The organism is Micromonospora sp. NPDC047074, assembly GCF_040643815.1.
In the GTDB taxonomy this organism is placed as follows: Bacteria; Actinomycetota; Actinomycetes; order Mycobacteriales; family Micromonosporaceae; genus Micromonospora.
In genome coordinates, this window is the sequence record NZ_JBEYVB010000001.1 from 510,621 (window position 1) to 738,326 (window position 227,706).

201 protein-coding genes, 3 tRNA genes and 3 pseudogenes (2 of these 207 running past the window's edge) are annotated in these 227,706 nt (G+C 71.5%); 95 read left to right on the forward strand and 112 right to left on the reverse strand.

Going from position 1 to position 227,706, the window contains the following annotated elements; translation table 11 throughout:
* From ABZ809_RS02410 to ABZ809_RS02435, 6 genes are all read right to left on the reverse strand, one after another.
* A protein-coding gene (locus ABZ809_RS02410; RefSeq protein WP_357560517.1) for a UvrD-helicase domain-containing protein crosses the window boundary here: on the reverse strand, positions 1-577 show its start. Its footprint begins 2,618 nt before the window's first position; the window shows 577 of its 3,195 coding nt (coding positions 1-577); it begins with the start codon at positions 575-577; its stop codon lies off the left edge, out of view.
* A gap of 101 nt (positions 578-678) precedes the next feature.
* Positions 679-1,923: a metallophosphoesterase gene (locus ABZ809_RS02415; RefSeq protein WP_357560518.1), complete on the reverse strand. Its 1,245-nt coding sequence runs from the start codon at positions 1,921-1,923 to the stop codon at positions 679-681.
* Positions 1,924-1,936: 13 nt separating this feature from the next.
* Positions 1,937-2,176: a MoaD/ThiS family protein gene (locus tag ABZ809_RS02420; RefSeq protein WP_357560816.1), complete on the reverse strand. Its 240-nt coding sequence runs from the start codon at positions 2,174-2,176 to the stop codon at positions 1,937-1,939.
* Positions 2,177-2,256: 80 nt separating this feature from the next.
* Positions 2,257-3,270 (reverse strand): GTP 3',8-cyclase MoaA, encoded by a 1,014-nt coding sequence (gene moaA / locus ABZ809_RS02425; protein WP_357560519.1) that lies wholly within the window; start codon positions 3,268-3,270, stop codon positions 2,257-2,259.
* Positions 3,267-4,181 carry a fructosamine kinase family protein gene (locus ABZ809_RS02430; protein ID WP_357560520.1) on the reverse strand — a complete coding sequence of 305 codons (915 nt, stop codon included), beginning with the start codon at positions 4,179-4,181 and terminating at the stop codon, positions 3,267-3,269. The genes moaA and ABZ809_RS02430 overlap by 4 nt, the downstream gene beginning before the upstream one ends.
* Positions 4,182-4,222: 41 nt before the next feature.
* On the reverse strand, positions 4,223-6,376 hold the full coding sequence (locus ABZ809_RS02435; RefSeq protein ID WP_357560521.1) for a sigma-70 family RNA polymerase sigma factor: 2,154 nt from the start codon (positions 6,374-6,376) through the stop codon (positions 4,223-4,225).
* Positions 6,377-6,721: 345 nt separating this feature from the next.
* Here ABZ809_RS02435 and ABZ809_RS02440 point away from each other — a divergent pair, with 345 nt between their 5' ends.
* Positions 6,722-8,215, forward strand: coding sequence for an RICIN domain-containing protein (locus ABZ809_RS02440; RefSeq protein WP_357560522.1), 1,494 nt, complete (start codon positions 6,722-6,724; stop codon positions 8,213-8,215).
* A 21-nt stretch (positions 8,216-8,236) separates the two neighbouring features.
* Here the strand turns inward: ABZ809_RS02440 and ABZ809_RS02445 are convergent, their stop codons facing one another.
* Positions 8,237-9,625: an MFS transporter gene (locus tag ABZ809_RS02445; protein ID WP_357560523.1), complete on the reverse strand. Its 1,389-nt coding sequence runs from the start codon at positions 9,623-9,625 to the stop codon at positions 8,237-8,239.
* Between the two features lie 168 nt (positions 9,626-9,793).
* Between ABZ809_RS02445 and ABZ809_RS02450 the strand changes: the two genes are divergently transcribed.
* The 3 genes from ABZ809_RS02450 (at position 9,794) to ABZ809_RS02460 (ending at position 14,282) form a co-directional block, all read left to right on the forward strand.
* On the forward strand, positions 9,794-10,375 hold the full coding sequence (locus ABZ809_RS02450; protein ID WP_357560524.1) for an NAD(P)H-dependent oxidoreductase: 582 nt from the start codon (positions 9,794-9,796) through the stop codon (positions 10,373-10,375).
* A gap of 77 nt (positions 10,376-10,452) precedes the next feature.
* Positions 10,453-13,143, forward strand: a complete 2,691-nt coding sequence (locus ABZ809_RS02455; protein ID WP_357560525.1) for an AAA family ATPase — start codon at positions 10,453-10,455, stop codon at positions 13,141-13,143.
* Between the two features lie 98 nt (positions 13,144-13,241).
* Positions 13,242-14,282, forward strand: a complete 1,041-nt coding sequence (locus ABZ809_RS02460; RefSeq protein ID WP_357560526.1) for a DUF4192 domain-containing protein — start codon at positions 13,242-13,244, stop codon at positions 14,280-14,282.
* Between the two features lie 30 nt (positions 14,283-14,312).
* Here ABZ809_RS02460 and ABZ809_RS02465 read toward each other — a convergent pair whose 3' ends face one another.
* Complete coding sequence (locus ABZ809_RS02465; RefSeq protein ID WP_357560527.1) at positions 14,313-15,479, reverse strand: serine hydrolase domain-containing protein; 1,167 nt, start codon at positions 15,477-15,479, stop codon at positions 14,313-14,315.
* A 159-nt stretch (positions 15,480-15,638) separates the two neighbouring features.
* Between ABZ809_RS02465 and ABZ809_RS02470 the strand changes: the two genes are divergently transcribed.
* From ABZ809_RS02470 to ABZ809_RS02490, 5 genes are all read left to right on the forward strand, one after another.
* Positions 15,639-16,568, forward strand: a complete 930-nt coding sequence (locus ABZ809_RS02470) for an ABC transporter ATP-binding protein (RefSeq protein WP_357560528.1) — start codon at positions 15,639-15,641, stop codon at positions 16,566-16,568.
* A gap of 34 nt (positions 16,569-16,602) precedes the next feature.
* Complete coding sequence (locus ABZ809_RS02475; RefSeq protein WP_357560529.1) at positions 16,603-17,400, forward strand: ABC transporter permease; 798 nt, start codon at positions 16,603-16,605, stop codon at positions 17,398-17,400.
* The gene (locus ABZ809_RS02480; protein WP_357560530.1) at positions 17,397-17,957 is read left to right on the forward strand and encodes a TetR/AcrR family transcriptional regulator; all 561 of its coding nucleotides are present in this window, start codon (positions 17,397-17,399) and stop codon (positions 17,955-17,957) included. Before ABZ809_RS02475 ends, ABZ809_RS02480 begins: the two co-directional genes overlap by 4 nt.
* A 150-nt stretch (positions 17,958-18,107) precedes the next feature.
* Entirely contained in the window at positions 18,108-19,616 is a 1,509-nt protein-coding gene (locus ABZ809_RS02485; protein WP_357560531.1) for a carboxylesterase family protein, read from the forward strand.
* Between the two features lie 83 nt (positions 19,617-19,699).
* Positions 19,700-20,272 (forward strand): hypothetical protein, encoded by a 573-nt coding sequence (locus ABZ809_RS02490; protein ID WP_357560532.1) that lies wholly within the window; start codon positions 19,700-19,702, stop codon positions 20,270-20,272.
* Here ABZ809_RS02490 and ABZ809_RS02495 read toward each other — a convergent pair.
* Complete coding sequence (locus ABZ809_RS02495; RefSeq protein WP_357560533.1) at positions 20,183-21,430, reverse strand: aminotransferase class I/II-fold pyridoxal phosphate-dependent enzyme; 1,248 nt, start codon at positions 21,428-21,430, stop codon at positions 20,183-20,185. The genes ABZ809_RS02490 and ABZ809_RS02495 overlap by 90 nt on opposite strands.
* 56 nt (positions 21,431-21,486) lie before the next feature.
* Between ABZ809_RS02495 and ABZ809_RS02500 the strand changes: the two are divergent.
* Positions 21,487-21,678 (forward strand): annotated as a pseudogene (locus ABZ809_RS02500) (GNAT family N-acetyltransferase); the annotation flags it as partial.
* A gap of 12 nt (positions 21,679-21,690) precedes the next feature.
* Here the strand turns inward: ABZ809_RS02500 and ABZ809_RS02505 are convergent.
* Both ABZ809_RS02505 and ABZ809_RS02510 read right to left on the reverse strand, forming a co-directional pair.
* Positions 21,691-21,885 (reverse strand): DUF397 domain-containing protein, encoded by a 195-nt coding sequence (locus ABZ809_RS02505; RefSeq protein WP_357560534.1) that lies wholly within the window; start codon positions 21,883-21,885, stop codon positions 21,691-21,693.
* On the reverse strand, positions 21,873-22,616 hold the full coding sequence (locus ABZ809_RS02510) for a helix-turn-helix transcriptional regulator (RefSeq protein ID WP_357560535.1): 744 nt from the start codon (positions 22,614-22,616) through the stop codon (positions 21,873-21,875). The genes ABZ809_RS02505 and ABZ809_RS02510 overlap by 13 nt, the downstream gene beginning before the upstream one ends.
* 386 nt (positions 22,617-23,002) lie before the next feature.
* On the opposite strand from ABZ809_RS02510, the gene ABZ809_RS02515 reads away from it, so the two are divergent.
* The 3 genes from ABZ809_RS02515 (at position 23,003) to ABZ809_RS02525 (ending at position 24,387) form a co-directional block, all read left to right on the forward strand.
* Positions 23,003-23,290, forward strand: a complete 288-nt coding sequence (locus ABZ809_RS02515; RefSeq protein WP_357560536.1) for a hypothetical protein — start codon at positions 23,003-23,005, stop codon at positions 23,288-23,290.
* On the forward strand, positions 23,287-23,535 hold the full coding sequence (locus ABZ809_RS02520; protein WP_357560537.1) for a flavin reductase: 249 nt from the start codon (positions 23,287-23,289) through the stop codon (positions 23,533-23,535). Before ABZ809_RS02515 ends, ABZ809_RS02520 begins: the two co-directional genes overlap by 4 nt.
* A 141-nt stretch (positions 23,536-23,676) precedes the next feature.
* Positions 23,677-24,387: a GAP family protein gene (locus tag ABZ809_RS02525; protein WP_357560538.1), complete on the forward strand. Its 711-nt coding sequence runs from the start codon at positions 23,677-23,679 to the stop codon at positions 24,385-24,387.
* Here ABZ809_RS02525 and fdhD read toward each other — a convergent pair.
* On the reverse strand, positions 24,377-25,231 hold the full coding sequence (gene fdhD / locus ABZ809_RS02530; RefSeq protein ID WP_357560539.1) for a formate dehydrogenase accessory sulfurtransferase FdhD: 855 nt from the start codon (positions 25,229-25,231) through the stop codon (positions 24,377-24,379). The two genes, ABZ809_RS02525 and fdhD, sit on opposite strands and share 11 nt — an antisense overlap.
* A gap of 122 nt (positions 25,232-25,353) precedes the next feature.
* Positions 25,354-25,608, reverse strand: coding sequence for a hypothetical protein (locus ABZ809_RS02535; RefSeq protein WP_357560540.1), 255 nt, complete (start codon positions 25,606-25,608; stop codon positions 25,354-25,356).
* A 106-nt stretch (positions 25,609-25,714) separates the two neighbouring features.
* Between ABZ809_RS02535 and ABZ809_RS02540 the strand changes: the two genes are divergently transcribed.
* The 3 genes from ABZ809_RS02540 (at position 25,715) to ABZ809_RS02550 (ending at position 27,884) form a co-directional block, all read left to right on the forward strand.
* Positions 25,715-26,434, forward strand: a complete 720-nt coding sequence (locus ABZ809_RS02540) for an NTP transferase domain-containing protein (RefSeq protein ID WP_357560817.1) — start codon at positions 25,715-25,717, stop codon at positions 26,432-26,434.
* Positions 26,431-26,697 carry a DUF6457 domain-containing protein gene (locus tag ABZ809_RS02545; RefSeq protein ID WP_357560541.1) on the forward strand — a complete coding sequence of 89 codons (267 nt, stop codon included), beginning with the start codon at positions 26,431-26,433 and terminating at the stop codon, positions 26,695-26,697. Before ABZ809_RS02540 ends, ABZ809_RS02545 begins: the two co-directional genes overlap by 4 nt.
* 80 nt (positions 26,698-26,777) lie before the next feature.
* Complete coding sequence (locus tag ABZ809_RS02550) at positions 26,778-27,884, forward strand: hypothetical protein (RefSeq protein WP_357560542.1); 1,107 nt, start codon at positions 26,778-26,780, stop codon at positions 27,882-27,884.
* 84 nt (positions 27,885-27,968) lie between these two features.
* Here the strand turns inward: ABZ809_RS02550 and ABZ809_RS02555 are convergent, their stop codons facing one another.
* Complete coding sequence (locus ABZ809_RS02555; RefSeq protein ID WP_357560543.1) at positions 27,969-29,861, reverse strand: beta-propeller domain-containing protein; 1,893 nt, start codon at positions 29,859-29,861, stop codon at positions 27,969-27,971.
* Positions 29,862-29,972: 111 nt separating this feature from the next.
* A complete protein-coding gene (locus ABZ809_RS02560) occupies positions 29,973-30,431 on the reverse strand; it encodes an Lrp/AsnC family transcriptional regulator (RefSeq protein ID WP_357560544.1) in 459 nt (152 codons plus the stop codon).
* Positions 30,432-30,490: 59 nt separating this feature from the next.
* Between ABZ809_RS02560 and ddaH the strand changes: the two genes are divergently transcribed.
* Complete coding sequence (gene ddaH / locus ABZ809_RS02565; protein ID WP_357560545.1) at positions 30,491-31,324, forward strand: dimethylargininase; 834 nt, start codon at positions 30,491-30,493, stop codon at positions 31,322-31,324.
* Between the two features lie 64 nt (positions 31,325-31,388).
* On the opposite strand, the gene ABZ809_RS02570 is transcribed toward ddaH, so the two are convergent.
* A complete protein-coding gene (locus ABZ809_RS02570) occupies positions 31,389-32,585 on the reverse strand; it encodes an ABC transporter substrate-binding protein (protein WP_357560546.1) in 1,197 nt (398 codons plus the stop codon).
* 79 nt (positions 32,586-32,664) lie between these two features.
* Positions 32,665-33,462, reverse strand: coding sequence for an alpha/beta fold hydrolase (locus ABZ809_RS02575; RefSeq protein WP_357560547.1), 798 nt, complete (start codon positions 33,460-33,462; stop codon positions 32,665-32,667).
* An 83-nt stretch (positions 33,463-33,545) separates the two neighbouring features.
* Here ABZ809_RS02575 and ABZ809_RS02580 point away from each other — a divergent pair, with 83 nt between their 5' ends.
* Complete coding sequence (locus ABZ809_RS02580; protein ID WP_357560548.1) at positions 33,546-34,148, forward strand: bacterial proteasome activator family protein; 603 nt, start codon at positions 33,546-33,548, stop codon at positions 34,146-34,148.
* A gap of 31 nt (positions 34,149-34,179) precedes the next feature.
* Here the strand turns inward: ABZ809_RS02580 and ABZ809_RS02585 are convergent, their stop codons facing one another.
* The 3 genes from ABZ809_RS02585 to ABZ809_RS02595 form a co-directional block, all read right to left on the reverse strand.
* Positions 34,180-34,992: an HAD family hydrolase gene (locus tag ABZ809_RS02585; RefSeq protein WP_357560549.1), complete on the reverse strand. Its 813-nt coding sequence runs from the start codon at positions 34,990-34,992 to the stop codon at positions 34,180-34,182.
* Complete coding sequence (locus ABZ809_RS02590) at positions 34,992-35,813, reverse strand: HAD family hydrolase (protein WP_357560550.1); 822 nt, start codon at positions 35,811-35,813, stop codon at positions 34,992-34,994. Before ABZ809_RS02590 ends, ABZ809_RS02585 begins: the two co-directional genes overlap by 1 nt.
* A gap of 210 nt (positions 35,814-36,023) precedes the next feature.
* The gene (locus ABZ809_RS02595) at positions 36,024-36,797 is read right to left on the reverse strand and encodes a hypothetical protein (protein WP_357560551.1); all 774 of its coding nucleotides are present in this window, start codon (positions 36,795-36,797) and stop codon (positions 36,024-36,026) included.
* Between the two features lie 111 nt (positions 36,798-36,908).
* Here ABZ809_RS02595 and ABZ809_RS02600 point away from each other — a divergent pair, with 111 nt between their 5' ends.
* The 3 genes from ABZ809_RS02600 (at position 36,909) to ABZ809_RS02610 (ending at position 38,639) form a co-directional block, all read left to right on the forward strand.
* Entirely contained in the window at positions 36,909-37,340 is a 432-nt protein-coding gene (locus ABZ809_RS02600; protein ID WP_357560552.1) for an OsmC family protein, read from the forward strand.
* A gap of 113 nt (positions 37,341-37,453) precedes the next feature.
* Positions 37,454-37,798 carry a metallopeptidase family protein gene (locus ABZ809_RS02605; RefSeq protein WP_192581591.1) on the forward strand — a complete coding sequence of 115 codons (345 nt, stop codon included), beginning with the start codon at positions 37,454-37,456 and terminating at the stop codon, positions 37,796-37,798.
* Between the two features lie 121 nt (positions 37,799-37,919).
* Entirely contained in the window at positions 37,920-38,639 is a 720-nt protein-coding gene (locus ABZ809_RS02610) for an AIM24 family protein (RefSeq protein ID WP_357560553.1), read from the forward strand.
* Positions 38,640-38,708: 69 nt separating this feature from the next.
* Here ABZ809_RS02610 and pheA read toward each other — a convergent pair whose 3' ends face one another.
* From pheA to ABZ809_RS02635, 5 genes are all read right to left on the reverse strand, one after another.
* Positions 38,709-39,662: a prephenate dehydratase gene (gene pheA, locus ABZ809_RS02615; protein ID WP_357560554.1), complete on the reverse strand. Its 954-nt coding sequence runs from the start codon at positions 39,660-39,662 to the stop codon at positions 38,709-38,711.
* 9 nt (positions 39,663-39,671) lie between these two features.
* Positions 39,672-40,175, reverse strand: coding sequence for a hypothetical protein (locus ABZ809_RS02620; protein WP_357560555.1), 504 nt, complete (start codon positions 40,173-40,175; stop codon positions 39,672-39,674).
* A 368-nt stretch (positions 40,176-40,543) separates the two neighbouring features.
* Positions 40,544-40,933 (reverse strand): ACT domain-containing protein, encoded by a 390-nt coding sequence (locus tag ABZ809_RS02625; protein WP_357560556.1) that lies wholly within the window; start codon positions 40,931-40,933, stop codon positions 40,544-40,546.
* Positions 40,934-41,008: 75 nt separating this feature from the next.
* Positions 41,009-41,467, reverse strand: coding sequence for a hypothetical protein (locus ABZ809_RS02630; RefSeq protein ID WP_357560557.1), 459 nt, complete (start codon positions 41,465-41,467; stop codon positions 41,009-41,011).
* 177 nt (positions 41,468-41,644) lie between these two features.
* A complete protein-coding gene (locus ABZ809_RS02635) occupies positions 41,645-42,382 on the reverse strand; it encodes a hypothetical protein (protein WP_357560558.1) in 738 nt (245 codons plus the stop codon).
* Positions 42,383-42,545: 163 nt separating this feature from the next.
* Here ABZ809_RS02635 and ABZ809_RS02640 point away from each other — a divergent pair, with 163 nt between their 5' ends.
* Positions 42,546-43,775 carry an arginine deiminase gene (locus ABZ809_RS02640; RefSeq protein WP_357560559.1) on the forward strand — a complete coding sequence of 410 codons (1,230 nt, stop codon included), beginning with the start codon at positions 42,546-42,548 and terminating at the stop codon, positions 43,773-43,775.
* Positions 43,776-43,852: 77 nt separating this feature from the next.
* Here ABZ809_RS02640 and ABZ809_RS02645 read toward each other — a convergent pair whose 3' ends face one another.
* From ABZ809_RS02645 to ABZ809_RS02750, 22 genes and pseudogenes are all read right to left on the reverse strand, one after another.
* Positions 43,853-44,737 (reverse strand): DUF5926 family protein, encoded by an 885-nt coding sequence (locus ABZ809_RS02645; protein ID WP_357560561.1) that lies wholly within the window; start codon positions 44,735-44,737, stop codon positions 43,853-43,855.
* A gap of 61 nt (positions 44,738-44,798) precedes the next feature.
* Complete coding sequence (locus ABZ809_RS02650) at positions 44,799-45,215, reverse strand: ATP-binding protein (RefSeq protein ID WP_357560818.1); 417 nt, start codon at positions 45,213-45,215, stop codon at positions 44,799-44,801.
* 60 nt (positions 45,216-45,275) lie between these two features.
* Positions 45,276-46,733 (reverse strand): ATP-binding protein, encoded by a 1,458-nt coding sequence (locus ABZ809_RS02655; RefSeq protein WP_357560563.1) that lies wholly within the window; start codon positions 46,731-46,733, stop codon positions 45,276-45,278.
* A gap of 107 nt (positions 46,734-46,840) precedes the next feature.
* Complete coding sequence (locus ABZ809_RS02660; protein ID WP_357560564.1) at positions 46,841-47,632, reverse strand: glycerophosphodiester phosphodiesterase family protein; 792 nt, start codon at positions 47,630-47,632, stop codon at positions 46,841-46,843.
* Between the two features lie 10 nt (positions 47,633-47,642).
* Positions 47,643-47,978 (reverse strand): rhodanese-like domain-containing protein, encoded by a 336-nt coding sequence (locus tag ABZ809_RS02665; protein ID WP_357560566.1) that lies wholly within the window; start codon positions 47,976-47,978, stop codon positions 47,643-47,645.
* 53 nt (positions 47,979-48,031) lie between these two features.
* Complete coding sequence (locus tag ABZ809_RS02670; protein ID WP_357560567.1) at positions 48,032-48,970, reverse strand: LCP family protein; 939 nt, start codon at positions 48,968-48,970, stop codon at positions 48,032-48,034.
* Positions 48,971-49,217: 247 nt separating this feature from the next.
* Positions 49,218-50,417: an LCP family protein gene (locus tag ABZ809_RS02675; protein ID WP_357560568.1), complete on the reverse strand. Its 1,200-nt coding sequence runs from the start codon at positions 50,415-50,417 to the stop codon at positions 49,218-49,220.
* A gap of 233 nt (positions 50,418-50,650) precedes the next feature.
* On the reverse strand, positions 50,651-51,898 hold the full coding sequence (locus tag ABZ809_RS02680; protein ID WP_357560569.1) for an LCP family protein: 1,248 nt from the start codon (positions 51,896-51,898) through the stop codon (positions 50,651-50,653).
* A gap of 78 nt (positions 51,899-51,976) precedes the next feature.
* Positions 51,977-52,954 carry a UDP-glucuronic acid decarboxylase family protein gene (locus tag ABZ809_RS02685; RefSeq protein WP_357560571.1) on the reverse strand — a complete coding sequence of 326 codons (978 nt, stop codon included), beginning with the start codon at positions 52,952-52,954 and terminating at the stop codon, positions 51,977-51,979.
* Between the two features lie 104 nt (positions 52,955-53,058).
* Complete coding sequence (locus tag ABZ809_RS02690; protein WP_357560572.1) at positions 53,059-54,732, reverse strand: cation acetate symporter; 1,674 nt, start codon at positions 54,730-54,732, stop codon at positions 53,059-53,061.
* A complete protein-coding gene (locus tag ABZ809_RS02695) occupies positions 54,710-55,081 on the reverse strand; it encodes a DUF485 domain-containing protein (RefSeq protein WP_357560573.1) in 372 nt (123 codons plus the stop codon). Before ABZ809_RS02695 ends, ABZ809_RS02690 begins: the two co-directional genes overlap by 23 nt.
* A 216-nt stretch (positions 55,082-55,297) precedes the next feature.
* A pseudogene (locus ABZ809_RS02700) lies at positions 55,298-55,837 on the reverse strand (flavin reductase family protein); the annotation flags it as partial.
* A 518-nt stretch (positions 55,838-56,355) separates the two neighbouring features.
* Positions 56,356-56,850 (reverse strand): SRPBCC family protein, encoded by a 495-nt coding sequence (locus tag ABZ809_RS02705; protein ID WP_357560575.1) that lies wholly within the window; start codon positions 56,848-56,850, stop codon positions 56,356-56,358.
* 59 nt (positions 56,851-56,909) lie between these two features.
* Positions 56,910-58,601, reverse strand: coding sequence for an ABC transporter permease (locus ABZ809_RS02710; protein WP_357560576.1), 1,692 nt, complete (start codon positions 58,599-58,601; stop codon positions 56,910-56,912).
* A complete protein-coding gene (locus ABZ809_RS02715; protein WP_357560577.1) occupies positions 58,586-59,350 on the reverse strand; it encodes an ABC transporter ATP-binding protein in 765 nt (254 codons plus the stop codon). The genes ABZ809_RS02710 and ABZ809_RS02715 overlap by 16 nt, the downstream gene beginning before the upstream one ends.
* An 86-nt stretch (positions 59,351-59,436) precedes the next feature.
* Complete coding sequence (locus ABZ809_RS02720; RefSeq protein WP_357560579.1) at positions 59,437-61,077, reverse strand: cation acetate symporter; 1,641 nt, start codon at positions 61,075-61,077, stop codon at positions 59,437-59,439.
* Position 61,078: 1 nt separating this feature from the next.
* Positions 61,079-61,429, reverse strand: a complete 351-nt coding sequence (locus tag ABZ809_RS02725; protein WP_357560819.1) for a hypothetical protein — start codon at positions 61,427-61,429, stop codon at positions 61,079-61,081.
* Positions 61,430-61,647: 218 nt separating this feature from the next.
* On the reverse strand, positions 61,648-62,298 hold the full coding sequence (locus tag ABZ809_RS02730; protein WP_357560581.1) for a DUF5701 family protein: 651 nt from the start codon (positions 62,296-62,298) through the stop codon (positions 61,648-61,650).
* 304 nt (positions 62,299-62,602) lie between these two features.
* On the reverse strand, positions 62,603-63,358 hold the full coding sequence (locus ABZ809_RS02735; protein WP_357560820.1) for a LytTR family DNA-binding domain-containing protein: 756 nt from the start codon (positions 63,356-63,358) through the stop codon (positions 62,603-62,605).
* Positions 63,359-63,431: 73 nt separating this feature from the next.
* Positions 63,432-64,682, reverse strand: coding sequence for a histidine kinase (locus tag ABZ809_RS02740; protein WP_357560582.1), 1,251 nt, complete (start codon positions 64,680-64,682; stop codon positions 63,432-63,434).
* Between the two features lie 40 nt (positions 64,683-64,722).
* Positions 64,723-66,294: a sugar transferase gene (locus tag ABZ809_RS02745; protein WP_357560583.1), complete on the reverse strand. Its 1,572-nt coding sequence runs from the start codon at positions 66,292-66,294 to the stop codon at positions 64,723-64,725.
* Between the two features lie 266 nt (positions 66,295-66,560).
* Entirely contained in the window at positions 66,561-67,421 is an 861-nt protein-coding gene (locus ABZ809_RS02750; RefSeq protein ID WP_357560584.1) for a DNA-formamidopyrimidine glycosylase family protein, read from the reverse strand.
* Positions 67,422-67,445: 24 nt separating this feature from the next.
* Between ABZ809_RS02750 and ABZ809_RS02755 the strand changes: the two genes are divergently transcribed.
* Positions 67,446-68,708 carry a glycosyltransferase family 4 protein gene (locus ABZ809_RS02755; RefSeq protein ID WP_357560585.1) on the forward strand — a complete coding sequence of 421 codons (1,263 nt, stop codon included), beginning with the start codon at positions 67,446-67,448 and terminating at the stop codon, positions 68,706-68,708.
* A gap of 193 nt (positions 68,709-68,901) precedes the next feature.
* Here the strand turns inward: ABZ809_RS02755 and ABZ809_RS02760 are convergent, their stop codons facing one another.
* The 5 genes from ABZ809_RS02760 to ABZ809_RS02780 form a co-directional block, all read right to left on the reverse strand.
* Positions 68,902-69,624: a CDP-alcohol phosphatidyltransferase family protein gene (locus ABZ809_RS02760; RefSeq protein WP_357560587.1), complete on the reverse strand. Its 723-nt coding sequence runs from the start codon at positions 69,622-69,624 to the stop codon at positions 68,902-68,904.
* A complete protein-coding gene (locus ABZ809_RS02765; protein WP_357560588.1) occupies positions 69,599-70,666 on the reverse strand; it encodes an iron-containing alcohol dehydrogenase family protein in 1,068 nt (355 codons plus the stop codon). Before ABZ809_RS02765 ends, ABZ809_RS02760 begins: the two co-directional genes overlap by 26 nt.
* Positions 70,654-71,385 carry a phosphocholine cytidylyltransferase family protein gene (locus ABZ809_RS02770; RefSeq protein ID WP_357560821.1) on the reverse strand — a complete coding sequence of 244 codons (732 nt, stop codon included), beginning with the start codon at positions 71,383-71,385 and terminating at the stop codon, positions 70,654-70,656. Before ABZ809_RS02770 ends, ABZ809_RS02765 begins: the two co-directional genes overlap by 13 nt.
* A 103-nt stretch (positions 71,386-71,488) precedes the next feature.
* Positions 71,489-72,259, reverse strand: a complete 771-nt coding sequence (locus tag ABZ809_RS02775; RefSeq protein ID WP_357560590.1) for a hypothetical protein — start codon at positions 72,257-72,259, stop codon at positions 71,489-71,491.
* A complete protein-coding gene (locus ABZ809_RS02780; protein ID WP_357560592.1) occupies positions 72,256-72,705 on the reverse strand; it encodes an NUDIX domain-containing protein in 450 nt (149 codons plus the stop codon). The genes ABZ809_RS02775 and ABZ809_RS02780 overlap by 4 nt, the downstream gene beginning before the upstream one ends.
* A gap of 137 nt (positions 72,706-72,842) precedes the next feature.
* Here ABZ809_RS02780 and ABZ809_RS02785 point away from each other — a divergent pair, with 137 nt between their 5' ends.
* From ABZ809_RS02785 to corA, 4 genes are all read left to right on the forward strand, one after another.
* Positions 72,843-73,235 (forward strand): CBS domain-containing protein, encoded by a 393-nt coding sequence (locus ABZ809_RS02785; protein ID WP_357560593.1) that lies wholly within the window; start codon positions 72,843-72,845, stop codon positions 73,233-73,235.
* A gap of 137 nt (positions 73,236-73,372) precedes the next feature.
* The gene (locus ABZ809_RS02790) at positions 73,373-73,831 is read left to right on the forward strand and encodes a nuclear transport factor 2 family protein (protein ID WP_357560594.1); all 459 of its coding nucleotides are present in this window, start codon (positions 73,373-73,375) and stop codon (positions 73,829-73,831) included.
* A gap of 106 nt (positions 73,832-73,937) precedes the next feature.
* Positions 73,938-75,032: a PLP-dependent aminotransferase family protein gene (locus ABZ809_RS02795; RefSeq protein WP_357560595.1), complete on the forward strand. Its 1,095-nt coding sequence runs from the start codon at positions 73,938-73,940 to the stop codon at positions 75,030-75,032.
* A gap of 477 nt (positions 75,033-75,509) precedes the next feature.
* Complete coding sequence (gene corA / locus ABZ809_RS02800) at positions 75,510-76,568, forward strand: magnesium/cobalt transporter CorA (protein ID WP_357560822.1); 1,059 nt, start codon at positions 75,510-75,512, stop codon at positions 76,566-76,568.
* A gap of 168 nt (positions 76,569-76,736) precedes the next feature.
* On the opposite strand, the gene ABZ809_RS02805 is transcribed toward corA, so the two are convergent.
* On the reverse strand, positions 76,737-77,519 hold the full coding sequence (locus tag ABZ809_RS02805) for a hypothetical protein (RefSeq protein WP_357560596.1): 783 nt from the start codon (positions 77,517-77,519) through the stop codon (positions 76,737-76,739).
* Positions 77,520-77,603: 84 nt separating this feature from the next.
* Between ABZ809_RS02805 and ABZ809_RS02810 the strand changes: the two genes are divergently transcribed.
* Together ABZ809_RS02810 and ABZ809_RS02815 are read left to right on the forward strand one after the other, a co-directional pair.
* Complete coding sequence (locus ABZ809_RS02810) at positions 77,604-78,134, forward strand: peptidylprolyl isomerase (RefSeq protein WP_357560598.1); 531 nt, start codon at positions 77,604-77,606, stop codon at positions 78,132-78,134.
* Between the two features lie 94 nt (positions 78,135-78,228).
* The gene (locus tag ABZ809_RS02815) at positions 78,229-79,143 is read left to right on the forward strand and encodes a rhomboid family intramembrane serine protease (RefSeq protein WP_357560599.1); all 915 of its coding nucleotides are present in this window, start codon (positions 78,229-78,231) and stop codon (positions 79,141-79,143) included.
* Between the two features lie 64 nt (positions 79,144-79,207).
* On the opposite strand, the gene ABZ809_RS02820 is transcribed toward ABZ809_RS02815, so the two are convergent.
* Entirely contained in the window at positions 79,208-79,636 is a 429-nt protein-coding gene (locus ABZ809_RS02820) for a PH domain-containing protein (RefSeq protein WP_357560600.1), read from the reverse strand.
* Between the two features lie 123 nt (positions 79,637-79,759).
* Between ABZ809_RS02820 and ABZ809_RS02825 the strand changes: the two genes are divergently transcribed.
* From ABZ809_RS02825 to ABZ809_RS02855, 7 genes are all read left to right on the forward strand, one after another.
* Positions 79,760-80,932 carry an acetyl-CoA C-acyltransferase gene (locus ABZ809_RS02825; protein WP_357560601.1) on the forward strand — a complete coding sequence of 391 codons (1,173 nt, stop codon included), beginning with the start codon at positions 79,760-79,762 and terminating at the stop codon, positions 80,930-80,932.
* Positions 80,933-80,986: 54 nt separating this feature from the next.
* Positions 80,987-82,069: a phosphotransferase gene (locus ABZ809_RS02830; protein ID WP_357560602.1), complete on the forward strand. Its 1,083-nt coding sequence runs from the start codon at positions 80,987-80,989 to the stop codon at positions 82,067-82,069.
* Positions 82,070-82,219: 150 nt separating this feature from the next.
* Positions 82,220-83,830 (forward strand): glycoside hydrolase domain-containing protein, encoded by a 1,611-nt coding sequence (locus ABZ809_RS02835; protein ID WP_357560603.1) that lies wholly within the window; start codon positions 82,220-82,222, stop codon positions 83,828-83,830.
* A gap of 130 nt (positions 83,831-83,960) precedes the next feature.
* Positions 83,961-84,473 (forward strand): hypothetical protein, encoded by a 513-nt coding sequence (locus ABZ809_RS02840; RefSeq protein ID WP_357560604.1) that lies wholly within the window; start codon positions 83,961-83,963, stop codon positions 84,471-84,473.
* 68 nt (positions 84,474-84,541) lie between these two features.
* A complete protein-coding gene (locus ABZ809_RS02845) occupies positions 84,542-85,234 on the forward strand; it encodes a response regulator transcription factor (protein WP_357560605.1) in 693 nt (230 codons plus the stop codon).
* Positions 85,227-86,666: a HAMP domain-containing sensor histidine kinase gene (locus tag ABZ809_RS02850; RefSeq protein ID WP_357560606.1), complete on the forward strand. Its 1,440-nt coding sequence runs from the start codon at positions 85,227-85,229 to the stop codon at positions 86,664-86,666. Before ABZ809_RS02845 ends, ABZ809_RS02850 begins: the two co-directional genes overlap by 8 nt.
* Positions 86,667-86,722: 56 nt before the next feature.
* On the forward strand, positions 86,723-87,313 hold the full coding sequence (locus ABZ809_RS02855) for a hypothetical protein (RefSeq protein ID WP_357560607.1): 591 nt from the start codon (positions 86,723-86,725) through the stop codon (positions 87,311-87,313).
* Positions 87,314-87,448: 135 nt separating this feature from the next.
* On the opposite strand, the gene ABZ809_RS02860 is transcribed toward ABZ809_RS02855, so the two are convergent.
* Together ABZ809_RS02860 and ABZ809_RS02865 are read right to left on the reverse strand one after the other, a co-directional pair.
* Positions 87,449-89,047, reverse strand: a complete 1,599-nt coding sequence (locus tag ABZ809_RS02860; protein WP_357560608.1) for a ricin-type beta-trefoil lectin domain protein — start codon at positions 89,045-89,047, stop codon at positions 87,449-87,451.
* Between the two features lie 147 nt (positions 89,048-89,194).
* Positions 89,195-91,324, reverse strand: a complete 2,130-nt coding sequence (locus tag ABZ809_RS02865; RefSeq protein ID WP_357560609.1) for a hypothetical protein — start codon at positions 91,322-91,324, stop codon at positions 89,195-89,197.
* Positions 91,325-91,446: 122 nt separating this feature from the next.
* Between ABZ809_RS02865 and ABZ809_RS02870 the strand changes: the two genes are divergently transcribed.
* Complete coding sequence (locus tag ABZ809_RS02870) at positions 91,447-92,154, forward strand: glycosyltransferase family 2 protein (RefSeq protein ID WP_357560823.1); 708 nt, start codon at positions 91,447-91,449, stop codon at positions 92,152-92,154.
* Positions 92,155-92,167: 13 nt separating this feature from the next.
* Here ABZ809_RS02870 and ABZ809_RS02875 read toward each other — a convergent pair whose 3' ends face one another.
* Both ABZ809_RS02875 and ABZ809_RS02880 read right to left on the reverse strand, forming a co-directional pair.
* Complete coding sequence (locus ABZ809_RS02875) at positions 92,168-92,797, reverse strand: hypothetical protein (RefSeq protein ID WP_357560610.1); 630 nt, start codon at positions 92,795-92,797, stop codon at positions 92,168-92,170.
* A gap of 4 nt (positions 92,798-92,801) precedes the next feature.
* Positions 92,802-93,218 (reverse strand): annotated as a pseudogene (locus ABZ809_RS02880) (transketolase); the annotation flags it as partial.
* Between the two features lie 46 nt (positions 93,219-93,264).
* On the opposite strand from ABZ809_RS02880, the gene soxR reads away from it, so the two are divergent.
* On the forward strand, positions 93,265-93,723 hold the full coding sequence (gene soxR / locus ABZ809_RS02885; protein WP_357560611.1) for a redox-sensitive transcriptional activator SoxR: 459 nt from the start codon (positions 93,265-93,267) through the stop codon (positions 93,721-93,723).
* A 3-nt stretch (positions 93,724-93,726) separates the two neighbouring features.
* On the opposite strand, the gene ABZ809_RS02890 is transcribed toward soxR, so the two are convergent.
* Both ABZ809_RS02890 and ABZ809_RS02895 read right to left on the reverse strand, forming a co-directional pair.
* On the reverse strand, positions 93,727-94,704 hold the full coding sequence (locus tag ABZ809_RS02890; protein WP_357560612.1) for an NAD(P)H-quinone oxidoreductase: 978 nt from the start codon (positions 94,702-94,704) through the stop codon (positions 93,727-93,729).
* 9 nt (positions 94,705-94,713) lie between these two features.
* Entirely contained in the window at positions 94,714-95,253 is a 540-nt protein-coding gene (locus ABZ809_RS02895; protein WP_357560613.1) for an AAA family ATPase, read from the reverse strand.
* Positions 95,254-95,352: 99 nt separating this feature from the next.
* Here ABZ809_RS02895 and ABZ809_RS02900 point away from each other — a divergent pair.
* The 4 genes from ABZ809_RS02900 (at position 95,353) to ABZ809_RS02915 (ending at position 97,631) form a co-directional block, all read left to right on the forward strand.
* Positions 95,353-95,439 (forward strand) — tRNA-Ser (locus tag ABZ809_RS02900).
* A gap of 311 nt (positions 95,440-95,750) precedes the next feature.
* A complete protein-coding gene (locus ABZ809_RS02905; protein ID WP_357560614.1) occupies positions 95,751-96,299 on the forward strand; it encodes a DUF1062 domain-containing protein in 549 nt (182 codons plus the stop codon).
* 138 nt (positions 96,300-96,437) lie between these two features.
* On the forward strand, positions 96,438-96,983 hold the full coding sequence (locus ABZ809_RS02910) for a Pycsar system effector family protein (RefSeq protein ID WP_357560615.1): 546 nt from the start codon (positions 96,438-96,440) through the stop codon (positions 96,981-96,983).
* Between the two features lie 114 nt (positions 96,984-97,097).
* On the forward strand, positions 97,098-97,631 hold the full coding sequence (locus tag ABZ809_RS02915; RefSeq protein ID WP_357560616.1) for a YbhB/YbcL family Raf kinase inhibitor-like protein: 534 nt from the start codon (positions 97,098-97,100) through the stop codon (positions 97,629-97,631).
* A 159-nt stretch (positions 97,632-97,790) separates the two neighbouring features.
* Here ABZ809_RS02915 and ABZ809_RS02920 read toward each other — a convergent pair whose 3' ends face one another.
* Positions 97,791-98,501 carry a class I SAM-dependent methyltransferase gene (locus tag ABZ809_RS02920; protein WP_357560617.1) on the reverse strand — a complete coding sequence of 237 codons (711 nt, stop codon included), beginning with the start codon at positions 98,499-98,501 and terminating at the stop codon, positions 97,791-97,793.
* Positions 98,502-98,714: 213 nt separating this feature from the next.
* Here ABZ809_RS02920 and ABZ809_RS02925 point away from each other — a divergent pair, with 213 nt between their 5' ends.
* Positions 98,715-100,535, forward strand: a complete 1,821-nt coding sequence (locus ABZ809_RS02925) for a hypothetical protein (protein ID WP_357560618.1) — start codon at positions 98,715-98,717, stop codon at positions 100,533-100,535.
* A gap of 31 nt (positions 100,536-100,566) precedes the next feature.
* Here the strand turns inward: ABZ809_RS02925 and ABZ809_RS02930 are convergent, their stop codons facing one another.
* Entirely contained in the window at positions 100,567-101,349 is a 783-nt protein-coding gene (locus ABZ809_RS02930) for an IucA/IucC family C-terminal-domain containing protein (RefSeq protein ID WP_357560824.1), read from the reverse strand.
* Positions 101,350-101,656: 307 nt separating this feature from the next.
* On the opposite strand from ABZ809_RS02930, the gene ABZ809_RS02935 reads away from it, so the two are divergent.
* Positions 101,657-103,174: a peptide deformylase gene (locus tag ABZ809_RS02935; RefSeq protein WP_357560619.1), complete on the forward strand. Its 1,518-nt coding sequence runs from the start codon at positions 101,657-101,659 to the stop codon at positions 103,172-103,174.
* A 192-nt stretch (positions 103,175-103,366) separates the two neighbouring features.
* Here ABZ809_RS02935 and ABZ809_RS02940 read toward each other — a convergent pair whose 3' ends face one another.
* Complete coding sequence (locus tag ABZ809_RS02940) at positions 103,367-104,485, reverse strand: globin domain-containing protein (RefSeq protein WP_357560620.1); 1,119 nt, start codon at positions 104,483-104,485, stop codon at positions 103,367-103,369.
* A gap of 144 nt (positions 104,486-104,629) precedes the next feature.
* On the opposite strand from ABZ809_RS02940, the gene ABZ809_RS02945 reads away from it, so the two are divergent.
* A complete protein-coding gene (locus tag ABZ809_RS02945) occupies positions 104,630-105,400 on the forward strand; it encodes a CPBP family intramembrane glutamic endopeptidase (RefSeq protein WP_357560622.1) in 771 nt (256 codons plus the stop codon).
* A gap of 173 nt (positions 105,401-105,573) precedes the next feature.
* Here ABZ809_RS02945 and ABZ809_RS02950 read toward each other — a convergent pair whose 3' ends face one another.
* Positions 105,574-106,362, reverse strand: a complete 789-nt coding sequence (locus ABZ809_RS02950; RefSeq protein ID WP_357560624.1) for a hypothetical protein — start codon at positions 106,360-106,362, stop codon at positions 105,574-105,576.
* 739 nt (positions 106,363-107,101) lie between these two features.
* On the opposite strand from ABZ809_RS02950, the gene ABZ809_RS02955 reads away from it, so the two are divergent.
* A tRNA-Ser gene (locus tag ABZ809_RS02955) sits at positions 107,102-107,192 on the forward strand.
* Between the two features lie 36 nt (positions 107,193-107,228).
* Positions 107,229-107,304 (forward strand) — tRNA-Arg (locus tag ABZ809_RS02960).
* 899 nt (positions 107,305-108,203) lie between these two features.
* Here the strand turns inward: ABZ809_RS02960 and ABZ809_RS02965 are convergent.
* Positions 108,204-109,205 carry an NADP-dependent oxidoreductase gene (locus ABZ809_RS02965; protein WP_357560625.1) on the reverse strand — a complete coding sequence of 334 codons (1,002 nt, stop codon included), beginning with the start codon at positions 109,203-109,205 and terminating at the stop codon, positions 108,204-108,206.
* Between the two features lie 96 nt (positions 109,206-109,301).
* On the opposite strand from ABZ809_RS02965, the gene ABZ809_RS02970 reads away from it, so the two are divergent.
* Complete coding sequence (locus tag ABZ809_RS02970; protein ID WP_357560626.1) at positions 109,302-112,298, forward strand: BTAD domain-containing putative transcriptional regulator; 2,997 nt, start codon at positions 109,302-109,304, stop codon at positions 112,296-112,298.
* 195 nt (positions 112,299-112,493) lie between these two features.
* On the opposite strand, the gene ABZ809_RS02975 is transcribed toward ABZ809_RS02970, so the two are convergent.
* The 5 genes from ABZ809_RS02975 to ABZ809_RS02995 all read right to left on the reverse strand — a co-directional run bounded on the left by ABZ809_RS02975 (position 112,494) and on the right by ABZ809_RS02995 (position 117,472).
* The gene (locus tag ABZ809_RS02975) at positions 112,494-112,754 is read right to left on the reverse strand and encodes a hypothetical protein (RefSeq protein WP_357560627.1); all 261 of its coding nucleotides are present in this window, start codon (positions 112,752-112,754) and stop codon (positions 112,494-112,496) included.
* Positions 112,755-112,935: 181 nt separating this feature from the next.
* Positions 112,936-114,504 (reverse strand): hypothetical protein, encoded by a 1,569-nt coding sequence (locus ABZ809_RS02980; protein WP_357560629.1) that lies wholly within the window; start codon positions 114,502-114,504, stop codon positions 112,936-112,938.
* Between the two features lie 65 nt (positions 114,505-114,569).
* A complete protein-coding gene (locus tag ABZ809_RS02985; RefSeq protein ID WP_357560630.1) occupies positions 114,570-115,460 on the reverse strand; it encodes an ABC transporter ATP-binding protein in 891 nt (296 codons plus the stop codon).
* 316 nt (positions 115,461-115,776) lie between these two features.
* Positions 115,777-116,565: an ABC transporter permease subunit gene (locus tag ABZ809_RS02990; RefSeq protein WP_357560632.1), complete on the reverse strand. Its 789-nt coding sequence runs from the start codon at positions 116,563-116,565 to the stop codon at positions 115,777-115,779.
* Positions 116,558-117,472: an ABC transporter ATP-binding protein gene (locus ABZ809_RS02995; protein WP_357560633.1), complete on the reverse strand. Its 915-nt coding sequence runs from the start codon at positions 117,470-117,472 to the stop codon at positions 116,558-116,560. The genes ABZ809_RS02990 and ABZ809_RS02995 overlap by 8 nt, the downstream gene beginning before the upstream one ends.
* An 85-nt stretch (positions 117,473-117,557) precedes the next feature.
* On the opposite strand from ABZ809_RS02995, the gene ABZ809_RS03000 reads away from it, so the two are divergent.
* On the forward strand, positions 117,558-118,004 hold the full coding sequence (locus ABZ809_RS03000) for a MarR family transcriptional regulator (protein WP_357560634.1): 447 nt from the start codon (positions 117,558-117,560) through the stop codon (positions 118,002-118,004).
* A gap of 295 nt (positions 118,005-118,299) precedes the next feature.
* On the opposite strand, the gene ABZ809_RS03005 is transcribed toward ABZ809_RS03000, so the two are convergent.
* The gene (locus ABZ809_RS03005; protein WP_357560636.1) at positions 118,300-118,818 is read right to left on the reverse strand and encodes an Lrp/AsnC family transcriptional regulator; all 519 of its coding nucleotides are present in this window, start codon (positions 118,816-118,818) and stop codon (positions 118,300-118,302) included.
* Positions 118,819-118,909: 91 nt separating this feature from the next.
* On the opposite strand from ABZ809_RS03005, the gene ABZ809_RS03010 reads away from it, so the two are divergent.
* The 5 genes from ABZ809_RS03010 to ABZ809_RS03030 all read left to right on the forward strand — a co-directional run bounded on the left by ABZ809_RS03010 (position 118,910) and on the right by ABZ809_RS03030 (position 121,918).
* Positions 118,910-119,236 (forward strand): alcohol dehydrogenase catalytic domain-containing protein, encoded by a 327-nt coding sequence (locus ABZ809_RS03010; protein WP_357560637.1) that lies wholly within the window; start codon positions 118,910-118,912, stop codon positions 119,234-119,236.
* A gap of 272 nt (positions 119,237-119,508) precedes the next feature.
* Complete coding sequence (locus ABZ809_RS03015) at positions 119,509-119,742, forward strand: hypothetical protein (protein ID WP_357560639.1); 234 nt, start codon at positions 119,509-119,511, stop codon at positions 119,740-119,742.
* A gap of 28 nt (positions 119,743-119,770) precedes the next feature.
* Positions 119,771-120,757 carry a GNAT family protein gene (locus ABZ809_RS03020; RefSeq protein ID WP_357560640.1) on the forward strand — a complete coding sequence of 329 codons (987 nt, stop codon included), beginning with the start codon at positions 119,771-119,773 and terminating at the stop codon, positions 120,755-120,757.
* Positions 120,758-120,840: 83 nt separating this feature from the next.
* Positions 120,841-121,458 (forward strand): DinB family protein, encoded by a 618-nt coding sequence (locus tag ABZ809_RS03025; RefSeq protein WP_357560641.1) that lies wholly within the window; start codon positions 120,841-120,843, stop codon positions 121,456-121,458.
* 88 nt (positions 121,459-121,546) lie between these two features.
* The gene (locus ABZ809_RS03030; protein WP_357560643.1) at positions 121,547-121,918 is read left to right on the forward strand and encodes a hypothetical protein; all 372 of its coding nucleotides are present in this window, start codon (positions 121,547-121,549) and stop codon (positions 121,916-121,918) included.
* Between the two features lie 96 nt (positions 121,919-122,014).
* Here ABZ809_RS03030 and ABZ809_RS03035 read toward each other — a convergent pair whose 3' ends face one another.
* A complete protein-coding gene (locus tag ABZ809_RS03035) occupies positions 122,015-123,025 on the reverse strand; it encodes a hemolysin family protein (RefSeq protein ID WP_357560644.1) in 1,011 nt (336 codons plus the stop codon).
* Positions 123,025-124,344 (reverse strand): hemolysin family protein, encoded by a 1,320-nt coding sequence (locus ABZ809_RS03040; RefSeq protein ID WP_357560646.1) that lies wholly within the window; start codon positions 124,342-124,344, stop codon positions 123,025-123,027. Before ABZ809_RS03040 ends, ABZ809_RS03035 begins: the two co-directional genes overlap by 1 nt.
* A gap of 431 nt (positions 124,345-124,775) precedes the next feature.
* On the opposite strand from ABZ809_RS03040, the gene ABZ809_RS03045 reads away from it, so the two are divergent.
* Positions 124,776-127,331: a helix-turn-helix domain-containing protein gene (locus tag ABZ809_RS03045; protein ID WP_357560647.1), complete on the forward strand. Its 2,556-nt coding sequence runs from the start codon at positions 124,776-124,778 to the stop codon at positions 127,329-127,331.
* 51 nt (positions 127,332-127,382) lie between these two features.
* Here ABZ809_RS03045 and ABZ809_RS03050 read toward each other — a convergent pair whose 3' ends face one another.
* Positions 127,383-128,861, reverse strand: coding sequence for a cellulose binding domain-containing protein (locus ABZ809_RS03050; protein ID WP_357560649.1), 1,479 nt, complete (start codon positions 128,859-128,861; stop codon positions 127,383-127,385).
* 1,018 nt (positions 128,862-129,879) lie between these two features.
* Between ABZ809_RS03050 and ABZ809_RS03055 the strand changes: the two genes are divergently transcribed.
* The 3 genes from ABZ809_RS03055 (at position 129,880) to ABZ809_RS03065 (ending at position 133,229) form a co-directional block, all read left to right on the forward strand.
* Positions 129,880-130,656, forward strand: coding sequence for a hypothetical protein (locus tag ABZ809_RS03055; protein WP_357560651.1), 777 nt, complete (start codon positions 129,880-129,882; stop codon positions 130,654-130,656).
* Between the two features lie 667 nt (positions 130,657-131,323).
* A complete protein-coding gene (locus tag ABZ809_RS03060) occupies positions 131,324-132,163 on the forward strand; it encodes a TauD/TfdA family dioxygenase (protein ID WP_357560653.1) in 840 nt (279 codons plus the stop codon).
* A gap of 124 nt (positions 132,164-132,287) precedes the next feature.
* A complete protein-coding gene (locus tag ABZ809_RS03065) occupies positions 132,288-133,229 on the forward strand; it encodes an LLM class F420-dependent oxidoreductase (protein WP_357560825.1) in 942 nt (313 codons plus the stop codon).
* A gap of 9 nt (positions 133,230-133,238) precedes the next feature.
* Here ABZ809_RS03065 and ABZ809_RS03070 read toward each other — a convergent pair whose 3' ends face one another.
* The 7 genes from ABZ809_RS03070 to aepY all read right to left on the reverse strand — a co-directional run bounded on the left by ABZ809_RS03070 (position 133,239) and on the right by aepY (position 140,232).
* A complete protein-coding gene (locus ABZ809_RS03070) occupies positions 133,239-134,015 on the reverse strand; it encodes a class I SAM-dependent methyltransferase (protein ID WP_357560655.1) in 777 nt (258 codons plus the stop codon).
* A gap of 109 nt (positions 134,016-134,124) precedes the next feature.
* Positions 134,125-135,123, reverse strand: coding sequence for an SIS domain-containing protein (locus ABZ809_RS03075; protein WP_357560657.1), 999 nt, complete (start codon positions 135,121-135,123; stop codon positions 134,125-134,127).
* A gap of 95 nt (positions 135,124-135,218) precedes the next feature.
* On the reverse strand, positions 135,219-135,662 hold the full coding sequence (locus ABZ809_RS03080) for a GNAT family N-acetyltransferase (RefSeq protein ID WP_357560658.1): 444 nt from the start codon (positions 135,660-135,662) through the stop codon (positions 135,219-135,221).
* 15 nt (positions 135,663-135,677) lie between these two features.
* The gene (locus ABZ809_RS03085) at positions 135,678-136,856 is read right to left on the reverse strand and encodes a glycosyltransferase family 4 protein (RefSeq protein WP_357560826.1); all 1,179 of its coding nucleotides are present in this window, start codon (positions 136,854-136,856) and stop codon (positions 135,678-135,680) included.
* A gap of 39 nt (positions 136,857-136,895) precedes the next feature.
* Positions 136,896-137,591, reverse strand: a complete 696-nt coding sequence (locus tag ABZ809_RS03090) for a TauD/TfdA family dioxygenase (RefSeq protein WP_357560660.1) — start codon at positions 137,589-137,591, stop codon at positions 136,896-136,898.
* A 359-nt stretch (positions 137,592-137,950) separates the two neighbouring features.
* Positions 137,951-139,096, reverse strand: coding sequence for an iron-containing alcohol dehydrogenase (locus ABZ809_RS03095; RefSeq protein WP_357560661.1), 1,146 nt, complete (start codon positions 139,094-139,096; stop codon positions 137,951-137,953).
* Positions 139,093-140,232: a phosphonopyruvate decarboxylase gene (gene aepY / locus ABZ809_RS03100; protein ID WP_357560663.1), complete on the reverse strand. Its 1,140-nt coding sequence runs from the start codon at positions 140,230-140,232 to the stop codon at positions 139,093-139,095. The genes ABZ809_RS03095 and aepY overlap by 4 nt, the downstream gene beginning before the upstream one ends.
* Positions 140,233-140,765: 533 nt before the next feature.
* On the opposite strand from aepY, the gene ABZ809_RS03105 reads away from it, so the two are divergent.
* Positions 140,766-141,764 carry an Inducer of phenazine A gene (locus ABZ809_RS03105; protein WP_357560665.1) on the forward strand — a complete coding sequence of 333 codons (999 nt, stop codon included), beginning with the start codon at positions 140,766-140,768 and terminating at the stop codon, positions 141,762-141,764.
* Positions 141,765-142,293: 529 nt separating this feature from the next.
* Here ABZ809_RS03105 and ABZ809_RS03110 read toward each other — a convergent pair.
* The 3 genes from ABZ809_RS03110 to ABZ809_RS03120 form a co-directional block, all read right to left on the reverse strand.
* The gene (locus ABZ809_RS03110) at positions 142,294-143,298 is read right to left on the reverse strand and encodes an isocitrate lyase/phosphoenolpyruvate mutase family protein (protein WP_357560667.1); all 1,005 of its coding nucleotides are present in this window, start codon (positions 143,296-143,298) and stop codon (positions 142,294-142,296) included.
* A gap of 299 nt (positions 143,299-143,597) precedes the next feature.
* Entirely contained in the window at positions 143,598-143,837 is a 240-nt protein-coding gene (locus tag ABZ809_RS03115) for a hypothetical protein (RefSeq protein WP_357560668.1), read from the reverse strand.
* On the reverse strand, positions 143,834-143,974 hold the full coding sequence (locus tag ABZ809_RS03120; RefSeq protein ID WP_357560670.1) for a hypothetical protein: 141 nt from the start codon (positions 143,972-143,974) through the stop codon (positions 143,834-143,836). The genes ABZ809_RS03115 and ABZ809_RS03120 overlap by 4 nt, the downstream gene beginning before the upstream one ends.
* A 355-nt stretch (positions 143,975-144,329) precedes the next feature.
* Between ABZ809_RS03120 and ABZ809_RS03125 the strand changes: the two genes are divergently transcribed.
* Together ABZ809_RS03125 and ABZ809_RS03130 are read left to right on the forward strand one after the other, a co-directional pair.
* Positions 144,330-146,696, forward strand: a complete 2,367-nt coding sequence (locus ABZ809_RS03125; RefSeq protein WP_357560672.1) for an iron-containing redox enzyme family protein — start codon at positions 144,330-144,332, stop codon at positions 146,694-146,696.
* Positions 146,689-148,527: a carbamoyltransferase gene (locus ABZ809_RS03130; RefSeq protein ID WP_357560673.1), complete on the forward strand. Its 1,839-nt coding sequence runs from the start codon at positions 146,689-146,691 to the stop codon at positions 148,525-148,527. The genes ABZ809_RS03125 and ABZ809_RS03130 overlap by 8 nt, the downstream gene beginning before the upstream one ends.
* Before the next feature lie 207 nt (positions 148,528-148,734).
* On the opposite strand, the gene ABZ809_RS03135 is transcribed toward ABZ809_RS03130, so the two are convergent.
* Positions 148,735-149,514 carry a nucleotidyltransferase domain-containing protein gene (locus ABZ809_RS03135; RefSeq protein WP_357560674.1) on the reverse strand — a complete coding sequence of 260 codons (780 nt, stop codon included), beginning with the start codon at positions 149,512-149,514 and terminating at the stop codon, positions 148,735-148,737.
* 161 nt (positions 149,515-149,675) lie between these two features.
* Here ABZ809_RS03135 and ABZ809_RS03140 point away from each other — a divergent pair, with 161 nt between their 5' ends.
* From ABZ809_RS03140 to ABZ809_RS03205, 14 genes are all read left to right on the forward strand, one after another.
* Positions 149,676-150,665, forward strand: coding sequence for a helix-turn-helix domain-containing protein (locus tag ABZ809_RS03140; protein ID WP_357560675.1), 990 nt, complete (start codon positions 149,676-149,678; stop codon positions 150,663-150,665).
* A gap of 206 nt (positions 150,666-150,871) precedes the next feature.
* Entirely contained in the window at positions 150,872-151,126 is a 255-nt protein-coding gene (locus ABZ809_RS03145; protein WP_357560676.1) for a thiamine pyrophosphate-dependent enzyme, read from the forward strand.
* Entirely contained in the window at positions 151,123-152,646 is a 1,524-nt protein-coding gene (locus ABZ809_RS03150; protein WP_357560677.1) for an AMP-binding protein, read from the forward strand. The genes ABZ809_RS03145 and ABZ809_RS03150 overlap by 4 nt, the downstream gene beginning before the upstream one ends.
* Complete coding sequence (locus ABZ809_RS03155) at positions 152,643-153,992, forward strand: alanine racemase (protein ID WP_357560678.1); 1,350 nt, start codon at positions 152,643-152,645, stop codon at positions 153,990-153,992. Before ABZ809_RS03150 ends, ABZ809_RS03155 begins: the two co-directional genes overlap by 4 nt.
* Entirely contained in the window at positions 153,992-155,170 is a 1,179-nt protein-coding gene (locus ABZ809_RS03160; RefSeq protein ID WP_357560680.1) for an acyl-CoA dehydrogenase family protein, read from the forward strand. The genes ABZ809_RS03155 and ABZ809_RS03160 overlap by 1 nt, the downstream gene beginning before the upstream one ends.
* A 35-nt stretch (positions 155,171-155,205) precedes the next feature.
* Positions 155,206-155,469, forward strand: a complete 264-nt coding sequence (locus tag ABZ809_RS03165) for a phosphopantetheine-binding protein (protein WP_357560681.1) — start codon at positions 155,206-155,208, stop codon at positions 155,467-155,469.
* The gene (locus ABZ809_RS03170; protein ID WP_357560682.1) at positions 155,466-156,797 is read left to right on the forward strand and encodes a condensation domain-containing protein; all 1,332 of its coding nucleotides are present in this window, start codon (positions 155,466-155,468) and stop codon (positions 156,795-156,797) included. The genes ABZ809_RS03165 and ABZ809_RS03170 overlap by 4 nt, the downstream gene beginning before the upstream one ends.
* 7 nt (positions 156,798-156,804) lie before the next feature.
* The gene (locus tag ABZ809_RS03175; protein WP_357560683.1) at positions 156,805-158,664 is read left to right on the forward strand and encodes an ABC transporter ATP-binding protein; all 1,860 of its coding nucleotides are present in this window, start codon (positions 156,805-156,807) and stop codon (positions 158,662-158,664) included.
* The gene (locus ABZ809_RS03180) at positions 158,661-160,442 is read left to right on the forward strand and encodes an ABC transporter ATP-binding protein (protein ID WP_357560684.1); all 1,782 of its coding nucleotides are present in this window, start codon (positions 158,661-158,663) and stop codon (positions 160,440-160,442) included. The genes ABZ809_RS03175 and ABZ809_RS03180 overlap by 4 nt, the downstream gene beginning before the upstream one ends.
* On the forward strand, positions 160,439-164,425 hold the full coding sequence (locus tag ABZ809_RS03185) for an amino acid adenylation domain-containing protein (protein ID WP_357560686.1): 3,987 nt from the start codon (positions 160,439-160,441) through the stop codon (positions 164,423-164,425). The genes ABZ809_RS03180 and ABZ809_RS03185 overlap by 4 nt, the downstream gene beginning before the upstream one ends.
* Before the next feature lie 14 nt (positions 164,426-164,439).
* Positions 164,440-164,673: an MbtH family protein gene (locus tag ABZ809_RS03190; protein ID WP_357560688.1), complete on the forward strand. Its 234-nt coding sequence runs from the start codon at positions 164,440-164,442 to the stop codon at positions 164,671-164,673.
* A complete protein-coding gene (locus tag ABZ809_RS03195; protein ID WP_357560689.1) occupies positions 164,670-169,712 on the forward strand; it encodes an amino acid adenylation domain-containing protein in 5,043 nt (1,680 codons plus the stop codon). Before ABZ809_RS03190 ends, ABZ809_RS03195 begins: the two co-directional genes overlap by 4 nt.
* A gap of 13 nt (positions 169,713-169,725) precedes the next feature.
* Complete coding sequence (locus ABZ809_RS03200) at positions 169,726-170,553, forward strand: phytanoyl-CoA dioxygenase family protein (protein WP_357560690.1); 828 nt, start codon at positions 169,726-169,728, stop codon at positions 170,551-170,553.
* A gap of 385 nt (positions 170,554-170,938) precedes the next feature.
* Positions 170,939-172,090 carry a nucleotidyltransferase family protein gene (locus tag ABZ809_RS03205; RefSeq protein WP_357560691.1) on the forward strand — a complete coding sequence of 384 codons (1,152 nt, stop codon included), beginning with the start codon at positions 170,939-170,941 and terminating at the stop codon, positions 172,088-172,090.
* Positions 172,091-172,331: 241 nt separating this feature from the next.
* On the opposite strand, the gene ABZ809_RS03210 is transcribed toward ABZ809_RS03205, so the two are convergent.
* Both ABZ809_RS03210 and ABZ809_RS03215 read right to left on the reverse strand, forming a co-directional pair.
* A complete protein-coding gene (locus ABZ809_RS03210) occupies positions 172,332-173,582 on the reverse strand; it encodes a S8 family peptidase (RefSeq protein ID WP_357560692.1) in 1,251 nt (416 codons plus the stop codon).
* A gap of 285 nt (positions 173,583-173,867) precedes the next feature.
* A complete protein-coding gene (locus ABZ809_RS03215; RefSeq protein ID WP_357560693.1) occupies positions 173,868-174,263 on the reverse strand; it encodes a VOC family protein in 396 nt (131 codons plus the stop codon).
* A 108-nt stretch (positions 174,264-174,371) separates the two neighbouring features.
* Here ABZ809_RS03215 and ABZ809_RS03220 point away from each other — a divergent pair, with 108 nt between their 5' ends.
* Positions 174,372-174,752, forward strand: a complete 381-nt coding sequence (locus ABZ809_RS03220) for a helix-turn-helix domain-containing protein (protein WP_357560695.1) — start codon at positions 174,372-174,374, stop codon at positions 174,750-174,752.
* Positions 174,753-175,088: 336 nt separating this feature from the next.
* Here ABZ809_RS03220 and ABZ809_RS03225 read toward each other — a convergent pair whose 3' ends face one another.
* Positions 175,089-175,580, reverse strand: coding sequence for a helix-turn-helix domain-containing protein (locus ABZ809_RS03225; RefSeq protein ID WP_357560697.1), 492 nt, complete (start codon positions 175,578-175,580; stop codon positions 175,089-175,091).
* 72 nt (positions 175,581-175,652) lie between these two features.
* Between ABZ809_RS03225 and ABZ809_RS03230 the strand changes: the two genes are divergently transcribed.
* Together ABZ809_RS03230 and ABZ809_RS03235 are read left to right on the forward strand one after the other, a co-directional pair.
* Positions 175,653-176,240, forward strand: coding sequence for a dihydrofolate reductase family protein (locus ABZ809_RS03230; RefSeq protein ID WP_357560698.1), 588 nt, complete (start codon positions 175,653-175,655; stop codon positions 176,238-176,240).
* Positions 176,234-177,061 (forward strand): MBL fold metallo-hydrolase, encoded by an 828-nt coding sequence (locus ABZ809_RS03235; RefSeq protein WP_357560700.1) that lies wholly within the window; start codon positions 176,234-176,236, stop codon positions 177,059-177,061. Before ABZ809_RS03230 ends, ABZ809_RS03235 begins: the two co-directional genes overlap by 7 nt.
* 183 nt (positions 177,062-177,244) lie before the next feature.
* Here the strand turns inward: ABZ809_RS03235 and ABZ809_RS03240 are convergent, their stop codons facing one another.
* On the reverse strand, positions 177,245-177,898 hold the full coding sequence (locus tag ABZ809_RS03240) for a CatB-related O-acetyltransferase (RefSeq protein ID WP_357560702.1): 654 nt from the start codon (positions 177,896-177,898) through the stop codon (positions 177,245-177,247).
* A gap of 113 nt (positions 177,899-178,011) precedes the next feature.
* Between ABZ809_RS03240 and ABZ809_RS03245 the strand changes: the two genes are divergently transcribed.
* Complete coding sequence (locus ABZ809_RS03245; RefSeq protein ID WP_357560827.1) at positions 178,012-178,626, forward strand: TetR/AcrR family transcriptional regulator; 615 nt, start codon at positions 178,012-178,014, stop codon at positions 178,624-178,626.
* A 134-nt stretch (positions 178,627-178,760) separates the two neighbouring features.
* Positions 178,761-179,156, forward strand: coding sequence for a VOC family protein (locus tag ABZ809_RS03250; protein WP_357560703.1), 396 nt, complete (start codon positions 178,761-178,763; stop codon positions 179,154-179,156).
* Between the two features lie 280 nt (positions 179,157-179,436).
* Here ABZ809_RS03250 and ABZ809_RS03255 read toward each other — a convergent pair whose 3' ends face one another.
* Both ABZ809_RS03255 and ABZ809_RS03260 read right to left on the reverse strand, forming a co-directional pair.
* Positions 179,437-183,291 carry a S8 family serine peptidase gene (locus ABZ809_RS03255; protein ID WP_357560704.1) on the reverse strand — a complete coding sequence of 1,285 codons (3,855 nt, stop codon included), beginning with the start codon at positions 183,289-183,291 and terminating at the stop codon, positions 179,437-179,439.
* 193 nt (positions 183,292-183,484) lie between these two features.
* Positions 183,485-184,480 (reverse strand): helix-turn-helix domain-containing protein, encoded by a 996-nt coding sequence (locus ABZ809_RS03260; RefSeq protein WP_357560706.1) that lies wholly within the window; start codon positions 184,478-184,480, stop codon positions 183,485-183,487.
* 530 nt (positions 184,481-185,010) lie between these two features.
* Between ABZ809_RS03260 and ABZ809_RS03265 the strand changes: the two genes are divergently transcribed.
* Positions 185,011-186,555 carry a pectinesterase family protein gene (locus tag ABZ809_RS03265; protein ID WP_357560707.1) on the forward strand — a complete coding sequence of 515 codons (1,545 nt, stop codon included), beginning with the start codon at positions 185,011-185,013 and terminating at the stop codon, positions 186,553-186,555.
* Positions 186,556-186,754: 199 nt separating this feature from the next.
* Positions 186,755-188,170: an RICIN domain-containing protein gene (locus ABZ809_RS03270; protein ID WP_357560708.1), complete on the forward strand. Its 1,416-nt coding sequence runs from the start codon at positions 186,755-186,757 to the stop codon at positions 188,168-188,170.
* A gap of 87 nt (positions 188,171-188,257) precedes the next feature.
* On the opposite strand, the gene ABZ809_RS03275 is transcribed toward ABZ809_RS03270, so the two are convergent.
* The 3 genes from ABZ809_RS03275 to ABZ809_RS03285 all read right to left on the reverse strand — a co-directional run bounded on the left by ABZ809_RS03275 (position 188,258) and on the right by ABZ809_RS03285 (position 191,061).
* On the reverse strand, positions 188,258-189,268 hold the full coding sequence (locus tag ABZ809_RS03275; RefSeq protein WP_357560709.1) for a hypothetical protein: 1,011 nt from the start codon (positions 189,266-189,268) through the stop codon (positions 188,258-188,260).
* A 161-nt stretch (positions 189,269-189,429) separates the two neighbouring features.
* Complete coding sequence (locus ABZ809_RS03280; RefSeq protein ID WP_357560710.1) at positions 189,430-189,648, reverse strand: hypothetical protein; 219 nt, start codon at positions 189,646-189,648, stop codon at positions 189,430-189,432.
* Positions 189,649-189,897: 249 nt separating this feature from the next.
* Positions 189,898-191,061 carry a VCBS repeat-containing protein gene (locus ABZ809_RS03285; protein ID WP_357560711.1) on the reverse strand — a complete coding sequence of 388 codons (1,164 nt, stop codon included), beginning with the start codon at positions 191,059-191,061 and terminating at the stop codon, positions 189,898-189,900.
* Positions 191,062-191,303: 242 nt separating this feature from the next.
* On the opposite strand from ABZ809_RS03285, the gene ABZ809_RS03290 reads away from it, so the two are divergent.
* A complete protein-coding gene (locus tag ABZ809_RS03290) occupies positions 191,304-191,480 on the forward strand; it encodes a hypothetical protein (protein WP_357560712.1) in 177 nt (58 codons plus the stop codon).
* A 142-nt stretch (positions 191,481-191,622) separates the two neighbouring features.
* Here the strand turns inward: ABZ809_RS03290 and ABZ809_RS03295 are convergent, their stop codons facing one another.
* Positions 191,623-191,847: a hypothetical protein gene (locus tag ABZ809_RS03295; protein ID WP_357560713.1), complete on the reverse strand. Its 225-nt coding sequence runs from the start codon at positions 191,845-191,847 to the stop codon at positions 191,623-191,625.
* A 286-nt stretch (positions 191,848-192,133) separates the two neighbouring features.
* On the opposite strand from ABZ809_RS03295, the gene ABZ809_RS03300 reads away from it, so the two are divergent.
* The 6 genes from ABZ809_RS03300 (at position 192,134) to ABZ809_RS03325 (ending at position 197,247) form a co-directional block, all read left to right on the forward strand.
* Positions 192,134-192,295, forward strand: coding sequence for a hypothetical protein (locus tag ABZ809_RS03300; RefSeq protein WP_357560715.1), 162 nt, complete (start codon positions 192,134-192,136; stop codon positions 192,293-192,295).
* Positions 192,296-192,704: 409 nt separating this feature from the next.
* The gene (locus ABZ809_RS03305) at positions 192,705-193,919 is read left to right on the forward strand and encodes a low temperature requirement protein A (protein ID WP_357560717.1); all 1,215 of its coding nucleotides are present in this window, start codon (positions 192,705-192,707) and stop codon (positions 193,917-193,919) included.
* A 103-nt stretch (positions 193,920-194,022) separates the two neighbouring features.
* The gene (locus tag ABZ809_RS03310) at positions 194,023-194,400 is read left to right on the forward strand and encodes a hypothetical protein (protein ID WP_357560720.1); all 378 of its coding nucleotides are present in this window, start codon (positions 194,023-194,025) and stop codon (positions 194,398-194,400) included.
* A 100-nt stretch (positions 194,401-194,500) separates the two neighbouring features.
* A complete protein-coding gene (locus ABZ809_RS03315) occupies positions 194,501-195,178 on the forward strand; it encodes a DUF1028 domain-containing protein (protein WP_357560722.1) in 678 nt (225 codons plus the stop codon).
* A gap of 239 nt (positions 195,179-195,417) precedes the next feature.
* Entirely contained in the window at positions 195,418-196,251 is an 834-nt protein-coding gene (locus tag ABZ809_RS03320; RefSeq protein WP_357560725.1) for a hypothetical protein, read from the forward strand.
* Positions 196,252-196,419: 168 nt separating this feature from the next.
* Positions 196,420-197,247, forward strand: a complete 828-nt coding sequence (locus ABZ809_RS03325; RefSeq protein WP_357560727.1) for an SDR family oxidoreductase — start codon at positions 196,420-196,422, stop codon at positions 197,245-197,247.
* A 17-nt stretch (positions 197,248-197,264) separates the two neighbouring features.
* Here ABZ809_RS03325 and ABZ809_RS03330 read toward each other — a convergent pair whose 3' ends face one another.
* A complete protein-coding gene (locus tag ABZ809_RS03330; RefSeq protein ID WP_357560728.1) occupies positions 197,265-197,741 on the reverse strand; it encodes a hypothetical protein in 477 nt (158 codons plus the stop codon).
* 110 nt (positions 197,742-197,851) lie between these two features.
* Between ABZ809_RS03330 and ABZ809_RS03335 the strand changes: the two genes are divergently transcribed.
* On the forward strand, positions 197,852-199,027 hold the full coding sequence (locus tag ABZ809_RS03335) for a serine hydrolase domain-containing protein (RefSeq protein WP_357560729.1): 1,176 nt from the start codon (positions 197,852-197,854) through the stop codon (positions 199,025-199,027).
* Positions 199,028-199,404: 377 nt separating this feature from the next.
* On the opposite strand, the gene ABZ809_RS03340 is transcribed toward ABZ809_RS03335, so the two are convergent.
* Positions 199,405-199,920, reverse strand: coding sequence for a M23 family metallopeptidase (locus ABZ809_RS03340; protein ID WP_357560730.1), 516 nt, complete (start codon positions 199,918-199,920; stop codon positions 199,405-199,407).
* Positions 199,921-200,237: 317 nt separating this feature from the next.
* Between ABZ809_RS03340 and ABZ809_RS03345 the strand changes: the two genes are divergently transcribed.
* Complete coding sequence (locus ABZ809_RS03345) at positions 200,238-201,254, forward strand: iron-containing redox enzyme family protein (protein ID WP_357560731.1); 1,017 nt, start codon at positions 200,238-200,240, stop codon at positions 201,252-201,254.
* Entirely contained in the window at positions 201,251-202,279 is a 1,029-nt protein-coding gene (locus ABZ809_RS03350; RefSeq protein ID WP_357560732.1) for a glycosyltransferase family 2 protein, read from the forward strand. Before ABZ809_RS03345 ends, ABZ809_RS03350 begins: the two co-directional genes overlap by 4 nt.
* Here the strand turns inward: ABZ809_RS03350 and ABZ809_RS03355 are convergent.
* The 3 genes from ABZ809_RS03355 to ABZ809_RS03365 all read right to left on the reverse strand — a co-directional run bounded on the left by ABZ809_RS03355 (position 202,245) and on the right by ABZ809_RS03365 (position 204,386).
* Positions 202,245-202,532, reverse strand: a complete 288-nt coding sequence (locus ABZ809_RS03355; protein ID WP_357560733.1) for a CDGSH iron-sulfur domain-containing protein — start codon at positions 202,530-202,532, stop codon at positions 202,245-202,247. The genes ABZ809_RS03350 and ABZ809_RS03355 overlap by 35 nt on opposite strands.
* Positions 202,533-202,693: 161 nt before the next feature.
* Positions 202,694-203,746 carry a S1 family peptidase gene (locus ABZ809_RS03360; RefSeq protein ID WP_357560734.1) on the reverse strand — a complete coding sequence of 351 codons (1,053 nt, stop codon included), beginning with the start codon at positions 203,744-203,746 and terminating at the stop codon, positions 202,694-202,696.
* 466 nt (positions 203,747-204,212) lie between these two features.
* Positions 204,213-204,386: a CsbD family protein gene (locus ABZ809_RS03365; protein WP_357560735.1), complete on the reverse strand. Its 174-nt coding sequence runs from the start codon at positions 204,384-204,386 to the stop codon at positions 204,213-204,215.
* 166 nt (positions 204,387-204,552) lie between these two features.
* Here ABZ809_RS03365 and ABZ809_RS03370 point away from each other — a divergent pair, with 166 nt between their 5' ends.
* Positions 204,553-204,933 carry a YccF domain-containing protein gene (locus tag ABZ809_RS03370; protein WP_357560736.1) on the forward strand — a complete coding sequence of 127 codons (381 nt, stop codon included), beginning with the start codon at positions 204,553-204,555 and terminating at the stop codon, positions 204,931-204,933.
* Between the two features lie 83 nt (positions 204,934-205,016).
* Here the strand turns inward: ABZ809_RS03370 and ABZ809_RS03375 are convergent, their stop codons facing one another.
* The 10 genes from ABZ809_RS03375 to ABZ809_RS03420 form a co-directional block, all read right to left on the reverse strand.
* Complete coding sequence (locus ABZ809_RS03375; protein ID WP_357560737.1) at positions 205,017-209,603, reverse strand: S8 family serine peptidase; 4,587 nt, start codon at positions 209,601-209,603, stop codon at positions 205,017-205,019.
* A gap of 49 nt (positions 209,604-209,652) precedes the next feature.
* Positions 209,653-209,844 carry a hypothetical protein gene (locus ABZ809_RS03380; RefSeq protein WP_357560738.1) on the reverse strand — a complete coding sequence of 64 codons (192 nt, stop codon included), beginning with the start codon at positions 209,842-209,844 and terminating at the stop codon, positions 209,653-209,655.
* 112 nt (positions 209,845-209,956) lie between these two features.
* Entirely contained in the window at positions 209,957-212,929 is a 2,973-nt protein-coding gene (locus tag ABZ809_RS03385) for an AAA family ATPase (protein WP_357560739.1), read from the reverse strand.
* A gap of 79 nt (positions 212,930-213,008) precedes the next feature.
* Complete coding sequence (locus ABZ809_RS03390) at positions 213,009-214,277, reverse strand: MFS transporter (protein ID WP_357560740.1); 1,269 nt, start codon at positions 214,275-214,277, stop codon at positions 213,009-213,011.
* Between the two features lie 36 nt (positions 214,278-214,313).
* Positions 214,314-215,144, reverse strand: a complete 831-nt coding sequence (locus ABZ809_RS03395) for an HEXXH motif-containing putative peptide modification protein (protein WP_357560741.1) — start codon at positions 215,142-215,144, stop codon at positions 214,314-214,316.
* Positions 215,111-215,794, reverse strand: a complete 684-nt coding sequence (locus tag ABZ809_RS03400; protein ID WP_357560742.1) for a TfuA-like protein — start codon at positions 215,792-215,794, stop codon at positions 215,111-215,113. The genes ABZ809_RS03395 and ABZ809_RS03400 overlap by 34 nt, the downstream gene beginning before the upstream one ends.
* Positions 215,791-217,059, reverse strand: coding sequence for a YcaO-like family protein (locus ABZ809_RS03405; RefSeq protein WP_357560743.1), 1,269 nt, complete (start codon positions 217,057-217,059; stop codon positions 215,791-215,793). The genes ABZ809_RS03400 and ABZ809_RS03405 overlap by 4 nt, the downstream gene beginning before the upstream one ends.
* Before the next feature lie 110 nt (positions 217,060-217,169).
* Positions 217,170-217,340 carry a hypothetical protein gene (locus tag ABZ809_RS03410; RefSeq protein WP_357560744.1) on the reverse strand — a complete coding sequence of 57 codons (171 nt, stop codon included), beginning with the start codon at positions 217,338-217,340 and terminating at the stop codon, positions 217,170-217,172.
* Between the two features lie 374 nt (positions 217,341-217,714).
* Positions 217,715-219,991, reverse strand: coding sequence for a catalase/peroxidase HPI (gene katG / locus ABZ809_RS03415; RefSeq protein WP_357560745.1), 2,277 nt, complete (start codon positions 219,989-219,991; stop codon positions 217,715-217,717).
* Between the two features lie 23 nt (positions 219,992-220,014).
* Positions 220,015-220,443, reverse strand: coding sequence for a Fur family transcriptional regulator (locus ABZ809_RS03420; protein WP_357560746.1), 429 nt, complete (start codon positions 220,441-220,443; stop codon positions 220,015-220,017).
* 259 nt (positions 220,444-220,702) lie between these two features.
* Between ABZ809_RS03420 and ABZ809_RS03425 the strand changes: the two genes are divergently transcribed.
* A complete protein-coding gene (locus ABZ809_RS03425) occupies positions 220,703-223,672 on the forward strand; it encodes a BTAD domain-containing putative transcriptional regulator (RefSeq protein ID WP_357560747.1) in 2,970 nt (989 codons plus the stop codon).
* Positions 223,673-223,674: 2 nt separating this feature from the next.
* A complete protein-coding gene (locus tag ABZ809_RS03430) occupies positions 223,675-224,583 on the forward strand; it encodes an NlpC/P60 family protein (RefSeq protein ID WP_357560748.1) in 909 nt (302 codons plus the stop codon).
* A 167-nt stretch (positions 224,584-224,750) separates the two neighbouring features.
* Here the strand turns inward: ABZ809_RS03430 and ABZ809_RS03435 are convergent, their stop codons facing one another.
* Together ABZ809_RS03435 and ABZ809_RS03440 are read right to left on the reverse strand one after the other, a co-directional pair.
* Entirely contained in the window at positions 224,751-225,677 is a 927-nt protein-coding gene (locus ABZ809_RS03435; protein ID WP_357560749.1) for an endonuclease/exonuclease/phosphatase family protein, read from the reverse strand.
* Between the two features lie 145 nt (positions 225,678-225,822).
* A protein-coding gene (locus ABZ809_RS03440) for a CHAT domain-containing tetratricopeptide repeat protein (protein WP_357560750.1) crosses the window boundary here: on the reverse strand, positions 225,823-227,706 show its 3' portion. Its footprint extends 747 nt past the window's final position; the window shows 1,884 of its 2,631 coding nt (coding positions 748-2,631); its start codon lies off the right edge, out of view; its stop codon occupies positions 225,823-225,825.

The following is a 227,706-nucleotide window of genomic DNA, read 5'->3' on the forward strand; positions in this document are numbered from 1 at the left end:
TGGAGCCGAGCGCGGAGAACCACGGCGTCCAGATGTGCGCCGGCACCAGGTAGCCGTCGGCGCTGGCCTCCAGGGTGATCTCCAGCAGGTCCCGGGAGTCCAGGCCGAGGATCGGCCGGCCGTCCGAGCCGAGGTTGCCGATCCGCCCGAGCGCGGCGTTGAACCGGGCCACCGCGTCCAGGTCGGGCAGGTAGATCAGGTGATGCACCTTGCGGGTGCGGTCGTCCCGCTTGTAGATCGTGGAGATCTCCACGCTGAGCATGAACCGGACCGGATCCGTCTCCGCCTCGCTCGCCAGCCGGGGTGGCAGCCGGCGGGCGATGTCCCGTTCCGCCTCCGGGCTGAGCCGGTGCAGGCCGGGCTCGGCCGGGTGCAGCGTCTCGCGCAGGTGGTCGTACCAGGCGGGATGGGTGAAGTCGCCGGTGCCGAGCACCCCGATGCCCTTGCGCCGCGCCCACCAGCCGAGGTTCGGCAGGGTCAGGTCGCGGCTGCACGCGCGCGAGTATTTCGAGTGGATGTGCAGATCCGCGACGAACGGCGGAACGCCGCCGGGGGGTGCGGGACTGAACGGAGGCACGCCGCATCCTGTCACGACCGCGCCATTACCCACCCGTCGCCACGCACACCCGTGACCTGAGCATCCGGTGCTGGACAACGCCGGCACCCCGCGCTATGGGGTCAGCGGGAGCGCAGTTCCACCAGGGTGATCTGCGGTTCGGCGCCGACGCGGACCGGCGGGCCCCAGAAGCCGGCGCCGTTGGTGACGTAGACCTTGGTGCCGTCCACCTCGCCCAGGCCGGAGACCACCGGCTGCTGGAGCTTCACCAGCAGGTTGAACGGGACCATCTGGCCGCCGTGGGTGTGCCCCGAGAGCTGGAGGTCGACGCCGAACTTCGCCGCCTCCGTCGCCGCGACCGGCTGGTGGGCGAGCAGCACCACCGGCCGGCTCGGGTCCCGGTCGCCGAGCGCCGCCGCGTAGTCCGCCGGGGCGGCCAGCCCCGTGCCCGCCGCGGTGACGTCGTTGACCCCGGCCAGGTCGAGCACGCCGCCCCGGGCGTGGATCTCGGTCCGCTCGTTCTGCATCACCCGCAGGCCGAGCCGGTCCAGCTCCTGGACCCACTCCTCGACGCCGGAGTAGTACTCGTGGTTGCCGGTGACGAAGTAGCTGCCGTGCCGGGACCGCAGGCCACGCAGCGGCTCGGCGGCCTCGCCCAGTTCGGCCACGGAGCCGTCGACCAGGTCGCCGACGACCGCGACGATGTCGGCGTCCAGGCGGTTGATCGCGGCGACGATCCGCTCGGTGTGCGCCCGTCCGCGCAGCGGGCCGAGGTGGATGTCGGAGACGGTGGCGATCCGCAGGCCGTCCATGCTCCGGGGAAGCTTGGCCAGCGGGATCTGCACCCGGTCGAGCTGCGGCGGGCCGAGGGCGGTGCGGATGCCGTACCCGGTGAGGCCGGTGGCGGTGAGCCCGGCGAAGATCGCCGTCCCACGGGCGAGCAGCAACCGGCGGGAAGGGTCGTGGTCGGGCTGCGCGACGGCGTCGGCGGCCGGCGGGTCCGCCGGGCCGGCGGCGCCGACCATGGCGGGCTCGGGCGCCGCGGCGGTGGGCTCGGCGGCGGCGACCCGGCGGCGCAGCACCAGCTTGGTCACCGCCATCGGCACTTCCAGCGCCACGAGCAGGACCAGCAGGTAGAACATGATGGCGAGCCAGAGGTAGCCCGGCCACGCGAGCCAGTAGAGGCCCGCCTGGGTGCCGGCCATGGTCGCCGGTACGAGCAGCGCGAGCACCAGGACGGTGATCCCGCCGATCCGCCGCCACCGCCCCGGGGCGGTGGTGTCCCGCACCAGGCGCTTCCACAGGTAGAGGTGGATCAGGCCGGTGATCAGCCCTATGGTGGCGACGAACGCCAGTGCCGCCAACATGTGTGCGCCTCCCTCAGCCGCCCGCGAAGGGCGGCAGGACGTCGATCGTGGCCCCGGCCGGTAGCGGTGCCTGGCGATCATGACAGGTCACGCCGTCGACGAGGAAACTCGCCACCCCCAGCACGGCGGCGAGCCGCTCGCCGTGCCGGTCGGTCAGCTCCGCCACGAGTGCGGCCAGGGAACGGCCGGCGGGTGCGGTCTCCTCGGGCCGGCCGGCGGCGGCCCGCGCCCCGGCGAAGTAGCGGACGGTCAGCGGCGCCCCGGCGGCGCCCGGCGTGACGGCTGTCTGGGCCGGCTTCCCGGCGTGTGCCGGGGGTGCCAGTTCTGTCACGGTCAGCCTCCGATCGCGGACATCGGCCGGGCGGGCTGGAGGAAGGCCGGGTCGTCGATGCCGTGCCCGGCCCGCTTGCCCCACATCGCGGCCCGCCAGCGCTGGGCCAGCTCGTCGTCGTCCGCCCCGGCCCGCAGCGCGCCGCGCAGGTCGGACTCCTCGGTGGCGAAGAGGCAGGCGCGGACCTGACCGTCGGCGGTGAGCCGGGTGCGGTCGCAGTCGCCGCAGAACGGGCGGGTGACGCTGGCGATCACGCCGACCCGGGCGGGGCCGCCGTCGACCAGCCAGGTCTCGGCCGGTGCCGCGCCGCGCTCCACCGGGTCGGGGGCCAGGTCGAACTCCGCGCGCAGGGTGGCCAGGATCTCGTCGGCGGTGACCATGGCGGCGCGGTCCCAGCCGTGCTGGGCGTCGAGCGGCATCTGCTCGATGAACCGCAGCTCGTAGCCGTGGGCGAGGGCGAAGCGGAGCAGCTCCGGCGCCTCGGTGTCGTTGACGCCGCGCATCAGCACAGAGTTGATCTTCACGGGGGTGAGCCCGGCGGCGGCGGCCCCGGCCAGCCCGGCCAGTACGTCGGCGAGGCGTGCCCGCCGGGTCAGCCGGGCGAACCGCTCCGGGGCCAGGGTGTCCAGCGACACGTTGACCCGGTCCAGCCCGGCGGCGCGCAGCGTGGGGGCGAGCCGGTCCAGCCCGATGCCGTTGGTGGTCAGCGAGATCCGGGGGCGCGGATCGAGCGCCGCCACGGCGGCCACGATGCCGACGAGACCGGGCCGGATCAGCGGCTCCCCGCCGGTGAACCGCACCTCGGTCACGCCGAGCTGGCGTACCGCCACCCCGACCAGCCGGACGATCTCGTCGTCGCCGAGCAGGTCCGGGCCGGCCAGCCAGGGCAGCCCCTCGGCCGGCATGCAGTAGGTGCAGCGCAGGTTGCACTTGTCGGTCAGGGACACGCGCAGGTCCCGGGCGACGCGGCCGTACCGGTCGGCGAGGACGCCGGTGGTCGGCGGGGCGGCGTTCACCCGTCGACGGTAGCGCGCATCAGCCCCGCCAGAGCCGCCCGGGCGGTGTGGGCGACCGCATCGCGGTACGCCGCGCCGAACAGGGCGGTGTGCACCAGCATCAGGTGGAGCTGGTGCAGGGGCACCCGTTCCCGCCACCCGTCGGCCAGCGGCCACGTCTCCGCGTACGCGGCGAGGACCCGGTCCAGGTGCGGCACGCCGCCGAAGAGCGCGAGCTGCGCCAGGTCGGTCTCCCGGTGCCCGCCGTGGGCGGCCGGGTCCACCAGCCAGCCCCGGTCGTCGGCGCCCCAGAGCACGTTGCCCGGCCAGAGGTCCCCGTGGATCCGGGCCGGCGGCTCGTCCCCGCCGAACTCGCCGATCCGCGCGACGACCTCCTCGACGAGCCCGGTCTCGGCGGCGGTGAGCGCGCCGGCGTCCACCGACCGGCGCAGGTGGGGGAGCAGTCGCCGCTCGGCGAACCAGCGCGACCAGGGGCCGTCGTCCGGCGTGTTGTCCTGCGGGAGCGCCCCGATGAAGCCGGTCCACCCGGCCCCGAAGACCGACGCGCCGGCCCGGTGCAGGGCCGCCAGCTCCCGGCCGAAGCGCTCGGCCGCCCCGGGCGTCGGCTCGCCGGGCTCCACCCAGTCGAGCGCCAGCAGCCCGGGCAGCGCCACGACCACGTCCGGTACGGCGACCGCCCCGGCCTCGCGGAGCCAGCGCAGCCCGGCCGCCTCGGCGGTGAAGAAGCCCTCGGGCACCGGCGTCCCGGCGGCCTCCGGCCAGGTCTTCGCGAAGATCGAGTGGCCGTCGTCCAGGGTCAGCCGGGACGCGGCGCAGATGCTCCCGCCGGTGACCGGCGTCTCCCGGATCCGCTGGTGGGTCAGGAAGGTCGGCAGGTGCTCCGGATGCGCCCGCAGGTACGCCAGATCCATCTGCGCAAGGTAACCCCTCCCGCCGGCCCTTGGGTCCCCGGTCAACGCATGTCGGCGCCCATCGTGGGATCGCGGCGGTTGAGCAGGAACGTGCTCTCCGGCAGGGAACCGTCGGCCTGCCGTGGCCCCTCGGCCACGTCCGGCTCACCGCTGCGCAGGGTGGTGGTCGCCCAGTCCCGCTGGTTCCACGAGTTGTCCTCGTCGTCGACCGCTTCGCCGAGCCAGGTCTCGTCGCGGTTGGCCAGGGCCAGGTTGTGCCGCAGCACCGACACCGAGTGGACGAACGCGAACCCGGCCTTGCCGTTGCGGAAGGCCGTGCTGTTGGAGATCGACAGCGCCCCGCGGTTGCTTGCCTCGGTGAACCCGTACCCGGCGTTCTCCCAGGCCGCGCTCTGGGTCACCCGGTGCCGCACCTCGGGGGCGGGGTCACCGCCGCCGAGCTTGAAGCCGTTGCCGCCGCCCTCGGTGAACCCGGGGGTGTCCCACCGGTCGATCCCGTTGCCGAAGGCCCAGGACCGATCGACTGTCACCGGGTCGGTGAACTGGCTGAGGTCCAGCCCGTCGGCCGAGTTGTGGTACATCCGGCAGCCGCGTACCAGGTTGCCGGTGCCCGAGCCGTACTTGAACGCCAGCCCGTCGGCCGTACCACCGGCGTCCGAGGTGTCGTGGTTGGCGTGGAAGTCGCTGTCCAGCACCTGGTTGCCCACCGTGCCCCGGTCGCGCAGCAGCAGGCCGATGCCGCCGTTGTCGTGGACGGAGAGCCGGGAGAAGACGGAGTGGCGGCAGGAGACGCAGACGTACGCGTGGCCGGGCGCGTTCTTGATCTCCAGCCCGCGTACGGTCCAGTAGCTGGCCCGCTGGGTGATCGCCCACTGGCCGTCGGGCACCCGGCTGGCGTCGACCACCGCCCGCTCGTCGCGGTAGTTGCTGATGGTGATGCGCCGCTGGGCGGTGCCGCTGGTGGTCATGACCACGGGCTCGGTGAGCCGGTGGGTGCCGCCGTGCAGCATGATCGTCTGGCCCGGGCGCACCACGGCGACGGCCCGCCCCAGGGTGGCGTACGGGCGGTCGGCGCTGCCGGTGCCGGTGTCCGAGCCGTTCGGCGCGACGTGGATCTCGGCACCGGTCACCGGGGCGGCGGGTCGGGCCGCCGGGGAGGCGGTGGGCGGAGCCGTGGACGGGGGCGGTTGCGCGACCACCGTGGGACCGGCCGGGACGCGGACGGGGTCCGGCGCCTGGAGCACGGCGTAACCGATGCCCCCGGCGGCGACCGTCGCGACCGTCGCGCCCGCCACGACCTTGTTGGCGAAGAACCCCTGGATCATGGCCCAGAAGGACACGGCGGCCGGGACCGCCGGGCCGCCCGCCACGAGTCCGGCGGCGACCGGGAACGTCGTCATGCCGGGCAGCAGCCGTTCCGGGGCCAGCAGCACCTGCCGGTGCGCACCGCACCGTGGGCAGCCCCGGCCGTGCCGGCTCAGCCGCTTGCGCCACAGCGGGCCGGCGCTGCCGTCCCAGCCCCGGACCAGCGCGGCCAGGTCCGGGCAGCGGGGTGACGCGTGCAGTGCGCGGACGATCAACCGGCTCTCGTCCAGTCGCGTCCGCATCCGGCCCAGCCGCACCGCCGCGTGCTTCGGGCTGACCGACAGCGCGTCGGCCAGCTCGGCGCGGGTCAACTCGCCGATCGCCTCCCGCCACCACCATCGCAGCAGCCGCCGGTCGTCGTCGTCCAGCCAGCCGGTGGCCTCGGCCAGCTCCCGGCGCTGCTCGCTGAGGATCAGCTCGGCCACGGTCCGTTCGGCCAGGTCGCCGCCCGGGTCGGGCAGGTCCACGTCGGTCTCCTGCTCGCGGCTGCGGGTCCTCGCCTGCCCGCGCAGGTGCAGCTGCACCTGCCGGTACGTGATGGACACCAGCCAGGACCGGAACCGGTCCGGCTCCCGCAGGTCGGGCAGGCCCCGGATCACCCGGACCATCGTCTCCTGGACGAGGTCGTCGACGTCCGCGTGCCCGTTGAGCGCCCTGCCGACGATCCCGTAGACGAGCGGAAGGTGGGCGGCGACCAGTCCGGTGAGCGCCGCCTCGTCACCCGCGCGGGCGGCGGTGACCAGCGCGGCCACGTCGGGGTCGGACGCCTCAAACGTACCCGGGGCCAGCTCCGCGTCGCGGGCCGGCGCGTGGACGTCGCTGCCGGTCACGATGGCGGTCTCTCCTCACGTCGCGGGTCGGTCCGACCACATCGGCGGGAACGCCACGTCGCCGGCCGTCGCCCGGTCCCCTTCGCCGCCCGTCCGGCGCTGGTGACGACGCAGTTTCACGGATGTTCGCACACCGAAACACGCCTGTAAAGATCGTTGCTCGTCACTGTCTAAGTAAGTCGGCCAGCCAAACAAAGTTCCGAGTTTCCGTTGTCGACGGGCCCCCGCGGTCGTCTACGGATCAGAGCGGGCCGACGCCGACCCGCCTGGCGCCGGCTCTGGGCAAGCCGGCCGCCAGGCGGGCCACAACCACACCTCCACCACCCGTACGCAGGAAGGAAGTCAATGCGACAGACCATCCATTCCCCCGACGCCCACCCGGCACCGGCCACCACCAGCGTCGGTCGTCGGCTGTGGCGGCGCCTGGTGCCGCTGGCCGTACTCGCCGTGTCGGTGCCCGTCGCCGTGGTGGCGACCGGCGCCCCGTCGCAGGCGGCGACTGTGGACACCGGCGCGTACTACGTGTTCGTGTCGCGGCACAGCGGCAAGGTGATCGACGTGTCGAACTACTCGACCAGTGACGGCGCGGCGATCCACCAGTGGACGCGTACGGACACGTTGAACCAGCAGTGGCAGTTCGTGCCGACGGACAACGGCTACTACCAGTTGCGTTCGCGGCAGAGCGGCAAGGTGCTGCAGATCGCGAGCGCCGAGGACGGCGCCGCGCTGACGCAGGAGACGGCGAGCACGAACACCCGGCAGCACTTCGGCGTCGCGGACTCGGCCGACGGCTACGTGCGGTTCGTCAACCGGCACAGCCGCAAGGCGCTCGACGTGTGGGAGTGGTCGACCGCGAACGGTGGCCGGATCTCCCAGTTCGCCGACCTCGACGGCACCAACCAGCAGTGGCAGATGGTCAAGGTCGGCTCCGGCGGCACCCCGTCGGTGCCGTACGGCAACGCGCCCGACGGGTTCGCCACCGGGGTGACCGGCGGCGCCGGCGGGCAGACCGTCACGGTGACCACCCAGTCGCAGCTCAACCAGTACGTCACGGCGTCGGCGCCCTACGTCATCCGGGTCGCCGGCACGATCAACATCAGCCCGAAGGGCACCGAGCTGCGGGTGGCGTCCAACAAGACGATCATCGGCGTGGGCACCAGCGGACACATCGTCGGCGGCGGGTTCTTCCTCGGCTCGGGCGTCAACAACGTCATCATCCGCAACCTGACGATCCGGGACACGCTGATGCCGGACGACGACCCGGGTGACGACACCTACGACTACGACGCCATCCAGATGGACACCGTCAACCGCGTCTGGATCGACCACAACCGGCTCCAGCGGATGAACGACGGCCTGCTGGACAGCCGCAAGGACAGCACCAACATCACCGTCTCCTGGAACCACTTCGCCGACAACAACAAGACCTTCGGCATCGGCTGGACGGAGAACGTCACCGCCCGGATGACCATCCACCACAACTGGTTCCAGAACACCAGGACCCGCAACCCCAGCGCGGACAACCTGGCCAACCTGCACATGTACAACAACTACCTGCAGAACTGCGCGTCGTACGGCAACTACGTGCGGGGCGCGACCAAGGCCGTCATCGAGAACAGCTACTACGAGAACGTCCGCAACCCGTACTACGTCGAGGCGGGCGAACTCGTCCAGCGGGGCAACGTCACGGACAACAGCCCGTGGGACTCCGGCAAGGTCAAGTCGAAGGGCACGGCGTTCAACCCGAGCAGCTTCTACTCGTACACCCTGCACAACGCCGCGGACATCCCGGCGATGCTGCGTACCCACGCCGGCCCGCAGGCCAACATCGGTCTCTGACGTGTAAGGAAGGGCCCCTTCCTAACGCATAGCGTTAGGAAGGGGCCCTTCCTTACACCGTCCGGCGGCCAGCAGCGCCAGCCCGCCGGCGGCCTGGATCACCGCGAGCACCACCAGGGCGGTACGGAAGCCGGCCAGCCCGCCCCCGGCGACGGTCCAGCACAGCGCGGCGACGGCGGGCGCGAGCGTCGTCGCGATCATCCGGACGGTGCCGCCGATGCCGCCGGCGGCACCGGTCGAGCCGGTGGGCGCCGCCGCCATGACCGCCGCGATGACCGGGGTGTTGAACAGGCCGAACCCGACCCCGACCAACGCGATCTGCCAGCCGAGGTGCACCAGCCCGGCGTCGGCGGAGAGGGTGACCGGCAGCAGCGTGGCTCCGGCCGTCAGCGCGGCACCCGTCGCCGCCGCCGGCAGCGCGCCGACCCGGTCGGCGAGCCAGCCGGCGACCGGCGAGGTGACCGTCATGGCGCCGATCTGGACCAGCAGCAGCATTCCGGCCACCTCCGGGCCCTCGTGCAGCACGTCGGCGAGGAAGTACGGCAGCAGGAAGACGGTCAGCGCGACGTTGAAGCACACCAGGAACAGCCCGAGGCTGGTGAACCCGAAGCGGCGGGCGCGGACCAGCGCGATGACCGGCCGGGAGGCGGGCAACCGTGCCCAGGTCAGGCCGAGCCCCACGGCCAGCGCGCCGAGCCCGGCGGCCAGCACCGGCCGGGCCGCGATCTCGTCGACGGCGACGAGCACCGCGGCGACCGTGCCGCCCAGCAGCACCGCCTCGCGCAGCAGCGGCAGCCCCGGGGCGGGCAGTCCACGGCCGTCGCGGGGCAACGCCCGCAGGCCCAGCCAGAGCGCGACCGCGACGAGGGGCAGCTTCAGCAGGAACACCGCGCGCCAACCGGAGGCGCCGGCCACCAGCCCGCCCAGCGAGGTGCCGGCCATCCCGCCGACGGTCATGATGGTCACCACCGCGCTGATCGCGCGGGCCCGCTGGTCCGCCCGCACGGTCGCGGCGATCACCGGCAGGTAGACCGCCAGCGTGAGCCCGCCCGCGACGCCCTGGAGCAGCCGTACGGCCAGCAGCACCCACATCGCCGGGGCGAAGGCGGCGAGCACGCTGGTGACCCCGACACCGGTCATGGACGCGACGAAGATCAGCCGGGGGTCGGCCCGGTCGGCCCAGCGGCCGGCGGGGATGGCGATGGCGGCCATCGGCAGCGCGTACGCGAGCAGCACCCAGGTGGTGGCGGCCGGGTCGGCGCCCAGGTCGGCGCCGATCGAGGGCAGCACCACGCCGGCCATGCTCATCTCGGAGGTCGCCACGAGCATGGCGACGGCGACCGCCACGACCGGCGCCCAGCGGGTGCGGACGACCGGAGCCGACGACTGCGGTGGGGATGCGGTGGTCATGGGCACCGACGGTAGGGACGCGTACCCTCGCCGGGCATCTGTCGAACGACCGTACCGACCGGCCGGTGCGGGGTCTGCGCCGTCGACCGGTCAGTTGACAGATGGCGGGGCCCCGCCGGCTGCCTAGCGTGGTCGGCACATCCACCCCGAACGTACTGGGAGAGCACCATGACCACGCAGAGACTGCGGCTGGCCGTCATCGTCGGCAGCATCCGGGCGGGCCGGTTCGGCCCGGTGGTGGCCAACTGGTTCGTCGACCGGGCGCGCCGGCACGACGGCTTCGACATCGACGTGGTCGACCTGGCCGAGGTCGACCTGCCGCCGACGCTCACCGCGTTCGGCGCACCGCGGCCGGCGGCGGTGGAGGCGTTCGCGCCACGGCTGGCCGCCGCCGACGCCTTCGTGGTGGTGACGCCGGAGTACAACCACAGCTACCCGGCCTCGATCAAGACCGCCATCGACTGGTACCGCGACGAGTGGCGCGCCAAGCCTGTCGGTTTCGTCTCCTACGGCGGGGTCTCCGGCGGCCTGCGCGCGGTGGAGCACCTGCGTCCGGTGTTCGCCGAGGTGCACGCGACGACGGTGCGGGACACCGTCAGCTTCCACGACTGCTGGGACAGGTTCGACGAGTCGGGGGCGCCGGTGGAACCGCAGGGCTGCGACAACGCCGCCAAGACCGTCCTGGACCAGCTCGGCTGGTGGGGGCGGGCCCTGCGGGAGGCCCGCGAGCGGGTTCCCTACGCGGCCTGAGCTTCGCGCGGGGGCGCGTGGCCGGACAGGGCGCGGTACGTGTCGCCGGGCCCGGTGGCCGCGTAGCGTTGACTCCCGTGCTGCACGGCCGAAGCGAGGAGACCGCCCGGATCGACGGCCTGCTCGGGCAGGCGCGGGCCGGGCGCAGTGGCGTGCTCGTCCTGCGGGGCGAGGCCGGCATCGGCAAGTCGGCGCTGCTCGGTGACGCCGCCGCCCGGGCCGACGACATGCGGGTGCTGCGCACCGACGGCATCGAGTCGGAGGCCGGTTTCCCCTTCGCCGGGCTGCACCTGCTGCTGGGCCGCCAGAGTGAACGGATCGATGCTCTGCCCGCCCCGCAGGCCCGGGCGTTGCGGGTGGCGCTCGGTCAGGAGGCCGGCGGCGACGTCAACCGCTACCTGGTCGGGCTGGCCGTGCTGACCCTGTTGGCCGAGCTGGCCGAGGAACGCCCGCTGCTCTGCCTTGTCGACGACGCGCACTGGCTCGACCCGGCCTCGGCGGAGGCGCTGCTCTTCGCCGTACGGCGGCTCGACGCCGAGCCGATCGCGGTGATCGTCGCGGTCCGCACCGACGAGGTGTCCCCGTTCGACCCGGCCGGCCTGCCGGAGCTGCCGGTCGGTCCGCTGGACGAGTCGGCCGCCGCCGAGGTGCTGGCGCAGCGATCGGACCCGGTGCCCGGCTACCTCCGGCCCGACCTGCTCACCGAGGCGCAGGGCAACCCGCTTGCCCTGCTGGAGCTGCCGGTCGACGGCGTGCCGCGGCCGACGCCGTCGTCGCGTTTCCAGCGGCTCCACGGGGTCTTCGCCGAGCGGGTGCGGCGGCTGCCCGAGGCGACCCGTCGGCTGCTCGGCGTCGCCGCCGCCGCGTCCTCCGCCGACGCCTCCGTGGTGTTCCCGGCCGCCGAGCGCCTCGGCTGCACCCGGGACGACCTGGCCCCCGCTGAGCGGGCGCAGCTCGTGCGGCTGGTGGACGGCCGGCTGGTGTTCCGCCACCCGCTGGTGTTCTCGGCACTGCGGGACACTGTGGAGGCCGGCAGCCGGATGGCGGCGCACGAGGCGCTTGCGGCGGTCTACGCGGCCCGGGGCGACGTCTGCTCGTACGCCTGGCACCGGTCGGCGATGGCCACCGGGCCGGACGAGGAGGCGGCGGGTGCCCTGGAGGCCGCCGCGCGGAGCGGGTCGGCCCGGGGCAGCGCTGTGGTCTCGGCGATGTACGAACGGGCCGCCGGGCTCACCGCGGACCGGGCCCGGCACGGGCGGCGGCTGACCGTCGCGGCGGAGGCGGCGGCCGACACCGGCCAACTGGACCGGGCCACGACGCTGGCCGACCAGGCCGCCGAGCACGTCACCGATTCCCTGCAACTGGCCGACATCGCACTGGTCCGCGCCATGGTGCTGGACTCGGTGGACCGTCCCCGGGAGGCCCACCGCCTGCTCTCCGACGCCGCCGTGGCGGTGGCCGCCCTCGATCCGAGCCTGGCCGGTCACCTGCTCTTCCGCGCCGGCCGGGCGGCCGCCCACGCGGGCGACTTCGACGCGCTGGACCGCACCGCCGCCCGGGCCGGGGAACTCGGCGTGCCCAGCGCCCACCTCGTCACCGCGCTGTCCCGCGCGTTCGCCGCGCAGAACGCCCTCACCGACGCCGCCGTCGCACCGCTGCGGGTGCTGGTCGAGGAGACGACCGGCTGCGACAGGCACCTCGAACTGCTCGACATCGGGTGGTGGCACCTCATGCTGGCCGACCTGGACAGCGCGGACGACATCGCGGCGCGGCTGGCCGCCGTGGCCCGCCAGCAGGGTGCCGCCGGCCTGCTGGCCTCGGTGCTGCCGCTGCTCGCCCGCGCCCAGCTCATGCGGGGCCGGCACGACGACGCGGAGGCCAACGCGACGGAGGGGCTGCGGATCGCCGCCGACACCGGGCAGCGCCGGCACGCGGTCTACCTGACCACCGTGCTCGCCGGCCTGGCCGCGATTCGGGGTGAGGAACAGCGGTGCGTCGAGCTGACGGCGGCCCCGATCGCGCGGGGTGTGACGCCGGGCAACGTCCACGCGGCCGGCGCGCTGAGCCTGCTCGACCTGGGCCTCGGCCGGTACGAGGCGGCCTTCGGCCGACTCTCCGGCCTGCTGGGCGCGCGGCACCGGGGCGGCGCGATGGCCAGCCTGCCCGACCTGGTGGAGGCCGCGATCCGGGTGGACCGGCGGGACGACGCGCTGGCCGCCGCCCGGCAGTACGTCGAGTGGTCCGGTCGCGTCCGGCAGCCGTGGACGGGGGCGGTCGCGTTGCGCTGCCAGGCGCTGCTGGACGGCAACGCCGACGACCGGTACGCCCGGGCGGTGGCGCTGCACCAGGAGGGCGGCACCCCGTTCGAGCGGGCCCGCACGGAGCTGCTGTACGGCGAGTGGCTGCGCCGGGCACGCCGGATCAGCGAGGCCCGGATCGTGCTGCACTCGGCGCTGGAGATCTTCGACCGGCTCCAGGCCCACCCCTGGGGCGCGCGGGCGCGTGCCGAGCTGCGCGCCGCCGGGGAGAGCGTGCGGGCCGCCGACACGGGCGCCGTGCAGCGGTTGACCCCGCAGGAACACCAGGTGGTGCAGTTGGCGGCCCGGGGGCTGAGCAACCGGGAGATCGGCGCGCAGCTCTTCCTGAGTCCTCGCACGGTCGGCTACCACCTCTACAAGGCGTATCCCAAGCTGGGCGTCGGCTCCCGCAGCGAGCTGGCGTCCCTGGTGGCCGCCCGGCCCGGTCACTCCGCCCGCGTCGAGGCGTGAGCCCTCGAGCTGGGGAAACACGCTCCGTAACTGTGGATAACCCGCATGTCATCCACAGGGGTGACTGACAGTGTCGGCTGGATCGCAGGCTGTCAGTCATGTCTCCGCCCGACCGCCCCCGACTCGCCGTCCGTTCCCCCGCCGACCTCATCGCCGCCGTGCCCTACCTGCTCGGCTTCCACCCGACCCACAGCGTCGTCGTGGTGGCGATGCGGGGTCGCCAGATCACCTTCGCCGCCCGCGCCGACCTGCCCGACCTCACCGACCCGCGCGACCCCGCCGGCCATCTCGCGGGCGTCGTCGCCCGGCAGGACGCCGAGATCGCCACGGTGCTGGGCTACGGCCCGGCACACCTGGTCACCCCGGCGGTCGACGCCGTGCGCGCCGCGCTGGGCACCGCCGGCCTGGCCGTGCTCGACGCCCTCCGGGTCACCGACGGCCGCTACTGGTCCTACCTCTGCGTGGAACCGGAGTGCTGCCCGCCCGACGGCAAGCCCTACGACGTGGCCGCGAGCGAGGTCAGCGCGGCGGCCGTCTTCGCCGGCCAGGTCGCCCTGCCCGACCGGGCCGCGCTCGTCGCGCAGGTCGCCCCGGTGACCGGTCCGGCCCGATCGGCCGTACGCGAGGCCACCGCCCGCGCCGAGCGACGGCTGGCGGCACTGCTCGACCAGGTGCCGGCGGCCGACCCGGGTGGCGAGCGGCCGATCTGCTCGGCGGGGGCCGCCGCGCTCCGCGCCGCCCGGCGCAGGCACCGGCGGGCGCAGGTGCTCACCGACGACGAGGTGGCCTGGCTGAGCGTGCTATTGACCCGGGAGCCGGTACGCGACCACGCCTGGGCGCGCACCGACGGGCGGGACGCGGACATCGCGCTCTGGACCGACGTACTGCGCCGGGCCGAGCCGGAGCTGATCGCCGCGCCCGCCGCGCTGCTGGCGTTCGCGGCGTGGCGGGCCGGGCAGGGGGCGCTGGCGGCGGTGGCCCTGGAACGCGCCCTGGCCGAGCACCCCGGTCACTCGCTGGCGCTGCTCCTCGACGACCTGCTGCGCCGGGGCGTGCCGCCCGGGGAGCTGGACGGCTGGCCGGCGGTGGGGAGGCCCGGCGTGCTCCGCCGCAGGCGCCGCCGGCGTGATCCTCGCTGACCGGGCGGCGACCTGCCTGACGGAGCGTCGTCAGAGCATCCCGAGCGCGGCGCCGATGACGGCTTGAGCGGTACGGCTGAGCTCCTCACCCTTGGCGTCGGTCCCGGTGATCGAGTACTCCATCCGAAACCGGCCGTCGCGGGTGGACGCCACGCCGGTCAGGTAGCCGAACCGGGCACCCGTCTTGATCCACAGGAGTTCGCCGCCGGGCAGCGGAAACACGGTGAGCCCGGCGCTGTACGAGGCCGGACCACCGGAGACGTCGGGGACCGCGGGCAGGGTGAACATCTCGGCAAGCTGGGCCGGCGGCACGACCCGGCCGGCGAAGAGCGCGGTGACGAACGTGTCCAGGTCGGCGAGGCTGGAGATGACGTTGCCGGCGGCCGGGGTGAAGGTCTGGCTCCACGTCGTGACGTCCACCAGCTCGGTAACTCCGTCGCGTACGACGGCCTGGTATCCGCGTGCGTGCGGCCCGAGGATGCGCGGGTCGTCGCCGGGTGCGTACGTGTCCCGCAGGCGGAGCGGGCGGACGATCCGCCGGTCCAGCTCCTGCGCGTACGGGTGGCCGGTGACCTTTTCCACCAGCAGGCCGGCGACGATGTAGCCCATGTTGGTGTAGTGCTGCTTCGTCCCGGGTTCGAACTTCCGGGGGTTGCGCAGGCCGAGTCGCACGATCTGTTCCGGGTTCCAGCGGTCGTACCGGTGGGCGAGCTGCCACTCGATTCCGTCGGGCATGGTCGGGCTGGGGATGCCGTTGGTGTGGTCGAGCAGTTGGCGGACGGTGACGGTCGGATAGTCGGCGGGCAGCAGTCCGGGCAGGTGCCGCTGCACCGGATCGGCCAGGTGGATGCGGCCCTCGGCGACCAGTTGCAGCACCAGCGCGGCGGTGAAGACCTTGGTGGTGCTGCCGATCCGGAACCGTGCGTGCGGCGGCACGGGGGCCTGGCTGCGCAGGTCCCGGACGCCGGTGGCGCCGGTCCAGCAGCCGTCCGGGGTGATGATCCGGACCTGGGCGCTGGTGGCGTCGGAGTTGGGTAATCCGGCGATCGCCTGCCGGAGCGGGCCGGGGTCGAGGGTGCCGGGGTGGCAGTCGGCGGTGGAGTGGGCCGGCGGAGCGGCGATGACCGCGCCGGGGGCCACGACGGTCAGCACGGCGGTGAGCGCCGTCGCGACGAGGGCAGTATTCACGGTCTTCATGGCGTCGAGCCTGTCGTCCGGTGCCGGCCGGGGCATCGGGGAGATTCCCCTGGCGCACCCGGAACGGATGACCGGGGACAACCCGGTCATCCGTCGTAGCGGCGTGCCCCTAGAAGGTGCGGGTTGGCGACCCGACCGACCGGTAGGTAGGCTGAGGTCATGACCCCGAAGCCAGCAATCGCCGTCAGTGACCTGACGAAGTCCTACGGAACCCGCAACGCGCTGGATCGACTCTCGCTGTCGGTCGAGCGCGGCAGCCGCACGGTGGTCCTCGGGCACAACGGCGCGGGAAAGTCCACCCTCCTGGAGATCATCGCCACGCTACGCACCCCGACCTCCGGCACGGTGACGGTCGAGGGCCACGACACGGTCGCGCAGGCCCGCGAGGCGCGACGCCTGATCGGTCTGACCCCGCAGTCCAACGCCCTGGACCCACTCGCCACCCCGACCGAGGTTCTCGACTTCCAGGGCGTCGCGCTCGGGCTCGGTCGCCGGAACGCCACCCGCCGAACGCGGGAACTCCTCGACCTCTTCGGCCTCGCCGAACACCGCCGGACACGCGTCTCGAAGTTGTCCGGCGGAACCCGTCGTAAGGTCGACCTCGCCGTGGCCCTGGTCGCAGAACCCCCGGTCGTGATTCTCGACGAGCCGACGACCGGGCTCGACCCGCTCAGCCGCCTGGACTTCTGGCACGAGCTGAAGCGACTGAACCAGAACGGCAGGACCCTCCTCGTCTCGACGCAGGACCTCCACGAGGCGGACGTCCTCGCCACCGACGTCGTGGTGCTCCGCGACGGCGCGGTCGCCGCACAGGGCTCCCCCGCGTCACTGAAACGGCGCATCGGGGAGCGCACGCTCATTTTGGGGCTGGCGGACGCGGCCACCTCACAGGCGTTGCTCGCCTCCTCCCGTGCCTCGTTCCGGGCCGAGCCCGACGAGCCACGGACCGTACGCCTCGCTCTCTCCGACACCCCCGACGCGCTGAAGATCGCGCTCGACGACATCGGCCAGGTCGCGGGCGGCGTCGCGGAGTTCCGCCTGACCGAACCCTCGCTCGACGACGTCTTCGTCGCTCTCGCGGCCCGCTGACCTGAGCCCACCACCTTCCGTAGGGACACCGATCATGAGTCTTCTCACCGTCTCGCCCGCCCCCGCGCGCAGCGCCCCACTCCCCGTCACCCTCGCCGCGATGAGGCGCTCCACGCGAGCCGTCCTGCGCTCTCCGACCCTCCTGGTCACCCCGGTCGCGCAGTCGCTGTTCTTCCTGCTCATCTACTCGGGGCAGCTCAGCGCCGTCGGCAGCGGCTATCTCGCGGGTGGCAGCTTCGTCTCGTTCCTGCTCCCGCTGATCCTGCTCACCGGCGTCGCCACGGGCGCGGGCGCCGCGGGCACCCTGGTCCTCCAGGACGTCACCAGCGGTTACCTCGACCGACTCCGGCTGGCCCACGGCACAGCCACCCCGTTCCTCATCGGTGCCGTCTTCGCGGCGCTCGTGGCCGTCGCCATCCAACTGCTCGTCACCGTCGCCGGAGCCGCACTCATCGGGTACCGGCCGGAGAGTTGGGCGGGCATGACCGCGATGCTCCTCCTGATGCTCACGCTCGGCCTGGGCATCGCGCTGCTCAGCATCGCGGTCGCGATCCGGACGGCCTCGGCGTCGAGCACCAACCTCGTCACCCTCGCCGTGTTCGGGCTGTCGTTCTTCACCGGGGTGTTCGCTCCGGTGGACGAACTCGCCGGATGGATGCGTGCGATCGCGACCGTCAACCCGCTCACCTACGTGGTCGACGCCGCCCGCCAACTCGAAAGCGGTGCCACGCTCTCCGCCGCGCCGATCGCGTCCGTCGCCCTCGTTACGCTGGCCCTCGCCGGAATCGCCGCCTGCGCTCTGGCCCTGAACCACGCCCGGAGGAACCGATGACCCCCTCGGCGGACACCCGCTCGCAGATCGTGGCTGCCTTCGGCGAGCAGTTAGCCGCCGTTGGCTACCAGGGCGTGTCTCTCGTCGGGGTCGCCCGGACGGTCGGCATCCAGAAGCCGTCCATCTACCACCACTTCCCCGGCGGCAAGGAGGAGATCTATTCGGCCGTCGCGCTGAGGTTCATCGAACAACTCGGTGACCGCATGGCGGCGGCGATCGCGACCGAGGGGTCGACGGATGAGAAGCTGCGAGCGCTTGCCGTCGTATCGGCGGAGCACTCCACCAGCGCCATCTCCTTCGAGCAGCGAATCTACGACGCGCTCAACCTCGTCTCCGAGCAGACGAGAAACGACGTCTCGCAGCGGTACGTGAGCGGCCTCCTCGACCCGGTCGTCGCGCTCTTCGCCCGAGCGGTCGAGGCGGGAGACGTGGCGGGCGATCCCTGGTTCCTCATGAACGCCTTCCTCCATCTCACGCGCGCGGCCGACCTCATGAGCGAGCCCGGCGGGGCGGGCCAGATCGTCGCGCTGTTCCTCAACGGCGCCCGGCCCCGCTAGCGTCGGCGCGACGCCGCAGGTAGGTGGTTCAGCCATGCCGCGGCGCCGCTCTTCGTCGCCGTCGCGGCCGTCCGTCAGGTGTAGGTAGCTACACCCCCTTGGGCGGAGAGCTTCATTCCGACCACGGCTGTCGGATGACAGCGTGGTCACATGCGAATCCTGACGACCATCGTGATCGCCGCCGGGTTGCTGGCGCTGCCTGCGCCTGCGGCCGCCGATCCCGGCAAGGTGCGCACCGACGCCGGCTGGACGGCCGGCACCGTACGCGGTGACCACCGGCTCTTCCAGGGCATTCCCTACGCCGCCGCACCCGTCGGCGAGCTGCGCTGGCGTTCCCCGCAACCTGTCGAGCCATGGGCAGGCATCCGCGACGCGACACGACCCGGCAACCGGTGCGCTCAGACAGCTGACAACTGGGGCCTGCCAGCCAGCGACAGCGAGGACTGCCTCTACCTCAACGTGACCGCGCCGCGTGGCGCCTCACCCCGCAATCGCAAACCGGTGCTGGTCTGGCTGCACGGCGGCAGCCTGACGAAGGGCGCCGGCAGCGACTACGACGCCGTCCGCCTCGCCACGCGCGGCGACATCGTCGTGGTGACCGTCAACTACCGGCTGGGAATCTTCGGCTTCTTCGGCCACCCCGGGCTGCCCGACAGCGGTGCGTTCGGCGTGCAGGACCAGCAGGCGGCCCTGGGGTGGGTACGGCGCAACGCGACCGCGTTCGGCGGTGATCCGGGCAACGTCACGCTCGCCGGTGAGTCAGCGGGCTCGCACTCGGTATGCGCCCAACTCGCCGCTCCGGCCTCGGCCGGCCTGTTCCACCGCGCGATCACCCAGAGTTCCCCCTGCTGGAGCCAGGACGACCTGCCGGCGGTCCTGGGCGTGCCACTCTGGATCCCCGCCTCGGCTCATGAGGGACACGGGCAGCTCATCGCCGATGGACTCTCCTGCTCCGACGTCGCCTGCCTGCGGGGTAAGTCGACTCTGGAACTTCTCGCGCAGCCCGCACTGCCTTTCCCCGGATACGGCAACGCCGTGCTGCCGGAAGACCCGGCAGAGGTGTTCGCCGAGGGACGCTTCCACCGGGTGCCGATCCTGTCCGGCATCACCCGGGACGAGGGCACCATGTTCGCATCGATGGTGTTTCCCAGGCTCACCGCCGCACAGTACGTCGATGGCCTCACCCAGATCTTCGGGGAGCGGGCACCGGCTGTCCTGGCCGCCTATCCGCCCGGCGACGTGCCCACCCAGACCGCTGCCGCCGTGCTGAGCGACCTCGACTGGGCGAGGTCGGCGCGGGACACCGATCGGTTGCTGGCCAGGCACGTCCCGGTCTATTCCTACGAGTTCCTCGACCGGACGGCACCGCAGCTGTTCCCGTTCCCCGACGATCAGGTGGAGCCCATGGCATCGCACGGCTCGGAACTGTCGTTCCTCTTCGACCCGTCGTGGGAGTCCGCACCGCTCACCGACAAGCAGCGTCGACTCGGCGACCTGATGATCGGCTACTGGGCGCGATTCGCCGCCACGGGTAACCCCAACGGCCACGGTCTACCGGCGTGGCGGCAGCACCCGTACGTCCAGGGCCTGGACCTCGACAGGGTGGGCCACTTCGACCGGAGCGCCGCGCACCGGCTGACCTTCTGGGACGGCATCTGAGCCGTGGCGACACCACGGTGACAACGTCATCGGGTGCACCGCCGCGTCCTGGGCCAAGCCGGTGACAAGATACGGTCGGGATCATGACCCTCATCTTCGCCGACCTCGGCCTGCACCTGGGCGTCCTGGACGCCCTGCTGGACGACGCGATCGCTGCCGACGACCTCAAGGCGCTCATCGAGTCGACCGGGCCCGATGGCCCGGAGGACGGCTACCCGGGTCCAGGCCCGCGCCTGGAGGCGTCGCTAAAGCTGTTGCATGCCGTCGCGGTGCCGCCGGCCGAGGCTGCATCGATCACCGACTTGCAGTTCGACGGCGGCAGCGACATCTACATGCTGATCGAGCAGACCCTGGACATCGACACCGGCGGCGAGTCCGACGACTACAACGTGACGTCGCTGGAGGGCATCCACGCACTGTCCAGCCTGCGGTCCCTGGACCTGGACGGCCACGGCTACCGTCCGGGGCCGTTGGACCTGACCCCGCTGACCGGCCACCCGACCCTGTCGGAACTGGTACTGACCGGGAAGTGCACGGGAGCGGCGGCGCTGGAGTCGCTGCCTGCGCTACAGACCCTCGACGTCGGGCTGGCGCAGCTCGACGACCCCGATGTCCTGACCCGCTTGGAGGCCCGCGGAACGACGGTCCGCCGTTGACCGTGCCACCGCGTCGGTGATCCGGCGGATCGCCTCGGTGATCAGTTCAGGTGAGGTGGCCAGGTTGAGCCGTGCGTGTCCGGCGCCCCCGGTGCCGAAGATGGGGCCGGGGCTGAGGGCGACTCGTCCGCGTTCGAGGAAGACCGCTGCGGGGTCGTCACCCAGGTCGAGAGCGCGGCAGTCGAGCCAGGCGAGATAGGTGCCTTCGCCGGGCTGGTACCGGACCTGCGGCAGGTGTCGGTCGAGCAGGTCGGTGAGCAGCCGGCGGTTGTGGTCCAGGTCGGCCAGGAGCGCGTCGAGCCAGTCGGTCGCGTCCCGGAGCGCGGCGATGTGGGCGGTGACGCCGACGTGGCTCGGGCCTTCCTTGACCCACCAGGGGATGCGGGCGAGGTCGTCGACGGCGGCGGGGCCGGCGACGGCGAGGGCGGCCTTGAGCCCGGCGAGGTTCCAGGCCTTGGAGGCGGACAGCACCGAGAAGGCGTTCTCGGTGCCGGGCACGCTCAGGTACGGCACGAAGACCGCCCCGGCCAGCACGAGTGGCGCGTGGATCTCGTCGGCGACGACCCGTACCCCGTATCGGCCAGCCAGGGTGGCGACGGCAGCGAGTTCGTCTGCGGTGTGCACCGCGCCGGTCGGGTTGTGCGGGCTGCAGAGCAGGTAGGCGGGCCGGGGCCCGCGGGACGCGGCCCGCCGGAACGCGTCTTCCAGGGCGTCGAGGTCGAGCCGCCCGTCCACCCCGAGCGGGGCCTCCTCGATGGGCCGGCCGGTGTGTCCGACGAAGTCGTAGAAGGGGTGGTAGACCGGGCAGTTGATGACGACAGCGTCGGTGCGGTCGCAGACCAGGTCGAGGACTTCGAGGATTCCCTGCATGACATCGGGAACCATGGTGGTGCGTTCCACGGCGAGGCCGTCCCAGCCCCACCGCTTACGGGCGAAGTCGGCGAACGCCTCGGCATAGCCGGTCCCAGCGGGGTAGCCCGTATCGCCGCGACGTGCCGCGTCGGTGATCGCGTGCACGATCGGCTCGGCGAGCAGCACGTCCATCTCCGCGACGAACACCGGCAGCACGTCGCTCGGGTACCGCCGCCACTTCTCACTGGTCCGGGTCCGCAGTTGGTCGAGGGAGAGCTGACGCAACGGGCTCGCTTCGGAAGTCACGGCACCAAGGGTAGGCGCGTCGCACCCGGAAAGAATCCGGCCGCCGCACGTTCCGCAGCCTGGGTGCCGCATCCAGCCTGGTCAGTGCCGCTTTCGCGTACGCTGCGGAAGCCGGCGTCAGTGCGTTGCGGTTGTCGGTGTGGAAGTGGCGGTCCGGCGCGATCGCCCTCTACGAGCGGCTCGGATTCACCGTCACCGAGTCGTGGGACGAGCGGGACCAGTTGGTTTGTATGGAACGTCCCGTGTGATTGGGGGCGCGGTCAGGCCCGGGCGGCCACCTCAGCGAGGAAGGCACGCCATGCCGTTGGCGAGAAGGTGAGGGCCGGGCCGGCGGGGTCCTTCGAGTCGCGAACGGCGACGACACCGGGAAGATTGCCAGCGACCTCGACGCAAGCGCCACCGTTCGAACTGCTGCGCGTGCTCTTGCGCCACTGGGCGCGGGTCAGGTCAGCCATGATCGTGCTTCCAGGAAGTCGATGGTTTGGTCTCGCGGCAGCGCGACCGATCTCACGGTATCCCAAACGGCCCAGAGCGAGGCAACATCATTCGTGATGCGCCCGGCGGCTAGGTCGTCCAGGTAGCCGACCTCACCGTCAGGTGTGCTGGCGATGATGAAGGGTCCGGCCTGGCCGGCGTGCAGCCCAGCACGGAGGGGCAGCACATGGACCATGATGTTCGGACGCCGAGCAAGCTCAATCAAATGGTCCAGTTGCGAATGCATGATGTCTGGTTCTCCCCGTCGAAGCGCAGCCTCATCGATCACAAAGATCAGAAGGGGAGGCCGTGGGCGATCGAGCACGGCGGCTTGTCGGCGTAGCCGTGCGTCGACGTAAATACCTGCTTCGGCGTGCAACGGCCCGCTGGCCATGACGGCATGGGCATAAGCCTCGGTTTGCAGTAGACCGGGAAGCACCACCGACTCGAACCATCGGAGTCCTGATGCCTCGCGCTCGATCTCCGTCCACGGTCTGAACCAGGGTGGCTCGCGGCGCTTCAGCGCGTCGGGCCACAGTTCCTCTATGTCCTTGTTCAGAATTTCGGCGACCCGGGCACGGTGGCGGGTCTGCGGGGTTCGTCCCTGGCTGACCCAGCGTGCTGCCGTCTTCGGATCGACACCTATCTGAGCTGCGAGGCTCTCTGCGGTCTCGCCTGCCTTCGCCATGGCCACCTGGACAGCCCTGTTCATCCCTGCTCCCCACCTCAACGTCCTTTATGACCCGAGTACAGATTGCTACGCGGTGTTATTGGTCGGCAACCCTGGGCAGTGTCTCTGTGGACGGCGCGAGCCGGTGGTGGCACCCGAGGCCCGCCAAGTCGCGTCGACGGAGGGGGCCGCCGCTGGGCGAGCATCCGTGGCGGCCCCCTCGTCCACGACGGACAGAGGGGAAAGACATTGCCGGACCGCCAGCCGCCGAAGCCGGACCCGAAACCCGCACCGCCGATGACGCCGCCGGCCCGACCGGTCGTGCCGGGGCCGATCGGCCCGTTCGTCCCGCCGTACCGGGGCCCCGGCCGGATCCACCTCAGCCCGGCGTCCCCCTGGACCGCCGGTCGCGACCCGGGGACGGCCCGGTGAGCCTGCGGCAGATCACGTCCGGCGACGTGCTCTACCTGGCCCGGTCCGCGAGCCCGCAGTTCGTCCGCCCGATCACCGTCCGCGTGATCCGCGTGCTGACCGACTGGCACACGTACCACGGTTGGTGCTGGATCGATGCCTACGAGCTGGACCGGCGCGGCGACGCCGTGGCCCGGCGCTCGTTGTACGTCCGCTGCGCGGGGGTGCGCTGGCGCACGACGCCTCCGGTCCCGGCGGCCCCGGCCCGCCGCCGGCCGACCACTCGCCGGCAGGTGCCGGTGTGAGCCGGCAGCGGGAGCACGTGCCGACCCGGCCCACCTGGCGGTGTGCCGTGTGCGGCATCGCCTGGCCGTGTTCGCCGGCGAAGCTGCGGTTGCTGGGCGAGTACCGGGAGAACCGTCCCGGCCTGCTGGTTCACCTGGCGACCCTTCAGGCCGAGGCGGGTGAGCAGCTCGCCGCGCTGGACCAGGCACCGCCGCCGGGTGAGTTGGCCGACCGCTTCATCGGTTGGGCGCGGGTCCGCGGCTGACCCGGGCGCGGGCGTGCGGATGACCATGGCGTCCGGGGCTGTCCGTCAAAGGATGTAGCGCACGTTCGTTCCGTGGGCCGAGTTCACCGGCGCGGCGTCGGCGGAGAATCATGAGGTGCCCCTGATCCCTGGATGCCCCGCATGAGCGTCGGTCTGCTGCTGTCGCTTGCCGGCCTCGCCCTGGTCGACAGCACGAGCATCGGCACGCTCTTCATCCCGATCTGGCTGCTGCTCGCGCCCGGCACGATCAACGCCCGCCGGATCCTCGTCTATCTCGGCACGATCGCCGTCTTCTACTTCGCCGTCGGGCTGGTGCTGGCGCTGGGCGGCAGCCGGCTGGCCGACGTGCTCGGCGGGGCGATGGACAATCGCCCGGTGCTCTGGGCGCAGCTCGCCCTCGGGGTCGGGTTGTTCGCGCTCAGCTTCCGCTACGACAGCAAACGGCGCCCGCGCAGCGGTGGCGTACTGCGCTGGCGGGACCGGGTCACCTCCGGGGACTCCTCGACGCGGTGGCTGGTCGGGTTGGCGTTGCTCGCCGCGCTCGCGGAGGTGGCGACGATGCTGCCGTACCTCGGCGCGGTCGGCCTGCTGACCACCTCGGGGCTCGGCGTGGCGGAGATCGTGGGGCTGCTGGGCGGCTACTGCCTGGTCATGGTGCTGCCGGCGGTGCTGCTGCTGGCGGCCCGGTTGGCGGTGCCGAGGCTGATCGAGCCGGTGCTGGCCAGGCTCAACGCCTGGATCATGCGGACCTCCGGCAGCATGCTCGGCTGGATCCTCGGCATCGCCGGCTTCCTGCTGGCCCGGGACGCCGCATTGCGGTTGGAGCTGTTCGGCAAGTGGGTCACGTCGTGATCCGCTCGGGGCGGGTGTAGACGTTCATCGCGTTGTCGCGCAGGAAGCCGACCAGGGTCAGCCCGGCCTCCTCGGCCAGCTCCGCCGCCAGGGTGCTCGGCGCGGAGACCGCCGCCAGCAGCGGTACCCCCGCCATCCACGCCTTCTGGGTCAGCTCGAAGCTCGCCCGCCCGGAGACCAGCAGGACGTGCCCGGCCAGCGGCAGCCGTCGCTCGCGGACCGCCCAGCCGATCACCTTGTCGACGGCGTTGTGCCGGCCGACGTCCTCGCGCAGCACCACCAGGTCGCCGTCGGCGGTGAACAGGCCCGCCGCGTGCAGCCCGCCCGTGCGGTCGAAGCCGCGCTGGGCCGCGCGCAGCCGCTGCGGCAGCGCGGTCAGCACCGCCGCCGGCAGGGTCAGCGGGTCGTCGCCCACCGCGAAGACCGATCGGGTACGCACCGCGTCGATGCTCGCCTTGCCGCACACCCCGCAGGAGCTGGTCGTGTAGAAGTTCCGGGCCGGGTCGACGGCGGGCTCGGGCACGCCGGGCGACAACACCACGTCCACCACGTTGTACGTGTTGGGCGTCTCCGCCCCGGCGCAGAGCTGGGCGGTGCGCACGTCGTCGGCGGACCGGATCAGCCCTTCGGTGAGCAGGAACCCGATGGCCAGGTCGAGATCGTCGCCGGGCGTACGCATGGTGACCGCGAGCGGCCGTCGCCGGCCGGGACCGGCCGCGCCGACCCGGATCTCCAGCGGCTCCTCCACCGCGAGGCTGTCCTGCCGGCGTACGGAGGTGCGGCCGGTGGCCGCCGCGTCGAGGTCGATGCGGAGCACGCCGCGTCGGTCAGTGGCCCGTCCCATCCCGCCATCCTGCACCCCGTGCCGGGGTCGGCGTGACTGGGCAACCACAAGGGTCGCCCCGGCACCCCCCGTACGGGAGCCGGGGCGACCCGGGTGGCACTAGCTGTGCGGGTGGACCGGAATCACCGGGTGAAGACGGTGAACTTCCAACCGCGCGCGATCCCGCCGTTCCAGAAGTAGAACTGGTAGCACGGGCCGGGCGACGTCCACGAGGTGACGTACGCCGGCCGGGCCGCGTTGCAGGCCGTGCTGGTCGCGTAGGTCGGGCTGTCGTAGTCCGCGTAGGCGGGGGTGGCCGTGCCGAGCACCACACCGCCGGCCACGGCGGTGGCGGCGATCAGGCCACGTACGCGAGGACGGCTCAGGAACTTCGCCATCGTTACTCCTTCTCCGCCGCTCGGTCCGTCGAGAACCGGGGGACGCTGTATGCCCCGGGCTGAGGGAATTCTTCTCCGTCGACCTGCCCAAGGTCATGTCCCACTTCTGTGTCAGCCATTGCGCAGACCGGCGGCGCGGTGCGGCTACCGTGGCCGGGTGGACGCGTACGCGGCGGTGGTGCTGGCCGGGGGGGCCGCGCGCCGGATGGGGGGCGTGGACAAGCCGGCCCGGCCGGTCGGCGGCCGGCCGATGCGGGACCGGGTGCTGGCCGCCGTCGCCGACGCCGCGCCGCGCGTCCTGGTCGGCCCGCCCGGGCCGGTGCCCACCGGGGTGCGGGTGACCCGGGAGGAGCCGCCGGGCGGCGGGCCCGTCGCCGCCGTGGCGGCCGGGCTGGCCCTGCTCGACTCCGTCGCCGCCGAGGACGCCGACCTCGCCGGCGTCGCGCCACCGGCCCCCGGCCCGCCGCTGGTCGCCGTGCTCGCCGCCGACCTGCCCCTGCTCACCCGCGCGGCGGTCGGAGAACTGCTCGGCCACCTCGACGCCGGTCACGACGGGGCCTGTTACGTCGACGACGACGGGCGGCGGCAGACCCTGTGCGGCGTGTGGCGGGTGGCCCCGCTGCGGGCCGCCCTGGACCGCCTGGCCGCCGAGCGCGCCACGAGGCACCCCGACGGGTCCGTCCCGCCGCTGGCCGGGGCGCCGATCCGGGCGCTGCTCGCCGGGCTGCGGGTGCGCGAGGTGCCGTGGTCCGGTGGTGGCCCGCCGCCCTGGTTCGACTGCGACACTGACGAGGACGTACGCCGGGCGGAGGAGTGGACGCGATGACGGTGATGGACGACTGGCTGACGGCGGCCTGCGCCGAACTCGACCTGGACCCCGCCCAGGTGCCGGTGCCGGCCGTGCTCGACCTGGCCAAGGACGTGGCGCACCAGGTGCTGCGGCCGGGTGCGCCCGTCACCGCGTACCTCCTCGGGCTGGCGGTCGGGCGGGGGGCGGACCCGGCCGGCGCGGCGGCCCGGCTCAGCGCGCTGGCCGCCGCCTGGCCCGTCGAACTCGGCGCCGAACGCCCCGGGGGCACACCCGCCTGATCTCCGGTGTCCGATCACGGTCGGGCTGATTCGTCTTCCCGTCTCCGTGGGTAGGGTGGCCTGGACGGACGGAGGCGATCATGACGGCAGACCACCCCTCGGCGCCGAGCGGCGACTCGCCCGGCAACCTGCCGGCGCACCACGAGCCGATCCTGCTCGACGAGCCCAGCACGGCCGACCTGCGGGCCAAGGTCACCCAGGCCTGGCGGGAGTTCGCGCGGGCGCTGGCCGAGCGGTTGGCGGCGCTGCCCACGGGGACGCACGTCGAGTTGACGCTCGACCCCACCGCCTCCGGCACCGGTGACGCGGTCTACTCGATAAGCGTCGACATCGGCGCGGACGGCAGGCTGGCCGCCCGCGCGGTCGGCAACGCCACCCTGCCGCAGGGCTACCGGCTGGACCGGGCCGCGGTGGCGGACATGATCGCGCTCGGCTGGTCCCCGCCCGGCGTGGTGGAGGGCTCCGGCGAGCACTTCGGGCTGGACGGCGCCACGGCCGACGCGACCCGGCTGGCGGCCCTGCTCACCCGGACGCTGCGCGACGTCTACGGTGCCCCGCACCCCGCCTTCCTCGTCTACCTGATCCACGACGCCGAGGGGGAGCCGCTGCCGGTGGAGCCGCTGGGCACCGCCCGCAGCGAGTTCGGCCCGGACCGCAACGTCGAGGCCGACCTGGACGAGGCGCTCGCGGCGGCGGCCGCTGCCCAGGAACCGGGCAGCGACGTGGCGGCGCTCGCCGAGCAGGTCCGCACCGTCGTCTCGACCATGCTCAAGTCCGACTCGGACCGGCTGCAGGTCGACTCCGACGGCGACATCAACATCCGCGCCGGCTCGGCGATGGTCTTCGTCCGGGTGCGCGACAACCCGCCGCTGGTGGACGTCTTCTCTCCGGTGCTGACCGAGGTCGAGCCGACCGAACGGCTCTACGTGAAGCTCTCCGAGCTGACCAACCGGATGCCGATCGGCCGGCTCTACTGCGCCGACGACACCGTGTGGGCGTCGATCCCGGTCTTCGGCCGCAACTTCCAGGCCACCCACCTCATGCTCGCCGTCCAGGTGATGACCGGGCTCGCGGACGAGCTGGACGACCGCCTGCACGGCGAGTTCGGTGGGAAGCGGTTCTTCGGCGAGGGGGACAGCCCGGTCAAGCGGGACCGGGACGAGCACCGCACCGGCATGTACCTCTGAGCCACGCCACACCCCGTCCCAGGTGGTGACGGGTGGGGCCCGGAAACCCCGAGAAACCGGGCCCCACCCGCCGGGGAGGGAGGATCAGGTCGTCGGGAGCCAGTCGAGGCTCCGTGCGCTGGCCGGGTCGGTGGCCCGCAGCCCGGCGTCGGAGACGGTCCAGAGCACGTCGCCGACCAGCAACGACCGGAGGACCCGGCCCGTGGGGCCGGCGTGCGACACCGTGCCGACCTCGCCGATGTCGGTCCCGGACACCCGCAGCAGGCGTACGTCCCTGTTGACCGGCAAAGCGACCAGGCCGGTCTCCGGGTGGTGCAGGAAGGCGTGCGGGTCGGACTCCGACGTGGAGTAGGCCTTCGGCACGTGCCACTGGTCGAGCCGGATCGGGCGGGCCGGGTCGCGGACGTCGAACAGCGAGACCTGGAGCCCTTGGGTCCACCCCCGTCGGTCGGCCTCCTGGCCCACACCGAGCAGCCGGCCGTCCGGCAGCGGGTGCAGGTACGCCGAGTAGCCGGTGATCTTCAGCTCGCCGGTGACCCGGGGCGCGGCCGGGTCGGTCAGGTCGACCGTGTACAGCGGGTCGGTCTGCCGGAACGTGACCACGTACGCGGAGCCGCCGAGGAAGCGTACGGAGTAGATCCGCTCGCCGGGCCCGAGGCCGGTGACCGCGCCCGTCCGGACCATCCGGTTCCCGTCGGGGCGCAGCACGTACACGGCGGACTGCGACTTCTGGCGGGTGCTCCAGGTGTCGCCGGTGGTGGTGGCGACCCGCAGGTGCCCCTGCCACTCGGAGAGGGCGTACTGGTTGACGAGCGTCCCGGGCACGGTGCCGGTGGCCACGTAGCGCGGCCGTCCGGGTGAGCGGGTGTCGAACTGGTGGATCTCGGTGACCTGTTCACCCCCCACCCGCCAGCCCACGCGCGGTGTGCCCGGTCGGGCCGACGTCGGCCGCTGCCCGGCGAGGTAGAGGCTGGTCCCGGTGCCGTAGACGGTGCTGGCGTCGGCGGCCACGCTGGCCGGGTCGCCGTCACCGAGCCGGTCACCGGTCAGGTCGAAACTCAGCACGGTCAGCATCGACGAGCCGGACCAGACGGGCGGCCGGCTCAGCCGGTCGCAGCCGACCCGGCCGACGTGCCGTTCCGCCCCCGCCGTCCACTCGTACGCCGGCAGCCACGCCTCCACCCCGGCCCTGGCGATCACCGCCCGGTTCGCGGCGGTCCGGGTCGCCTCGTTGCTCCGTTGCTTGTGCGGGAAGGCCAGCTTGGGTCGGGTGCGGACCACCACGCGGGCGGTGGATCCGGTCTGCCGGGCGTCGACGAGGCTGCCGTCCATCTGGTAGGTGCCGAGCACCTTCGGCGGGCCCGCGAGGTCGACCAGGATCAGGCGCGGCGCGTGCCGGAGGAACGACGCCCGGCGGCCCGCCAGCCCCCGGTCGACGCTCATGCCCGTCTCGGCGAGCACCAGCGCCCGGTCGCCGTGCAGTAGCAGGGTCGCCTGTCGCGTCCACTCCAGCTCCGGCAGCGTCCGGGTGAGGACGAGGCGGCCGGTCTCCCGCCGGGCGGCCGGGTCCACCACCCGCAGCGTGCCGTCGGTGACGGTCACGATCCGGCGCCCGTCGGTCTTGACCAGGTCCGGCTCGTCCGCGCCGGGCTCGTGCACGTTCGTCGTCGAGTGCTCCGGAGCGGCCTGGGCGGCGGCCGTCCGCGCGCCAGACAGGGCCTCGGCCTTCAGGGCACCGTCCCAGCCGCCGTCGAGGCCCCACGGGCCGACGGACGCGCTGGCGGCGGCGCGAAGCCCGGCCAGCGCCTCGGCGCAGGAGTCGTAGGAGACCAGCACGGGCGCGGCCGCCGGCTGGCCCGGCGGCGGTTCGGCTGGCGTCGAGGTCGGATCGGCCGGCACCGGCGGGAGGGCGCTGCCGCCGAGCAGGGTGAGCGCGGCCAGCGTGCCGGCCGCGAAAAGGTGGGCTCCCCGTGTCATGGCCGGTTCGACGCGCCCCGCGGGCGCCCGGTTCCGACCCCGGCCTCATCTTCCGCGTTCTTTCCGCCGTGCCGCTCCGGCTGGCGTGCCGCCTGCCGGTCGCCGGGACGGTCAGGCGGGGGCGGGGCCGACGCCGGGGGATTCGACCAGGCGGGACAGCACGATGGTGCTCCGGGTCGAGGTCACGAAGGGCTCGGCCCGCAGCCGTTCCAGCGCCGCCTCCAGGTGCGCGATGTCGGCGGCCCGCAGGTGCACGAGCGCGTCGGCCTCGCCCGAGACGGTGTACGCGCCGACCACCTCGGGGTGGCGACGGGTGGCCACCCCGATCTGCGCCGGGGTCGTCCGACCGGCACAGAACAGCTCGACGAACGCCTCGGTGGTCCAGCCGACGGCGGCCGGGTCGACGACGGCCGTGAAGCCCCGGATCACGCCAGCCGCCCGCAGCCGGTCGACCCGTCGTTTGACCGCTGGAGCGGAGAGTGACACGCGCTGCCCGATGTCGGCGTACGAGGCGCGGGCGTCAGCGACAAGCAGCGCAATGATTCGCTGGTCTACGGCATCTATCTGCAACGTTCCGCCTTCGGGAAGCAACGCTTGTGGCTGTTACGAAAGTTCGAGGGTACCTACCCTTGGTCACCGTGAACCAGCAACGAGTCCCGCGAAAGCGGACATATCTCATGTGCTCGCCCGAGCACTTCGCGGTCGAGTACGCGATCAACCCGTGGATGGACGTGACCACCCCGGTCGACTCGGAGCTCGCGGTCAAGCAGTGGGACCGGCTGCGGGAGGCCCTGGTCGGCCTCGGTCACGAGGTGCACCTGCTGACTCCCGAACGGGGCCTGCCCGACATGGTCTACGCGGCCAACGGCGGGTTCGTCGTCGACGGCACGGTCTACGGCGCGCAGTTCAAGCACGAGCAGCGGGCCGCCGAGGCCGCCGCGCACCGGGCCTTCTACGAGTCGCAGGGCTGGCGGTTCATCGCGCCGATCGAGACCAACGAGGGCGAGGGCGACTTCGCGTACCTGCCGGAGGCGCACGGCGGGCTCATCCTCGCCGGGCACGGCTTCCGTACCGAGCTGCCCGCGCACGCCGAGGCACAGGAGGCGCTCGGCCGGCCCGTGGTGTCGCTGCGCCTGGTCGACCCGCGCTTCTACCACCTGGACGTCGCGCTCGCCTCGATCGACGACGGGAACGTCGTCTACTACCCGGGCGCCTTCTCCGCCGCCAGCCAGCGGGTGCTCACCCAGCTCTTCCCCGACGCCGTGGTCGCCGACGCGGAGGACGCCCTGACCTTCGGCCTGAACCTGGTCAGCGACGGGCTCAACGTCGTGCTGAACAGCGAGGCGACCCGGCTGGCCGGGAAGCTGAAGGCGGCCGGCTACCACCCGGTCCCCGTCGAGCTGGCCGAGCTGAAGAAGGGCGGCGGCAGCGTGAAGTGCTGCGTCGCCGAGCTGCGCCACTGAGCGTACGACGAAGGGGTCGGCCGCCCGCGACGGGCGGCCGACCCCTTCCGCGTCGTGCCGGAGCTCAGCCGAGCGTGACCAGCTCGCTGACCAGGACGTTCGACAGCACCTGGCCGTCGAGCTGGACCTCGCGCAGGTACCACTTCTGCTGCGGCGTGCGTGGCTGGTTGAACTGCCACAGCCCGCGCGGGCTGTCGATCTGGCCGATCTTGCCGAGGGCCAGGTTGACCTGCTGCGGGTTGGGCGACTCCCCGGCGAGCCGGATCGCCTGGTCGAGCACCTGCGCGGCGTCGTAGGAGGCCATCGCGTACGTGGTGGGCGAGGTGCCGTGCTTCTTGCGGTACGCCGAGGCGAACCGCCGGTTGGCCGTGTTGTTGAGGTCGGCCGAGTAGTTGAGCGCCGTCTGGATGCCCAGCGCCTCCTCGGTCTTGACGCTCTCCAGCACCGTGCCCTCGGTGAGGAAGCCGGGGGCGTAGACCTTGCCGGTGAACCCCTCGCTGCGCAGCTGCTTGATGAACTCGACCGCCGCCGGCCCGGAGTAGAAACAGAACACCGCCGTCGGGTTCCGGTCCAGCGCGGTGCGGATCTGGGCCCGGTACGCGGACTTGGAGGGGCTGGTGAAGACGCCCGTCGAGATCGTCGCGTCCCGGATCCGCGGGTCGGACTCGCCGAACTCCTGCCGGAAGCCGCGCACCACGTCCTGGCCGCCGACGTTGTCCGGCGCGATGATCGCCAGCCGCGCCGACGGCTCCAACTGCTCCCGCAGGTAGCGGCCCAGCGCCCGGCCCGCCTCGTCCAGCACGTACGACGTCCGCCAGATGAAGACGACGCTCTGGAGGCTGGACGGCGAGGCGTTGGAGCCGATCAGCGGGACCCGGGCCTTCTCGACGGTGTCCCGGATGCCGGACATGACGTTCGCGTCGACCACGCCGGTGAGGGCGAGCACGCCCTGCTTCAGCAGGCCATCGACGGCTGCCTTGCCGGTCTTGACGCTCTCGCCCTCGTCGGCGGTGAGCAGGGTGGTCGGGTGCCCGCCCAGCAGGTTCTCGTTGAGGTCGAGGAAGAGTTGGAAGCCGTTGGTGATCTCGGCGCCGATCGCCTTGAGGCCGCCGCTGGTGGGCGCCACGAGACCGATCTTGATAGGGCTGCCAGGGCGCGCCGACTGGCCGTCGGCGTCGTCGGTGTTGCATCCGGCGGCCAGCCCGGCCGTGCCGAGCGCGGCCAGGAGCTGGAGCGCCCGCCTGCGGTTCATCTGCGACACCGAGTTCCTTCCGGGGAGCGACGCGGGGCGGACCATGTCCTTTCGGCGTTCTACCCGGTTGGCGACGCTGCGTCAATGCTTAGTGATCTTTAAGCAGTGATCGGAAAGCAGCCGTGACCTGCGGCCATGCGGGCGACTCCGGATCGATCAGCCCGAAGTGCTCGCATTCGGGCAGCTCGACAAGGCGGATTTCGCCCCCCGCGGCGCGGCCGGCGGCGACGAATTCCCGGCTCATCTCGATCGGCACCTGTCGATCACAAGCGCCATGAATGACTACTGTGCGTGATGATACGGGCACCAATGCCCGTGGATCAGTGGCGGCGTACCGCTCGGGGAAGTCGGCGGGGCCGCCGCCGAGCAACGCGGCCACCGCCCCCTCGTCCAAATCCAGCCGGTACGCCTCCGCGAGGTTGGACACCGGTGCCAGGGCGAGCACACCCCCGACGGCCGCCGGGGCGGTCGCCGCCGCGTACAACGCCAGATGTCCCCCCGCCGAGTGGCCCACCAGCAGCGGCGGCCCGGCGGCGACCCGTCCGGGCAGCGCCCCGGCCGCCAGCCGGGGCAGCTCCGTCACGCCCGTCAGCAGGTCGGCGGGCGTTCCCGGCCAGCCGCCACCCGGCTGGCCCGTCCGCCGGTACTCCACCTGGGCCACCGGGTGACCCAGCGCGGCCAGCGCGACGGCCAGCGGGTCGGTGTGCCGCCGGTCGTACTCCGCCCGCCAGAAGCCGCCGTGCACCACCACGACCAGCCGCCGGGCCGGGCCCGCCCCGGCGGGCAGGCGCAGGTCGGCCACCTGGTCCGGGTGGTCGCCGTAGGAGACGGTGAGGTCCGGGGCCGGAGCGGGCCGGCTCAGCACGGCACGGGGATCGGCGGGCATGGCGCGACCGTAGCGCGGATCACCCGCCGAACCGAGGTCGGGGATCGGTCCCGGGGCGCATCAGCGTTCGCGGCTGGGTAAAGATGGATCCCATGACCGAAGCACAGTCCGCTGCACAGAACGACGAGCCGGGCCAGGACGGCACCGGTCGCTCCGGAACGGTGGTGGTGGTCGGCCCGGACGGGCGGCCGGTCGGCACCGTCCAGACCGACGAGGCCCACGGCGAGGACCCGACCCGACTGGTCGAGCAGCCGGCCAAGGTGATGCGGATCGGCAGCATGATCAAACAGCTGCTGGAGGAGGTCAAGGCGGCCCCGCTCGACGACGCCAGCCGGCACCGGATGCGGGAGATCCACGAGCGGTCGATCGTCGAGCTGAAGGAGGGGCTCGCCCCCGAGCTGCGGGACGAGCTGGAACGGATCTCGCTGCCCTTCACCGAGGAGAAGGCACCCAGCGAGGGCGAGCTGCGCATCGCGCACGCCCAGCTCGTCGGCTGGCTGGAGGGCCTGTTCCACGGCATCCAGGCGGCCCTGGTCGCCCAGCAGATGGCCGCCCGGGTGCAGCTCGAACAGATGCGGTCCGGCCGGCAGGCGCTGCCCAGCGGCCCCGGCGCCGTGCTCCCGGGCATGCCGGGCATGGGTCAGCCGCAGGGCGGCGAGGGACACAGCACCGGCCAGTACCTCTGACCACGCGGCCGGCCGGGCCCCGGCCGGCCGCTCACCCCACCCCGAAGACCTTCTCCAGGTACGCCGCCACGCCGTCCACCGAGTTCGCCGTGGTGACCTCGTCGGCGATCTCCAGGACCGCGGGGTGCGCGTTCGCCACCGCCACCCCACGCCCGGCCCACGTCAGCATCGGCACGTCGTTGGGCATGTCGCCGAAGGCGACCACGTCCCGGGCGTCGATGCCCAGCCGCGCGCAGTACCACGCCAGCCCGGCCGCCTTGGTCACGCCCGCCGCGGAGATCTCCACCAGCCCCGAGTACGACGAGTGGGTCGCCTCGGCCAGCCCTTCCAGGGCCCCGGCGACCAGCGCGACGAACGCGTCAGGATCCTGCTCGGCGGCCCTGGCCAGCAGCTTCACCGCCGGTGCCGCCAGCAGCTCCTCGGGCGTCTCGACCGCCCGGATCGCGGCGTGGTCCGCGTCCCAGCGCAGCGGGTAGTGCGCCTCGTGCCGCATCTGCCGGCTGTCGACGATCTCCACCGCGAAGCTGATCTCCGGCACCTCGGCACGCAGCCGCCGGGCCACCTCGGCGAGCAGCTCCGGGGCGAGCGGGTCGGCCCGCACCACCTCGTCGGCGACCGGGTCGTAGACCACCGCGCCGTTGGCACAGATCGCCGGCAGCGGCTCCGCGAGCTGCTCGTACACCATCCGCAGCCAGCGGATGGGCCGGCCGGTGACCAGCACGACGGGCGTGCCCCGCGCGGAGAGCCGGGCCAGCACGTCGATCGTGCGTGGGCTCAGCGAGCGGTCGTCCCGGAGCAGGGTGCCGTCGATGTCGGTGGCGATCAGCCGTGGTGCCTCTCCCATCAGCGGGACAGTAGCCGATCGAGGTACACCGCCACCCCGTCGTCGTCGTTGCGCAGGGTCACCTCGTCGGCAAGGGCGCGGACGGTCGGGTGGGCGTTGGAGACCGCCACCCGGGCCCAACCGGCCCACTCGAACATCGGCAGGTCGTTCGGCATGTCGCCGAATACCAGCACCTCGGCGGGGTCGACGCCGAGCCGCTGCGCCACCACCGTCAGCCCGGTGGACTTGTCCACCCCGGGCGGGCAGATCTCGACGAAGCCCAGCCCGGCCTGGGTGAGCGTGGCGACCTCCGGCGGGACGATCTGCCGGGCGACCGCGAGCAACTCGTCCACGTGGTGGTCGGCGGTCCGCGCGAAGGCCTTGATCACGTCGCAGGAGAGGCACTCGGCGCGGCTGCGCGCCTCGAACGCGTCCTGGTAGGGCCAGCTCGGGTGGTAGTCGCCCCAGAGCGGCGCGTCGTGCTCGTCCGACGCCTCCACCATCACGGTCAGCGGCCCGACCGCGGCCTCCAGGTCGGCCAGGAGCGTGGCCAGCACCTCGGCGGAGAGACGCTCGTCCCGCAGCACCACCGGCCCGGCCGGGTCGCTCTGGTCGACCACCCGGCCACCCCCGGCCATCACCAGGAAGTCCGCGGCGCGGATGTCGTTGCGGGTCAGCTCGGCCAGCCGGGGCCCGCGACCGGTGGCGCCGACCACCGGAATACCGGCGGCCCGCACCCGGTCGAGCACCCCATGGGTGTACGCGGAGACGGTCTCGTCGCTGCGGACGAGCGTTCCGTCGAGATCCGTCGCGATCAGCTTGGGCAGGCCCGGGCGGGTCATGGTTCCTCCTTCGCCCGCCGCCGTCGCAGCCAGCCGTCTCGCTTCAAATCGCCTCGGCCTGGGTGACGGCGGGCAGCAAACGTACCTCGCGGAACGACCCTCAACCATGGCCTTTCGGCGAACGGGTCGCCAACGGACGACGGCCCGCCGATGTCCCCGCGCCGGCTGCCGCCGGCGTACGACCGGCGACCCGGCCGCCCGGCGGGGGGATCAGTTCCGGGGCTCGGGCCGGGCGAAGGGACTGGCCGGGCCGACGGTGAGGTCGGGCGGGGCGGGCAGGTCGTCATCGTCGTCCCGGTCCGCGCGGCGGCGGCGTCGGCGGCTGCGGCCCACCTGCTCGGCCCCGTCGACGGGCTCCCCGGCCTCCCCGTCGTCCCCGTCGGCCCGGGGCAGGTCGGCCTCCTCCTGCGGCGGTGCGTCGGCCGGGGCCAGCTTCAGTGCCGCCGCGAACAGGACGCAGGCCGCGAAGGCCATCACCAGGCCCCGGCCGTACTCGACCCGGAACCCGTCGTCGGCCGAGTAGAAGAAGACGCGCTGCCCGGCCTCGTCGAGCGAGGACGCGGTGGCGACCAGCAGCCCCAGCAGCGCCCCGGTGAGGGTGAGGCCGGCGAGCCGGGCGTTCGGGCGCACCGCGGAGGTGCCGCGCAACGCGAGCGCCGTCACGCAGAGCAGAGCGAACAGCCCGGCCAGGTAGCCCACCCCGAAACCGCCGATGTCGGACACCCCGCCCGGCACCCGGACCGAGCTGTTGCCCTGCGGGCCGGCGTTGGGGATGGTCATCACCTGCCACTCGCCGAGCAGCGAGGCGAGGGCGGCCACCGCGCCGAGCGCCGCGAGCAGCAGGGGCAGCCGGCGGTCCCGGCCCAGGCCGGCGAGCGTACTACCGAACCGGGCCGGCCGGTCCGGCTCCGCCGTGCCCCACTCCACGACGGTCGTGTCGTCGGACCGGTGCTCCTGCCGGGGAATGGGAAGATCCTGGGACATCGGGTGCCCTTCCGCGTCACTGACCAGGCCCGAATCATGACACAGCACGCACCCGGCGGACGCGCACGTGAACGGTCGCCGGCCGCTGCCCTTTCGACTAGCGTCGGGTGCATGCCTATCCGTACCGCTTCCGCACGTTGGCAGGGCAACCTCACCGAGGGGTCCGGCACCATCCGCACCGGCAAGGGCGGGCTGGAGGGGAACTACTCCTTCAAGTCCCGTTTCGAGGAGGGCGCGGGCACCAACCCCGAGGAGCTGATCGGGGCGGCCCACGCCGGCTGCTTCTCGATGGCGTTCTCCAAGCTCCTCGCCGAGGCCGGCTCGCCGCCCACCTCGGTGGAGACGACCGCCAAGGTCCACCTGGACAAGACCGACGCCGGGATGACCGTGACCCGGATCGAGCTGGACACCGTCGGCGAGGTGCCGGGCATCGACGAGGCACAGTTCGCCAAGCTCGCCGAGGCCGCCAAGGAAAACTGCCCGATCTCCCGCCTGCTCTCCCCGGGAGCCCAGATCAGCCTGAACGCCCGCCTCGCCTCCTGACCGTCCGGTCCGTCGGCGTCGACCGCCACGGGGAGCCGTGCTCCCCGTGGCGGTCCGCCGTTTCCGACCGGGGCGTCCGGGCCGCGCCGTCGGGCAGAATGGGCGGGGTGCCGGTGGAGATGAGTCGCGAACGCTTCGAGGAGTTGGTCGGCGACGCGCTCGACGAGGTGCCGGAGGAACTCCTCGCCCTGATGAGCAACGTCGTGATCCTGGTCGAGGACGACCCACCCCCGGGCGAGGACCTGCTCGGCCTCTACGAGGGTCATGCCCTCACCGACCGGGGCTGGGACTACGCCGGGGTGCTGCCGGACCGCATTCTGATCTACCGCAACCCCATCCTGCGCATCTGCGACGACGACGAGGACGTCGTGGACGAGGTCGCGGTGACGGTGGTGCACGAGATCGCCCACCACTTCGGCATCGACGACGCGCGACTGCACGAGCTGGGCTGGGGCTAGCCGGTCGGCGGGCGGGGTTCCCGCGCCGACCGGTGGCCGTGGCGGGCCGGTCGGCGGTGGTCGACTGTTGCGCCGGTCCCCTACGGTCGGTCCAGGCACCACGAACCCAGGAGGCACTTCCATGCGCAGCGAGCTGTTCTCGGCGGAGAACCTTGAGAAGGAGTCCGCGCAGCCCGGCATGCGGCTGCAGAACTCCAAGATGTTGAAGATCGAGCTCAACGGCGAGGCGATGGCCCGGGTCGGGTCGATGGTCGCCTACCAGGGCCAGGTGCAGTTCCAGGCGCTCGGCTCCGGCGGGCTCGGCAAGTTCCTCAAGCAGAAGCTCACCGGCGAGGGCGTTCCGCTGATGAAGCTCACCGGCCGGGGTGACGTCTTCCTCGCCGACTTCGCCAAGGACGTGCACATCATCGACCTGGAGCCGGGCGACGCGCTGTCCATCAACGGTTCCAGCGTGTTGGCCTTCGACTCCACCCTCCAGTACGACATCCGGATGGTCGGCGGAGCCGGCATGGCGTCGTCGTCCGGCCTGTTCAACTGCGTCTTCTCCGGCTACGGCCGGATCGCCATCACCACCAAGGGCACCCCGGTGGTGCTCAGCGTCGACGCCCCCACCTACGTCGACCCGCAGGCGGCCGTCTGCTGGTCGGCCAGCCTCCAGACCGGCTACCACCGCGCCGAGCAGTTCGGCCTCGGCACGCTGCTCGGCCGGAGCACCGGCGAGGCGTTCACGATGAGCTTCGCCGGCCAGGGCTTCGTCGTCGTGCAGCCCTCCGAGGAGCCGCCGATCATGGGCAGCGGCACCCAGGAGCAGGGCGGGATCCTCGGCAACCTGCTCAGCTGACCCGCACCACCGCCCCCGCCCCACGCCGATCCGGCCCCGCCGGCCGGACACGGGGCGGGGGCGGTGCCGTCAGGCGAGGTCGCCGGCGCGGATGCGGGCCAGCCAGGCGGCGGCGTCGGCGTAGTCGGCGTCCGAGAGGCCGGGCGGGGCCGGGATCGGGCGGTCGCTCGCTCCGGCGAACCGGTGCCGGGGGTACGAGCCCAGGAACCGCACGTCGGCGCAGACCCGGCGCAGCCCCTGCAACGCCTCGCCGAGCCGTACGTCCGCCACGTGACCGGTGCAGTCGAGGAAGAAGACGTACCGGCCGAGTGCCTCCCCCGTCGGGCGGGACTCGATCCGGGTCATGTTGACCCCCCGGACGGCCAACTCCATCAGCACCGACAGCAGCGCGCCCACCCGGTCGTGCGCGATGTAGACCGCCAGGGACGTCACGTCGTCGCCGGTCGGGGGCGGGGGCGGCCCAGGGCGGGACACCAGCGCGAACCGGGTCACCGCGTCCGGGTGGTCGGCGATCTTGGCACCGAGCACGTCGAGCCGGTGCCGGCTCGCCCCGATCGGGGCGCAGATCGCCGCGTCGTAGTCGCCGGTGGCGGCCCCGGCGGCGGCCGCGCCGTTGGAGAGCACGTCGACCACGACCGCGTCGGGCAGGTGTGCGCGCAGCCAGCCCCGGCACTGGGTGGACGCCTGCGGGTGGGCGGCGACGCTGCGCACGTGAGGGAGCGTCGTGCCGGGCCGCGCGGCGAGCACGAACTCGACCGGCAGGATCACCTCGCGGGTGATCACCAGCGGCTCCCCCTCGGCGAGTTCGTCAAGCGTCACCCCGACCGCGCCGCCGATCGAGTTCTCCATCGGCACCACGGCCGCGTCGGCCTCCCCGGCCCGTACGCTCTCCAGCGCCTCGGGCACGCTGCGGGCCGGCGTGCGGCTGCCCCGCTCGGCGGCGGGGATGCTGTTCAGCGCCTGCTCGGCGAAGGTGCCCTCCGGCCCGAGGTAGACGAAGCGCGTCGGCGGTGTTCCCGGCATGGCGACAGCCTACGCACCCGGTACGCCGAGCGACCCGGCCTCGCAGACGAGCGTCCGGATGCCGGGCGGCCCGGCGGCGCGGACCTCGGCGGTGCAGACGTCGGTGCCGGCGGTGACCAGCCGAGGGGCACCCGGCCGGCCCTGGGTGACCACCTGGAGCGCCTCGTGCCCGGCCACGTCGAGCAGCGTGTAGTGCCACTCGCCGGCGCACAGCGGCCCCGTCCGCACCTGGACCCGGACGCCGTTCGGAAGCACGCCGCCCCGGCCCCGCACCAGGTCGATGATCCGCGCTCCCGAGGGGCCGCCCGGGCACGGCACCGCGACCAGGCCGGAGTCGGCCGTGGGCTGCCCGGCGCCGGGCAGGCCGGTGGGGGGTGGCGGGCTCGGTGGGACTCCGGGAGTGCCGGTCGGGGCGGGGCCGGCGGTGCGGGTCGGCGCGCTGGTCGGGGCGGGCTCTCGCAGCTCGGGTGGCGTGCCGCAGGCGGCCAGGGACAGCGCGGCCAGCAGCACCACGGCCGCCGGCCAGCGCCGTCGGGCGGAGGGCGACGCGTGCGGTCGTGCCGTCCTCCGGCCCGGCGCTGGACGAGGCGGTCGCCGACCCGGGCGTGCCGCGCCGACGGGTTGTCGGGGCGTGACCGGCCGTTGGTCGGCGTGGGACGGGCATGCCGCTTCGAGGGGTTGTCGGGGCGTGACCGACGGTTGGTCGGCGTGGGCGTGCGGCCGGCCCGCTCCGGGGTGCCCGGCGTCGGCGCGGGGCGGGCGGGCGGGCGTGGCGTGGCGCGAGGGGGTGGGCGGCACGGCCGATCCTCGGAACATCGGGGGGTGTCACTGCGGCCGGGAGGCCGAGCCAATCCTAGGAGGAACCGGCGGCCGGGTGAAGATCAGCCGAGGACACGGTGGCCGGCGAGCTCCAGCGCGGCGACCGCCTCACGGAGGCGAACGGCGGGAACGAGCAGGTAGTCGGTGTCGTACGTGGAGAAGGCGACCACGCTGACCCGGGCGGCGGTGAGCGGATCCACCAGCGCGGCGAGGGTGCCGCTGACCGCCACGTCGAGCGGCCCGGCGACCCGCAGACAGCGCCAGGCGGTCTCGGCGACGGCCTGCTCGGGCACCCGGCCGGCGGGGCAGATCAGCGAGATCCCGTCGGCGGTCCAGCTCACCGTGACGACGTCGCCGCCGCTCAGCCCGACCGGCAGCTCGGGCGGCAGAGCCGAGCCGGCGGCCAGGCGGCACACGGCATACTCCCCCGGGAGCAGAGCGATATCGAGCATGAGGGCACCTTACGGCCTCGGTGCGGGCCCGCCCCAGCTTCGCCGCGTGCGGCGAGCGCCACATCCCACTGCTGGTCAGACCGGGGAGAAGAACGTGAGCGAGCCGGTGACCGTCCCGTCGGTGAGCACCGGAGTGGAGATCGCGTCGACGGTCGAGTCCGGCGCCTCGGCCGACATGCCCTGGACCCGGAGCAGCCCCCGGGCCAGGCGTTTGGAGGAGAGGGCCAGCAGCGGCGGGATCTTGTCTATCTCGGGCTCGGTCAGCTCGCCCCGGTTGGCGGTGAAGTCGAGCAGCCGCAGGCCGCCGTCGAGCAGCGGCAACCCGATCACGTCTTCTGGGGCGCCCAGGTAGAGCAGCTCACACCCGGAGGTGGAGACGGCGACCACCCTCGTCGCGGCGTCGATCAGCAGGCACGGCTCGTCGGCGCGGGAGACGGTCGACGACCACCGCCCGACGTTGTCGGACTCCTGCCCTGTCGATGTCCCCGCCGCTGGCACGAACACGTCAGAGAGCGAGAGTTCGACGTGGGCCACCGCGCCTCCTATGTACACCGACGGTCCGTCCACGCTAGCCGGTCGCCGCGAGCGTCGCCGACCGCGTGGGGGTCGTCGGACCGCCGAAGGGTGAGGGAGTGCCCTGACCGGGCGGCCGACGACGACGCGACCGGCGGGCGCCGGCAGGCGCCCGGGTGCGTGGCGTCGCAGGTGACGTTACCGCCGGTTGGCCGGCTTGTCAGTGGCCGTTCGGCCGCCCTCGTACCACCGGTAGTCGGCCGCCGGACGGTACGCGCCGTTCATCCAGGTCTCGGGATGCTGCGCGACCCGGGAGAGTTTTTCGGCGGTGGCCGGGCTGATCCGGCTGCCTCCGGCGACGAGCAGGCGGTCCAACTCGCGGTGGGTGGCCATGAGGCAGTCCTTCGGCAGGCCGTAGACGCTGATGACGCCGGACCCGACGAAGGTCAGCACCGGCGACACCGGAATCGGCAGCCCCACCGCGTCGGAGAGCGCCTTGCTGGCGCGCTTGGCGTCGCGACGGGCCTCCGCCACATAGGGCGGCCGCTTGCCGTTGATCTGCACCACGTCCCCGGCCACCAGCACCCGGGCCCGGCCATGGTCGGCGATGGTGACCGCGAAGAGCCCGCTCGGCCCGATGGCGAGGAACCCGGCGCGGTCGTCGCGTTCGTGGTCGAGGAGGTCGATGTTGTCCGTGCGGGGCCACTCGATGACGTGCCAGGAGGGCCCGAGGTGATCGAGTCGGCCGAGCGCCCGGGCGCCCGCCGCCTCCAGCCGTCGCGCGCCCCGCTCGGCCCGACGGCGGCGGGCCCACTCCAACGGGGACGGACGGACGGGTGTGAGCACCCCCGGCGACTCCACCCGGGGGTGTGGCACCGCCGCGGGCGGCAGTGCCCGGGCGGACGTTACGGCTCGACGATCGGGAAAGACAGTCATCGCGACCTCCGGCAAAAGGTCCCTCGAAGTTATGTCCTCACTACCCTACGTTGCCAGTCCCCCGTGTCGGCAAGTTGGAACGCCGGAGTGAGTGTGGATGAATGCCATATTCATCCACCCCTGTTTTATCGGATGCCGCCAAACCCTGTCCTACGCTGCGAGGGTGACCCACTACGTGGACAGCGAAGTCGGCCGGCTCGGAACCGTGCTGCTGCACCGTCCCGGCCCCGAGCTCGCCCGGCTCACCCCGCGCAACAACGACTCGCTCCTCTTCGACGCCATCCCGTGGGTCGGACGCGCCCAGGAGGAGCACGACGGCTTCGCCACGGCCCTGCGCGAGCGCGGGGTCGAGGTGCTCTACCTCGCGACCCTACTCGCCGAGACGCTCGCCATCGCCGACGCGCGGGCCGAACTCACCGAGGCGGTGCTGCGCTCGCGCCGGCTCGGCGACTCGCTGCGCGCCCGGGTCGCCGACCACCTCGCGTACCTCGATCCCGTGGCGCTCGCCGACGTGCTCATCGCCGGGCTGGCCCACGAGGAACTGCGGGTCAGCCGGGACCGGCCCGGCGGCCTGGTCTACACCCTGATGGACCGGCACGACTTCGTCATCGACCCGCTGCCCAACCTGCTGTTCACCCGGGACTCCTCGGTCTGGATCGGCGACCGGGTCGGGGTGACCAGCCTGGCGATGCCGGCGCGGCGGCGGGAGACCACGCTGACCGACGCCATCTACCGGCACCACCCGCGGTTCGCCGGCACGGAACTCGTCTACCAGCCCGGGCTGGAGCACCTGGAGGGCGGCGACGTGCTGCTCCTCGCGCCGGGGGTGCTGGCCGTCGGGGTGGGCGAGCGGACCACCCCGGCCGGCGCGGAACGGCTCGCCCGGCAGGTGTTCGCCGCCGGGCTGGCCCACACCATCCTCGTCGTCCCGATCGCCCAGGAGCGGGCGACCATGCACCTCGACACCGTCTGCACGATGGTGGACGTCGACGCCGTGCTGATGTACCCGAACATCGCCCACACGCTGTCGGCGTACACGGTCATCGCCGGGACGGACGGCGAGGACCCACGGGTGGACGGGCCGGCGCCGTTCCTGCGGGCCGCCGCCGACGCGATGGACCTGCCCCGGCTCCGGGTGATCGACACCGGCCTGGACCCGGTCACCGCGGAACGCGAGCAGTGGGACGACGGCAACAACACCCTCGCCCTCGCTCCCCGGCTCTGCGTGGGCTACGAACGCAACACGGCGACCAACGCGCAGTTGGAACGCGCCGGCATCGAGGTCATCCCGATCGCCGGCTCCGAGCTGGGCTCCGGCCGGGGCGGCCCGCGCTGCATGTCCTGCCCCCTGACCCGAGACCCGCTCCAGGTGAAAGGAAGGGCACCTTCCTAACGTATTTCGTAGAGGAAAGTGCCCTTCCTAACACCACGGGCACTGCGTCGCCGCGTGGCGTCAGGGTGCGGGGTGGCTCAGCGCAGGGTGAGCTGGCGGCCGAGCAGACCGTGCCGGGCCCGCCGGCCGGCGGCGTCCAGCGGGGCGGGGTCGGCGAGGGCCTCGGCGTACCGCTTGGCGAAGTCGGCCAGCGGCTGCTCCCAGTCGGCGGCCGGCACCTCCTCCGGCAGGTCCCAGACCGGCACCAACCGGCCGTGGGCCCGGAACATGCCCGCGAACCGGGTGTGCTCGCCGAGGACGAGCGTGCCGGCCACACTCAGCCGGGCCAGCGCGTCCAGCGCGGCGTCCTCGTCGTCGGGCAGCACCCAACGCACGTGCGCCTTCTCCGGCACCTGGCACCAGTAGGCGGCCCGGGCGGCGGCGAGCCGGACGGTGGGATAGATCGCGGCGTTCGCCCGTTCCAGGGACGCCTGCACGTTCGGGTCGTCGCCGGCGCCCGGGTCGAGCCAGAACTCGAACCCGTCGTGCATGCTGATCTCCAGCGGGCCGTCGACCAGGACGTCCTGCAACCGGGGGCCGGGGCCGGGCAGCGGCGGCACGGTCACCGGGCTGCCCGGCTCCGCCCGCAGCGCGCAGAGCAGCGCCTCGGCCAGGTCCCGGGAGACGTCGCCCGACTGGATGTGCCGCTGGAGCCCGATCAGGACCCGCCCGTCCGGCTTGGTCATCGCCGGGGCGGCCATCGGCAGCACGGTGGCCAGGGTGACCTCGCGGTCGCCGAACTCCTCGACCAGGGCGGGGGCGAGCCGCAGCGGCGCCGAGGCGGCCGGCACCAGCTCCCGCAGGGCGATCCACTCCGGCTCGTCGGTCAGCCCCTCGAACGGTCGGGGCACGAAGATGTCCCGCACCTTCTCCCGCTTGGGGGTGGCTTCGGCGGCCCGCTGGCTCTTTCGACGCTTGCTCACGGCGAGACAGCCTAGAGGCCCCGGCCGCCCGGTGGGGGCAGGACCCGCCTCTCGTGACCGGTCAGCCGGCCACGGCCAGGTCCGACCGGGTGACGTCCGCCGGGTCGAACTCGGCCCACACGCTCTGGCCCAGGCCGTCCCGCTCGACGCCCCAGCGGTCGGCCAGCCCCGAGACGATGTGCAGCCCCCGGCCGTCCACGGCCTCCGTGTCGGCGGCCCGTATCGTGGGGCCCACGGCGGCTCCGCCGTCGGTCACCCGGAGCTGCACCTGCTGGCCGCCGGCCCCGCCGCGCAGCCGCCAGGCCACCCGGACCACCCCGCCGGGCAACGGGTCGGCGTGCCGGACCGCGTTGCCGACCAGCTCGGCCAGGACCGCGACGAGGTCGGCCAGGAGCGGCGGGGGCACCACTTCGGCCAGCTCCTCGGCGAGCCGTCGCCGTGCCAGCCGTGCTCCGGCGGCGTGGTGGGGCACCACCACGCACCATGCCCGCTCGACAGCTCCCGTCGACACCTTCGTCCCTTTCCCGCCCCGTCGTCGTCACCCGCGGGGCAGCCGCACCTCTGCGACCGTACCGCCACCGGCCCTCGGCCGTAGGGATACCCATCCATTCTGCTGCTCAACGATCCGACGGACGAGATAGAGGCCGAGCCCGGCCCCGGGAAAGCGGCGGCGGTCGCCCGACTCGCCCTGCCAGAACCGGTCGAAGGCCCGCTCCACGTGCTCGGGGCGGACGCCGATGCCCCGGTCGCCGACCCGGAAGGAGACCGTGGACCCGTCCGCCTCGGCGGTGACGTCGATGGGTGAACCCGCCGGGGAGTACTTGCCGGCGTTCGTGCACAGCTCGGTGAGGATGGTGGCCACACTCGCCCGGTGGCCGAGCGCCTTCGGCAGGTCGGCGGGGAGCCGCAGGACGAGCCGCTGCCGCAGCTCCGCCGGCAGGTCGGCCGCCGCCGTGTGCAGTGCTTCGCCGAGGTCGTACGGGGCGGGGGCCTCGTCGCCCGGCCCCGCCTCGGCGGCCGAGGAGAGCAGCCGGTCGACCAGCCGGGCCAGCTCGTTGGCGCGCTGCCCGATGACCCGCGCGGCCTGTCGCCGGTCCGACTCGGTCAACGACTCCCAGTGGTCGGTGAGCGTGTCGGCGTAGCCCTTGATCACGGTCACCGGCGTACGCAGCTCGTGGCTGGTCACCGCGACGAAGAGATCCCGGTCGTGGTCGCGGCGGTGCTGGTCGGTGATGTCCCGGAAGGTGACCACGCGCAGGGTGCCGGGGCCGGGCAGCTCGCCGGACGTGATCCGGAGCCAGCGGCCGTCCGGCAACCGGTGGTCGAGCACCTGCCCGGACGGCGGCAGCGGGAAGGGCAGCGGCCGGTTGAGTGCCTGACCCGTGGAACGGCCGGTGACCTGGACGGCGGCCGGGTTCCAGAGCCGGACGTGGCCGTCGTGGTCGACCACGGCCAGTCCGTCCGCCAGCGCCGCCACGACGGACCCGTCGCCGTGCACGGGCAGCCCGGTCTGGTCGCCGTACAGGTGGGCGACGCAGGCGGCCACGTAGCCCACCACGGCGTGCTGCCCGGCATCCGGCGGATCGTCCCCGTCCGGATAGAGCACGTGCAGGCTGCCCACCGGCAGGCCGCCACTCTCCGCGTGGGCGACCATCATCGTGAGCAGCCCCCGCTCGGCCAGCTCGCCGGCGAGCCTGCTGGTGAGGGCGTCCGTCCGGACCTGGCACACCCGCTCGCCGGAGGGCACGCACACGGTGGACGGGTCGTCGGTGGGCACGGGCCGGCCGATGGCCCACTCGACGGCTCCGGTCGCGGCGATCACCCGGCCACCCGTCGGCGCGAACTCGACGAACGCCGTGCCCGCCGCGCCGAGCGCCGACTGGGCCACCCGCATCAGGCGGGTGAGGACCGGGAGGCCGGTGTCGCCGGAATTGACCATTTCGATCACGGCGGTGTGCCCGGTGATGAGAGCGGCGAAGTCGGTGCGCTCCGGCATGCCCCCGAGTGTGCCCCGCCGGACGACTTCCGGACACCCCTGCCCGGTCGGCGCCGGGCCACGGGTCGGCGGGCGACGTGCGTGAGGCGGCCCCGCCGCCATCGGCGTCACCGGCCCAGGCGGGCCAGCGTGTGCGCCGGCCGGTCGGTGATGATGCCGTCCGCCCCGGCGGCCAGGGCGAGGTCCAGGTCCGCCGGCTCGTTGACGGTCCACACGTAGACCTGGTTGCCCGCCGCCCGCAGCGCGGGCACCAGCTGCGGACGGGCCCGCACCAGGGCGACGCCGGGCCCGGCGATCCGGGTGCCGAACGGCAGCCGCCCCAGCGGCAGCCAGCGCGGCAGCACCTCCAGCAGCAGCACCGTGGGCAGCGCGGGGGCCAGCTCCCGCACCCGGCGTACGGCCAGCGGGGAGAACGACATGACGGTGACCTGCACCGGCGCGTCCGGTTCCGGCTCGGCCAGGCCGTACGAGCGCAGCAGCGCGACCAGCCGGCGCTCCACGTTCCCGCCGTGCCGGGAGGGGTGCTTGGTCTCCACCAGCAGCCGCACCGGCCGGCCGGCGGCCCGCACGGCGTCCAGCAGCCGCTCCAGGGTGAGCAGCCGGGTGTGTGACTCGTCCAGCACCTCGTCCCCGTCGGCGGGTACGCAGCCCGGGTGCCAGGAGCCGAAGTCCAGCGCCTCCAGCTCGGCGAGGGTGCGGGCGCTGACCAACCCGTGGCCGTTGCTGGTCCGGTCGAGCCGGCGGTCGTGTACGCAGACCAGGTGCCCGTCCCGGGTCAGCCGGACGTCGCACTCCAACCCGTCGGCGCCCTCGTCGAGGGCCCGCAGGTAGGCGGCGAGGGTGTGCTCGGGCAGGTCGTACGAGGAGCCTCGGTGCGCGAAGACCAGGGGTTCGCCCATCGCGTCCGTCCTAGACGACCCGGCCCGGCTGCCCGTCCTCGCCGACCACCGGTCGCCCGGCGGCGGCCCACTCGCCCATCCCGCCCGCGACGTTGCGCACCTGGTCCCACCCGTTGCGCATCAGGTAGGTGACGACCTGCGCGGAGCGCCCGCCGGAGCGGCAGATGACGGCGACGTCGCGGTCGGTGGGCACCTCGGCGATCCGGGCCGGCAGCTCCATCATCGGCAGGTGGTGCGCGCCAGGGGCGTGGCCGGCGTTCCACTCGTCGTCCTCCCGGACGTCGAGCAGGTAGGCGTCGTCGGCTATCTCGGTCACGGTGATGGTGGGAACCTGGGATCCGAACACGGGCCAAGCCTAGAGCCTCGCCCGGGCGTCCGGCGGCGTGCCGCCTCGGGGCGTCACAGGCGGGTGACCCAGCCCGGGTTGGCCCGGGCCCAGTCCGGCACGCTGGTGCCGCGTACCGCCTCGAACAGCCCGTTCCCGCCGTTGTCGAGGACCACGTACGACACCTGGTCGATGGTCTGGGGACGGGAGGGCACCCGCACGCCGCGCAGCGCGTCGGCCGGCAGGTCGCGCAGGGCGAGGACGAGGTCCTCCAGCGGTACGCCGTTGGTGTCCACGGTCAGCGAGCTGCCCACGGCCCGGATCACCTGGTCCAGCTTGACGGGATTCGTCCGCAGCGACGTCTCGCTCGTGCGCTCCAGCATGGCCCGCAGCAGTTGCTGCTGGTGGGTCTGCCGGTCGTAGTCGCCGCCCGGCAGGTCGTAGCGCTGGCGGACGTAGTCCAGCGCCTGGCCGCCGTCCATCTGCTGGCAGCCGGGCTGGAAGACCCGGTCGGTGTGGATCGAGCGGACCTCGGTGTCCACGCACATGCGTACCCCGCCGAGCAGGTCGATGACCTTGCGGAAGCCGGAGAAGTCGATAAGTGCCGCGCCGTCGAAGCGGATGCCGGTCAGCCTCGCCAGGGTGGCCGAGAGCAGCCGGGTGCCCGGCAGGCCGCCCCCGCCGTGCTCGTACGCCGCATTGATCTTGTCCTGGCCGCCGCCGTAGCCGCTGCCGGCGGGGATGGCGACGAGCAGGTCCCGGGGAACGGAGACGAGGTACGCCTCCCGGCCGCCGGCCGGTACGTGCACGATGAGGATGGTGTCGGACCGCCGGTCGGCCGCGCTGCCGCTCTGCCACCGGTCGGTTCCCACCAGCAGGTAGTTGAGCGGACCGTCGGGGTCGGTGCGCTCCCGGCGGGCGGTGGGGTCGAGTAGCTGCTCCCGGACGACGGCGCGCTCGTACCGGTCGGAGAGCACCTGGAGGCCCACCACGGCGAGCCCGGCCAGCAGCACCAGGGCCAGACCGACGCCGAGCAGCAGTCGGGGCCAGCGGGCACGGCGCGGCCGGGCGGTCCGGGCGTCTACCCCGGCCCGGCCCCGACCGTCGCCCGCCGATCTGGACGTGACGCCTCCCCGCGGCCCGTACGTGAATCTTCCTCACGTCAGGCTACGGGCCGGCCCCGGCGTCCCGGGCCGCTTCGCCGACTTTCCCGCCAGGGCGCGCGCCGGCCGGAGCCGGCGGTGCCCCCACGTCGGCCGGCTACTTGCGGCCGGAGATCACCTGCGGGTTGGCGAAGACGAACTCGGCCAGCTTGTCCTGTTTGACCGCGTGGAACATGTCCAGCGTCTCCTGGCTCAGGGTCTCCCGGTTGCCGTCGCTGTGGAAGGTGCCGCCGTTCGTCTTCAGCATCACCAGGTCGTTGCCGGTCACCCCGCGCATCGTGAAGACGAAGTCGGCGACCGGCACGCCGCCGGTGTCCAGGATGAACGCCTTGCCAGCCACCTTGATCAGCTCGTTCAGCTTGAGCGGGTTGGTCAGCGTGCCGTCCTCGGTGGCCTTGCGGGCCATCGCCTTGATCAGCTGCTGCTGGTTCTGCTGGCGGTCGTAGTCGCCGTTCTTCAGCGACTTGCGCTGCCGGGAGTAGTCCAGCGCCGCCCAGCCCTCCATCTCACGGCAGCCCTTCTTGTGCACCACGGGCGTCCGCTGCTTGCCGGTCTTCTTCGCGTCCGCGTTCCACATCGGCTTGCCGTCGACGTACGACATGTGGATCGACTCGACCTCCTGGCTGACGCAGATCCGCACCGAGCCCAGGGCGTCGATGACGTTCTTGAAGCCGCCGAAGTTGATGATCGCCGCGCCGTCGAAGCTGATCCCGGTCATCTTCTTGATCGTCTGGGCCATCAGCTGGGCGCCGCCCTCCCAGCCGCCACCATTGCGGGCGCCGGCCTGGAACGCTGCGTTGATCTTGTCGGTGCCGCCCTGCCAACCGCTCTTCTTGAAGGCCGGGATGTGGGCCTCGGTGTCCCGGGGGATCGAGATCAGGTACGCCTGGTCGTGCGTCGCGGGGATGTGCAGCACGATGATGCTGTCCGCCCGGACGTCGTCGGCGGCCCACCGCTCCCGGGCGTCCACGCCGAGCAGCAGCATGTCGATCGGGCCTTCGAGGCTGTTGCCGCCCTCGGCGTCCGACTTGCTCGCGTCGCCGAGCAGGTTGCGCTGGGCGATGTTGCCGGTGGCCTGGTCGATCAGCACCTTGCTGCCGACGACGGCGGCACCGCTGGTCACCATCAGCACCGCGCCGAGGATCAGGGTGAGACGGGCCCAGAGCGGATCCTTGCGGCGCGACCGCTTCTTCCTGGTGCCGGGGCCGGGCTTTCCGCCCTTGGTGTGCTGCTTCGGGATGGTCGGGCCGTGGGGGGAATCCAGCGCCGGAGGGCGACGGCTGGTCTGAACCGGCATGCGTGCTCCAGCTCGCGTTTATCAGGGGGCGGGACCACTTTACGGACGCTTTCCCGTCCTGGCGAGGTCGTCCGAGCGTCAAATGTCGTTCGCCCGGCCGTCATCCAGGGAAACTGACCGAACGTCCAGATCGATACGGCTGATCGGCGGTTGGCTCACAGGAAACGGCCGGCCGCCCCACAGATTCGCGACGACTCCTGTCGATCACGGGTGGGTCGGCCGGCCGATGGAGCTCAGTTGCCGGTGCTGTCCTTCTTCTCGTTGGCCTCCACCCAGGCGGTCATGGTGTCGGCGGACATCGCCTTGTACATCGCCAGCGCCTTCTCCTTGTCCGACACCACCACCGACTCGCCGTTGATGGTCTGGCTGCCGACGTGCGGGCTGGTGACGAAGGTCAGGTTCTGGCCGCGCAGGTTGCGGAACTGGACACCCATGTCGACAAGCGAGAAACCCTCGTCGACGGTGACCGCGGCGGTGACCGACTTGAGGAAGTCGTTCAGCTTCTTCGGGTTGGTCAGCGTGCCCGTGCTCGCCGCCTTGTCCATCAGCGCGCGGAGGAACTCCTGCTGGTGGCGCATCCGGGCGAAGTCACCGTCCGGGAACTGCTTGCGCTGCCGGATCCAGTCCAGCGCCTCGGCGCCGTTCATGTGGTTGGTGCCCTTGGTGAACGTCCGGTACGGCTTGTGGATCGAGGTGACGGTCCGCTCCACCTTCAGGTCGACGCCGCCGAGGGCGTCGGTGACCTGCTTGAAGCCGGCGAAGTCGATCGCCATCACGTGATCCAGCCGTACGTCGGTGAAGCACTCCACCGTCCGGACGGCCAGCGGCAGCCCACCGAAGGCGAACGCGGCGTTGATCTTCCCGCGCTGACCGGAACCGCAGTCCGCGTTGGCGCCCTCCGGGATCGGCACGTAGAGGTCGCGGGGGATGGAGACCAGGTAGGCCTTCTGGTGGTCGGACGGGATGTGCATCACGATGATCGTGTCGGCCCGCCACTTGCTGGACTTGTCGACCGGGGCGTCCGGGTCCCGCGAGTCGCTGCCGACCAGCAGGATGTTCAGCGCGCCGTCCACCGCCTTGGGCGGCCGGCCCCCGGTGATCTCCGAGAACGGGTCGGTGCGGGCCAGGTCGTCGTCGAGGCCCCGGGCGTAGAACCAGGCGCCCGCACCGCCGAGCAGTGCGAGCACCAGCACGGCCACGCCCGCCACCAGGGCGATCCGGCCCCACCGGGGTCGTGCGCCGCGCCGGCCCGGCCCGCCGAGGCCACCCGGCCCACCGGGACCGCCCGGGCCACCAGGACCGCTCGGCCCTCCGGGCCCACCGGGACCGCCGGCCCGTGGCTCGCCAGGGGCCGGGGACCAGTTGGCCCCGGCCGGCCGGGCGCGTCCGGCGGCGTCCCGGCCAGAGCCGGGCACCGAGGCGCGCCCGGCGCTGCGGTGCAGGTGCGGGAGTGGAACTCCGGCGGGCGTGGTCGCTGACATGTAACTCAGGGTACGTACGTGTTGCCAACACTGCCCTTCAGCGACGCCGACGTGCGCGCGGCCGGCGCGGCGGATCGGCTATGCCAGCCGCTCGCGGAACCACTCGATCGTGCGCCGGAGGCCGTCTTCGGGTCGCACGGTCGGCTCGTAACCGAGCAACTCGCGGGCGAGGGTCAGATCCGGGCGGCGCATCTCCGGGTCGTCGGCACTGCGGGTGATGTAGGTCACCTCGGAGCTGCTCCCGCAGAGGTCGACGATCGTCTCGGCGAGCTGACGCATGCTCATCTCGTGCTCGGTGCCGCAGTTGATCGGCCCCGTCTCGCGGGAGTCGAGCAGCAGCAGGATGCCGCGCACCAGGTCGGCCACGTAGCAGATCGAGCGGGTCTGGTTGCCGGTGCCGTGCACCGTGATCGGCTCGCCGCGCAGCGCCTGGGAGATGAAGGTGGGAATGGCCCGGCCGTCGTCCGGCCGCATCCGCGGGCCGTACGTGTTGAAGATCCGGACGATGGCGACGTCCAGCCCGCGGCTGCGGTGGTAGGCCATCGTGGCCGCCTCGGAGAAGCGCTTGGCCTCGTCGTAGACGGCGCGGATGCCGATCGGGTTGACGTTGCCCCAGTACGTCTCGCGCTGGGGGTGCTCCTTCGGGTCCCCGTACGCCTCGGAGGTGGAGGCCATCAGGAACCGGGCGCCGTCCGCGACCGCGCGGTCCAGCAGGTGCAGGGTGGCCACCGAGCCGACCTTGAGGATCTCCACCGGCAGCTTCTCGAAGTCGGTCGGGCTCGCCGGCGAGGCCATGTGCAGGATCGCGTCGAACCGCTCGGCCATCGCCGGGTGGTGGGTCGGCAGGCCGTCCGAGATGTCGGCCTCGACCAGCGTGAACCTCGGCTCGTCCGACAGGTGGGCGACGTTCTCCTTCGACCCGGTGACGAAGTTGTCCAGCGCGACCACCGTGCAGCCGCGGTTGATCAGGGCGTCCACCAGGTGCGATGGCACGAAACCGGCACCGCCGGTGACGAGGATGCGGTGACCGGGGCCGAAGCGCGGAACGAGGTTCATGCCGGTCAGCCTACCCATCGCCCTACCCCACCTTTGTGTAAGGAAGGGCCCCTTCCTAACGCATAGCGTTAGGAAGGGGCCCTTCCTTACACCCCTGCCGGCCGTCAGTGGGCACCGGCGCCGGTGAGGGCGCGCACCTCCAGTTCCGCGTACTTCTCCTCGTCCCGTTCCTTCGAGATCACCGTGCCGATCCAGCCGCACAGGAAGCCGAACGGGATCGACAGGATGCCCGGATTGGACAGCGGGAACCACTGCCAGTCGTGCTCGGGGAACATCGAGGTGGCCGCTCCGGAGACCACCGGCGAGAAGAACACCAGCAGTACGGCGGAGAGCAGGCCACCGTAGATGGACCAGACCGCGCCCGAGGTGTTGAACCGCCGCCAGAACAGGCTGTAGAGGATCGCCGGCAGGTTGCCCGAGGCGGCCACCGCGAAGGCCAACGCCACCAGGAAGGCCACGTTCAGGTTCTGTGCGTAGATCGACAGCACGATCGAGATCGCGCCGATCACCAGGGCGGAGATTCGGGCGACCCTGACCTCCTGCCGCTCGGACGCGCTCCCGTTCTTGATCACGTTGGCGTAGAAATCGTGCGCCAGGCTGGACGAGGACGCCAGGGTCAGGCCGGCCACCACGGCCAGGATCGTGGCGAACGCGACCGCCGCGATGATCGCCAACAGGGTGGCACCGCCCAGGTCGCCGCCGAGGAAGTCGATGCCGAGCGCCTCGGCGAGTTGCGGCGCGGCCGTGTTGCCGGCCTTGTCCTGCGCGGTGATCGCCTCGCTGCCGACCAGCGCCGCGGCGCCGAAACCGAGGGCCAGGGTGAGCAGGTAGAAGGCGCCGATGATGCCGATCGCCCACAGCACGCTCTTGCGGGCCGCCTTTGCCGTCGGGACGGTGTAGAAGCGGATCAGGATGTGCGGCAGGCCGGCGGTGCCGAGTACCAGCGCGATGCCGAGCGACAGCAGGTCCACCTTGTTGTAGAAGGTCTGTGTCGCGTTGCCGGCCACCTCGACGCCGTAGCGCAGCCCGGGTTCGAGGAAGGCGCTGCCCTTGCCCGAGGAGTCGGCGGCGTCACCGAGCAGCTCCGACAGGTTGAAGTTGTACTTCGCCAGCACCAGCACGGTCATGATCGTCGCGCCGCCCATCAGCAGGAACGCCTTGACGATCTGCACGTACGTGGTGCCCTTCATGCCGCCCACGGTGACGTAGATGATCATCAGGGCGCCGACCAGGATGATGGTGGCCACCTTGGCGGTGTCGGCGTCCATGCCGAGGAAGGTGGTGCCGGGCTTGATGCCGAGCAGCAGGGCGACCAGCGCGCCGGCGCCGACCATCTGCGCCAGCAGGTAGAAGATCGACACCGTGATGGTGGAGACCGCCGCGGCCGTACGCACCGGGCGCTGGCGCATCCGGAAGGCCAGCACGTCGGCCATCGTGTACCGGCCGGAGTTGCGCAGCAGCTCCGCGACCAGCAGCAGCGCCACCAGCCAGGCGACCAGGAAGCCGATCGAGTAGAGGAAGCCGTCGTACCCGTAGAGGGCGATGATGCCCGCGATGCCGAGGAACGACGCGGCCGACATGTAGTCGCCACCGATCGCCATGCCGTTCTGGAAGCCGGAGAAGGACCGGCCGCCGGCGTAGAAGTCGGTGGCGGTCTTGGTCTGCCGGCTGGCCCAGATGGTGATGGCCAGGGTCACCGCGACGAAGATCAGGAAGAGCGTGATGGTGAGGTTGCGGGCGGTGGTGCTGCCCGCCTCAGCCGCGAGGACCGTGTTCATGGCCCACCTCCCCGATCTCGGCGCGGATCCGGTCGGCGACCGGGTCGATCTTCCGGTCGGCGAACCGGGAGTAGAGCCAGGCGATCAGGAACGTGGAGACGAACTGGAGCAGGCCGAAGACGAGGGCGACGTTGATGTTGCTGCCGAAGAGCTTCGTGCCCATGAAGTCCCGCGCGTACGCGGACAGGATCACGTAGAGCGCGTACCACAGGAAGAACGCGACGGTCATCGGGAAGACGAAGCCGCGCAGTGCGCGCCGCAACCCGGCGAACTCGTCCGACCGTTGTACGGCGAGATACCGGTCCGCCGCCGAGGCCGACGGCGTGGACGCGGGTGTGTCCGTGGACATGTGTGGATCACCACCTTCACAGGCGTGGGGGAGTTTCGCGCACGGTAGAAAGCACGCTCCCCGCCGGGGAAGGGTGAGATCGGTGCTGGTCGGTGGCTGCGCCGAACGGCACGGTGGCTGCGCCGAGTGACCCAGCTCACTCCGTTGAGCGGTCGCCGGGCGCGACGTCGGCCCGGCCGAACGGTCGCCGTCAGGCCGGCCGAACGGTCGCGGTTGTCAGGTCAGCTCGCGGTACCGGCCCCGGTAGTGCAGCAGCGGATCCGTCTCCCCGGTCAGCTCGACGGCCTCGATGGTGGCCTCCACCAGCAAACCCCAGCCGTACTCGCGGGCCGTGTCGAGCCGGCACCCCGCCCAGCCGCCGACATCGGCCGGCACCGGGCCGTAGGGGGTGTCGGTCCACGCGCCGGTCGCGAACAGGCCGCCCGGGGACGGGAAGAGGCCCGCGAACCGGTCGGCGAGCTGCCGGTGCGCCGGGTTCAGCGGAGCCACCGCGAAACGGCCGGCGGACTCGACCGCCGCCCACAGGTCCGACTCGGGGTCGACCAGGCCGAGGAGCCGGTCCGGCTCGCCTTCCGCGACCAGCGTGGACGACACCGTCAGGCCCGCCGGCTCGGGCGCCGTCCAGAGCGTCACCGGGGACGCCAGCCGACCCCGCAACCGGCGTACGGGGGACCGTCGATCGGCGGGCACGGCGAACGGGTCGACGTGGTGGATCTCGGCGCCCGGCTCATGATTCACGTGAAACATTGTGCGGCCTCCCCCGCCCCGAGGGGCCGGGACCGCCTCGTGTCCGCTCTTCTCAGTGCCCGGGACTCTCGGCCGCTACTGGACGGACAGCAATTTGGTCACCGACTGTCACGCTCTGCTCGAAACGTGCGGTATCACGGGGCGTAGTCGAAAGTCGACCAATGTCGGAGCTTGAAAGACAGTCGCTTCTGGCTTGATGTCCGCTGACCAGCGCTTCGTTCTTCCAGCTTGCCGGGTCAGGATCCCGCCTCTCGCCCCCTTTGCTCTGCAGCCACGGAAGCACCGGCTACCTCCCGTAGTCGGTGCGTGGATGGCTGCAGAGCAAAGGGGGTGAGGCAGGGTGGTGGCAGGCGGCCGGGAAACGCCGGAATATAACGGAGAGTCACACGGTCTGGACCGTCCCGCCCGGCCCTCGTGTTTGCCAGGCGCCTGGCGCTCGTTCGTCGGCGGGCGGTGGCGGCCGGGCACGGGCAGCCCGCTGACCGACGGCTGTGAGGCGCGGCCGGGCGGCGTACCCCGGAAAGGGGTCAGTCGCCGGCGGTCAGTGACCGGCGGGCGGCGGCCAGCACCTCCGGGTCCGCGCAGCCGGCGGCGTACCCGGCGATCCGGCGCCGGATGTCGCGGCCGAGCAGCCAGACCCCGATCCGGTCCGCGACCGGGCGGAGGAACGCCGGGCGGCAGCGGAAGCTGTACCGCCAGGTGGCGATCGCGTGGCCGGGCTCCGGGGCGGGCGCGAACCGCCAGCCGCCGGCGAACATCTCGAAGAACCACGGGCCGCGCACCATCTTCATGCCGACGTGGCTGGGCGGCGCCCAGGAGACGTACTCGCTCACCATCGCCAGGCCGTGCCGGGAGCGGGTGAAGGTACGCACCCCCTTGCCGGGCCGGGTAGCCCCGTCGGTGAAGTGCTGCTCGCGGACGAACGGGTCCCACCGGTAGCGCACGGGCGCGGTGGTCTGGGAGACGGCGAAGGCCAGCTCGGGCGGGACCGGGACGGTCGCCACCGCTTCGACGACGGGCATCGGGCAATTGTGCCCCCACCTGCGGAGACCCGCCGCACCGAGGAGTCACGGCGACGAGGTCAGCGGCGCGGGGTGACCGTGGCCAGCAGCTCGGGCATCCGGCGGTCCAGCACGTCGCCGGCCAGGTACGCGCCGAGCAGCGCCGCCCCCAGGCCGTACGCGGCGCCGACCGGCAGGGCCAGCCAGAGCCAGACGTCGCCGAGCAGCGCGGCGGCGATCACCATCGGCACCGCCGCGGCGGCCGTACCGAGCATCGCCAGCAGGGTGAGGAGGCCCTTCGCCACCCCGGCGCCGCTGTTCAACGCGAACGGGTTGCTCGTCTCCGGCAGCGAGTACGCCCCGAGCACCGAGACGAAGCAGTTCACGGCCAGCCCCGCGCCGTAGGTGGCGAGCAGGGTGCCCGCCATCAGCCCGATCCAGCCGGGTTCGCCGAGGACCACCCCGACGACCACGGAGATCACCGCCAGCATCGGCAGGACGTAGATCGAGAACGCGGCGATCCGGGCGCGCAGCTCCTGCTGACCGGGCACACCCGCGACCACGTTCGCCGCGTACGCGCTGCCGTCGAAGCCGAACTGGTTGGCCAGGGTGACGGCGGCGAGCAGGCCGACGAAGAGCATCGACAGGCTGGCCAGCAGCGGGGACGAGTCGGGGCTGGCCGTGAAGCCCTGCCCGCCTTCGACGGTGAAGCCCGAGCCGCCCAGATTGACCATGACCGGCACGAAGAGGCCGACGACCGCGACGGTGATCAGGTTGGCCCGGCGGCGGGCGTCCCGCCACCAGTAGCGGGACTCCCGGGCGACCAGGGCACCGAACTGGTCCCGCCGGAGCCAGCCGGTGGCTCGCGGAAAGAGCTGGGCGACCGCACCGCCCAGCACGCCGCGCCGGGCAGGGGCCGGACCGCCGCTGGCCGCGCCCACCATGGCCGACTCGAGCGAGCGGGACCACCAGGCCAGCAGCGCGACGACCGTCGCCGCCGTGATCAGCAGCTTCAGCGGCGCGGCCCAGGCCCGGCCCTCGGCCACCTCGATGCCGGCCGTCCAGGCGGCGCCGAACGGCGTCCAGCCGACCACTTCGGCCACGCCGTCGAGCCGGTCCCAGTCGGTGTCGGAGAGGGCGGCGACGCCCACGAGCTGCAACGGCCCGATCAGCGCGGCGAGCACGGCGAGCAGCACGGCGGCCAGGTCGCGGACCCGGCGGGAGCGCAGTGCGGTGGCGAACGCGCTGGTGACCGCCCGGGCGGCGGCGACGCAGAGCAGCAACCCGGCGACCACCCCGACGGCGGCGACCACGGCGGCGAACCAGCCGCCCAGCGCCCCGGCGGTGACCACCAGCCCGGACAGGGCCAGCAGCACCGCGATCGTGGGGACGCTGACGAAGGCGGCGGCGAACAGCCCGGTGACGAGCGTGCGGCGGGGCAGCGGCAGCAGCGCGAACCGGGCCGGGTCCAGCGTCTCGTCCACCCCGAAGAAGACCAGCGGCAGCAGCAGCCAGCCGAGCACCGTGAGGCCACCGCCGAAGGCGGCGATCATCAGCGCGTAACGGCTCTCACCGGCCAGGCCGGGCGCGGCGAGCAGGAAGAAGCCCGTACCGGCGAAGCAGAGCCCGGCCACGACGCCGCCCACGAAGAGCGCGACCCGCCAGCCCTGGCCCCGGAAGTTGTTGCCCATCACCCGCAGCTTGAGGCGGACGAAGTGCCGGGCGGAGACCCGCCGGGCGAGCGTGGCCGGGTCACTCACCGCGACAGCCACGCCAGCTCCTCGCCAGTCGCCGTACGGCCGCCGACCACCTCGACGAAGACCTGTTCCAGCGAGCGTCCGGCGCGCACCTCGTCGATGGTGCCGACGCGCTTGATGGTGCCCGCAGCGAGGATCGCGACGTGGGAGCAGAGCCGCTCGACGACCTCCATGACGTGGCTGGAGAAGACAACAGTGCCGCCGCCGGTGACGTACCGGTGCAGGATGTCCCGGATCAGCGCGGCGGAGACCGGGTCGACCGCCTCGAAGGGCTCGTCCAGCACCAGCAGCCGGGGCCCGTGCAGCAGCGCGCAGGCCAGGCCGATCTTCTTCTTCATGCCGGCCGAGTAGTCGACCACCAGGGTGCGGCCGGCGTCGGCGAGCGCGAGCACGTCCAGCAGCTCCGCCGCCCGCTGGTCGACGACCGCCGGGTCCATTCCGCGCAACAGCCCGTGGTACGCGAGCAGCTCCGCGCCGCTGAGCCGGTCGAAGAGCCGCGCGCCGTCGGGCATCACGCCGAGCAGGTGTTTGGCCTGCACCGGGTCGGCCCAGACGTCGTGCCCGAGCACCCGGGCACCGCCGGCGTCCGGCCGGAGCAGCCCGACCGCCATGGACAGGGTGGTGGTCTTACCCGCGCCGTTCGGGCCGAGCAGGCCGTAGAAGGAGCCGGCTGGGACGTCGAGGTCGACGCCGGCCACGGCGACCTTGCCGTCGAACTGTTTGGCCAGGCCACGCAGGGAGAGGGCCGGGTGCTCACCAGTCATGCGTCCGACCGTATCCGGCCGGGCCCAGTAGCCGCTCCGGCCGCAGGATGATCCTCGGGGTCCTTCCCTGGGCGGACCCGTCGGTGCTACAGCCGTAGGGCCTCCGGGGCGTGCAGGCGGAGCATGGTGGCCCCGATGTCGGCCGGTGCCCGGCGGCGGGTCGCCACGGAGACCGCCACCATCACGGTGAAGGCGAGCGGCACCGTCCAGGCGGCCGGCTGCGCGGTGAGCGTCGCCGGCCAGCCGGACAACGGCGGGCCGAACACCGTGACCAGCACGGCCCCGACCGCCGCGCCGCCACCGACCAGGATCCCGGCGGCGGCACCGAGGTCGGTCAGCCCGCGCCACCAGATGCCGAGCACCAGCAGTGGGCAGAAGCTGGACGCGGCGACCGCGAAGGCAAGCCCGACGACCTGCGACACGTCCAGCCCGGCGAGGTTGAGCGCGAGCACCGCGGGCACGGCCCCGGCGATCACCGTGGCGAGCCGGAAGCCGCGTACGGAGCCCCGCCCCAGCACGTCCGTCGAGATCACCCCGGCGACGCTGGTGAGCAGCCCCGACGAGGTGGAGAGGAAGGCCGCGAACGCGCCGGCCGCGACGAGCGCGGCGAGCAGCCGGCCGGTGGTGCCGTCGCCGAGCGCGGCCCCGGGCAGCAGCACCACCACCGCGTCGGTCTGCCCGGTCACCAGGAGCTGCGGGGTGTAGATCCGACCGAGCACCCCGTAGATGGTGGGCAGCAGGTAGAACGCGCCGACCAGGGCGAGCACCACCAGCGTGGTGCGGCGGGCGGCGGCGCCGTCCGGGTTCGTGTAGAAGCGGACCAGCACGTGCGGCAACCCCATGGTGCCGAGGAAGGTGGCCAGGATCAGCGAGTAGGTGGCGAACAGGCCCCGGTCGTCGTCCCCGGCGGTGCTGGGCAGCAGCCAGTCGGCCGCGTCGGTGGCGACCCCGGACACCTCCGGCACCGGGTCGCCGGCGGCGAAGGACAGCTCGTCGCCGGGGCGTACCTCCTGGATCCGGCCGTCGGGAAGGGTGAGGGTCGCGCGGTGCTCGACCACGACGGTGGTCGCGGTCCGGAACGCCGGCCCGTCGGGCGGGGTCACCGCCGGCCGGGCGTCGGCCTGCCACTGCAACGCCAGGAAGATCGCCGGTACGGCCAGCGCGGTCAGCTTCAGCCAGTACTGGAAGGCCTGCACGAAGGTGATCGCGCGCATGCCGCCGAGCGCGACGTTCGCGGTGACCACCACGGCCACCAGCAGGGCCCCCAACGGGTACGGCGAGCCGGTCACCGTGGCCAGCGTCAGCCCCGCCCCCTGCAGCTGCGGCACCAGGTAGAGCCAGCCGATGAAGATCACGAAGACGGTGGCCAGGGTGCGCAGCCGGCGCGACCCGAGCCGCAGCTCGCAGAAGTCCGGCAGCGTGAACGCGCCGGAGCGGCGCAGCGGCGCGGCCACGAAGAGCAGCAGGGCGAGGTAGCCGGCGGCGAAGCCGACGGGATACCAGAGCACGTCGACGCCGTACTTGAGGATCAGCCCGGCGACCCCGAGGAAGCTCGCCGCCGACAGGTACTCGCCACCGATCGCGGCGGCGTTCCAGGTCGGGCTGATCGCCCGCGAGGCGACCAGGAAGTCGGAGGTGGTGCGTGCCAGCCGCAGCCCGTAGAAGCCGATGCCGACGGTGACCAGGGTGACCGCCACGATCGCCGGTACGACGAAACCGTTGCCCACCTCAGCGCTCCGGTCGCTGGACCAGGTCGGTGAAGTCCTGCTCGTTGCGTTCGGCCAACCGCACGTACGCCCAGCCGACCGCGATCAGGAACGGGAACGACGCCACCCCGAGCAGCAGCCAGGGCAGGTTGACGCCGAGCACCGTGACCCGGCCGACGGCGGGCGCGACGGCGAAGAGCCACGGCAGCCCGCCGAGCCCGATCGCCACCACCAGGGAGAGCCGCAGGGCCAGCGCGAACTGGGCCCGGACCAGCCCTCGGACGAGCGCGTCGCCGACCCGGGTCTGTTGGGCCAGCTCGGCGCGGGTGCGTTCCGTCCGGTCCTCGTGGCGGGACACCTCGGCCAGCACGATCCGGGTCCGGGGCTGGGCGGCCCGAGCCGGCCCCGGCGCCCCGGAGCGCCCGGGCCGGGGTGCGGGGACGGGATCGTCGGCTGCGGCCACCTGGGCAGTCTCGCCCGATCGCCGTGATTGTCAAGGGCGCCTGTCGCCCCGCGACGGCCGGGCGGAGCCGTCCACGCCGGGTTGTGCATAACCTGTGGAGAACGGGTCACGCCTGTGGATAACTCTGTTCATTCCAGCCCGACGCGCTCCGGGTGGGCGGAGGCGGAACCGAGCCAGGTGTGCGGGTTGCCGTACCAGCACCAGCCGAGCTTCGGCGCGTTCTGGCTGATCCAGAGCGCCGGCACCCGCTTGTCGCCGCAGCGGGAGCCGACCAGCGAGAAGCACTTGTTCTTGGCGAGCGCCTCCGGGTGCAGGGTGACGAAGGCGAGCCCCTCGTCGATGGTGAGCGGCAGTCGGCCCCGGCCGGTGATGACCTCCATCGCGGCGGCGGGCGCCAGGTTGACGGTCTCCTCGCCCCGGTCGACGTCGAAGAGCAGGTACGCCGGGCCGGCCGGCACCTCCAACTCCTTGATCGGGTCGAACTTCGGCAGGTCGCCCTCGGCGTAGTGCCGGTCGACGACGCCCGGCTTCCGCTTACCGGCCAGGGTGGTGAGCGCGACGCGTTCCGCTACCGGCACCAGGTCGCGGGTGATCACCAGGAGGAAGGGCACCCGCCCCTGCGTGGGGGCGGGCAGGCCCGCCGACCCGGCGACGGCCGCCGTGCGGAGCGGGGCGACCAGGTCGCGGAAGGTGTCCTCGGTCAGCTCGGCGAGGGCCGGGTAGCCCAGCTCCACCAGCCGGTCGAGCTGGCGGTCGAATTCGGTCGCGGCGTCGAACATGGCGGCCTCCTTTGGCGTACGGAGTACCGTACAGCGTACGACATCGCGCGCCTATTCCCGTTCGCGAAAAGATTCCGGGAGCGGAAGCGGTAGCGGGAGGCGGGCGGGGGCGAGGTTGATGCTCCGGCTGCGCTGTCGAGCTGCCCCATCCATGCGACCGGCCCCGCGACGCATGGGACGGCCCTCTGGTCCATGGGGCCGATCCATGGGGCCGACTCACCGTGGTGCCCTGTGGTCTCACAGACGGGGCAGCTCGACAGCGTCTACGGAGCCACCTCCCACCCAGGCCGGGGGCGGGGGCCGGTCAGCGGTTCCAGTCCTGCTTCGCCGCGCGGACCAGCTTGTCCTTCAGCTCGCGGGTGTGCCGGCGGCTGACCGGCAGCTCCGCCGAGTCGACCACCACCACGTAGCCGGAGTTGACCAGCCGCAGTTCGGCGATCAGCTTGAGCTGCACCAGGTACGACCGGTGGATCCGGACGAACCCGGCGTCCGCCCAGCGTTCCGCGAGGGTCGCCAGCGACACCCGCACCAGGTGTGAGCCGTCGGCGGTGTGCAGCCGCGCGTAGTCGCCCTGCGCCTCCACCCAGCGCACCGCCGAGCGTGGCAGCATCCGGGTGGTGCCCGCCAGCTCGATCGGGATGGTCGGGTCCTCCTCCGCGCGGGCGAGGGCCGCCGGGTGCGACGGCACCACCCGCGAGCCGATCACCCGGCGCAGCGACTCGGCGAGCCGCTCGGCGCGCACGGGCTTGCGGACGTAGTCGGTGGCGCCCAGGTCGAACGCGTCCACCGCCCCGTCGTCGTACGCGGTGACGAAGACGATCGCCGGCGGCCGGGCGAACCGGCGCAGCACCCGGGCCAGCTCCATGCCGTCCAGCCCGGGCATCCGGATGTCCAGGAAGACCACGTCCACGTCGCCGTCGCGGAGCACCCGCAGCGCCTCCGTCGCGTCGCCCGCGGTGTGCAGCCGGGCCACCCGGGGATCGGCCCGCAGGTGGTACGCCAACTCGTCCAGCGCCGGCGGCTCGTCGTCGACGGCCAGCACCCGGAGGAACCCGGCCACGTTCACCCCGCCGCTCACGGTGCCACCTCAGTTCGCGGCTTCGGGGCTCGCAAACCCGGCTCACTCCTCGCGCTCACGAGCCGGCCCGTACGCCGGGGTGGAACTTCGGCACCCGCATGCTCACCTTCGTACCCGAGCCGAGACCCGTCTCGACGACGAGGCCGAAGCCGTCCCCGAAGACCGACCGGAGCCGCTCGTCGACGTTGGAGAGGCCGACGTGCTGGCCCGGGTCGTCTCCGACGCCGGCCCGCACAGCGTCGCCCGGATCCCCGGCGGCGCCGGCCAGCTCGGCGATGCCGGCGGTCAGCGTGGTCGGATCCATTCCCACTCCGTCGTCCTCCACGGTGATGTGGCACTCGGTGCCCGCGTCCCGGGCCTCGATGCTCACCATGCCCGTGCCCGGCTTGCGGGACAACCCGTGCCGGACGGCGTTCTCCACCAGTGGTTGCAGGCAGAGGAAGGGCAGGGTCACGGGCAGCACCTCGGGGGCGATCTGGAGGCGCACCTGGAGCCGGTCACCGAACCGGGCCCGCTCGATGGTCAGGTAGCGGTCGATCGAGCGCAACTCCTCGGCCAGCGTGGTGAACTCGCCGTGCGCCCGGAACGAGTAGCGGGTGAACTCCGCGAACTCCAGGATCAACTCCCGCGCCCGGTCCGGATCCGTGCGGACGAAGGAGCCGATCGCGGTCAGCGCGTTGTAGATGAAGTGCGGGCTGATCTGCGCCCGCAGGGCGCGTACCTCGGCGCGGGCCAGCCGCTCCCGCGAGGAGTCCAGCTCGGCCAGGGCGAGCTGGTTGCCCGCCCAGTGCGCCGTCTCCAGGGTGGCCTGCACGAGGCCGGGTGCCGGCTGGTCGTCGGCCACCGCCACGAGCGCGCCGACCCTGCGCCCGTCGGCGCCGGTCAGGGGGGCCACCACCGCCCCGCGCACCGGGCAGTCGACCCGGTCGCAGTGCAGCTCCGAGGCGCCGAGGACCGTCGAGCGCCCCGCCGCCACGGCCCGCCGGGCCGCCGCGACCAGTTGCGCCTCGTGGTGCCCGCCCCGCCCGTCCAGGGCGAGCAGCCCCTCCCGGTCGGTCAGCGCCAGCCCGGCCGCCCCCACCAACGCCCGCAGATGGCGTACGGCCTTCGCCGCGTTCGCCGCGGTCAGGCCGGCGCGCAGCGGCTCGGCGGCCAGCCCGGCGGTGTGCAGCACCTCGTACGTCGCCCGCTGGGTGGCCGTGGCGATGCCCCGCCGCGCGCGCAGCCGGACCACCGCGAACAGGGCCGCGACCAGCGCGGCGACCAGCGAGACGACGCCGAAGAAGCCCGAGAGGTTGCCGCCCACGCAGCGATCCTGACCCCCTGCCGGGCCATCCGCCAAGGGGTCAGTACGCGCCCTTGCGGGCGAGCACCACCCCGACGGTGCGCCACAGGATGCTCAGGTCGTACGCCAGCGACCAGTTGTCGACGTAGTAGAGGTCGAGCCGAACCGCCTCGTCCCAGGACAGGTCGGAGCGGCCGGAGACCTGCCACAGCCCCGTCATGCCCGGCCGGACCAGCAGCCGCCGGCGGACGTCGCCGAGGAAGTCGCCGTCGTCGGCGGGCAGCGGGCGCGGCCCGACCAGCGACATCTCGCCCTTGAGCACGTTGATCAACTGCGGCAGCTCGTCCAGCGAGGAGGCGCGCAGGAAGCGGCCCACCGGGAAGACCCGGGGATCCTGCTTCATCTTGAACAGCATGCCGTCGGTCTCGTTCCGGTCGACCAGGCTGGCCAGCCGATCCTCCGCGTCGACGTACATCGTGCGGAACTTCCAGACCCGGAAGGTGCGGCCCTCGTGGCCCACCCGGGGCTGGCGGAAGAAGACCGGGCCCGGGTCGGAGACCCGGATGGCGATCGCGATGGCCAGGAAGACCGGGGTCAGCATGAGCAGGCCCAGCCCGGCGGCCGCCCGGTCCATCAGGTTCTTGGCCAGCAGCGCCGGCCCGGACAGGGTCGGCTCCTCGACGTGCAGCAGCGGCAGACCCTCGATGGGCCGGATGTGCACCCGGGGCCCGGCGATGTCGGTCAGCTGCGGGGCGACGACCAGGTCGACGCCGGATCCCTCCAGCTGCCAGGCCAGCCGGCGCAGCTCGCCCGGTTCCGCGCTGGCCGAGCCGCAGACCGCGATGGTGTCGCCGCCGACCTCCCGGACGAGGGCGAGGACGTCGCGGCCCGCGTACACCGGGACCGGGGTCTCCATGCCCTTGGCGGCCGCGTAGCCGTCGGTGACGTGGATGGCGACCGGCATCAGCCCGGCGGCCTGGTTGCGGGTGACCGCGGTGTAGACCTCCAGGCACTCCGGCAGGGTGCCGACCAGCACCATCCGGTGGCCGGCCTGACCGATGTTGCGCCGCACCACGTGCAGCACGAACCGGCAGAGGATCCGGTTCAGCAGGATCAGCAGCAGCGCCGCGAGCAGGGCCGTGCCGACCGTGTAACGGGACAGGTCGGTCTTGGTGGCGAAGGCGAGGAAGGAGACCGTCGCGGCGACGGCGACGCCGGCCCGGATCACCCGCTTGAACTCGTCCGGCCCGAGGCCGAGGTAGCGCCGGTCGTAGGCCCGGTTGGCCCAGAGGCTGACCACCCAGCCGAGGGGCAACAGCGCGAACGCCACCGTGTGGAACCACGTCGGGTCCTGTTCGGCGTTGTAGAAGCCCGCCCGCGACTGGTCGAACGTCTCGATGGCGATCAGGCTGGCGACCGCGGCGGCCGCGAAGTCGAGCAGCAGCAGAAGAGCGATGTAGGGGCGGTGCCAGCGGGAGACGCGACGGCGGGCCCGAGCCCACGCGGACCGGGGTACGCCGTTGTGGGACGGCGATGCCGGCGGCTGGATCTCGAAGCTGTCGACGTGCCGCACGAGTTTGCTCCGGCCTGTGTTGGTTACCGGGCGCTGGAGGCTTGTCGTCACCTCATCCATGTCCTCCCGCATGACACGGGCCGCTCACTCGCCGTGAGGGCCCGGGTCGCCCACCGTCCCAGTCTCCCACGCCGTCACCGACCCGCACGTCGACCCGGGGGACATTGCGTGGGGCATGGTGCCGTCTGGTTGGCTGGCCGACTCCGCGCCATTTCAGAGCCGGGGACCGAGCCACTATACCGATGGATGGCGGGCCCGGTAGAGCCGCAACTCAGACGTTCGGAACGGGACGGTCGAATCCCTTCCGTAATCGGCAGTGCTGTTACTCACCGTACAAGTCTCGACAACCTTCGGTCAGCGAGCGGCTTGCCGCCGGTCTGACAGGTGGCGCAGTACTGGAGGCTCGAATCAGCGAAAGAGACCTCGCGGACGGTATCCCCGCAAACCGGGCAGGGCTGTCCGGTTCGGGCGTGCACCTTCAACCCTGAGCGTTTCTCGCCCTTCAGCTCGGCTGCCTTCTGGCCCACCGACCGGGCGACCGCGTCGCCGAGGACCCGCCGGGTCGCCTCGTGCAGCACCGCGAACTGGGCGTCGGTCAAGCGGTGGGTCGACGCGAACGGCGACAGCCGCGCCGCGTGCAGGATCTCGTCCGAGTACGCGTTGCCCACGCCCGACAGCACCGTCTGGTCGGTGAGCACCCCCTTGACCTGCCCCCGGCGGCTGCGCATCCGCTCGGTGAAGGTGGCCAGGTCGGCGGCGAGCGCGTCCGGGCCCAGCCGGGCCACCCCGGGCACCGTTTCCGGTTCGGTGACCAGGTAGACGGCGAGGCTCTTCTGGGTGCCGGCCTCGGTCAGGTCGAAGCCGGAGCCGTCGTCGAGGCGTACCCGCAGCGCGATCGGCCCCTTGCCGGGGCGCAGCGGGACCGAGGATCCGAACGCCTCCCGGTAGTGCAGCCAGCCCGCCCGGGCCAGGTGGACCACCACGTGCAGGTCGCCGTCGAGCACCACGTCGAGGAACTTGCCGTGCCGACGGGCGTCGACCACCGTCCGTCCGGCCGCGGCGGAGGGCGCCGGATCGTACGTCTTCAGGGCGCTGATCGCGGCGACCTCCAGCCGGTCGACGCGCCGCCCCACCGCGCGCTCGCGCAGGTAGCTCGCGAGCGCCTCAACCTCCGGTAGTTCGGGCACCAGCCAACGGTAGCCTTCTTTCCCGTGAGAATCGTGGTGGCGCACAACCGGTACCGGGAGGCCCAGCCGTCCGGTGAGAACACCATCGTCGACGTGGAGATGGCCCAGCTCGCCGCAGCCGGCGTCGAGGTGCTGCCGTTCATCCGTAGCTCGGACGAGATCCCGACGATGCCGAAGTCGGCCAAGGCGCTGCTGCCGATCTCACCGATCTGGGCCCCCCGCGCTCAGGAGGACCTGAGCCGGCTGATCACCGAGCACCGGCCGGACGTGCTGCACCTGCACAACCCGTACCCCCTGATCTCGCCGTGGATCGTGCGGACCGCGCACCGGCACGGCGTGCCGGTGGTGCAGACGGTGCACAACTACCGCCAGGTCTGCTCCTCCGGGCTCTACTTCCGGGACGGGGCGATCTGCCAGGACTGCCGGGGCCGGGCTCTCGGGGTGCCGGCCATCGTGCACCGCTGCTACCGGGGCTCGCGGGCACAGAGCGCCCTGATGGCGACCACGCTGGCGGTGCACCGGGGCACCTGGCGCTCGGTGGACCGGTTCATCGCGCTCACCTCGGCGGTCGCCGACCACCTGCGCGACTACGGCATTCCCGACGAGCGGATCGTGGTGAAGCCCAACGGCATCCCCGACCCGGGGGCGCCCGCGCCGCTCGGCGACGGCTTCCTCTACATGGCCCGGCTCTCCCCGGAGAAGGGACTGGACCTGCTGCTGGACGCCTGGCGGCGGCACCCGGACGGGGCGCTCGGCCCGCTGCGCATCGCCGGGGACGGCGAACTGCGCCCGCTGGCCGAGGCCGCCGCCGTCGAGCGCGCCGACGTGACCTACCTCGGCCCGCTGGACCGCGCCGGGGTACGCGCCGCGATCGAGGCCAGCGCGGCCATCATCGCCGCCTCCACCTGGCACGACGTGCTGCCCACGGTGATCATCGAGGCGCTCGCCGCCGGTCGTCCGGTGCTGGGCACCGCCCTCGGCGGCATCCCGTACCTGCTCGGCGCGGACGCACCCCGTGAGCCCGCCGGCACCGGCCCGGCCGCCGTCGCCTCGGTCGTCCCCGGCGGCGGGACGGCCACCCTGCCGACGGGGGTGGTGGCCGGTGAGGCGGGCTGGGTGGTACCGCCGGATCCGGCCGCGCTGGCCAATGCGCTCCCGGTGGCCCGGGCCGGCGCCGCCACGTTGGCGCCCGCCGCCCGCTCCCGCTACGAGCGCACCTTCCACCCCGACGTGGTCACCATGCAGCTCATCGACATCTACTCCGCGCTCATCCCCGCAACCCACTGACCCACCGCGCCGCGCCTGCGCCGCGCCGCCGCGCCCGCCGCGCCGCCGCGTCAAGGTCGCGCTGTTTCCTGGAAGTAGTGGCCACTGGGCGGTCGTGACGCCACTACTTCCACGATCGAGCACGATCTTGGCGGCGGGCGGCGGGCGGCGGGCGGCGGGCGGCGGGCGGCGGGCGGCGGGCGGCGGGCGGGCGTCAGCGGAGCGAGGCGCGGGCGGAGAAGGCGATGCTCGCGAGCAGGAAGCCGCCGTTGACGATCGTGAACGCGACCATCACCCAGAGGACGAGGGCCGGGGCGAAGGTCAGCACCAGGCCGGCGGCGAAGATGACCGCGCCGTAGTCGCGGACCAGCTTCACCAGGCGTACGGGCAGCGAGGTCGAGGTGACCATGCTGGCGGCGTTCGGGCCGGCCTGCATCACCGACGTGACCAGGTTGACCATCCAGGTGCCGGCGAAGACCGCGACCAGCCAGGTCGGCGTCGATGGCTCCTGCGCCACCGCCGTCGCGGACAGCGCGGCGACCAGGGCGATCTGGGCGGCCACGTCACAGAGCACGTCGACCCGGGCACCGGCGGCACTGCCCTGCCCGGTCACCCGGGCCAGTTGGCCGTCGGCGCAGTCCAGGCAGTACGCCACCTGCCAGCCGACCAGGGCGAGCAGCCCGACCGCCCAGGCCGGCACGTCACCGTCGGCGACCCGCCCGGCGAGCGCGACCACGGTGACCGAGGTGGCCAGGCCGAGCACCAGGTTGGTGATGGTGAGCGCGGTCGGGCGCAGCCCGAGGCGCTGGGCGACGAGCGCGAAGACCGCGCCCAGCCACTGGCTGATCGATTCGCTGAACAGGCCGCCGCCCCGGTTCACCCGGTGGAAGTCGGCGACGGTGGGACGGGGCTCAGCCAAGGTGGTCGCGGATTGCACCGGCGTAGTCTGCCAGCCGCTCACGCGTCTCGGTAGGCGACATCGCCAGGTGTTCGAGGATCGTGTATCGATCGGGCCGGGTCCTGGGCGCGAACTGCACCGCCTCCACGAACTGTTCGTCGGTGAGCTCCACGTCGGCCGGGAGCCGGGGCAGGCCGTGCCGGGCCAGGCAGGACGACATCTCCGCGAACCGCCGCTCGTCGCCGCGCAGCCAGGTGCAGAACAGGGCTCCGAGCCCGGCCAGCTCGCCGTGCGAGGCGGTGCCGGGGAAGAGCGCGTCGACCGCGTGCATGATCTCGTGGCAACCGCCGCTTGACGGCCGGCTGGTGCCGCAGACGGCCATCGCCAGGCCACTGGAGATCAGCGCCTCGGCGAGCACGGTGACGAACGCGTCGTCGGTCATGTCACCCGGGTGGTTGAGCACCGCCTCGGCGCCCGCCCGGGCCAGCGACGCGGCCAGGCCGTCGACCGGCTCACCGCGTACCTGCCGGGAAAGCTCCCAGTCGGCCAGCGCGCTGATGTTGCTCACCACGTCGCCGATGCCCGCGCGGTTGTGCCGTTCCGGTCCGCTCTCCACGAAGTCCAGGTCGACGATCACCGCGATCGGGATGTGTACCCCGAACGAGCCCTTGATCCCGTCGTTGATCAGGCTGGCCACCGGGGAGGCGATCCCGTCGTTGGCCAGGCTGGTGGCGACCGTGACCATCGGCAGGCCACGCCGGGTCGCGGCGTACTTCGCGACGTCGATGGTCTTGCCGCCGCCGATGCCGACCACCGCGTCGTACGACCTCATCCGCAGTTTTCCACCCAGGTCGTCGGCGGACTCCAGCGTCCCCCCGGTGGTGGTGAAGACGTCGGCCGAACGCAACGACGGCTGGATCAGCTCGGCGATCCGCTCGCCCTGGCCGGGGCCGACCACCACGGCGACGTCCCCGCCGGACGAGATCCGCCCGTCGACGAGTATCGAGGCCAGGTCGGCGACCGCCCCGCGCCGCACGTCGATGTGCAGCGGGGTCAGCACCGTACGGGCTAGTAGCGGCACGCGATCTCCCGCGCCCGGGCCAGGTCGGCGTGGTTGTCGACCTCCACCCAGGGGACGTCGCCGATCGGCGCCGCCCGCACCTCCCCGCCCCGGTCGGCGAACTCCTGGTAGCCGTCCTCGTAGTAGAGGTTGGGGTCGCGCCGCCACGTCGTCTCCAGCGCGTCGGCCAGGGCGTCGGCCACCTGCGGCTCGATCAGCGTCGCGCCGATGTACTCCCCGTACGCGTCGCCCGGATCCATCAGCTTGGTGATCCGGGTGAGCTGGCCGGCGGCGTCGAAGGTGGTCTTCATCTCCTCCTCCGCCAGCGGCTTGATGGTGTCGACGGCGAGCAGGATGCCCGGGCCGCGCTCGGCCAGCAGGGTCTTCTCCACGCTGACCGGGTGCACGGTGTCGCCGTTGACGAGCAGCACGCCCCGGGCGAAGTGCTCCCGGGCCAGCCAGAGGGAGTAGGCGTTGTTCCACTCCTCGGCCTTGTCGTTGTGCACCAGGGTGAGCGTGACGCCGTACCGCTTCTCCAGCTCCGCCTGGCGGGAGACGACCGCGTCGGCCGCGTAGCCGACCACGATCACGATGTCGGTGAGCCCCACCTCGGCCAGGTTGCGCAGCGCGATGTCCAGGATGGTGGTGTCACCGTCCACCGGCACCAGCGCCTTGGGCAGGGTGTCGGTGTACGGGCGCAGCCGACGCCCCGCCCCGGCTGCGAGCACCATCCCGATCATTCCGGCGTCCTCCCTCGTCCGACTCCCGGTCACCGCTGGAGGATAGCGCCGCGTGACGGGACCGCTGTGGTCAACCAGGTCAGCCGGCCCACCCGGGCGGCGGTCAGCCGGGCAGCGCCGCCAGGTCGGCCAGCACCGTGAGCCGCTCCTCGGCCGTCAGCACGGCGTACGGGCCGGCGGCCCGCCGGTCGGTCTCCAGCTCGATGGCGACGTGCTCGGGGCCGGGCGGCAGTGCGGCGGCGCTCGCGGCGGTGTGCCCGGCGGCGGTCCACGCGGCGGCGTGCGCGTCGGCCCGGTGGTAGCGCATCGTGCCGAGCCGGTTGAGCAGCAGCAGGCCGGGCGGGGTGCCGTCCGGCTCGTACGGCGGCGCCGTGGTCGCGAACGCCGCCCCGGCGCCGGGGCCCTCCTCGTCGGCCAGCACCAGCGCGTACGTGAGGACGCGGCCGAACGCCTCCACCAGCCGCAGCAGCCGGTCGTCGTGCCCCGCCCAGAGCGCCTCGGTCACCTCCGCGTGCACCTGCCAGATCTCGGCGAGGAAGGCGAGCCCCCGCTCGGTGGCGGTGAGCCCGCCGTCGGGGCTGCGGTGGATCATCCCGTACGCCACCTGCTTGTCCAGGGCCCGCCGGCACTCGCCCGGGTCCCGGTAGCGGGTCACCGCCGCGAAGCCGGCCTCGTCCACCATTCCGCCCGGCGCGGCGAGTCGGGTGCGGAACTCCAGCAGGAAGCCGGTGGCCGCCGGTCCGCCGTACCGCTGGCTCAGCTCGGCGCCCCCGCCGTCGCGGCAGGCGAGCATGCCGGCGACGAACGCCCGGTCGACCGCCGGGGCTACCAGGCCGGCGAACCGGTGCGGCGCCAGCTCGACGGTGTCGTTCACAGACCGATCGAGCGCAGGGCGGCGAAGGCTTCCTCCGCGATCCGCCGGATCAGGCCGTCGTTGACGTCCCGGTGCTCGTCGAGCAGGTCGAGCTCGTCGGCGGCGAGCCACCGGTACTCGGTGTGCTTGCCCGCCTCCAGCCTCGGCCGGGCCAGGTCGCCGTCGACCCGGACCAGCCAGTCGCTCTCGATCCGCTCCAGGCCGTCGTCGGCGACGTAGCGGTACTCCCCGACGTGACCGAGGACGTGGGACACCCGCCAGCCGGTCTCCTCGGTGACCTCCCGGCGCAGCGCGTCCGCCACGTCCTCGCCCGGTTCCAGGTGGCCGCCGACGATGTCCCAACAATTGGGAAATATCCGCCGGTCGGGTGACCGTCGCTGAACGAAGAGGCGGCCGTCGTCGTCGACGATCAGCGCTCCGGCGCAGCGCAGGGGCTCGGTGGGCACCTGACGACAGTAGCGAGCGGCCGGGCCCTCCGGCGACGCCCGGTCTCGTCGTGGGCACCGCCCGGTCTTGTCGGGGGCACCGCCGGGGCGCACCATGTCCCCTACCGGGTGCCACCGTCCCAAAGGGGTGATGTGTGATGCAGGTTCGGGAAGCGATGTCCAGCGAGGTTCTCGTGGTCGGCCCGGAGCACACGCTCCGTCAGGCGGCCCGGATGATGTCGGCCCGCGGCGTCGGGTCGGCGGTCGTGATCGATCCCGACTCCGAGGGGGTCGGCATCATGACCGAACGTGACGTGCTCAATGCCATCGGGGCCGGCCTGGACTGCGACGTCGAGCGGACGGCCGCCCACCTGACCTGGGACGTGGTCTACGCCGGGCCGGAGTGGACGGTGCAGGAGGCGGCAGCGGCCATGGCCCGGGGCGGCTTCCGGCACCTGGTGGTGCTCGACGGCCGCGAGGTGGCCGGGGTGATCTCGGTCCGGGACATCATGCGGGTCTGGGCGGCCAGCCGGCTGGCCGACGCGACCTGAGCCGCCGGTCGGCGCGTCCTGAGCCTTCGGTCGACGCGGAGCGGGTCGCCGGTCGGCGGGGGTGTGCCGGGGCTGATCGGCGGGTAAGGATCCCGGTGCGGGCGCGGACGGGCCGCGGCCCCGCGACGGAGGTTCTCATGCCTGACGCGGAGCGGCTGGTCGAGCAGCAGTACGCGATGCTCCTGCGGCGGGACGTGGCCCGGCTGCCGGACCTCTACGCGGCGGACGCCTTCTACTCCATGCCCGGCGTGACGGCGCGTCCGATCGAGTTGCCCGCGCTGCTGCGTACCTGGACCGGGGCCTTCCCGGACCTGACCGTCGACCGGCTCGGGTCGGTGCGGACGGCCGGGGGCGCGGCGGTCGAACAGCGGCTGACCGGGACCCACACCGGCGTGCTGCACACCCCCTTCGGCACGGTCGCGCCGACCGGTCGGGTGGTGAGCTGGGACGTGGCGGACGTCGTCCGGGTCCGGCACGGTCGGATCGCGGCCTGGCGGTCCTACTTCGACTGGGGGCAGCTCATCGCGGCACTCGGCCTGCACGTGGACGGGCTCTCCCGGGAGGCACAGCACGACCCGCTCGGCCTTCCGGTCTGATCTCCCGCCGACCGGTCCACGCCGGTCACCCGTCCCGGTGGCTCAGGATGCGGACATCGCCGTGCCGTCCGCGCGTACCCCGTCGCCTTCCGTACGCTGAACAGCCATGACCGCCGAGCAGCTGATCTCCTTCGCCCGTGGCGCTCCCTCGCTGGACATCGTCGATGTCGAGGGGCTCAAGGCCGCCGCCGTCCGCGCGTTCGACGCCGACCCCGCCGGGGTGACGGCGTACGGCACCTCCGTCGGCTACCTTCCGCTGCGGAAGTGGATCGCCGAGAAGCACGGTGTCACCGCCGACCAGGTGATCGTCACCAACGGCTCGTTGCAGGCGGACGCGTTCCTCTTCGACCACCTGGTCCGCCCCGGCGACGCGGTGGTGGTGGAGCGCCCGACGTACGACCGGACCCTGCTCAACCTCCAGCGGATGGGCAGCCAGTTGCACGGCGTCTCCATCCAGCCGGACGGGCTCGACACCGCCGAGCTGCGCAAGCTGCTGGAGTCGGGGGTGCGTCCCCGGCTGGCGCACGTCATCCCGAACTACCAGAACCCCGCCGGGGTGACGCTGAGCCTGGAGAAGCGCCGCGAGCTGCTCGACCTCGCCGCCGAGTACGAGTTCACGATCTTCGAGGACGACCCGTACGCCGACATCCGGTTCCGGGGCGAGGCGCTGCCGTCGATGCTCTCGCTCGACACCCGCAACGTCGTGGTGCACGCGTCCAGCTTCACCAAGACGGTCTGCCCGGGCGTACGGGTCGGCTACCTGGTCGGCCCGGCGGACCTGATCGGCGACATCGCGAAGAAGGCGACCAGCCTCTACATCTCGCCCGGCATGGTCTCCGAGGCGATCGTGCACCAGTTCTGCGTCTCCGGCGACATCGAGCGCTCGATCGAGACCGTCCGCGCCGCGCTCGGGGAGCGGGCCCGGGTGCTGGCCGAGTCGCTGCGCCGGCACATCCCGGAGGCCCGGTTCGTGGAGCCGGACGGGGGCTACTTCCTCTGGATCGAGCTTCCCGAGGACGTCGAGGTCGACAAGCTCGCCCCGGCCGCCGCCGAGCGCGGGGTCGCCGTGGTCAAGGGCAGTGACTTCGTGGTCGACGGCGGGCGGCACGCCCTGCGGCTGGCGTACTCGGCGGTCACCGCCGACCGGATCGACGAGGGTGTGCGGCGCCTGGCGGAGGCAATGGCGGCCGTCCGGGGCTGAATTTCTGTCGGATTCCCGACAGTTGGCCGATCGCGGCCGTCCTGGGGCTCCCGCCGGGGCGGCCGACGGCCCACAATGCTGCGAGCGTCACTCACCACGTGTAGCGAGGATCACCATCCCGGTGCCCGGCCTTTCGCCGCGCCCGGTGGCGAGCCCGTCCGGCTCCGACCGGCCGCACGTGGGGCGGCGCGACCAGCACAACCCCCGCCCCCAAAAGGCGCCGGGTGGGCCGCGTCGTCCCCTCACCCCCCTGAAGCGACCCGGCCCGCCCGGCGCCACCCTCCCGCCGATCGTCACCGGCGGTGATCATCGACGGCGGCGTACCCTGCTAGCCGCGGTGGCACGTGTCCTGCTGGCCGCGCCGGCGCGTGGGGGAGGTGCGTGGTGACGGACCAGGGGCAGCAGCGGGGGCGGGCGGCCTCGCCGAACGGCGGCCGGGTGCTCAGGCCCCGGGACTGGGTGGCGCCGGTGCGGGCGATGACCCGCCGGCTCAACTCCGACAACCCGCAGCGCGTCGCCGCACCGGCCGGTCCGCAGCGCAGCGCGGTGGTGGACTGCGCCCTCTACGTCGACGGCCGGCGGCAGCCCGGCGACTGGCGGTACGCCGAGGCGCTCGCCGCGGCCCGGCGCGAGGAGAACGGCTTCGTCTGGCTCGGCCTGCACGAGCCGGAGCTGGCCGAGATGACCGCCATCGCCGCCACGTACGGGCTGCACGAGCTGGCCGTCGAGGACGCGGTCAAGGCCCAGCAGCGCCCCAAGCTGGAACAGTTCGGCGAGGTCAGCTTCCTGGTGCTGCGGACCGCGCGGTACTGCGAGCACGCCGAGCTGACCGAGCACTCCGAGGTCGTCGAGACCGGCCAGGTGATGCTCTTCATCGGCCCGAACTTCCTGATCAGCGTCCGGCACGGGGACGCCTGCCGGCTCGCTGGAGTCCGGGCCGACCTGGAGACGAAGCAGGACCTGCTGCTCCAGGGGCCCTGGGCCGTGGCGTACGCGGTCACCGACCGGGTGGTGGACCTCTACCTGGAGGTCGCCGACCGGCTGGAGGACGACCTCGACACGCTGGAGGCCGACGTCTTCGACCGCCAGTCCAGCGGCCGGATCCAGCGGATCTACCAGATGAAGCGGGAGCTGGTGGAGTTCAAGCGGGCGGTGATGCCGTTGCAGCGCCCGCTGATGACGCTCACCGCGCAGATGAACCGCGACGTGCCGAAGGAGATCCGCCGCTACTTCCGGGACGTGCAGGACCACCTCAGCCGCACGGTCGAGCAGGTCAACTCCTACGACGACCTGCTGAACTCCATCCTGCAGGCGCGGCTGGCGCAGGTCACGGTCGACCAGAACAACGACATGCGCAAGATCGCCGCGTGGGCCGCCATCGCCGCCGTCTGGACCGCCATCGCCGGCATCTACGGGATGAACTTCGACGTCATGCCGGAGCTGAAGATGACGTACGGCTATCCCGTCGTCCTCGCCCTGATGCTCACGATCTCCCTGGCCCTCTACCGCTGGTTCCGCCGCAACGGCTGGCTCTAACCCCTCCCCTTCCTCCCCGCCCCTCTCCCCGCCCGCCCCGTCTCCCGCGATCTTGCAGGTTGTGCCCTGGCATAAGCGACGTATGGGGCATCGCGGGGGCAGCAAGTGCAAGATCGCGGGAGACGGGGCGCGGGGAGGGAGGGGAGGGGGAGAGGGAGAGGGAGAGGGTTAGCGGCGGGTGTTGGTTTTGGTGGTGTTCTTGGTGAGGGCCTCGGTCAGGTCGTCTGCCGGGCGGCCCGACACGGTCTTGGCGCCCTCGGCGACCGACGGGACCTTGTCCGTCGGGTGGATGGCGGGCTGCTTGCCGCCGGGGGTGGATGCGCCGCCAGCCACCGCCGAGCCGCTGGCGCTCGACATCGCCGAGCTGCCGGGTGCCGACGGGGTCTTGACCTCGATGGTGTCGACCTCGTCACGCATCGGCTCCAGCTTGCTGCGGGTCGGCTCGTACTCGGTCCACTCCTGCTGTTCCCGTCGACGCCGCATCGCCATCGCGGCGACACCCGCCACCGCGCCGGCCGCGAGCAGGCCGGTCATCATGGCCCCGCCCCGACGGGAGTTCTTCTTCCGGGAAGCCTTCATGTTCTTCGCCTTGACCTTCCTGGTGGCCGCGGCCTGCTTGGCCGCGACGGCCTTCCTGCCGGTGGCCGCCTTGCCCGCCGCCTCCGCCTGGGCCTTGCGGACGGCCAGGGCCAGCGGCGCGAGCGCGGCGACCGTGGACGCGAGCCCGCTGGACGCGCGGTCGCGCACCAGAACGGCGGTCGGCGCGACGGCGCCCCGGGCCGCCTGGACCCGTGGGCCGACGGTGGCGCCGGCACCCTTCGCGGCGTGCGTCGCGGCCTGCCTCAGGTGACCGAGGCCCTGGTTCAGCTCCACCTTGGCCAGCTGCCCCTGGGTCTTACGTCGCCCGACTCCAAACACGGTCCCACCTCCTGGGAGTTGTTCCTTCGTCATCCTCCACCTTCGGATGCCTCCGCACTGCCAGATCGGGCACATGGGAGGATCCGCATGGAACTGACCAACGAGTGAGGAGTACCCGTGGCCGAGGCTCTCTACGCCACCTTGCACACCAACGCTGGCCCGATCCGGCTGGAGCTCTTCGGCAACCACGCGCCGAAGACCGTCAAGAACTTCGTCGACCTGGCCGAGGGCAACCGCGAATACACCGACCCGCGTACGGGTCAGCCGGGCAGCGGGCCGTACTACGACGGCACCATCTCGCACCGGGTGATCAGCGGCTTCATGATTCAGATGGGCGACCCGACGGGCACCGGTCGTGGTGGCCCGGGTTACAAGTTCGGCGACGAGTTCCACCCGGAGCTGCGTTTCGACCGGCCGTACCTGCTGGCGATGGCGAACGCCGGGCCGGGCACCAACGGCTCGCAGTTCTTCATCACGGTCGGCCCGACGCCGCACCTGAACAACCGGCACACCATCTTCGGTCAGGTCGCCGACGAGCAGTCGGCGAAGACTGTCGACGCGATCGCCAACACCCCGACCGGCCCGAACGACCGGCCGTTGCAGGACGTCGTCATCGAGCGGGTCGAGATCGAGCGGACGGCTGCCTGAGCGGTCGGCGAGGTACCTTTGCCGACATGACTGAGCGCTCCGAGGGCCAGCATCGGATGGTGGGCGGCGTCGCCCGCGATGGCAGGCGGGCGTGGTGAGCGATTCTCCGCCCACCACGCCGGTCTGCTACCGGCACCCCGGTCGGGAGACGTACGTCCGGTGCACCCGGTGCGACCGGCCGATCTGCCCCGACTGCATGCGGGAGGCGTCGGTCGGCTTCCAGTGCCCGGAGTGTGTGGCGGAGGGACGTCGTAGCGTGCGGCCGGCGCGTACCGCCTTCGGTGGCGGTGCCGCCGGCCGGCACGGCTACGTCACCAAGGCGTTGATCGCCGTCAACGTGCTGCTGATGCTGCTCTCCATCGCCTCCGACCGGGGCGGGGACGCGGCGGTGGGCGGCTCCGGCTTCGGCGGCCTGATGGGCGGCAGCACCCCACTGACCGACTGGGGCTCGGTGCTCGGCGGCGCGATCTTCCCGGACGGCACCATCGGCGGCATCGCCGAGGGTGAGTGGTACCGGCTGGTAACCGCGATGTTCCTGCACTACGGCGTGGTCCACCTGCTGCTGAACATGTGGGCGCTGTGGGTGCTCGGCCGGTCGCTGGAGGCCAACCTCGGGCCGCTGCGCTTCGCGGCTCTCTATCTGGTCTCCGGGCTGGGCGGCAACGTCGCGGCCTACCTGTTCAGCGAGCAGAACCAGCTCACCGCCGGTGCCTCCACATCGATCTTCGGCCTCTTCGCGGCGCTGGTGGTCATCGAACGCAAGATGGGGCGGGACATCTCCCAGGTGCTGCCCGTCCTGGTGATCAACCTGGTCTTCACGTTCACCGTTCCGGGCATCTCGATCCCAGGGCACCTGGGCGGGCTCGTGGTGGGCGGGCTGCTGGCGCTCGTGCTCGCGTACGCCCCGCGGTCGCGGCGGACGCTGGTGCAGGTCGCCGGTGGCGCGATCATCGTGGCGGTGCTGCTCGGCCTGGCCCTGATCCGCACCGCGGCGATCGTCGGCGGCTGACCGGCCGGTCCCGAACGCCGCCTCGGCACCTCCGCCGCCGCGTCGGCACAGGGCCGGCTTCGGGTCAGCGCGGGCGGGCCTCGTGCAGCGCCTCGGCCACCTCGGCCGGATCCGCGCCGAGGTCGTGCCGGCCGAACAGGTGCAGCGACTCCCCGGCGTCGATCTCCAGCAACTCGCCGCTCAGGCCGAGCCGTGCGCGGCGCTCCACCGTCACCTTCTCCACGGCCGCCCAGGGCAGCCGACGGCGACCCGCGAAGCCCTGGACGACCGTGACACCCTCGGGGTCGACCGCCAGCCGGACCGGCACGACCAAGTCGCGTGCCGCCCAGCCGGCGAGTGCGGCGGCCACGACCACGGCCAGCGTCAACTGGATCCGGTCGCCGCCGTCGAGGAGCAGCGCGAGCGCGAGCAGCGCCACCGCGCCGGTCAGCTTCAGCGCGGGCAGGGCGGGCGACACCCGCCACTGCCGGGCCGGGGCCGGTTGTGCGCACATCCGTTCAGCATGCCAGGGCGACCGGGGAGGGACACCCGGGCTCGCCCCGCCGACCGACCGGTCGCCACGACGGAAGCCGAGGACGTAGTATCGGGACCGGCCCAAAGTTACCGGGGAGTAGTCATGAGTGACGCAGTCATCGTCGGCGCGGTACGCACCCCGGTCGGGCGGCGCAAGGGCAGCCTGGCCGCCGTGCACCCGGTGGACCTCTCGGCGCACGTGCTGCGCGCCCTCGCCGAGCGCACCGGCATCGACCCGGCGCAGGTCGACGACGTGGTCTGGGGCTGCGTCTCCCAGGTCGGCGACCAGTCGTGGAACATCGCCCGCAACGGCGTGCTCGCCGCCGGCTGGCCCGAGTCGGTCCCCGGCACCACGCTCGACCGGCAGTGCGGCTCCAGCCAGCAGGCCCTGCACTTCGCCGCCGCCACCGTCCTCTCCGGCCAGGCCGACCTGGTCGTGGCCGGCGGCGTCGAGTCGATGACCAGGGTCGCCATGGGCGCCAGTGTGGCCGGCGGGTCACCCTTCAGCGACCAGCTGCGCGACCGCTACCGCGGCGTCGAGGGTTTCGCCGACGACGCGCCGCTGCCGTTCAACCAGGGCGTCGGGGCGGAGCTGATCGCCGAGCGCTGGCGCTTCTCCCGCGCGCAGCTCGACGAGTTCGCCCTCGCCAGCCACGAGAAGGCCGCCGCCGCCCAGGATGCCGGAGCCTTCGACGCCGAGATCGCCCCGGTCGCCCTGGCCGACGGCGGCAAGCTGGCCGCCGACGAGGGCATCCGGCGGGACACCTCGCTGGAGAAGCTCGGCGAGCTGGCCACCCCGTTCCGCCCGGACGGCGTCGTCACCGCCGGCTCCGCGTCGCAGATCTCCGACGGCGCGGCGGCGCTCGCCATCACCACCAGCGAGTGGGCCAGCCGGCACGGCCTGCGCCCGCTGGCCCGGGTGCACACCGCCGTCGTCGCCGCCGACGACCCGGTCACCATGCTCACCGCACCCATCCCGGCCACCGCGAAGGCGCTGCGCCGCGCGGGGCTAGGCATCGAGGAGATCGGGGTGTACGAGGTGAACGAGGCGTTCGCCCCGGTGCCGCTGGCCTGGTTGGCGGAGACCGAGGCCGACCCGGAGCGGCTCAACCCGCGCGGCGGCGCGATCGCGCTCGGCCACCCGCTCGGTGCCTCCGGCGCCCGGATCATGACCACCATGCTGACGCACATGCGGGACAACGACATCCGCTACGGCCTCCAGACCATGTGCGAGGGCGGCGGCATGGCAAACGCCACGATCGTCGAGCTGTTGTAGGGCGAGGGGAAAACCCGTGGCCCGGCGGTGCGGGCGGCGGCTACGTTGCCCGGCGTGACTGAGTTGCCCGGCGTGACTGACGCCGCCACGCCCCCCGCCGACCGGGCGACCGAGCCGCGCGTCGACCGGGAGCCACACGCCGACCGGGCCGAGCCACGCGCCGACTGGGCCGACCCGGGCTGGCAGGACGCCGCGCTCGACTGGGTCGCAGACCACCTCGCCCGGCTGGGGCGGCGGGTCGCCGGGCCGGTCGAGCCGCGGCTCCGACCCTGGTCGCTGGTCTGGCGGGTGCCGACCGACTCCGGGGACGTCTGGTTCAAGGCGAACAACCCCGGCACCCGGCACGAGGCCGCGCTGCTGGCTGCGCTGGCCCGGCTCGTCCCGGGGCGGGTGCTCGACCCGGTCGCGGTGGACGCCGGTCGCGGCTGGTCGCTGCTGCCCGACGGCGGCCGGTCGCTGCGCGACGCGCTGGGTGGCGACCGGAGCCTGCTGGCCCGCTGGGAGCAGGTCCTGCCGGAGTACGCCGACCTCCAGCGCACGGTCGCTCCCCGGGCCGGCGAACTGCTGGCGGCCGGGGTGCCCGACCACCGGCCGGAGGTGCTGCCGGCGCTCTTCGAGGCACTGCTCGACGACGAGGATTCGCTGCTGCTGGGCGCGGAGGACGGGCTCACCGCCGAGGCGCACGAACGGCTGCGCGCCCACCGGGCCCGGTTCGCCGAGGACTGCCGCCGGCTGGCCGGGACCGGCATCGCGCCGACCATTCAGCACGACGACCTGCATGACGGCAACGTCTTCGTCGCCGACGACGGGCACCGCTTCTTCGACTGGGGCGACGCCTCGGTGGCCCACCCGTTCGGCACCCTGCTGGTGACGCTGAACTCGGTCGCGTACACCTTCAAGCTGCCCGAGGGCGACCCGGCGCTGGCGCGGCTGCGCGACGCCTACCTGGAGCCGTGGTCCGACCGGCACGACCCGGCGACGCTGCGCGAGGCGGCCCGCCTGGCCGTCCGTGTCAGCCGGGTGAGCCGGGCGCTGTCCTGGCGCCGGGCCCTCCAGACCCTCGATCCGGCCCGGGCGGAGTACGCGTCCGCGGTGCCCGGCTGGTTGCAGGAGCTGTTCGAACCCGATCCGGTCTGAGCGGGGCCCGCCGATCCGCGGTGCCGGGGTTGAGCAGGGGCAGCCGTCTCGACAAAGGACGGGCAGCCGGGCAGAATCGGCGCGCCGGTGCCGAGCGAGAGACGCACGCCCGTCCGCCCACCGGCCATCCACAGCAGGAATCGGGGACTTGTGACACTCCATCGCACTCTGCCCGTCGGCCGATGGCGTACCGCCCGGCGTACCGTCGCGGCGACGGTGGTCGCCGTGCTCACCGCCGGTGTCGCCCTGGCCGCCACGGCCGCTCCCGCCCGAGCCGCCGGCTACACCGGGCCGCATCCGGGTACCTTCACCGGCCTGGGCTTCGACACCTGCACGGCACCGTCGAGCGCCGCGATGAAGGCGTGGCTGGCCTCGCCGTACCGGGCGGTGGGCATCTACATCGGTGGGAACGGCCGGGCCTGTGCCCAGCCGAACCTGACCCGGGAGTGGGTTACCGCGCAGGCGGCGGCAGGCTGGCGGTTCTTTCCGCTCTACGTCGGGCCGCAGGCGCCCTGCCGTAGCACGAGCAAGCCGCGGATCGATCCGGCCCAGGCGGCGGCACAGGGGCGGGCGGCGGCCGACGACGCCGCGGCGCGGGCGCGTGACCTGGGCCTGGCCCGGGACAGCACGGTCTTCTACAACATGGAGAAGTACCCGGCCGGCGACGCGGCCTGTTCGGCGGCGGTGCAGACCTTCACCCACGCCTGGACCATCCGGCTGCACGACCACGGCTACTTCTCCGGCTTCTACACCGACGTCGCCTCCGGCGGCCTGGCGGACCAGGTCTCCGCGTACGAGCGGGCTGGCCACGGGCGCCCCGACTACCTGGACTTCGCCCGCTGGGACGGCGTGCGGACGGTGACGGACAAGGCGCTGCCGGAGTCGTACTGGATGCCGAAGCGGCGGATGAAGCAGTACCAGGGTGACCACCACGAGACGTGGGGTGGGGTGAAGATAAACATCGACAGCAACCACCTCGACCTCACCGCGCTGCCAACCACCCCGTTCGGCGACTTCACCGGCAACGGCTGGGCGGATCTGGGCTACCGCGACCCGGCCACCGGGCGGCTGCACGTCTACGGGGGCAACGGTGTGGCCCTCGCCGGGCGGACGACGCTCGGCGGGAGCTGGAACAGCATGGACACGATCATCCGGATCGGGGACTTCGCCCGCTCCGGCGGTGAGGACCTGCTGGCCCGCGACAAATTGACCGGCTACCTCTGGTTCTATCCCGGCAACGGCTCGGGCGTGTCCACCCGGTTCCGGATCGGCAGCGGCTGGAACAGCATGCGGGAGATCACTCCGGTCGGCGACTGGAACGGTGACGGCTACCAGGACCTGGCGGCGGTGCAGATTTCCACCGGCGTCCTCTGGCTCTATCCGGGCAAGGGCACCGGGTTCGGCAGCCGGGTCGCGCTCGGTGGCGAGGGCTGGAACGAGCTGGACGAGCTGACCGGCGGGGCGGACTTCACCGGGGACGGGCGTCCCGACCTGCTTGCCCGGGAGCAGAGCACGGGTCGCCTGCGCCTCTACCCGGGCGGCACGGACGGGCTCGTCGGTAGCCCGCTCGATGCCGGTGCCGGCTGGGGCGACATGCGCGACCTCGTCCAGCTCGGCGACTTCGACCGGAACGGCCAGCCCGACCTGGCCGCCGTCCAGCCGTCGACCGGCCACCTGCTGTGGTACCGGTGGAACGGCAGCGGTTGGCTCAGCCCGACCCAATTGGGCAGCGGCTTCGACGTGATGCAGCCACTGTTCTGAGGCCGGAGGATCCGGGCCCGCCGGCGCGGCGGGCCCGGAGGCCGCACAGACGGTGCGACGGCCGACCGTGGAAGTTCTGCAATTTGCGCGTGAGCCACATCACTCCAGCGCTGCCGTCGTTGGGCAGGGCATGGACGTCTTCTCCCGCACGTTCCTCCCGGCCGCCGCCGAGGCCGGGCTGGCGGTGCAGACCGTCACCCGGCACATGCCGGTCTTCCGACGCTGCGTCGGCTCCGGCGACGCCACCATCCTGGTCACCCGGTGCGGCCGGCCCGACCGCCCGACGAGCGGCGAATACCTGCTGCTGCTGACCCACCGGCGGCTGGTCGTCACCCAGCAGACCCGGGTGTTGCACCGGTTGCGCCTGCACCTCAACTCCGAGCTGCGGGAGCTGAGCAACGTCACCTGGAGCCCCGACCCCCGCCTGCACTCGGTCGAGCTGGCCGCCACCGCGATCGACGGGATCCGCGAGCGGTTCCTCATCCGCACCCGGCACCCGAAGCAGGTGTGGCAGTTCGACGCGCTGCTCAACCACGCGTTCCGGACCCGGCTGCGGGCACCCAGGGAACGGCTCGTCGCCACCATCGGCGAGGCGGCGCCGGTCGCGCGACCCGCCGCGTTCCGCCCCGCCGTGGTGCGCTGACCGTCTTCTTACCGGATCCGAACATCCGCAGACCCGCCTGACGGCGTCGGGTCGGCCATCATGGGCCGGTGACCTCCGACGCCGCGCTTCGCGGGCTCGTCCTCGTGGTGGAGGACGAGCCGGCCATCGCCGATCTGGTCCGGCTCTATCTGACCCGCGACGGCTTCGGCGTACACGTCGAACGGGACGGATCGTCGGGGCTGGCCGCCGCCCGCCGGCTGCGCCCGGTGGCCTGCGTACTCGATATCGCGCTGCCCGGACTGGCCGGCACGGAGGTCTGCCGGCTGCTGCGCGAGGCCGGCGACTGGACCCCGGTCATCTTCCTCACCGCCCGCGACGACGAGGTGGACCGTGTCGTCGGGCTGGAACTGGGCGCCGACGACTACGTCACCAAGCCGTTCAGCCCCCGGGAACTGGTGGCCCGGGTGCGGGCGGTGCTGCGTCGCACCGCCGGGCCGCCCGGGGGAACGGGCCCGCTCCGGGTCGTCGGCGCGGTGACCCTCGACCCGGCCCGGCGGACGGTGACCGCCGCGGGCACCCCGGTCCAGCTGACCTCCACCGAGTTCGATCTGCTCGCTCACCTGATGGCCCGGCCGGGCCGGGTCTTCACCCGGGAGGAACTGCTCGCCGGTGTCTGGGGCTACGCGGCGCACGCCGGCACCCGGACCGTCGACGTACACGTCGCGCAGGTACGCGCGAAGCTCGGCCCGGCCAGCGTGATCCGCACCCACCGGGGCGTCGGGTACGCCGTCGATGGCTGAGCCGACCGTCGCCCTGCCGGTGGTCGGCCGCCCGGCGCCGCCGTGCCGGCCCCGCCCCGGCCGGACGCTGACCTCCCGCGCGGTTCTGGTGACCTGCGCGGTCTCCCTGGTCTCGGTGCTGGTCACCGCGATCGTCGCGGTGCCCCTCGCGGTACGCGGCGCGGAGCGGCGCGACCAGGAGGCGCTGGCCGGCCAGGCCCGGCTCGCCGCGGAGGTGCTGCGACCCCGGCTGGAGACCGGGCGGACGGCCGACGAGGAGCGGCTCGTCCTCCGGCTGCGCAACCAGGGTTTCGACCCGTACCTGGTCCGGGACGGGGTGCCCGACCGGCCCGGCCTGCCGGCGCGGGTGGTGCGGCGGATCGCCGAGGGGCGGAACGTCTCGACGCGCGGTCCCGTGGAGGGGCGGCGTGCGCTGATCGAGGGACGGGCCCTGTCCGACGGCAACGGGGTGGTGCTGGCCAGTTCCCGGGCCGCCGCCCCGTGGCGGCAGGTGCTGCCGGGCCTCTGGCTGCCGCTGCTGGCCGGGCTGGCCGCCGGGGTGGTCGCCGGGCTGCTGCTGGCCCGCCGGCTGGCCCGACCGATCCGGCGGGCCGCCCACGCCGCCGGCCGGCTGCGGGCGGGGGACCGGGCGGTACGCGTGCCGGTGGAGCAGCCGGCGGAGGTCGCCGATCTGGCGTACGCGCTGAACGGGCTGGCCGCCGCCCTGGCCGCGAGCGAGTCCCGGCAGCGTGAGTTCCTGCTCTCGGTGTCCCACGAGTTGCGCACGCCGCTGACCGCGATCCGGGGCTGGGCCGAGGCGCTGGCAGACGGGGTGATCGGGCCCACGGAGACGGCCGACACCGGTCGCATCGTGCTCACCGAGGCGGAGCACCTGGACCGGCTGGTCGGCGACCTGCTGGCGCTCGCCCGCCTGGAGGCCGCCGACTTCCCGCTCGAACCGGTCCCGGTGGACCTGTCCCGGCTGGTCGCCGACGCCGGTCGCACCTGGGCCGGCCGGTGTGCGGCGGTGGCGGTGTCGTTCCACACCGAGATCCCCGCGGTGCCGGTGTCGGCGTACACCGATCCGGGGAGGATCCGGCAGGTGGTGGACGGGCTGCTGGAGAACGCGCTGCGGGTCGTACCGCCGGGGGCGTCGATCGTGCTCGCGGTCCGGGCGGGCGGCCCGGGCCCGGCGGCGGGCGGCGTCGTCGAGGTCCGCGACGGCGGACCGGGTCTCACCGACGACGACCTGGCGGTGGCCTTCGAACGCGGCGCCCTGCACCAGCGCTACCGGGGGGTGCGCAAGGTCGGCAGCGGGCTGGGGCTGGCCCTCGCCGCGGGCCTGGTCCGCCGGCTCGGAGGGCAGATCGCGGCCGGGCACGCCCCGGAGGGCGGGGCCGCGTTCACCGTCCGGTTGCCCCCGGATCCTTACCTGACCCGAACATCCGCCTGACCCGCCGCTCGCCTGGCGGCGGGAGGCTGAGGACTCCACGGAGGAGAGGAAGACCCATGGCACGTTGGGGAATCGGAGCCACCACGTTGCTCGCGGTGGTCGCGCTCGGCGTCGGCGGGTGCGGAGCCGCCGAGGTTGCCGGTCAACCGGCCCGCGAGACCGCCGTAGAGGTCGCCGCGGCGCTGGGCGCCGAGGGCCAGGCCCTCGTCGCGATGGGCTTCGACGCCGGTGATCTGGACGTCGAACCGATGGCCGCCCCCGCCTCGCCGACGGCTTCGCCGGGCGCGGACAGGGAGAAACGGCGTGAGCGCGCGGAGGAGCGGCGCGAGCGCCGGCAGGCCCGGGTGCTGCTGCGGCGGAACGCCCTGCACGGAGAGGCGGTGGTGCGGACGAAGGACGGCGGCACGAGGACCGTCGCCGTGCAGCGGGGCGAGGTGACCGCGGTCGACGGCGACTCGATGACCGTGAAGTCGACCGACGGCTTCACCCTGACCTGGACCTTCGGCGACGACCTGCGCGTCGTCGAGCGTCGGGCGACTATCCGCTCCACCGACGTCAAGGTCGGCACGACCGTCGGTGTCGCCGGTACCCGGGCGGGTGACGGCGGGGTGGCCCGCCTGGTCGTCGTGCCCGCCAGGCAGAAGTAGCCGGGAGACTCCAGGCGCTACGCCGCCTCGACGCCGGCTGACTGGCCCGCCGTCGTTGGTCGGAGCCACGTCGACCCGTCCGTGCGAGCGGTGCGGCCCCGGAAGGGCGGCACCGCTCGCCGGCGCGGGGCGGACTCAGTAGACGCGGGAGCCGATGAAGTCGTCGTGCCCGTAGCCCACCGGGTTGGCGAAGTTGCGGGACTCGAAGGACCACTGCTGACGGGTGCTGGTGGAGCAGGTCGCCAGGCGCAGTCGGGGGCTGCCCGACGTCGGGCTGTCGAACGCGAGGCAGAGGTTGGCGTTGCCGGCCGCCTTGAGCTGATTGCCGGCCAGCACGAACTTCTGGTTGCCGCCGCCGTGGCAGTCGTAGACGTTCACGGCCGTGCCGGCGCTCGACGATCCGCCCGAGACGTCCAGGCAGCGGTCGTGGGAGAGCTCCGAGTGCAGCGACTGGCGGGTCGGGTCGTACCAGAAGCCCTGGTTACGGCCGCCGTGACAGCCGTACGACTGCTGGGCGGTGTTGTTGCGCGAGTCGTACCCCTTGCCGTCGACGCAGGTGCCGGTGGCGGCGTTGCGTAGCTGCTTGAACTCGAGGAGTCCGTTGTACAGCACGCCGCTGCCGGTGCTGGCCGGGTCGACGCAGGTCGCCCGCTGCTGACCCGAGTTCCAGAACTGGGTGACGCACTGGGCGAACATGCCGTGGCCCCGGTTGTTCGGGTGGAACGACTGGCGTGCCGCGTTCTCGTCCCAGACGCCGATCTCGATGTGCAGCCCGCGTACCGACGTGCTGTCGGTGCACACCTCGTGGCCGTGGAACAGCCGGCTGGCGTCCAGGTAGCGGGTGCCCGTGTTGGCGGCCGCGGCCCGCAGCGCCGACTCGAACATCGGCACCGCCTTGTTCCGGGCGAACGCCGCGTCGGCCAGGTAGAGCAGGCAGCCGCCCGCGTACCAGCCGGGGAAGTTCGGGTTGTCCTCGACGTCCGGGCTGCCGGGGCCCGGGTACGACATGAGCACCAGCTCGTAGTCGGACCGCAGGTAGCCGGCGCCGGTCATGGTCTGCCGGATGTCGTTGAGCGCCTGCTCGACCCCCCGCCGGCTGCCGTCGGTGCGCACGGCCCACTGGTCGGTGTAGGTGGGGTGGCACGCCCCCTGGAGGAAGACCCGGCTGACGGCACAGTCGGTGGCGACCGGGCCGAACTGGATCGTGCCCTCGCCGTTGGCGCCGACCACCACCCAGATCAGTTTGATGTGCGTGTTGCGCGCCTTGATCGCCAGGTGGTCGCCCTGGTTCAGCTCGTTGTGCTGGGTCGGCCCGCCCCGGACGAGGTTCCACGGGGTCGCGCCGGAGCAGGCGATGTTGTATTTCTCGTCGGCCGGGATGCCGGTGCGGAACACGGCCTGGTCGTACGAGCGGTCGCACCAGTTGCCGGGTTGGTGGGTGCCGGGGACGTAGTTGCCGACCCCCTCGCCGGAGATCTGGCTGTCGCCCATCGTGATCAGTGCCGTGCGGCGCTGCTCGATCGGGCGGACGGCGGGCGTGCCGTAGAGCGTGGTGGCCTCGGCGGCGCGGATCGTCTCCAGGTTGGCGGGAAGCGGCTGGATGGCGGGGCGGTCGGCCGCGGCGGCGGGGGAGGCCGTTCCGGCGAACATCGGCAGCACGAGAGCGGCGGCGGCGACGACGGTGAGTGCCCGTCGTCGGGTCGCGCGTCCGCGCCTGACAGGGAAACCAAGCATCGACGCAATCCCTTCTGCTCGATCGCGGGACGTCGATCGAGTTACCAGACGGTAGCGTCGGTGTCGAGATATGTGAATGCGTCTCAGAATCGTTGCGCGCGGAGTGCAGAACCGGGCAATCAGGGCGAATAACGCTCCGCGCGGAGATCAGCGCCCCGGTGGGAGGGCGTAGCCCACGTACCCCCGGAACCGCACCTGCCAGCCCGCCGGCACCAGCGCCGTGCACGCCGCCTGCCGGCCCGTGCAGACGATCGCGTCCACCGCGGCCGGGTCGGCCGGCGGGCGCCCGGGCAGCACCGACTGCAACGCCACCAGTTCCGGCGGGCGCCCGTCGCCGTCGCGAAGCAGCAGCCACCAGGGGTACTCCCAGTTGTCGTTCTGCTGCACCAGGCCGATCCGGCGGGCATCCGTCGCGCGTACCGCGTCGGCCGCCCAGCGGAACTCCTCCGCCCACTGCGGACGCCGCAGGAACCGGGTGTCCCACTCGGAGGTGGTGAAGACCGAGCCCGCGCCGACCAGCCGGCGCGGGAAGCCGTACGACACCGCCAGCACCCCGGCCAGCGCGCAGGTGGCCAGCACGGTCACCGCGAGCCCGGCTGCCACCGGCCGCCGCCCGCCCGTCCGGTCGCTCCGGCGGAACAGCGCGTCGAGCCAGAGCCCCGCCAGCGGTACGGCCAGCACCAGCGCGTAGAGCAGCAGGCGGTTGCCCCACGGCTGCCACTTGATCATCGCGGTGTGCAGCAGCACGGCCGTCACGACCACCACCGCGTACGCGCGCAGCGGTCCCGCCTGCGTCGGGCTGACCCGACCGGGCCGGGTCAGCGCGAACGCCGCCCCGGTCAGCGCCAGCGCCCCGGCCAGCGGGAAGGCGACCCGGTCCTCGTCCGGATACCAGGACGGCACCGGGAACCGCTCCTGCCCGAAGGTGATGGCCCGGTCCTGCGGGTCCACGCCGATCACACCGGCACCGCCGACGATCGCCTCGGCACCCGCCCGGCGTAGCGGCGCGAGCGGCGTGTCGAACGCGGTGTGCGCGATCCGCAGCGCGTTCACCAGCACCGACGGCGGGTCGTGCCGTTCCATCGGGATGGACTCGCGTAGCCGGGGCGGCCCGAGCGGGTGCCCGAACTCGGCGGTCACCCGGGCCAGGAACGGCCCGACCACGACCCCCGCCACCAGCAGGATCAGCATCGACCCGGTGACCACCCGGCCCGCCCGGCGTCCCGGCGCGACGTCGGCCCGCGCCAGCCGGAGCTGGGCCAGCCCCCAGAGCAGCAGCAGCGGGCCGACCGCGACCAGGCCGCTGGTCTTGGTCAGCGCGGTCAGCCCGGTTGCCGCCCCCAGCCCCAGCATCGCCCCGACCCCGGCGCGCCGACGCAGCCCGTCCAGCGCCAGCGTGGCCGCGCAGGCCACCCAGGCGGCGCAGACCAGGTCGGTCTGGGTGCTGGTGGCCTGGAGCGCCACCATCGGCGTGGTGGCGAGCACGAACGCGGTGAGCAGTTGGGCCCGCCGGCCCCCGCCGAGCTGCGCGGTGATCCGGGTGGCCGCCAGCAGGACGCCGACGCCGGCCGCCCACTGCACCAGGTTGTGCAGCGCGTCCCCGCCGGTGAACAGGCGCAGATGCAGCAGCAGGTACTCGGCGCCGGGCGGGATGGTCACCTGCCGGTGGATGGCGGTGGGCCAGAAGTCCAGGCTCCCCTGGCCCACCCAGTGCTCCACCTTCGGCAGGTGGTACGTCTGCGAGTCGAAGTTGTTCGGCTCGGCCAGCAGCGCGACCAGCAACTCGATCAGCAGCATCCCGCCGACCGCGCCGGCGAGCAGCCGTTCGCCCCGACCCGCCGTACGCCAGGCGTCCGCCAGCCGGGTCCGGCGGCCGGCGCTCCGGGACCCGCGCGACGCGTCGGGCTCCCGTGCCGGCCAGCCGGCCGGGGCTCCGGTGGCGGGGCCGGCCGTCGCGCCGACCAGTGCGGGCCGCGGCGCGGACACGATCTCGACCACGCGCTGTGCGGCGTCCCGGCGGCGGCGTCGGGACACCGCGACGGCCGCACCGGCGAGCAGGAGGAGCCACGCCACGGCGAACGCCGGCATGGTCAGCAGCCGCAGCGCACCCAGGAGTTCCACCGCGAGCACGGCGAACGCGCCGGTGACGAGGGCCGCCCGGACCAGCGCGAGGCGCCGTCCTCCCACCGTCACCACCGCAGCGGGCCGGAGGGCGAAGCTGAGCAGTCCGATTACGGCGATCGGCGCCAGGACGAGCGGGTAGCCGACTGCCGACATGGCGGAAGTAAACACCATCAACCTGAATCCGCCGCGTGGACTGCCGGCCGTGCTGGGCGCCGCGCCACCAAAGTGCCAGGCTAGGCTAGGGCCGGCATATTGTCGTCACCGTGGAGATTCCCGTGAAGCTCTCGATCCTCATGCCGGTCTACAACGAGGAAGAACGCATCGCGGATGCCCTCAAGCAGGCATTGGCGGTCGACTACCCGTGCGAGATCGAGCTGGTCGTGGTCGACGACGGCAGCCGTGACGGCACCGGGGAGGTCCTCGGCCGGGCTGACGACGCGCGCCTGCGGGTCATCACCCACCAGCGTAACGCCGGCAAGGGCGCGGCCATCAAGACGGCGGTCGACAACGCCGAGGGCGACTACATGGTCATCCTCGACGCCGACCTGGAGTACGACCCGCAGGACATCCCGAAGCTGCTCGACCCGGTGCTCGACGGCCGGGCCACGGTCGTCTACGGCAATCGCACCTTCGGCAGTCACAGTGCCTACAGCTTCTGGTACGTGATGGGCAACAAGGGCGTCACCATGGCCGCCAACGTGCTGTTCAACTCCTACATCGGTGACCTGGAGACCTGCTTCAAGCTGATGCCGGTCGCGCTCTACCGCTCGCTCGACGTGCGCTCGCGCGGCTTCGGCATGGAGGCCGAGGTGACCGGCAAGCTGCTGCGTCGTCGCATCCGCCCCTACGAGGTCCCGATCAGCTACCGCGCCCGGGGCCGCGAGGAGGGCAAGAAGATCACCTGGAAGGACGGCGTCGAGGCGATCTGGATCCTCGGCCGCGAGCGCACCCGCCGCCGCCCCGTCGCCGCCCCGACCCGCTGACCGCCCCGCCCCTTCAGTAGCCGGCCGGCACGAACGCCGGGGCCAGGAACCCGTCGACCGAGCGGCGCAGCCCGGCGGCGTCCAGGCCGTGCCAGCGGGTGTGGTCCTCGGCCGAGCCGTAGCGACGCAACTCCTCACGCCCCACGCCGAGCGCCAGCAGCCGGTGCGGCCGGTCGGCCAGTGCCGCCGACACCACCCGGGCCGACGTTCCCGCCAGGTAGGGCTCGACCAGGATCACCTCGCCGCCCGCCAGCGCCCGCAGCCCCGCCGTGTCGAACGGTCTCGGCCGGTGGGTGTAGGCCACCGTCACCCCCAGGTCGGCCACCGCTGCCAGCGCCGCGTCCAGCACCGGTCCCACCGCGACCAGCAGCGGCGCTCCCGGTCCCGCGTCCCGGAGCACCCGCAGCGCGCCGTCGCCGCCGTACGGCCGGGCGTTGCGCAGCGTGGACAGCCGCAGGTACGCCGAGCCGTCGGCGGCCACCGCGTCCCGCAGTAGCGCCGGCACCTCGTCGGGGTGGCCGGGGACGTGCACCGTCCAGCCGTGCAGGGTGTCGATCAGCGAGACGTCGGCCGGGGACAGGTGGGTCCGCCCCGCCTCCGCCCGGTCGTACGACGCGCCGACGCTGACCAGCACCGCGCCCACGCCCTGATGCGACGCCGAGCCCGAGCCCGTGCCCGAGCGAGCCGGAACCGATCTCCACGCCGGGCACCAGCGTCCGGTCCGGGTGGTCGCCGAGCCGGCTTCCGGGGCTGCCCTGGTCGTCCAGCCAGTCGGCGGGGACGAAGCCCTTCGCGGCGAGTACGGCGTAGTAGCCGGCCACGGCGTGCCCCTTGGAGAGCAGGAACCGGTCCCGCTCGGGATCGTCGACGGTCTCCGGGGTGACCCGCAGGATTCGGTCGTAGAGCACCCAGAGCACGTCGACGGTGGAGCGGACGTTGGCGGCGAACTCCCGGCCCGCGCGGATCCGCTCGTACAGCGGTGCGACGGGTCCCGGCAGCGGCGGACCGGTCGGGTCGTCGGGCGGCGCGGCGGTCGGACCCGCGCTGGCGGTCGTCGTGGTCATACGGCTAGCCTGCAAGTTGAAGTCCGGTTCAACTCAAGGCGACGTGATGCACGAGTTTCTGACCATCGGCCAGCTCTCCGCCCGCAGCGGCGTGGCACCCTCGGCGTTGCGCTACTACGAGCGGCTCGGGCTGATCCGGGCGGAACGGACGGGCGGCAACCAGCGCCGCTACGCCCGCACCGAGCTGCGCCGGGTGGCGTTCGTCCGGATCTCCCAGCAGGTCGGCATCTCGCTGGAGGAGATCCGGGAGGCGCTGGACTCGCTGCCGGCGTCGCGTACGCCCAGCACGGAGGACTGGGCGCGGCTCTCCGCGACCTGGCGGGAACGGCTGAACGAGAAGATCCGGCTGATGACCAAGCTCCGCGACGATCTCGACGGGTGCATCGGCTGCGGCTGCCTGTCCCTGCAACGCTGCACCCTCTACAACCCCGGTGACTCCCTCGCCGGCGAGGGCCCCGGGGCCCGCCTGGTGCTCCCCCGTACGGTCGAGGAGCCGACGCCCTGAGCCTCAGCCGACGGTCAGCAGCACCTTGCCGACGTGGTCGCTCGACTCGACCAGCCGGTGCGCCCGTGCCGCCTCGGTGATCGCCAGCCGCCGGTCCACGACCGGCCGGACCGCCCCCGACTCGACCAGCGGCCACACCTGGTCCCGCACACCGCGGACGATCTCCGCCTTCTGATCCAGCGGGCGGGACCGCAGCGCGGTGGCCGCGACCGTGCCGCGCTTCGCCAGCAGCGCCCCGAGGTCGAGCTCGCCCTTCCGGCCGCCCTGCATGCCGATCACCACCAGCCGGCCGTCGGCCGCCAGCGCCGCCACGTTCCGGGGCAGGTAGGCGGCGCCCATGATGTCGAGGATGACGTCCGCGCCCCTGCCGTCGGTCATCCGTCGGACCTCCTCGACGAAGTCCTGCTCGCGGTAGTCGATCGTGTGCGCCGCGCCCAGTTCACGCAGCCGCTCGTGCTTGCCGGCCCGGGCGGTGACCACCACCGTGGCGCCGAGCGCCGCCCCGAGCTGGATCGCGAAGGTGCCGATCCCGCTACCCCCGCCGTGCAGCAGCAGCGTCTCGCCCTTGCCGAGGCGGGCCACCTGCACCACGTTCGACCAGACCGTGCAGGCGACCTCGGGCAGCGCCGCCGCGTCGACCAGGTCGACGCCGGCCGGCACCGGCAGCAGCTGCCCGGCCGGCACCGCCACCCGCTCCGCGTACCCGCCGCCGGCCAGCAGGGCGCAGACCTCCCGGCCCACCTCCCAGCCGGCCACGTCGGGCCCGATCGCGCTGATCACCCCGGAGCACTCCAGCCCGGGGTACGCGGGCGCGCCCGGCGGCGGCGGGTAGTGCCCCTGCCGTTGCAGCAGGTCCGCCCGGTTCACCGCGGTGGCCCGCACGTCGACGACCACCTCGCCCGGGCCGGGCTCGGGATCGGGCACCTCGGCCCAGACCAGTGCGTCGGGTCCGCCGGGCTCCGGGATCGTCATCGCGCGCATGTTCTGTGTCTACCCCACCCGGCCGTCGGTCCACGCCCGGGCCAGGATCTCGTCCACCGTGCGCGCCGGCGTCTGCGCGGAGGTGTCCAGCCAGAGCCCGATCCGGGGCGTCTGCGCCCGGAAGTCCGCGTCCAGCGCGGCGACCGGCCAGTTCCCGTACCCCTTCTTCTCCCGCGCCTTCTCGCGGGCGGCGACGACCTCGGGGCGCGGCGCGAGCAGCACGACCGCCAGCGGCCGGTGCCGGATCCGGTCGACCATGGCCGGCAGGTCCGCCCCGAGGATCACGTCCTGGAGCACCACGGTGAAGCCGGCGGCGGCGTAGCGGTCCGCCGCCGACGCGGCGAGGTCGTAGCGCAGCCGTAGCTGTCGCCATGCCTCCTCCGACGGCTCGGCGGTCATCTCCTCCCGGCCGCTGACCACCATCCGCCGGAAGACGTCGCCGCGCAGGTGCACCGCGCGGGGCAGCCGCCGGGCGAGCGCCTCGGCCACTGTGGACTTGCCGGCGGCCATGATGCCGCTGATCAACACGACTGACGGGGTGTCCCACACGCCACCGATCGTCCCAGCCTGGGTGCCGTGCCCGCTCGCCCGGCGCGTGGTCGTGGCAGACTAGGCACGGTCGCGCACCCCTGCGGGGCGCGCGATCCGGGAGGGTTCGCCTAGTGGCCGATGGCGCTGGTCTTGAAAACCGGTAAGGCAGCGATGTCTTCGTGGGTTCGAATCCCACACCCTCCGCCCGTGATCAGCCAACACGCCCCCTGACCAGTGCGAACGCTGGCCAGGGGGCGTGTTCGTGTACATCGTCGGCGAGTTGGCTGCCGGCTTCGCCCATGATCCGCCGGACGGAACCTGGCGGTGCGGCGCGCGAAAACCAGTCGCACAGCGCCGCTGCGCGCCATTACCGTGCGGCCCGAACCAGGTCGTCTAGTCAGGGACGTGCCGTTGTACACCTCGTGAGTCTTTCCGAGCGCTGATTTGTCGCGCGTCGCGCCTGTGCGCCGCGCTCCTTTTTGCTGCGGACTTCTCACTGAAACCGGTGTGCTTCTGTGCTCAAAAACTGGTTCGTCGTGCCCACCCGACTGCCGCTCGTTCGCCGCCGTTGCCACGCGTGCGCGTCCGAGCGTTCCCAGGCAAGCGGCAAGTTTCGCGTCAACGCAAACCACAAGCTCATCGACGCCTGGCTCCTCGTACTCTGCACCGACTGCGGGGCAACCGCGAAGCTCACGGTCCTGGAACGGGTGACCGTGCGCTCCGTGCGACCCGAGTTGCTGAACCGGCTGCATGACAACGACCCTGGCCTGACAGCCGAGCTGCTCCAGGATCCGGCCGTGCAGCACCGTAATCGCATCGCCCTCGACTGGGACGACGCCTGGCGCCTGGACACGGGTGGATCGGATCACCTGGACCACGAGGTGATCGATGTCTCGGTCCGCTTCGCGGCGCGGATCCCCGTCCGGCCGGTACGACTGATCGCGGAGGGTTGCGGCCTTTCGCGGGCCGAGGTCGACAGGCTGCTCACCGAGGGCAAACTCGTTTCGGCAGCCCGGCTGAGCGGCAAGCTCTCCGGCGACTTCACCTTCACGCTCAAGCGCTGAGCCCTCCTCAGGACCACGGGCCTGCCCGGCGGATCATGCCGAGCAGGCCCGTCGGTTCCTGTACCGCAGTTGGTGGGCGGTGAACTCACGCAATAGCCTGAGTCGCTGTTGTGACGATCGATGCGGTAAGGGGGAGGCGTGCCTGGCGGCAAGGCGTCGACCGTGGCTAAACCGCGTGGCGAAACCGGTGTCACCGGTACGGATGACGCCTGGAAGGCGTTGGCCATGGTGACCGACCTGATCAAGCATGTGGAGACGAAGACGAGCGTCACACTCGCTGCCACCGGGGTGACGGCGGGCATCCTGTTCAACCTCGTCAAGGAGGGGGATGTCCGGACGCCGCTGGTCCTTGCTCCCGCCATCGTGTGCGCCGTGGGTGCGATCGCCAGCGGGGTCTTCTGCGGCATGGCCCTTTGGCCTCGTCTGACCAAGGGCGGAAAGCCGACCGGCACTCTGTTCTTCGGTCACATCGCCCAGAGCTACGAGGGCGGGCCGGGCGAGTTCCAGCATGCCGCCAGAGCCCTGTTGCAGGACAGGGAGAAGCTGTTGAACGAGCTTTCCAGCCAGATATGGGCGAGTGCCCACGTGGCGCGGATGAAATACCGATGGAACAGGCTCGCGCTCGTCTCCCTGCTGCTGTCGATCGCGAGCCTGGCTGGTGTGGCCTTCTCCGCCCTGCTCTGAACCGTCGTGGTGGGCGGCCGGCGGGACGGCGCGCGGGGCCGCCTGCGGTTCGCTCGTGGGCCTCGGCGGGGTATGAAGGGGCGGAGAAGAACCGCTCACCGGAAGGACCCCCCGATGACTCTGGACCGACCGATCGCCCCGGACCCGTACGAGCTGCTGCCGACCGTTGCGTCGTTCACCCTGACCAGTGACGACGTGCAGAACGGGGAGCCGTTGGACGCCGCGTACGCCCACGGCAGCGTCGGGGGCGACAACGTCTCGCCGCAACTGGCCTGGTCCGGCTTCCCGGCCGAGACCAAGGGTTTCGTGGTGACCTGCTTCGACCCGGACGCGCCGACGGGCAGCGGGTTCTGGCACTGGGTCCTGGTCAACCTGCCGGCCAGCGTGACCCAACTGCCGCGCGGTGCGGCCGGTGAGGATCTCGGCGGGGCCTTCACGGTCCGCAACGACTACGGCGACCAGGGCTACGGCGGGGCCGCGCCGCCGGCCGGCGACCGGCCGCACCGCTACGTCTTCGCGGTGCACGCCCTGGACGTGGAGGCCCTCGACGTCACCCCCGACGCCACCCCGGCCGTCGTCGGCTTCAACCTGGCCTTCCACACCCTGGCCCGCGCCACCATCCGCCCCACCTACCAGGTCAAGGACTGACCCACCCTCCCGTCCCCGGGCCTCGCGCCCACCCTCGTACCCGCGATCTTGCACTTGCTGCCCCGACGAAAAGTGCGTAAGCCGCAAGACGAGGGCCAAAAGTGCAAGATCGCGGGCGCGGGCGCGGGGGCGGGACGGGCGCGGGGGGAGGGAGGGGGGTTAGGACGGGGTGCGGGCTACGGCGAAGACGGACTGGCCGAACGGGGGGAGGACGAGTTGTTCGGCGGCCTTGGTGGCGGGGAGTACGAGGGTGTCGTAGACCTTGACCATCGGGCCCTCCTTCGGCATCAGCCGGAAGACCTTGGTCGCCATGAAGTAGCCGATCAGGCCGAGCGCGTTCGCGTAGTGGATCTTCTCCACCCGCAGGCCGGCGTCGGTCATCGCGGCGGCCAGGGTCTTCTTCGTGTAGCGGCGTACGTGGCCGGTGGCGATGTCCGCCGGGCTCATCGCGAACTGGAACGCCGGCACGATGATGATGATGTTGCCGCCGGGTCGGACCAGGTCGCGCATGCTGCTCAGCGCGCCGACGTGGTCCTCGATGTGCTCCAGCACGTTGTAGGACACGGCGGCGCTGTAGTCGCCCCGCTCCGAGTGCGGCAGCAGCATCTGCCGGACCTCGATGTGGGGCTGCTCGACAAGCCGCTCCTTGAGTGAGACGAGCCGGTCCGGGTCGGCCTCGGTGGCGGTGAACCGCGGCAGCCGCTCCGCCCACTCCAGTGCGTAGTCGCCGAGCCCGCTGCCGATCTCGATCGGGTTGTCACCGAGGTACGGCAGGGCCAGCTCGACGAACCAGCGACGGTGGTTGACCGCCGTCGCGAGGCCCTCCAGGACCTCGGACTGCACGCGCTGATCCCCAGTGATTTCTGCCATGCGTCGATTCCTCACGATATGAAACTCGACCCGCGCCTGGACCGACAGAGTGAATCATCCGCGCTGGGGGCAGAAGAATCGGGGCACCGTGGGTGGCCGAAATGCGGTCGGGGGGTGGCACGTGATCAGCGGTCGGCGAACCCGGCACATGGTACGCCAGTACCCCGAAACATGTCACGGCGGTGCCATAGCCTGACTACTCTACGAATCGTTATGACTACTCCTGAATCGGGCCTCCCCGCCGGCGCGACCGGACCCGAGGCGTCGGAGAGCGGGCCCGACCGGGAGGTGTGGCCCTGGCGGGGGCGGTGGACGGACGTCGCCGCGGTGGCGAGCTTCGTCGTGCTGGGCTTCTGGGTGACCGCGCGGCTGTGGCTGCGCCCCTCGCACGGCATCCGGGACAACCGTACGGATCAGTCGCAGTTCGAGTGGATGATGGCGCACGGCGCGCGAGTGTTGACCGATTTTGTTGATCCATTCACGTCGGATCGGATGAACGTGCCGGAGAGCGTCAATCTCATGGCAAATACGTCCGTATTATCCGTATCTCTGCCAATGACGCCGATCACGCTCATCTTCGGCACCCGCACGTCGTTCCTGCTCTTTCTCACGCTGGGCATGATCGCCACGGCCACCGCCTGGTACTTCCTGCTTTCCCGGGTGGTCGGCGTCGGTCGCGGACCCGCCTGGCTCGGCGCCGCCTTCTGCGCGTACGCCCCGGCGATGGTCTCGCACGCCAACGCGCATCCCAACATCGTCTCCCAGTACGTGGTGCCCCTGATCATCTGGCGCACCCTGCGGCTCGCCGAGCCGGGGCGCTGGCTGCGCAACGGCGCGCTGCTCGCACTGGTCATCGTCTGGCAGGCCTTCATCAACCTGGAGATCCTGCTGATGACCGCGATCGGGCTGGGCGTGGTGGTCGGGGCGCTCGCCCTCGGCCGACCCGAGCTGCGCCGCCGGGCCCGGCCGTTCCTCGCCGGCCTGGGAGTGGCCGCCGCCCTGGCGCTGGTGCTGCTCGCGTACCCGCTGTACGTCCAGTTCTTCGGTCCCGGGGCCTACCACGGGCTGTCCCGGCTGATCCGGGGCTACTCGTCGGACCTCGCGTCGTTCGTGGCGTACTCGCGGGAGTCCCTGGCCGGCGACGCGCGCAGCGCACAGGGGCTGGCGAAGAACCCGACGGAGGAGAACGCCTTCTTCGGCTGGCCGCTGGTGGTGCTCGTCGTCGCCCTGTTCTGGTGGCTGCGCCGGCACGTCGTCGTGCGGGGCCTGGCCGTCCTCGCGCTGCTCTTCGGTCTGCTCTCCCTCGGGCGGGAGGTCCAGCTGAACGGCAGGGGCACCGGGATACCCGCCCCGTGGGCGGCGCTGGAGAACCTGCCGGTCCTGCACTCGGTGGTGCCGACCCGCTGGGCGCTGGCGATCACCCCGATCGTCGGGGTGCTGCTCGCCTACGGCGCGGATCACGCACGCGCCCTGGCCGCCCGGCAGCCGCGGGCGCGCCCGCAGATCCGGTTCGCCACCGCCACGGTGCTGGCCATGGCCCTCGTGCCGATCCTGCCGACCCCGCTGCCCACCATCCGGCTCGACCCCGTGCCCGCCTTCGTCACGTCGGGCGCCTGGCGGCCGTACGTCGCTGGCGGGCGCAGCGTCGTCACCCTGCCGCTGCCGGACACCCACTACGCCGACCCGCTGCGCTGGTCGGCGCGGACCGGCCTGGACATGCCGATCGCCCGGGGCTACTTCCTCGGCCCGGACACCCGCCCCGGGAAGGACCGGGTCGCCCTGTTCTCCGCGCCGCCCCGCCCGACCAGCGACTTCTTCGCCGAGATCCGGCGCACCGGGGCGGTGCCGCCGATCACTCCGCAGGCGCGGGTCGACGCTGTCGGCGACCTGCGGTACTGGCGGGCGGGCGCGGTCGTCCTCGGGCCGCACCGGCAGGCCGACGCGCTGCGCCGGGGCATGACCGAGCTGACCGGCATCCAGCCCACGTACACCGGTGGTGTATGGCTCTGGGATGTGCGTTCGCTCACCGACTAGCGTCCGCCCGGCGGCGCGGCGGGCCGGCCCGTCAGGCCTGGCGGACGCAGCAGCCCTGGCAGACCTTGGGGCTGGGCAGGGTGAAGGCGAGACAGCAGGTACGGCGCTGCACGGTCGGCTCGCCGGACGGGCCCGGGACCAGCTCCACCAGGTCGCCGAGGTCGAGCGCGCCGAGCAGCGTCTCGATCGTCTCGACCGACGAGCCGGGCAGGCCGTCGGCGGCCCGCAGGATGCCGTGGGCGATGCCCGAGGCCACCGACCCGAGCAGGGTGCGCGCGCCGATCCGGACCTGGGCCTGGATCGCGGCGACCATCGGGGCCAGGTGGGCGTCGAGCAGCGAGGCGCGGAGCACCCGGAGCAGTTCCGCCTCGTCCGCGACGACCCGCACCTCGGGCGGCCCGCTGAGCGCCAGCGGGTCGCTCGGCAGCACCGCGACCGTGGTCGAGCGGCGCAGGCCCATGGTGAGCAGCGGGCCGTGCTCCTCGAACTGGATCAGCACGTCGGCCGGGTCGAGCAGCGGCACCCGCCGGGCGGAGGCCCAGCCGAGCACCACGGGAAGCGCCGTCCAGTAGCTGTATCCCTTCCAGGCCAGTGCGGCGCACGCGTGCGGGGTGCCACCCCAGCGCGAGCTGGCCGAGCGCAGGAACTCCGGCAGCCGGGTGCCGTCGACAAGCGTGGTCGCCGGGCTCCAGCTCACCTCGTCACGAACCAGCAGGCCGGGCGCGAGGCCGGGCACGTCGTCGGTGCCGAACATGCCCCGCAGGGCGGCCGTGACCGGGGCCAGCGGCGCGGCAACGGCTTCCCGCCCCGGCATCACCGCTGTCACTCGACTCATCCCCTGCCCGATATCGCCGCTTCTGGGCTGATGCCCAGGTCCTGAACTAAGGCTAGCCTAACCACAGCTTCGATGGTTAGGGAAGCCTCGCCTGTGTCGGATCGGCGGCGCCGGCCGTGGCGCCATCGGCGCGCGAGCGTGCCTCCAGCGGGGTGGAGCGGGACTGCTGCGGCGGGCAGTATCGATAGCTGTCGCTCCCTGTCAAGGTTCGTGTCGACAAGATGCCACATCCGTGTGCGTCGCGACACAGAACGTGAAACTGGTACTCCCGGCCATGAGGAAGCTGATGACGACCTCACCGCTCGATCGGGCTGCCGACTCCTTCGCCGTCGAGCTCGCCCGGCACCGCACCGGACGGGGCCTGTCCAAGAAGCAGCTCGCCACGCTCATGGGGTTCGACCCGTCGTACGTCAGCCACGTCGAGTCGCGGCGGCACCGCCCCACCGAGGACTTCGCCCGCCGCGCGGAGGCGGTGCTGGAAGCCAGTGGCGCCATCTGGCAGCGCTTCAAGGAGTACGACGAGCTGCGCCACGCCCGGACCGAGCGGAACCACCGGGAGCCACCCCTGCCGGGGCAGTGGATGCCGCCCGGCACGGGCCTGATCGTCGAGCGGGAACTCGCCACCCTCACCTACCAGGACGACTCCTACCTCTGCGTCATCCGCCGCTCCCTCTACAACGCCGGCACCGAGCCGGTCACCCGCTACCTCGTGCGGGTGGCCGTCGACCGCTACCCGAACGACCCGGGGCGCTCCAACCTGCACCACCGGGAGCATCCGCTCACCTTCGCCGAGCTGCGACTGCGGGCCTACCGGGAGGACGGAACCGAGCGGGAGGCGATGCACTGGCGGGCCAAGCACGACCGGGACGCCTTCAAGGAACTCTGGCTGCTGTTCGAGAACGACGACCGGCGCTTCCCCCTCTACCCCGGCGACCGGGCCACCATCGAGTACGCGTACTGCGTCGGGCACGACAAGTGGGGCCCCTGGTTCCAGCGGGCCGTCCGGCTGCCCACCCGGCAGATGGCCGTACGCCTGGACCTTCCGGCGGCCCTCGACCCGCAGGTCTGGGGCGCGGAGACCTCGCTCTCGACGGAGGAGGGCCCGCTGCGCACGCCGGTGACCCGGCACCCGGAGGCCGACCGGATCATCTACGACTGGGCGACCGACGACCCGCCGCTCAACGCGCGGTACCGGTTGCAGTGGCGGTTCCGCAGCCGGCCGGACGCCGAGCCGGACGACTCCGGGCAGGTCCGGCCCAGCGACCGGATGCGCGGCATCGGCATCGTCCAGCGCGGCGCCGACCTGCTCCGGCAGCCGGCGCGCCCGTTCGACCTGCCGCGCGAGGAGCAGGCGGCCCGGGAGGTGGCCGCCCGCCTCACGGCGGGGCTGGCCAGCCTCGACGAGCTGCACCCGTTCAACAAGGGGGTGGGCCTCGCCGCCCCACAGCTCGGTCTCGACCGGGCGGCGGCCGTGGTCCGTCCCCCGGACCGGTCGGCCGAGCCGGTCGTGCTGCTCAACCCCCGGGTGGTCGACGCCTCCCCCGACTCCGACGAGCAGTACGAGGGATGCCTCTCCTTCTTCGACCACCGTGGCCTGGTGCCCCGGCCGCTCCGGCTCGACGTGGAGCACGCCCAGTACGACGGCAGCCGGATCATCACCTCGTTCGAGTTCGGCATGGCCCGGCTCGTCGCCCACGAGATCGACCACCTGGAGGGGCGGCTCTACGTGGACCGGATGGCCCCGGGCGTGCCGCTGGTCCCGGTCGAGGAATACCGCGAGACCGGCCGGCCCTGGCGCTACTGACCGCCACGCCTCGGCACGATCTCGTGCCGGCGTCGAGCGGTGCTGCGGCCACGACCACGTCCGCGCGGGTGGGAAGGACGGCCGGGCGGACGTGGTCGTGCGGGGCGGTGCCGGTCCGCCCGTCTTGGGGGACCGGGGCGCGTGCCCCAGGGGGCAGGGGCACGCGCCCCGGTTTCGGGGGGAGGAAAGTCTCTACAGGTTGCCGAACGTGTCGTAGCGGGTGTTCTCCGGCGGAACGCCGTCCTCGGCGAGGACCCGGAGGGTGGCCCGGACCATCCGGGCCGATCCGGAGACGTAACAGTCGTGCGCCGTCCACGGGCCGTACCGGCTGACCACGTCGGAGACCTCACCCAACTCGCCGTCGAAGTCGGGGTCCTCGCTGCACGTCGGCGTGACCGACAGCCACGGGTGCGTGGCCACCAGATCCTGGAGCCCGGCCAGGCCGTACAGGTCGCCCGCCGCGCGGGCGCCGTAGAAGACGTGCACCCAGCGGGTCCGGTTGTAGGTCGCCAACTCCTCCACCAGCGCCTTGATCGGCGCGAGCCCCACGCCGCCGGCCACGCAGAGGATGTCCCGCTCGGAGGAACGGTCCAGGACCATCGACCCCATCGGCGCCGCCACCCGGAGCAGGTCGCCGGGCTTCACGCGGCGGACCAGCGCCCCGGAGACCCAGCCGGCGCCCGGCGGCGTACGGACGTGGAACTCCAGCACGTTGTCGTCGTTCGGGGCGTTCGCCACCGAGTAGGTGCGCCACACCCGGGGGAGATGGCGGGGCACCTCCACGCTCACGTACTGGCCGGCCTGCCACGACATCGGGTGCTGCAACGCCCGGCAGGTCAACACCGCCGTGTCCCTGCCGTGCCGCTCGTGGGTCAGCACCTCCGCGTGCCAGAACGGCGGGTTGTCGTCGGCCGCCGCGCCGGCCAGCATCTTCTCCGAGATCGCCGCGTACGCGTCCCGCCACGCCTGGTCGTACTCCAGGTTCCAGCCGTCCCCGGCGATGCTGCGCAGCGCGTCCAGCAGCGCGACGCCCATCGTCTCGTAGTGCGTCGCCTCGACGTGGTACTTCCGGTGGTCCCGGCCGAGCGAGCGCAGGTACTCGTCGAAGCTCTCCGGGTCGCCGACCGTCTGGGCGGCGGTCACGATCGCCTCCAGGATCCGGTCGCCCTGCCCGGTCATCTCCACCGGGAACAGCTTCCGCAGCTCGGGATCGAGGAGGAAGAGCCGGGCGTAGAAGTGACCGCTCAGCCGCTCCCGGTGCTCCTCGACCAGAGTCCAGCTCTCCTTCAGCAGCCTTGCGAAGTCGTCCACGGACACGCTCCTTCTCCTGACGGCGGATCGGGCGCCCATAGAATGTCCACGGAGCGTGCTCGCCGGTCGCACAGAATGTGCGATCGGCTCGTGAGGTTCACTCGGGCGATGCCAGCGGCCGGCGGCGTCGGGCACAGTGGTGCGGTGACCGTTGAGCTGGAACGCCCGGCGACCCGCCGGATGCTCGGCACCGAGACGCTGCTGGTGCTCGGCCTCTCCCTCGGCCAGTCCGCCGTCTACGCGACGGTGTCGATCATCGCGAAGCTGACCGCCGACGGGCCGCTGTCGAAGCAGACCGCCGCGCTCAACACCTCGGCGTCACCCCGGCCGTGGCTGGACCTGACGTACCAGCTGCTCGGAATCGTCTTCGCGCTGCTGCCGGTGGCACTCGCCGTACACCTGCTGGCGAGGGACCCCGGCGACCCGGCGCGCACCCTCGGCCTGGACGCCCGGCGGCCCGGCCAGGACCTGGCCCGGGGCGCCGGACTGGCCGCACTGATCGGCCTGCCCGGCCTGGCGCTGTTCTGGGCGGCGGCCCAGCTCGGCGTCAACGCCACACTGGTGCCGGCCGCACTACCCGAGGTGTGGTGGGCGGTTCCGGTGCTGATCCTCGCCGCCGTGCAGAACTCGGTGCTGGAGGAGGTGATCGTCGTCGGCTACCTGACGACCCGGCTGCGTCAGCTCCAGTGGCGGGTCGGCGCGATCGTCGCGACGAGCGCCCTGCTGCGCGGCTCGTACCACCTCTACCAGGGCTTCGGCGCCTTCGTCGGCAACGTGGTCATGGGCGTCGTGTTCAGCCTCTTCTACCTGCGCACCCGCCGCGTCATGCCGCTGGTCGTCGCCCACACCCTGCTCGACATCTTCGCCTTCGTCGGCTATGCCCTGCTGCCGAGGGAATGGTTCGACTGGCTCTGACACCCGGCGCCCGCCGCCGCGGCGGTGCCGCCGCTGGTGGATCTTGGTCGGAAAGCGCCCCTCGAAGGGCCATTTCCCACCAAGATCCACCAGCTTCCACGTCTTCCCCGGCCGCGCTTTCCTGAGCTGAGCCGGGCGCGGACTGAGTCGGGTCGGGCGCGGGCCGCCGGTGGTCAGCCGGCCGGTGACCGCCGGTAGGCGGTGATCGCCCGGGCCGCGAGCCGCTCAGCCGCCGCCGCGTCGCCGGCCGCGGCCGTGAGTACCGCCGCGCCCGGCAGCACCCGGGACGCCAGCCGCAGCACCAGCCAGCCGCCCGCCTGCGCGGCCAGCGGCGCCGCCAGCCGCCACGCGGCCTCCGCCGCCCGGGGCCAGCCCGCCTCGCCGGGCGCACCCGGCGACCGGGCCGCCGCCAGCGCCGTCCGCGCGCTCTCGGCGTCCGGGTGCACCCGGGTCAGCACCAGCAGCTCCACCGCCCGGTCCGGATGGACCGGATCCCGGCCGTACGCCGCCGCCAGGTGCAGGACCAGGCTGGCCTGGGTCCACAGCACCGCCGCCAGCTCGGCCAGCGGCGCGAAGAGGCCAGCCAGCGCGGCGGTCGCCCCACCCGCCCCGGCCTGCCGGACGAACCGCCGGGTCGCCAGCCGCGCCAGCCCGTCGGCACCCGCATCGGGGTACGCCTCGCGGAGCCGCTGCGCCCAGTCGCGGGCGCGCGGCCCGATCGCCTCGACGGCGGCCAGGGCCAGCAGCTCCGGAGTGAACGCGGGGTGGTCGAGCAGCCGCGCGGCGATCACCCGCGGATCCGATTCCGGCGTACGCGCCGGCGGTCCCACCGCCTCGGAGCCGGCACCGTCGGTCGAATCGACCCGCGCCGGGGCGGCCTTCTTGACGACCGCCTTCTTTGCGGCCGTCTTCTTCGCGGGGGCCTTCGCCGGGGCGGCGTCGCCGGTGGCGGCCTTCCGCACCGAAGCTCTCTTTCTCGGAGTGGGGCTGCCCACACCCTCCTCGGCGGTGCGTGCTGCCTCTTCCGTGGCGCGGCTGCCCGTCCTCTTCCTGGCGGCTGGACGGCTCGTCCGTGCTCCGGTGACAACCTCGGCCTGGCCGTCGGCCCGGTCCGGCACCGGCGTGGGACTGGACACGTCCGCAGGCGGGCCGCCGGTGTCGGGTCGTGCCGCGAGCACGTCGGGCTGCTCGGCCGGCGGGGTCTCGCCGGTCGCCGCGGGCACGCCCCCGGCCGTGTGTGGGACGTCACTCTCGCTCGCCTGTTGCGCCTGGTCGGGACGTCTTCCGGGAGCACCCGAGGCCGAACGGTCGGCTTGGTGGGGCAGCGGCGGGTCGGCCGGGGGAGGCTGGAAGAGCACCGCCGGTGCCGGATTCGCCCGCCGGGGCCGCTCCCCGGAATCCTCCGTCCGCGCCGCCTCGGGTGGCGCGGGTGGTGGCGTGAAGGTCGCCTTCACGGGGCGCTGACGCGCTCCCGCAGCAGACTCTCGGCGGGTCGGCTCGCGCGGCGGCTGCTCCTGCATATCGATGGAGCGTAGTCCCGATCGCGCCTGTGCACAGCCGGGAAAGGCGAGGCCAGGGCGAGCCGTGGCGGCTGCCCCGGGCGGCCCGGCGCGCCGGGGCAGGGACGGACCGGGGAAGTCGCTTTGCTCCCGATGGGTGGTGCCCTGTATCCTCGGGCGCGGTGGTCTGCAGGGCCACCAGGGAGACTTCGCCTAGTCTGGTCTATGGCGCCGCACTGCTAATGCGGTTGGGGTCTTAAAGCCCCTCCCGGGTTCGAATCCCGGAGTCTCCGCGCGAAAGCCGGGTGTGTAGACTGGCCAAGCACCGAGCGCCCGTAGCTCAATGGATAGAGCATCTGACTACGGATCAGAAGGTTAGGGGTTCGAGTCCCTTCGGGCGCACCACCTGAGCAGGGAATATAGCCGATCGGCTATATTCCCTGCCTTCGTATGAGTCATGTGTGGGTCGCGATTGTGGCCCACGTTTGAGCAGCTCAGAGGCACTTTGGTTCGCGGTCGCGCCGCTCGGGCGGCTTCTGGGCAGCCGAGCACCATCGGAGCACCACGTTCTTGATATGTGGGATGTCTGGTTGCGAAAATGGGAAGCCCAGGAGGCGGCGGCGCGTGTTTTCGCAGGTAGCGGCCTTAGCTCGGCATGCGCTGGCGGCGACCCTGCGGTCCGACCCATCTGATTACCGCTCAGATGCTCCCATTCAAGGGAGACGGCATCGACTGAGACGGCAGCGTATGGACGAGGAGTGCTCGTCGAGCATCTTGTACACCTCGTCGGCGACCCTGTTCGCGTTGGCGTGTTACGTCACCTACCGGTGCAGCAGACCCGTTTCACCAACTCCCCATACATTGATATCCCTTGCTCCCGATACAGACCGGCGCCGACAGCGGATCCGTCGCCCGGTCGTGTCTGCCGCGAGAGCCGGGCGGGCTGAGCGTGCGGAAGGTCTAGCGTTGGTCGGGTGCTGATGTGCCCCGACCAGCCTGGCTATGCGGCCGGCCACCGCCGACGATGAATAGCCGCTCGGCGCAGTGATCCACGTACGCTCCGACTGGCTTCAGCAGCACGGCCTGGCAGAAGGCGCAAGGCTATCGTGAGGGCACCACATCGGTCGCGGCCGGCGGCACCACACCCACACCACCCGTGACTAACTGATTCGAGACGGGGCGATGCGTGAGCTGTGCACGGCCCATCCTGTCGGTGGGCCAGGCCGGTCGGGGTCTCTCTTCCCTGTGGCTTCGCGGGGGACGAGGTTGGAGCATGGCTGGGCCGGACCTGGCGGCGACGCCCGTCAGAGCCGCACCAGCATCTTGCCGACGTTGGCGCCTCGCATCATGTCGAGGAAGGCGGTCGGCGCCTGGTCCAGGCCGTCGGCGACGGTGTACTCGGTGCGCAGCGTGCCGTCGGCGAGCCGGGGTGCGGCCTTGCCGATCCACTCGGGGAGCAGGTGGAAGTAGGAGTTGACCAGCATGCCGCGCAGGGTGGCGTCCTTGGCCGCGAGCTGGAACAGGTTGGCAGGGCCGGGCACCGGGTCGGTGGCGTGGTAGCCGCTGATCGCGCCGACCATGGCGATTCGGCCGCCCGGGCGCAGCGCGTCGATGGCTGTCACCAGGTGGTCCCCTCCGACATTGTCGACGTAGACGTCGATGCCGTCCGGCGCCGCGGCGGCGAGCTGGTCGGCGAGCGAGCCGGCCCGGTAGTCGATCGCGGCGTCGTACCCGAACGTGGTGACCAGCTTTTCGGCCTTCGCCGGGCCACCGGCCGATCCGATGACGCGGGCCGCGCCGAGCGTGCGGGCCAGCTGACCGGCGATGCTGCCGACAGCACCGGCAGCGGCCGACACGAAGACCACGTCGCCCGCACGTACCGGGGCGACTTCGGTGAGGGCGGCGTAGGCGGTCAGCCCGGTGGTGCCGAGCGGGCCCAGGTAGGCCTCGGCCGGGGCGAGGGTGGTGTCGATGACGGTTGCCGCGGCGCCGTTCAGCACGGCGTACTCGCGCCAGCCGAGGAAGTGGGTCACGGTCGCGCCGACCGGTACGCCCTCGGCCCGTGAGCTCACCACCTCGCCCACCGCCGAGCCGTCCATGGGCGCGCCCAGCGCGAAGGGCGGCAGGTAGGACTCGACGTTGCGCATTCGGCCCCGCATGTACGGGTCTACCGACATCCAGGTGTTGCGGACGAGAATCTGGCCCTCGGCAGGTTCCGGCACGTCGCCCCGCACGAGCGTGAAGTTCTCCAGGGTGGGCTCGCCGACGGGGTAGGCGGCCAGGTGGATTTCCCGGTTCTCGGTCATGTTGCTCTCCTTTGGGATGCCGTTGGGCTTCGGCTACACACGTTGCCCGGGGCCACGCACGATCCGCTGACGGTCCGCTGCGGGTAGCGTGATCTCGTGCGATTCGGGGTGCTCGGGCCGTTGGCGGTGTGGACGTCCGAGGGGCGGCCGGTGCGGATCCCCGAGGCGAAGGTCCGCGCACTGCTGGCCGACCTGCTGGCGCAGCGGGGCCGGCCCGTGTCGGCGGACCGGCTCATCGACGACCTCTGGGGCGAGGAACCGCCCGGCAACCCGGCCAACACCCTGCAGACAAAGGTGTCCCAGCTGCGCCGGGCCTTGGAGCGGGCCGAGCCGGGTGGCCGGGAACTGGTCGCCTTCGAGCCGGCGGGGTATGTGCTGCGCGCTGGCGACGTGGACGCCGAACAGTTCACCGCATCGCTGGCACGGTCTCGCGCCACCGATGATCCGCTGGCCAAGGCGGGACTCCTGGCGGACGCGCTGGCGCTGTGGCGCGGCCCCGCGTACACAGATTTCTCCGACGCGGATTTTGCCCGCTCCGCTGCGGCCGGCCTGGCGGAGCAGCGGCTGACCGCGCTGGAGGAGCAGGCCGAGGTACGGCTGGCGCTGGGCGACCACAGCCTGCTGGCGGACGAGCTGACGCCCCTGGTGGCCGAGCACCCGCTGCGGGAACGACTCCGGGCCGCGCACCTGCGTGCCCTCTACCGGTCCGGACGGCAGAGCGAGGCACTGGCCGGGTTCGACGAGGTGCGCCGGGCGCTGGCCGAGGAACTCGGCCTGGATCCCGGGCCGGAACTGGCGGCCCTGCACCAGGCGATGCTGACCCAGGATCCCGAGCTGGCTCCGGCCGTCCCGCCGGTGACCTCGGCAGTCCGGCCGCGGCCGCGCCTGCCCGCGCCGATTTCGGCACTGGTCGGCCGCGAGGAACAGGTGGCGGCGGTGCGCGAACTGCTCGCGTCCGCGCGGCTGGTCACGGTGACCGGTCCCGGCGGGGTGGGTAAGACCCGGCTGGCGCTGGCCGTGGCGGCGGAGTCACCGGACGATGCGTGGCTGGTCGAACTCGCCGCGCTGCGCGCCGGCGGTGTGGCGGAGGTCGCCGACGTGGTGGCGGGCGTCTTAGGCGTACGCGACGAGATCGCCGAGCGGGGGCACCCCGCCGAGCTGGCCGACCGGCTCGCCGACGCCCTGCGCGGGCATCGGATGCTGCTCGTCCTGGACAACTGTGAGCACCTGGTGGAACCGGTCGCCGAACTCGCCTTGCTGCTCTTGCGGGCCGCCCCCGGGCTGCGCATCCTCGCCACCAGTCAGGAACCGCTCGCCATGGCCGGAGAGAGCGTGCACCAGCTCGGCACGCTCGGCCCGGGCGAAGCCGCCGACCTGTTCCGGGCTCGTGCCGGCAACACCCTGGACGCGGACGACGAGAAATGGGTGACGGCGATCTGCGCCCGGCTCGATGGCCTGCCGCTGGCGCTGGAGCTGGCCGCCGCCCGGGTGCGTACGCTCGGCGTGCGCGGCGTCGCCGAACGGCTGGACAACCGGTTCGAGCTGCTCTCGGCCACGACGCGCGGGCTCCCCGCCCGGCAGCGGACGTTGCGCGCGGTGATCGACTGGAGCTGGGATCAGCTCGACCGGAAGCAGCGCGCGGCCCTCTGCGTGCTCGCCGTGCATCCCGGCGGCTGCCTGCCGGAGGCCTCCGGGGTACGGCTGGACCTGCTGGAACAGCTGGTGAACCGGTCCATGGTGGTGGCCGAGCCGCAGGCGTCGGGCCAGATGCGCTACCGGCTGCTGGAGTCGGTCGCCGCATACTGCCTGGATCGGCTCGACGACGCGGGCGAGGTGCTCGGCCGGCGGGACGCCTTCTACGCGGATCTGGTCCGGCAGGCCGATCTGTACGGGCCCGCGCAGCGGCACTGGCTGCAGCGACTCGACCAGGAGTGGCCCAACCTGCGCGCGGTGCTCGACCACGCCGCCGATCCGGACCTGACGATCCGGCTGGCCTGGTACTGGTACCTGCGCGGCAAGCACAGCGAAGGGCATCGCCGGCTGTCCGCGGTCCGCGACGATACCGAGGCGGCGCTGTGGGCGCAGGGGTTTGCCCTGCTCACCGGCAGACCGGCGGCCGACCGTGTCCCCACGACCGGGGCCAGCCCCCGGGCGCGCTGGTTCCTGGCCCTGGCGCACCTCCACCTCGGAGAATCGGCGCACGCCGGGAAACTCATCGACGGGGCGCTGGCCGACTTCCGAGCGGCGGGCGACGAGTGGGGTACGGCCGCGGCGCTTGCCAGCCGTACGAAACAGGCTCTTTTCGAGGGCGATTTCGTCCTCGCCGAGCGCAGCGGGACCGACAGCCTCGCGTTGTTCGCCGCCCTCGGTGATCGGTGGGGGCGGCTGCAGGCCGCCGACATGCTGGGCTATCTGGCCGAGATCACCGGCGACTACGAGCGGGCCGCCCGGCTGCACCGTGACGGGCTGCGCCACGCGGAGGAACTGCATCTCTGGGTGGACGCGTCCTACCGGCTCGCCAGCCTGGGCAGGATCGCGCTGCTGACCGGTGACCTCGACCGCGCCGAGGAGTTTCACGAGCGGGGCCTGCGGCTGGCGACCGAGCAGTCCAGCCCGTTCGCCGTCGAGTTCGCGCGGATGGGCCTCGCGCTCGGCGGCCGGCGCTCCGGCGACCTCGACGGCGCCGAACGGCACCTGCGGGAGGCGTTGGCCTGGCACCGGCGCGTGGCGGACGAGCATGGCACACCGCACTACGGCGTGACCCTGGTGCTGGCCGAGCTCGGCTTCCTCGCCGAACAGCGCGGCGACGCGGTCCAGGCCCGCGCCTGGCACCTCGAAGGTCTGACGGCAGCCACCGCGCTCGGCGACCCGCGCGCCATCGCGCTGGCACGCGAGGGCCTGGCCGGAGCGGCGGCGCTGGTGGGCTCGGTCGAAGAGGCCGAAGCGTTGCTGGCCGAAGCGGCAGCGCTCCGCGAATCGGCCGGAGCGCCGCTGCCGGCCGCCGAACGCGGCGACGTCACGCGGATCGAGGCCCGCATCCGGGGCGCCGTGCCCCGGCCGTCAGCCGGTCATGCGCGGGGCAGATCAGGCTGACCCCATGAAAGCGCTGATCTACCACCCCGGCCTGACCCTCGAGAGTGTCCCCGACCCGGTGCCCGGATGGTGAGGTCCTCCAGGGTGATGCGCCCCATGTGGGGGATGAGGAACCGTTCGGCGTCTCGGGTGTAGGCGGCCAGGGTGGTCGGCCGGATCTTCGTGCGGGTCGACAGCCAGTACCGCAGCCACCGTTCAAGGGTCCATGCCCGCGGGGGTGCGTTCCTCGCCGGTGCGGGCCAGCCATTCGTCGCGGGCCTTGCTGGCGGCGGCCTTGGACCGGAAACCGCCGCGTCGTGCGCGGGCCGGCCCGCCGAACACGTCAGTGGCGGAACAGTCGAAGTACCAGCTGCCATGCCCGCGTTCCGGCAGCCGATGGCAGTGCTGCTCCAGCCGCTTCTTGCTGGTGGTGTCGCGGCAGCCGCACCGCTTGTAGAGCTTTCCCGGACCAGCCATGACTTCCTCTCTGACTATCTGCATGGAAGGAGAGGGCTGGTCGCCCTCAGCACCATTGGGCATGTCGACCCTGGAACGCCGGGCAATAGCCGGCAGCCGCAAGTGGCCGTCGTGTCGAGGCCGCACCGAGTCCCCTTGTCGCGCGACTGGGACGCGCGCGAAGCGATCGTGACGTGGCTGGTCAGGTGCGTAGGTCGCGGTGTTGGTACCCGATGGCACCGGCGAGGGTGAGAACGCTGGCGGTGATGAGCATGCCGATGACTCCGGGCCAGTCGGGTGCTGCGTCGGGCACTGCGGCGAGGTGTGTGAAAGGGGACAGCGTGCCGACCCAGTGGGGGGCGTTGGTGCTGTCGGCGATGACCTGGAGGAGGAAACCGCCTGCGGCGGGTAGGGCGCCGACGAGCGCGACGGCGCGGGGTAGCCAGCCGAGCGCGAGGATCGCGGCTCCGAGGCAGAGTGCCGCTATCGGCAGGACGTTCATCGTGCCCGCGAGTGCTGCGGCGAGGCGCAGGGGTGCGCCCATGCTTGTCGCTCCGATCCAGGTGGCCAGCCCGGCCGTGGTGGTGAGTGCCACGACTCCGGTGGCGGCGGTGGTGGCTTCTGCGGTGAGGAGTCGGAGCCGGGTGATGGGTCCGGCGTAGATGAGGGTGAGCCGGCGGTCGGCTTCGGCGGCGGCGATGGTGGCGACGTGTACGGCGGTGAAGATCCCGGCGGGGATGGCGAGCAGCGCGAACATAGCCGCCGCGTAGCCCTCGACGGAGCCGAGACCGGCGAATCCTGCCTGGGCGGCGAGGTCGGCGAATCGCGGGTTGTCGGCGAGGAAGTCGGTCATGGAGACCGCGAGGAGCCCGATGAGCAGGTAGTAGGCGCCGACGCCGGCGGTCCAGCCGGCGAGCGGGCGTAGCAGGCGCCGGAGGGCGAACGCGGGGACCGAGCCGAGGAGCCGCAGCCGTGGTGCGCGTCCAGTGCGGGGTGTCAGCCAACCACCTCGGACGTCGCGGCGCCCGGTGGCCGCGGGAATGGCGGCGAGGAGAACGGACGTGGCCAGCGCCAGCACCAGCAGCGGTAGGACCCGGTTGTCGTGGTAGGGCCGGGAGAGCGCGGCGAGGCCGAACGGGGACAGCCAGCGCAGCCACCCGAGTGCGTCGACGCCGTCACCGATCATGCGGAGGAGCAGTCCGGCGCCGAGCAGCGCGACGGTGGCGCCGCTCGCGGCGGCCCGGCTCGGGAAGATCTGCGCCGCGAGGGTCCCGGCGGTGGCGAAGAACACGCCGACAAGGGCGACACCCGCCCCGTGCAGCGCGGCACCGGCCGGTGGGGTGCCGGCGGCGGTGAGGGCGGTCGCGGTGCCGAGCCCGACGAGCAGCGCGGCGGTGACGATCACGGTGGCGTGGCGCATCACGACGGTGGACAGGGGGACCGTGCCGGCCAGCAGCAGGTCCCAGTGGCCGGCGTCTTCGGCGCCTCTGGTGATCCGGGTGGCGGTGAGCAGCGCCCAGGCCCCGACCAGGACGGCGAGGATGGTGCCGGTGCGCCACACGGTGAAGCCGCCGGCGGTGTCGAGGGCGACCGGCTGACCGAACAGGGTGCGGATCGCCGGGTTCTCGGCCAGTGCGGCGAGGGCTGCGGCGTCCATGGCGTCGCCGACGGTGCTGGCGTAGGTGGTGGCGACCATCGCCGACATGCCGCCGACGATGATGATGACGATGGTCGCTCCGCGCCGCATCTGGCGGACTGCCAGCCAGGTCACCGCGTTCCTTGCGCTGGTGTCCCCGGCTGCTCGGGCGGCCCGCGGTGCCCGTGCGTCGACGGCGGTCACCGGGACACCTCGTCGTAGTAGTCGAGGAAGATCTCCTCGAGTGTCGGCTCGTGGATCGTCAGCGCGGTCACGTCCGCCGTGGCCAGGGCCCGCAGGGCTGGCGCGGGCGGGCCGGTGAGGGTGAACCGTAGCCGCGCGGGCCCGACCTGCTCCACCGCGTCGACACCGGGCACCTCGTCAAGTCGGGGTGCGGTGCCGGCGAAGGTGACCTCGACCTGGCCGCGATGCAGTCGTCGGAGGTCCGTGACGTCGGCGATCTCCACGAGCTTGCCGGCGCGCAGGATCGCGACCCGGTCGCACACGGCTTCGACCTCGGCGAGTTGGTGAGAACTGAGGAACACCGTCTGCCCCCGCTCGCGGGCCTGGGCCACCGCCCGCTGGAACTCCCGTTCCATCAACGGGTCCAGGCCGCTGGTCGGCTCGTCGAACACCAGCAGGGGAGCGCGGGTGGCGAAGGCCGCCACCAGGGCCACCTTCTGCCGGTTTCCGGTCGAGTACGTCCGGCCGGGCTTCGACACGTCCAGCGCGAACCGCTCGACCAACTCGTCGCGGTAGCCCCGGTCGACACCGGGACCGGTGCGACCCAGCAGTTCGAGGGTCTCGGCGCCGGTCAACTGCGGCCACAGCGCCACATCGGCGGGCACGTACGCCAACGACCGGTGCGCGGTGCGCACGTCCTGGGCGTCGGTGTCGAAGATCCGGGCGTGTCCCGCGGTCGGCCGGGCCATGCCGAGCAGCAGGCGGATGGTGGTGGACTTGCCGGCGCCGTTCGGGCCGAGGAACCCGAACACCGACCCGGCGGGCACGGCGAGGTCGAGCGCGTCGAGCGCGAGAAGCCGCCCGTAGCGTTTGGTGAGACCTTCGGTGCGAACAGCGAACGCATCCATGGGAGCCCTCTTCGGTCGACGCGACATGACCACTGCCGACCAGACTTCCCGGCGCTCCTCAACGGAGCGTACGCCCGCAAGTCACCGTTAGGAAGTGTGTGTCAGGTAGACGCGGATGGTGGTGCCGTAGGTTGTCCGCCTCGTTCCCGGCGGAACGCCGTCGGCGGCACTGTCGCGGTCCTCGACGGCAGCCGGGGCCTGGCGGCTGGCGGCGCCGACCTGACCGGATGAGGGTGGGCGGGTCGGCGACTGGGCCACGTGCCGGGACTTCCGACCGTCCCGTCGGGGGATCGGTCGGCGGAGGGGGGCTGAGGTCTCAGCTGGTCAGGTCGCGGCGGTTGAAGGCGGCGGTGGCGAGGACAACGAGCACGCCGATGGTTGCGGTGAGGATGCCGAGGTCGGCCCATTGGAAGCCGTTGCGTAGCGGCTCGTTGCCGATGTAGTAGTGGAACGGGGAGAGGTGGCGGAGGCTGTCGGCGCCGATCTGGCTGGCGAAGGTGTTGGCGGCGTAGGTGAGAACGCCGATCGCGGCGCTGCCGGCGAGTGCTGCGGCGCGGCTGCCGGTGACGGCGCCGATGGTGATCGCGATGGCGCCGAAGAGGGTGCACAGCAGTGCCAGTGCCACCGACTGGGCGGCGAACTGCCCGATGCTGATGGTCTCGAGTCGGGCGCTGGGGCGGACGGCGAGCATGGCGAGCAGGACGAGGCCGGCGAGGATGCCAGAGCCGATCGCGAGCGCGGCGCAGCGGTGCAGCAGCAGCCGTGTCCGGCTGACCGGATGGGCGAGGAGCAGGTCGAGGTAGCCGGCCTCCTCGTCGCCGGCGATGACCCGGGTGCCGGTGGCGATGCCGTAGATGACGGCGATCAGGGGCACGATGATGCCGAAGACGCTGGAACCCAGGTAGCCGGCGGCGCTGGCGATGTCTTCCATGTTGAGGGCTTCGCGCAGGGTGGGGGAGAAGCCCTCGACGGCCTGGCCCATCGCCCCGTCGGCAACCTGCGGATAGAAGCCGGCGTACATGGTGCCGACCAGCGCGGTGCCGACGGCGAAGCCGGTGAGGCTGCGGCGGGAGTCCCAGAGGGTCTTCGTCAGGACGTTAGGCACGGCTGGCCTCCTTGGCGGCCTCGGTGGGCTGGTAGTAGGTGAAGAAGAGTTCCTCGAGGTCGGGTTCGCTGGCCCGTAGGCTGGCGACCTGGTGTCGGGCGAGGACCGCGATCAGCTCGTTCGGTTCCGTGGCCAGGGCGAAACGGGCTGTCGCGCCGTCGACGGTCAGGTCCGAGATGCCGGGGAGCGTGGTGAGGGCGGCCTGGTCGATCGGGCCGGTGAAGGTGATCTCGAACCGGTGCCGGGCGTGGTCACGGAGCCGGGCGACGGTGTCGAGGGCGACGAGCCGGCCCCCGCGGATGATCCCGACCCGGTCCGCGACCGCTTCGACCTCGGTCATGATGTGCGACGACATGAAGACGGTCTGTCCGGCGGCCTTGGCCTCGCGGACCAGGTCGAGGAAGGTCTGTTGGACGAGCGGATCGAGCCCGGAGGTCGGCTCGTCGAGGATCAGCAGATCGGGTCGGTGCATGAACGCCTGGACCAGACCGACCTTCTGCCGGTTGCCCTTGGACAGGGCCTTCACCCGAACGGACAGGTCGAGATCGAGACGAGCGGCAAGTTCCTCGATCCGTGCCCGCGGCACGTCGCTGCGCAGGTCGGCCAGAAAGGACAGGCACTCGCCGACCCGCTGCCGGGGGTCGACCAAGAAGTCGCCGGCGAGGTAGCCGATCCGGCGATGAAGTGAGACAGCGTGCTCGCGTGGGTCGCGGCCGAACAACCGCGCCCGACCGCTCGTCGGACGGATGAGGTCCAGCAACAACCGGATGGTGGTGGATTTCCCGGCCCCGTTCGGGCCGAGGTAGCCGAACACCTCACCCTCGGCCACCGCCAGGTCCAGCTCGACCAGCCCTCGGCGGGTCCCGTACGTCTTGGTCAGCTTCTCCAGCTGGATCACGTCTTCCATGACGGAGACATTATCGAATCTTCAGAGATTTCTGAAGATTCGGAGCTGTTAGGATTTCGTCAAGACGCGTGACAGGAGGACCTGAGTGGCAGCGTTGAGAGACCCCGCGGAGCACCTCGCCCTGGCCCTCACCCAGGGCGGCATGCAACGGATGACCGCACGGGTGCTGGCGGCGCTGCTCTTCACCGAGCAGGACACGCTCACCGCGGGAGAGATCACCGAGTCGCTCACCATCAGTTCGGGCAGCGTCTCGACGGCGTTGAAGTCACTCACCTCGGTCGGACTGATCGAAAAGGTCCCCGCCCCTGGCAGCCGCCGGGAACACTTCCGCTTCCGCGAAGGCGCCTGGGCGACCCTGATGTCGGAGCAGAACCAACTGGTAAAGGTGATGCGAGAGGCCGCCGAGCAGGGCATCACGGCCACCGGCGAGGACAGCGTCGCTGGCCGCCGTCTCGGTGAGATGCGGGACTTCTACGACTACCTGTGGCGGGAACTGCCGGCCCTGATTGACCGGTGGAAGGCCCAGAGGTAATCCAACGCTGTAGTCACGTCATGGAAGTTCGACGCGATGACCCGCGCCGTCTGAACTGCAGGAAGGACGTCTTCATTGCTTGTGGGCGTGTGCTGCTCGGTGACGGCTCGTCCGACGAGCATCCTCACGTCTGCCCGGTCTGTCCTGATGCGGGGGCGTTGGATCCGGTCCGGCGGTCGCGGCCAGCGTCGATCTCCGAATCGATAAATGCTTATCGATTGAGTCGCTGTTTGGGCGTCACCACCGGTCACTGCCATGCATGTTGGCTGTTGGTCGGCTGGTGTTTGTGGCTTGACTACCTGTTTACCGGGGGCCTTTCCCTGCCTTGCCTGGCTGGCGGGATCCATCCGGCGATGTCGACGTCACGTGGGTGTACGGGTTCGGAGAGGACGACGCCGGTGGTGGTGTCGCCCAGTTCCGTGAGCCGCTCGATGACCTGCTCCAGGTGCTCCGCGTCCCGCACGGCGATGGTCAGCTCGTAGCAGTTGTGCCCGGTGACATGGACGCAGGAGAGCACGTGCCCGATGGTGAGCAGTTGCTCACGCAGACCCTGGGAGTTGCGGACGGAACGGTGCCGGGGGCGCAGGGACACGTGGGCGCGCAGGCCCAGCCCGAGCCGGGCGAGGTCGAGGTGGACTCCGTAGCCCTTGATGACGCCGGAGTCCTCGAGGCGGCGCATCCGCTCGGCGACCGCGGGGCGGCTCAGGGAGACACGGCGGCCCAGCTCGGCGACGCTGATCCGGCCGTCACGGGAGAGTTCGCGGATGATGGCGAGATCCGCGGCGTCCCACGGTGACGATCTGCCGGTTGTCATGAGAGATCAGCTCCATATCGGCGGTCATCGCCCGCCGATCCCGTCGAAGTGGCATGGGCGAAGGGCTGGCCGCAGCTTACTGTCATCCACCGTGAAGGCGACGGTGCTGCACGAGCCTGGCTGGATGGACGTCATCGACGTCCCCGACCCGATGATCGAGGGTCGTGGTGACGCCGTGGTGAGGGTGTCCCTGGCAGCCCTGTGCCGTTCCGATCTCTGGCCCTACCGTGGCCAGGAGTCGTTCACGCCCGGCGATCGCATGGGGCACGAGCGGGTCGGGCTCGTCGAGAAGGTCGGCGCGGACGTCGCTCGTGTCCGGCCGGGCGAACTCGTCCTGGCCCCGTTCGCCTTCGCGGACGGGACCTGCCCCACGTGCCGCGACGGCTGGTTCAGCTCCTGTCCAACCGGCGGCTTCTGAGGTGGCGGCAACGGTGGCGGTCAGGCCGAGGCGGTCCGCGTGCCGTTCGCCGACGCGACGCTCGTCCCGGTGCGTGCGGATGCCGACGCGGAACTGTTGCGCCGACTGCTGCCGCTGACCGACGTGATGGCGACCGGCACCCACGCCGTCTCGCTGCCGTCGGCCTCATCCGGGGGGCGACCGGGGGTGGCGCGCCGGGTGTCGCCGAATGCGCAGGCACCCAGTCCGCCCTCGACCTCGTCCGGCCCGGTGGCACGATCGGCTCCGTCGGCGTGCCCAACGGCGTGGACCGTGTCGACCTCTACCGGCTGTTCCGGCACAACATCACCCTGCGGGCGGGGGTTGCCCCCGCCCGCCGTTACCTGGAGTCCCTCCTTGCCGACGTCCTCGCCGAGCGCCTGGACCCGTCACCCGTCTTCCCGGCCCAGATTCCCCTCGATGCCGTCGCCGCCGCCTACCACGCCATGGACACCCGCCAGGCAGTCAAGATCGCGATCCGGCCTTGACCCCGGGTACGACCAGAGGAGTCGAATGATGCACGAAGCGTTCCGGCCCGACTACCCGATCCTCACGCCACGGCTGGCGCTGCGGCCGCACCGCGCCGACGACCTCGACGACCTGCTCGAGTTCCACGGCGATCCCGACGTCGTGCGATTCCTTCCGTGGCCCCTCCGCGACCGGGCGGCGACGAACGCCGCGCTCGCCGTGAAGCTGGACCAGGCGACCCTCACCGAACCGGGCCGATGGCTGGTGCTCGCCGTGGAGTTGCGCGAGACGAAGACCGTGATCGGAGAGGTCCTCCTGAAGTGGGCCAGCGCCGAGCACAGGCAGGGGGAGCTCGGCTTCGCCTTCGGGCGGGCCCATCATGGCAGGGGGTACGCCGCCGAAGCCGCCGCCGAGCTGCTGCGCCTGGGCTTCGAGGACCTGGGCCTCCACCGCATCACCGCGGTGTGCGTCGAGGGCAACGAGCCCTCGGCCCGACTCCTGCGCCGCCTGGGCTTCAGCCAGGAAGCGCGGCTGGTCGACAACGTCTGGTTCAAGGGCGGCTGGGCCACCCAGCTTCTTTTCGCCCTGACCGAAGACGACTGGCGGACGCCCGCAACGACCAGCAGGGACGAGGAGGAAATCAACTCCCTCATCCGCTGCTACTTCGACGCCTTCACCTCAGGACCAGGGGTCGACGAGCGCATGGCGGCACTGCGCGACGCGATGCTGCCCGGAGCCATCATCGTCCGCACGTGCGGGATGACTCCCGCGGTGTACGACGTCGACGCGTTCATCGAGCCACGGCGTGCCATGCTCACCGACGGCACGCTAACCGACTTCCAGGAAGAAGCCCGGTCGGGCCGGCTGGACCTGTTCGGCGACATCGCGCAGTGGTTCGGAAGGTACGCCAAGGAGGGCCGCATGCACGGTGCCCCCCACACCGGCGGCGGGATGAAGTCGATCCAGTTCGTGCGTACCGAAGCCGGCTGGCGCATCAGCGCGGCCGCATGGGACGACGACCGCCCGCAGCGATAGGAGGGACAATGGTCAACAGCAGCGATCCTGGACCGCGGACCGCGCCGGAGCCGACCCCACGCGAGCCGAAGAACTGGTCCGTCGTGGTCACGTCCGGCTGCCCGGAGTGCGGCTTCGAGCCGGGCAGCATCGCTCCTGAGGTGGCAGCACGACGACTCCACACCGCGATGCTCGGCTGGGAGACGGTGCTCGCCGGCCCTGCGGCCTGCCAACGGCCGGCACCGCAGACCTGGTCCCCGACGGAGTACGCCTGCCACGTCCGCGACCTCTGCCGACTGCTGCCGGCCCGACTGGCCATGATGGTCTCGTTCGAGGATCCGCAGTTCGAGAACTGGGACCAGGACGACGCGGCGGTGCGTCACGCGTACTGGACAGTTCAGGCGGCTGAGGCGTGTGCCGACCTGCGCCGATGGGCCGCCGCCGCGGCGAGCACGCTCCAGGCCGTCGCTGATGACCAGATGCCCAGGACTGGCAGCCGAAGCGACGGTACGCGCATGACCATCGGTGAGCTGTGCGCCAACTTCGTCCACGAGGTCGAACACCACCTCCAGGACGCCGGCGGAACTCTTCCACGGCCCGGCCAAGAGCTGGATGTGGTCTGCTTGCCCGAACTCCAAGCTGGCGGTGTGGCGCGCCGCGGGCTCACCATGCCTACCGATCCAGCAACGCAACAGAGCCCGCCCCAGTCGTCGCGGAATTGACCTTGGAGCCTGCTGGCCATGGCTGTCCGACTGTCAGACGCGCGACCTGGTCAAGCAGGGGCACGCGGGCCCGCGATAGCATCCATACATGCCTAACTATCGATCTTTTGTCCACCGGTTGGTTGGTGTGGCCGCCGTGACGGCGGCCGTCGCGGCCGGCGCCCTGGCCCCCGCCCCGGCGTCGGCTGCGGTGCCGCCGCGCATCTGCGAGGTCGTCGTCGCCGCGGCCGGTGACGGCCAGGCGGTCCGCAGCGCGCCAGGGTTCGCCAGTGCGCCGCTCTACACGATGAGCACCGGGAACAGCTTTTCGCTCTGGGGCACCGGCATCACCCTGGACAACGTGAACTGGAAGCCGCTGACCTACAACGGCTCCACCCCGGTCCAGGAGTGGGTACCCGTCATCAACGTCATCACCGGCCTGCGATACGTCGACAACATCTTCTGCGACCGGGGCGTCTGACCGCACCCGGCCACCGCCCGGCGGCGCCCCCGCCACCGGACGTGCCGCTCGTCAACGGCGTCGACAACGTTCGCGCACCGGCGGGCGGGTGAAGGGTCAGCGGGCCCCGGCGGGGGCTCGGAGCAGCCGCTCGACCACGTCGGTCAGGGTGGCCACCGCCGGGCCGTTTGGGGTGGTGACCACCACGAGGTGGTGTCGGGTGGTCCGCATGATGGACAGGGCCTCGTAGGCGAGCGTCGAGCCGTCGAGCACGAGAACGTCGCGCATCACCTCGCCGGCGGTCTGGTCGTCCGGCTGGTCCATGGTGTCGCGGACGTGGACCACGCCGACGGCCGCGCCGTCGCGCAGGACGACCACCCGCAGGTGGCCGGTGTCGCGGGCCACCGCGCGGACCGTCAGGACGGTGTCGGCCGTCCCCACCGCGGTCAGCTCACGCTCCGGGCCGGTGAGGTCGGCCAGGGTGAGTTGGTCGAGGTCGAGGGCATCGGTGAGTTGCGCGGAGTACGACGCGTCGAGCGCGCCGACGTTGGCCGAGTGCTCGACCAGGTGGCGCAGATCGGCGGCGTTCTGGCCGGTGGCGATGGTGTCCCGGGGCTCCACGCCGACCCGGCGCAGGCACCAGTTGGCGCTGGCGTTGAGGGCACGCAGCACCGGGCGGGTGAACCACATGAAGGCGCGCATCGGCATCGCCAGGGCGATGGCGGTTCTCTCCGGGTGGGCGATGGCATACGACTTAGGGGCCATTTCCCCGATGACCAGGTGCAGGAAGGTCACGACCAGCAACGCCAGTGCGAAACCGGCCGCGTCGGCCGTCCAGCCGGGTGCGCCCCAGGACAGGAACATCGGAGTCAGCGCGTAGTTGACGGCCGGTTTGGTGACCGCGCCGAGCCCGAGCGCGCAGGCGGTGATACCGAGCTGGCAGCCGGCCAGCAGCACGGTCAGCTCGTCGAAGCTGCGCACCGCCGCCCGCGCCGACCGGCTGTGCTCGGAACGCGCGTCGAGGCGGTGCCGACGGACCGCCAGCAACGCGAACTCGGCGGCCACGAAGAAGGCGCTGAGCACGATCAGCACAAACGTGACAGCCACCACCACCCACGGGCCACCCATCAGCGGTTCTCCTCCGTCCGCAGCAGGACCAGCGACGGGACGTGCCGCTCCAACTCCACCACCTCGAGTGCCAGGGCGACCTCGCCGAGGCTCAGCCGGGCCATGGCGCCGGGGGCGGGCAGCTCGCCGAGCAGCTCGATGACCAGGCCGGCGAGGGTCTCGCTGTCCGATTCGGGCAGGTCATGCCCGATGGTGCGTTCGACCTCGTCCAGCGGCAGCGTGCCGACCAGTTCCCAGGTGCCGTCCGCCGCGGCCAGCCCGGCTGGCGACGTGGGTGCCGTGGCGTCGTCGTGCTCGTCCTCGATCTCCCCCACCAGTTCCTCGGCAAGGTCCTCCACGGTCACCACGCCGGCCAGCCCGCCGTGCTCGTCGAGCACACAGGCGAGCTGGGCTTTCCGCTCGGCGAGGGTCTGCACGACCCGGGGCAGTGGCATCGAGGTCGGGACCAGCACCGGCGGCCGCATGATGTCGGCCACCGTGCCGGCACCGTCGCGCTCGACGGCGAGCAGGTCGGCGAGGTGCACCACCCCGATCACGCCGTCGCGGTCGTCGAGCACCGGGTAGCGCGAGTGGCCGCCGGCGATCTTGGCCCAGAGTTCCTTGGTGGTCAGGCCGGGCTCCACGACATCCACCCGGGCCCGCGGGACCATCGCGTGGGCAGCGTCGCGGTCAGGAAAGTCGAGCACCCGGTCGAGGAGCATCCACAACTCGGCGGGCAGGTCCCCGGAGTCGCGGGAATCGCTGACGATGTGTTCGAGGTCGCGGCGGCTGGCGGCGTGTTCCACGTCGTGCACCGGTTCCATGCCGAACAGGCGCAGCAGGGCGTTGGAGGACTTGTCGAAGAAGGCGATCAGCCACCCGAACACCCGTAGGTAGACCTGGGTGGATCCGGCCAGCCAGAGGGCCACCGGCTCGGGCCGCGAGATGGCGAGGTTCTTGGCGAACAGCTCGCCGAACAGCATCTGCACGAAGGTCGAGAGCAGCAGCGCGGCCACCGTGCCGACGGCGACGCCGACGCCGGTCGGGACGCCGACCCCGCCGAGGGCGGTACCGACCGACTCACCGATCAACGGTTCGGCGACGTAGCCGACCAACAGGGCGGTCACTGTGATCCCGAGCTGGGCGCCGGACAGCATGAACGAGGTCCGACGGGTCACGTCCAGCGCCCGCCTGGCGGCGGTGTCACCCCCTGCGGCGCGGGCCTTGAGCCGCGACCGGTCGACGGCCATGTACGCGAATTCCTGCGCCACGAAGTAGCCGGTGGCCGCGGTGATCGCCAACACCACCAGCAGCCCCAGGAGGAGACTCAGCACCCACACGGGGCCACGCTCCTGATACGGGTGGCGCCGGATGAATCAGGCCCGCAGCGGCGGGCCCATGGTCTCGGACGTTGGCCGTCGCCCATCGGGTCGTGCTCCTCCTCGTCGTCGGCAGTGAGCGAAGTGTGGCACGGCTGCCTGGCAGCAACCTGGCAATTCCGCCCCTGACTGATCCCCGGCCCTCTTCCTGATCTTTTCCCCGGGTGCGGCGGGGTGCGGCGAGGACCACGCCCGTCAACGCGTCGCTCTCGCCGGCTAGCGACGTCCTCGGCGGCTCTCGTCACGCCGTGACGCGTCCGTCCGCCGGGCGCCGGGCACGTCGTGGCGGTCCTGTGGTCAGGCTCACCCCGTGCCGGCCCTGCCGGCCGGCAGCGCACGGTGCGATCATCGATGCGCTACGTAACCGCGGACGTCTGGTGCATGGGGGGATCGTGCCCGTCGACGGTGGCTTCGGCGCCCTGCTGCGCGCACTGCGTCGCGGTCGAGGGCTCACCCAGGAGATGCTCGCCGAGGCGTCCGGCTCCAGCGTGCGCGGCATCCGGGAGATGGAGAACGGCCGGGTCCGCAGTCCACAGCGGCGCACCCTGGCCCTGCTCGCCGACGCCCTCGACCTCGACGCCGCCGACCGGCGGCACTTCCTCGACCTGGCCCGCCCCGCCGCGCCGGTGCCGTGCGCCGGGGGGCCGGCCGGGCGGATGGCCGGCCCGGCGGCGCCCGACCCGGCGATGACCGGGTGCCCGCAGGCGGAGGCGTCCGAGGCGGCGGTGACCGGGCGGGTCCCGGAGCAGGCGTGCGGTGTGGCGACCGGCGGGCGGGCGTCCGGGCCGGCCGGCGCGGGCAGCACCGCACCCAGGCCGGCCGGCGATGCCGTCCGAGGCGTACCGTCCGGCCCGCCCGTGCCGGCGGAGCTGCCCGCGCCGGTGCCGGACCTGACCGGCCGTACCGCCGAACTCGCGGCGCTGGCGCACCTGGCGGCGGGCACGTCGGCCGGGCCGGACGACGCCGGGCCCCGGGTGGCCGTCCTGCACGGCCCGGCGGGTACCGGCAAGACCAGCCTCGCCGTGACCGCCGGGCACCGGGCGCGCGCCGCGTTTTCCGACGGCCAGCTCTACGTGGACCTCGCCGCCACCGGGTCGGAGCCGGGCGACGCGCTCGCCGGGCTGCTGCGCTCGCTCGGCGTGCCCGAGGACCGGATCCCCGCCGAGGCGGGGCAGCGCGGCAAGCTGTTCCGGACCCTCACCCGGGACCGCCGGCTCCTCCTGGTGGTGGACGACGCCGCCGACGAGGCGCAGGTGCGACCGCTGCTGCCGGCCGGGCCGCGCTGCCTCGTGCTGGTCACCGCCCGCCAGCCGCTGGCCGGGCTGGCCGCCGCGCGGGTGCCGCTCGGGCTGCTCGAACCCGCCGCCGCGCGGGCGCTGATCGGCGCCATCGTGGACGCCCGCCGGGTGGCCGCGGACCCGGCCGGCGTCGACCAGCTCGCGGCGCTCTGCGGCCACCTGCCGTTGGCGCTGCGGATCGCCGGCAACCGGCTGGCGACCCGCCCCGACTGGCCCGTGCGGCACCTGGTGGACCAGCTGCGCGACCAGCGCCGCCGGCTGGCCGCGCTCACCGCCGGCGACCTGGGGGTACGCGCCGCCTTCGAGGTCTCGTACCGGCAACTCGGCCCGGCGACGGCGGCCGTGTTCCGGCGGGCCTCGCTCATCCCCGGCGCCGACTTCGACGCCGAACTGGTCGCGGCGGCGGCCGGCACCGACCACGCTGCGGCCCTGCCGGCCGTCGAGGAACTCGTCGACGCGGGCCTGCTGTCGTCCTGCGGCGACCGTTACCAGTTCCATGACCTGGTCCGCCTCTTCGCCCAGGAGCGCCTCGACGCCGACGAGACCGCGTCGCAGCGGCGCGCCGCGCACGACCGCATGCTCAACTGGCTGCTCGACCGGGCGGCCGGGGCCGCCGCCACCTTCGACCCGACCGGTCGGGGCACCGCCACCCCGTTCGCCGGGCACCGGGCCGCAGCCGGCTGGCTGGACCGCGAGTCCGCGCACTGGCTCGCCGCGCTGCGCGAGGCTGCCCGCCAGGGCCGGCACGCCGACGTCGTACGCGTCGCGAAGGCGCTGCACTGGTACTCCGACGTCGCCACCCACCGGCACGGCTGGGACGAGATCTTCTCGCTCGGCGTGACGGCGGCGCAGGCGCTGCGCAGCCCGCGCGACGAGGTGGTGCTGCTCAACTTCCTCGGCTGGGCCCGGTACTTCTGCCGGGACCGGCACGCCGAGGCGCTGGCCGCCCTCGACCTCGCCCTCGACCTCGCCGCGCGGCTGGGCGACGCGCGCGAGCAGGCGTGGGCGCTGACCTACCGCGCCGCCATCGACGTGCGCACCGGACGGGCCGACGCCGCGGTGCCGGCCGCACGGCGGGCCGTGGCGCTGTTCCGTCGGGTCGGCTACGAACTCGGTGCGTGGTGCGCCACCAACGTGCAGGGCAGCGCCCTGGCGGCCACCGGCCGGTACGCCGGGGCGACCGAACTGCACCGGGCCGCCCTCGCCTTCTACCGCGGCGACACCGGTCTCAGCGGCGCCGGGGCGCTCGTCGGGCAGGCGAGTACGACGATGAGCCTCGCCGCGTCGCTGGCCGGGCTGGGCCGGCTCGGGGAAGCCGCCGCCGAGTACGGCCACGCCGGGGTGATGTTCCGGCGGGCCGGGGCGCCGTTCGGCGAGGCGCTCGCCGCGTACCGGCACGGGCTGGCGCTGTCGGAGCTGGGTGAGCCGGCGGCGGCGCGCGGCGAGCTGCGCCGCGCCCAGCGGTTGTTCGCCGCCGTCGCCAGCCCCTGGTGGGAGGCGCAGGCGCTGGCGGCGCTCGCCTCCGCGGCGCCGGCCGGGACCGCGGACGCCCGGCTGCTGCGCCGCCGGGCGCTGGATCGCTGCGGCGAGCTGGACGCGCCCGAGGTGCGGGGCCTGCGCGCCCGGCTGCGCCGCGAACTGGCGGAGTGACCGGTGGGGCCCGACGCCGCGGCGTCGGGCCCACCGGTCCGGTCGGACGGGTCAGGAGCAGGTGTCGCCGTCGAGCTGGAACGGCGCGGGGACGGTGGCCGGGCCGTTGGCGGTGAAACCGAAGCTCACCGAGCCGCCCGCCGGCAGCGACGCGTTCCACGCGTCGTTGCTCACCCGCACGGCGGAACCGGTCTGGTCGAACACGCCGCCCCAGTGGCCCTGGACGAGCTGGCCGCCGCCGAAGGTCCAGCCGAGGTTCCAGCCGGTCCGGGCGGGGCCGTCGTTGTAGATCGTCACCGCGGCGGCGAATCCCGTCGCCCACGAGTCGGTGACCACGTACGAGACGCGGCAGGTGCTGGTCTGCGCGCCGGTCACCGGCACGAGGTCGCCGAAGTCGTCGCGGGCGGTGGCGAAGTCCTGGAAGCCGAAGCCGGGACCGGCCGAGCGGGTCGTCGTGCCGGCGGCGAGGATCGTCCCGTCGGCGTTGACCGCGTACACGGGCCCGCCGCTGTCGCCGCTGCGGGCCGACTCCTCCCCGTCGAGCTGGGTCGCCTCGACCAGGTCCTCCCGGTCGTCGTAGTGGAACTCCACCCGCAGGTTGCAGATCGGCCGCCCGATCTCCCACGCCGACGTCGCACCGGACTGGCAGAGGAGCTGACCGGGGAAGACCTCCGTCCAGCCGGTCACCCGGGCACGCAGCGTGTCGTGCGAACCGCCCACGTAGACGTGACCGCCGGGGGAGGGCGTACTGATCAGCATGGTGTCGTGGTCGGCGTTCTTGTGGGTCTGCGTACCGATCGGCTCGCCGGCCCCGTCGGTCCACTGTGCGCCGAGGTCGCCGCAGTGCCCCGCGCTGAGCAGGTAGCCGGCCGAGGACGCGGCGTCGCGTACGCCGAAGCCGGTGGTGCACCCGGCCCCCGCCCAGATCCGGGCGCCACCGCTCCACGGCGCGCTGTCGTCCTCGCGGGAGCGCGGCGTCAGCTCCTCGGCACGTACGACGGTGGTGTGGACGCCGGTGCCGGGCAGCTTCGGCGGCGTGGCGCCGGGCTCGACCGCCACCTCCACCCCGCTGCCGTCCGCCCGCAGCCGCACCCCGTGCACCGCGTCGTGGCGGTCGGCGACGGGCGCGAGCCGGGCCGCCGCGGCCGCCAGCTCGCCGCGCGAGTAGCGGGCGGCGGTCACCTCGACCGGCGCGATCCGGCGGGCGGTGGCCACGGCGGCGGCCACGTCGGACGGCAGGGTGCCCTTCCACCACAGCACGACGTGGTCGCCGACCAGGCCGATGCCGGCGAACCCCGGACGCGTGGTGGCGCCCACCGCCGCCTTGATGCCGGTGGCGGCGTCGACCAGCGGGGCCTGCGCCAGCATCGCGTCGCGGGTGTCGGCGGGGATGAGGTCCAGCACCGTGGCGTCCCGGTCGGGCGCCGTCGGCGGCGCGGCGACGCCGCCGGCCGGTACGGCCAGCGCGACGCCCGCCGCGAGCAGCCCCGCGGCCGTGGCCCGGGACAGGGTCTTCCAGGTCTGTGTCATGACCGCCAGCCAACCGGCGGCGAGCCGGGTGGCGACAGGCAGGACGCCCGGCAGGACCGCTCCTGCCGGGCGTCCTGCCGGACCCGCGCACCGGGTGTGCCGCATCCCCACTCCCGGATTCGACGCGCCCGGTAGGGAGTGGGCGTGGTCTGGAAGGTGCTGCTGCTCACCTCTCCTCACGTTCACGCGGAACGATCATCACGTCCAGAGGGGCACGCCCAACATTAATTCGTCAGGAGCTCTCAGTAATCGGCTGATGCGGTTACCTGGGCGTGAGTTGTAGTTCTGTGCGAACGGCGATTCGGGGTCGCGTCCCCCTCGGGACACCAGATTGCGCAACCATGCCGACCGGGAGCAGGAGTTCCTCGCGGACGGGGTGGACCTGGACCCGGACCAGGGCCTCGTCCTGCAATGCAGTCAGTACGGGTGGCAGCGCCGGATCAACCGGTGCTGCCAGGGCAGGCTCGACGAGCGTGGACAGCCGGTCCTCCCGCCGCGGCTGTGTGCGCGCCGATGGGTTGCCGCCGTGGTGTTTGGTATGGAACAGTCCACCCATCGGCCTGAGTCAAACCTTGCGGGGGAGGTAGTCGCCGTCGACATTGCCATGCATTGGACGTTCGAAGTCGTTCGCCGACCGGGCAGTGTCATGCCGTCGTCAATTGCCCCGGTACGGAACGGCCCGGGGGCGGTGGCGTGGTTCTCCGCCGGGTTCGGCTGCATGCCGGCCGCGCTGCGCGGCCAAGCTGAGGCGTTGCATCACCAGCTCCGCCAGTCGCTCCATCCCTTGGCTTGCCGAGGCTGAGCTGACGAAACTGCGCGCCAGGGAAGCTTCGTGCATCCCCGTCAGATCCGAATCGGGAGCAGAAAGCCCGGGTCACACTGGAACTGGTAGAGGCAACGACGGAATCATGGTGAGGACTTTTCCATGAATATGACGGATGTAGCTGGGACCGGTCGAGGCGTCTACGTTGCCCTCCTGGGACTCGACGGGTCCGGTAAGACCACTCTCACTCACGGCTTGGTGGAGCGGCTGGCAGCGCAAGGACACAAACCGAAGTTCATGCGGTGGCAAGACATTCTCTCCCGCACCGATCGAGACGACTTCCCATACGTCTCGATCCGCCAACTCCTGGTGGAAATCTGGCGGACGCGTTACGGCGGCGCCACCGACCCGTACTCGCTTCGGGTGCAGCACGGGCCGCCCTTGTACGAGGACTTCAAGCGGGCTCGACTCGATCCGGGCCCCGTCAGTCCAGTCGATCCCCACCGCTCCGGCGTGGTGGCGTCTGCACTGCTCGAATTCGTTGCCGAGACGTTGATTCAGACAGAGATCGTCAATGAGCATCTGTCCAACGGCCGGATAGTCGTCAGGGACGGATTCGGCTACAGAAACGCGATGAAGGTGCTGCGGGTAGCTCATGAAATCTCGCATGACGACATGCCCGGTGATTTCATCACCAGAGCGAGCGACTTTGTCGCCGACTCCTTCTCCAGCCGCTTCATGCAGCCTGACATCGGGGTGTTCTTGAAGGTCACGGCAGAGGAGTGCTACAGGCGCATCGCAGAGCGCGGGGGCGTCGGGCCGTTCGAGGACATGGGCTTCACGGGTCGGGCGGGCCGGTCGTCATTCATAGAGCTACAGGGTGCCCTGCTGGCTGAGTACGAGCGGATGGCCACCAGTTGGGGTTGGCATATCGTCGACCTCCGGGACTCTTCTCCCGCAGAAGCCCTTGATGCCGTCGCCGAGATCGTCCTTGCGGAGGTCGCCTCATTGCAGGGGGCGGCTGAGCTATAACGACGAGCGCCGTGTCCCCTGGTGCCACAGGCCGATTTGGCGGGCGCCTCCCGCAGGACGTGTCGACATTGACGATCCTGTCGCGTATCCCGTGCTGACGGGGCGTGCCGCCGTGTGTCCTCGGCTCTGCTCGGCCGCACGGCCGTCGCGATGGTGCCCGCCGAAAGGGATCGGTGGTGGGGCCGCGAGAGGCACGTGAGGTTCCGGGTACTGACAAGGTCCATCTGGGCGTGCGAGACTGACGCGAGCGGCATTCACGGGTAGTTCGCCAGGCTGACCGGGGCCACGCCTGAGCAAAATGTGCGGACGGTGATCACGGCTGATCACAGCACGGGGAGGAAATGGCCGACATCGATGGAGTCAGACCAACACGGATCCTGCCCCAGATTCCATACCTCTGTGGATCCGCTGCCTTTGACACCCTCTCGAACTCGTACCGCCAGCGGCCGTGACCGGCCGGATTCTTCACCGACGCGCCGGATGAACGTTTCGGGCGGGTGTGCCGCCGCAGCTGGTTGCCCCGGCCCGGGGACGTCTGTGCCCCCGGCTCCCGGACAGCATTCGCACGTGGCTCGTCCTGCCGTGTCGTTAGCAGGATCGACGGCACTTGGGCGGTCCGCGACTGCGCTCGGGTGTGCCGGCCCATCACACACTTTGGGGACTGTCGTTGACCACGCACCGAGCCTTTGACCCCGTACGTTTCGACGTTCCGAGCGAGTTCGCCGACGGTTCGCCCGAGGACCTTCGTGCCTGGCTGCGTCGCCTCGGCGACCGTCACCTGGACGGCGGGTCCGGCTACTTCGTCCTGACCGGTCTGCAACATCTCGACGAGCAAGGGCTGCGCGCCTTCGCGCTCGCCGCTTCGGCGGCGCTCGGCGAGCTCCTGCCTCAGGACAGCAGCGGCACGCTGTTGAGGGAGGTCCGCTACCGGGGAGTGAAGCTCGGCGAGGGGGCCACCGGCCGGTACTCGGACTCACGCGACGGGGGCAACCTGCACACCGACTCGCCGCACCGGCCAACCCCCGTTCCCGACTACTTCGCGCTCGCCTGTGTCCACCAGGCCGCGGTCGGCGGTGACCTCGTCCTGGTGCGCCTGTCAGACGTCATCCATCGTCTTCGCGGCAGGCCGGACATTCTTGAGACGCTGCGCCAGCCGGTGCGTTTTCACACGCGTGACGACACGCCGGGAGTGCCGAGAACCGTGGTACGTCCGGTCCTGGAGGAGCGGAACGGCCGGGATCACATCCACTATCTGCGGGAATACATCGAACTCGGCCACCGGCAGCCGGGGGTCCCGAGTTTGACTTCGGCGCAAACCCGGGCATTCGACGCGCTGGATGCCCTGATCGAGTCTCGCGACCTGCAGTATGTGGACCGGCTGAGCGCGGGTGAAATGATCTTTATCGACAATCGTTGGACGCTGCACGGCAGAGTGGCGTTCGAAGACCGGGCTGGTGACAGCCGGCGGCTCATGCTGCGGACATGGATCATGAAAGCGAAGGCCTGAAGGCGCGAATGGACGCGGACCCGGGTCACTTCTGTGCCGGATCCTCGGCGTGCCCGGCGACGATCCACGGTCCAATCCCGGCAGTCAGCACGACATCACGCTTAATTGGGACGAGGGAGTAAGTATGCGGCTTCGCATCTTCACCGAACCACATCGGGGCGCGCACTACTCGACGTTGCTGACCCTGGCCAGGGCGGCCGAGGAGTTGGGCTTCGACGCGTTCTTCCGCTCGGACCACTACCTGAGCAGCGGACCGGTCAGAGAGCTGCCCGGCCCGACCGACGCCTGGATCACGCTGGCCGGCCTGGCGCGCGAGACCGAGCGCATCCGGCTTGGGACACTGATGAGCCCTGCCACGTTCCGCTTCCCCGGCCCGCTGGCCGTCTCCGTCGCACAGGTCGACCAGATGAGTGGCGGCCGGATCGAGTTCGGCTTCGGCGCCGGCTGGTTCGACGGCGAACATGCTGCCTACGGCATCCCGTTTCCCGATCTGGGGGAGCGCTTCGAGCGCTTCGAGGAGCAACTGGAGATCATCACCGGCCTGTGGGAGACGCCCGAGGGTGCTCGATACTCCTTCGCCGGTAAGCACTACTCCGTGACCAACTCGCCTGCGCTGCCGAAGCCCGCGCAGCGGCCTCGGCCGCCGGTACTGGTCGGGGGCTTCGGTACCAAGCGCACTCCCCGGCTGGCAGCTCGATTCGCCGACGAGTTCAACGTGCCGTTCCTCGATGTCCCGGAGACAGCCGCCGCGTTCGCCCGGGTACAGCAGGCATGCGTCGCCGCCGGTCGCGACCCGGCCTCGATGACGTACTCGGCGGCGCAGGTCGTGTGCTGCGGTCGGGACGATGCCGAACTGGCCCGGCGGGCCGCGGCGATCGGGCGTGAGACGGCCGATCTGCGCCAGCACGGACTGGCCGGGACGCCTGCGGAGATCGCCGAGCGGGTCGCCGAGTACGCCGCAGCCGGCGCCAGCACGATGTACCTTCAGGTGCTCGACCTGCACGACATCGATCACCTGGAGCTGCTGTCGCAACTGCTCCCGCTGACAAGCGCGGACGCGGAGTGACCGGTTCTCTCAGTCGGCGTCTTTCCGTACCGCGATCACGGCGACGGTGGTGAACGGCAGGCTGAAGCTGCCGCCCATCTTGTCGATCACAGTTCCGACGTCCGCAAGCACCCTGGCCAGATCGTCGGGCGGGAGCTTCGCGACAGCGCCGAATGTGGGAAGCAGCTCCAGCCATTCGTCCCGTGAGTACGTCTGCTCCCAACCGAACTGCCACTGCTCAGGCTCGCAGAACGTGTTCGCCTGCCGAATCTGATTGGCGAACTCGTCGAAGAGCAGCTGGTACAGCTCCACCGACGATCTCCGACGGCCGTCCGGGTCGAAGACGGAGTCGGGCGCCACCCGGCGGTACGCCTCCGCGGATCGGGACGACCAGGCGGGCAGACCTCCGCCGACAACCTCAGCCAACTCGGGCGGAGTGTGTTGGGCGTGGTGCAGCGGCGCGAGCAGCCCACCTGGTCTGAGCACCTGAGCGGCTTTGGCTATCCCGGCGACCGGGTCTATCCAGTGCCAGGCCGTCCCGGCGACGACAGCGTCGAATGTCCGGCCGGCCGCTTCCCAGGTCTCGAACTTAGAGGCTTCGACGGGTACGCCGGTCCTGCGGGCGTACTCCGCCATTCGCTCGTCGGGATCGACGCCGAGCACCGCGCATCCGGCTGCCTGGAACTGGCGTGCCTCGATGCCGGTGCCGCACCCGACATTCAAGATGTCGCGCCCTGGTAGGGCGCTGACGATTTGTGCAACCAAGCCGTCGGGGTACCTGGGTTTGGACGAGTCATAAAGTGCCACGTCGCCATCGAAGTGCCTGAAGTCCCGGCCCGGATTCCCCGAAGTATTTACCACCGTTGATGTATAGCATTCCCGGATCATCGTGACAACATGATCCGACCGAGGCGGTTCAGCCGACCAGCTCGTTCAGTCTGGAGATCAGCTCGATGTCCGACGGATCGCACCCGGACAGGGCGGCGGTGTAGACGCTGACGAAGTCGGCCAGTAACACCAGTGAGAGGATTCTCTGCGCTCGAGTCTCGCCTCGCGCGGAGATCCAGTACGTCGGCGCCGGGGTGCCGGCGATGATTTCGGCGGTGAGCTCCATGCGGCGGACGGCTCGCGGGTGTTGGTCCGTCCGGTCCTCCAGGAAGATCGCTGACCAGGATCCCGGCTCCCTCAAATGTCCCCAGATGCACAGTTCGTGGTGGTCGGCTTCCAGCAGTTCGGAAGAGAAGGCGACCTTCTTGCCGGTCTCGTTGAGCTGGGTCTTCCACCGGTGTGCCACGGGTGTGGTGGGGCCGCTGCCGTAGATCATCACGGGCGTTTCATGGAACGCCCGCGCGAGCGATTTGGCCAGTGAGTCGGCGGGTGACTCCGGGCCCCACTCCCGTACCAGTTCGTCGAGGAAATCCGCGGCCTCGGCGACTTCCTCGCGCAGGTCCGGCCCGACCCCGGCCGCTGCGGCACAACAGAGCGCAGCCACGATCGAGTAGGACGTCAGTGCCCGTGGCTGGAAGCCGACCGGAACCCGTACGAGCGGCAGGCCCAGCCGGCCGGCGAGCTCGGCCAGACGGCCTCCGCTGGTCAGCCCGACCGTGGTTGCCCCCACCGCGTGCGCGGCGGCGAAGTATTCCAGCGTCGTGTCGGCGTTGCCGGAATAGCTAGGGCAGAAGACAAAGGTCCCTCGGCCGACCCAGGGCTCCGGGAGATAGCCGCGCACGGTCTGCAACGGTCGCCGTGCCCGAGGGCCGATGATCGCGGCGGCGATCTCGCCGGCGAGTGCGGACCCGCCGATGCCGCACACCACGAGTCCGTCGGGGAAGTCGCCGCGAGGGAGCTCCACGTCGCGGAGCAGGGCCAGGGCGTCGCGGAGGTGGGTCGGCTGCGCGACGACATCATTGATCATGCGGAGCGGGTCCGCCCGCTCCACTGCCGGCCGGGCCAGCGGGTCCTCATCGTGCTCTCCCGCCCCCCTCTCAACTGATCTCGATTGGCTGGTCGTCAACTCTCGTCCCCGTTCACGTCGATGTCGTGCACGAAGCGGTGAGTCTGCGCGTCGTGCCGGAAGCCCGCCCGCTTCCAGAGCCGTTGTGCCTCAGCGGTGCCACCGACCGGAGCGCCGACCGTCTCCACGCCGAACTGGCTCAGCCATTTCACGGCGGCTGCGATCAAGGTCAGTCCGATCTCCTCGTGCTCCTGCCACCGGGGGTGCAGCACCACCCGGTAGACGGTGGCGCGCCAGCCGTCCCAGGCCGGTAATGCGGAACCGACAAGCGTTCGGCCGTCGAGGGCCACGAGGATGGTCGCGTTCGGGTGCGCAAGTACGGCAGCGAGGCTCTCGACGTTGTCAGTGGCACTCCTTCGATGCCCGGCCGCCCGCCAAAGATCGATTATGGCGTCGAGATGCGTGGGCCCCGCCGTCTGGACGGAGATGTCCCGCTCCATCAATCCTCCCGTGACCTAGGCAGCCTGGCGGTAGACGTCCAGCAACTGGTCGACGATGACCGGCCACGCCTTGGCCGCGACACGGGCCGGCCCCAGTGGCCCGCGCGAGGTTTTCCAGTCGTCGCGTGCCGCCTCCTGAAGGCCCGCCGCGATGGCTCCCGTGTCGCCGACCGGGTATACGGCGCCGGCCACGTCGGCGACGATGTCCGTCACACCGCAACGGTCGCTGGTCAGCACGGGCGTGCCGCAGGCCAGGGCCTCAATCGCCGTCATGGGGTACGGGTCGTTCTCGCTGGGCAGCACCAGTAGGTCGATCGCGTTGAAGACCTCCGTCAGCCGGTACCGGTCGGCGATGTGGCCAGCGAACACCACGTCATGCAGGCCGAGACGCTGGGCGACCTCCAGCGACTGCGGAAGGCCGGGGCCATCCCCTACCACCAGCACTTGCGGCCGTCGCGGGGCGGGAATCGTCGCCAGCGCCGCCAACATGTCGGGCACGCGCTTGTACTCGACGATTCGACCGATGTAAGCGACGCAGGGGGTGGTTGCCGACAGGCCGAACGAGCCCAGGACCTCCGCCCGGTCGACCGCGGCAGGCCGGAACACCTCCGGGTCGTAGCCGGGCGGCACGATGTGGATGCGCCCGCGATCGACGCCGGACGCCTCGTACATCAGCGCCGCGATGTCGGGTGTGATGGCGACGACTTCGCGCGCCCCCCGCAGGCCCTGGCGCCGGTACACATCGAAGGAGGCGTTCGCGCGCGGTCGGAGGAACTCACTCCCGTGGGAGACCACCACGTAGGGCAGGGACATGCGCGACGCCGCGTACGCGATGAGGAACGCGTGGTTCACATGCAGTACGTCTGGCTTGAACTCCCGCACGAGGTCCGTCAGCGCCGAGGTCCAGACATCGAGGTAGGTGGCGATGTCGGAGGCGTCGAGTTCGTCGTAGAGGAGGTGGCTGTCGCGGTGGCCGCTGAAGTTGGGGAAGTCGAACGGAAGGTTCCACCGCGATGGCCGTCCCGGAGTTCCGACAACCTCGTGCGGGAACGAAAAGGTGTCAGCCGCGCTTCCGGAGGGGCATATGGTCGCTACTTCGTGCCCCTCCGACTGGAGACGCTCCGCGACCTTCCGGACATAGATCCCGCTCCCAGAGGCATCGAGCGGGCAGTGGCTGGCAAAAAGGATGCGCATGAGCACTCTTCCAGGGTGGCGGGCAGGATTGTCGGTCGATCAGGCGACCATGATCCGGGACATCTCCCGATCGCCGGTGTACGAACTCCGGCCGTGGAACCAGGTCAGGTTGTCGAGGATGTAGCCCTGTCCGGCCTGGAGCGCGAAACGTCTGGCGACGGACTCCAGCGCGACGAGGAACGCGGGCAGGTGGCGTGCGACGTCCCAGGAAAAGTGGATGAGCCGATCGAACCGCAGCCGCACATTCACAACTTCACCGTCCACGATGCGGATGATCGGACCAACGTGCTCGAATTCGCCGGTCCTGAAGATCGCCGCTTGCGACGAGGTCACCGCCGCGAGGGTGGCCGGGTCGTGTTCTTCCAGGTAGCGCACGACGTCGCGACCGCGATAGGCGACTGCCCCACCGCCGGAGTCGGATGCCCGCTTGCACCACAGGAACAGATACCGGGGCGGATGCTCGGTCGCCGGCCGGTCGGTGTGAGCCATGAGCTCGGCCGTGGTGAGCCCGACGTCCGTCCGACCTTCGGTCAGCCGGATCGGCGTGATGCCCCTGGCGTCGCTGTGCGGGTGCAGCATCACCTCGCCGACACTGTGCGCGGCCCGGAGCACGGTCTCCTCGTCGTGGCACTCGAACGTCAGTAGTCCCTCGGAATCCCTGATCCGATCCGTCAGGTCGGGAAGTGGGAGGTTGCCGATGAAATGGGGTAACAAATCCGTGAACGACTTCGGCATACCGACTCTCTAACTAGGAGACACCTCGAAGCGGTTGGTGCTGGCTGGCTGCGTCGGACCGCAATGAGCCCAAGGGTCGAGACCCTGCCGGGAATCGGCGGCAGCCTATCTGATGAACAAGATCCGGCTGGTGCACGGACATCATTACACAGTCGGGGAGCGCCCGCAGCCTCCATTTCGGACATTGAAGCCAGTCATATGGTGACAACTGGAGTGAACAGATTGGCCCGGCCTCGCCGGACACCTGCGGCCTGTGTCGCCCGGCGCGTACCCGGCGCCCGTGGCCGTACGGCTCCCGTGGGAAGCGGCGGGGGCGGCAGCCTGCTCAGCCTCCGGCCCGGATCCGGTAGCCGTCGGGCCTAGCCGTGGGCGATGGCGCCCGTTCCGCCGACCGCCGCGGACTTCCGGGTGTTGGACAGCACGTCCTCGTGGCCCACCAGACGCGGGTTGTTCAGGGCCCGTCCGCCGGACAGGTCCTCGTGCCACTCGCGGTGTGGGATCTGGAAGCCGTCCGAACCGTGCATCGCGAGAAGACGATCGATCATCGTCTCCAGCGGCACGCCGGCACCGTCGAGGCAGATCCGCTGGAGGTCGGCAATGAGGCGGCGCAGCGCGTCGGGACCGTCGGGATGACGGGTGTCGGCCGCTGTCGCCCTGGCGTTGTGGCCGATCAGCCAGCGCAGGTGGAGCCCGACGGCAGCGCCGTGGGCGATGCCGTAACTGGCGGTCAGGGCGTATGACAGCGCGTGCGCGGCGGTCGTGCGCGACGTGTTGATGGCCGCGCCGGCGAGCGCGGCGCCGCGGGCCAGTTCGGTACGCAGGCCCAGCTCCGTGAAGGTCCTCCGCTTCGTGGCCGCACCGAGAACCGGCGTGAGGGTCTCCAGCGCCCGGACGGCGACACCGCGGGACTCGGGGGTGGCCGTGACTGCCCAGGCCGACTCGACCGCCTGCGCCATCGCGTCCAGGGCGCTCGCCGCGGCTGTCGGCACCGGCACCGTCGAGGCCAGGTCCGGGTCGATGAGGACGTGGTCGGCCTGCGCGCTCGGGTGGTCGAGCGAGAGCTTACGGTGACCGACGTACACCGTGGCGAAGGAGGTGAGCTCGCTGCCCGAGCCGGCAATCGTCGGGATCTGGACCAGCCGGCCGGATCTGTGGTCGGGTATCGGGCTGGACCCGAGCAGGTACGACCTGGGGTCGTCGACACACCCGGTCAGGACGGCCACGCACTTCGCGACGTCCATCGCGCTGCCGCCACCGATCCCGACGACCACGTCGGGCGAATACTCACGGGCGAGCGCGACAGCCTCACGTACCTGTCCGAGCGCCGGATTCGGGCGTACGCCCGGGTAACAGCGGACGTCGGCGGCGAGGCCGGCAACCGCGGCCGCGGCCGGTCCGGCGCGAAACGAGCGGCGACCGTGGACGACCAGCACCCGCCGAGCCTGGCCGAGCACCTCGGGCAGCTGGTTCAGCACGCCGCTACCGATACGCACGTCGGGTGTCATGCCGGCACACCGTGGCCCGGCGGGTGTGCACCGACTGCCAGGCTGTCGCGGAAACGGGCGCCGATCTCGCCGATGGTCACGCTGTTCGACGCCCGTTCGCCGGCCGCTCCGCCAGCGGCGCCCCGGACCACGATGGCGGTGGGCCCGGGGGCGGCGAGTGCCGATCGCAACGCCTCCCGCAGGGCGCCGACGGTGTCGATCGTCCGGGCGTCGCGGTAGCCGCAGGCGAGCGCGACCGAGGCGAGGTCGGTGTACGAGCAGCCGGTGCTCTGGCCGCCGGTGGAGTCGTACACGCCGTTGTCGAAGATGACGTGCGTCAGATTGGCCGGCGCGTTCGCGCCGATCGTCGCCATGGCGCCCATGTGCATCAGGACCGCGCCGTCGCCGTCGAGCACCACGAACCGGCTCTCCGGGCGGGCCAGGGCGGCGCCGAGTGCGATGCCCGAGACGTGGCCCATCGAGCCCTGCATGTAGAAGTTGCGCACACGGTCACGGTGGTTGAACAGGCTGCGCGACAGGTATCCGGTCGTGCTCAGCACGTGAGCGTCGCCCACCTCCGCCAGCACCGTCGCGACCACCTCGTCGCGGTTCGGCCGCGGGTCACACCGGGGTGCCGGGGCTTCGGCGGGCGCGTCATCGGCGATGGCGCCCTTTGCGACCAGGATGTACGCCGGTCGGCCGTCGTCGAGGGCGGTACGCGCGAGCCGTAGCAGCTCGGCCAGGGACGGACCGTCCGCGGTCAGCATCCAGTGCCCGATGCCGAGCGAATCCAGCCAGCTCGGCACCACGCGCCCCATCCAGTGGTGCTGCGGTTCGCCGGCGCTCGCGGTGGGCCAGCCCCGCATGCTGACCATCACCGTCATCGCGATCCGGTAGGGAAGTACCAGGGAGGTGAGCGGATTGATCATGTTGCCGAAGCCGGAGTTCTGCGCCAGCACGACCGGCAGCTCCCCGCCGAGACGCGCGCCCGCGGCGATCGCGATCGCACTGCCCTCGTTCACCGCGGGGATGTACCGGGGTCCGACCCCGCGATCCAGCAGCCGCAGCGGTCCCGCGAAGTACGAGCACGGAACGCCGGTGACCAGCGTGTGACCGTGGTCGGTCAGCGTGTCCAGCATGCCCTGCGCACTGATCATACTGGCGCGTCCTTCGTCAGTCGGTGGCGGTCGGGAGGGTGGTCGGCGACGAGGACGCGCGCACCGTCGCGGTCGTTACGGATTCGCGTCGGGCGCCGTAGGACGCTCAACGGTGAAGACGGAGACAGGGTTGTTTCGTCGGTCGAAGCCGTCCGGCCGACGACACACAGTGGCTGATCTCCATGCGTCTCACCCTAGGGGATGCCGATAGCGCCCGCTACCCTGCCAAACGCAAGCAGCCATCCATGACCGACTTCGTATCGATCGGAACGATCTACCATTTTGGTCCCGGTCTGCGGGGTAAACGTGCTGGTGGAGCGGGTGTTGGCGGCCTCGCGACGGCTCGGTCGGCCTGACTGGAAGGGTTGCCGGTACGTTCGCAGGTGTGGCACAGTGGCCTATCTGTCAGGCTTTGATTGTTCGGGGGGCGCACAATGTCGACAACCATCCTGACCGCTGCGTCACCGCTCAAGCTTCAGTAGCGGGCGATCCGGATGCCCGCGCAATCAAAACGCTACGAGCTGACCCCGCAAATGCGCGACTACGACGCGATGAAGGACCCTGCTCATCGCAACTATGTGCCGTATCTGATGTACTTTCATCGGACGAACTTCGTCTCGCCGTCGGTGAATACCGATCGGTCCGGTTTCCGGATCAGCACCGGCCCCGGCGGTGTGACGGCCTCTGCCGCTGGTAACTTGCCACCCGGGCCGGTCCGGATCCTGGCCGGTGGCTCCTCAGCGCTGGGCGTGGGGGCCACGGACGACTCCCACACGTTGGCTTCACTGCTGTGGCAACGGTATGCCCCGTCGGCGCCCTGGCTGAACTTCGGCAGCTACTGCTTCAACCCGACGCAGGAGGTGCTCCTCCTCACGCTGTATCGGCACCTGCTCGGCGACATCGACGAAGTCGTGATCTTCTCCGGGGTGAACGCCATCATCCTGGCTCGACTGCCCGAGTGGCAGCAGGGCGACCATGGCGCCTTCTTCTTCTGCGGCGAGTACTTCGAGAAGATGGCAGAGCTGCGTCGGGCCGCCGGCTCGGGCGCCAAGCTCTTCGGGCGCCGGGCGAAGGCGGCCCCAACCATCTCGACATCGGACGACGTGCGTCGGGACCCGCACGTGGCGATCGCGTCCGCCGCCGAGATGACACACCGCCAACTCGACATCTGGCGCCGCATCGCCGGGCCAGAGACGCGTATCTCGTACGTGCTCCAGCCGATGACGCGGTGGATGCGTTACGACTACGCGCCACAGGAGCAGGCACTCTTCGACGAGTACGATGGGATGTCCGAGCTGGGTCCGTGGGACGAGGCTTACGCCGACATCGCCTCGACCGAGTTCGCCGAGGCCTACGCGAGCGCACTGAGCGCCGCCTGCGCGAGTCGGGACGTCAATTTCGTCGACCTCAACCCGGTCGTCGCCGGACTGGCCAGCGCATCGGATTGGCTGTTCGTCGACCGGGTTCACTACAACGATACGGGGCATGACCTCGTCGCCAGGGCTATGGCCGAGGCGCTCAAGCTCTCCTAGCGTATGCCGCCGCGGTCACCGAACGAGGGAGTCCCCCATGTCATTCCTGCGCAGGCTCATCGGCCGGCTCTTCGGGCGCAAGCGACGCTCGGGCCGCGGCAAGGACGCATCGATCTACCCGATGTTCTGAGGCAGCTGGTGGCACAGGTGGCGGCCCGGCAGCTGCAGGTGACCAGGCTCGGGTCACAATGATCGACTTCTTGCTCGTCGTGGTCTATTTCTTGGTGGTCACGCCCGTCGGCTGGGCGGTCCGGCTCCTTCGTGACCCGCTGTCGCGACGACGTGACCGGCGGGCGGCAACCTACTGGTTCGAGTCGACCGAACCACCCCGGACAGGGCTGGCAGGACGACGGAGTCCCGGGTAGCCGGCTGGCGGCGCCACATGAGCGTCGGTGTCCGCCACAGCCGGGACGGGGCGGGCATTCCGCAATCGCCGGCTGACGCGGTCGGCGGTGCGACGAGGTGACGTGGCCGCGGCACCCACCGCCTCGGGGGTGCCGTCCCCGGTGACGGCACCCCCCGGGTGAGCTCAGGCGACCGTGGCTGTCTCGTTCGCCTCGATGCCGTCGGCCGAGCGCGGCTCGTCCGTCCGGTTCGGATCCTGCGGGGCAGGCTGCACACCCCGCCAGGGAGTGTCGCCCAGCACGTCGTCCATGCCGACCAACTCGAAGAGTTCGCTCAAGGTGGTCATCGAGCACTCGACCTCTGAGCTGGAGTCGTGCTTGGCAATCGACGCCAATGCCTCCGAGACCGCCTTGGTGGAGGCCCGGATCGCCTGGTTGGCATAGATGATGCCGCTGACGCCCATCTGTCCCAGCTCGTGTGCGGTGACACTCGCGTAAGTGGTCGGGACGCAGAGCACGGGCACGTCCCGGCCTGTCCGATGCCAGCGCTCGCAGAACTCGCGGATCTCGCCGGCGTGCGAGGCCCGGCTGTGGATCAGCACGGCATCGGCGCCCGCATCGTGGTAGAGCTCGGCCCTCGACAGCGCGTCCGCCATGCCCGCCCCGGCAATCAGGGACTCCAACCGCGCGATGATCATGAATTCGGTGCCGTATCGGGCGGACCTGGCCACGGCGATCTTTTCCGCGAATCTGGCCGGCTCCTCCAGTTTGTGGCCGTCGCGGAAACTGTTGCGCTTCGGGTACTGCTTGTCCTCGATGCAGACCGCGTCTACCGCCGCCGTCTCGTACAGTTGCACCATCCGGCGGACGACGTTGAGGTCGCCGAATCCGGCATCCACGTCGGCGATGATCGGAAGGCCGCACGCGGATCGCATCTGGACGGCCGCGTTGAGGAACTCGGTCATCGTGAGCAGGCCGGCGTCGGGTAGCCGGTAGGACGACGATATTCCCAGGCCACCGGCCCAGATTGCGTCGAATCCGGCGTTCTCGGCGAGCTTCGCTGTGAGCCCGTCGTGTGCTCCCATTATCCGTAGGTGACCGGGACCATGGAGCCGACGACGAAAGGCGCGATCCACCGTTTCACTCTCCCCGTGTTGTCGGCCACACCGGGCAGCCGAACTCGCCCGCATTCGTGCAGCTCCGGACGACTGCGGGCGTGCGCTATTCGATCAAGAGTCTTCTATGTCACCACACGTGGTACGCCATGACAAGGGCATGCCGTCCCGCCGGCGGCGGTGCCGGCGGGCGATGGTCGCCGTTACCCCAGGTCGCCGGTGGCTGCGCCGCCGAAAATAGCCGCAGGATGCGGGATGTCATATTGCCCCTTACCGCCGTAATGCGTCCACAGTGCTTCGATTGGTCCGCGTGCGGGCTGCGACCGTGCGGCACCTCGGCTGGTAGCGGTAGCGGGTCGACGATCGGCCGGAAGTCAGCGACGGCGTGCGGCCGTGCTGCCACCCGGGCCGCGCCCGAGTGCCGCCGGCTGATCCTCGTCGCAGGTCAGGGCCAGCCCGATCGCTCGGTCGAGCACCGCGGCACGGTCGACTGGTGCCAGGTACGCGAGGATCCTGGTGGCCTGACGAATCGCCAGGCCGATCCGCAGCGGGTGCGCCGAGCGGAGCAGGCCCGCGATTCGGGCGACCAGGTCCTCGGACCTCACGTCCGTCACCGGTTCCATCGCGGCTGCTCAGCCCCGGGCCCGGCCGGGCGGGTCGCGGCGGGACGGGTCGGCGGCTCGGCAACGGCGGGCAGGCTGCCGTCGAGCGCCGGCCCCGGCGTACCCGGCGCGGTGCGGGTGTCGGTCATGAATCGGTGTTCCCTCCAGGCGTTGGGCGGCCTCGGTCCGGTCAACTCACCGGCCTGCGAGGTGCAGTCCGGCGTGCCGGTCGGTCGATTGTCACGGAGTCGGCCGCTATGGGTGGGCCCTGACGGCCGCGGAATCCGTGGCTGCCCGCGCCGCCGTTCCGCCCGACGCGGCCACCGTTCGAACCGGAATGACCGTCTGCTGCGGGTCGCCTCGGCCTGCCTGGTCTACCTGACCTCGGGCGACATGACGTGGTGGCGACGGCCCGCGACGGCGAGCAGGTGCGACGGGCCCGAAGATTCATGAAGATGAGGATCAACCGCTTCGCTGGTCGTCCAACGACACCCGTCACCATCTATGATCGGCAGTGGCGCCCTTCGATCCCGCACTGCATCGAATCGCAGTTCGGCCAAGGTCAACAAGCCGGGCTGGAGTACCCTCCGCGCCCTGGATCGGGGGCGACGCGACCAGCACGTGTGCGAAGTCAGAGAACGGGGAATGACTGTGCACGACGACGCGACCGCCGACGGCTTTCCAGAACGCCTCCCGGGCCGCTTCAGTGGGTCCGCTTTCCGCCGGCTCTACGCCTTCGCCGCCGATCCCGAGGCGTTCGTCCCGGGTGGCGAGTTCGCCGCCGCGGTCCGCGCCGAACTCCGGCCTGCCAATCCGGGCGCCGAGCAGCCGGTGGACAGCCTCGTCGGCGAGGCGACCGCCTGGTCGTCGGAGACGGCGAAGCGGTTCCAGCGGATGGGCGAGCAGACCGACCGAGACACCCGGCGATTGCTGGTCCGCCGGGCGGCCCTCGGCTGCGCGCCGCTCGGCCTCGCATCCGGAGCCTGGCTGCAGTGGTTGACCAGCCCGGGGACCGCGGACGAGCCGCTTGTCCTGGGCATTCTCGGGCTCTATGGGTCCGATGTCGGCGTCGGCCACCCGGGCGCGGCGCGGGGCGATGCCTATCTCGGCCTGCTGCGGCAGTTGCGGGCGTCGGAGAATGCCGCACCGCTGGCGCGGCTGGCCGGGGAACCGCGGATCGATGACAGCGCCTTCCGCCTGCCGGCCCTGCTCCTCGTGATGAGTCGACGCCCCGACGACTTCGGTCCGGAACTCGTCGGGGCGGACCTGTGCCTGCGCGCCGTTGGCCTGCCACCCCCGCTCGCTCTGGTCCGGCCGGAGGTGCCGGCCGACTGGGCGGCGATCGACTGCTCGGTGGCCCGGGACGATGGTCCCGCACCGTTCGAGCGGTGCCGTGCCGCCGCCGACGCCCTCGCCCGGCCGGGTCCCGAGCCGGCCGCGAGGGTGCAGGCGGGCTTCGCGTGGGCGCTGGCCACACTGAGTGACCAGATCGAGGTGCTGTACGACCAGCTGCGCGCGTCGCTCGACCCGAACTACGGCATGGCCGAGCTGATGAGGCTTCGCGCCAGGGAAGGGTCGGTCTATCACCACCAGGTCCTGCTCGAGGATCGGCCACTGGCGGCATGGCTGAAGGACTGTCGGGACGATCCGTGGCCGTTTCTCGACGTGTTGGCGCGCAGCAGACTGGTGAGGCCCGGCCAGTCCGGTGCCAGTCCTCTGGTCAACGGCCTGGTCAGCGAGCGTGGCCCGATGTTCCGCATCTTCTCGCCGGACGATCTCACCGTCATCAGCCGGTGGATCGACGCCCTCCCGGCGCGGCCCGGCCCGAGGAAGGCCGCGGCGGCCGGCGAACGTGCCAGCGCCCGGGATACCAACGGGCCGTCCGCGGCGGTGCTGCCCGACATACGCGCGACGGCGGTGCCGTCCGAGCCTGGCCCGAGCGACCTTCGCGAGGCCTACCACCTGCTGATGAGTCGCACCAGCAGTCCGGCGCTGCGCGACTGGAGCCTGCGCTACATCCGCGGATGGCTGGCCCGGGCCCGGCACCGGATGGGACCGGAGTCCGTGCCGCTCCCGCCGCGGTGGACGGCCGAGGGCCTGCGGCCCTGGCTGCAGCAGCAGCATGATCGGCACGGGGTGGAGTTCGCGCAGAGCGAGCGCGCGCCGCTGCCCTCACGCGATGCGGTGGTGGACGACGCCGTGCAGACGGCGCCGCTGACGCTGATAGACGGCAGTTGGTTGCAGGGTTTCACCGACTACAAGCTGGCGTCGTCGGACATCGGTCACTCGCTCTTCGCGACCTACTTCGACGAGTTGGGCAACGGTTTGGCGACGCTCAACCATCCCCTGATCTACCGCGAGGTGTTGGCGGAGATGGGTGTCGTCCTGCCACCCACGGCATCGCGGGCATTCGCGGACTGGCCGGGGTTCCGCGACGCCTCCTTCGAGTTGCCCGTCTACTGGCTCTGTGTCGGGCGCTTCCCCCGGACGTTCCTGCCCGAGATCCTCGGCCTCAACCTGGCGATGGAGCTGTCCGGTGTGGGAGGCGCGTACCGCAGGGCCGGCATGGCTCTGCGCGGGCACGGCTTCAGCACCCGGTTCGTGGACATCCACAACACCATCGACAACGTCGCCACCGGGCATTCCGCCTGGGCGGCCGACGCCGTCGACACCCTCATGTCCGGCCTGCCGGAGGAGCCCGGGCCGGGTAGCCGACCGGAGGTATGGGAACGGGTGCGGGTCGGTTACCGCTCGCTCAATCCGCCCGGCGGACTGCTGGCCCGCAGCGCCGCCCGTCGCGCCCGGCTCACGGGCGGCCGGCGGCGGCCGGAATTGGTCATGCCGACGACGGGGGAGTACGGGAATGTCTGAGCTGATCCTCGGGATCTCGGCCTTCTACCATGACAGCGCCGCGGCGCTCGTGCGCGACGGCGTGCCCGTCGCGGCAGCGCAGGAGGAGCGATTCAGCAGGAAGCGGCATGACTCGTCGTTTCCCGCGCAGGCGGTCCGGCACTGTCTCGACATGCTGGGGGTGTCCCTCGGAGACCTCAGCGCGATCGCCTACTACGAGGACCCTCGGCTGAAGTTTCGCCGGGTGCTCGCCACGCTGGTCGGTACGGCACCGATGGGCGTCTCGTCCTTCGTCCGGACGGTGCCCGGCTGGCTCCGTACCGACGGAAAACTCCGGGCGGTCCAGGCCGTTCGGCGTGAGCTCGAGTCACTGGGCCTGGGGGCCGTGCCCGACGTCGTGGTACGGCGGCACCATGAGTCCCACGCAGCCTCGGCGTTCTTCCCCAGCCCGTACCGGTCTGCCGCCGTGCTGTGTGTGGACGGCGTCGGTGAGTGGGCCACCACGACGTTGTGGCACGGCCGGGACACCGCGTTGCAGCCGATCGCCGAGATCCGGTTCCCGCACTCGCTCGGGCTGCTCTACTCCGCCTTCACGTACTTCTGCGGCTTCAAGGTCGACTCCGGCGAGTACAAGTTGATGGGCCTGGCTCCGTACGGCAAACCTCGCTACGCCGAGTTGATCAGGCAGCGACTGATCGACGTCAAGCCGGATGGCTCGTTCCACCTGGACATGCGGTACTTCGCCTACCTCCGGGGGCAGGTGATGACCGGGCGGGCGTTCGAAAAGCTGTTCGGTGGCCCTCGGCGCACCCCGGAGGGCCCGCTCACGGAGCGTGAGTTCGATTTGGCGGCCTCCGTCCAGCAGGTAACCGAGGACGTGATGCTTCGGCTCGCTCGCACCGCGCGGGAGCGAACCGGTGAGTCCACCCTGTGCCTGGCCGGTGGCGTGGCGTTGAACTGCGTTGCGAACGGGAAGATCGTGGACAGCGGCATCTTCGACGAGGTGTGGATTCAGCCCGCGGCGGGCGACGCCGGAGGGGCGCTGGGGGCGGCGCTCGCAGTGGCGATGGAGCGCGGAGCGGCGCGGCAGCACATCGGCACTGGACGGGACGCGATGTCCGGTGCGCTGCTGGGCCCGGCCTTCAGCGAGGCGCAGATCGCTGACTACCTCCGCAACCGTGGAATCCCGCATCGCCGGCTGGATCGCCGCCACCTCGTGCAGGACGTCGCGGCAGCACTGGCCGACGGCAAGGTTGTCGGGTGGTTCCAGGATCGGATGGAGTTCGGCCCGCGGGCGTTGGGCGCCCGTTCCATCCTGGGCGACCCACGCGATCCGGCGATGCAGTCCGCCATGAACCTCAAAATCAAGTTCCGCGAGTCGTTCCGCCCGTTCGCACCGGCGGTGCTGGCCACGGACGCCAAGGACTACTTCGACCTTCGTCAGGACAGCCCTTACATGCTCTTGGTGGCGCAGGTGGCGGCGGCTCGGCAGTTGCCGGTCGTCGAGACTGGCGTCACCGGCCTCGACGCCTTGCGCGTGCAGCGTTCCACCATCCCGGCCGTCACCCATGTCGACGGTTCCGCGCGGGTGCAGACGGTAACCGGGGCGGACAATCCCGCCTACTACGAGCTGCTGACCGCCTTCAAGGCCCGCACGGGCTGCCCGGTGCTGGTCAACACCTCGTTCAACGTACGCGGCGAGCCGATCGTGAACTCGCCCCACGACGCCTACACCTGCTTCATGCGAACGGACATCGACCTGCTCGCGATGGGCAACTTCCTGCTCGACAAGAGCGAGCAGCCGCCCTGGTCCGAGGAGAGCGACTGGCGGGCGGAAATTCCGCTGGACTGAACATGCCGCAGACCGATCACCGCGGGGGCGTGTCGAGCAGGCTGGCCCGCCGACGCGTAGGGCGCTGCCGGGCCTGCCCACCGCAACCACCTTCTCCTGGTTCGGCGGGACGTGCCGGCAAGGCCCGCCGGTATGTCCAGGGCCGTCCCGCCGCGATCCCCGCGGAAGCCCGCCCTGGACCGAGCACGGCCGTGGTGCGCAAGCGGGTCAGACGCGCACCGATTGCGAGATGCGTCGACAGACCGTCAGCACGTCCTCGACCCAACGGCCGGGGTTTTCCGGCGTGTAGCCGCGCATCGTCTCCAGCGTCCAGTACTCGTCGAACGAGAGCACATCCTGCGGCGTATCGCGTAGTTGGCGCGCCGACCACTTGGGACTCTGGGCGAACTTGCCGTTCTCCGCGAGCAGCGCCTGGACCGCGCAACCGAGGGCGAGTCGCGCGGAGAGGACCGCGCTCTCCACGTCCCCCGAACGTAGTTGACCGACCGCGTCCTCCAGGAAGAGGTGGGAGTTGTGGAGCGATCGGGACGTCAGAATGGAACGCAGCGCGGACCGCTGCATCTGCTGCCGACGCCGGAGCAGCCAGTCCGCACCGGTCACCGCGACCGCGTAGGCGAGGCGCTCCAGGAAATCCACCTCACGGGAGGTGAGGAGTGCGCCCGCCGACTCGTTCGTCTCGAACTCGGTCCAGCTGACCTTCTCCAGAACCTGGTCGACCTGACTGTCCAACCAGTACTGCACGTCCCACTGCTCACGGTTGACCCGGGTCTGCTCGATAGTGATCGTGTCCGGTCGCAAGGCCACCGGGGCGACGCTGCTGCCCGGACCGGGCCACCGATCCTCAACGATCACGTAGAAATCGAGATCGCTGCCGGCGTTGCCCCAACCGCGCACCCGAGAACCGGCGACATACACCGCGTGGACCGTGCCCGGCAACAGCCCGCGGCCCCGCAACTGCGACAGGTGGCGAGAGTAGCTCGTGTTCATCCCGATGCCACCACGCTTCGCTTCGAAAGACGGACGGCATCAGGATATCTGCCGGCTGGCCGGCCACGGGTCCGGTGCGCGCAGTCACCGGCGGCTGCCGATCGTCTCACGGGGCGGAGGGCGCACCGGAGGCCGGCCGGCACCGTCTGCAACGGCCCGTCGTGATCAGTATCGAGGTCGCCCCGGAGGCGCTCGGCCAGGTTCGGGTCGCCATCAGTCCGTTGTGGGAGACGGTGGCCAGTTTGCAGTTGTTGGCCCCGGACCGTCCCGTGCCGTGGCCGTACAGCAAGTGGGCCGAGTCCGCGCGCCGACGGCTGGCGGGACGCCCCGGCGGCGAGCTGATTCGATGCTTCCGAGACCTGGCGGGCCCCGTGCCGGCATTTCTCACCCCTCTGCCCACCGCACCGATGCGCACCATCGAGGAGGAGTTGGCGGATCTGCGGCAGACGCCCACGGATCTTGTCCGCGCGCAACTCGCCCGCCGCGTCGTCGCGGACCCCTCGGGCGGAGGGGGACCCGAGCCATGGCTGCGGTGGTGTGTCGACGCGTTCGACGACTACTGGCAGATCGCGCTGCGCCCGTACTGGGCGATGATTCGCTCCGCCCTGCACGACGACGTCCTGCACCGGGGCCACACGCTGGCTACCCGAGGGCCGGCTGCGCTCCTAGACCAACTGGAGGGCCGCCTGCAGTGGGAGCCCCCGCGACTGCTGCTCGCCGGATCGGCGCCGTCGGTCAGCGTCCGCTGCGACCGGAGTCTGGTGGTCGTTCCGCTGCTGTTCGGTCGACGGACGTTGTGCTGCGTGAGTGACACCGGCAGTGTCGCCGTATCGTTTCAGGCACGTGGCGCCGCGATGCTGGAGAGCAGGCACCCCGGCACGAACGAGCGCCTGGATCGGCCGGAGCGTGGGGATCGCCTGCGGATTCTCGTCGGCCGTGCCCGGGCGGCGGTGTTGCGCGGCCTCGCCACGCCAACCACGACCTCGGCGCTGGCCAGCTCGCTCGGCCTCTCCGCCAGCACCGTCTCGGAGCACCTGAGCGCGTTGGTCGCCGCCAACGTCGTGCGGCGGCGTCGGGTCGGTGGGCGTGTTCTCTACGAACTCGACCGCGCGGGCGACGCGCTCCTGGGATACCTCGACAACGACGCGTGACCGACGTTCGCGCAACCGCGAGCGGGCTCGGCCCAGCACGGGATCCAGCCATTTCCGAGCAACGGCAGGCTGCCGAACTACGCGATTCGGCCAGCGCCGAATCCATCGCGTGACGTCTTCCGCGCGGCTAGCGTCGCCGCCATCAAGTTGACGTTCTGACGCTGCCGCGTGGCGACATCGTTGGTGACGGCGGGGGGAGGTGAACCATGTACGCGTCGCGCGACCTCTTCGCCAGCGGATACGCCGAGCAGGATTGCTGTCCGCACGGATCCATGGGTCACGCCGCCGCGCTCGGCCTGGGGCCGGCGTCGGCGCGAAAGCCGGAGGATCCGGTCGTGGTGCCGGGCGGCGACGGCGCCGAGCTCCCGAACCTGGGCACGCTGTCCACGCTCCGGAGCGCGCGGCCGGTGCCGCTGGTGCACCTGGTATTCGAGGCTCGGGCGCTTGAGGTCGGGGCGTGAGCGCCGCCGCGCCGCAGATCGCGGAACCGGCCAAGCTCGTCCCGGCGCTACTGGACCGCGCCGCCGCCGCCCGGCCCGAGGTCATCGCGGTGCACGGCAGCGACGGTGCGCTGACCTACGGTGAGTTGGCCCGGCTCTCCTGGGCCGCCCGTACCTGGTTCGCCGAGCAGGGCGTCGCCCCCGGCGACCGGGTCGCCATCCAGGCAACCGGGCGTGGCGTCATGGTCGCGGCGCTGTTCGGCTGCCTGCGGCTCGGCGCCGTCGCCGTGCCGTTCAGCCCCGAGCTGACCCCGTATCAACTCTCCTATCTGCTCGCGGACACCAAGGCCGCCATGCTGATCGGCGACGACCGTGACCGGGCGGCCCAGCGCGCGGTCGCTAGCGCGACCATCGACGGCCTCGCCGCCGGGCTGGCGGCGGTCCGTCCGGCGGCCCTTGACGCCTCCGCGCCTGGACCGGCGCCCGGCGACCTGGCGCTGTTGCTCTACACGTCGGGCAGCACCGCCCAGCCCAAGGGCGTGACATGCACCCATGCGCAGATCTGCTTCGCCGCTGGCGCGGTTGCCCAGCGGGTCGCCTACCGGCCGGACGACGTAGTGTTCTGCCGCCTGCCACTCTCCTTCGACTACGGCCTCTACCAGGTCTTCCTCTCGGCGATTGCTGGCTGCACGCTGGTGCTGGCCGAGGCCGGGCAGGACACCGACCTGATCGGGCAGTTGGCTCGGCACCAAGCCACCGTGGTGCCGCTGGTGCCGTCACTGGCCACCATGCTGCTCGCCCTCAGCGCCCGAAAGCCCGCTGCCAGCCAGCAGCTGCGGATAAGGCTGTTCACCAACACGGGCGAGCATCTGCCGCCCGCCACGGCCGACGCGTTGAGAGCCCGGTTTCCGGGCTCGGGCGTGCAGATGATGTTCGGCACGACGGAGTGCAAACGGATCACCGTGGCGGATGTCGACGCCTACCTGACCCGGCCCGGCTCCGTGGGTCGGGCACTGCCCGGCACCGAGGTGCGGATCGTCGGCCCCACCGGCGACCCGCTGCCCCCGGGCGAGATCGGGGAGATCTGCGTCACCGGCCCGCACCTGATGGAGGGCTACTGGAACGCCCCCGAACTCACGGCGCAGCGATACCGCCGGGACGTCCGGACCGGTGAACGAGTGCTGCACACCGGTGACTTCGGCCGGATGGACGCGGACGGGCAGCTGTACTTCGAGGGCCGCCGCGACCAGCTCTTCAAGCTGCGCGGCGTCCGGGTATCCACGACCGAGGTGGAGGCCGCGGCCGCCGCGCTGCCGGGGGTGCGCACCGTCGCGATGCTCCCACCGGCCGCGGACCGCGAGGCGATCCTCTGCGTGGCCGGTGAGGTCACGGACGACGACGTGCTGCGGCGGCTGCGGGAACTGCTCGGCCCGGCGAAGGCTCCGCCCCGGTGTCGGGTGCTGTCGGCCATTCCGCTGACGCGCAACGGCAAGGTCGACCGTAGCCGGCTCGAGCAGATGATGCAGGAGAACGAGACGTGAGCGACACCATGGCACCGGATCAGGAGCGTTCGTCGGCGGTTGCCCGGTCCGCGGCGGCGAAGCTCGTCGCCGACTACGGCAGCCCGCTCTACGTCTACGAGCTGCGGGAGGCGGAGCGAGCCGCGTCCGAACTGTCCCGCTGCCTACCCGAGCCCGCCACGCTGTACTACTCGCTGAAGGCCAACCCGCATCCCGTGCTCGCGGGCGCCCTGCACGCCGCGGGATGCGGAGCCGAGATCAGCTCGATCGGGGAGCTCGAGGCGGTCCGGCAAGCGGGGATCCCCGGCGACCGGTGCCTGTACACCGGTCCCGGCAAGAGCCGGCAGGAAATCTCCGCCGCCCTCGCCGCGGGCGTGCACAGCTTCTCCGTCGAGTCCGCAGCCGACTACCGGAAGGTCGCCCAGGAGGCGTCGGCGCTCGGCACCGAGGCGCGCTGCCTGCTGCGGGTGAACTCCCAGCACAGCCACGGCGCCAGCGGGCTGCGCATGACCGGGACCGCCACGCAGTTCGGGGTGGATGCGGCAGAGGTGCGCCGCGCTCCGGCGGCGTTCGCGCCGCTGCCCGGCGCCCGAATCGTCGGCCTGCACTTCTTTCCCCTCAGCAACGCCGAGGCGTGGCAGACGGTCGCCGACGAGATGACCGAGAGCATTGCCGAGGCCGCCCTCCTGCAGGCGGAGCTGGGAGTCGAGCTGCAGGTGGTGGATTTGGGAGGCGGGTTTGCCGCACCCTACGCCGTCGTCGGGCAGTCCCCGGACTACTCGCCCCTGCGTCCGGTCCTCGAGGCGGCACTTGACACACACCTGGCCGGCTGGCGGTCCGGACGACCGGAGATCGCCTTCGAGTCCGGACGATTCCTGGCGGGCCGCAGCGGCAGGCTGCTCTGCACCATCGAGGACGTAAAGGTCAGCGGGGACAGCACCTTCGTGGTGCTCGACGGCGGCATCAACCAGCTGGGCGGCCTGTCCGGTCTGGGCCGCCTGCTGCCGCTCAAGGCCGCGATCCGACAGGTCGCGCGGCGGGAGGACGGCTCGGCCGGACCGGACGAGGACCCGCAGGAGTGCCAGGGAACGGCCACCGTGGTGGGGCCGCTGTGCACGCCCGCCGACCGGCTCGCCACTGGCCAGGTGCTGGCGGGTGTCCGCCCCGGGGATCTGATCGAAATTCCCAACGTCGGTGCGTACGGCCTGACCGCCAGCCTCGTCGGCTTTCTCAGCCGGCCTGCGGCCGCGGAGGTGGTACTGCGCGACGGGACGCCGTGCGACGCGTCCCGGCTGACCCTGCGCCGCATTCCCTTCGTACCGTCCACCGGCCCGGAGCCGGACCGTTCCGACCGCATGGGGGAGTGATGGAGGCGTCTCAGCGCAACGAGGTGCTGGAGGCAGCGGCCCGCGTACGTACCATCCTGCGTCAGCACGCCGACACGATCGACGATGAGGCGCGGGTCTGCGAACCCGGCATGGCCGAGCTGCGGCGCAGCGGCTTGATGGGGCTGCTGGTCCCGCAGGAGCACGGCGGCCTCGGCGGGGGCCTGACGGACCTGGTCGAGATCGCGCAGCTGCTAGCCGACGGATGCACCTCCACCGCGATGATCTGGGCCATGCACTGCCAACAGGTCGACACGCTGGTCCACTTCGCCGCCCCGGCGCTGCGAGACCGGCTGCTGCCGCGCATCGCGCGCGGGGAGCTGTATCTGGCCTCGGTCACCACCGGTCCGAGCACCGGCGGTCACCTGCTCTCCAGCGCCTCCCCGCTCACCGATACGGCGCAGGGGCTGCAGGTGGACCGCGAAGCGCCCATCGTCACCGGAGGGGCGTACGCCGAAGGCTTCCTGATCACGATGCGCAGTTCACCGGACGCCCCGGAGAACGAGGTCTCGCTGGTCTACGCCGATCGCGACCAACTGGACATCGTCGAACGCGGGGACTGGGACACGCTGGGCATGCGCGGCACGCACAGCCTTGGGCTCAAGATCACGGGCGTGGTGTCCCGCTCGCAGGTGGTGGGCGGGGACGGTGGATTCCGGACGGTGGCTCTGGAGAGCATGGCACCGGTGGGGCATCTGGCCTGGGCAGCCTGCTGGCTCGGCGCCGCCCGGAGCGCACTGGGCGAGCTCGTCGGACTGCTCCGCTCCGCCCAACGACCGCGCAGCATCGACGTTCGCTCCGAACTTGTGGCCGAGCGGCTGGCGCGGATCCGAATCGACCTGGAACTGGTCGGCGCGTATCTCAACCGGGTAACCGACGAGGTCATCCGGTTACGCGCCGCCGGCACGAGCCTTGCCGGAACGGCGACGCAGATTCACCTGAACACCCTGAAGGTCACCGCCGCGGAACTGACCTTCCAGAGCGTCGACCGGATGGTTCAGCTCGCCGGCCTGTCCATCGGATATCGGCGCCGGTCCGCCGTGCCCCTCGAACGCCACTTCCGCGACTTGCGTTCGGCCGCCCTGAACTACGCGAACGACCGCCTGCTGACCGCCACCGGAGCACTGACCCTGATGGACCGCTCCGTAAACCTGGCGTGACCCCGCCGCACACGGCCTGAACAGGAGAACCGACGATGACCAGTGCCGACTGGCCGGATGACTTCGAGAAGGTGGTCCGTCAGCACCTCCCGCTGCTGGCGGAAGGCACGCCGCTCACCGCGGAGTCGTCCCTGCCCGCGCTGGGCTTGGACTCGCTGGCCACGGTGGGACTGCTCGTGGAGGTGGAGGAAGCCTTCGCCGTCCAGTTGTCCGACGAGGACCTGCGCGTCGAGACCTTCGCCACCCCCGCCGCCCTGTGGGCGGTCGTCATGCGGCTGCGCGCGGGGGCCGGAACTTGACCGGCGACCATACGTCGAGCCCGCTGACCTTCGGCCAGCTGTCGGTATGGCGGGTCATGGAGACGGACCCGCTGGATCGCTGGTCGGAAACGTATCTGCGGGACTGCGTCCCCGTGCCGGCTGGCACCACGACGGACCAGGCTCTCCGGGCGGTCAGCACGCTGTGCCGCCGACACGAATCGCTGCGCACCCTGTTCGCCGACTCTCCGGCGGGTCCACGCCAGCACGTCCGGCCCGCGCAGGAGACGGTCGCCGTCGAAGTGGTCGAGCACGACGACGCCACCACGGTCGCGGCACAACTGGCCAAGGAGCGGATACCCAGGGAAGTCGAGTTCGGTCGCCGATTCGCCGTGGTCACCCGGAGGGGAGTGCCGTATTCGGTGGTCATCGTCGTCGACCACATCGTGTCCGACGGCTACGGGTTGATCCGGCTGGCGGCCGAGCTGTCCGCGCTGCTGGGGAGGGAAAGCCCGACGGGCAGACGGTGGCTGGCCGAGACCCCGCCCGCCCCACGAGACCTTGCCGCCGAGCAGTGGTCGGAAGCCCATCACGCGCGCCGGAAAGCGGTCCTGTGTCACTGGCAGGAACTTCTGCGCACGCTGCCCGAAAAGCACTTCCCGGTCCCGCTGTCCGACGGGGACACGCCGGGCAGGATCGAGACCGTCCTGCATTCGGCGGGCGCACGGGCGGCGCTGGAACTGCTCTCCGCCCGCACAAGAGTCTCACCGCAGAACCTCCTACTGTCGCTGAGCGCGGTGGCGTGCGCCGCCGTCACCGGCACCCGACAGCCGGTGCTGACGCTGCAGTCCGGCAACCGGTTCCACCCCCGCTGGAAGTTCATCGTCAGTTCCATGAACCAGTACGCGCCGATCCCGGTCGACCTGGGCACGCCCCAGGCACCGTACGTCGACTACCTCGCCCGCCTGAGCGCATCGTCCCTCAAGGCGTACCGGATGGGCTCGTACGACTTCGACGCGATCGCCGGCCTGGTGCGTCAGGAGCGGCAGATCAGGCTCGGCTTCGACCACTTCTTCAACTTCATGCCGACCGACATCGTGCCCCGGCCCGGCGTTCAGCTGGACCGCTGTCCGCCGCCTCGCGTGGTGGAGACCCGGCCGAGCCGTCAGATCGGGCCTCGCTTCGACATCAAGGTCCGCCCCGGCGCCGAGATGCCCGTCGTCATCCGCGCCGACCCCGGGTTGTTGCCCGCCCCCCAGCTGCAGGCGCTTGCCGGATGGTTCCACGAGCAGCTGTACCGGCTGGCCGACGGAACGGACACCACCGTGCGCCAGGTGGCCGACCGCTGCGCGCTGGCCCTGGAGAAATGAAGGTTCGATGGCCCGATGGCGAACCGTGGGGCGGCAACGCCTCCAGATGTTGATGCTGCTCGCCGGGGCAGGGCGCCGGACACTGACCGGGCTGCTGCTGGCGCACCTGGTGTCGGCACTGGCACCGGCAGTCACCGCGCTGGCCATCGGGTGGCTGTTCACCCGGGCTCTCCAGGCGGGATCGGCCAGCGAGACGCTGCCCCACCTGGCCCTGGTGGCGGTCGTGGTGCTGGCGGGCCAGTGCACGGAGCTCCTCCGTGAGCCGCTCGACATCCTCGCCGCCCGTAGGATCGACGGTCGCTTGCGCTCCGATGTGCGCCGCCGGGTGGCCGAACCACGGGGTGTCTCCCACCTCGACGACGCCGACTACACCATGGACGTCGCCCGGGTGTCGGAGCTCGGCGGCTGGCGCACCCGCACCCCCGGAACCGGTGCCGTCGGTCAACTCGTCCTGCTGGGGCGGCTGACCGGGGCGGTGTGCTGCGCCGCGGTGCTGGGGTGGTACATGCCCTGGCTGGGGATCGCGCTGCTGACCGCCACCCTGCTCATGCGGGCGATGATCCGGCGCCAATGGGTGCGCCTTGGCACCATCTGGGACGCGCGGGCCGGCGATCGGAACCGGATGGAGTACTGGTCGGACACGCTCACCGGCGCCGCCGCGGCCAAGGAGGTCCGCCTGTTCGGTCTCGGCGGCTGGCTCAACGCCCGGCATCGGGAGCAGTCCGAGGAGTGGCTCGGCGAGATCTGGCAGGAGCGGCGGGGAATCCTCCGCCGGCAATGGGTCACGTTCGCGCTCGCCGGGGGAGCGGGCTTCGCGGCGCTGTACGTCCCCGGCGCGGCCATGGTGGGCGGCGGCTTGACGTCCGGGGCCCTGGTGACGATGGTCCTCGCCGCGTGGGGGATCTTCGCCGCCGGCGTCATGGGGCACGAGGCGTTCGACATCGAATACGCCACGGGAGCCCTACAGGCGTTCGATCGAATGCGTTCGCACCGGCTCACCGCAACAGCACGGGAGACCGGCGGGCGCCCGGCCCCCCAGTCGGCTCCGCACCTCACCTTCCAGGGGGTCGGCTTCTCCTATCCGGGGCCCGCTCGCAAGGTGCTCGACGGCCTGGATCTGGAGATCCGGCCCGGGGAGGTGCTGGCCGTCGTCGGCCGAAACGGTGCCGGCAAGACCACCATGCTGAAGGTTCTCGCCGGGTTGCAGCAGCCGACCGAGGGCCGGGTCATCGTGGACGGCATCGACCTGGCCCGGCTGGACATCACGTCCTGGCGGCGCCGCATCGCCGCCGTCTTCCAGGACTTCGTGCACTATCCGCTCACCGTCCGGGAGAACATCGCCCTGGGCGCCCCGGAAGCCGAGGCGACCGACGAGAGCATCATGGCCGCGGCCGAGGCGGCGGGTGCCCGTGATCTGGTCGAGCGGCTTCCCCACGGACTGGACACCCTGCTCACCCGCGAACACCGGGGCGGGGTCGACGTCTCCGGCGGGCAGTGGCAGAAGATCGCCATCGCCCGGGCGATGTTCGCGGTGGCCCATGGCCGTCGGCTGCTCATCCTCGACGAGCCCACCGCCCACCTGGATGTCAAGGCGGAGACAGACTTCTACGACCAGGTGATCTCGGCCGTATCGGGCGTGAGCATCGTGGTGATCTCGCACCGGCTGTCCACCGTACGCAACGCGGACCGGATCGTCCTGCTGGCCGGCGGCCGAGTCACCGAAGCAGGGGACCACAGCGAGCTGATGGACCTGGGCGGCCACTACGCGAGGTTGTACCGGCTCCAGGCGGATCGGTTCGGCGACGGCTCGGCGGCCGGCACGCCCGAGACCGCGGCGACGGCACGTCCGGAAGGAGCGAAGCCATGAAGGCCGAGTCCAGTGTGGTGCTCGCCATGCTCCGCATCGCCTACCGGGCGGACGCCAAGGCCACCACCAGCGTACTGGTGCTGGCGTTCCTCAACGCCATGGCCGTGGCCGCCACCGGCCTCAGCGTGCGCAACCTGGCCAACTCCGCCTGGCTGGGCGGCGGGGGTGGCCTCCTGCTGGCGGCTTCGATCGGCGCCCTCGCCTACGCCATGATCGCGTCCGCCCAGCGGGTGCAGCACAACCTGCAGGTCGACCTGACCGAGCGGGTCGACCTCGTACTGTGCCAGCGGCTGAACGCAATGACCTCCGGTGCCCCGACCCTGGAGCATCTGGAACGCACCGAGTTCCTGGACCGGTTGAGCCAGATCCGGTCGAGCACGGAGACCCTCGCCGGCGCCTGCTGGGGGGCGGTCAGCGCCGCTTCGTCGCTGTTGAGCCTGGGATTGAGCGGGTGGCTGCTGGCCGGGGTGCACCCGGCGCTGTGCACGCTGGTGCTGCTGGCCGCCCCGCCGCTGTACTTCTCCCGCCGGGCGTCGGCGCTGCTCGCCCGCGCCCGCGACGAATGTGCCGAGGCCGAGCGGCGCGAGCTGCGCCTGCACCGGCTGGGCACCTCGCCGGCCGCGGCCAAGGAGCTGCGGATCAGCGGCAGCGACAAGGACGTGGACAGGCGTGCGGCCGAGTACTGGGACAGCGTGACCGGGCGACTCGTGCGGGCGATGCGTGCCGCGTCGCTCTGGCAGGGCGTGGGCTGGACCTGCTTCGCAGCGGGCTATCTGGCTGCCCTGGCCTTCGTCGCCCACGAGGTCAGCCAGGGCCGGGGGACCCCGGGCGACCTGCTCATGGTGGCCAGCCTGTCGGCATACCTGCGGACGCAGCTCGCCGCCACGGTCAACGGCCTGTCTCAGCTGGCGGAAGGGCGGCACACCATCCGCCACTTCCACCGGCTCCAAGCGCACACCGAGCAGCAGGCGCACCGCGGCACCGGGCCGGTGCCGGCGCGGCTCACCGACGGCATCCGGCTGCGCGGGGTGACGTTCACCTATCCCGGCGCGGACCAGCCCGTGCTGCGCGACGTGGACCTGCATCTGCCGGCCGGCTCCACGGTGGCGGTGGTCGGCGTCAACGGCGCGGGCAAGACCACCCTGGTCAAGCTGCTCACCGGGATGTACGAACCGGCGCAGGGCGACGTCCTGATCGACGGGGTACCGCTGCGGGAGTTGCGCTTGGCCGACTGGCGTGCCCGGACGACCGCCGCCTTCCAGGACTTCTTCAAGCTGGAGGGCAGGGCACTGCACACCGTCGGCGTCGGTGACGTGGCACACGTCGACGATGTCGGCGTGGTAGCGGCAGCGGTGGACGCGGCACAGGCCCGGGAGGTGACCGAGCGGCTGCCGCAGGGGCTCGACGCCATGCTCGGCCGGACCTTCGGCGGGGTTGAACTGTCCCACGGCCAGTGGCAGAAGCTGGCACTCAGCCGCGCGCTGATGCGGCCCAAACCGTTACTGGCGGTGCTGGACGAGCCGACCGCCGCCCTGGATCCACAGGTGGAGCACGAACTCTACGAGCGGTTCACGGGTCCCGGCCGCCCGGCGGACACGAGCGCCGGCGGCATCACCCTGCTGGTCTCACACCGGTTCTCGACGGTCCGGGCCGCGGACGTCATCGTCGTGCTCGACCAGGGCCGGGTGGCGGAACTGGGCACACACGACGAACTCAGCCGCGGGCAGGGTAGGTACGCCGAGCTGTACGCCGCACAGAGCAGGGCATACGCGCCGTGATCCCGCTGTCGCACGCCCAGCAGCGCCTGTGGTTCCTCGACCGGCTGCACGGCTTCGACCCGACCTACCACCTGCCGGTCGTCCTGCGGCTACAAGGCCCGCTGGACCGTACCGCGCTGGCCGCCGCCGTCGGCGACGTCGTCGCCCGGCACGAGTCGTTGCGCACCGTCTTTCCCGACACCGACGGGGTGCCGCACCAGAAGGTGCTGGCTGCCGCGGCTGCCGGCCCGGAGCTGACGGTGACTGCCTGTCCGGCGGCGGAGCTGGACGCGCGGATCCAGGCCGCCGCGTCGGCACCGTTCTCGCTGGCGCAGGCGCCGCCACTGCGGGCGGACCTCTTCGTGTGCTCGGCGGCCGAGTCCGTGCTGCTGCTGACGCTGCATCACATCATCGCGGACGGCTGGTCGATCGGCGTGCTGCTGCGCGACCTCGCGGCGGCATACCGCACCCGCAGCGCTGGCCTCGGTGCGCCCGGCTGGGCGGAGCTGCCGGTCCAGTACACCGACTACACGCTCTGGCAGCGGGAGCTGCTGGGTGATCGAGGGGACCCGGAGAGCATCGCCGGCCGCCAGCTGGCGTACTGGCGCGATGCCCTCGAAGGCGTCCCCGCCGCCCTGCCGCTTCCCGCCGACCGCCCCCGGCCCTCGGCCGCGGGTCAGCGCGGAGCCGGCATCGCGATCGACTGGGACGCCAGCCGGCACCGCGAGCTGTCGAACCTCGCCCGGCGGCACAACTGCACGGTATTCATGGTGGTGCAGGCCGCGCTCTGCGGGCTGCTGTGCAGGATGGGCGCGGGCACCGACATTCCGCTGGGCTCGGTCACGGCCGGGCGGACCGACGAGGCGCTCGACGACCTCGTGGGCCTCTTCGTCAACACGCTCGTGCTGCGCACCGACCTGTCCGGTGATCCGTCCTTCACGGAGCTGCTACGCCGGGTCAGGGACGTGGACCTGCAGGCGTACGCGCATCAGGATCTGCCCTTCGACCTGCTGGTGGAGGAGCTCAACCCGCCGCGTTCCGCCGACGGCCACCCGTTCTTCCAGGTGATGCTCGCCTTCGAGACGAGGGTGGAGCAGGAACTGGACTTCGGCTCGGTCAGGGTCTCGCGGCCGGAGGTGGACATCCCGGCGGCGAAGGCCGAGCTCAACCTGCAGCTGACCGAGCACGTCGACGCCGCTGGCGGTCTGAAGGGGATCTCGGGGGTCCTTGAGTACGCCACCGACGTCTTCCGCCGCGGCACAGCCCAACTGCTGGCCGACCGGCTGTCCCGCTTCCTCGACGCGGCTGTCGCGGCGCCCGAAATGCCCATCAGCGAGCTCACCCTGCTCACCCCCGACGAGCGCGAGCAGATCCTCCGGACCTGGAACGACACGACCCGGCAACTGCCCGTGACGACCCTGCCCGAGGCCTTCCGCCGGCAGACCGCGCTGACCCCGCACGCCACCGCCCTCATCTGGGGGAGCAGCTCCCTGACCTACGCGGAGCTGGACCTGGAGACCGACCGGCTGGCCCGGGGACTGCGCCAACTGGGGGCCGGCCCGGGGGCCGTCGTTGCCGTGGCGCTGCCGCGCTCGGCTGAGCTGGTCGTCTCGCTGCTCGCGGTGGTGAAGGCGGGCGGTGCCTACCTGCCGCTCGATCCCGGCTATCCGGACGAGCGGATCCGGATGATGCTGCACGACGCCCGGCCGGTGTGTGTGCTGAGCGACCCGGAGCTGCGCACCCGGCTGGCCGACGGCGAGTTCTGCGTGGCCACGCCCGGCGAGCTGATGGCGGATGCGGCGACGGGCGTCGCCGATCCGCTCCGGACCGGGCCGGTCCTGCGGCCGCAGCACCCCGCGTACGTCATCTACACCTCCGGCTCCACCGGCCGTCCCAAAGGCGTCGTCGTCTCCCACGCCGCGATCGACAACAGGCTCCGCTGGATGCAGGCGGCCTACCCCCTCACGCCCGATGACCGCATCCTGCAGAAGACCCCCAGCGGGTTCGACGTCTCCGTCTGGGAGTTCTTCTGGCCGATGCAGGTCGGGGCGGCGCTGGTCCTGGCCGGCCCGGACGAGCACCGGGACCCGGCCGCGCTGGTCCGCACCATCGTGGCGCACCGCGTCACGACTGTGCACTTCGTGCCGTCGATGCTGAACCTGTTCATCACCGGGCCCACCGCCGCCCGCTGCGGCGGACTGCGCCGCGTCTTCTGCAGCGGCGAAGCCCTGCCCCGTGACACGGCTACCGCCTTCCACCAGATCCTGCCCGGGGTCGCCCTGACCAATCTGTACGGGCCGACCGAAGCCGCCGTCGACGTCACCTGTCACGACTGCGTGCCGGGCGAGCAGGGTCCCGTGCCCATCGGCCGTCCGGTCTGGAACACGCAGGTGCGGGTGCTGGACGACCGGCTGGCCCCGTGCCCGGCCGGGCTGGCGGGGGAGCTGTACATCAGTGGGGTACAGCTCGCCGACGGCTATCTGGCCCGCGCGGCGCTGACGTCGACCCGGTTCGTGGCCGACCCCTACGGCCCGCCGGGCAGCCGAATGTACCGGACCGGCGACCGTGTCCGCTGGACGCCGGAGGGCGAACTCGTTTACCTGGGCAGAACGGACGACCAGGTCAAGCTGCGCGGGCAGCGAATCGAACCGGGCGAGGTGGAGGCCGCGCTGCTGGCCGAGGAGACGGTGGCCGCGGCCTGTGTCGTGGTCCGCGAGGACACACCGGGAGACCAGCGGCTGGTCGCATACGTCACCCCGGCCGCCGCCGGTCCGCAGGTGCGCGCGTCGGTCGATCCTCAAGCCCTGCTCGGGAATCTCGCCGACGTGCTTCCCGGTGCCCTGGTCCCCACCGCCGTCGTGGTCCTGGACACGCTGCCGCTCAGCCCGAACGGCAAGCTCGACCGCCGTGCGCTGCCACCGCCCCCGGTCAGCGTGGCGCAGGGGCGCGAGCCGCGGTCGCGCCTGGAACGGACCCTGGTGCGGCTGTACGCGGAGCTGTTGGGCGTGGCCGACGTGGGGGTGGAGGACGACTTCTTCCAGCTGGGCGGGCACTCGATGCTGGCGGTCCGGCTGGCCCGACGCATCCACACCGAACTCGCCGTGACCGTGCCCGTACAGAGCATTTTCCGCCATCCCACCCCGGCTGCGCTGGCCCGGCAACTCCCCCGGACCGGGGCGACGGAGGAAGCCTTCGGGCCGGTCCTGGAGCTGCGCTCCGAAGGGGCGGGCGAGCCGCTGTTCCTGGTTCACCCCGGCACGGGTCTGAGCTGGTGCTACTTCCGGTTACTGGAGCACCTGGATCCCGCCCGGCCCGTCCACGCGCTGCAGGCCCGCGGCTTCGCCGAGACCGCAGCGGGCGGCGTACTGCCGGCCCTGCCCCGAACCGTCGCCGAGATGGCCGCGGACTACCTGACCCAGGTGCGCAAGATCCAGCCGACGGGCCCGTATCACCTTGCCGGCTGGTCCTTCGGCGGGCTGGTGGCACACAGCATGGCCACGCGGCTGGAGCGTGAAGGTGAGCAGGTGGCCTCCCTGGTGGTCCTCGACGGCTACCCGGAAGTACCGGGGCAGGAGACCGCCGGCCGGCTGCTTGGCGAGGCGCTGCACAACCTGCTCGGTGTTCCGCCGGGCGACGCCGCGGGCGACGCCCAGGACCCAGGTGAGCTCGTCGCCTCGGTCCTGGACGAGGTACGTCGGCGCTTCCCCCCGCTGGCGGATGCCGACGACGACGGACTCCACGCGGCATTGCGGATCGGGATGAACAACCTCCGGTTGCAGTACGGCTTCGTACCCGAACTGCTGCAGAGCGACATGACCCTGGTGGTCGCCCGGTCAGGTGACCCGTCGGAGTGGCAGCGGTACGTGGCCGGCCGGCTCACAGTCCTGCACCTCGACGCCGAGCACCACGACTTGTGCAGCGCCGCCGCGGAGGACTCCGGACGGCTGCTCGCCGGGGTCCTTGCGAAGACCGGCGCCGCAGCCGGCCAGGGTTCCGAGAAATAGATGAGGAGGGGGCCGTGAGCAACCCGTTCGACGACGATGACGCGCAGTTCCACGTGCTGGTGAACCACGAGGGCCAGTACTCGCTGTGGCCTGCCGCGCTGGCCGTGCCGGCGGGCTGGTCGGTTGTGCTGCGCGACGAGCGGCGGGCCGCATGCCTCGACTATGTCGAGGCGGTTTGGCAGGACATGCGGCCGGGCAGCCTGGTGGCCGCGACGACGCCGCAGGGCGGGCCAGGGGCCACGGCGTGACCCAGCGGAGCGGCGCGCCGCTGCTGCACGTGGCGCATTTCGAGGAGCACGCGGCAAGGTCCCCGCGCGACATCGCTGCAGTGTGCGCCGGGATCGCCCTCACCTACGGCGAACTCAACTCCCAGGCGAACCGCCTGGCCAGGCTGCTGATCCGGCAGGGGGCCGGCCCCGAGTCCCTGGTCGGGCTGATGCTGCCCCGTACGGCCGACCTCCTGATCGCCGCGTTGGCGGTGGGCAAGACCGGGGCCGCCTACGTCCCCTTCGATTCCGCCCACCCGCCGCTGCGCAACGGGTTGATCCTCGACGACACCAGTCCGATGGTGGTACTGACCGCAGCGGGCCTGGCTGCCGCCCCGGACTGGCTCACCGCGCCGCACCTGCCTCTTGACAGCCCGGAGACCACTGCCGCCCTGACCGCGCTGGCCGACACCGACCTGGAAGTCGACGAACTGCGGGGCGTACGGCACCCGGACCACCCCGCCTACGTGCAGCACACATCCGGATCCACCGGAAAGCCCAAGGGCGTCGTTGTCACATACGCGAACCTGGCCAATCTGCTGGCCGACTTCCGCGAGCGGCTCGCCGTCGGCCCGACCGACCGGCTGCTGGCCGTCACCACTCTTGGCTTTGACATCGCGGGGCTGGAGCTGTTCGTCCCGCTGACCAGCGGCGCGGCCGTGGTGCTCGCGGCCGAGGCGGAGCAGCGCGACCCGGCGCGTCTGGCGGCCCTGATCCGGCAGGCGGGGATCACGATCATGCAGGCCACGCCGTCCCTCTGGGACGTCCTGCTGGACACGTCGGCCGTCGACCTCTCCCGGGTGCGGACCGTGGTGGGCGGGGAGGCCCTGCCGGCTTCGCTGGCCGAGCGGATGCGTGCGGCAGGAGCCGTGCTGACCAACGCGTACGGGCCCACCGAGACCACCATCTGGTCCACGGCGTACACCTTCTCCCACCGGGAGCGGGAAGGCGCGCCCCCCATCGGCACGCCCATCCGCGAGACCAGGATCCGCGTGCTGGACGACCACCTGCGACCGGTCCCGGACGGGGCCGTGGGCGAGCTGTACATCGCCGGGTCCGGGGTGGCCCGCGGCTACCTGCGCCGCCCGGGGCTTACGGCCGCCCGGTTCGTCGCAGACCCGTACGGTCCCGCGGGAGATCGGATGTACCGCACCGGCGACCGGGTCCGGCTGGCGGCCGACGGCTGCCTGGAGTTCGTGGGTCGGATCGATCACCAGGTGAAGATCCGCGGCCACCGGGTGGAGTTGGGCGAGATCGAGGCGGCCGCCGAGGAGTTGCCCGGCATCGCGCGGACGGTCGTCGTCCTGCGTGCGGACCGTCCGGGACATCAGCAGCTCACCGCCTATGTGGTGCCGCTCGCCGGTGCCGAGCCCGACGCCGGGCGCATGCGGACGCTGCTCGCCGAGCGTCTCCCGCAGCACATGGTCCCGCACACGGTCCTGCTGCTGGACGCCCTGCCGCAGACCCCGAACGGCAAGGTGGACCGCGCCGCGCTGCCTAGTCCCGGACCGGTGGCGCAGGCCGGCACGGTCGCGCCCCGATCCGTCGACGAGGAGCGGCTGTGCGACCTGTTCGCCGAGCTGCTCGGCGTGCCCCGGGTCGGGGCCACCGACGACTTCTTCGCCCTCGGCGGCGACTCCCTGCTGGCGATCCGCCTGATCAGCCGGATCCGCGGCGAGCTCGGCGGGGAACTGGAGGTCCGGGAGTTCTTCGACGCGCCCACCGCCCGTCAGGTGTGCGGCCGGCTGCGCCATCCGCTCTCCGCCCGCTCCGGTCCGGCCCGCACCGAGCGCCCCACGCGGCTTCCCTTGTCCTCGGCGCAGCGCCGGTTGTGGTTCCTCAATCGGCTGGAGGCGCGCACGGGCACCTACAACGTCCCGCTGCGGCTGCGGCTGCGCGGTCCTCTCGACCGGCCGGCGCTGGAGGCGGCGCTTGCCGACCTGGTCGCCCGGCACGAGCCGCTGCGGACCAGATATCCCGAGGACGGCGGCGAGCCCTGGCAGGAGATCGTGCCCCCCGCCGCCGCCCGGCCCGCGCTGCCCGTGACGGTGTGCGCGAGCACCGCCGAGGCCGCGCAGGTCGCCAACGCGTTCTTCGCCGACGGCTTCGAGCTGGCCACGGACCTGCCGCTACGCGCCCGGCTACTGCGCGTCGGCCCGGTGCAGCACGAACTGCTGCTGGTGGTCCACCACATCTCGTTCGACGGCTTGTCCACCACCCCGCTGACCCGGGATCTCATCGCCGCGTACCGGGCCCGCACGGACGGTGCGGCGCCCGCGTATCGCGAGTTGCCGCTCCAGTACGCGGACTACGCCCTGTGGCAGCAGCGGCTGCTGGACCACCCGGAGGACCCCGCCAGTCCCGCCGGGGCTCCCCTCAGGTACTGGCAGTCCGTCCTCAAGGGAGCACCCGAAGAGCTTGAGCTGCCGTTCGACCGGCCCCGCCCGGCCCGCGCCTCCTACGGAGGGGCGACGATCACCATCGAGGCTGACAGCGGGCTGCACCACGAACTCGCCGAGCTTGCCAGAAGCACCGGGGCGAGCGTCTACATGGCCTTCCAGGCGCTGCTCGGCGCCCTGCTCACCCGGCTGGGAGCGGGCACCGACCTGCCGATCGGATGCCCCGTCGCCGGACGCGACGACGCGGAGCTCGAGAACCTGGTGGGCTTCTTTGCCAACACGCTGGTGCTGCGCACCGATACCTCCGGCGATCCCGACTTCCGCACGCTGCTCATGCGGGTGCGCGACGCCGACCTGGCGGCCCTCGCCCATCGTGAGGTGCCGTTCGAGCTGGTTGTCGAGACGGTCGCGCCGTCCCGTTCGCTGGCCCGGCACCCCCTGTTCCAGGTCCTGCTGGTGTCCCAGGGGACCGCGCAGGCCTCGTACGAGCTGGGCGAGCTGGATATGGAGTTGGAGGAGGCGCCCAACGGGACCGCCAAGTTCGACCTCTCCGTCAGCTACACCGAGCGCCTGGCCCCGAACAGGAAGCCCAGCGGCCTTGACATCACCATCGAGTACGCGACCGACCTGTTCGACCGCGCCACGGTCGAGCGCATCGGCGGGTACCTCCTACGGCTCATGCGCTCGGCCCTGAGCGACCCCGACGCACCGATGAGCCGGCTGGACATGATCCCCCGGGAGGAGCTGCACCAGCTGCTCGAAGGCTGGAACGACACCGCGGCCGTCGTCGACCGGCGGAGCCTGCCCGACCTGCTGGACCTTCAGGCCGCACGCACGCCCGACGCCGTTGCCGTCCGCCACGAAGACCAGTCCCTGACCTATGCGGGGCTGGGCGCACTCTCCAATCAGATGGCGCGCCTGCTGATCAGCCGCGGTGCGGGACCCGAATCGGTGGTGGCGATCCGGATGCCGCGCTCGATCGACCTGATCGTCGCCACGCTCGCGGTAATCAAAGCGGGGGCGGCCTACCTGCCGCTGGATCCCGGCTATCCCGCGGATCGGATCGCGTACATGCTGGGCGACAGCAGGCCCATCTGCATTCTCACCACCGCAAGCATGGCCAACGCAACGCCTTGGGGCGACTCCCAGCTCGTGATCGACAACCTCGAGATCAGGCAACTGCTCGAGTCCCTGCCGGACACCGACCTGTGCGACAGCGAGCGCACGCAGCCGCTGCGGCCGGAGCACCCGGTCTACGTGCTCTACACGTCCGGATCGACCGGGCGGCCCAAGGGAGTGGTGCTGCCCACGCTGGCGATGGTCAACCTGCTGGCCTGGCACGCCGCGACCATGGCCGGCGGAGTAGGCCGCACCACGGCCCAGTTCGCGAACCTGAGTTTCGACGCCGCGGCCCAGGAAATCCTCTCGGCACTGACGGCGGGCAAGACCCTCGCCGTGCCGCTGGACGAGTGCCGAAAGGACTCCGAGCAGTTCGTCCGGTGGCTGGACCGCATGCGGGTGAACGAACTGTTCGCCCCCACACCGGTCGTGGAGACGCTGGCCGAAGCCGCGGACCGGCTCGGCCTGGAGTTGCCTCACCTGGCCCACGTCGCCCAGGCCGGGGAGGCCCTCACGCTCAGCCCCATACTGCGCCGGTTCTTCGCACCGGGCGGGGGGCGGCGACTCTACAACTACTACGGACCCACCGAAACCCACGTCGTCACCGGCTGCCTCGTCCCGGACGCGTACCTGACCAGCGGCGACAGCCCGCCCATCGGCCCGCCGATCTGGAACACCAGGGCGTACGTCCTGGACCCGGCACTGATGCCCGTGCCCCACGGCGTCGCCGGTGAGCTGTACATCGCCGGCGACCAGCTCGGCCGCGGCTACCTGAACCGCCCCGGACTCACGGCCGAGCGCTTCGTCACCGACCCGTTCGGGCCGCCGGGGAGCCGCATGTACCGAACAGGCGACCTGGTGCGCAGGCACCCCGACGGCTCGCTGCACTTCCTCGGCCGTACCGACTTCCAGGTGAAGCTGCGCGGATTCCGTGTGGAACCGGGGGAAGTGGAGGCGGTGCTCGCCGAGCAGCCGGAGGTCATGCGGGCCATCGCCATGGTCCGCGAGGACCGCCCGGGCGACAGACGCCTGGTGGCCTACGTGGTCGGCGCCAGGGAAACCACCCCGGACCCGGCCGCGCTCCGGCAGGCAGCGGCACGGCGGCTGCCCGACTACATGGTGCCCGCGGCCGTGGTGGTGCTGCCGGAGATACCGCTTACCCCGAACGGCAAGGTGGACCGTGCGGCACTGCCTGCCCCCACGTACGCGACCAGGATCGACGGCCCGGGCCCCACCAACGAGCGGGAAGCTGCCCTTTGCCGGATCTTCGCCGACGTCCTAGGCGTGCCTCAGGCTGGCCCAGCTGACGACTTCTTCGGGCTCGGCGGCCACTCACTGCTCGCCACCCGCCTGATCAGCCGGATCCGGGCCGACCTGCACTGCGAGCTGGACATCCGCGACTTGTTCGACGATGCCACGGTGCGCGGGATCGCGGCTTGCCTTAAGCCCACCGTCCAGGCGCGCCCCGCACTGCGGCGGATGCGCGCTTCGAAAGACAATTGAGGAGGAAACGCGAATGAGTATCGCCCCGGGCACTGGACTGAGCGAACTGACCACAGCCTACGGACGGGACGGGTGGTGCGCGCTCCCGTATCGCTTGAGCGCGTCCGCCGTCTCGCTGCTGCGTGACCGCGTGGACGCGATCTCCCGCGAGGCCAGGCTGGGGCTGGTCTGGGAGAAGGGCGGCAAAACCGTCCGCGCCATCCACGGATGTCACCGCTTCGACGAGGTGTGCGCGGCTTTGACCCGCCATCCTCAGCTCGTCGCCCTTGCCGAGAGCATCCTTGGCGGACCGGTGTACGTCTACCAGTTCAAGGTCAACCTCAAGCAGGCCCGCGAAGGGGCTGCCTGGCCCTGGCACCAGGACTTCTCCTTCTGGCACCGGGAGGACGGCATGCCCCGGCCGGACGCGCTGAACATCGCGATCCTGCTGGACACCATCCATGAGGCGAACGGACCGCTGACCGTCATCCCCGGCTCGCACCGACTTGGTCTGCAGGACCAGTACGCCGACGGAGACGACGCGCAGCGCTCCGACTGGCGGCGGCATGTCTCGTCGGATCTCACCTACACCGTCACCCCGGAGCGTGCCGGAAAGCTGGCGGACGAACTCGGCACGCAGCGGATCACCGGCCCGGCCGGCTCGATGCACGCCTTTCATCCGAGCATCGTGCACTCGTCGTCCAACAACGAGTCGGCGGACCGGCGCGCACTGCTGCTGATCACGTACAACGCGGTGCGCAACAGCCCGCCAGCGCCGACCCGTCCCGAGTTCCTGGTGGACCGCAACACCACGCCGGTCATCGCGCACGAGGACCAGCGACTCGAGCTGAGCCTGCTGTGACGACGGTGCAGACCGGCGGGAGCGGGGATCCGCCGGTCGCAGAGCCGCCACATCTGCGCCACGAGTTCCGCGAGACCAAGGCGCATCTGCCGGCCCTGGTAACCGTGGTGACCACGAATGGCGGCAGCGCACCGCTTCGATGGGGGCCGTCAACCGTCTGCGGCACGGGAATCCGGTGCCGGAACACGCGGCCTCTGCCGTCGTGTGCACCGTCACCCAGGCCCTGTTCGGGGATCACCTGCTCATCGCTGGGGAGGTGCTGTGGAGTGCGGATGACCCGAGCCGGGTGCCGGTCGTCCGCCTCTGCCGCAGTTATCTGCCCGTGACACGGAATTGACTTGGAAGCGCCACGGCGACCGCGGTCACCATCAGAAGGAGATTCAGCATGCATGAAGCCCACGAGGACCAGAGGAAAGCCTGGCAGCTCCTCGAATCGGTTGCGGTCACCGACTATTCGGATTCCTGGTTTCAGCGGGCCGTTGGCTTGGCGAAAGGGCTGGAAAACCCGGATCTGCTGATCGCGTTGGCAGCCAGGCACAAGATGACGCCGGCGCTGGCACAGTTCTACCGCAGTGCCGCGCTGATGTCGGCGCTGCCGATCGGCCTGCGGGACCTGCTGGCCAACTCGCTGGCCTGGAACCAGTACAAGGTCGCGAGACTGCGGGACGAGAGCATCGACATCGCCAGCCGGTTCGCAGAGCGGGGCATCCGGGTGGTGTTCAACAAGGGGATCGCGTTGCAGCACTCCCTCTATGACAGCCGCGGTGTCCGTAGCTTCAGCGACATCGACATCATGGTGCACCCCGACGACGTCCCGGCGGTACGTGAGGCGATGCAAAGCCTCGGTTACGCAGCGGAGCAGCAGTATGATACGGATCTCGGCCGGCTAGTTCCGCTGCCCCGGCAGGCCGTCATCATCTACCGGCTCTCCCCGGACCATCTTCCGCATTTCCACCGCATCGATCCGCAGTCCGGCATCCCCGTCCTCGCGGTCGACGTGGCGCTGAGCCTCACCTGGCATGGCAGTGCCTGGCAACTGCCCATGGACGAGGTGCTGGCAAGCGCCCGGGAGACCCAGGTCGGACCGGATGCGCGGCACCTGCTGCCGACGCTGGGCAATGACTATGCGTTTCTCTTCGTCGTGCTGCACCTCTTCCGGGAGTGCTGGTTCGAACGCACCATCGTCGAAGGCGGACTCCGGATCACCCAGTTCGCCGATGTCTGGCGATACTGGCAGCGCTGGGGCAGCGAGCATGCCGACCAGGTGCGCACCCTTGTCCGGAACCACGGGCTGGAGCCCGCAGTCGCCTGGGTTACCCACTATGTCGACGCCCTGTACGGCAGCACGATGACCGCCGAACTCGACCTGCACGCGTTCTGCGCATCGGACTGGCTCCGCAGTGCAGGCGGCACCAGCGGCGGCTACCTCGCCTGGGACGGGGACATGCGCGGCCGACTGTTCAGCATGGCCCCGGTCGCTCTGGCGCCCGCTGACGAACCGCCCCACGGCGCGCAGGCGCGCGGCCGGGTTTCCTGAACCGGAGTCAGGGTTGGGTCGAGTCCCTTCGGGCGCACCTCACAATCAAGGCCGTGGCCAGCGAAAAAGCTGGTTGCGGCCTTGATTGCTTCTGCAGGTTGCGACGGAGCGTCCAAGGATCGGTCTTGGTTCGTGGAGCGAGAAGTCGCTCGGGCGACCCGGGCCGGCCCTGCGCGGCCTGCTCGCTCCGTTTCCGGTGGCGAGCGGCTGACCGCGTGGGCCGGCCGGTGACAGGGCCAGGTCAGAGCGCCGGGGACAGGTACAGGAGACGGTTGGGCGAGCCGGCCCCCGGGTTGATCACGACCGGGCTGGCGACGCTGAACAGGTAGCTGGCCACCTGGGCCGGTGTCCAGGTCGGGTTGTTGCTGAGCACCCGGGCGGCGACGCCGGCGACGAGTGGCGCGGCGTGTGAGGTGCCGCTGATCGTCTGGGTCGCGGTGTTCGAGTTCCACCAGGCCGACGTGATGCGGTCGCCGGGAGCGAAGATGTCCAGGCAGGGACCGAAGTTTGACCAGCTCGCCCGGTTGTCGTTCATCAGCGTCGCGCCTACTGTCAGCGCGGTCGGCACCGACGCGGGTGAGACCGTGCAGGCGCTCACGTTCGAGTTACCGGCCGGAACCGTCACCGTGATGCCGTCGGCGACCGCGTTTGTCACTGCGGTGTTGAGCGCGACGGTGGGGCTGGTCAGCACGCCGATGTTCGCCACGGCCGGCTGCCCGGCGAGGTGGTTGGCGATCATCCAGTTGATCCCGTTGATCAACATCGACAGCGTGCTCGGCAGGGTGCAGTCGAACACCTTGACCGCGACCAGCACGACGTTCTTGGCCGCCCCGTAGGTCGTCCCGCCGACGGTGCCGGCGACGTGGGTGCCGTGCCCGCTGCAGTCGTTGGCCGGGAGCATGCCGTCGACGGCGTCGTAGCCGTACACCGCCTGGCCGCCGAAGTCGACGTGGCTGATCTGGATCCCGCTGTCCACGATGTATGCCCGGACGCCGGTCCCGACACTGGTGAAGTTGTAGGTACCGCTGAGTCCCAGCGATGCGTCGATCCGGTCGAGGTTCCACGGCGCGTTCGTCTGGGTGGTGGCCAAGCTGGTCAGACGGTCCTGCTCCACGACCGCTACCGCCGGGTCGCTGGCCAGCCGGCGGGCCACCAGCTCGGAGGTCCGCACGGAGAAGCCGTTCAGCGCGTCGTGCCAGACCTGGTCCGGACGGAGGCCGTACCGGTCGGCGAGGCGGGACACGCCAGCCTGCCGATCGCCGACCGTGCCGCCGCTGTCCTTGAGGGTGACCACGTAGCTGCCGGGCACGGGGGTGGCGTTGCCGGTGCCGAGGATCTCGCCGGTCGTCCCGGACCGCGGTTCGATGGCGGGTGTCGCAGTGGCCGGTCCGGCAGCCACGGTGAGGAGCATGACCGTGGTGGCGAGCGTGGCCATGGCGGCCGTTCCGGCTCGACGCTTGCGGACGAAGATCGTGTGGCGGTGGAGTCTCATCTCCCAGCCTCCCTTTGTTCCGGCCATTCGGGCGGGCGTACGACGTGCCGATTGAATGGTCCGGACGGTTTTGCAGGATCGTACAGCCGATATGCATCCGGAATTCGTCGATCCAATCGATGCGAGTCTTTTTAAGCGGGGAGTGAGAAGAGTTCTGGCCCGATGTATCAGGGCTGCTTCCGGGGCCTCGACCGCGGCTGCTGCTGCCTGGAAAGCCGGGGGCGACCTCGTCCTGGGGGCGGCCAGACGGGGTCCACATCGTCAGGTGTGTGCGGGCGTCCGACCTCAGCGCCCCGCGTCGGCACAGGGCCGGATGATCCGGTCGACCAACTCCGGCACCCACTCGACGTACTCGACCTGGGCCCCACCAGCATGCCGGGCGTACAGGTGGCGGCCGGTCGGGCTGGTCGCCTCCGGTGTGGTGATCACGCCGCCCGCGGCGGTCAGTCCGGCGACCACCGCGTCCAAATCATCGACGATCACGGTGGCGGAGGCGTGCCCGTAGCGGGCCCGCTCCTCGGGCGGGCCGGCGATCACCAGAAAGTCGCCGATCGCGGCCAACTCGATCGCGTCGAATGCGAACCGCAGATCCGGCTCCGCGCCGACCAGGGTCCGCAGGAACGGCAGCGAGGCGTCGAGGTCGTCCACCCAGAGCCGGGCGTACGTCTTCAAGACGGTCATATCCACTCCTGTACGTTGAGATTGCCGACCCAGACCGTAGGGCGATGGCTACAGGTTGGGTAAGTACGCACTTTTTGGTAAGAGGCGCATGCGAAGGAGGAACGGCAAGTGGCCGAGCCGTTTCCCGACACGCCGACGGCGACCCACGTGGCCCAGGTGCACCTGGTGGCTCGCGAGGTGTTCGACGTGGTCGGCACCAAGTGGGCGGTGCCAGTCATCGAAGCCATCGGCAGTGACACGCGCCGCTTCGGCGAACTGCACCGGCAGGTCGCCGGCATCAGCCACCGGCTGCTCACCGCCACCCTGCGACAGTTGGAGCGGAACGGGGTGGTCGATCGGACGCTCCATCCCACGGTGCCGCCACGCGCCGAATACCGGCTGACCCCCGCCGGCCGGGAACTGCACGACACGATCAACGGCTTCTGTCGGTGGAGCCGTCACCACCTGGACGAGATCCTGGCCTCACGCCGCCGATTCGAGCAGGCCTGACACCTGGCATCCAGCGGCAGCACCCCGAGGCTCCCCCGGAGGGGTCCTGCGAGACGGGCCCGTCCTGTCCGCCGCCCGTCTGCGGGCAGGGCACCCGGACCACGGCGGATCGGCCGGCGCGGGCTCGGGCTCCGGTACGACCACCGGCGGGACGTCAGCGGGAACGGGGCCTGCGCTTGCGAATGGGGGAGTCGGGGGAGTCCGGCGCGGTGCCGGAGCCGGCGGTGTCCCCGTCGCCGGACGCGCCGGCCACCTGGGCGTCGGTGCCTGCACCGTAGCGGGGGCGCGCCAGCGCGCACGACGGCCGGCTACTGGCCATCGGCCCCCGCCTCGCCTCTAGCCGTGGCGTTCCCGCTCGGCGGCGTAGGCGGCGTTCAGGCGGTCGAGGGGGCCCGGGCCATCGTGTGACTTCGGCGGGGCGTCGAGGTGGCGCACCCGGAGCTCGTCCATGAGTTCCTCGATGAACGCCGGGCCCGCGTCGCGCATGATCCGCTGCCGGATCTGGAGCTCCGCGGTGCCCGGGCACCAGTCGAGGCCCCAGTTGCCGAGCGCGTAGAGGACCGGAAGGGTCCGGATGCCGGCTTCGGTGAGGCTGTAGCGGGCGCGCTGCCCGCGCGCCGCGGCGCCGCGGGTGAGGATCCCCGCCTCGACGAGCCGCACGAGGCGGTCGGCGAGGATGTTCGAGGCGATGCCCTCGATCGACCCGGTGAGCAGCGCCCGGAAGTGTCGGCGGTCGCCGAAGATGACGTCGCGGAGCACGAGCAGCGCCCATCGGTCTCCGAGCACCTCGACGGCCGCGTTGATCGGACACCCGGACCGTGGTTCCACGACTCCTCCTTGACAGGCACCTGGCCCTCAATATAGTGGTTGCAAATTGCAACCACTAGCGGAGGAGGGACGATGGGCCGCTTCCTGTACTGGATGAACGTGTCCCTCGACCTGCGGATCGAGCAGGTTCCCGGGGACAACGGCGCCGGCGAGTGGCTGCGCATCGACGAGGAGCTGCACCGGGAGTTCAACGCGCGGGCGCGAACGCTCGCGGGCATGGTCCAGGGTCGGGTCATCTACGAGACGATGGAGGAGTTCTGGCCACGGGCGCGCGAGGATGCGTCGCTGCCGGACTTCATGCGTGAGTACGGTGAGATCTGGACCTCCGCGCCCAAGGTGCTCGTCTCCCGCACCCGCCGCAGCGCCGATCACGGCACCCGGATCATCGGCGGGGACGACGCGATCGAGCAACTGGCCGCCCTCAGGGCTGGGACCGACGGCACCCTCGGTGTGGGCGGCGCGACGCTCGCCACGCAGCTGCTCCGGGCGGGGTTTCTCGACGAACTGCTGCTCTTCACCCACCCGGCGATCCTCGGCTTCGGCCGGCCGCTGTTCGATGACTGGGACATGCCGATCGAGCTCGACCTGCTCGAGCAGCGATCGTTCAAGCAGGGCGTCACGATGCACCACTACGCGGTCCGGGGAGCGAGCTCGTGCTGAGGCAGGTCACGGACGGCGTACTCGTTCACGAGAGCGAGTTCCTCCAGAGCAACACCATCGTCGTGCAGGGCCGCGCCGGCGTGTTGCTCGTCGACCCCGGGTTGCAGGACCACGAACTGGTCTGCCTCGCGAGCGACCTGTCCGCATCGGGCCGGACCGTCGTGGCGGGCTTCTCGACGCATCCGGATTGGGATCACCTGCTCTGGCACGCACAGCTCGGCGACGCGCCCCGTCACGGCACGGCCCGCTGTGCGGCCGCTGTCCAGGAACAGCTGTCCGACCCGGAGGCGAAGGCCCGCATCACCGGACACCTGGCCGAGACGGAAGTCGCCGGGCAGGTTCCACTGGACCTGTACGGCCTCATCACCGCCCTGCCCGCCGGGACGGCGCGGATTCCCTGGGACGGTCCCGGAGTCCGGATCATCGAGCATCAAGCGCATGCGCCCGGCCACGCGGCGCTGTTCGTCGAGGATCGCGGGGTTCTCATCGCCGGCGACATGCTCTCCGACGTCCTGATCCCGATGCTCGACCTGGATGGCGCCGACCCGATCGAGGACTACCTCGCGGCGTTGCGGCTGCTGGAGGGCGTGGCGGCCGACGTCGACGTCGTCGTCCCGGGCCACGGGTCGGTCGGCGGAGCCGGTCAGGTACACGAGCGGATCGAGCGGGATCGGGCGTACGTGCTCGCCTTGCGTGACGGCCGCGAGCCCGGTGACCCGCGTATCGGCCCCTCGGCCAAGCCCGGCTGGGAGTGGGTGAGCGACGTGCACCACGGGCAGGCCCGGGGCCTGGCTGCTCGTGACGAGAACGCGCTTCATTGAACATGCCTCGAAGAACTCGCCAGCCATTACGAAGTCCACCACGCCCAGTGGCTGCGGCAGCCGGGTGACGCTGGAGCGAGACCCACGCCGGAGGTTCTGCACGAAGGCGTCTCCGGCGTTGGTCCGCACATCCGTGACGCCCCACCCCGACCGGTCACCCGGCCTCTGTGGCGAGGGGCAGTGTCAGGGCCGGTCGACCTGCGCGCCCGCCTGCTCCAGATCGGCAACGGTTCCCGACATGATCGTCCGTACGTGCCTGGTGATGTGCTGCACGGGCCAGTCCCACCACGCGACGGCGAGCAGCCGGGCGACGTCCGCGGCGTCGAAGCGGGTGCGGAGGAGACGGGCCGGGTTGCCGCCGACGATGCCGTAGTCGGGAACGTCGGCAGTGACCACCGCGCTGGCGGCGATGATCGCGCCATGGCCGATCCGTACGCCGGGCATGACCGTGGCGCCGCGCCCGAACCAGACGTCGTTGCCGACGACGGTGTCGCCCCGGCCGGGCAGGCCGGTGATCAGGTCGAAGTGCTCGGCCCAGGAGCCACCCATGGTCGGGAAGGGGAAGGTGGACGGGCCGTCCATGCGGTGGTTGGCGCCGTTCATGATGAACCGCGTGTCCGTGCCCAGCGCGCAGTACCTGCCGATGACGAGGCGCTCCGGCCCGTAGTGGTACAGCACGTTGCGCGTCTCGAACGCGGTCGGGTTGTCCGGATCGTCGTAGTACGAGAAGTCGCCGATCTCGATCAGCGGCGACTTCACCAGCGGCTTGAGCAGGACGACACGCGGGTGCCCGGGCATCGGGTGGAGCACGGTGGGGTCGGCGGGAACAGGCTGCATCGTGGAGGCGAGTCCTTTCGGTGGGCCACTATTGCGACAACTGTAGCTTTGGCATGCTGACCCGGCCCAGGCATATTGATCAACCGGACATGGGGTTCCCAATGCCAGACCCGATGGCCCCGAGGCCGGACCGCCGTCCAGGCGGTCGCACCGCCCGCATCCGCGCCCAGGTCGTCGACGCGGTGCGCGCCGAACTCGCCGAGAACGGTTACCAAGGACTCACGATGGAGGGTGTTGCGGCCCGCGCGGGAGTGCACCGCACCACGGTCTACCGGCGCTGGCGCGACGTGGGCGGCCTGCTCGTCGACGTCATCGACGCCGCCGGCGAGATCGACTGGCAGCCACCGGACACCGGCTCCCTGCGCGGCGATCTCACGGCCCTCAACCAGGAGATCCTGGAGTCCCTGGTCGTCCATCCGTCCTTCGCCGTCGCCCTGATGGCCGCCTCGTTCCACTCCGAACAGGCGGCGCAGGCCCAGACGCAACTGTGGGCGGACCGGTACGCCCAGTGCGAGATCCTCGTCGAGCGCGCCATCGGGCGCGGCGAGATCCCCGCACAGCACACGGACGCATGGAGCCTGCTGATGGTTGCTACGGCACCGCTCTACCACCAGGTGGTACTCCTGCGCGCCGATCCCGACCCGCGACTTCCGGAACGGGCCGCGGCGGCGGCGGTGCTGGCGGCTGTCGCGGGCGCATTCTCCGGTCATCGGGAGGAGAGCGTGTGATCGAGGAGGTTCGCGGACCCGCCGCCGACCGACTTCTCGCGTGCCTGACCCCGAATCGGACCCGTCTGACGGACCTGGGTAGGAAGGTCTCCGATCCGTCGGGCGGGCAGCACGCCGCACTACCTGGGAGAGTCATGACAAGCAGGTTCACCGAGTTGGCCGTCGACTGCCACGATCCGGAGCGGCTCGCTGCCTTCTGGTGCGAGGTCCTGGACTTCCAGGTGATCGAAAGGAGCGAGGGCAAGGTCGAGATCGGTTCCTGGGTGCCGACCGTCGAGGATGTCCGGGCCCGGCAGATGTCGCCCACCCTGCTGTTCATCCAGGTGCCCGAGAGCAAGACCAGGAAGAACCGGCTGCACCTCGACGTCAGCCCGATCGACGGCAGCACCGAGGACGAGGTGACGAGACTGCTCGGCCTCGGTGCCACCCGGGCGGATGTAGGCCAGGGCGCGGATCGGAACTGGGTGGTCCTGGCGGACCCCGAGGGCAACGAGTTCTGCGTCCTACGCACCCTGGCACCACAGGACTAGGGGCCTGTGCCGAAGTCGCTGACAGCCACTCGTCGAGGGCGGCCAGGACTGCGCTGCGGCGAGGGGGGTCTGCTGACAGAGGACGTCTCAACCGTGGCGCGCAACGATGGTCTGCTCAAAACCCCAGCGTCGGGTGCCGAGCCCAGAGATCGGCGCGGCCCATCACCGATGGTGTCGATGGGAGCAGACAGGCGAAGGCGTCCAGCGGCCGGGTTGTCGTACCCCGAGCGCTGGACGCCTTCCGCCGGTCTCAGTCCTGGCTGCCTTCCGGCTCAGGGCCTCACTTGAGGGCGTAGGCCCGCGTGATGGTCTGAACGGTGCGGTTGCCCGCGGAGTCCCAGGCCTCGGTCCTGAGGGTCACGAAACCGGTGGTGTCCGCCGCCCGGGGGTGCCACAGCAGCGCCTGGAAGGAGTCGTCATCCTTGCGGAGCATCGCGGCGGACTTCCAGGTGGTGCCGTCGTCGTAGGAGACGGAGACCTTGGCGCCCGCGATCGCGGTGGAGCCCGTCCAGCCCTTGGGGCGTCCCGCATCGATGGTGAAGGTGAACGGGAGGCCGGCCCGCGCCTGGTTGAGTTCGTTCAGCGGCAGGTCGTAGTCGAGCAGGACCACGGGTACGGATTCACAGGACTTCGGCGTGGGGACGAACGCCGTGTCGCAGTCCTTGATGGCCATGGTGGTCGGTGCCGCCTGGCTGAAGTTCCACTCGGTCTGAAGCTGGCGGCCCAGCTCGACCCCCGGTATGTCCTCGGTCAGCTTCTGGTCGAGGACGTACCGATAGTCCGCGCGCTCCGAGGTCAGCTGGTCGAACCCGGTGATCTGCTCGCCGTTGCGATAGAAGCTCCAGGTGTTGGTCAGGCCCTGCATGGTGTGGGCGGACTCGTTGTCGGCACCGACGCCGCTGGGCAGCTTCTGCCAGACGTCGGTCCGGCAGAACGTGCACGGCCCGAACTCGTACTGGGACAACCGCATCGGCGCGGCGAACCAGCTCTGGACGTGTGACTTCCCTGGCGTGGTGTAGGTGGTACGCACGTCCGACATCGACCAGGTGAAGGTGTTGTAGTTGGCCCCCACCGTCGTGCGGTAGGAGACTCCGGTGCCTGCCAGGTAGTAGTCGTCGCGGGTGGTGCCCTGGTAGAGGCCCTGAGCGCCGCTGACCGAAGTCCACTGCAACGGGCCCCAGACCGCCAGGTACTCGGCGCCGAGACGTCGGGCTCCGTCGGAGTGGAATGTGTTCCGGATCTTGGCGAAGTCGCCTACGGCCACGGTCTTGCGGAGGTCGGTGGGGACCCGGTCGTCAGTGAAGTGCGGTGCATAGGTGTAGCCCGACTCCAGGACGCCCTTCAGGGCGATCCGGACCTTGCCCTTGGCCAGCAGAGCCTTCAGGGCGGCGGCGTCGTCGTGCGTGGCGTGGGCGACCGGGATGGCCTGGCCGGCGGGGACGCCGCTGCCGCTGGGGCCTGGGTCCGCCGGTGCCACGATCACGGCCACGGCCCCGGCGGTGGCGGCCCGACCGGCTTGGTCGGCGGCCTTGGTCACGTCGGCTACCGAGACCAGGACGGTCTTGCCCTTGACGTTCACGCCGGCGAAGTCCTGCTCGGCGCCTGCACCGAGATCGACCAACTCGGTGCGCTCGGTGCCTTCGAAGCGTTTCGCGAGTACCGAGGACTTCAGTGGGATCCTCAGGTGTCGGTGGCCGGTGACCTCCAACTGCACCAGCGGCTCGCGCTGGGTCAGAGAGGTCTCCAGCCGAAGTGCGCCGGTTTTGGCGCCAGCGCTGGGGATGGCACCGTACTTCGTGTCGGCAAGGTGGCTCAGCCCGCTGACGCCGACGGAGTTGGAGTGGCTGTTGATCGTGCCGTCGTCGCGGACGATCTGCAGCGCCACGTGACCGGCCTCCAGCGGTCGCCTCTCACCGTTGATCTTCACGCTGAGGTCGGTGGCGGTGGTTCCGTCGATGGTGAAGCTCTGGTCCCTGTCGACCACTTCGACGTCGGGCACCGTGAACAGGTCTGCCGCGTGGGCGACCGCGCCTGTGGAAGCCTTCGAGTAGACCGTCCCCTCGATGGAGTAGCGGCCGAGAGGCACCGACAGGGTGGTGGAGCCGGTGGCCTGCAGGGTCCGATCCTCCCAGACGGTGTTGTCCAGCCCGTGCAGGGTGAAACTGAACGCGGCGGGGGCGTTGCCGAAGCGGTCGGTGACGTTCAGGGTGACCTCGTACTGCTCGACAGCCCGGACGAAGCCGAGCGCGGCATGTACCGACTCGCCGTTGGCGGCGGTGGCAATGACGGATCCGCTGTATCGGCCGGTCTTGAGACCATTGGGGTCGAGGGTGAGGGCGACCTCGGCGGTGGCGCCGGCCGGGATGGCGAGCCGGCCGTCGGACAGGCCGGTACCCGCAAGGGACAGCGTGCCGACGGGGACCTCGATGTCGTTGGCGTCCCTGGCGGACGCGGCCAGGGTCACGACGGTGTCGGTCGTGGCGTTGTTCCGGAGCGTCAGGGTTCGCGTCCGCTTCTCGTACGTGCCCTTCTGCCACGGGACCACGCGGAAGTCGGCCGTACCGGACAGCTCCAGCGACGGGTCGAGCGAGGCGGGAATGTCGACGCGGCCATAGCCCTGCTGGTGGACGGTCTGCCCGGCGGCGGACCTGGCGTGCGCGGTCAGGGCCTCCTTGATCCGCTGCCCGCTCCACCCGGGGTGACGCTGCTTGAGGATCGCGGCAGCGCCGGCCACGTGCGGGGCGGCCATCGAGGTGCCGTTGGCCGAGGTGTAGTTGGCGTCCACGGGGGCGCCCATGGTGGTGCCGGCGGCGCGGGCGGCGACGATTGCCACACCGGGCGCGGTGATCTCCGGCTTCATGGCCATGTCACCGAGCCGCGGGCCGCGGCTGGAGAACGGGGCGAGCACGTCGGACTTGTCCACCGCGCCGACGGTGAGGGCGGCATCGGCGACGCCGGGGGTGCCGAGGGTGGTGTCGCCGGGGCCGGTGTTGCCGGCGGAGATGACGAACAGGGTGCCCGAGGAGGCGCTGAGCGAGTTGACGGCGATGGTCAGCGGGTCCTCGCCGGGCGTGTCGTCGCTGCCGAGGCTCATGTTGACGATGTCGGCGCCCTGGGCGACCGCCCACTCCATACCTGCCAGGATGCTGGAGGTCGGGCCGTAACCGTTGTTGGCCAGGACCTTGCCGACCAACAGGTCCGCGCCCGGGGCGACGCCCCTGTGCGCGCCGTCGGAGTTGGCCCCGCTGCCCGCGACGGTGGACGCGACGTGGGTGCCGTGACCGTGGCCGTCCTGGACCGTCTGGCCGGGGACGAAGCTCTGACTCGCGACGATCTCGGACTTGATGTCGGCGTGGTTCAGGTCGGCGCCAGTGTCCAGGACGGCGACCTTCACACCCTTGCCGTCGTATCCCTTGGTCCACGCCTCCGGGGCGCCGATCTGCGCCACGCTCTTGTCCAGCGCGACCTTGGCCAGGCCGTCGTACCAGACCTTGGCCACTCCGGCCGGGCCGGGGACCACGGCGCTGTCGCCGCTGCGGGTCACCGAGGTGCTGGGCTCGACGGCCCGCCAGAAGCTCTTCGCGCTGTTCTTGTGCACCTGGACGGCGCCGAGGCCCAGCCTGGGCAGGACACGTCGGGTGTCACTGCCCGGCAGGGCCTCGGACCTCTGTTTCAGGGCAGTGGCGGCGGGCGTGCCCTGGAAGTCGACGATGGCGGGGACCAGGTCGGTCTTCGCGTCGTCGTGGCCGTCCCGGATCATCCGGCTGACGTTGAACAGTTCGCGGTCGACCATGCCGGAGGCGAGCGCGGCCGTCGTGCCGTCCGGGTAGACGTACAGGTCGCCGTTCTGTCCGCTCGCGGTCCCGAACGTCCTGGACGTGCCGGCCGCGGATCTGATGCTGACCGCTTGCCTGCCGTCCGGCTCGGTGGTCAGTGCGACCGTGTCCCCGGTGATCAGGGTCAGCGTCGACGTGGTCGCTGCCTTCTTCTCGGTCGTGGGCTGACCGAGGGGACCGCCCTGCGGAGCCGCCGCGGCGGCTGCTTCCGGTAGCTGACTCGTGAGCGACAGTGCGATCGCCACCGCCACTCCGCTGACGACGGCGGTTCGCAGCCGTCCCGCGCGGAATACGTACATCAGGTTCCTCTCGTACGCTCGACAGGCAGGCGCGCACCAAGGAGAAGGTGTGGACGGGATTGGGTTGACCAGCGAAAACGCCCGTGCGATGCCGCGCCGCACGGGAACGTAACCGGCCGGTTCTCAACGAGTCCAGAGGTCCCGTGACCCTCTGCGCCACATGGCGTCTTGTCGCCACGAGCGGTGCGCCGGCTCACACCTGTTGGCCGCCGGTGCCCGGATCGGGAAGATCCGGGATCCAGCTCAGCCGGGCAGCCTGCCATCCCAACTGCACCCGGCTGGAGACGCCGGCCCTGTCCATGAGGCTCTGCACCCGCCGGTTCACCGTCCGCTTGCCCATGCCGAGCTGACGTGCGATCGCGGCGTCGGTGAGTCCCGAGAGCAGGAGCGTCAGCAGTTGGGTGTCCGGCTGAGTGAGAGGACCCTGGACGGGACCCGGATCCAGCGGCAGCGCGGACGCCCACACCATCTCGAAGAGCGCCAGCAGGGCTTCGAGGAGCGGGCCCGGGTGGATCAGGACGGCCATCCTCGGCAGCTGCGCGTCGTCGGACCGTAACGACAGCAGTGCCGCGGACCGGTCGACGATGATCAGTTTGACCGGGACCTCGTTGAGGACCCTGGCCTGCTCGCCGGCGTCGACGTACTGCTGGATCGCCTTCAGCCCACCGGCGTTCGCCAGCGCGAAGCGGTCGTACACGGTCCGATAGGTCACCCCGGCCGACTGTTGGTCCAGCTGGACGACGTTGAGGTCCTCGGGCACCAGAATCGGCGGTGCGGAGAAACTGAGCACCTGCTTCCGGGCGGTGCGCCGAATCTGCTCGTACCGCAGCGGCAGAGTCTCGTTGGAGACGATCTCGGCGAACTCCTCCAGGGCGACCGGGCCCGCCGTGGCCTTCCGGTATTCCCTGGTCAACCGGCCCAACACACTCTGCGCGGTCCGCAGCTGGTTCATCCGCGACAGCAGCAGGTTCTCGCCGGCGATGTCGGGCGGTGCGGGGATCAGCTGCGCGGGCCGATCGTCAGTGAGAGTCGCCAGCCCTTTGGCCACGAGTCCCTGTGCCGCCTCGTCCGTCTGAACCTCACTCAGATCGAGCCGCTGCCGCACCTGGTCGATACGGGCGTGTCCCGACCTGACCAGCAACTGGTACATCCGCGACTCGGTCGTGCTCAGCCCCAGCGACTCCAGCACGTACGCCCCCCTCCCGCGAACCAGCAGAAGTCACCGAGGCAGCGGACGGTTGGCAGGACGACCCGGCGAATCATCAGATCGGCGGCCAGCAGCCCTCGGCAGAGGGCTGCTTGGATCGGCTGATGTACGCCTGACCATCCCTGACCTTGCTCTCTCTGCTGATCTTGTGGTCTCTCGGCGCAAGAGTAGGGCACGTTGCGGGAGCAGGTCGAGGGGCAGCCTGGCCGGGAGGACTCAGTTTGAGCAGCTCAGGCGGCTGGTGGCAACGTCGACTGCGCCAGAGCTGGACGGCGACCCGGCCGTCGCGGGCAGCGCCGCCAGCACCCTCGACGCCAGCGGCGGTAGCCGCATCTGAGGCGCGAGGAGATGATTACCGCGCGAGCCCACCCGCCTGCCTCCCACCCTGTGCGTTCGGCCTCGTCGCGCAGCGGTGCTGCCTCGTTCTGCTCCGTGACTGGTCGAGTTTCCGTTGTCCTGCCGCGTCCCGGGCGTCTACCAATGTGGATGTTCTGACGAGAAAGGACCAATCCTTGACGAAGGTAATCGACTGGAAGCGACGGCTGGTCGGTTCGACCGGCGCCACGTACGACCTCGCGGTGCGGTCGGATCGCCAGAGTCGCGGGTCGGAGGAAGAGGCAACGGTACGCGGGCGGCGGCTCCGGTCGCCGCGGCTGTGGGCGGGTGTGCTCTCCGCCCTGGTGGTCGTTGCGGGGACGGTCGCGGTTTCCCCCTCCGCCTCCGCGGCCGTGCCGGTTGCGGAGACCACCTACACCGTGCAGGTGAAGAACAGCGGGAAGTGTCTCGATGTTCCGTACGGTGAGCCGGTGGACGAGTTGGGTGTCCAGCAGTGGAAGTGTTCGACGGGGAAGATGCAGCAGTGGACGTTGCGTGACGCGGGGTCGGGGCTGTTCTCGATGGTGAACGTGGCCAGCGGGAAGTGTCTGGACATTCCCTATGGGGCCGGCACGATGTTCCTGCAGGTGCAGCAGTACCGGTGCTGGGACGGTGCGATGCAGAAGTGGCGTCTGGTCGCTTCGGGCACCGACACGTACCAGATCGTCAACAACCAGTCGGGGTTGTGCCTGGCGAACAAGGACGCGGGCAAGGAGGACGGCGTCCCGATCGTGCAGGAGACCTGCACCGCGAACTCCAACAAGCAGTGGCTGTTCACCCCCGTCGGGTCGACCGTGCAGGCTGTCGTGGCCGCTGACGGGTCCGGGCGGTACCGCACGGTGCAGGAGGCGGTCAACGCCGCGCCTGCCAACAGTTCCGCTCGTACGGTGATCACGATCAAGCCGGGCACCTACCGCCAGGTCGTGACCGTCCCCGCGAACAAGACCAACATCACCTTCCAGGGACTGGGTTCGTCGCCGCAGCAGACGGTGTTGGTGTTCAACAACAGCGCGTACTCGCACGGCACCAGCAACAGCGCCAGCGTGTTCGTGTACGGCCGCGGTTTCGAGGCGTACAACCTGACGATCTCGAACGACCTGGACGAGAACTCGGTGCCCAGCGGCGGGCAGGCGGTGGCACTGCACCTCAACGCCGACCGCGCGGTGTTCAAGAACGTCCGCCTGCTCGGCGACCAGGACACCTTCCTGGTCAACAACGACACCCGCGCCTACATGGTCGACTCGTACGTCGAGGGCACTGTCGACTTCGTCTTCGGCGGCGGCACCATGGTCTTCCACCGCACGCAGGTGCACGAGAAGCGCACCACCGGCGGCCCGATCACCGCGGCCAGCACGGCCCCGGAGAAGAAGTACGGCTTCCTGTTCTACAAGTCGACCATCACCGGCGCGGCGAACAACGTGACGTCGCTTGGCCGCCCGTGGCGGCCGGACGCGCAGGTCGTCTACCGGGAGTCGACCTTGAACGCCACGGTGAAGACGTCGCAGCCGTGGAGCGACATGTCGGGCAATTCGTGGAAGAACGCCCGGTTCCTGGAGTACCGGAACACCGGCTCCGGCGCGGGCACCAACAGCAACCGCCCGCAGTTGTCCGACTCGCAGGCCCCCGAGTACACCCCGCAGAAGTACCTCGCGGGCGGCGACGGCTGGAACCCGGTGAGTTGACGGGCGCGGCCGCTCCCCGCGGTCGGACCGCAAGGCCGTGCGGTGGTCGTACCAGTTCACCTTGCTGGTCACCACACCGCGCGGGGACGCCGGCCGCTCCGCCCCCGCGGAGCGGGCTGGTGTCCGCCTGATCGGGACGAGCACCGCCGCACGTCACGGCGGCCGTCCCGCCCATCGGTTGGAAGACAAGGATGTTTCGATGCGGAAGAAGATCCTGACGCTGCTCGCGGCCACCGCCGCGGTCGCGGCGACGGGTGCGGTGGTCGTGGCCGGTTCCTCGGCCCAGGCGGCCGCGCCCGTCGCGAACGGTACGTACACGGTGCAGGTGAAGAACAGCGGGAAGTGTCTCGATGTTCCGTACGGTGAGCCGGTGGACGAGTTGGGTGTCCAGCAGTGGAAGTGTTCGACGGGGAAGATGCAGCAGTGGACGTTGCGTGACGCGGGGTCGGGGCTGTTCTCGATGGTGAACGTGGCCAGCGGGAAGTGTCTGGACATTCCCTATGGGGCCGGCACGATGTTCCTGCAGGTGCAGCAGTACCGGTGCTGGGACGGTGCGATGCAGAAGTGGCGTCTGGTCGCTTCGGGCACCGACACGTACCAGATCGTCAACAACCAGTCGGGGTTGTGCCTGGCGAACAAGGACGCGGGCAAGGAGGACGGCGTCCCGATCGTGCAGGAGACCTGCACCGCGAACTCCAACAAGCAGTGGCTGTTCACCCCGGTGGGCGGCCGCTCCTGGTCGAACGCGGCCGACGGCTTCGCCTCCGCCACGACGGGCGGTGCGGGCGGCCAGACCGTGACCGCCACGACCTTCGCCGACCTGGCCCGCTACGCCTCGTCCAGCACCGCGTACACCATCAAGGTGGACCGGGCGATCACCGTGACCCCGTACGGCACCGAGATCAAGGTCGCCTCCAACAAGACGATCATCGGGGTCGGCACCAAGGGTCACATCGTCAACGGCGGCTTCAATCTCAACGGCGTCTCCAACGTCATCATCCGGAACCTGACCATCCGCGACACCCGGATGGCCGACGACGACCCGGGCGACGACGCCTACGACTACGACGGCATCCAGATGGACAACTCCCGCAACATCTGGATCGACCACAACACCATCGTGCGGATGAACGACGGCCTCATCGACTCCCGTAAGGACACCACCAACCTCACCGTGTCCTGGAACCGCCTCGGTGAGAACAACAAGGCCTTCGGCCTGGGGTGGACGGAGAACCTGACGTCCAACCTGACCATGCACCACAACTGGGTCTACAGCACCAACCAGCGCAACCCCAGCGCCGGGAACGTGCTCCACGCCCATCTCTACAACAACTACCTGCAGAATGTCACCGGCTACGGCAACTACTCCCGAGGCACCACCAGGATGGTCCTGGAGAACAGCTACTTCGACAACGTGAAAGACCCCTACTACAAGGATGCCGGCGCCCAGCTCCGCCAGAGCGGGAGCATCGTCGTGAACTCCACCGGCAAGCAGGGCACCGGTGGCAACGCGTTCGACCCGCGCTCCTTCTACTCCTACACCCTGGACGCCGCCGCCGACGTCCCCAACCTGGTCCGCACCTACTCCGGTCCGCAGGCCAACATCGGCCTCTGACACAGGGACGAGCGGGCCCGGCGGCACGCCGGGCCCGCTCGTGAGCGGCCAGCCACGTTGGTGGCGGCCGTACCCTCCCCCGATGGGTCAGTAGTGGACGCGAGCCCGGATCGCGCGGTGGTCGGAGTAGCTCAGGTCAGCGTTGTCGCTGCCGGTGTACTTCTTGTCGGCCGCGTCGCCCTCGTTGAAGGTGATGGTGTGCTCGGCGCCCGTCGACGCCACGCCGTTCGGACGCTTCGCGAACAGGTAGTCGATGCGCCGGCTGCCGCTACCGATCGTCCAGTGCTCATGAAGGGCGCAACTGCGGATTGCCGCCTGGGTGCTGTGCCGCTCGGAGCAGTCGTCGTACGCCGCGTCCGCGTAGCCGTGGTTGCCGCGCATCGCGTTGTACCAGCCGGTCCAGTCCCCACCGGTACGGTCAGGGGCGTTGGCGTCGCCGCCGACGATGTACAGCGATCCGCTGTGGGTGGCCATCTTCTGGGCGGTCAGGGTTGCGTTCGCACCGGCGCAGCCCGGCACACCGTTTGCGGGTTCGGGCACGTCGTGCGTGGCGGTCGGCCAATGGATCGAGCCGACGACCACGTCCTTGTTGGCGACCTGGTCGTGCATCTGGAGCACGAGGTTCTTCGAACGGGCCTGGGTGTTCCACACGCAGGCGCCGTCGACCTTCTTGTACGACTGGAAGACGGTCCGGGCGCTCCTGATGTCGAACCGTCCTTCCCGGTAGATGATCGCGTTGGTCTGCTTCGCCTTCTCGTTACCGCACGGGGAGTTCATCGGCGCCGGATCGTTCTCGGTGAGCATGCCCTTGTAGACACCGGCCAGCTCGGCGGTCATCAGGTCGGTGAGGGTCTTCATCTCACCCGGCCCGGCTAGTTGCTGCACAATGAAGAGGTCGGGACTGTACTCCTGGGTCTTCATGTAGTAGATCAGGTCTCTCCAGTCGCCTGGGCAATTCGCGGCGTCCGCCGTCTCCAGGTTCTCAATGTTGTTGACATAGACCTGGATGAAGCCCGCATTGTTGTTGACCGCCGCCATTGCCGGTGCGGCGTTGACCACCACCCCCGCAGTCGAGGTGATCAGCATCGTGGCAGCCACTGCCGACCATCGCCGAACTGGGCTGGTCCGTCCTGGTGTGATCATTCGTTCCTGATCCCTTCCATGCCGCGAAGCCGTGATCGCTTGAACTATCGGCGGGCGCACTGAAGGAGTCAAGGTGGCAATCGAAGATGGGCGCGGAATGTACCCGCAATGTATTGTCAGCGATGGGCCGAAAGCTCCGCCGCCAGTGGCGGGCAGGCAAAATAGTTCGCCACCATGTGGAAATCAAACGCGTGGATCGCGACCAGATCACCTACGTCGGCGATGTTCACCCAGCGCTTCACATTCGGCAGGCGAGATCCGAGACCAGCCACCGGGGCAGGGTCGAGCCGCGGGAACACCGCGTGCGGCATGGCCAACGGCGAGCCGAGCGGCATCCACGCGGTCCGTGAACTGTCGCACGCCGACGAGTAGCGCCCTCCCGCCCATGACGGGCGACTGCAGCAATTGAGGGCTTTCGCCGGTGCCTGCCCGAGCTGTGCGGAGACTGCTCCGCTCGACCAAATCGAACGGGGTGTTGGATGAGCGGCCGCGGCCGGCCGCAACTCGGGCCAGCGCCGACGGCGGGCCACGGGCGGGGCCGGGCCGGAAGCCCGACCGCCGCCCGCAGCACACCGCGATCAGGTTCAGAGTTGCCGCAGGACCGCCACCTTGTCGTACGAGACGACCACCAGGTCCGGTTTGCCGTCCCCGGTGACGTCGCCGATCGCCAGGGCATCCTCCTGCCAACCGACCGCGTCGACGCTGTTCGTCGTGTACCCGCCGAGCGTCCCGTCCGACCGCTGGAGATGGACGCTGACCGCCGCCCAGTTCGAGTGCGCGACGACCAGGTCGGCGCGGCCGTCGCCGGTCAGGTCGCCGATCGCGAGGCCCGCGGCGCTCTCGTAGGCGGGATGGCGGACCGGCGTCGCGGTCAGGCCGCCGGAACCTTGTGCGAAGACCTGTACGGCGGAGTCCGGCATGTTGCCGTTGACGGTCATCACCAGGTCGACCCGGCCGTCTCCGGTGACGTCACCGACCGCTGCTCCATTGCTGACGCGGCGGTGGCCACCGGCGTCCGGCGGCGTCCGGTAGGTCGCCGCCGGTCCGTAGGATCCGTCGGCCTGGCGCAGCCGTACCCAGGTGCCGTGGCCGTAGAACTGTGCCACGTCGATCCGGCCGTCGCCGTTCAGGTCGGCCGCGAAGACCTGGTGCCCGGGCGCACCGTCGGCGAAGGGCCCGACGATCGGCGTGTAGCTGGGGAAGGTGCCCGTCGCGGTCTGCGGGTAGATCCGTACCTGGCCGTGCCACGCGCTGACGACCAGGTCGGGCCGGCCGTCCCCGGTGACGTCGGTGACCGCGACGTCGCCCGCCGTGCCGGGGACCAGCACCGGCGCGGCGAGCCCACCGTTCCGCTGGAACAGCAGATCGACACCGGCGGACGAGGACAGCGCCACATCCGTGCGGCCGTCGCGGTCGATGTCGGCCACCGCCAGCCGTACGTCGCTGTTGTAACCGCCGTGCGCGGTGATCCTCGTCGGAGCGCCGTGGCTCCCGTCGGTCCGCTGGGCGAAGACCAGCACCGAACTCGTCTGGGTGCCGTCGGCGGCATCTACGCCGACGACGATGTCCCGCCGCCCGTCACCGGTGACGTCGGCGACGGCGACGGCGTTGGTCGCCGTCGATCCGGTGGCGAGGTACTGCGCGGGTGCGAAGGTCCCGCCGCTGGCGGCCCGTGCCCCTGCGGGCACCGCCACCACGACCGTCACGGCGAGCACCGTCGCCAGTCCGGCGTGGAAACGTCTGTCCATCTGATCCCCCGTTCACGAGCGGCATCGAGACATCGATGACCGTGGCAGGCCACGTGCCCCGGCGTCCCGGGTGGCAAACCTCCGTCCCGCCCGGTGCACCGCTCGACCAACGACCGGCCCCGTGATCGAATCTCGCGCACGTGATTCTCGGCGTGGCCGGGTGAGTACGTGTGGGACTGGGTACCTCTTGCAGCCTCTACACAGGGGAGAAATCAATGCGGGGGAAACGAAGTCCGAGTCTGTTGCTCCTCATCGGCGCGTCGACCATGTTCGTGGGGGTCTCGAACCTTTGGGATTGGTTCAGTGAGGGAGGCGACGACGACCTGGCAGTCGGCGTGATCTTCGGCGTCATCGGCCTCCTGCTCCTGCTGGTCGGATGGATGCGCTCGTCGCAGGTCGACACCGATCCGCCGGACTGATCGGGCGGCCTTCTACCGGGGGGTGTCCCGGGCCCTCGCCGCGCGCCGCCCGGCGAGGCGCAACGGATCGGCTTCACCACCATCGCCGTCGATCCGGCCGGGTGACGAGTGGCAAGGAATCCCTGAAAGACGGTCTGGTGCGTTACATCCGGCCTCGTCGCCGGCCGTAGGGAATGCCGACAGCCAGGATCAGGATGATCACCGTGCTGATGGCTACCATCGTCGCACCTCTGGAGTCACCATTGGTCATCCGCAATACTCCCCAGACCAGCACGACGATCCCAAGGATCCCGGCCGTGACTGCCAACATCCACATGTGCGACCTGCTGTACGGGCCGACTTCCCTTCTGCGCGGCTGCTGGACCATCGGGTCCTCCAAATGTCTAGGAATCCACAGGACAGACTGGCTAGGCAGCGGAGCCACGTCCTGGCGGCCCATTGAGACATGTACCCGCAACCTCCGCTTGACCTACCCGGACGATCCCGGCGGCAATCCCGACGTTCGCTCGGAGTCAATCTCCTGATTCGATTCGCGCAGTCCTGGGTAGTCCGGCACCATGCCCTCAGACGATCGTCGATCGATAAACAGGTTCAACACGTACACCGACGCCAGTGGCGGGCAGCGACTGACGGCGTTGGTGGTTGCACCGTTGGTGGGAGCCCTCGCTGGGCTCCTCTGCGTCTGGCTGGCCGGAGCGTTCCTGCAGGACACGCACTGGCTGGTGCAGACCCTCGCCTTCGCCGTCATCGGGCTACTCGTCGGCATCGGGGCACTTGGCTTGTTGAGCAGGATCGGCAGCGGCAGCAAGCGCTGAGATGTCGCCGCGCCGCCTACTTCAGCACAGGACGGCTCCCTGGCGACACGCGGCTCTGGACCACATAGCGGGTGTGACCGCAAGCGCGTGCCGCGAGCGGTGCCGACACCCCCGAGAGAGTGTGGCACCGCCCACGCTCGTTACCGCTTGGCCTCGTGCTTGGCCAGCTGGGGACGCTCGCCCTTGCCGACCTTGCGCAAAACGTCGTCCCTCCAGGGATCGTCGGCGCGTGCCGACTGGGCGGCGTGGTCGGCGGCTGAGGTGTGCCCCGCGTCGGGGATGTTCCGGCCTTCTCGGGCAGCTTGGGCGGGCAGCCGTGAGGTTCCCGCTGTCAGCCGTGTGACGCTTTCGGCCTGCGACTTTGCGCGTAGGCGGGTGTGGTCGGGCCATGGTCGGTGAGCATGGCGGTATGGGGTTGCGGAAGGAGGGGTGGGGGCAGGACCTGCTGAAGAGTCGTCAGGATGTGCGGCAGGCGAACTTTCTGGAGTTGTTCGTCGATCTGGTTCTGGTGTTCGCGCTGTCAGGGGTGGTCAGCCGGATAGTGCGGGACCTGTCCGGCGACTCCATGCTGGCGCGGTGGCGGTCGTTGGCCTACCTGCTTGTGCTGGCGCTGCCGTTGATCTGGCTCTGGATCACCACGGCGCACATCACCAGCTGGTTCGATCCGCGCCGCCGCAAGATCCAGTGGCTCGTCCTGACCAGTGCCTTCGGTCTTCTGGTCATGTCTTCAGCGTTACCGGCGGCGTTCTACGGTCGGGGCGAGGCGTTCGTCGTACCGTATCTGGCCTTGCAGATTCTGCGTCCGCTCGTCCTGCTGCCGGCGCTGCGGGGGCACGAGCTGCGTGACGTCTACGTCCGGTCGGTGATGTGGTCGTGCGTGACGGCCGGGTTGTGGGTCGGCGGTGCGGCGACGGCCGGTGACGCCCGGGCCACGTTGTGGGGGCTGGCCGTGACCGTGGACATCGTGGCGGCGCAACTGCGGTGGCCGGTCCCCGGCATGCCGCGTACCAGGGTCAGCGCGTGGGCGATGGACAGCGGCCATCACCTGCCGGAGCGCTACCAACAGCTGTTGATGATCGCTCTCGGGGAGACCCTCCTGGCCGTCGGCGTGACGTTCGCTGGTCATCGGATCACCGTCGCGACGTCGGCGGCTCTGGTGGTGGCGTACGTGTCGACGGTCCTGCTGTGGCGCATCTACTTCTACCGCTCGGGGCAGGTCCTCGCGGAGGCGATCGGTGCCGCGACCGATCGGCACACCGCCGGTCGCGCCACCGGCATCGCACACGTGATCATGGTGGTCGGCATCGTCGCTGTCGCGGCCGGCTTCGAGTTGGTGCTCGTGCACCCGACCGGCCATCCGGAACCTGCCTGGTTGGCGGTCATCCTCGGCGGACCAGCGCTGTTCCTCTACGGCCGTATCCGCCTGGAACGCGTCGTGTTCAACCGCCTGTCGATGCGCCGTGTCGTCGGCATCATCGTGTTGGCCGCCACCGCAGTGCCCCTGGCTCACGTGCCGTCGCTCGCCGCCGCCGTCACGGCAGCGACCGTCCTGCTCGCCATCGCCGCCGCCGACGCCCTGCACGCCGCTGCCCGCCCACCCGAGACGCCCACCCCGGCGCACTGAACCCACGCGTGCTGCGCCGTCCCGCCGTCCCGGCGATTCTCGCCGCCCCCAAGGCTCAAGCGCCGGAAACTGCCGGATGAAGGCGGGCGCCTATGGTTGCGAAATGGAGCTGGACTATCACTCCGCCGCAGATGGCGTCGACATCACGAGTGACCGACCGGGCCTATGCCGCCTCGCTGACCTGCTGGCAGGCGGGGGTGAGCTGAGCCTTGCGCAGTCCGCCCACCCGCAGCGCCTGCGGGGTGTCCTCGTCGAAGCGACGCAGGGCCCCGTTGTCATCGGAGTCGATGATCGCGGCTATCTCACCGTCCGTGGTGGCGCGGCGGGCCGGTCTCTTTTCGCTGACCAGCTACGCGACATAGCCGACATGGACGACGGCGGCCACGTTCACCTGGAGTATTTCGAGGACCACCATTTCCTGGCGCCGGACAGCGTGCCACTCATCGTCAACAGTCCGCACGGCGGGATGCCCCGACGCTGATCAGACGATGCCACGCACGGGGACCGTACCAACAGAAGCACCGGCGTCCTGGACAGCACCGGGCGGGCATGCCGGGCGTCCGGCGGGGTAGCCGCAGGCCGTGACCTTCTCGATCGCCGCGCGATGCCCGCGTACCGGCCAGCTCGGCGTGGGGGCCCTGACGGCCAGACCCGCGGTCGGCAAGCTCGTCGCCCACGTACATTCGGGCGTTGGCGCCGTGGCGACGCAGGCCACCCCCAATCCGTTCCTGGCCTACGACGGCCTGCCGCTGCTCGGCGACGGACGATCTCCGCAGGACGTCCTGACCGTACTGCTGGGCCAGGACCCGGGTCGGGAGGTGCGGCAGGTCGGCATGGTCGACCGCCAGGGCCGCTCGCACGCCTTCACCGGCTCCCGTACGAAGGACTGGGCAGGACACCGCACCGGCCCGGGTTACGCGGTGCAGGGCAACCGCCTGGTGGGGCCGGAGACGCTCGCGGAGATCATCCGGGTGTTCGAGGACAGCCGGGAACTCGACCTGGCGGAGCGGCTCGTGCTGGCCATCGAGGCTGGCCAGGAGACCGGTGGTGATCGGCATGGCGCACGGTCGGCGACCGTGACGGTCATCGGCGATCAGCCGTACCCATTCTGGGACATCCGGGTCGACGACGCCGCGCATCCGGCGCGGGAACTGCGCCGGTTGCACGGAGTCTTCCAGGAGCAGGTGCTGCCGACCGTCCATCGGCTGCCCACCCGCGACGACCCCATGGGCGCGGCTGCCCGGGAGGCGCTCGGGTGAGCCAGCGGACTGCCCGCGGTCGTGCCCGACCATCGCAAGCCGCGGCGCGCCCCGCCGAACCACCGGGCCGTCCCGCTCAATGCCAGAGGCGTTGGACGCAGGGGTTTCCGTTGGATCCAGGGACCCTGAGCGGCACCAGGTGAAGACTCTGGGACGACAAATAGTTGACCGCTTGGGATAGCGTGTCGTGGTTCTATCTGGGAAGAGTCCCAGAGTCCTTCGGGGAGAGAAGTTTTCACGTGTCACTTTGGAAGAAGACCACTGTTCTGGCGGTCTCCACGCTCACGGCCGTCGCGCTGACCGCATGCGGCTCGAAGCCCGACGTGGACGCGCCGGCGCAGGCGAGTGTGCTGGAACTGCTCGCCAGTGATCTCAAGGGTTCATTGCAGAAGACGGTCGACGCCACCAGCAAGAGCGACTCGGTGACCGTGAAGATGCAGGGCACGGCAGGCGGCGAGAAGATCTCGGTGCAGGGCGTGGTGGACCTGGGAGACCCGTTCAAGGCCGAGATGACGACGCCGGGCGAGGATGGCGCCCCGACCGTCGTCCGGATGGTCGGCGGCGTGATCTACGTCGAGATCCCGGAGAAGGAGCGTGCGAGCCTCGGCGGAAAGCGCTGGATGAAGCTGGACCTGAGCGCAGCCGGCGACCAGTCGGGCATGAACTTCAGCAAGCAGTTCGAGGACGTCGACCCGACCAAGCAGGTCAAGACGCTGCTCGCCACCGAGGGCGTCACTGTCGTCGGCGAGGAGACGGTCAACGGGGCGCGCACGGTCCACTACACCGTCACCGCTCCGGTGGCGACCTACCTCGGGCAGCTCGATGCCAAGTTGCGGGCGGGCGTCGAGGCGGAGTACGCCAAGCAGGGCATCAAGGACATCAAGATCGACCTCTGGGTCGACGAGCAGTACCAGCCGCGCCGGGCGGGCATGAACATGGGCAAGATGGGCGAGTTCACGGTCGACTACACCGACTACGGCAAGCCCGTGAACATCGAGACGCCGGCTCCTGCGGAGACCGCCGACTTCGCCGAGATGCTGAAGGGCCTTAAGGACCTGCCCACCAGCAACTGACCAGCCAGAACGCTGCCCGGCCGGTGATCTCTCCGGCCGGGCAGCGCTGTCTCGGAGGCGGGTACCCGACGCATCCGGTTGGCGACAGTCCGTCCCCTTCACCTGCCTCAACGGCTCTGACAGTCTGTAATCGGCAGACAACCCATCGGATTGGGCGGGTCGGAGACGATGGCGAAGCGTTGGTTGATCACGGGGTGTTCGAGCGGGCTCGGGCGGGCTCTCGCGGCCCGGCTCGCCGCCGAGGGGGAGCGGGTGGTGGCGACGGCCCGACGGCCGGAGACCCTCGACGAGTTGGTGGCCCGGCATCCGGGCAACGTGGTGGCGACGGCCCTGGACGTACGGGATCAGGCGCAGTGCGCGGCGGCGGTCGAGCGGGCGGTGGAAGCCTTCGGCGGCGTCGACGTCCTGGTCAACAACGCCGCCTACGGTCAGTTCGGCACCTTCGAGGAGGTCTCCGACGCGGAACTCGCCGCGCAGTTCGACACCAACGTGTTCGGGCCGTGGCGCCTCACCCGGGCCGTACTGCCGGTGTGGCGGGCGCAGCGCCACGGGCACGCGATCTTCGTCAGTTCGGTGGCTGGCGTGGTTCCCTTCCCCGGCCTGGCGGCGTACACGGCGAGCAAGTTCGCGGTGGAGGGAGCGGCCGAGTCGCTGGCCGCCGAGGCCGGGCATCTCGGAGTGAAGGTGACCATCTTGCAGCCGGGCGGCTTCGCCACCGGTTACAGCGCCAACCTGGTCATGCCGGAGCGCCGGATCCCGGATTACACGCCGGTCAGCGACGGCCTGCTCGGCGCGCTGCGCGGCATGAACGCCAGGATCGAGGTGAACTCCCCCGAACTCTTCGCGGACGTGGTCTGGCGGCTCAGCCAGCTGGAGTCGCCGCCGCTGCGGCTGCCGGTGGGCGCGGACTCGGAGACGTTCCTGGAGACCGCCTACGACGCCCGGCGCAGTGAGTACGACCAGGTCGTCAAGGCGGGCCATCACACCCTCGCCTGACCGCTGACCAGGGATCCTCAGGCGGAGGGCTTGGACGGTGCGATCTTGCGGAAGCGCTCGTGCGCGGACTGCCGGCTGATGCCGAGCGCGTTGCCGATCTCAGCCCAGGAGAGCCCGGCCTCCCGCGCCGCGATCACGGCCCGTTCGATGAGCTGCCGTTGCCAGCGTTCCACCTCGGCGAGGACGCCGAGCGCCTGCAACGGCCAGGTGGTGGCCAGTTCGGCGACGTTGTCCCGAAGGGTGTCCGAACGGCTCAGCAACCAGCCGGGCGGTGTGGCGGCCAGGATCGGCCTGATGTGTCCGACCCACTCGGAGGAGGCCATCCAGCCCCCCTCTTCGGCGGGCGGATAGTCGTTGGTGCCGACCCAACCGCAACTGCACCTGGCCCGGTAGCCGACGGTGCCAGCCGGTGCTGCGGCGTCGGTGCTCGTCGTCCCGTCCGCCAGCCGGAAACCGATGAGGTTCACGTGCCCTGGAACCATCTCCTCCGCCATCCCGTGAGCATAGCGCCGTCAGGCTTTTCTGACGGCTGACGTCAGGGTAGCCTGACGCTGATGCGCGGGCTGGTCGTCGCCCGGGCCCGACCCTCCTGAAGGAGAGCGCGATGTTCATGGTCAGCGGCACGGTGGAACCGGGTTACGAGCCGGTCCGGGAGGCGTTCCTGGCGAACTTCGAGACGCGGTCCGAAGTCGGCGCGGCCCTCAGCGTCTACCGGCACGGTCGGGAAGTGGTCCGGCTGTGGGGCGGGGTCGCCGATCCCACCACCGGCAGGGCCTGGCGGGAGGACACCCTCCAGGTGGTCTACTCGACCACCAAGAGCGTGCCCGCCGCCTGCGCGCACCTGCTGGCCCAGCGCGGGGAACTCGACCTGGACGCGCCCGTCGCCGAGTACTGGCCGGAGTTCGCAGCAGCAGGCAAGGGCCACATCCCGGTCCGCTGGCTCCTGTCCCACCAGGCGGGGCTGCCGGTGCTCGACCGGCCGGTTCCGCTGGCGGAGGCGCTGACCTGGGAGCCGGTCGTCGCCGCACTGGCCGCCCAGGCACCCGCCTGGCAGCCGGGCACGGCGCACGGCTACCACGGACTCACCTACGGCTGGCTGGTCGGCGAGGTGGTACGTCGCGTCTCCGGGCGCAGCCTCGGCACGTACTTCGCCGACGAGATCGCCAAGCCGCTGGGACTGGACTTCTGGATCGGCCTGCCCGCCACCGAGGCACACCGGGTCGCCCGGCTCGTCGAGCAGCCGGTTGCCCCGTCCACCGCCGCCGGGGTCATGCCGGAAGCGCTGCGGGAGGCGCTTGCCGCGTACACCGATCCGACGTCGCTGGTGGTCCGGTCGACGGCGGTGACCGACCCGCCGCTCGACCTCGCCGACCCGCGTGCCTGGGCGGCGGAGATCCCGGCGGTCAACGGCATCTGCACCGCCTCGTCACTGGCCCGCTTCTACGCCGGCCTGATCGGCGAGGTCGACGGCATCCGGATCCTCGACGCGACCACTCTCGCCGCCGCCACCCGCGAACAGGCCAGCGGGATCGACCAGGTGCTGAAGGTGCCGACCCGGCCGGCGCTCGGCTTCGGCCTGCCACTGCCGGAACAGCCGTGGTGGTCGCCCACCGCCTTCGGCTTCCCCGGCCACGGCGGATCGCTCGGCTACGCCGATCCGGCCAGCGGCATCGCCTTCGGGTACGTGATGAACGGACTCCGCGTCACGATGGACGCGGATCCCCGCACGGCCAGCCTGATCGGGGCAGTCCGGACGGTCGTATCCCGCCAACCGGCCTGACCCCTGACGACGACGGATGCGCGACAGGCCACGTCACTGTTCCTCCGGGTCGGCGGTGCGGCGTGGGTTGCTGGCGGCACGGTGGGTGTCTGCGGGGCGGGGGTGCGGGCAGCCGGCGATGAGGACCACGTGGACGGGGCAGCTGGGGATCCCGGTCTCACCGCAACTGGGGCACGTCGTTCCGGCGCTGGTTATGCCGGATCCGTCGCAGCTGGGGCAGCCGAGGGCCTGAAAGAGCTCGAAGTCCATGACCGGATCTCCTTCGGACGGCCGGCGTCGGGCGACCTCGGCGTGGGGGAGAGATGGCGGCGACGGTCCCCCGGACTCGACCGGAGGACCGTCGCCCGTGCCAAGGAGCCGGGTAGCCGGCCGGCGGATCAGCAGCCGGCGGTACGCGTGTAGTTCTGCGTCCCGAAGTAGAGGGCCAGGTTGCCGCTGAACCGCACCTTGATGTCGCTGCCGTTCAGCCGCTGCTCGTAGTGCAGGTGCGAGCCGCTGGAGCCGCCGCTGTTGCCCACGTACCCGATGGTGGTGGCGTAGCCGACGGACTGGCCGACCGAGACGTTGAACCCGCTGAGGTGGGCGTAGTAGGTGGTGTACCCGTTGCCGTGGTTGATCCGCACGTACCGGCCGTAGCTGGTGTCGCCGAGGTTGGTGACCACGTCCACGGTGCCCGGTGCGCTGGCCTTGACCGGCATGCCGTGGTCGTCGGCCCGGTTGAAGTCGATCGCGTACTGCGGGCTGTGCGTGGTGCGGGTCTGGCCGGACCACGTCTGGTTGCACGGGAACGGCGTCCGGAACGACGGTGCGGCGGCGGCGGGCGACGCCGGAACCAGGAACGCGGCGGTCGCCAGCAGGGCGACGCTGAGGGAACTCGTCAGGCGGGAACGCATCCGAACCTCCACGGTCACAATCTTCGATATTTCCGCTGGATGATGTCAGATCGTTCCGAGGGTCGAAAGGCCGTCGTCGATCGGCTCCACCAGGACTCGGGTCGCCCTCGACGGACGGTGGAGGACGGCCCGCCATGACCGGTAGTGCGCCGATGTCCCGGTTTACAGCCCGGCGTGCGGAAGAAGTGCCCTGACCTCGGTCGGCGCAAAGTCGGTCGGACGATCCTGGTTCGAAGGACGTGCGAACGGGTAGCACGGGCACGGCCACCAACGACGTGGTCAATCGGACGCAAGGTGGCAAAACGGGGGAAGGAACGATGAGGCTGCCCGAATCCCGTGGTCCCCTCTCCCGAGCTGTGATCGACGCGTTGGGCGGCGAACCGGGCACTCTTCCTGCCGACCTGACGGCATGCCTGGTCGCCGACCGGTCTGATGACGATCCGATCCGCGACGAGGACCTGCAGATCCTGCTCTTCACCTGTTACGAGCTGCACTACCGGGGCTGGGACGGGGTGGACGACCGGTGGGAGTGGGAGCCCTCGCTGCTCGTGTTGCGCGGGGCCGCCGAGGCCAGGTTCGAGCGCGCGCTGCGTCACCTCGTGGGACCGGCCCCGACCCTGCGGGCGCAGGACGTCCCGCAGGCGCTCACCGACCTGGTCGCGGCGGACGACGGGCCGTCGTTGTCGGTCGAGATCAGGCGTCGGGCCACCCTCGACCAGTTCCGCGAGTTCGTCACCCAGCGATCCGTCTACCACTTCCGGGAGGCCGACCCGCACACCTGGGCCATCCCCCGGCTGGACGGGCGCGCCAAGGCCGCGCTGATCGAGATCCAGAGCGACGAGTACGGCGGCGGCCAGCTTTCCCGGATGCACGCGGAGCTGTTCCGCGACGCCGCGCGTTGGCTCGGACTGGACACCCGGTACGCGGCCCACGTCGACGCCGTACCCGCGGTGACTCTCGCGACGAACAACCTGATGTCACTGTTCGGCCTGCACCGGCGCTGGCGCGGCGCACTGCTCGGTCATCTGGCCGCACTGGAGATGACCTCGTCACTGCCGAACCGGAACTACGGGGAGGGCTTGCGGCGGCTCGGCGGCACCCCGGACGCCACCCGGTTCTACGACGAACACGTCGAGGCGGACGCGGTGCACGAGCAGATCGCCACGCACGACATGTGCGGCGCGTTCGCCACCGCGGAGCCCGACCGCGCGGCCGACGTGTGGTTCGGGGCGGCGTCCGCGCTGGCCGTGGAGCGGATCTTCGGCGCCCACCTCCTCGACAGCTGGGCCGCGGGACGCAGTTCGCTGCGCTCGCCCCTCGGTGCCCGGCGATGACCGGCTCGTCCAACCCGCGTCCGGACGTGCGGCCGCCGCCGACCCGGGTCGTTCTGGAGCTGGAGTACGTGCTGCCGGTCCGCTGGTCCGACGACGCCGAACTGGACGAGTTGACCCGCTATCTGAGCTGGCTCGGGCGTCGGATCGACGTGACGGTGATCGACGGCTCCCCACCCGACATCTTCGCGCGGCACGCCGCCCACTGGCGTCCCCACGTGCGCCATCTGCCGCCCGATCCCGATCTGCGCTACGCCAACGGCAAGGTCAACGGGGTGACGACGGGGCTTCGGCTCGCCCGGCACGAGCGGGTGATCGTCGCCGACGACGACGTCCGGTACGACGACACCGCACTACGGGAGATGTGCCGGCTGCTGGGCGGGTCGGACCTGGTCAGGCCGCAGAACTTCTTCCACCCGCTGCCCTGGCACGCCCGCTGGGACAGCGGCCGTACCCTGCTCAACCGGGCGATCGGCGCGGACTACCCGGGGACCCTCGGCATCCGCCGGTCGACGTTCGCCCAGATGGGCGGCTACGACGGCGACGTGCTGTTCGAGAATCTCGAACTCATCCGCACCGTACGTTGCCACGGCGGCACCGAGGTCTCGGCCCCTGGCCTGTACGTGCGCCGGCTACCGCCGGACGCCGGCCGGTTCTGGTCCCAACGGGTCCGCCAGGCGTACGACGACCTGGCCCAACCCGCCCGGATGGCGCTCTTCCTCGCTGCCCTGCCCGCGCTGACCGCGGCGCTCGTCCGGCGCCGACGGACCCCACTGGTGGTCGCCGCCACAGCCGTCGTGGCACTCGCCGAGCGGGGCAGACGCCGGGCCGGCGGTGCCGCGTTCTATCCGTTCACCACCACGCTGCTGGCGCCGGTGTGGGTGCTGGAACGCGCGGTGTGCGCCTGGCTGGCGCTCGGTCTGCGGTGCGGCCGGGGCGGAGTGCGGTACGCCGGCCGGCGACTCCGCGTCGCCGCGCACAGCCAGCGCGCACTCAACCGCCGACGCCGGCCGGCGGGTGTCCCGTAGCCCGCAGGCGACCCTGCCCGTCCGGAGCCGGATCGGGCCGGGCGCCGGCCCGGAAGCCGAGAAGCTTGTGCGTGCCGTCGCAGAACGGTTTGATCGCCGACTTCCCGCAGCGGCACAGGGCGACCGTTCCCCGGCCGGACTCGATGATCTCGCCGTCCGGAGTCCGCAACTGGAAGTCGCCCCGGAGCAGCAGCGGCCCGTCCTCGTAGGGGGTGACCGTCGCGGCCGGCTCGTCGTGCCCGGTGTGTGCCATGTCCCCAACTGCCCGTAGGAACACGCGACTAACCCGGAGCCGCCGAATTCCCGGTCCCACCGGGCACCGGGGCGTCCGGCTCCGGCGCGGTGCCGGCGGCCTGGCGTGGGAACGGGGCGGGGCCGCCGGTGTTCCCGGCGGCCCCGCTGGTGTGACGCCTGTCAGACGATCTCCACTCCGTAGACGCTCAGCGCCTCGGTGACCGGCTGGAAGTAGGTGGTCCCGCCGGAGGAGCAGTTGCCGTTGCCGCCCGAGGTCAGGCCCAGGGCGGTGCTCCCGCTGAAGAGCGCGCCGCCGCTGTCGCCCGGCTCGGCGCAGACAGTGGTGCGGATCAGGCCGCTGACGCTGCCCTCGGCGTAGTTCACCGTGGCCTCGACCGCTTCGACCGTGCCGCCGTGCAGACCGGTGGTGCTGCCGGAGCGCTGCACCGACTGCCCGACGAAGGCGTCGGCCGCGCCGGTGATGTCCCGGGTGGTGCCGTCGTACAGGTAGACGCTGCCGTCGGCGGCGGCCGGGTCGGTGTGCCGCACGATGCCGTAGTCGTCACCGGGGAAGCTGCCGGTGCCGCCGGTGCCGAGCAGGCTGCCCTGCCCGGAGTCGGCGTACCAGTTGGCGGTGATGTCGGTGCAGTGCCCGGCGGTGAGGAAGTAGTGGGTGTCGCCGCTGCGGACGTTGAAGCCGAGCGAGCAGCGGCCACCGCCCTCGGCGTAGATGGCCTCGCCGCCGGCGGCCCGGGTGCTGAGCGTGCCAGCCTCCCGCTGGATGCGGACGGTGCCGCCGAGCCGCTCCGCGACGGCCTCGACGCGTGCCAGCTTCGCGCCGGTCACTGTGCTGTCGACGGAGACCACGACCTGGTTGGTCGCCGGATCGGTCCACCATGCGGTGCCCGGGACCCGCGCGGCGCTGTCCAGTGTGGCGGTGGCCCGGGCGAGGTCGTCCGCACCCCGGGTGACGAGCTTCGGGGTCGCGCCGGCCGCGCGGACCTTGCGGGCGGCGGCGTCGTCGGTGACGGTGACGACCATGGCGCCGTCGGCCCCGGCGTACGCCCCGCCGGAGCGGTCGCCGAGTGCGGCGGCGAGCGCGGTGGCCTGGTCGGGGGAGGCGGGCGTGGCGGGTGCTGCCTGAGCCGGCGCGCTGGTCAGCGTGCCGACGACCAGTGCGCCGGCCACCGAGATTGCGGTGGCGCGGTGCAGCGGAGACCCGGAGAGTCGCATGTGGATACCTCCATGGAGCTGAGCACGGGCTGCCTTTCGGGTAGCCCCGGGCACCCGATCGGCTGGTGAGGGCCATCCGATCGGAGGCGTCGAAGTATTCATAGGTCTCGTATTGATTGCAAGAGTGCTGGTTGGCCCCACTCGGCCGCTTCTCACACCTTGGGTCCGGACAGTCCGACGAGTGGCGCTCGCGGCGATTAGTGGCTATTGGCCGAGACTTGGCAGGTCAACAGGGCTGGCCCAGGCCCCGTCGGGCAGCCCGGGCCAGCCGGCCCGACCGGATGGCGGGACAGGACCGGAACTTCGAAAACCGGTGCTGCCTGATGGCGGTCGGGCGGTCGCCGGGGCCCGCCTCGCCGGGGTACGGAACGACAAGAGCCTGGCCCGCGAGAACGCGGGCCAGGCTCCTGCTGTTGTTCTTCACTCTCTGGTGTGGCTGCTCCTCCGGATGCAATCCCGGCCGGGGTCAGCTTCTGAAGGCGTCCTTGATCTTCTCGCCGGCCTGCTTGAGGTTCGCGTGGGTCTGGTCGGCGCGGCCCTCGGCTTCGAGTCGCTCGTCGTCGGTGGCGCGGCCGGCGCCCTCCTTCAGCTTGCCGGCGGCCTCTTCGGAGGCGTTGCTGATCTTGTCGTCGATGCCCATGAGGTCTCCTCCGTCAGTGGCGGCGCTACGTGGTGACCAGTACCCCGGCCGGCAGGTCTCAACCACCTGGTCAGGTGGTGTTCCGCTCGGAGGACCGGCCCGGTCTCCCCGCAGAAGTCGATCTTCGGGTGGCCGGGGGTGGCGACGGGCCGTCATGCTCGAAGACATGATCCGGTTTGTGCTCAACGTGCTGTGGCTCGTCTTCGGCGGGGGTCTCGTGCTCGCCGCTGGCTACGGCATCGCCGCGCTGATCTGCTTCGTCCTGGTCGTCACGATCCCGTTCGGCGTCGCGTCGCTACGCCTGGCCGTCTACTCCCTGTGGCCGTTCGGCCGCACCGTCGTGCCCAAGCCCGGCGCCGGGATCGCGTCAGGGCTGGCCAACGTCCTCTGGGTGGTGCTGGCCGGCTGGTGGTTGGCGCTGTCCCACATCATCGCCGGCGTCGCGCTCTGCGTCACGGTCATCGGCATCCCGTTCGGCATCGCCAACTTCAAGCTCGTCCCCGCCGCGCTCTGGCCGCTCGGCCGCGAGGTCATCGACGCGCCGTAGACGCGCACGTACGCCCCGGGTTCCGGTCGGTCCGGAAGCCCCGGGGCGTACGCGCGGCCAGGTCAGGCCGGTGGATCAGTTGCTCAGTTCGGCTGGGCCGTCTTGCCGCACACCGGTTTCAGCGCCCAGTTCTCCGTCGTCACCGCACCTGCGGTGACCTGGGTCTGCCGGTACTGCGGCATGAGACCGTCCTTCGCCACGATCATCGTGATCGGGTTGTGCCGCCAGTCGAGCCAGTGGGCGTACGTGCCGTCCGCGGCCGTGGACAGGGGCAGCTCCATCGTCCAGGTGCTCAGCTGCACCGTCGCCCCGGCGACCGGGGCCTGGGCGCCGTCGCAGCCGAGTGCGGACACCGTGCCGGTGAGCTTGCCCCAGGTGGCCGGCGGCGTGACCGTCATCGTCACCGGCACCGGGTCCACCACGTACGGCGTGCCCTCGAAGAGCGCGACGGCGGTGGTGTAGGTGCCCGGCTGGGCCACGTCGGCCGAGAACGACAGGGTGACCTCGACACTCTTGCCCGGCGCGATCGTCGCGGTCCGCGGGCTCACCGTGAGCCAGTCGGTGTCCGACTCCGACACGCACTCGCCGAGGCCCGGCAGCACCTCCAGGCCGTTCGACGGCTGGAAACCGGCGATCGACGACCCGCCGACCCGGTAGAGCCCGCAGGCGCCACCCGGGCGGAACCCGATGCTGTTCGCCGCCGGCAGCGACGACCACGAGTTGGCCACCGCGTCGTAGGCGTACCCCTGGTTGGTCACCGCCGAGCTGCCGGTGCCGCCGCCGGAGATCAGCAGTCGGTTGTCGGCGGTGTGGTACGCCGAACCCCACAGGTTGGCGGGCATGTCCGCGACCTTCGTCCACGCGTTGCCGACCGGGTCGTAGGCGTGGGCGCCCGTCACCGGCGCGCCGTTCGACAGGCCACCGGCGCAGACGATCCGGCCGGCGACCGCGCCGCACGACTGCCACGCGATCGGGGTCGGGTAGCTGGCCACCGTCTCCCAGCTGTCGGCCCGCGGGTCGTAGCGGAACACCTTGTCGCTGTACGGGGTGCAGTTGCTCGTCGTGCAGCCACCGACCACGTACAGCTGGCCGTCGAGGACCGCCGATCCGGCGGCGGCCGAGGCGGCCGGCACCGGGGCCGCCTTGCTCCACTCGCGGTTCGCCGGGTTGAACACCAGCGTGTCGGTGTTCAGCTCGCTCCAGCCGCTGACCAGGTAGACCTTGCCGTTGATGACGCCCTCGGCGGCCTGCTGGCGGCCCCCGCCCGGCATGTCCGACACCTTGGCCCAGGACTGGGCGGCCGGGTCGTAGGCGAACACGTCCGACAGGGCCGACCCGCTGTAGCCGCCGAACGAGTACACCTTGCCGTCCACGGTGACGGCGCTGTTGTCCATCGTCGTACGCGGCATGCCGGGCAGGGTGAGCCACGGTTCGGCGGCCGGTGCCGCCGCCGGAGCGGCCTGGCTGGACTTGAGCGTCGCCGGGGGCCGGGCGCCCGCCAGTTGCTCGATCGGTACGTCGATCTCGATGCGGCGCACCGGCGCACCCGGCGCCGCCAGCAGCTCCTGCGAACCGACCCGGCTGCCGTTGGCGCGCAGGATCTGGAAGTCGCCCTGGCGCTCACTGAGATCCACCTCGGCCGGCGCGCCACCGGTGTTGGTGATCGTGAACTTGGCCGTGGTCGACCCGCCGAGCGGCGCCTGCGCCCGCACCGGCGCTCCGGTGACCGTCAGCTGACCGGTCGCCATCTGGAAGTTCTGCCGGGTGGTCCAGTCCTCGGCGACCTCGACCCACTTGTTCAGCTGCTTGTAGGCGGTCACCGACGTGGTGAACTGGTGCCGGCCGGCCGGGGAGAACATCGCGTAGAAGCCGTCCTCCAGGTTCGGGTCCTCCGGAGTGGCGACCGAACGGGTGCCCGCGCCGGAGCCGTCCACGGGCGTGACCCGCGCGTCGACCAGGCCGCTGCCGGTGTTGGCGTCGCGGACGAGGCCGGCGACCATGCCGCCGTCGACCTTGACGCAGGCGAACTCGGTCTCGGCGATCCAGTCCACCGAGTTGAGGAACACCTGGACGCTGTCGGCGTGCCAGACCTGCGGGCCGCTGGCGTAGCTGGCCCCGTGCATCGACAGCAGCACGTGCCGGTTCTTCTCCCGCTGCTGCACGCCGATGCCGACGCCGACCGTGCCGGTGCCCGAGTCGACCGCGTTGGCCAGCACCGTCCGGCCCTCGCCGCCGAACGCGCCGAAGAAGCCGTAGTGCTTCGAGTTCGCGGTCTCGTTGAACGCGATCCGCCCGCCCAGCGGGAACCCGGCCACGACCGGGTGCTCCTGCATCACCTGGTACGACAGGTCGCTGGCGGTGTCGTAGTTGATGCCGCTGCTGCGTTCGCCCGGGTTTCCGGTGTGCTGGCTCAGCATGTAGATCCCGTTGCCGCCGAGGTTCGCCCAGGTGTCGAGGAACAGCACCCCGACGCCGGCCGCGTCGGTGTCGGCCAGGAACTTCCGGAACTTGTCCGTGCCGGGATTGCTGGGGCTGTTGACGATGATGGCGTCGTAGCGCGCCACGTCGTCGTCCCAGTTGAACGTGGTGGTCGGGATGCCCTTGCCGGCCAGGAAGGTCGAGATCTGCTGGCTGTCGTCGCCGAGCACCCCGATCCCGGCGGAGAAGGTGTAGCCCGGTGCCACCGCGCACCGATCCACCTGCGGGGACAGGTCCAGCGTGTGGTTGCGACCCGCTACCGTCACGGGCTGCTCGACCGTGCGGTAGCCGTCGTACTGCGACTCCACCACCAGCGTGTACGACGCGTTGGCCGGCAGGGTGAGCTGGTAGCGACCGGTGAACGGGTTGCTGAAGGCACTGACGTTCGTACCCGCGACGCTCACCTTCGCGTACAGCGGCCAGCCGTGACCGGAGCCGTCCCGGACCAGCCCGCTGACCTTCACCTTGGGCACGGCGGCCAGCGCGAAGTCCCTGGTGGTGGCGCCGCCGGCGGTGATGGTCAGCTCGGCGGTCTGCGCGGCGTAGCCGAACGCGGTGACGGTCGCCGGGTAGGTGCCGGCGGTCAACCGGGCCGAGTAGCTGCCGTCCGCGCCGGTGATCCGCTCGCGGACCGGCTCGCCGCCGATCGTCACCGTGGCGCCCTCGATCGGCTTGCCGGTGGCCGCATCGGTGACGGTGCCGGCCAGGGTGCCGGTGTCGCCGACCGGTGCCGCCGCCAGCAGCGCCATCGCGTCGAGCCGGCCCTCGCCGAACACGTTGTTGTCGGCGCCGGTGCCACCGCACTGCGGGTCGGCGGTGTCGATGGCGGTACGGTCCAACAGTTGCCGGGTCGCGTCGGTGTCGCCGATCAGCGACGGCGCCGCCGACCACAGCAGGGCCACCGTCGCGGTGACGTGCGGGGCCGCCATCGAGGTGCCGTTGGCATGGTAGTAGCCGTTACCCGGCACGGACGAGCGGACGGCGACACCCGGCGCGGAGATGTTCGGCTTGAACTCGCCGTCCTGGCCCGGCCCCCGGCCGGAGAAGTCGCCGATCTGGTTGTCGGCGTCGTACGCGCCGACCGAGTAGTTGATGGTGCGGCTGCCCGGCGACCCGCTGGACTGGCAACCCAGCTCCCCGCTGTTGCCGTTCGACCAGATGCCGAGGATGCCGGCGGCGTCCCAGGCCAGCATGACGTCCTCCATGAACGGGTCGTTCGACGGCGTCCGGCTGCCCCACGAGTTGTTGATGATGTGCGGGCGCTTGCTGGAGTCCGGGTTCTGCCCGTTGAGGTCGGTCGGCTGCAACAGCCACTGGCCGGATGAGACGAGCGCGGCGTCGCTGGGGCAGCAGCCGTTCGCCGCGATCCAGGTGGCCTCCGGCGCGACGCCGATCTGGTTGGCGGCGCCGTCGTCACCGACCATCGTGCCCATCGTGTGAGTGCCGTGCGTGCTGCGGTCACACGGGGCGTCGTCGCACCGCCCGTCGGCGTCGAACCAGTTGTAGTTGTGGTCGAAGGTGCCGTCGCCGAGGTTGCCCCGGTACGAACCCACAAGCGCCGGGTGGTCGAACTGGACGCCGGTGTCGAGGTTGGCGACGACGATGCCGGCGCCCTTGGTGCCGTACTGGTCCCACACGTCGTCGGCGTTGATGTTGGCGATGCCCCACTCGACGGTGTTGGCGAGGCGTTCGGCCGCGGCCCGCTTGTTCTCCTCGGTCGTCGGCTTCGGGGCCGGGCCGACCAACTGGTACTCGACCGGCTCGTACAGCCCCTCGACGTCGGCACGGGACGCCAACTGCTGCGCCAGCTTGGACGATCCGTCGTGCACGTAGATGGCGTTGGAGGCCCAGAACGTCTCGTAGGTCACGCCCTGGGTGTCGAGCAGGTGCCGCACGTTGGTCTGGCTGATCGCCGCGGTCTTCCGCAGCGCCTTGGCGACCGCCTCGCCCCGGGCCGCCCAGTCCTCGATGCTCCGCGCCTGCGACAGGTCCGCCCGGTCGGTGAAACGGATCCACAGGTCGGTGCGGTCGTCGGCCTGGAGGGCCCGGGTCAACTCCGGTTGGATCTTGTCGGCGGCGCTGCGCGCCGGTTTGCTCGCGTCAGATGGCGCCGCCGCGGCGGCTGATGTCGGTGCGACCAGCGCCACACCGGCCAGCAGCACCAACGACAACGTTCGTGCGATGGATCTCATGGGGTTCCTTCCGCAGGACCGGCCACGCAGGGTTGGCGCGGGACGTCCCTCACAGGGGTTGGTACGGGTCGCGGCGGCCACCGTCAGGCGCCGCGTCGTCAGCCGGCGCGGCGTCGTCGCCCGCGTCGACGCCGGGATCGGCGGCTCGGTCCACGCCGGGGTCGGGCATGCCGACCCCGGGTGTGCCGACCCTGGGTGGGGACGCCGGATCGCCGGTCAGTCGTCCCGGTTGTTCATGCATGCATTCATGCTGATGAGCCGGCGGGGCCGTTAGCTATCCGGCAGATACGTCAAAGAATGGCCGCCAGCAGCGGATCCGCGCCGTCGGGTGTCGGTCGGGTTGCCCGCCTGTTTCAGGCGTCCGCCGCGTCCGGACCCGCCGGTTGCTCCGCCGCGAACACCCCGGCGGCCACGGCGGCGACGGCCAGGCTGGTGCGCGTCGACACCCGCAGCTTGCGCATCGCCGACCGCAGCTGCTGGTCCACCGTGGCCGACGACTTCACCAGGATCCGGCCGATCTCGCGGTTGGTGCGACCGGCGACCACCAACCGGACCACCTCCAACTCGCGGGGCGAGAGCTGGTCGCCGTACCCCTTGCGGCCACCCCGCCACCGACGCGGTACCGCCGCTCCCTGGGCGCGCAGCCGTTGCGCCACCCGGTCGGCGTCACCACGCGCCCCGAGGCCGGACAGCCCGTCGTACACCTCGGTCAGCAGCGCGTGACCCGGGTCGACCCGCCCGGCGGCCAGCAACGCCTGGGCCTGGCGTTCCCGCGTGAGCAGTGCGTCGTACGGCCGGGGCAGGGCCGCCCACGCCCGGGCGGCGCGGGCGAACCCGGCCGCCGCCCGCGCGTGGTCGCCGGCCGCGCCGGCAAGCAGCGCCCGGCACACCGCCAGCGCCGCCTGCGGGCCGGGCGCGGCCCGGCCCCGCAACCCCCGGGCGAACCGCCGCACCAGCAGCGCCGCCTCCCCGTCCTGCCCGGCGGCGAGCAACGCCTCCACCCGCACCGGCGCGATGTCGGTCGCCCACACCCACACCCGTTTGGTCGCGACCGTCCCGATCGGCCCCTCGGTGACCCGCAGCGCCCGGTCGACCTCGCCGTTCACCAGCCACAGCCGGGCCAGCATCGCCGCCGGCTCCATCGTGTCGTCGACCGCACCGCGCCGGGCCGCCTCGTCCAGCACGAGCTGGAACTGCTCGCCGCCGGGGCGGGCCCGGTCGGCGGCGGCCAGCCGGGCGGACAACCGGACGCCGGCCAGGTAGACCCCGGGCCGGTCCCGGTCGGCCTCGGCCAGGTCGGCGGCGCGGCGCGCGAGACCCTCCCAGCGGCCGGCGAACCAGTCCAGGTTGGCCTGCTCGATCAGGACGTTGTAGCGCAGCCGGGTCAGCTGCTCGGCGTCGGCGAGGGCCAGGGCGACCGTCAGGTGCCGCTTCGCCTCGGCGTACCGGCCCCAGAGCAGGGCACCGGTGCCGACGTTGGCGTGGATCCGGGCGATGTCCTGCCGCTCGGCCGGCGACGCGCCGTCGGTCGGCAGGCCCGTCACCACCTCCCAGGCCTCGGGCTCGCCGAGCATGAGCAGCGCCGCCGCCCGGTTGCCGGCCAGCGAGAGCCGGTCCGCGGGAGCCGGGATGCGGGGGATGAGGTCCGCGGCACGGCGCAGCCACCGCAGATGCGTCGAGGCCGGCCACGGTCCCGCGTACGCCCAGCCGAGGTAGGTCATCGCCCGGGCGGCTTCCAGCGGGTCGTCCAGGTGGTCGACCGCCCGGTCGAGTTCGGTGAGTGCCGCGTGCGCCTCACCGCCGATGATCAGAAGCCGGCCCAGCGGGTTGCGGATGTCCGCCTGTTGCCGGGCGGTCAGCTCGGTGGACTCCAGGAACGCCCGCAGGGTGGTGACGACCCGGTGGTAGAGGTCGTCGACGGGTTCGCGCCGGCCCAGCGCCGCGACCGCCAGGGTGCCGGCGATCCGGGCGGCGTCGTCGGTCGCGAGATCCGCGGTGGCCAGCAGCTCGTCGAGGATGGCCGCTGCCGCCGTGTGGTCGCCGGACGCCACGGCCCGGCCGGCGGCCAGCTCCGCGTAGCGGGCCCAGGTCGCGCCCTCACCCGCCTCCCGGAAGTGCCGGGCGAGCCGGGCCACCGGCGGCGGATCGAACGCCTCCAGTGCCTGACCGGCGCGCAGATGCAGCCCGCGCCGGTCGGCGTGCCCGATCGCCTCGTAGACGGCGGTGGCGGCGAGCGCGTGCCGGAACCGCCACCGGCCACGGCCGCCGTCGTCCCCGTCGAGCAGTCCGGCCGCCTCGGCCTCGGCCAGCCCGGTACGGCAGGCCCGCAGCAGCAGCCCGGCGGTGGCCGCCAGGGTGGCCTCGTCGGAGGGCTCACCCAGCACCGCCGCCGCGCGCAGCACCCGTTGCGTCACCCGGGCCAGCCGGCCCACCCGTTCCCGGGTCGAGTCACGCACCGTCGGCGGTACCTGCAACTCGCTCAGGCTCAACCGCACCCACTGCCCGTCGCGGAACACGACGTCGGCCCGGTCGCACAGCAGGCGCACCGACTCCTCGACGACCAGCGGCACCCCGCTGGTGCGTTCGTGCAGGAAGGCGGCGAACTCGGTCGACATCGGGTTGCCGTCCAGCATCGACGACACCAGAGCCGCCGTGCCGGCCACGTCCAGCGGTGCCAGGCTGATCCGTAGCTGGGCGCCGCCCGTCGGCAGCCGCGACGACAGGCGCAGCAGCAGCGACCGGTCGTCGACCTCCTCCGGGCGGTACGTCACCACCAGGCTCGGCCCGCCGGCGTGCGGACGGGCGGCGAGGAACAGCAGGAACTCCACCGTCACCTCGTCGGCCCAGTGGGCGTCCTCCACGATGAGCAGGTCCACGCCGAGCGCGCCGATCAGCTCGTCGAGTGCCCGGAACAGCCGGTGTCGCGCCGACTTCGGGTCGTCCAACGGCTCCGGCGACGGCGGCAGGTCGGCCGACCACTCCGGTACGAGCGGGCGCAGCGCCCCGGCCAGCTCGCTCAGCCGTACGCCGGAAAGGCGTTGCCGGGCGCCGCGCAGCGCGTCCACGATCGGGGCCAGGGTGAGCGACTCCCGCAGCGGGGGACAGACCGCCAGCAGGGTGCCGCCCCGGCGGGCCGGGCCGGTGAGCACCTCGCGTACGAGGCGGCTCTTGCCGATGCCCGCCTCACCCTCGACCAGCACCACTGCCGGCGGGCGGGCCAGCGCCTCGGCCAGCGCACCCGCCTCACGGTCGCGGCCCACGAACCGGGGGGCACGGACCGCCGCCAGTGGCGTGCCCGCAGCCTCCGAGTGCCGGCCCAGCCGCATGGGTCGTAGCTTATGCAGCTCGATTCACCTGGCATATCAAGTGTGGACAGCCTCACCGTGCCGTTGTAGTGCCCAGGGATCACCGCGCCGGGCTGTGGGAGGGCTGCCCGGCCGCCTCCGGCACCGATTCCGGCTCGGGCTCCGGCCGGTCCGTCAGGCGCCGGGCCTCCGGTACGGCCAGCAGGACCGCAGAGGCGACGACCACCGCACCGGTGCTGCCCCAGAAGAGCACGCTCCCGCCGTACGCCTGGACCAACAGACCGGCTACCACCTGGCTTAGCGGAAGCATGGCGATCGAGCAGACCTCGTCCACCGCCAGGATCCGACCGAGGTATTCGTCCGGCACCCGGACGTGCAGGACGGTGAAGTAGATGTTGCTGACCATCGCCAGGCACATCCCGTAGAGCACGGCGGCGCCGAGCAGCACCACGACCGGCGAGCCCAGGGCGAACATCATCGGATACGGCGCGATCAGCAGGATCAGAGCCGACATCGCCAGCAGGGGGCGGGACGGACGGATCCGGAGAGCGACGAGACTGCCCAGCACCGACCCCAGGCCGGCGGCACCGAGCAACAGGCCCCACACCGTCGGCCCGCCGATCGACGCGGTCACGGTCGGCCCGCCGATGAGCACGGGTCCGAGCACAGCCGCCTGGAAGATGATCGACGCCGCGATCATCGCGAGCAGCCAGTTGTACGACAGGACCTGCCGGAAGCCATCACGGATCGATGCACTGCCGGTGACACCTGTCGCCGCCTTCGGCACGCGGATCCGGAGCACCAGCAGCATGCCCAGGACAAAGCTGGCCGCGTCCACCAGCAGCCCACCGACCGGACCGACGAACGCCACCAGTACGCCACCGAAGGCGGGACCGAGCGGCCGGACGATGTATCTCGTCAGTCCCATCAGGGCGTTCGCGGCGCTGATGTCAGCCTTGTCGACCAGGCGTGGAACGATTCCTCGGGCGGCGGGCGTGAAGAACGCCTCAGCCGCGCCGTACGCCACCTGCGCGGCCACCACCGCGACGGCGGACGACGTCCCGCCGTCGATGGCGACCGCGACGGCGGTCGCGACCTGCGCTCCGCCCCGCACCGCATCGGCCACCGCCATGAGCCGCTGGCGGGGCAGCCGGTCAGCCAGGTAGCCGCCCCAGAGCACGAGCAGCCCGGCCGGCAGGGTCCGTGCGGCCAGCACGATCCCCAGCAGGGCCGGTCCGCCGACGTGCAGGGCGGCGAACGCGATTGCGACCACGCCGAACTGGGATCCGAAGTCGCTGACCACCGTCGCCAGGTAGAGCTGACGCAGCTCCCTGTTGCGCAGGAGCGTCCGGACGTCGGGGCGGGGCATGTGAAGAACCCTTCCGGTTCGGTGGGCAGCCGGGTCTCACTCCACGCCGTGGCTGCGCGTTGCCGGCACCGGTTCGGATTCCGCCCGCCGGTGCGGCTGACGCGAGTACTCGTCCAGCGCCTGCCACACGATCCGGCCCATCCGCGTCAGCGAAGGGTGGTCGCGGGTGATCCGAAGGCACCCGAGCAGGTAGTCGTACAGATACTCACTGCGGCTGCGGGCCAGCGGCGTGTCGTCGTAGCGGCTGTAGAAGATGGTGGCGGTGGCGGCGAAGTGGGCGGCGACCAGGACACCCCGCAGCGTCTTGCCTCTCGTGCCGGACGGCAGCACCAGGTCCCTGGGGGAATCGTCCGTCTCCAGATCGAAGGTCTCGGTGACGAAGTTCAACCAGACGTGCGCGAACTCGTGGACCAGGCTCTCCTCCAGCGGGAACGCCGTGGACCGGAAGGCCGACTCGCCGAAGTAGATCGTCTGCGGCACCAGGATGTTCGTGGCGCTGATCCGGCTGTCGTGCAGTGACATGTAACGGATGGGCACGGCCAGCAGGGATTCCCACTCCGGAAAGAGCTCCCGGACCCGGGCGCGACAGGCAAGCACCTCCGTGACCCGTTCGGGCGGCATGTCGTCGGCCCGTATCTCCTGGATCGGCGACCGTGACCGCCGCTGGTAGATTTCGGCCGCATTCCCGGGTACGAGGTAGTCGCCGAGGCGGGGAAACGCCTGCGGATCCGCGTTGTGGCGCACGGCGGCGACCGCCGCCATCAGGATCGGTGGACGGAACCCGGGTGCGATGAACGGCAACCCGCCGATCTCGGCGAAGAACGCGGCGGGGTTCAGCCCGCCGGACGGCTGGGGCGGGAGAGCCACGGCTTAACCTCCAGAAAGCTCACCAGGTCATGCGTCTTTATTCGATATGAATCGAAGTTCCGGAGCTCGTGTGACGCCTCGTCGGAGGAGAGACCGCCCATGTCGACGAGTGACTCCTTGAACAGGCGCAGGGTTCGTTCGCCGTACCAGCGCCGCTTGAGGAAGCCGGTGATCTCCTCGGCGGCGGTCATCGTGATCCGTCCCCCCGCGGCGAGCTGTCGCAGGGCCTCCCGGAGGTGGATCAGCGGCTCCGAGATCGGTTGGTAAGGCGCCTCCGCCGCGTGGACGAGCGTCACTTCGTCGTCGTCGAAGTTGGCGGTCTCCGCGTAGCGGCGATAGACCTTGCCGAAGCCCTTCATCCCGAGAGTGGACATCTCGCGGGCCCGGATGGCGCCCATCGAGGACAGCCCCCACACCTCCCAGCCCTGCTCCAGGGCGGAGCGAATCTCCGCGTGCCCCGTGGACGGATAGCTGTGGAACGTCCCGTCCACGATGGCGATGATGCCTGGCGTGGTTCCGGACGTCACCAGGTCGTGGACATCCCCTCGACGGATCGGCGGAAGAACCGCCACCCCGCCACGCGAGAACAATGCCGGATCGACCCCGAAGGCGGTGGGCCCGACATACAGGAGGGGTTTGCCCGTGCTCATCGACTGGCACCCACGAACCGGGCGAGCCGAGGTCCCACCCTCTTCAACGTCGGTTGGAAGAACTCCAGCTTCGGCACGATCACCCTGACCACGGCGAGGTCGGCAGCCGGCTCGGAGAGAAGCACCCGCAGGACCTGCCCGACACCCTCACGGCGCAACGCGTCGACCAGCAACTCGATCGCTCCATCGATGCTGGAGACCTCGCCAGACCGGTCAGGAATGGAACTGTAGGGCAGAGCGTCGGTCCGGTCGAGTACACGTGCCCGCAGACTCGCAGTGGCCTGTCGCTCCGCACGCCGGTCCTGCCCGGAGAAGTACTCGAACCGACTGGTCAGATCGTCCCGTCCGCCGTGAATGTACGACAGCCGGGACTGCGCGGCCTCGGAGAGACCCCGTACCGCCGCGATGTCCCGCACGATGTGCAGCCCGTTGCCGGACGAGATGGCGATGGGGGCGTCGTCCGAGGGTTCCATGATGAAACCCTGGAAGTACGGAAGCCCGTACCTCGACGCGGTGTAGCGCACGGCGCCCTGAAGTCCAGCGCCTTCTGTTCTTCGCAGCAGATCCGCCAGGTCCGACAGGTCATCGTCCACCACCACCCACCTCGACGAATCGCGGAAGTAGTTGAACGACTGGACGTCGCGTTCGATGACTTCGCAAAGACCGTGCAGGGTCGCTTCCCGAATTGAATTGCCCGAGCACAGGCCGTTCGTGCTGGTGCCGAAGATTTGCTGTCCCCGATTTTCGAGGAATGGCGAGAAGACGAGTTCGGCGGGCACCAGAATTCGGTTCCCGCTGATCATGTCCTCTGCTTCCACGCAGTCAATTGGGCCGTCCAGTTCTACCGGAACCTGCAGAACCGGGCAGAGGTCGACGAATTCGAAGCCCGCGTCCGGCTGGGCGGCAACTGCTCTTGGTGTGGTGGCGACAACGTCGATATTCCGGCGACCGTACTCGGCGTACGCGAACTCGATTGCCTCCATGTAGGCCCCGACTCGGGCCTCGGCCTCACGCACCCCCTTTCCCGCGTTCACGCAGAGGCTTCCCGGGGTGGCGCCGGGGCGAATGCTGGCAAAGATCGGAATTCCGATGCAGTCCAACCAGGTGGTGTCGGTGACCCGGGTGATGCCGAGTTTCCCGGCCAAGGCCTCGGCCCTCGACAGGGTGGTCTCAAGCGGAACCTCACGCAGGCTGGACGTCATCCGATGCAGGTGGGCCGCTGCTCCCCCGAGCGGCGGAGTCGGCGGTGCCGTTTCGATCGTCACGCGCGGACCTGACTGGCGCGACTGCATTGATCCACGCATCTCCTCCGGCAGGCCAGCTTGCCAAATGAGCGGGAGCCGCGGGTCTCCGCGGCTCCCGCCCCAATCGGTAGTCAGTTCGCGGTCTGTTCGGTGTCCTCGGTGCCACGGAAGTGGTTGCCATCAATGGCAACGAACCCCGCACGCATGACTCCCTCATCCTTCAGCGAGGCCATGAACTGCTTCGCGGCCGTCTCGTCCAGGATGAAGTCACCCTCGGACTCGAAATCCTTCTTCGGGCTCATTGGCGACTCCCTTTCGATGGTCACTGATCGGTGAAGGGAAATCTATCAACGGATCTGGGCCTCCGCAAGGACGGTGCGGGTAATTGCGCATCGAGTGTTGGCCCGAACCTACCGGGTGCGACGCTCGTGTCACCGTGGGTCCCGGCGCGCGCCCGGGCCCTGTCATCGCAAGCGCTCAACCAGCACTTTCTCTGCGAACTTCCCCGCGCCGCCGCCATCAGGATGACGAGCCCGTGCCTGGCGCGGTCCCATTTGGTTGTAGGGCTTTTGTGGAGTGCGGAAGAATGCGATGGTAGGTCTATTCCACCATCTTTGATAGACGAGCCCCGGTCGATCGCGGACGGATCGGCCGGGGCTCGTCGGTTGGGGTCGGGTCAGGCGAGGTCGAACCGGTCGAGCTCCATGACCTTGGTCCAGGCCGCGACGAAGTCGGCCACGAACTTCCCGCGCGCGTCCTCGCTGGCGTAGACCTCGGAGAGGGCCCGCAGCTGGGAGTTGGAGCCGAAGACGAGGTCGACCGCGGTGGCGGTCCACTTCACCTCGTCGGTGGCCAGGTCCCGGATCTCGTACACGTGCTCCTCGGACTCCGACGCCTTCCACCGGGTGCCCGGGGAGAGCAGGTTGGTGAAGAAGTCGTTGGTGAGCACGCCGGGCCGGTCGGTGAGGACGCCGTGCCGCGTCCCGCCGACGTTGGCCCCGAGGGAGCGCAGACCGCCGATGAGGACGGTCGCCTCGGGCGCGGTCAGGTCGAGCATGTACGCACGGTCGAGGAGCAGCACCTCCGGCTGGGTCTTCTCGCCGGGCCGCAGGTAGTTGCGGAACCCGTCGGCGCGCGGTTCGAGGACCCGGAAGGACTCGACGTCGGTCTGCTCCTGGCTGGCGTCGGTGCGGCCCGGGCGGAACGGCACGGTCACCTCGACGCCGGCGTCGCGCGCCGCCTTCTCGACGGCGGCCGAGCCGGCCAGCACGATCAGGTCCGCGAGCGAGATCTTCGTGCCGCCGGCGGCGTTGAACTCCCGCTGGATGCCCTCGAGGGTCTCCAGGACCGTCGCGAGCTGCTCGGGCTGGTTGACCTCCCAGCTGCGCTGCGGTTCGAGGCGGATCCGCGCGCCGTTGGCGCCACCGCGCTTGTCGGTGGACCGGAAGCTGGCGGCCGAGGCCCAGGCGGTGGCGACCAGCTGGGCGGTCGTGAGGCCGGACTCCAGGACCTTCGCCTTGAGGGCGGCGACGTCGGCGTCACCCACGAGCTCGTGGTCGACGGCCGGCACCGGGTCCTGCCACAGCTGGGCCTCCGGGACCCACGGCCCGAGGAAGCGGCTGACCGGGCCCATGTCGCGGTGCAGCAGCTTGAACCAGGCCTTGGCGAACGCCAGCGCGAACTCGTCGGGGTTCTCCAGGAAACGGCGCGAGATCTTCTCGTACGCCGGGTCGACGCGCAGCGACAGGTCGGTCGTGAGCATCGTCGGCTTGTGCTTCTTCGACGGGTCGTGCGCGTCCGGGATGATCGCCTCGGCGTCCTTGGCGACCCACTGCTTCGCGCCGCCGGGGCTCGTGGTGAGCTCCCACTCGTAGCCGAAGAGGATCTCGAAGAAGCGGTTGCTCCACTGGGTCGGCCGGTCGGTCCACGTCACCTCGAGACCGCTGGTGATCGTGTCCCCACCCTTGCCGCTGCCGTGGGTGCTCAGCCAGCCCAGGCCCTGCGACTCCAGCGGGGCGGCCTCGGGCTCGGGGCCCACGTGGTCGTCGGCGACGCCGGCACCGTGGGTCTTGCCGAAGGTGTGGCCACCGGCGATGAGGGCGACGGTCTCCTCGTCGTTCATCGCCATCCGGGCGAAGGTCTCGCGGATGAAGTGCGCCGCCGCGGCCGGGTCCGCGTTACCGCGGGGGCCCTCCGGGTTGACGTAGATGAGACCCATCTCGGTCGCCCCGACGCCGGTCGACATCTCCTTCTCGGAGACGTAGCGCTCGTCGCCGAGCCAGGCGTCCTCCGGGCCCCAGAAGATCTCCTCGGGCTCCCAGACGTCCTCCCGGCCGAAGCCGAAGCCGAAGGTCTTGAAGCCCATCGACTCCAGGGCGACGTTGCCGGCGAGCACGAGCAGGTCGGCCCACGAGACCTTCTGACCGTACTTCTGCTTGACCGGCCACAACAGCCGGCGGGCCTTGTCGAGGTTGGCGTTGTCCGGCCAGCTGTTGAGCGGGGCGAACCGCTGACCGCCGTCGCCGGCACCGCCGCGACCGTCCTCGATCCGGTAGGTGCCCGCGGCGTGCCAGCTCATCCGGATCATCAGGCCGCCGTAGTGGCCGAAGTCGGCCGGCCACCAGTCCTGCGAGGTGGTGAGGACCTCGATGATGTCCTTCTTGAGGGCGTCGACGTCGAGCTTGGCGAACTCCCTGGCGTAGCTGAAGCTCTCGCCCAGCGGGTTGCCCTTGGCCGAGTGGGCGTGCAACACGGAGAGGTCGAGCTGGTTGGGCCACCAGTCCCGGTTGGTGCGCGGACGGCCTCCGGTCTTCGGCGTCGGCGAGTCGATCGCCGGGTTCTCGCTCTCGCTGCCGTGCGCGGTGACGGAGTCGTGCGCGACCGGGCAACCGGCCGCCGCCTTCTTGTCCACGCCCTGCGCGCTGGAGGGGTTGTTGTCCTGGGTGTCGCTCATCTGCTTCCTTCCGAACTGGCGGATCACTGGGAGGTGCGTTCGGTCGCACAGCCGGGGCAGGTGCCCCAGTAGACAACCTCCGCCTCGTCGACCTCGAAGCCGTGGTCGTCGGAGGCGGTGAGACAGGGGGCATGGCCGACAGCGCAGTCGACGTCGGCGATCGCCCCGCAGGAGCGGCACACGACGTGGTGGTGGTTGTCCCCCACCCGGGACTCGTAGCGGGCGTTCGCGCCGGCGGGCTGGATGCGGCGCACCAGACCGGCGTCGGTGAGCGCCCGCAGCACGTCGTAGACCGCCTGGTGGGACACCGTGGGCTGGTCCATCCGTACCAGCGCGATCACCGTGTCGGTGTCGACGTGCGGGTGGTCGCGCAGCGCCGCCAGCACCGCCAACCGGGGTCGGGTCACACGCAACGAGACCGCCCGGAGCTGAGCTTCGAAGTCGGCCGTCATGCGTCGAACATAGCCCAGTCTTTTGGAATGAGTCTAGTTTTGCCTCGACATCATTTCCGTACATCTCGGCGCAGACCTGGTCGGCCGACCAGGCGGACCCGTCCGACGGCGACCAGTCGACGCGGGATGAAACCGGTCAAACCGCATGCTGGAGTCGTAAGTGCGGGTTTCCTTCTGACACGGCTGCGCGAGACCGGGGCTCCCAAGATTCACGCACCTGTCCTGTACCGGGCTGGGCGGTACTGCGAAGATTGACGATGTGGCAGGCGGTCCGCTCGATTTCCGGATCCTGGGCATGGTCGAGGTCCACCGGGGCGGACAACCCATCCCGATCAGCCGCCGCCGGGAGCGGCTCCTGCTGGGTCTGCTTCTGCTGGAGGTCGGCCGTGCCGTACCGGTCGATCGGCTCATCTCCCTGCTGTGGGAAGACGAGCTGTCCGCCGACCCGCGAGCCAGCCTGCACACCCACATGTCGCGACTGCGTAGGCAACTCGCGCTCGGCGGAGGCGATGAGCCTGGGGTGCGACTGCTCGCCCGGCACTCCGGCTACCTAGCCGACTTCGCCCCGGACACCATCGACGCGCACCGGTTCACCACCCTCGTCGGGCAGGCGCGTCAGTGCGCCGACCCGATCGAACGCGGGCGCGGGCTCGGCGACGCGCTGGCACTGTGGCGGGGCCCACTACTGGCCGACGTCGCCGCCGACCGGCTGCGGGAACGAGTCGGCGGCCGGCTGGTCGAACTCCGGCTGGCTGCCCTCACCGAGCGGATCGACATCGAACTCGCCGCCGGCCAACACCAGCGACTGATCGGTGAACTGGCCGCCCTGATCGCCGAGCACCCCGACCACGAAACGCTCACCGCCCAACTCATGCTGGCGCTGTACCGGTCCGGTCGACAGGGCGAGGCGATCCAGGCGTACCAGCGGCTGCGGGTGCGGCTCGCCGAAGAACTCGGCGCCGACCCGATGCTCGAACTCCGGGAGATGTACCAGGCGATCCTGAGCCAGGATCCCGATCTCAGCATCGGTCCGGTGCTCACCTCCGGCAGGATGGCCGCCCCGGTGGACGTCGCGCCGCCCACGTTGCGGCAACTCCCCCCGAACCGGGGCGAGTTCGTCGGCCGCGAGCCGGAGTTGGCGACGCTGCGTGGGGCGGTACGGCACGCGACCGAGCATCCGGACGCGACCGATCCGATACTGATCTTCACGATCGAGGGAATGGCCGGCGTCGGCAAGACCCGGTTCGCCTTGTACTTCGCCCACGAGCTGGTGGCCGAGGGCCGTTACCCGGACGGGCAGCTCTACGTCGACCTGCGAGGGTTCACCCCGGGGCAGGACCCAGCGACTCCGGCGACGGTGCTGGAGGAGTTCCTCAGCCAGCTCGGGGTGAGCCGGGCCGAGATCCCCGCCGGTCTGGCCGAACGCGCGGCGATGTACCGGCACCGGCTCGCCGGACGGCGGGTGCTGGTGGTGCTCGACAACGCCGCCGACGAGAGCCAGGTGCAGCCGTTGATGCCAGGCAGCACCGGAAGTCTCATCCTGATCACCAGCCGCAGGATTCTCGCCCTCGACGGTGCCACACCCATCGCCCTGGAGACCTTCAGGCAACCTGAGGCACTGCGGTTGCTCGCCACCATCGCCGGTGCGGACCGGGTACGGGTCGAGTCACAGGCGGCCGAGGAACTCGTCGCCCGCTGCGGCGGGCTGCCGCTGGCCGTCACCCTGGCCGCGCACCGGCTGCGCGCCCGGCCCGCCCGGCGCCTGGCCGACCTGGTGCTGCGGATGGAGGACGAACGACGGAGGCTCACCGAACTGTCGACCGGGGACCGCGCGGTCGAGGCGGTGTTCGCCCTGTCGTACCAGGTGCTCGACGCCGACCAGCGGCGGATGTTCCGGCGACTGGCCCTGCACCCCGGCACCGACTACAGCGCGTACGCCGCCGCTGTGCTCGGACAGGCCACCGTCGGGTACGCCGAGGCGCTGCTCGACCATCTCCTACGTGAGCACCTGCTGCAGGAGACCGCCCAGGGCCGCTATCGGTTTCATGACCTGGTGCGGGCGTACGCGCTGCGGTGCGCGCACGCCGACGAGTCCGGGACCGATCGGGCGGCGGCGCTGGTGCGGCTGATGCGGTGGTATCTCTTCGCCGCCGACACCGCCGATCGGGTCCTCGACCCGCCGCGCCGACGTCGCACCCTCACCGAAGCCGACGCCGCGGCGGTGCCGATCGTGTTCGACGACCCCGACGCGGCGATGGCCTGGTTCGAGTCGGAGCGGGCCAACCTGGTGGCCGTCGTGGAGACTGCCGGGACGCTCGGCGCGGACGCCGTCGCATGGCAGCTCTCCGCCGCGATGCTCACGTTCCTCTACCTCCGCAGTCACTTCACCGAGTGGTTGGCCGTGCACCGGACCGCGTTGGACGCGGCCCGCCGGGTGGGGGACCAGCCGGCCGAAGCCGCGGTGCTCAACCGGCTCGGTGTGCTGCACAGCAGCATGCACCGGCCTCGTGAGGCGATCGGTTACCACCGGCGGGCGTTGGCGATCCGCCAGGACCTCGACGACCAGGCCGGTCAGGCGTGGACCCTGAACAATCTCGGCGTCGTCCACAGTGACCAGGGCGGCTACCCCGAGGCGCTGGAGTGCTTCGCGGAGGCGGCGGCACTGTTCCGGCGCAGCGGGGACAGTCGGGGCGAGGGCCTCGGTCTGGCCAATCTCGGCGACACCCACCGCCGCCTCGGTCAGCCCAGGGAGGCCGCCGACTGTCTGCGGCGGGCGTTGACCGTGCAACAGAGGTCCGGTGACCGCGCCGGCTGCCGGTACACCCACGTCTATCTCGGGGATCTCCACCACGATCTGGGTGAGGACGACCAGGCGATGCGGGAGTACCGCACCGCCCTGGAGATCTTCCGGGAACTGGGCGACCGGCGTGGTGCCGCGACCGCGCTGGCCGGCCTCGGCCGGAGCCTGCACGCCACCGGTCAACTGGACGCGGCCCGCCGATGCTGGTCGGATGCGCTCGCCGGGTACGACGAGATCAACGATCCCCGCGCCGCGGACATGCGCCGTTGGCTGTACGAGGAAGCGGTGGCCACCGGAGCCGGCGGCAAGCCCGATGGCAAGGGTTCTGGCAACCCGGTAGGCGAGGCTACCGGCAGGGCGCCCGGTGACCATCGAGGCGACCTGCGAACGGGGCGACAGTTGGCCCCGAATCATCCGGCAGAGGAGTAACTGTGCTTCATCGATCACTTCCGCGCCTGTTCGGCCGGCTGTCGCTCGCCGCTTCGGTGGCCGTCGCCGGTGCGCTCGCGGTTCCGGCAACGGCAGCCCAGGCCGACCTGTCCAACCCCAGCATCACCCTCGAGGTCGGATGCGGTGGAGCACAGGCGGACATCGAGGTCAGATGGCTGAGCGCGCAGAAGATGAACATCTTCTGGAGGGCCGAGGACACGAAGTCCGACGGCAAGACCCCGGTCCTGAGGATCGCCGCCCTGAACCCGTCCGGCAGCGACGACTACGTCTTCGTCCAGAGCGACTCGACCTCCCTCAAGGTCACCGGCGGTGTGGGTTCGGTCAAGAGCGGCCACATCTACGACTGGAACCCGAGCATCGCCAGCGTGCTCGCCCTGGAGATCACCGTCCGGAACGGGACCGCGGACCAGGGCACGGCCTGCGAGTCCGTCAAGAAGGTACGCAACTACGCGCAGAACGCGTTGCGCTATGCGGAGACGCGGATCGGTGACCCGTACGTCTTCGGCGCCGAGGGCCCTGGTTCCTTCGACTGCTCCGGCCTGGTGTGGTGGAGCTTCAACCAGGTGAGCAACTTCCCCGGCTTCAGCGGCAACCGCAGTGCGCTGCAGATGTACAACTGGGTCCGGGACATGGCCGCCGACAACGCCGACACTCCCTGGCGCAGCGTGGACGCCATCAAGGTCAGCGCCGGGGACGTGCAGGCCGGCGACCTCATCTTCTACAACCAGCCGGCCTCCTGGGACGCCGACCCGATCGACCACGTCGGCTTTTACGCCGGCGACGGGAAGGTGCTCGACGCGCAGCGCGCCCGTGGCGTGAGCCAGCACACCGAGAACCTCGGGTCGTACATCGTCGCTCGCTACCGCATCGTCGGCGTCATCCAGGACTGACAGCCGGCTCGGTGGCGGGTCGTGACCTCCGATCCCGCTGTGTGTACGCCCCGGGTAATCCGTACCGACCGGAACCCCGGGGCGTCGTGCACCACCAGCACGACCACCTACCCGACCGTGCGGAAGGCGATCGAACCGCCGGACGACCGCGGTCGCCGACGCGCCGGTCAGTTGACGCTGACCGTCACCGTGCCGGTCACCACGCGGTGGTCCGAGCAGGCGCCGATCGTGCAGGTGGTCGGGATGGCCAGGGAGTCGGCGGTGTAGCTGCCGGCGAGCCGGTTCTCCCGTACGAAGATCAGGTCGATCTTGTTGCCGAGGCCGCACGGCCCGCCGGTGCTGCCGTCCGCGACGGTGGTCTCGCCGTAGCCGAGGCAGCGGGAGTCCAGGTCGTCCAGCTCCCGGTAGAAGCCGGTGTTGCCGTCGTTGTTGTCCACGTCGAGGCTCGGCGAGTACCAGTTGTTCAACCGGCCGTAGTCGGGCTGGGCGTTGAAGTCCCCGCCGATCAGCACCGTGTCGCCGTTCGTCGCGAAGGTCTCCAGCCGGCTGCGCACCGAGTTCAGCTGCTGCACGTTGATCGACGTGCCGTTGATGACCGTGTTCGACGGCGTGATGTGCGTCGTGCAGAACCGCAGGTGCGGCCGGGCCGAGAGCGGGGCGCAGAGCAGGGTCCGCCGCTCGGCGCTGCCGTCCGACGGCAGCGTGTGGCGGTTCGCCGTGCCCAGCGGCGCCTTGCTGAAGATGGCGTTGCCGAACGCCTGCCCGTTGCAGACCGTGTCGCGCGAGGGCTCGAATCGGGCGAAGTTGGTGGAGTCCTGCGGCCAGCCGGCGGCCCGCAGGCTGGCGACGATGGCCTGGTACTGCTGGTAGCAGAGCTCGTTGAGGCCGACGAAGTCGGCGTCCCGGGTGCGGATCGAGCCGGTGAGGGCCGGGATGAGGCCGTCGGTGGTCGAGGCCCGGTGCATGGTCCAGCCCGCGACGTTCCAGACCCAGAGGTCGTACGTCGCCGTGGTGGCCGCCGATGCCGGTGCCGCCGAGGTGAGAGCGAGGACGAACGCGCTGAGCGCGGCGACACAGAGCCTGACCAATCGCATGGGTCTCCTCCGTCGAACTGATCCTCACCGATTGATCGGAGATCATGGCACAGGCGGGACGTTCCGGCGACCCGTGCACAGTGGACCTCTGTGGAACCGGGTCGCGGCGTCAGCGCGGAGGCCGTCGCGGTGCCCGGCGGAGGTCTCAGCCGGCGCCGAAGCAGACGAAGGCCGCGGCGGTGGCATGGGCGGCACCCCCACCGGCGGTGTCGAACGCCTGCTGGGCATCCGCGAGCGCCACGGCTGGTGGGGCACCGGCGCGCATCCGCCGGTGCAGGTCCAGCATCAGCGCGGTGGTCAGGTCGGCCGGGACCGGCAACACCGTGGCGATCAGGCTGCGGGCACCGAGAGCCAGCAGCACGGCGGTGAAGCCCATCACCTCGTCGCCCGGCCGCACCCCGGAGAGACCGGAGTCGCAGGCGGAGAGCACCACGCAGCCCGGCGGGCGGGTCAGCCGTTCCAGCTCGTACGCGGTCAACGGCCCGTCGGCCAACTCCAGCGTGGAGAAGAGCGGGTTGTCGGCGCGGAAGGTGCCGTGCGCCGCGATGTGCGCCAGCCCGGTCCCGTTCAGGGCGTCGATGACCGCGTCGGCGGTGGCGTCGTCGCCGGTGAGCGGGCGGGAGCCGGGCAGGGCCGCGCCGAGCTGGCGTACCTCGGTCTCGGCGGCGGGCAGCCGGGGCCCGGCCACCAGCACCGGCGGTCCGGCCGGGACGGCCCGGCCGACGGCGCGCAACCAGACCGTCGCCGAGGGCGCGACTGTCACCGGCCGGCCGGCGCAGGTCGGCAGGCCCGGCCAGGGTACGGCGTGCAGCGCGCCGATCGGGACGATCACCAGCGGTCGGTCGGCCAGCAGGCGACGTACCGGGTCGAAGAGTTGCCGGTCCAGCGCGGCGGTGGCGAACTCGACGCCGGCCCGGGCGCTGGCCGAGTCGCCGGTGGTGACCAGCCGACGCAGCCCGAACCGGTGCCGGCGGGCCCGACCCAGCGCCTCGTCGAGCGGGCCGAGGTCGTGCAGGCTGGTCCGGCCGTCGCGGACCAGTACCGCCCGCAGCCGTGGCCCGTGCGCCACCAGCTCCAGCAGCACGGCGTCACCGAGCGCGGCGGCGAGGGCGCGCACCGGGGGCGGTGCCGCCAGCCCGCCGCCGTCCACCTCCCGGGCTCCGCCGTCCACCCCCCGGGCCAGTTCCCGGATGCGCTGTTCGAGCCGGGCCTGGCTGCGTCGCAGGGCGTGCACCGGGTGGCCGGCGAGCAGCGCGTCCTCCAGGGCGGTGCTGACCATCCGCAGCTCGGCCAGGGCGGTGGCCAGCTCGGAATCCTGCGGTGGCTGCACCGCGCGCATCCGCAGGGCGTTGGCCCGCCAGCGTTCCGTCCAGGCCAGCACCTGTGCGGGCGTGCCGGTGCGTACGGCGATGTCCAGCCCTTCGGCGGCCAGCTCGTGCCCGTACGCCCCGCTGTGCGCCCGCAGCTCGGTGGCGCCCAGGGAGGCCCGGTGGCCGTCGAGCACCGCCAGTCCCCGGCGCAGGGCCCGGGCCGCACCTCGCAGGTCACCGTCGAGCCGGCGGCGCAGGGCGAGCGCGTACCAGCCCTGGGCCCGGTGGGGCGCGGTGCCCCGGCGGTGCGCGCGGGCCGCCACCGCCAGCAACTCGGCCGCCCGGGCGGGCCGGCCCAACGCCTCGGCCAGCCGGGCGGCCTCGATCCGGGTGGTCAGCGCCGGCGAGGGCCAACCGGTGGCGTCGAGCTGCTCCGCGGTTCGCACCATGGCGGTGAGCAGGGCCGCCGACCGGGTGCCCCGGGAGAACTCGGCGCGCAGTTCGACGTGCCGGGCGAAGGCGGCCCAGATGCGGCGTCCCTGGCGACGGAAGCGGACCCGGGCCGAGGCGGCGGCCCCGGTGGCGGTGTCCAGGTCACCGGCGAGCAGCGCCGCCCGGGCCCGGGCCAACAGCGCCTCGGCGAGATCCGAGGCCATGCCCCGCCGCCGTAGCTCCGTCACGGCCGAGGCGGCCACCTCGACCGCCTCGTCGACCAGCGG

What these genes read in the sequence shown, in the direction of transcription:
- ABZ809_RS02415 (WP_357560518.1), bottom strand. Translation starts at nt 1,923, where the DNA reads ATGTTGGCGGCACTGGCGTTCGTCGCCACCATAGGGCTGATCACCGGC.
- ABZ809_RS02430 (WP_357560520.1), bottom strand. Translation starts at nt 4,181, where the DNA reads ATGGATCTGGCGTACCTGCGGGCGCATCCGGAGCACCTGCCGACCTTC.
- ABZ809_RS02440 (WP_357560522.1), top strand. Translation starts at nt 6,722, where the DNA reads ATGCGACAGACCATCCATTCCCCCGACGCCCACCCGGCACCGGCCACC.
- ABZ809_RS02445 (WP_357560523.1), bottom strand. Translation starts at nt 9,625, where the DNA reads ATGACCACCGCATCCCCACCGCAGTCGTCGGCTCCGGTCGTCCGCACC.
- ABZ809_RS02450 (WP_357560524.1), top strand. Translation starts at nt 9,794, where the DNA reads ATGACCACGCAGAGACTGCGGCTGGCCGTCATCGTCGGCAGCATCCGG.
- ABZ809_RS02460 (WP_357560526.1), top strand. Translation starts at nt 13,242, where the DNA reads ATGTCTCCGCCCGACCGCCCCCGACTCGCCGTCCGTTCCCCCGCCGAC.
- ABZ809_RS02465 (WP_357560527.1), bottom strand. Translation starts at nt 15,479, where the DNA reads ATGAAGACCGTGAATACTGCCCTCGTCGCGACGGCGCTCACCGCCGTG.
- ABZ809_RS02470 (WP_357560528.1), top strand. Translation starts at nt 15,639, where the DNA reads ATGACCCCGAAGCCAGCAATCGCCGTCAGTGACCTGACGAAGTCCTAC.
- ABZ809_RS02475 (WP_357560529.1), top strand. Translation starts at nt 16,603, where the DNA reads ATGAGTCTTCTCACCGTCTCGCCCGCCCCCGCGCGCAGCGCCCCACTC.
- ABZ809_RS02480 (WP_357560530.1), top strand. Translation starts at nt 17,397, where the DNA reads ATGACCCCCTCGGCGGACACCCGCTCGCAGATCGTGGCTGCCTTCGGC.
- ABZ809_RS02485 (WP_357560531.1), top strand. Translation starts at nt 18,108, where the DNA reads ATGCGAATCCTGACGACCATCGTGATCGCCGCCGGGTTGCTGGCGCTG.
- ABZ809_RS02490 (WP_357560532.1), top strand. Translation starts at nt 19,700, where the DNA reads ATGACCCTCATCTTCGCCGACCTCGGCCTGCACCTGGGCGTCCTGGAC.
- ABZ809_RS02505 (WP_357560534.1), bottom strand. Translation starts at nt 21,885, where the DNA reads ATGGCTGACCTGACCCGCGCCCAGTGGCGCAAGAGCACGCGCAGCAGT.
- ABZ809_RS02510 (WP_357560535.1), bottom strand. Translation starts at nt 22,616, where the DNA reads ATGAACAGGGCTGTCCAGGTGGCCATGGCGAAGGCAGGCGAGACCGCA.
- ABZ809_RS02525 (WP_357560538.1), top strand. Translation starts at nt 23,677, where the DNA reads ATGAGCGTCGGTCTGCTGCTGTCGCTTGCCGGCCTCGCCCTGGTCGAC.
- fdhD (WP_357560539.1), bottom strand. Translation starts at nt 25,231, where the DNA reads ATGGGACGGGCCACTGACCGACGCGGCGTGCTCCGCATCGACCTCGAC.
- ABZ809_RS02535 (WP_357560540.1), bottom strand. Translation starts at nt 25,608, where the DNA reads ATGGCGAAGTTCCTGAGCCGTCCTCGCGTACGTGGCCTGATCGCCGCC.
- ABZ809_RS02545 (WP_357560541.1), top strand. Translation starts at nt 26,431, where the DNA reads ATGACGGTGATGGACGACTGGCTGACGGCGGCCTGCGCCGAACTCGAC.
- ABZ809_RS02550 (WP_357560542.1), top strand. Translation starts at nt 26,778, where the DNA reads ATGACGGCAGACCACCCCTCGGCGCCGAGCGGCGACTCGCCCGGCAAC.
- ABZ809_RS02555 (WP_357560543.1), bottom strand. Translation starts at nt 29,861, where the DNA reads ATGACACGGGGAGCCCACCTTTTCGCGGCCGGCACGCTGGCCGCGCTC.
- ABZ809_RS02575 (WP_357560547.1), bottom strand. Translation starts at nt 33,462, where the DNA reads ATGCCCGCCGATCCCCGTGCCGTGCTGAGCCGGCCCGCTCCGGCCCCG.
- ABZ809_RS02580 (WP_357560548.1), top strand. Translation starts at nt 33,546, where the DNA reads ATGGATCCCATGACCGAAGCACAGTCCGCTGCACAGAACGACGAGCCG.
- ABZ809_RS02585 (WP_357560549.1), bottom strand. Translation starts at nt 34,992, where the DNA reads ATGGGAGAGGCACCACGGCTGATCGCCACCGACATCGACGGCACCCTG.
- ABZ809_RS02590 (WP_357560550.1), bottom strand. Translation starts at nt 35,813, where the DNA reads ATGACCCGCCCGGGCCTGCCCAAGCTGATCGCGACGGATCTCGACGGA.
- ABZ809_RS02595 (WP_357560551.1), bottom strand. Translation starts at nt 36,797, where the DNA reads ATGTCCCAGGATCTTCCCATTCCCCGGCAGGAGCACCGGTCCGACGAC.
- ABZ809_RS02600 (WP_357560552.1), top strand. Translation starts at nt 36,909, where the DNA reads ATGCCTATCCGTACCGCTTCCGCACGTTGGCAGGGCAACCTCACCGAG.
- ABZ809_RS02610 (WP_357560553.1), top strand. Translation starts at nt 37,920, where the DNA reads ATGCGCAGCGAGCTGTTCTCGGCGGAGAACCTTGAGAAGGAGTCCGCG.
- pheA (WP_357560554.1), bottom strand. Translation starts at nt 39,662, where the DNA reads ATGCCGGGAACACCGCCGACGCGCTTCGTCTACCTCGGGCCGGAGGGC.
- ABZ809_RS02625 (WP_357560556.1), bottom strand. Translation starts at nt 40,933, where the DNA reads ATGCTCGATATCGCTCTGCTCCCGGGGGAGTATGCCGTGTGCCGCCTG.
- ABZ809_RS02635 (WP_357560558.1), bottom strand. Translation starts at nt 42,382, where the DNA reads ATGACTGTCTTTCCCGATCGTCGAGCCGTAACGTCCGCCCGGGCACTG.
- ABZ809_RS02655 (WP_357560563.1), bottom strand. Translation starts at nt 46,733, where the DNA reads ATGCCGGAGCGCACCGACTTCGCCGCTCTCATCACCGGGCACACCGCC.
- ABZ809_RS02660 (WP_357560564.1), bottom strand. Translation starts at nt 47,632, where the DNA reads ATGGGCGAACCCCTGGTCTTCGCGCACCGAGGCTCCTCGTACGACCTG.
- ABZ809_RS02675 (WP_357560568.1), bottom strand. Translation starts at nt 50,417, where the DNA reads ATGCCGGTTCAGACCAGCCGTCGCCCTCCGGCGCTGGATTCCCCCCAC.
- ABZ809_RS02680 (WP_357560569.1), bottom strand. Translation starts at nt 51,898, where the DNA reads ATGTCAGCGACCACGCCCGCCGGAGTTCCACTCCCGCACCTGCACCGC.
- ABZ809_RS02685 (WP_357560571.1), bottom strand. Translation starts at nt 52,954, where the DNA reads ATGAACCTCGTTCCGCGCTTCGGCCCCGGTCACCGCATCCTCGTCACC.
- ABZ809_RS02690 (WP_357560572.1), bottom strand. Translation starts at nt 54,732, where the DNA reads ATGAACACGGTCCTCGCGGCTGAGGCGGGCAGCACCACCGCCCGCAAC.
- ABZ809_RS02695 (WP_357560573.1), bottom strand. Translation starts at nt 55,081, where the DNA reads ATGTCCACGGACACACCCGCGTCCACGCCGTCGGCCTCGGCGGCGGAC.
- ABZ809_RS02705 (WP_357560575.1), bottom strand. Translation starts at nt 56,850, where the DNA reads ATGCCCGTCGTCGAAGCGGTGGCGACCGTCCCGGTCCCGCCCGAGCTG.
- ABZ809_RS02715 (WP_357560577.1), bottom strand. Translation starts at nt 59,350, where the DNA reads ATGACTGGTGAGCACCCGGCCCTCTCCCTGCGTGGCCTGGCCAAACAG.
- ABZ809_RS02730 (WP_357560581.1), bottom strand. Translation starts at nt 62,298, where the DNA reads ATGTTCGACGCCGCGACCGAATTCGACCGCCAGCTCGACCGGCTGGTG.
- ABZ809_RS02745 (WP_357560583.1), bottom strand. Translation starts at nt 66,294, where the DNA reads ATGGATGAGGTGACGACAAGCCTCCAGCGCCCGGTAACCAACACAGGC.
- ABZ809_RS02770 (WP_357560821.1), bottom strand. Translation starts at nt 71,385, where the DNA reads ATGATCGGGATGGTGCTCGCAGCCGGGGCGGGGCGTCGGCTGCGCCCG.
- ABZ809_RS02785 (WP_357560593.1), top strand. Translation starts at nt 72,843, where the DNA reads ATGCAGGTTCGGGAAGCGATGTCCAGCGAGGTTCTCGTGGTCGGCCCG.
- ABZ809_RS02790 (WP_357560594.1), top strand. Translation starts at nt 73,373, where the DNA reads ATGCCTGACGCGGAGCGGCTGGTCGAGCAGCAGTACGCGATGCTCCTG.
- ABZ809_RS02795 (WP_357560595.1), top strand. Translation starts at nt 73,938, where the DNA reads ATGACCGCCGAGCAGCTGATCTCCTTCGCCCGTGGCGCTCCCTCGCTG.
- corA (WP_357560822.1), top strand. Translation starts at nt 75,510, where the DNA reads ATGACCCGCCGGCTCAACTCCGACAACCCGCAGCGCGTCGCCGCACCG.
- ABZ809_RS02805 (WP_357560596.1), bottom strand. Translation starts at nt 77,519, where the DNA reads ATGACGAAGGAACAACTCCCAGGAGGTGGGACCGTGTTTGGAGTCGGG.
- ABZ809_RS02820 (WP_357560600.1), bottom strand. Translation starts at nt 79,636, where the DNA reads ATGTGCGCACAACCGGCCCCGGCCCGGCAGTGGCGGGTGTCGCCCGCC.
- ABZ809_RS02825 (WP_357560601.1), top strand. Translation starts at nt 79,760, where the DNA reads ATGAGTGACGCAGTCATCGTCGGCGCGGTACGCACCCCGGTCGGGCGG.
- ABZ809_RS02840 (WP_357560604.1), top strand. Translation starts at nt 83,961, where the DNA reads ATGGACGTCTTCTCCCGCACGTTCCTCCCGGCCGCCGCCGAGGCCGGG.
- ABZ809_RS02850 (WP_357560606.1), top strand. Translation starts at nt 85,227, where the DNA reads ATGGCTGAGCCGACCGTCGCCCTGCCGGTGGTCGGCCGCCCGGCGCCG.
- ABZ809_RS02855 (WP_357560607.1), top strand. Translation starts at nt 86,723, where the DNA reads ATGGCACGTTGGGGAATCGGAGCCACCACGTTGCTCGCGGTGGTCGCG.
- ABZ809_RS02860 (WP_357560608.1), bottom strand. Translation starts at nt 89,047, where the DNA reads ATGCTTGGTTTCCCTGTCAGGCGCGGACGCGCGACCCGACGACGGGCA.
- ABZ809_RS02865 (WP_357560609.1), bottom strand. Translation starts at nt 91,324, where the DNA reads ATGTCGGCAGTCGGCTACCCGCTCGTCCTGGCGCCGATCGCCGTAATC.
- soxR (WP_357560611.1), top strand. Translation starts at nt 93,265, where the DNA reads ATGCACGAGTTTCTGACCATCGGCCAGCTCTCCGCCCGCAGCGGCGTG.
- ABZ809_RS02890 (WP_357560612.1), bottom strand. Translation starts at nt 94,704, where the DNA reads ATGCGCGCGATGACGATCCCGGAGCCCGGCGGACCCGACGCACTGGTC.
- ABZ809_RS02915 (WP_357560616.1), top strand. Translation starts at nt 97,098, where the DNA reads ATGACTCTGGACCGACCGATCGCCCCGGACCCGTACGAGCTGCTGCCG.
- ABZ809_RS02920 (WP_357560617.1), bottom strand. Translation starts at nt 98,501, where the DNA reads ATGGCAGAAATCACTGGGGATCAGCGCGTGCAGTCCGAGGTCCTGGAG.
- ABZ809_RS02925 (WP_357560618.1), top strand. Translation starts at nt 98,715, where the DNA reads ATGACTACTCCTGAATCGGGCCTCCCCGCCGGCGCGACCGGACCCGAG.
- ABZ809_RS02930 (WP_357560824.1), bottom strand. Translation starts at nt 101,349, where the DNA reads ATGCCGGGGCGGGAAGCCGTTGCCGCGCCGCTGGCCCCGGTCACGGCC.
- ABZ809_RS02935 (WP_357560619.1), top strand. Translation starts at nt 101,657, where the DNA reads ATGACGACCTCACCGCTCGATCGGGCTGCCGACTCCTTCGCCGTCGAG.
- ABZ809_RS02965 (WP_357560625.1), bottom strand. Translation starts at nt 109,205, where the DNA reads ATGACCGAGAACCGGGAAATCCACCTGGCCGCCTACCCCGTCGGCGAG.
- ABZ809_RS02975 (WP_357560627.1), bottom strand. Translation starts at nt 112,754, where the DNA reads ATGGCTGGTCCGGGAAAGCTCTACAAGCGGTGCGGCTGCCGCGACACC.
- ABZ809_RS02985 (WP_357560630.1), bottom strand. Translation starts at nt 115,460, where the DNA reads ATGGATGCGTTCGCTGTTCGCACCGAAGGTCTCACCAAACGCTACGGG.
- ABZ809_RS02995 (WP_357560633.1), bottom strand. Translation starts at nt 117,472, where the DNA reads ATGGAAGACGTGATCCAGCTGGAGAAGCTGACCAAGACGTACGGGACC.
- ABZ809_RS03005 (WP_357560636.1), bottom strand. Translation starts at nt 118,818, where the DNA reads ATGACAACCGGCAGATCGTCACCGTGGGACGCCGCGGATCTCGCCATC.
- ABZ809_RS03020 (WP_357560640.1), top strand. Translation starts at nt 119,771, where the DNA reads ATGCACGAAGCGTTCCGGCCCGACTACCCGATCCTCACGCCACGGCTG.
- ABZ809_RS03030 (WP_357560643.1), top strand. Translation starts at nt 121,547, where the DNA reads ATGCCTAACTATCGATCTTTTGTCCACCGGTTGGTTGGTGTGGCCGCC.
- ABZ809_RS03035 (WP_357560644.1), bottom strand. Translation starts at nt 123,025, where the DNA reads ATGGGTGGCCCGTGGGTGGTGGTGGCTGTCACGTTTGTGCTGATCGTG.
- ABZ809_RS03050 (WP_357560649.1), bottom strand. Translation starts at nt 128,861, where the DNA reads ATGACACAGACCTGGAAGACCCTGTCCCGGGCCACGGCCGCGGGGCTG.
- ABZ809_RS03065 (WP_357560825.1), top strand. Translation starts at nt 132,288, where the DNA reads ATGCGGCTTCGCATCTTCACCGAACCACATCGGGGCGCGCACTACTCG.
- ABZ809_RS03075 (WP_357560657.1), bottom strand. Translation starts at nt 135,123, where the DNA reads ATGATCAATGATGTCGTCGCGCAGCCGACCCACCTCCGCGACGCCCTG.
- ABZ809_RS03080 (WP_357560658.1), bottom strand. Translation starts at nt 135,662, where the DNA reads ATGGAGCGGGACATCTCCGTCCAGACGGCGGGGCCCACGCATCTCGAC.
- ABZ809_RS03085 (WP_357560826.1), bottom strand. Translation starts at nt 136,856, where the DNA reads ATGCGCATCCTTTTTGCCAGCCACTGCCCGCTCGATGCCTCTGGGAGC.
- ABZ809_RS03090 (WP_357560660.1), bottom strand. Translation starts at nt 137,591, where the DNA reads ATGCCGAAGTCGTTCACGGATTTGTTACCCCATTTCATCGGCAACCTC.
- ABZ809_RS03095 (WP_357560661.1), bottom strand. Translation starts at nt 139,096, where the DNA reads ATGACACCCGACGTGCGTATCGGTAGCGGCGTGCTGAACCAGCTGCCC.
- aepY (WP_357560663.1), bottom strand. Translation starts at nt 140,232, where the DNA reads ATGATCAGTGCGCAGGGCATGCTGGACACGCTGACCGACCACGGTCAC.
- ABZ809_RS03105 (WP_357560665.1), top strand. Translation starts at nt 140,766, where the DNA reads ATGCGCGACTACGACGCGATGAAGGACCCTGCTCATCGCAACTATGTG.
- ABZ809_RS03110 (WP_357560667.1), bottom strand. Translation starts at nt 143,298, where the DNA reads ATGCGGGCGAGTTCGGCTGCCCGGTGTGGCCGACAACACGGGGAGAGT.
- ABZ809_RS03120 (WP_357560670.1), bottom strand. Translation starts at nt 143,974, where the DNA reads ATGACCGACACCCGCACCGCGCCGGGTACGCCGGGGCCGGCGCTCGAC.
- ABZ809_RS03125 (WP_357560672.1), top strand. Translation starts at nt 144,330, where the DNA reads ATGATCGGCAGTGGCGCCCTTCGATCCCGCACTGCATCGAATCGCAGT.
- ABZ809_RS03130 (WP_357560673.1), top strand. Translation starts at nt 146,689, where the DNA reads ATGTCTGAGCTGATCCTCGGGATCTCGGCCTTCTACCATGACAGCGCC.
- ABZ809_RS03135 (WP_357560674.1), bottom strand. Translation starts at nt 149,514, where the DNA reads ATGAACACGAGCTACTCTCGCCACCTGTCGCAGTTGCGGGGCCGCGGG.
- ABZ809_RS03145 (WP_357560676.1), top strand. Translation starts at nt 150,872, where the DNA reads ATGTACGCGTCGCGCGACCTCTTCGCCAGCGGATACGCCGAGCAGGAT.
- ABZ809_RS03160 (WP_357560680.1), top strand. Translation starts at nt 153,992, where the DNA reads ATGGAGGCGTCTCAGCGCAACGAGGTGCTGGAGGCAGCGGCCCGCGTA.
- ABZ809_RS03165 (WP_357560681.1), top strand. Translation starts at nt 155,206, where the DNA reads ATGACCAGTGCCGACTGGCCGGATGACTTCGAGAAGGTGGTCCGTCAG.
- ABZ809_RS03175 (WP_357560683.1), top strand. Translation starts at nt 156,805, where the DNA reads ATGGCCCGATGGCGAACCGTGGGGCGGCAACGCCTCCAGATGTTGATG.
- ABZ809_RS03180 (WP_357560684.1), top strand. Translation starts at nt 158,661, where the DNA reads ATGAAGGCCGAGTCCAGTGTGGTGCTCGCCATGCTCCGCATCGCCTAC.
- ABZ809_RS03200 (WP_357560690.1), top strand. Translation starts at nt 169,726, where the DNA reads ATGAGTATCGCCCCGGGCACTGGACTGAGCGAACTGACCACAGCCTAC.
- ABZ809_RS03205 (WP_357560691.1), top strand. Translation starts at nt 170,939, where the DNA reads ATGCATGAAGCCCACGAGGACCAGAGGAAAGCCTGGCAGCTCCTCGAA.
- ABZ809_RS03210 (WP_357560692.1), bottom strand. Translation starts at nt 173,582, where the DNA reads ATGAGACTCCACCGCCACACGATCTTCGTCCGCAAGCGTCGAGCCGGA.
- ABZ809_RS03215 (WP_357560693.1), bottom strand. Translation starts at nt 174,263, where the DNA reads ATGACCGTCTTGAAGACGTACGCCCGGCTCTGGGTGGACGACCTCGAC.
- ABZ809_RS03230 (WP_357560698.1), top strand. Translation starts at nt 175,653, where the DNA reads ATGGGCCGCTTCCTGTACTGGATGAACGTGTCCCTCGACCTGCGGATC.
- ABZ809_RS03240 (WP_357560702.1), bottom strand. Translation starts at nt 177,898, where the DNA reads ATGCAGCCTGTTCCCGCCGACCCCACCGTGCTCCACCCGATGCCCGGG.
- ABZ809_RS03245 (WP_357560827.1), top strand. Translation starts at nt 178,012, where the DNA reads ATGGCCCCGAGGCCGGACCGCCGTCCAGGCGGTCGCACCGCCCGCATC.
- ABZ809_RS03250 (WP_357560703.1), top strand. Translation starts at nt 178,761, where the DNA reads ATGACAAGCAGGTTCACCGAGTTGGCCGTCGACTGCCACGATCCGGAG.
- ABZ809_RS03255 (WP_357560704.1), bottom strand. Translation starts at nt 183,291, where the DNA reads ATGTACGTATTCCGCGCGGGACGGCTGCGAACCGCCGTCGTCAGCGGA.
- ABZ809_RS03270 (WP_357560708.1), top strand. Translation starts at nt 186,755, where the DNA reads ATGCGGAAGAAGATCCTGACGCTGCTCGCGGCCACCGCCGCGGTCGCG.
- ABZ809_RS03280 (WP_357560710.1), bottom strand. Translation starts at nt 189,648, where the DNA reads ATGCCGCTCGGCTCGCCGTTGGCCATGCCGCACGCGGTGTTCCCGCGG.
- ABZ809_RS03285 (WP_357560711.1), bottom strand. Translation starts at nt 191,061, where the DNA reads ATGGACAGACGTTTCCACGCCGGACTGGCGACGGTGCTCGCCGTGACG.
- ABZ809_RS03295 (WP_357560713.1), bottom strand. Translation starts at nt 191,847, where the DNA reads ATGGTCCAGCAGCCGCGCAGAAGGGAAGTCGGCCCGTACAGCAGGTCG.
- ABZ809_RS03305 (WP_357560717.1), top strand. Translation starts at nt 192,705, where the DNA reads ATGGGGTTGCGGAAGGAGGGGTGGGGGCAGGACCTGCTGAAGAGTCGT.
- ABZ809_RS03310 (WP_357560720.1), top strand. Translation starts at nt 194,023, where the DNA reads ATGGAGCTGGACTATCACTCCGCCGCAGATGGCGTCGACATCACGAGT.
- ABZ809_RS03325 (WP_357560727.1), top strand. Translation starts at nt 196,420, where the DNA reads ATGGCGAAGCGTTGGTTGATCACGGGGTGTTCGAGCGGGCTCGGGCGG.
- ABZ809_RS03330 (WP_357560728.1), bottom strand. Translation starts at nt 197,741, where the DNA reads ATGGCGGAGGAGATGGTTCCAGGGCACGTGAACCTCATCGGTTTCCGG.
- ABZ809_RS03335 (WP_357560729.1), top strand. Translation starts at nt 197,852, where the DNA reads ATGTTCATGGTCAGCGGCACGGTGGAACCGGGTTACGAGCCGGTCCGG.
- ABZ809_RS03340 (WP_357560730.1), bottom strand. Translation starts at nt 199,920, where the DNA reads ATGCGTTCCCGCCTGACGAGTTCCCTCAGCGTCGCCCTGCTGGCGACC.
- ABZ809_RS03345 (WP_357560731.1), top strand. Translation starts at nt 200,238, where the DNA reads ATGAGGCTGCCCGAATCCCGTGGTCCCCTCTCCCGAGCTGTGATCGAC.
- ABZ809_RS03350 (WP_357560732.1), top strand. Translation starts at nt 201,251, where the DNA reads ATGACCGGCTCGTCCAACCCGCGTCCGGACGTGCGGCCGCCGCCGACC.
- ABZ809_RS03355 (WP_357560733.1), bottom strand. Translation starts at nt 202,532, where the DNA reads ATGGCACACACCGGGCACGACGAGCCGGCCGCGACGGTCACCCCCTAC.
- ABZ809_RS03360 (WP_357560734.1), bottom strand. Translation starts at nt 203,746, where the DNA reads ATGCGACTCTCCGGGTCTCCGCTGCACCGCGCCACCGCAATCTCGGTG.
- ABZ809_RS03365 (WP_357560735.1), bottom strand. Translation starts at nt 204,386, where the DNA reads ATGGGCATCGACGACAAGATCAGCAACGCCTCCGAAGAGGCCGCCGGC.
- ABZ809_RS03370 (WP_357560736.1), top strand. Translation starts at nt 204,553, where the DNA reads ATGATCCGGTTTGTGCTCAACGTGCTGTGGCTCGTCTTCGGCGGGGGT.
- ABZ809_RS03375 (WP_357560737.1), bottom strand. Translation starts at nt 209,603, where the DNA reads ATGAGATCCATCGCACGAACGTTGTCGTTGGTGCTGCTGGCCGGTGTG.
- ABZ809_RS03380 (WP_357560738.1), bottom strand. Translation starts at nt 209,844, where the DNA reads ATGCATGAACAACCGGGACGACTGACCGGCGATCCGGCGTCCCCACCC.
- ABZ809_RS03385 (WP_357560739.1), bottom strand. Translation starts at nt 212,929, where the DNA reads ATGCGGCTGGGCCGGCACTCGGAGGCTGCGGGCACGCCACTGGCGGCG.
- ABZ809_RS03390 (WP_357560740.1), bottom strand. Translation starts at nt 214,277, where the DNA reads ATGCCCCGCCCCGACGTCCGGACGCTCCTGCGCAACAGGGAGCTGCGT.
- ABZ809_RS03400 (WP_357560742.1), bottom strand. Translation starts at nt 215,794, where the DNA reads ATGAGCACGGGCAAACCCCTCCTGTATGTCGGGCCCACCGCCTTCGGG.
- ABZ809_RS03410 (WP_357560744.1), bottom strand. Translation starts at nt 217,340, where the DNA reads ATGAGCCCGAAGAAGGATTTCGAGTCCGAGGGTGACTTCATCCTGGAC.
- katG (WP_357560745.1), bottom strand. Translation starts at nt 219,991, where the DNA reads ATGAGCGACACCCAGGACAACAACCCCTCCAGCGCGCAGGGCGTGGAC.
- ABZ809_RS03420 (WP_357560746.1), bottom strand. Translation starts at nt 220,443, where the DNA reads ATGACGGCCGACTTCGAAGCTCAGCTCCGGGCGGTCTCGTTGCGTGTG.
- ABZ809_RS03435 (WP_357560749.1), bottom strand. Translation starts at nt 225,677, where the DNA reads ATGCGATTGGTCAGGCTCTGTGTCGCCGCGCTCAGCGCGTTCGTCCTC.